The 183864-nt window shown below is 55.2% G+C and carries 143 protein-coding genes and 1 pseudogene; 61 read left to right on the forward strand and 83 right to left on the reverse strand.

Annotated features, from left to right (window positions below; translation table 11 throughout):
* Positions 1-57 precede the first annotated feature (57 nt).
* Together FKG94_RS07625 and FKG94_RS07630 are read right to left on the reverse strand one after the other, a co-directional pair.
* Positions 58-660, reverse strand: a complete 603-nt coding sequence (locus tag FKG94_RS07625; RefSeq protein ID WP_142903608.1) for a hypothetical protein — start codon at positions 658-660, stop codon at positions 58-60.
* A gap of 370 nt (positions 661-1030) precedes the next feature.
* Positions 1031-1447: an FHA domain-containing protein gene (locus FKG94_RS07630; RefSeq protein WP_142903609.1), complete on the reverse strand. Its 417-nt coding sequence runs from the start codon at positions 1445-1447 to the stop codon at positions 1031-1033.
* A gap of 217 nt (positions 1448-1664) precedes the next feature.
* Here FKG94_RS07630 and FKG94_RS07635 point away from each other — a divergent pair, with 217 nt between their 5' ends.
* The 5 genes from FKG94_RS07635 to FKG94_RS07655 all read left to right on the forward strand — a co-directional run bounded on the left by FKG94_RS07635 (position 1665) and on the right by FKG94_RS07655 (position 6817).
* Positions 1665-2861 carry an aminotransferase-like domain-containing protein gene (locus tag FKG94_RS07635; protein WP_142903610.1) on the forward strand — a complete coding sequence of 399 codons (1197 nt, stop codon included), beginning with the start codon at positions 1665-1667 and terminating at the stop codon, positions 2859-2861.
* 21 nt (positions 2862-2882) lie between these two features.
* Positions 2883-3248, forward strand: a complete 366-nt coding sequence (locus FKG94_RS07640; protein ID WP_142903611.1) for a cupin domain-containing protein — start codon at positions 2883-2885, stop codon at positions 3246-3248.
* Between the two features lie 79 nt (positions 3249-3327).
* Positions 3328-3666, forward strand: a complete 339-nt coding sequence (pth2, locus tag FKG94_RS07645; protein WP_218943469.1) for an aminoacyl-tRNA hydrolase — start codon at positions 3328-3330, stop codon at positions 3664-3666.
* Between the two features lie 464 nt (positions 3667-4130).
* Entirely contained in the window at positions 4131-5543 is a 1413-nt protein-coding gene (locus FKG94_RS07650) for an amidohydrolase (RefSeq protein WP_142903612.1), read from the forward strand.
* Entirely contained in the window at positions 5540-6817 is a 1278-nt protein-coding gene (locus tag FKG94_RS07655; protein WP_142903613.1) for an amidohydrolase family protein, read from the forward strand. Before FKG94_RS07650 ends, FKG94_RS07655 begins: the two co-directional genes overlap by 4 nt.
* 37 nt (positions 6818-6854) lie before the next feature.
* On the opposite strand, the gene FKG94_RS07660 is transcribed toward FKG94_RS07655, so the two are convergent.
* From FKG94_RS07660 to FKG94_RS07680, 5 genes are all read right to left on the reverse strand, one after another.
* Positions 6855-7442: a DUF938 domain-containing protein gene (locus tag FKG94_RS07660; protein ID WP_142903614.1), complete on the reverse strand. Its 588-nt coding sequence runs from the start codon at positions 7440-7442 to the stop codon at positions 6855-6857.
* A 20-nt stretch (positions 7443-7462) separates the two neighbouring features.
* Positions 7463-8404 carry a response regulator gene (locus FKG94_RS07665; RefSeq protein ID WP_142903615.1) on the reverse strand — a complete coding sequence of 314 codons (942 nt, stop codon included), beginning with the start codon at positions 8402-8404 and terminating at the stop codon, positions 7463-7465.
* 145 nt (positions 8405-8549) lie between these two features.
* Positions 8550-8900: a TfoX/Sxy family protein gene (locus FKG94_RS07670; RefSeq protein ID WP_142903616.1), complete on the reverse strand. Its 351-nt coding sequence runs from the start codon at positions 8898-8900 to the stop codon at positions 8550-8552.
* Positions 8901-9243: 343 nt separating this feature from the next.
* Entirely contained in the window at positions 9244-10020 is a 777-nt protein-coding gene (yaaA, locus tag FKG94_RS07675; RefSeq protein WP_142903617.1) for a peroxide stress protein YaaA, read from the reverse strand.
* Between the two features lie 103 nt (positions 10021-10123).
* Positions 10124-10603 carry a DUF4265 domain-containing protein gene (locus FKG94_RS07680; protein WP_142903618.1) on the reverse strand — a complete coding sequence of 160 codons (480 nt, stop codon included), beginning with the start codon at positions 10601-10603 and terminating at the stop codon, positions 10124-10126.
* Positions 10604-10773: 170 nt separating this feature from the next.
* Between FKG94_RS07680 and FKG94_RS07685 the strand changes: the two genes are divergently transcribed.
* Positions 10774-12069: a M48 family metalloprotease gene (locus FKG94_RS07685; RefSeq protein ID WP_246125007.1), complete on the forward strand. Its 1296-nt coding sequence runs from the start codon at positions 10774-10776 to the stop codon at positions 12067-12069.
* 249 nt (positions 12070-12318) lie between these two features.
* On the opposite strand, the gene FKG94_RS07690 is transcribed toward FKG94_RS07685, so the two are convergent.
* From FKG94_RS07690 to FKG94_RS07715, 6 genes are all read right to left on the reverse strand, one after another.
* Positions 12319-12537, reverse strand: coding sequence for a hypothetical protein (locus FKG94_RS07690; protein WP_142903620.1), 219 nt, complete (start codon positions 12535-12537; stop codon positions 12319-12321).
* Between the two features lie 206 nt (positions 12538-12743).
* On the reverse strand, positions 12744-13460 hold the full coding sequence (gene phoU / locus FKG94_RS07695; protein WP_142903621.1) for a phosphate signaling complex protein PhoU: 717 nt from the start codon (positions 13458-13460) through the stop codon (positions 12744-12746).
* A 15-nt stretch (positions 13461-13475) separates the two neighbouring features.
* Positions 13476-14222, reverse strand: coding sequence for a phosphate ABC transporter ATP-binding protein PstB (gene pstB / locus FKG94_RS07700; protein WP_246125029.1), 747 nt, complete (start codon positions 14220-14222; stop codon positions 13476-13478).
* A 263-nt stretch (positions 14223-14485) separates the two neighbouring features.
* Positions 14486-15775 (reverse strand): phosphate ABC transporter permease PstA, encoded by a 1290-nt coding sequence (gene pstA, locus FKG94_RS07705; protein ID WP_142903623.1) that lies wholly within the window; start codon positions 15773-15775, stop codon positions 14486-14488.
* Positions 15768-17156, reverse strand: coding sequence for a phosphate ABC transporter permease subunit PstC (pstC, locus tag FKG94_RS07710; RefSeq protein WP_142903624.1), 1389 nt, complete (start codon positions 17154-17156; stop codon positions 15768-15770). The genes pstA and pstC overlap by 8 nt, the downstream gene beginning before the upstream one ends.
* Positions 17157-17278: 122 nt before the next feature.
* Positions 17279-18322 carry a PstS family phosphate ABC transporter substrate-binding protein gene (locus FKG94_RS07715; protein WP_142903625.1) on the reverse strand — a complete coding sequence of 348 codons (1044 nt, stop codon included), beginning with the start codon at positions 18320-18322 and terminating at the stop codon, positions 17279-17281.
* 501 nt (positions 18323-18823) lie between these two features.
* Here FKG94_RS07715 and FKG94_RS07720 point away from each other — a divergent pair.
* The 3 genes from FKG94_RS07720 (at position 18824) to yciA (ending at position 21355) form a co-directional block, all read left to right on the forward strand.
* Positions 18824-19375, forward strand: a complete 552-nt coding sequence (locus tag FKG94_RS07720; RefSeq protein WP_246125008.1) for a TRAP transporter small permease subunit — start codon at positions 18824-18826, stop codon at positions 19373-19375.
* 108 nt (positions 19376-19483) lie between these two features.
* Positions 19484-20854, forward strand: coding sequence for a TRAP transporter large permease (locus FKG94_RS07725; protein WP_425460036.1), 1371 nt, complete (start codon positions 19484-19486; stop codon positions 20852-20854).
* A 105-nt stretch (positions 20855-20959) separates the two neighbouring features.
* On the forward strand, positions 20960-21355 hold the full coding sequence (gene yciA, locus FKG94_RS07730; RefSeq protein WP_142903760.1) for an acyl-CoA thioester hydrolase YciA: 396 nt from the start codon (positions 20960-20962) through the stop codon (positions 21353-21355).
* A 47-nt stretch (positions 21356-21402) separates the two neighbouring features.
* Here yciA and FKG94_RS07735 read toward each other — a convergent pair whose 3' ends face one another.
* The 6 genes from FKG94_RS07735 to uvrD form a co-directional block, all read right to left on the reverse strand.
* On the reverse strand, positions 21403-22686 hold the full coding sequence (locus tag FKG94_RS07735) for a TRAP transporter large permease (protein ID WP_142903626.1): 1284 nt from the start codon (positions 22684-22686) through the stop codon (positions 21403-21405).
* On the reverse strand, positions 22680-23189 hold the full coding sequence (locus FKG94_RS07740; RefSeq protein WP_142903627.1) for a TRAP transporter small permease: 510 nt from the start codon (positions 23187-23189) through the stop codon (positions 22680-22682). Before FKG94_RS07740 ends, FKG94_RS07735 begins: the two co-directional genes overlap by 7 nt.
* Positions 23186-24208 (reverse strand): TRAP transporter substrate-binding protein, encoded by a 1023-nt coding sequence (locus FKG94_RS07745; protein WP_142903628.1) that lies wholly within the window; start codon positions 24206-24208, stop codon positions 23186-23188. The genes FKG94_RS07740 and FKG94_RS07745 overlap by 4 nt, the downstream gene beginning before the upstream one ends.
* Positions 24209-24224: 16 nt before the next feature.
* Positions 24225-25199 carry a TRAP transporter TatT component family protein gene (locus FKG94_RS07750; RefSeq protein WP_218943478.1) on the reverse strand — a complete coding sequence of 325 codons (975 nt, stop codon included), beginning with the start codon at positions 25197-25199 and terminating at the stop codon, positions 24225-24227.
* Positions 25200-25525: 326 nt separating this feature from the next.
* Positions 25526-26707: a TRAP transporter substrate-binding protein gene (locus tag FKG94_RS07755; protein WP_142903630.1), complete on the reverse strand. Its 1182-nt coding sequence runs from the start codon at positions 26705-26707 to the stop codon at positions 25526-25528.
* A 26-nt stretch (positions 26708-26733) separates the two neighbouring features.
* A complete protein-coding gene (uvrD, locus tag FKG94_RS07760) occupies positions 26734-28908 on the reverse strand; it encodes a DNA helicase II (RefSeq protein ID WP_142903631.1) in 2175 nt (724 codons plus the stop codon).
* A gap of 106 nt (positions 28909-29014) precedes the next feature.
* Between uvrD and hexR the strand changes: the two genes are divergently transcribed.
* From hexR to FKG94_RS07790, 6 genes are all read left to right on the forward strand, one after another.
* A complete protein-coding gene (gene hexR, locus FKG94_RS07765) occupies positions 29015-29881 on the forward strand; it encodes a transcriptional regulator HexR (RefSeq protein WP_142903761.1) in 867 nt (288 codons plus the stop codon).
* A 24-nt stretch (positions 29882-29905) separates the two neighbouring features.
* Positions 29906-30250 (forward strand): YkvA family protein, encoded by a 345-nt coding sequence (locus tag FKG94_RS07770; RefSeq protein WP_142903632.1) that lies wholly within the window; start codon positions 29906-29908, stop codon positions 30248-30250.
* A 355-nt stretch (positions 30251-30605) separates the two neighbouring features.
* Positions 30606-31175, forward strand: coding sequence for an ECF-type sigma factor (locus FKG94_RS07775; RefSeq protein WP_179957537.1), 570 nt, complete (start codon positions 30606-30608; stop codon positions 31173-31175).
* A gap of 305 nt (positions 31176-31480) precedes the next feature.
* Positions 31481-34135, forward strand: coding sequence for a protein kinase domain-containing protein (locus FKG94_RS07780; RefSeq protein ID WP_246125031.1), 2655 nt, complete (start codon positions 31481-31483; stop codon positions 34133-34135).
* Between the two features lie 704 nt (positions 34136-34839).
* Positions 34840-40962, forward strand: coding sequence for a beta strand repeat-containing protein (locus FKG94_RS07785; RefSeq protein WP_142903635.1), 6123 nt, complete (start codon positions 34840-34842; stop codon positions 40960-40962).
* Between the two features lie 2 nt (positions 40963-40964).
* Complete coding sequence (locus FKG94_RS07790) at positions 40965-42761, forward strand: ShlB/FhaC/HecB family hemolysin secretion/activation protein (protein WP_142903636.1); 1797 nt, start codon at positions 40965-40967, stop codon at positions 42759-42761.
* Between the two features lie 293 nt (positions 42762-43054).
* On the opposite strand, the gene FKG94_RS07795 is transcribed toward FKG94_RS07790, so the two are convergent.
* From FKG94_RS07795 to FKG94_RS07810, 4 genes are read right to left on the reverse strand one after another with little or no spacing between them, the layout of a single operon-like run.
* The gene (locus FKG94_RS07795) at positions 43055-44536 is read right to left on the reverse strand and encodes an FAD-dependent oxidoreductase (RefSeq protein ID WP_179957538.1); all 1482 of its coding nucleotides are present in this window, start codon (positions 44534-44536) and stop codon (positions 43055-43057) included.
* Between the two features lie 5 nt (positions 44537-44541).
* The gene (locus tag FKG94_RS07800; RefSeq protein WP_179957539.1) at positions 44542-44832 is read right to left on the reverse strand and encodes a (2Fe-2S)-binding protein; all 291 of its coding nucleotides are present in this window, start codon (positions 44830-44832) and stop codon (positions 44542-44544) included.
* A gap of 15 nt (positions 44833-44847) precedes the next feature.
* Entirely contained in the window at positions 44848-46044 is a 1197-nt protein-coding gene (locus FKG94_RS07805; protein ID WP_142903639.1) for an NAD(P)/FAD-dependent oxidoreductase, read from the reverse strand.
* Between the two features lie 34 nt (positions 46045-46078).
* Positions 46079-46996, reverse strand: a complete 918-nt coding sequence (locus tag FKG94_RS07810; protein WP_142903640.1) for a dihydrodipicolinate synthase family protein — start codon at positions 46994-46996, stop codon at positions 46079-46081.
* A 535-nt stretch (positions 46997-47531) separates the two neighbouring features.
* Between FKG94_RS07810 and FKG94_RS07815 the strand changes: the two genes are divergently transcribed.
* The 5 genes from FKG94_RS07815 (at position 47532) to FKG94_RS07835 (ending at position 55037) form a co-directional block, all read left to right on the forward strand.
* The gene (locus FKG94_RS07815; protein ID WP_142903641.1) at positions 47532-48452 is read left to right on the forward strand and encodes a LysR family transcriptional regulator; all 921 of its coding nucleotides are present in this window, start codon (positions 47532-47534) and stop codon (positions 48450-48452) included.
* Positions 48453-48664: 212 nt separating this feature from the next.
* Positions 48665-49138, forward strand: a complete 474-nt coding sequence (locus FKG94_RS07820) for a hypothetical protein (RefSeq protein ID WP_142903642.1) — start codon at positions 48665-48667, stop codon at positions 49136-49138.
* Between the two features lie 129 nt (positions 49139-49267).
* Positions 49268-51565, forward strand: a complete 2298-nt coding sequence (locus tag FKG94_RS07825; protein ID WP_246125012.1) for a TonB-dependent receptor — start codon at positions 49268-49270, stop codon at positions 51563-51565.
* Positions 51566-51657: 92 nt separating this feature from the next.
* Positions 51658-53454, forward strand: coding sequence for a DUF885 domain-containing protein (locus FKG94_RS07830; protein WP_142903643.1), 1797 nt, complete (start codon positions 51658-51660; stop codon positions 53452-53454).
* Between the two features lie 296 nt (positions 53455-53750).
* A complete protein-coding gene (locus FKG94_RS07835; RefSeq protein ID WP_142903644.1) occupies positions 53751-55037 on the forward strand; it encodes an amidohydrolase family protein in 1287 nt (428 codons plus the stop codon).
* 258 nt (positions 55038-55295) lie between these two features.
* Here the strand turns inward: FKG94_RS07835 and FKG94_RS07840 are convergent, their stop codons facing one another.
* The 4 genes from FKG94_RS07840 to FKG94_RS07855 form a co-directional block, all read right to left on the reverse strand.
* The gene (locus FKG94_RS07840) at positions 55296-55700 is read right to left on the reverse strand and encodes a RidA family protein (RefSeq protein ID WP_142903645.1); all 405 of its coding nucleotides are present in this window, start codon (positions 55698-55700) and stop codon (positions 55296-55298) included.
* A 70-nt stretch (positions 55701-55770) separates the two neighbouring features.
* On the reverse strand, positions 55771-56262 hold the full coding sequence (locus FKG94_RS07845; protein WP_142903646.1) for a VOC family protein: 492 nt from the start codon (positions 56260-56262) through the stop codon (positions 55771-55773).
* 41 nt (positions 56263-56303) lie between these two features.
* A complete protein-coding gene (locus FKG94_RS07850; protein ID WP_142903647.1) occupies positions 56304-57626 on the reverse strand; it encodes an NRAMP family divalent metal transporter in 1323 nt (440 codons plus the stop codon).
* Positions 57627-57789: 163 nt separating this feature from the next.
* Positions 57790-59976 (reverse strand): TonB-dependent receptor, encoded by a 2187-nt coding sequence (locus tag FKG94_RS07855; protein ID WP_142903648.1) that lies wholly within the window; start codon positions 59974-59976, stop codon positions 57790-57792.
* 1213 nt (positions 59977-61189) lie between these two features.
* Between FKG94_RS07855 and FKG94_RS07865 the strand changes: the two genes are divergently transcribed.
* Entirely contained in the window at positions 61190-63337 is a 2148-nt protein-coding gene (locus FKG94_RS07865) for a sensor histidine kinase (protein WP_179957540.1), read from the forward strand.
* Complete coding sequence (locus tag FKG94_RS07870) at positions 63315-63971, forward strand: response regulator transcription factor (RefSeq protein ID WP_179957541.1); 657 nt, start codon at positions 63315-63317, stop codon at positions 63969-63971. The genes FKG94_RS07865 and FKG94_RS07870 overlap by 23 nt, the downstream gene beginning before the upstream one ends.
* 337 nt (positions 63972-64308) lie before the next feature.
* On the opposite strand, the gene FKG94_RS07875 is transcribed toward FKG94_RS07870, so the two are convergent.
* Positions 64309-68247: a fibronectin type III domain-containing protein gene (locus FKG94_RS07875; protein ID WP_142903652.1), complete on the reverse strand. Its 3939-nt coding sequence runs from the start codon at positions 68245-68247 to the stop codon at positions 64309-64311.
* A gap of 1129 nt (positions 68248-69376) precedes the next feature.
* Here FKG94_RS07875 and FKG94_RS07885 point away from each other — a divergent pair.
* The 3 genes from FKG94_RS07885 to FKG94_RS07895 all read left to right on the forward strand — a co-directional run bounded on the left by FKG94_RS07885 (position 69377) and on the right by FKG94_RS07895 (position 71895).
* A complete protein-coding gene (locus FKG94_RS07885; RefSeq protein ID WP_142903653.1) occupies positions 69377-69715 on the forward strand; it encodes a hypothetical protein in 339 nt (112 codons plus the stop codon).
* A 339-nt stretch (positions 69716-70054) separates the two neighbouring features.
* Positions 70055-70468 carry a hypothetical protein gene (locus FKG94_RS07890; protein ID WP_142903654.1) on the forward strand — a complete coding sequence of 138 codons (414 nt, stop codon included), beginning with the start codon at positions 70055-70057 and terminating at the stop codon, positions 70466-70468.
* A gap of 227 nt (positions 70469-70695) precedes the next feature.
* A complete protein-coding gene (locus FKG94_RS07895; protein WP_179957542.1) occupies positions 70696-71895 on the forward strand; it encodes an acyltransferase family protein in 1200 nt (399 codons plus the stop codon).
* 261 nt (positions 71896-72156) lie between these two features.
* Here the strand turns inward: FKG94_RS07895 and FKG94_RS07900 are convergent, their stop codons facing one another.
* From FKG94_RS07900 to FKG94_RS07910, 3 genes are all read right to left on the reverse strand, one after another.
* Positions 72157-72648, reverse strand: coding sequence for an outer membrane beta-barrel protein (locus tag FKG94_RS07900; RefSeq protein ID WP_142903656.1), 492 nt, complete (start codon positions 72646-72648; stop codon positions 72157-72159).
* A gap of 658 nt (positions 72649-73306) precedes the next feature.
* The gene (locus FKG94_RS07905) at positions 73307-73897 is read right to left on the reverse strand and encodes an MAPEG family protein (RefSeq protein ID WP_142903657.1); all 591 of its coding nucleotides are present in this window, start codon (positions 73895-73897) and stop codon (positions 73307-73309) included.
* Positions 73898-74012: 115 nt separating this feature from the next.
* Positions 74013-74408 carry a putative quinol monooxygenase gene (locus FKG94_RS07910; RefSeq protein ID WP_142903658.1) on the reverse strand — a complete coding sequence of 132 codons (396 nt, stop codon included), beginning with the start codon at positions 74406-74408 and terminating at the stop codon, positions 74013-74015.
* 732 nt (positions 74409-75140) lie between these two features.
* Here FKG94_RS07910 and FKG94_RS29495 point away from each other — a divergent pair.
* Positions 75141-75248, forward strand: a complete 108-nt coding sequence (locus FKG94_RS29495) for an MGH1-like glycoside hydrolase domain-containing protein (protein ID WP_425460037.1) — start codon at positions 75141-75143, stop codon at positions 75246-75248.
* A 52-nt stretch (positions 75249-75300) separates the two neighbouring features.
* Here the strand turns inward: FKG94_RS29495 and katG are convergent, their stop codons facing one another.
* Positions 75301-77565 (reverse strand): catalase/peroxidase HPI, encoded by a 2265-nt coding sequence (gene katG, locus FKG94_RS07915; RefSeq protein ID WP_142903659.1) that lies wholly within the window; start codon positions 77563-77565, stop codon positions 75301-75303.
* A 307-nt stretch (positions 77566-77872) separates the two neighbouring features.
* On the opposite strand from katG, the gene FKG94_RS07920 reads away from it, so the two are divergent.
* Positions 77873-78754 (forward strand): LysR substrate-binding domain-containing protein, encoded by an 882-nt coding sequence (locus FKG94_RS07920; protein ID WP_142903660.1) that lies wholly within the window; start codon positions 77873-77875, stop codon positions 78752-78754.
* Positions 78755-79306: 552 nt separating this feature from the next.
* On the opposite strand, the gene FKG94_RS07925 is transcribed toward FKG94_RS07920, so the two are convergent.
* The 3 genes and pseudogenes from FKG94_RS07925 to xerC all read right to left on the reverse strand — a co-directional run.
* Positions 79307-79597: a helix-turn-helix domain-containing protein gene (locus tag FKG94_RS07925; RefSeq protein WP_142903661.1), complete on the reverse strand. Its 291-nt coding sequence runs from the start codon at positions 79595-79597 to the stop codon at positions 79307-79309.
* Positions 79590-79910 (reverse strand): type II toxin-antitoxin system RelE/ParE family toxin, encoded by a 321-nt coding sequence (locus FKG94_RS07930; protein ID WP_142903662.1) that lies wholly within the window; start codon positions 79908-79910, stop codon positions 79590-79592. The genes FKG94_RS07925 and FKG94_RS07930 overlap by 8 nt, the downstream gene beginning before the upstream one ends.
* Positions 79911-79947: 37 nt before the next feature.
* Positions 79948-80838: pseudogene (xerC, locus tag FKG94_RS07935) on the reverse strand (site-specific tyrosine recombinase XerC); the annotation flags it as partial.
* Between the two features lie 25 nt (positions 80839-80863).
* Between xerC and FKG94_RS07940 the strand changes: the two are divergent.
* Both FKG94_RS07940 and FKG94_RS07945 read left to right on the forward strand, forming a co-directional pair.
* Positions 80864-81100 (forward strand): hypothetical protein, encoded by a 237-nt coding sequence (locus tag FKG94_RS07940; RefSeq protein WP_142903664.1) that lies wholly within the window; start codon positions 80864-80866, stop codon positions 81098-81100.
* Between the two features lie 354 nt (positions 81101-81454).
* Entirely contained in the window at positions 81455-81676 is a 222-nt protein-coding gene (locus FKG94_RS07945; RefSeq protein WP_142903665.1) for a SymE family type I addiction module toxin, read from the forward strand.
* A gap of 85 nt (positions 81677-81761) precedes the next feature.
* Here the strand turns inward: FKG94_RS07945 and FKG94_RS07950 are convergent, their stop codons facing one another.
* Positions 81762-81971 (reverse strand): hypothetical protein, encoded by a 210-nt coding sequence (locus FKG94_RS07950; RefSeq protein WP_142903666.1) that lies wholly within the window; start codon positions 81969-81971, stop codon positions 81762-81764.
* 10 nt (positions 81972-81981) lie between these two features.
* A complete protein-coding gene (locus FKG94_RS07955) occupies positions 81982-83640 on the reverse strand; it encodes an RHS repeat-associated core domain-containing protein (protein ID WP_142903667.1) in 1659 nt (552 codons plus the stop codon).
* A 635-nt stretch (positions 83641-84275) separates the two neighbouring features.
* On the opposite strand from FKG94_RS07955, the gene FKG94_RS07960 reads away from it, so the two are divergent.
* A complete protein-coding gene (locus tag FKG94_RS07960; protein WP_142903668.1) occupies positions 84276-84857 on the forward strand; it encodes a papain-like cysteine protease family protein in 582 nt (193 codons plus the stop codon).
* A 609-nt stretch (positions 84858-85466) separates the two neighbouring features.
* Here the strand turns inward: FKG94_RS07960 and FKG94_RS07965 are convergent.
* Positions 85467-88568, reverse strand: coding sequence for an efflux RND transporter permease subunit (locus FKG94_RS07965; protein ID WP_142903669.1), 3102 nt, complete (start codon positions 88566-88568; stop codon positions 85467-85469).
* Positions 88561-89721 carry an efflux RND transporter periplasmic adaptor subunit gene (locus tag FKG94_RS07970; RefSeq protein WP_142903670.1) on the reverse strand — a complete coding sequence of 387 codons (1161 nt, stop codon included), beginning with the start codon at positions 89719-89721 and terminating at the stop codon, positions 88561-88563. The genes FKG94_RS07965 and FKG94_RS07970 overlap by 8 nt, the downstream gene beginning before the upstream one ends.
* Before the next feature lie 442 nt (positions 89722-90163).
* On the opposite strand from FKG94_RS07970, the gene FKG94_RS07975 reads away from it, so the two are divergent.
* Entirely contained in the window at positions 90164-90847 is a 684-nt protein-coding gene (locus FKG94_RS07975; protein ID WP_142903671.1) for a DUF1287 domain-containing protein, read from the forward strand.
* Positions 90848-91185: 338 nt separating this feature from the next.
* Here FKG94_RS07975 and FKG94_RS07980 read toward each other — a convergent pair whose 3' ends face one another.
* Positions 91186-93549, reverse strand: a complete 2364-nt coding sequence (locus FKG94_RS07980; RefSeq protein ID WP_142903672.1) for a penicillin acylase family protein — start codon at positions 93547-93549, stop codon at positions 91186-91188.
* Positions 93550-94141: 592 nt separating this feature from the next.
* On the opposite strand from FKG94_RS07980, the gene FKG94_RS07985 reads away from it, so the two are divergent.
* Positions 94142-95083 (forward strand): hypothetical protein, encoded by a 942-nt coding sequence (locus FKG94_RS07985; protein WP_142903673.1) that lies wholly within the window; start codon positions 94142-94144, stop codon positions 95081-95083.
* Between the two features lie 119 nt (positions 95084-95202).
* On the opposite strand, the gene FKG94_RS07990 is transcribed toward FKG94_RS07985, so the two are convergent.
* Positions 95203-97974, reverse strand: coding sequence for a M16 family metallopeptidase (locus FKG94_RS07990; protein ID WP_218943470.1), 2772 nt, complete (start codon positions 97972-97974; stop codon positions 95203-95205).
* A 265-nt stretch (positions 97975-98239) separates the two neighbouring features.
* Here FKG94_RS07990 and FKG94_RS07995 point away from each other — a divergent pair, with 265 nt between their 5' ends.
* The 9 genes from FKG94_RS07995 (at position 98240) to FKG94_RS08025 (ending at position 109900) form a co-directional block, all read left to right on the forward strand.
* On the forward strand, positions 98240-100069 hold the full coding sequence (locus FKG94_RS07995) for an ABC transporter ATP-binding protein (protein WP_142903674.1): 1830 nt from the start codon (positions 98240-98242) through the stop codon (positions 100067-100069).
* A gap of 512 nt (positions 100070-100581) precedes the next feature.
* Positions 100582-101235, forward strand: coding sequence for an SH3 domain-containing protein (locus FKG94_RS08000; RefSeq protein WP_179957543.1), 654 nt, complete (start codon positions 100582-100584; stop codon positions 101233-101235).
* Positions 101236-101289: 54 nt separating this feature from the next.
* Positions 101290-102252 (forward strand): peptidoglycan recognition protein family protein, encoded by a 963-nt coding sequence (locus FKG94_RS08005; RefSeq protein ID WP_218943471.1) that lies wholly within the window; start codon positions 101290-101292, stop codon positions 102250-102252.
* Between the two features lie 608 nt (positions 102253-102860).
* Positions 102861-104108, forward strand: a complete 1248-nt coding sequence (locus FKG94_RS08010; RefSeq protein WP_142903676.1) for an energy transducer TonB — start codon at positions 102861-102863, stop codon at positions 104106-104108.
* Positions 104109-104218: 110 nt separating this feature from the next.
* Complete coding sequence (locus tag FKG94_RS08015) at positions 104219-105091, forward strand: DMT family transporter (protein WP_142903677.1); 873 nt, start codon at positions 104219-104221, stop codon at positions 105089-105091.
* Between the two features lie 304 nt (positions 105092-105395).
* Positions 105396-105530 carry a hypothetical protein gene (locus tag FKG94_RS29350; RefSeq protein ID WP_281284224.1) on the forward strand — a complete coding sequence of 45 codons (135 nt, stop codon included), beginning with the start codon at positions 105396-105398 and terminating at the stop codon, positions 105528-105530.
* A gap of 527 nt (positions 105531-106057) precedes the next feature.
* On the forward strand, positions 106058-106192 hold the full coding sequence (locus FKG94_RS29355; protein ID WP_281284225.1) for a hypothetical protein: 135 nt from the start codon (positions 106058-106060) through the stop codon (positions 106190-106192).
* Between the two features lie 194 nt (positions 106193-106386).
* The gene (locus FKG94_RS08020; protein WP_142903678.1) at positions 106387-108579 is read left to right on the forward strand and encodes a peptidase domain-containing ABC transporter; all 2193 of its coding nucleotides are present in this window, start codon (positions 106387-106389) and stop codon (positions 108577-108579) included.
* Between the two features lie 19 nt (positions 108580-108598).
* Positions 108599-109900, forward strand: coding sequence for an HlyD family secretion protein (locus FKG94_RS08025; protein WP_142903679.1), 1302 nt, complete (start codon positions 108599-108601; stop codon positions 109898-109900).
* Between the two features lie 29 nt (positions 109901-109929).
* On the opposite strand, the gene FKG94_RS28705 is transcribed toward FKG94_RS08025, so the two are convergent.
* Together FKG94_RS28705 and FKG94_RS08030 are read right to left on the reverse strand one after the other, a co-directional pair.
* Positions 109930-110166 carry a hypothetical protein gene (locus FKG94_RS28705; RefSeq protein ID WP_179957544.1) on the reverse strand — a complete coding sequence of 79 codons (237 nt, stop codon included), beginning with the start codon at positions 110164-110166 and terminating at the stop codon, positions 109930-109932.
* 67 nt (positions 110167-110233) lie between these two features.
* Entirely contained in the window at positions 110234-110947 is a 714-nt protein-coding gene (locus tag FKG94_RS08030) for a hypothetical protein (RefSeq protein WP_142903680.1), read from the reverse strand.
* Between the two features lie 373 nt (positions 110948-111320).
* Here FKG94_RS08030 and FKG94_RS08035 point away from each other — a divergent pair, with 373 nt between their 5' ends.
* Positions 111321-111965, forward strand: a complete 645-nt coding sequence (locus FKG94_RS08035) for a YopT-type cysteine protease domain-containing protein (RefSeq protein ID WP_142903681.1) — start codon at positions 111321-111323, stop codon at positions 111963-111965.
* Positions 111966-112105: 140 nt separating this feature from the next.
* Here FKG94_RS08035 and FKG94_RS08040 read toward each other — a convergent pair whose 3' ends face one another.
* Complete coding sequence (locus FKG94_RS08040; RefSeq protein WP_142903682.1) at positions 112106-113566, reverse strand: glycoside hydrolase family 183 protein; 1461 nt, start codon at positions 113564-113566, stop codon at positions 112106-112108.
* Positions 113567-114240: 674 nt separating this feature from the next.
* On the opposite strand from FKG94_RS08040, the gene FKG94_RS08045 reads away from it, so the two are divergent.
* A complete protein-coding gene (locus FKG94_RS08045; protein WP_179957545.1) occupies positions 114241-114882 on the forward strand; it encodes a tyrosine-type recombinase/integrase in 642 nt (213 codons plus the stop codon).
* 112 nt (positions 114883-114994) lie between these two features.
* Here the strand turns inward: FKG94_RS08045 and FKG94_RS08050 are convergent, their stop codons facing one another.
* From FKG94_RS08050 to FKG94_RS08085, 8 genes are all read right to left on the reverse strand, one after another.
* Positions 114995-117565, reverse strand: a complete 2571-nt coding sequence (locus tag FKG94_RS08050; protein ID WP_142903684.1) for a TonB-dependent receptor — start codon at positions 117563-117565, stop codon at positions 114995-114997.
* A 32-nt stretch (positions 117566-117597) separates the two neighbouring features.
* Entirely contained in the window at positions 117598-119478 is a 1881-nt protein-coding gene (locus tag FKG94_RS08055) for a sigma 54-interacting transcriptional regulator (protein WP_179957546.1), read from the reverse strand.
* Positions 119465-120070 carry an isochorismatase family protein gene (locus FKG94_RS08060; RefSeq protein WP_142903686.1) on the reverse strand — a complete coding sequence of 202 codons (606 nt, stop codon included), beginning with the start codon at positions 120068-120070 and terminating at the stop codon, positions 119465-119467. The genes FKG94_RS08055 and FKG94_RS08060 overlap by 14 nt, the downstream gene beginning before the upstream one ends.
* 335 nt (positions 120071-120405) lie before the next feature.
* Positions 120406-122256 (reverse strand): hydantoinase B/oxoprolinase family protein, encoded by a 1851-nt coding sequence (locus FKG94_RS08065; protein ID WP_142903687.1) that lies wholly within the window; start codon positions 122254-122256, stop codon positions 120406-120408.
* A gap of 16 nt (positions 122257-122272) precedes the next feature.
* The gene (locus FKG94_RS08070) at positions 122273-124333 is read right to left on the reverse strand and encodes a hydantoinase/oxoprolinase family protein (protein ID WP_142903688.1); all 2061 of its coding nucleotides are present in this window, start codon (positions 124331-124333) and stop codon (positions 122273-122275) included.
* A 95-nt stretch (positions 124334-124428) separates the two neighbouring features.
* Positions 124429-125412: a hydroxymethylglutaryl-CoA lyase gene (locus FKG94_RS08075; protein WP_142903689.1), complete on the reverse strand. Its 984-nt coding sequence runs from the start codon at positions 125410-125412 to the stop codon at positions 124429-124431.
* Positions 125409-126608 (reverse strand): CaiB/BaiF CoA transferase family protein, encoded by a 1200-nt coding sequence (locus tag FKG94_RS08080; RefSeq protein ID WP_142903690.1) that lies wholly within the window; start codon positions 126606-126608, stop codon positions 125409-125411. The genes FKG94_RS08075 and FKG94_RS08080 overlap by 4 nt, the downstream gene beginning before the upstream one ends.
* A gap of 250 nt (positions 126609-126858) precedes the next feature.
* Entirely contained in the window at positions 126859-127257 is a 399-nt protein-coding gene (locus FKG94_RS08085; protein ID WP_142903691.1) for a VOC family protein, read from the reverse strand.
* 543 nt (positions 127258-127800) lie between these two features.
* On the opposite strand from FKG94_RS08085, the gene FKG94_RS08090 reads away from it, so the two are divergent.
* Together FKG94_RS08090 and FKG94_RS08095 are read left to right on the forward strand one after the other, a co-directional pair.
* A complete protein-coding gene (locus FKG94_RS08090) occupies positions 127801-129666 on the forward strand; it encodes an extracellular catalytic domain type 1 short-chain-length polyhydroxyalkanoate depolymerase (protein ID WP_142903692.1) in 1866 nt (621 codons plus the stop codon).
* A gap of 525 nt (positions 129667-130191) precedes the next feature.
* On the forward strand, positions 130192-130596 hold the full coding sequence (locus tag FKG94_RS08095) for a GGDEF domain-containing protein (protein ID WP_142903693.1): 405 nt from the start codon (positions 130192-130194) through the stop codon (positions 130594-130596).
* 123 nt (positions 130597-130719) lie between these two features.
* Here FKG94_RS08095 and FKG94_RS08100 read toward each other — a convergent pair whose 3' ends face one another.
* Complete coding sequence (locus FKG94_RS08100; protein ID WP_142903694.1) at positions 130720-131094, reverse strand: hypothetical protein; 375 nt, start codon at positions 131092-131094, stop codon at positions 130720-130722.
* A 138-nt stretch (positions 131095-131232) separates the two neighbouring features.
* Positions 131233-132006 (reverse strand): TlyA family RNA methyltransferase, encoded by a 774-nt coding sequence (locus FKG94_RS08105; RefSeq protein WP_142903695.1) that lies wholly within the window; start codon positions 132004-132006, stop codon positions 131233-131235.
* 21 nt (positions 132007-132027) lie between these two features.
* On the opposite strand from FKG94_RS08105, the gene FKG94_RS08110 reads away from it, so the two are divergent.
* The 4 genes from FKG94_RS08110 to FKG94_RS08125 all read left to right on the forward strand — a co-directional run bounded on the left by FKG94_RS08110 (position 132028) and on the right by FKG94_RS08125 (position 135850).
* Positions 132028-133104, forward strand: a complete 1077-nt coding sequence (locus FKG94_RS08110) for an alpha/beta hydrolase (protein WP_142903696.1) — start codon at positions 132028-132030, stop codon at positions 133102-133104.
* Positions 133094-133474 (forward strand): GFA family protein, encoded by a 381-nt coding sequence (locus FKG94_RS08115; RefSeq protein ID WP_142903697.1) that lies wholly within the window; start codon positions 133094-133096, stop codon positions 133472-133474. Before FKG94_RS08110 ends, FKG94_RS08115 begins: the two co-directional genes overlap by 11 nt.
* A gap of 33 nt (positions 133475-133507) precedes the next feature.
* The gene (locus tag FKG94_RS08120) at positions 133508-134134 is read left to right on the forward strand and encodes a LysE family translocator (protein WP_142903698.1); all 627 of its coding nucleotides are present in this window, start codon (positions 133508-133510) and stop codon (positions 134132-134134) included.
* A gap of 588 nt (positions 134135-134722) precedes the next feature.
* Complete coding sequence (locus FKG94_RS08125; RefSeq protein WP_142903699.1) at positions 134723-135850, forward strand: M91 family zinc metallopeptidase; 1128 nt, start codon at positions 134723-134725, stop codon at positions 135848-135850.
* Between the two features lie 98 nt (positions 135851-135948).
* Here FKG94_RS08125 and FKG94_RS08130 read toward each other — a convergent pair whose 3' ends face one another.
* Positions 135949-137223, reverse strand: a complete 1275-nt coding sequence (locus tag FKG94_RS08130) for a reverse transcriptase family protein (protein ID WP_142903700.1) — start codon at positions 137221-137223, stop codon at positions 135949-135951.
* A 241-nt stretch (positions 137224-137464) separates the two neighbouring features.
* Positions 137465-138742, reverse strand: coding sequence for a hypothetical protein (locus FKG94_RS08135; RefSeq protein WP_142903701.1), 1278 nt, complete (start codon positions 138740-138742; stop codon positions 137465-137467).
* Positions 138743-139365: 623 nt separating this feature from the next.
* Here FKG94_RS08135 and FKG94_RS08140 point away from each other — a divergent pair.
* From FKG94_RS08140 to FKG94_RS08150, 3 genes are all read left to right on the forward strand, one after another.
* The gene (locus tag FKG94_RS08140; RefSeq protein ID WP_218943472.1) at positions 139366-140460 is read left to right on the forward strand and encodes an L-dopachrome tautomerase-related protein; all 1095 of its coding nucleotides are present in this window, start codon (positions 139366-139368) and stop codon (positions 140458-140460) included.
* Positions 140461-140800: 340 nt separating this feature from the next.
* Positions 140801-141793: an NADP-dependent oxidoreductase gene (locus FKG94_RS08145; protein ID WP_142903702.1), complete on the forward strand. Its 993-nt coding sequence runs from the start codon at positions 140801-140803 to the stop codon at positions 141791-141793.
* 72 nt (positions 141794-141865) lie between these two features.
* Positions 141866-142525 carry a DsbA family oxidoreductase gene (locus tag FKG94_RS08150; RefSeq protein WP_142903703.1) on the forward strand — a complete coding sequence of 220 codons (660 nt, stop codon included), beginning with the start codon at positions 141866-141868 and terminating at the stop codon, positions 142523-142525.
* A 10-nt stretch (positions 142526-142535) separates the two neighbouring features.
* On the opposite strand, the gene FKG94_RS08155 is transcribed toward FKG94_RS08150, so the two are convergent.
* Together FKG94_RS08155 and FKG94_RS08160 are read right to left on the reverse strand one after the other, a co-directional pair.
* On the reverse strand, positions 142536-144860 hold the full coding sequence (locus tag FKG94_RS08155; protein WP_179957547.1) for an alpha-galactosidase: 2325 nt from the start codon (positions 144858-144860) through the stop codon (positions 142536-142538).
* A 176-nt stretch (positions 144861-145036) separates the two neighbouring features.
* On the reverse strand, positions 145037-148045 hold the full coding sequence (locus tag FKG94_RS08160; RefSeq protein ID WP_142903705.1) for a TonB-dependent receptor: 3009 nt from the start codon (positions 148043-148045) through the stop codon (positions 145037-145039).
* Positions 148046-149203: 1158 nt separating this feature from the next.
* Between FKG94_RS08160 and FKG94_RS08165 the strand changes: the two genes are divergently transcribed.
* Complete coding sequence (locus tag FKG94_RS08165) at positions 149204-150064, forward strand: MBL fold metallo-hydrolase (RefSeq protein ID WP_179957548.1); 861 nt, start codon at positions 149204-149206, stop codon at positions 150062-150064.
* A 207-nt stretch (positions 150065-150271) separates the two neighbouring features.
* Here FKG94_RS08165 and FKG94_RS08170 read toward each other — a convergent pair whose 3' ends face one another.
* Positions 150272-151033, reverse strand: a complete 762-nt coding sequence (locus FKG94_RS08170) for a class II aldolase/adducin family protein (protein ID WP_142903767.1) — start codon at positions 151031-151033, stop codon at positions 150272-150274.
* Between the two features lie 167 nt (positions 151034-151200).
* Here FKG94_RS08170 and FKG94_RS08175 point away from each other — a divergent pair, with 167 nt between their 5' ends.
* Positions 151201-151785 carry a Crp/Fnr family transcriptional regulator gene (locus tag FKG94_RS08175; RefSeq protein ID WP_142903707.1) on the forward strand — a complete coding sequence of 195 codons (585 nt, stop codon included), beginning with the start codon at positions 151201-151203 and terminating at the stop codon, positions 151783-151785.
* Between the two features lie 119 nt (positions 151786-151904).
* Here the strand turns inward: FKG94_RS08175 and FKG94_RS08180 are convergent, their stop codons facing one another.
* Entirely contained in the window at positions 151905-152432 is a 528-nt protein-coding gene (locus tag FKG94_RS08180; RefSeq protein ID WP_142903708.1) for a winged helix-turn-helix transcriptional regulator, read from the reverse strand.
* Positions 152433-152654: 222 nt separating this feature from the next.
* Between FKG94_RS08180 and FKG94_RS08185 the strand changes: the two genes are divergently transcribed.
* Together FKG94_RS08185 and FKG94_RS08190 are read left to right on the forward strand one after the other, a co-directional pair.
* The gene (locus tag FKG94_RS08185) at positions 152655-153398 is read left to right on the forward strand and encodes an SDR family NAD(P)-dependent oxidoreductase (protein WP_142903709.1); all 744 of its coding nucleotides are present in this window, start codon (positions 152655-152657) and stop codon (positions 153396-153398) included.
* A gap of 20 nt (positions 153399-153418) precedes the next feature.
* Entirely contained in the window at positions 153419-154036 is a 618-nt protein-coding gene (locus tag FKG94_RS08190; RefSeq protein WP_142903710.1) for a 2-hydroxychromene-2-carboxylate isomerase, read from the forward strand.
* On the opposite strand, the gene FKG94_RS08195 is transcribed toward FKG94_RS08190, so the two are convergent.
* The 21 genes from FKG94_RS08195 to rpmH all read right to left on the reverse strand — a co-directional run bounded on the left by FKG94_RS08195 (position 154033) and on the right by rpmH (position 175766).
* Positions 154033-155370 (reverse strand): DUF418 domain-containing protein, encoded by a 1338-nt coding sequence (locus tag FKG94_RS08195; RefSeq protein ID WP_142903711.1) that lies wholly within the window; start codon positions 155368-155370, stop codon positions 154033-154035. The genes FKG94_RS08190 and FKG94_RS08195 overlap by 4 nt on opposite strands.
* A 523-nt stretch (positions 155371-155893) precedes the next feature.
* Entirely contained in the window at positions 155894-157723 is a 1830-nt protein-coding gene (glmS, locus tag FKG94_RS08200; protein ID WP_142903712.1) for a glutamine--fructose-6-phosphate transaminase (isomerizing), read from the reverse strand.
* Between the two features lie 13 nt (positions 157724-157736).
* Positions 157737-159098 (reverse strand): bifunctional UDP-N-acetylglucosamine diphosphorylase/glucosamine-1-phosphate N-acetyltransferase GlmU, encoded by a 1362-nt coding sequence (gene glmU / locus FKG94_RS08205; protein ID WP_142903713.1) that lies wholly within the window; start codon positions 159096-159098, stop codon positions 157737-157739.
* A gap of 93 nt (positions 159099-159191) precedes the next feature.
* Complete coding sequence (locus FKG94_RS08210; protein ID WP_142903714.1) at positions 159192-159617, reverse strand: F0F1 ATP synthase subunit epsilon; 426 nt, start codon at positions 159615-159617, stop codon at positions 159192-159194.
* A gap of 47 nt (positions 159618-159664) precedes the next feature.
* Positions 159665-161041, reverse strand: a complete 1377-nt coding sequence (atpD, locus tag FKG94_RS08215) for a F0F1 ATP synthase subunit beta (protein ID WP_142903715.1) — start codon at positions 161039-161041, stop codon at positions 159665-159667.
* 86 nt (positions 161042-161127) lie between these two features.
* Positions 161128-161988, reverse strand: coding sequence for a F0F1 ATP synthase subunit gamma (atpG, locus tag FKG94_RS08220; protein WP_142903716.1), 861 nt, complete (start codon positions 161986-161988; stop codon positions 161128-161130).
* Between the two features lie 12 nt (positions 161989-162000).
* A complete protein-coding gene (gene atpA, locus FKG94_RS08225) occupies positions 162001-163545 on the reverse strand; it encodes a F0F1 ATP synthase subunit alpha (protein ID WP_142903717.1) in 1545 nt (514 codons plus the stop codon).
* A gap of 64 nt (positions 163546-163609) precedes the next feature.
* On the reverse strand, positions 163610-164146 hold the full coding sequence (locus tag FKG94_RS08230) for a F0F1 ATP synthase subunit delta (RefSeq protein ID WP_142903718.1): 537 nt from the start codon (positions 164144-164146) through the stop codon (positions 163610-163612).
* 112 nt (positions 164147-164258) lie between these two features.
* Positions 164259-164729 carry a F0F1 ATP synthase subunit B gene (locus FKG94_RS08235; RefSeq protein ID WP_142903719.1) on the reverse strand — a complete coding sequence of 157 codons (471 nt, stop codon included), beginning with the start codon at positions 164727-164729 and terminating at the stop codon, positions 164259-164261.
* A gap of 42 nt (positions 164730-164771) precedes the next feature.
* A complete protein-coding gene (gene atpE / locus FKG94_RS08240; RefSeq protein ID WP_142903720.1) occupies positions 164772-165020 on the reverse strand; it encodes a F0F1 ATP synthase subunit C in 249 nt (82 codons plus the stop codon).
* Positions 165021-165083: 63 nt separating this feature from the next.
* A complete protein-coding gene (atpB, locus tag FKG94_RS08245) occupies positions 165084-165998 on the reverse strand; it encodes a F0F1 ATP synthase subunit A (protein WP_142903721.1) in 915 nt (304 codons plus the stop codon).
* A gap of 153 nt (positions 165999-166151) precedes the next feature.
* A complete protein-coding gene (locus FKG94_RS08250) occupies positions 166152-166523 on the reverse strand; it encodes an ATP synthase subunit I (RefSeq protein ID WP_142903722.1) in 372 nt (123 codons plus the stop codon).
* Positions 166524-166810: 287 nt separating this feature from the next.
* Positions 166811-167716, reverse strand: a complete 906-nt coding sequence (locus FKG94_RS08255; protein WP_142903723.1) for a ParB/RepB/Spo0J family partition protein — start codon at positions 167714-167716, stop codon at positions 166811-166813.
* Between the two features lie 42 nt (positions 167717-167758).
* Positions 167759-168550, reverse strand: a complete 792-nt coding sequence (locus FKG94_RS08260; RefSeq protein ID WP_142903724.1) for a ParA family protein — start codon at positions 168548-168550, stop codon at positions 167759-167761.
* Between the two features lie 63 nt (positions 168551-168613).
* Positions 168614-169222: a 16S rRNA (guanine(527)-N(7))-methyltransferase RsmG gene (gene rsmG, locus FKG94_RS08265; RefSeq protein ID WP_142903768.1), complete on the reverse strand. Its 609-nt coding sequence runs from the start codon at positions 169220-169222 to the stop codon at positions 168614-168616.
* Between the two features lie 62 nt (positions 169223-169284).
* Positions 169285-171192 carry a tRNA uridine-5-carboxymethylaminomethyl(34) synthesis enzyme MnmG gene (gene mnmG, locus FKG94_RS08270; protein ID WP_142903725.1) on the reverse strand — a complete coding sequence of 636 codons (1908 nt, stop codon included), beginning with the start codon at positions 171190-171192 and terminating at the stop codon, positions 169285-169287.
* A 632-nt stretch (positions 171193-171824) separates the two neighbouring features.
* The gene (gene mnmE, locus FKG94_RS08275) at positions 171825-173180 is read right to left on the reverse strand and encodes a tRNA uridine-5-carboxymethylaminomethyl(34) synthesis GTPase MnmE (protein WP_142903726.1); all 1356 of its coding nucleotides are present in this window, start codon (positions 173178-173180) and stop codon (positions 171825-171827) included.
* 33 nt (positions 173181-173213) lie between these two features.
* Positions 173214-174881: a membrane protein insertase YidC gene (gene yidC / locus FKG94_RS08280; RefSeq protein WP_142903727.1), complete on the reverse strand. Its 1668-nt coding sequence runs from the start codon at positions 174879-174881 to the stop codon at positions 173214-173216.
* Positions 174882-174885: 4 nt separating this feature from the next.
* Positions 174886-175170 carry a membrane protein insertion efficiency factor YidD gene (gene yidD, locus FKG94_RS08285; RefSeq protein ID WP_142903728.1) on the reverse strand — a complete coding sequence of 95 codons (285 nt, stop codon included), beginning with the start codon at positions 175168-175170 and terminating at the stop codon, positions 174886-174888.
* An 11-nt stretch (positions 175171-175181) separates the two neighbouring features.
* Positions 175182-175589 (reverse strand): ribonuclease P protein component, encoded by a 408-nt coding sequence (gene rnpA, locus FKG94_RS08290; protein WP_142903729.1) that lies wholly within the window; start codon positions 175587-175589, stop codon positions 175182-175184.
* Positions 175590-175631: 42 nt separating this feature from the next.
* Positions 175632-175766 carry a 50S ribosomal protein L34 gene (gene rpmH, locus FKG94_RS08295; protein ID WP_142903730.1) on the reverse strand — a complete coding sequence of 45 codons (135 nt, stop codon included), beginning with the start codon at positions 175764-175766 and terminating at the stop codon, positions 175632-175634.
* 147 nt (positions 175767-175913) lie between these two features.
* On the opposite strand from rpmH, the gene FKG94_RS08300 reads away from it, so the two are divergent.
* The 5 genes from FKG94_RS08300 (at position 175914) to gyrB (ending at position 182735) form a co-directional block, all read left to right on the forward strand.
* Positions 175914-176114: a hypothetical protein gene (locus FKG94_RS08300; RefSeq protein WP_142903731.1), complete on the forward strand. Its 201-nt coding sequence runs from the start codon at positions 175914-175916 to the stop codon at positions 176112-176114.
* A gap of 278 nt (positions 176115-176392) precedes the next feature.
* Positions 176393-177859, forward strand: coding sequence for a chromosomal replication initiator protein DnaA (gene dnaA, locus FKG94_RS08305; RefSeq protein WP_142903732.1), 1467 nt, complete (start codon positions 176393-176395; stop codon positions 177857-177859).
* Between the two features lie 69 nt (positions 177860-177928).
* Positions 177929-179032 (forward strand): DNA polymerase III subunit beta, encoded by a 1104-nt coding sequence (gene dnaN / locus FKG94_RS08310; RefSeq protein WP_142903733.1) that lies wholly within the window; start codon positions 177929-177931, stop codon positions 179030-179032.
* Between the two features lie 34 nt (positions 179033-179066).
* Positions 179067-180161, forward strand: coding sequence for a DNA replication/repair protein RecF (gene recF / locus FKG94_RS08315; protein WP_142903734.1), 1095 nt, complete (start codon positions 179067-179069; stop codon positions 180159-180161).
* 156 nt (positions 180162-180317) lie between these two features.
* Positions 180318-182735: a DNA topoisomerase (ATP-hydrolyzing) subunit B gene (gyrB, locus tag FKG94_RS08320; RefSeq protein WP_142903735.1), complete on the forward strand. Its 2418-nt coding sequence runs from the start codon at positions 180318-180320 to the stop codon at positions 182733-182735.
* 77 nt (positions 182736-182812) lie between these two features.
* On the opposite strand, the gene FKG94_RS08325 is transcribed toward gyrB, so the two are convergent.
* Entirely contained in the window at positions 182813-183511 is a 699-nt protein-coding gene (locus tag FKG94_RS08325) for an RES family NAD+ phosphorylase (RefSeq protein WP_142903736.1), read from the reverse strand.
* On the reverse strand, positions 183508-183690 hold the full coding sequence (locus FKG94_RS29500) for an antitoxin Xre/MbcA/ParS toxin-binding domain-containing protein (protein ID WP_425460040.1): 183 nt from the start codon (positions 183688-183690) through the stop codon (positions 183508-183510). The genes FKG94_RS08325 and FKG94_RS29500 overlap by 4 nt, the downstream gene beginning before the upstream one ends.
* Between the last annotated feature and the right edge of the window lie 174 nt (positions 183691-183864).

Genomic DNA, 183864 nt, shown 5'->3' on the forward strand with positions numbered 1-183864 from the left:
CATCGGCCGGTGTTGTTGTCGAGGTGAGAACTAACGACCGGCACAGCGGGAGCTTCACTACAACGGCCTTTTACCAACAATCACCTCACTATCGGTAACGTCGTAGTAAGGCATATACAAATCCGGTACAAACCGGCTTTGACTGCGGCCCAGCACATCAAACACCAACTTGTCTTCCCACCAGTCATCCAGACTGCCGTTGCACTTAAAACCGCCGGCGAGCTGCCTGCCGCCATAGTTAAACGATTCCGACACATAATTCAGTTTAAAGCAGGGTATCTGGCCGCTGTGCCAACGCTTCAAACCCAACATCAGATAGCCACGATTGCGTTCGAGTAAAAACACTTTATAAGCAAAACGATGGCGATCGGTGCGAACCGGCGGGTCCACCACGTCTTTGTTTTTATTAACACCTACCACCGACGCCTGTTCCAGGCGTGCGGCCGATGGTTTGACAATCAACAGCGTATCGCCGTTCCAGTCCGTGTAAAAGGGCTTGTCTTCGCCGATATCGGCAAAGGAGACAATCTTGTAGTAATCGTCCGGAGAGGGTGGCGACAAGCCGGTGATGACCAGATAGATCGCAACTACTGTAGCCACCAAGCCGATACAGCACAGTTTTATTCCGGACTTCGAGTACAGAAAAGTTAAAGCGGTCATGCCACAGCGGCTCACTATATTTACAAGACTCTATATTTACAACACTATATATTTGCAAGAAATACGAACCAGAACCTATCTTGTTACATTATCCTCGTTGTATCATTTTTGTTACACCGTCCTCGCTATACTGCCGCAGACCGGCTCTACCGGTTAACAACCGGTCGCAAAGACTACGCTGATAACACTGCCAGCAGCACAACGGACCCGTGCCAGGCAGCGGTTACCCGCCCGCGGTAAGCTTGCCTCGAACCGGCCCGGAGATGGTTTGGCGCAGAGGCTCCTGCCCGAAGGCTCTGATGCGCGAAGGCTCTGATAGATGTAACGCAGTGGAACGCAATTACCTCAATTAATTGCTGTCGATGGGTGTTCAGTCGTCGCCGGAACCGACAATCTTGAACAGGATCACATCAGGATCATCGAGCTTGACTTCCGCGCCCAGTTGGATGCTGCCTCTACCGGCCAGCGGGTAAAACTTGTCCTTGACTATCACGCTGCCGGCGCGTCCCGATCTTACTGACGTGCCGTTGGTACTCTGGTCGAGCAAACCGATCTGCCCATCCCGCAGTTCCAGCGCGCAGTGGACCCGCGATACCACACCGCTGTCTATCACCAGTTGACAGCTATGATCGCGCCCGATCGAAAAAGGCAGGGCCTCGGCGGCAATCTGGTACTTGTCTCCACGAAAAAAAAGCTCGATGCCCGCGGGCTCAGCCTGCGCCCCCCGTTTGAACTTGGTATTTATACGGGTGGTCGGGTTCTTATCTGGGGTCAGCTCTGAAGTCATGGAGTCGGTGTCTTCTCGATGCGGGTTGACAACATTATACCCAGGCTCCCGCGGGATTATAAGATGGCGACCGGTGACACTGAAACACCTGCCCGACCCTGTAGGCGAAAACCGGGAAAAGCCGTGACAGCGCCGGCGCTTTCATACTAGTATTTCCGGCTCGACAACTTGATTTCACAGGCGACCGGCCCGCGCCAAGACCGGCGGCGAACACCCCATGGACAGTATATTCTCAGACCGAATCACCGACGTCCCGCGCTCGTTTATCCGGGAGATACTCAAAGACGCGCTCGACCCCGGCGTCATCTCCTTCGCCGGCGGTCTGCCGAACAGGGATTTGTTTCCCGCCGACGCGCTTAAAGCGGCTGCCAACCGCGTATTCGATACCTACGGTCGCGATATCTTCCAGTACAGCAGCTCCGAGGGCTTTCTCGAGCTGCGCGGCCTGATCGCCGAACACTACCGGCGCCGGGGCCTGGCGGTGGCCGTGGAGAATATACTGATCACCAGCGGCTCCCAACAGGGACTGGACCTGCTGGGCAAAACCCTGCTCAACGACGGCGACGGATTGGTGATCGAGGAGCCAGGCTATCTGGGCGCCATTCAGGCGTTCTCCATCTACAAGGCCCGCTTTATACCGGTACCGGTGACGGAGCGGGGCATGGATACCGATCGACTGGGGTCGGTGCTGCGGGCGGACCGGCCCAAGCTGATGTACACCGTGCCCAACTTCCAAAACCCCTCCGGCATCACCTATCCGGACGCCAATCGCCGGGATATAGCCGACATATTGAACGGCACCGCGACACTGTTAATCGAGGACGACCCCTACGGCGACCTGCGGTTTTGCGGGCGGGCCTGCACCTCATTCAAAACACTGGCGCCTGATAACACTGTGCTGCTGGGGTCGTTTTCGAAGGTCGTAGTGCCGGGTTTCCGGCTCGGTTGGATAGTTGCCCCCGACCCGCTGATGCAAAAGCTGATTATCGCCAAGCAGGCATCCGATCTGCACACCAACCACTTCATTCAGTGCGTTATCTATCAGTACCTGCGGGACAACGATATCAACGCGCATATCAGCAGGATCGTGGACGCCTACGGCGGCCAGAAGCAGGCTATGATCACCGCCATCGAGCGGCACTTCCCGGCCGAGGTCACCTGCACCAACCCCGACGGCGGGATGTTTCTGTGGGCCAGCCTGCCGCCATCCGCATCGGCCCTCGATCTGTTTAAGCTGGCACTGGCGGATCAGGTGGTGTTTGTACCCGGCGACCCTTTCTATATCGACCGAACCGGCGTCAACACCCTGCGCCTGAATTACTCCTGTGTCGACCGGGACACAATCGCCGAAGGCATCAACCGCCTCGGCAGCGCCATCGGACGGCTGCTGCAAAACCATCCGGACTCGACCTAGCCCCTGCAGGCGGAGAAACCCATGCAGCATAAAGCGATCAACCTGAACGAAAAGTTTGCCCGTATCTCCGACCTCTGGTCCCCGCGGGTGGTGGCGGAGTTAAATGATTACCAGTTCAAGCTGGTGAAACTGCAGGGCGAATTTGTCTGGCACGAACACCCCGACACCGACGAAGTCTTTCTCGTGATCGAGGGCAGCATGGCTATCCGGTTGCCGGACGGCGAAGTGAGTCTGGCAGCGGGAGAAATGTTTGTGGTACCGAGGGGCGTGCGCCACCAGCCCTATGCGCAACAGGTTTGCCAGGTCATGCTGGTGGAGCCCCGCGGTGTGGTCAATACCGGTGACAGCGGCGGCGAGATGACAGCGCCGAACGATATCTGGATTTAACCGTGGCGCTGGTTTTAACCGCTATGCCGGATTGCACCGCAACTCGGGATTTAACCCCGACCAGGACAACGACGCTATCGTGAAGCAGGTCATTGTGGTAAACAACAGCCTAAAACTGCCTAAGGGCAAGCTGGCCGCACAGGTGGCACACGCTGCGGTAGCGAGCCTGCTGCGCACCGAGTCAGACCTGAGTAACCAGTGGCTGCGTGAGGGCATGCCGAAAGTGGTGCTCAAAGTCGACGACGAACAAGCACTGCTGGCCCTGCGGGAACGGGCCGCGGCCGCCGGCGTTAGCGCCGAGCTGATCAGGGACGCAGGCAGGACCGTGGTGGCAGCGGGCACCATTACCTGCCTCGGGCTCGGCCCGGCGGCAACCGAAACACTGACTGCACTGACGGCGGAGTACAAACTTCTCTAGCGTGAACAGCGCGCCGGCACGTTCCAACCTGACAAGTCGCGCCTGTAAATCCGCCTGTTTTCAATACCGGCGACAGGTAAAGATTGTGGCGCTGACCGCCTGCCTGATTGTCGCCGGGCCTCGACAGTGTCAGTCGGATTGGCGCGCAAAGGCCTTGCAGGTAACCGTTGGCCGCTGAGATTTTAAAGGATGTTGCCCGCTTAAACGTCTTAACATTAGACCTGAAACCGGGTCCTGACCTGCGGTCTCTAACCAGCGAGCTTTTAGCGGAGACCTTTGAGCAGAGACCTTTGAGCAGAGACCTTTGAGCAGAGACCTTTGAGCGGAGACCTTCGATTCAGCGCGGGTATCCATATGCTTGCGAAATCGGCTACAGCGACACAGAACCTGTAAACCGGCGGATTTCGGTTAACTGCTTTTCTAAGTACGTTTTTAATCTTCATTCACATGGCGGGATATAAAATATGCATAGACTCCTGAAACTGGGGTTGCTGTCGGCGCTGGCGGCACTGGCCGGCTGCGACAGCCCGGAGACCAAAAACGCCGGGATCGAGGCGCAGTTGCCCGACCTCGATCCCTTCCCCTCCACCTACCAGGCACCACCCAGCGAGCCCTTGCTGATCCGCAACGCCACGGTGCTGACCGGTGCCGGCGAGCAGCTCGATGGCACCGACGTGCTGACGGTCGACGGCAAGATTCAGCAGGTCGGCCAGAATCTGGCAGCGCCGGCAAACGGCCGCACCATCGATGCCAGCGGTAAATGGCTGACACCGGGACTGATCGACGTCCACTCCCATATGGGTGTCTACCCGGCCCCGGCCACTTCCAACCACGCCGACGGCAACGAGATGACCTCGCCGGTAACTGCCGATGTCTGGGCCGAGCACTCCATCTGGCCGCAGGACCCGCAGTTCGAAAAAGCGCTGGCCGGGGGTGTCACCACCGCACATATCCTGCCCGGCTCCGCCAACCTGATCGGCGGCCGCGGCGTGACCGTGAAGACGGTGCCTTCGGTAACGGTACAGGGCCTGAAATTCCCCGGCGCGCCCTACAGCCTGAAAATGGCCTGCGGTGAAAACCCGAAACGGGTTTACGGCGGCAAGGGCTCAGCGCCGTCCACCCGTATGGGCAATATGGCGGGTTACCGGTCCAGTTGGATTGACGCCGCCGCCTACAAGCGCGACTGGCAGGAGTACCTGGATAAAGTCGAGCAAAACGACCCGGAAGCCAAGGCCCCCAAACGCGACCTGAAACTGGAAACCCTGATGGGCGTGCTGGACGGGCAAATCCGCATCCACAACCACTGCTACCGCGCCGATGAGATGGCGCAGATGATCGATATGTCAAAGGAGTTCGGTTATACCATCGCCGCTTTCCATCACGCCGTCGAGGCTTACAAGGTGGCGCCGCTGCTGGCGCAACACGATATCTGCGCGGTGATGTGGGCGGACTGGTGGGGCTTTAAACAGGAGGCGTTCGATATGGTGCGGGAAAATATCGCGCTGGTGGATTTCGCCAACGCCTGCGCCATTCTCCATTCCGACGACGAAACCCAGATTCAACGGCTCAATCAGGAACTCGCCAAGGCGATGGCCGCCGGCAATGAAATGGGCCTGGCGATCAGTCGCGCCGAAGCCTTGCGCTGGATTACCCTCAACCCGGCTCGATCACTGGGCATCGACGCAGTTACCGGCTCCATTGCGGCGGGCAAAAACGCCGACTTGGTGCTGTGGAGCACCGACCCTTTCAGCGTCTATGCGAAAGCGGAAAAAGTCTGGATCGACGGCGCCCTGCGCTTCGACCGTTCGCAACCGCAACTGAACCCCACCAGCGACTTCAATTTAGGCATCTTAACACCGGCGGAGGACCGTCCATGAAATATGCGTTGCAGTTTTTATTGGCCCTGGTGTGCCTGGGTGTCAACGACAGCCTGGCCGAGAGCCTGCTGCTCAAGGGCGCCAAGGTTGTCACCGCCTCCGAGGCGGGCATTTACGAACAGGCGGACATACTGATAGAGGCAGGCCGGATCAGCGGTGTGGGACAGGCACTGACGCCGCCGACCGGCGCCCGGGTGATCGATGTCTCCGGCAAGGTAATAGCGCCGGGCTTTTTCAATGCCGACACGCAACTGGGGATCGCAGAGATAGGCGCGATTGAATCGACAGTCGACAGCACCACCGAAAACCCGCGTATTACCGCATCACTGCGGGTTGCCGATGCGATCAATACCAGCAGCACACTGATTCCCTACAACCGCATCCTGGGCCTGACCCACACACTGGTGCAGCCGGTCAGCGGCAAAGGCCTGTTCGCCGGCACCGCCGCGGTGATAAATCTCGGCCGCCAGGGGCAGATCATCGAAACGCAGGACGCCGCCATGGTGGCCTACCTTGGCGAAACGGGCCAGGCGCTGGCCGGCGGCTCCCGCGCCGCAGCAATGGCGCTGCTGCGCGAAGCCATCGAGGACACCCGGGATTACGCCAGCAATCGCGAGCAGTTCACCCGCGGCGAGCGGCGCCCCTACACGCTGTCACGCCACGACCTTGAAGCACTGGTGCCGGTGGTGGCGGGTGAGTTGCCACTGATCGTCCATGTGCACCGCGCCGCCGATATCACCCGCGTCTTACAGCTCGGCCGCGACTACCAGTTGCAGCTGATTCTGGCAGGCGTTGAGGAGGGCTGGCGAGTGGCCGACCAGATCGCTGCGCAACAGGTGCCGGTCATTATCGATCCGATCGTCAACCTGCCGCTGGCTTATGAAACCCTGGGCGCCCGTCTCGACAATGCCAAACTGCTGCACGCCGCCGGGGTGACCCTGTTGTTTACCGGCATGAGCTGGCAAAACACCCACAACGCATTCCTGGTGCGCCAGTCCGCCGGCAATGCGGTGGCCAACGGCCTGCCCTACGAGGCGGCCATTGCCGCCCTGTCCGCCAATCCCGCCAGGGTGTTCGGCATCGATGGCTACGGCGAGCTGAAAGCCGGGGCCAGGGCCACGCTGGTGGTCTGGTCGAGCGATCCGCTGGAGGTCACCAGTGTGGTGGAAAAGGTGTTGATCGACGGCGACGATATACCGCTGGTCAGTCGGGCCACCCGCCTGAGAGACCGCTACTACCGGCGCCTGCAGGCAATCCAGTCGAGCGGCAGCTAACCGGTCGGTTTAACCTCCCGGTTCTAACCCCTCGGTTTTAGCCCCTGCGCCAGACCAGCAGGCGGTTGTTGGCCGGCATGGGGTTATCCTCCACCAAAGTGAAGTCGACGCTGCGGGCCAGGGCGTCGACTTTTTCAAAGTCGCGAATAGCCTGGTGCTGGGCCTGGGCTTTGAGCCAGGTGTCAAAACGCGCATTGCTCTCGCTGGTGTAGTCACCCTCGTAGTTGAACGGCCCGTAGACAGCGAGCAAACCCGTCTCCAACACCCCGACCACACCGGTAAAAAAGGCGGTCACCGCCTCCCAGGGCATGATGTGAAAGGTGTTGGCGGTAAATACGGCATCCATACCGGACAGCGGCCAGTGCGGATCGAAGACATCCAGCAGCCGCGGGCGATGCAGATTCTCGCGGGGGTGTTCATCGATCCAGAGGTTGATGCCCGGGTGATTTGCGGGCAGGTCACTGGTATACCACTGCAGGTGCGGCAGATTATGGGCAAAGTACACCGCGTGCTGGCCGGTGCCGCTGCCCACCTCCAGCACGTTGCGGCGATCGGCAAAGACCCGCTGCAATACCTGCAGTATCGGGTCCTGGTTGTTGGCACAGGCCTGTGAGAAAGGTTTCATGGTGCGGCACCCCGGTAGTCTCAGGTGCGGGCAATAAACTGCGACAGCACCTCGAATTTGGCCGGGTCATTATCCACAAATCGGATCACAATTTTAACCACATTGCAGTCGACTCTGTTTTCACCCGCTTGCAGGCTGTGCACATAGCCGTTAACCCGGGCCACCTCGCCGGTATCCATTTGAATGTCGACGACCGCCTGATCGAACACGGTGGGTATCTCGTCGCTGCGCTGGATCAGGCCGCTCATGGCCTGCAGGGACAGATCCTTTACCACACAGGGCCTGGTGCCCTGGGGGAAACGCAGCTCGGCCTGGGTTTTGGCGCCGCCTTTGGCAGCCGGCGACGCCGCTTTGGCACCGGGCTTATTGCCGGTCAACAGGCCCGCCGAAGACCCGCCTGACGCTGCTGCAGCGGGCGCCGGCCGCCCGGCCGGCTTGCCGCCGGTCAAAAGATCTGCGGACGATACCGCTGCTGCCGCACCCCCCGATGCTTTGCGGGCGGCAGGCTTGGCACCGGTCAGGGCCTCTAACGAGCCGGGGGCAGAGCCCCCGCCAGCCGCGCCGGCCTTGCCGCCGGGCAGCTTGCCGATTTTTTTTAATTGTTTAAAAACTTTCTTGAGCAGTTCCTCGGGGGTGAACGGCTTGGATATAAAATCGGAAACACCGGCCTCGACCGCTTTCACCACATGATCGCGATCGCCACGGCTAGTGACCATCACAAACGGGGTTGTACTGTGTTTGTCACTGTCTCTGACCCAGCGCAGCAGTTCCTCACCACTCATGCCGGGCATCTCCCAATCCGATAAAATCAAGTCCACCGCCTGGGCCTTCAACAGGGCGACCGCGCGGTTGCCATCGATGGCATCGGCAACCTGCACGCCCGGTATGCGCGAACGCAGGTGCTTTTTGACCATATCGCGAATAAAGGTGGCATCATCTACAACTAAAATTTTCAAGGACATGTTACTTCCCGGCCTGTCTATATCGGCAGCACTCTACCTATAAGTATCCATGTAGGTGTCTCACCAAGTATAGGAAGGATATGTCCGCCCCTCCACGAAACCCGGGTGGCAGTTAGTGAACGAATCGTTATATGTGGAGAGAGGATTAGCCCGCCAAGCTGACCTTGACGTCGTCTTTGGGCAGGCCCGCAGCACAGGCGCGATCAATCCAGGCGGCCAGCAGCGGGCGGTCGCCGAGCACGGTATCCGGCAACCGGTAGTAGGCATAGGCGCGGGGATCGTCGCTGACGGGTTGGAAAGCCTCCATACCGAATGCCTTAAAATCTGCGCAGCTTTCGGTATCGGTTTTAAAGTACAGTGTATCGTTGGCGATGAGCGCGAATATGCGCGCGTCTCGATAGATACCCACACCGCTGAACATGCGGCGGGTTTTGATCGGGCTCACCGCTGTCAGCTTTTCCACTACATAGGCCATGTAGTTATGGGTAACGGCCATATTATTGTCCTTGGCTATAGTTATGATTTGTTATGGTTGCGACTATAGATATCTGTCTATAGCTATATAGCAATCTATATCTGTGTGTTGGTTTATATCTGATACCGGCTAACAACGGTGTAGTGGTCTACAGCCGCTATATACCTACGGCTGTCTATATGCAGATACAAGCTTCAGGTTGCAGATACAAGCTTCAGGCCGCTTGCTCATGACAGACGATTTACCGTCACAGCGTTCTGAGTAGGAGCCCCCAATGCCGATAAAATCTACGCTTCTCACCCAATATAGGCAAGTGCTTTCTAAAGAATTTGTGAATAGATAGGGACCCGCGGGTCATGTGCGTCTAATCACTGCTGTCGCGGGTAAACACCCACTGCGTTTTCGAGGACAGACCGGCATTGTAACGATAGCCACCTTGTTTGAATTTTTTTAGTTGCTTGGGGTCCGTAATTCGATTCTTGACGATGTAGGCGCTCATCATGCCGCGGGCTTTTTTTGCGAAAAAGCTGATCACTTTGTAAGTATCGCCTTTTTTGTCTTTGAAGACCGGCGCCACCACCTCGGCGTCGAGGTGTTGCGTGTTTACGGCTTTGAAATATTCGTTGGAAGCGAGATTGATCAGGGTGTTCCCCTTGACACTTTTCAATTGCCGGTTTAACGCGTCTGCAATGATGTCGCCCCAAAACGCGTACAAATTCCCGCCGCGGCTGTTGGCCAGTTGCGTGCCCATCTCCAGGCGGTAGGGCTGCATTAAATCCAGGGGGCGCAGCAGGCCGTAAAGGCCGGACAGAATGCGCAGGTGTTTTTGTGCAAACTTGAAGTCGTTGACCTTGAAGGTCTCAGCTTCCAGGCCGGCATACACATCGCCTTTAAACGCCAGCGCTGCCGGTTTGGCATTGGCCGGCGTGAAACGGGGTCGCCACGCCTGGTAGCGATCGTAATTCAACGCTCCCAGCTTATCGCTGATACCCATAAGCTCAGACAGGTCCTGGGGCGCCAGTTGCCTGAGCTCCTCGATCAGCAGGCCGGATTGATCGAGAAAATCGGGGATGGTGTGCAAATCGATTTTTGTAGGCGTTTCATAGTCCAGTGTCTTCGCCGGTGAAATCACAGTCAGCATAATGTCTCTCTCTGGTCATGTTAAATAAATCCGATCCCGGGCACCCGGCTTGGCACTGTTAATCGAGTAAAAGTCGGGCGCAGGTACAAAACCTGACCCAGGGCTACTGCGGCTTCAATATCTCCACCCACCAGTTCAAGGGGGTCTGTCCATCCGCCGGATCGTAGACATTGCCGTACAGCCAGACGCTATCGCTCGCCTTGCCGGTATATTGGTTGAGTACGGCCTCAATAGCGCTGAAGCCGCAACTCACATGAATGGAGTACACCAGCATGCGGTCGGTCTCTGTGTCCAACTCCGCGCCGAGCTTTTCCAGCGCCGGCGTCAGGTTGTCGGACAAGGCGCCGATATCGCCGCGGCAGTAAACGCGAATACAGAGATTACCGCTGTGTTTGACAATGTTAAACTGGTTGCCCGAAACAAGCTTGATGGTATCGCCACTGGCCAACCCTTTGACGAAGGCGGGCGATTTTACCAGCTGACAACTGTCGTCATCGTTGACTTTTACCTGCAGGCGCTCGACGACAGGCCGGCCGTCGGCGCCGGTGCCGGCGAATAGTTCGATAACCTGCAACGCTTGCATAAGCTGGGCCTTGAATACTTGACAGCCCGGTATTATACGCAAGTGCGGGGCAAGATAAGAAGTGCAGAGCAACAGCAAAAGTTCAGAGCAACAGCAAACATGCAGAGCAATAGCAAAAGAGCAAAGCAATGAGAATGCCAGATACAAAATGCAAAATCAGGAGCCGACTCGTGCGACTTACATTCTTAGCCAAAACCGCAGCCCTGGTCATATCCGCCCTGGCGGCCCTCAGCGGCTGTACTGTGAATCCGGTGACCGGGGAATCTCAATTCACGATTATGACGCCCGCCCAGGAAGTGGCGCTGGGGGAGAAGAACTACCAACCCTACCTGCAGTCCCAGGGGGGCGCCTATGTGGTCGATCCGGATTTGAGTGTCTATGTTAACCGCATCGGCCAAAAGCTGGTCAAAGTGAGCGACCGGCCGGGGCTGCCCTACGAATTTGTGGTACTCAACAACGATGTGCCCAACGCCTGGGCACTGCCAGGGGGCAAGATAGCGATCAACCGCGGCCTGTTGCTGCACCTGCAGGACGAATCGCAACTGGCGGCAGTACTGGGCCATGAAATCGTCCACGCCGCCGCCCGCCACGGCGCCAGCCAGGCGACCCGCAATGTGCTGCTGCAGGCCGGGGCGCAGGTTGTCGGCCTGGCCACCCGGGATACCGCCTACGGCGAGTACGCCGCCACCGGCGCCAGCCTGGGAGCCGCTGCCTGGCAGGCCCGCTACGGGCGCGACCAGGAATTGGAGGCCGATCGCTTCGGCATGGAATATATGGCGCGCGCCGGTTACGATCCCGCCGGCGCCACAGAGTTGCAGGAGACTTTCGTCAAGCTGGCCGAGGGCCGCCAGTCGGGCTGGCTGGAAGGCCTGTTCGCCAGTCACCCGCCGTCCCAGGCCCGGGTCGATGCCAACCGCGTACGGGCGGCAACACTGCCCGGGGACAAACGCAACCGCGCCGAGTTTCAGCGCGCCATCGCCCAGATCAAAAAAGATCAGCCCGCCTACGAGAAACATCAGGCGGCCTTTAAAGCGGCCAAAAACAAGGATTATCCGCAGGCCCTGACACTGACCGAACAGGCCATCAAGCTGCAACCCCGGGAAGCCCATTTTTGGGAGACCAAGGGTCACCTGCTGCGACTGCAGGGAAAAAAATCGGCCGCCGCCACCGCCTACGGCCGCGCCATCAGCCACAACCCCGAGTACTTCAGCCCCTATCTGGCACGGGGGCTGGTACAGAAATCACTGGGCAAATATGAAACCGCCGAACAGGACCTGGTGCGCAGCCAACAGTACCTCGGCACCCAGACCGCCAGTTACCACCTGGGCGAGCTGGCGCTGCGCAACAACCAGCGGGAGCGGGCAATCGAGTACTTCAGCGCCGCCGCCCAGGGCGGCGGCGAACTCGGGCAGGCGGCCCGCCAGCAGCTAAATACGCTGGGTATATCCCCGAGCAGTCCCGAGTAAACAGCGATGCCCTGCGCGGCGTCTGAGCGGCCGCCATCGCGGGCGCCGGGACAACCGGTCCGACAGCGACCACTACAGCCTCGGCAAGGCCAGTAGGCTTAGGCTTGGTAAGTCGGTCTGGAGCGCTAAATCCCGCGCAGTCACCGGGTTCGGCCGACTCATTGGGCCCGACAGGGCCAGTAGTTCGACCGAGTCACTGGGTTCGGCCGATTCATTAAATCCGATAGCACCGGTGGTGCGGCCGGGTCATCAGTAGGTCCGGCAGAGAAAGGAGCCCAGTTCCTCGCGGCGGCGCTCGCATTCGCGGCGCATATTCTCACAAGCAGTCGCCTTACCCGGCGCCGTGGGTCGATTGTCGAGGCAATCGGCATATTTGCCCGCCAGTTCATTGTCGGACATCTGGCGGAGTTCACTGTCGCTGCAACCGGTGACAGCCAGAGCAGCCAGCAAGGTTATCAGTGCACGCATCAGGCAAGTCGTCTCAGGTTCATCCGTTTAGCTACCGGAACCGCATCTGCGCAGCTCCCACTCCCAAACAGTATAGGCCAGCAGACTTACCTGCCAAATCGGATTTTAGTGTCTCGCCCCGTAGAGACCGGTTCACCGGCGAGCGGCGCCTTGCCGAAAACGAACTGGGGGGCTCCAATAAGGCGTTGTTTGCGGGACGGGACGCGCTAAGCGTCCTGGATCTGCCGTTCGATCTCCTTGACGGGGGTATGGCGCACGTCCAGCCCCTTCACCAGGTAGATGATATGTTCGGCGATATTGCGGGCGTGGTCCCCGATCCGCTCCAGTGAGCGCAGTGCCCACATAATATTCATCACTCGCGAGATCGAACGGGGGTCTTCCATCATATAGGTCACCAGTTCTCGCATGGCGGTCTTATATTCGCGGTCGACGTTGCGATCGTCGTGGGCCACCTGCACGGCGGTGTTGACATCGAAGCGGGCGAAGGCGTCGAGGGTCGCATTGACCATTTTCTGCACGCTGGTACCCAGGTGGCGCAGCTCCACATAACCGCGCGGCGCCTCGCCGTCCTCGTTGAGCGCGATGGCCATCTTGGCGATTTTTTGCGCCTCGTCGCCCATGCGCTCCAGGTCGCGGGTGACCTTGATCACCGCCATCACCATGCGCAGGTCGGAGGCCGCCGGCTGGCGCCGGGCGAGCACCATGGTGGCCTGTTCGTCGAGCTGCACCTCGCGTTTGTCGATTTCGTCTTCGGTGATCAGCACCTTTTCTGCCAGGGACCCGTCGGCGTTCTCGATCGCTTTGACGGCGTCGATAATCTGCTGCTCGACGACGCCGCCCATCTCCAGCAACTGGGTTTTAAGCTCTTCGAGATCGGTATTGAATTGCTGTGAGATATGTTGATCTAGATGCAGATTGTCCATGGTACTGTCTCCCGCTTAACCAAAACGCCCGGTGATATAGGCTTCCGTCAATTCGTGTTCCGGATTGGTGAACACTTTTTCAGTATCGTTTACTTCAATTAATTTGCCCAGGTGAAAATAGGCCGTGCGGCTCGACACCCGCGCCGCCTGCTGCATGGAGTGAGTGACAATGGCGATGGTAAAGTTCTCGCTCAGCTCGGCAATCAGCTCTTCGATCTTGGCGGTGGCGATGGGGTCCAGCGCCGAGCAGGGCTCATCCATCAGGATCACCTCGGGGCTGACGGCAATGGTACGGGCAATGCACAGGCGCTGCTGCTGGCCGCCGGACAGGCCGGTGCCGGGCTGCGCCAGGCGGTCTTTCACTTCATTCCAAAGGCCGGCGCGCTGCAGACTGGTCTCCACCACTTCGTCCAGGTCGGCGCGGCGATCCACCAGACCGTGAATGCGCGGGCCGTAGGCAACGTTATCGTAAATACTTTTCGGGAAGGGGTTGGGCTTTTGAAAGACCATACCTACACGGGCCCGCAGCGGCACTACATCCAGTTTCGGATCGTAGATGTCCTGGCCTTCCAACTGCAGGGAGCCTTCGATCCAGCAGCCCTCGATGGTGTCGTTCATGCGGTTCAGGGCGCGCAGGAAAGTGGACTTGCCGCAACCGGAGGGACCGATCATGGAGACCACTTCGTTGCTGCCGATATCCATGCTGACATCGAAGATGGCCTGTTTTTCACCGTAGAACACATTGACGTTGCGCATCGCCATCTTCGGCGCCTCCACAAACGGCTTGCCCACTGTGGCCGCCGCTGTCACCGCCTCCTGGTCATCTATCACCTGCCTGTCCAACAGCCTTTCGGGCTTCTGTTCAACCGTTTCGCGCACTGTGGCTTCCATCATGGGTTCCCCGCGTCTGTGTCGTCCAGCTATCTGTTCGACTGTCTAATTCGAGTGTTTATTCCGCTACTGGTTCAGCTATAGGCGCGGATGTCAGTTTATCCGTCTATTTATCCGCCTACCAGCTCATCCGCCTACCAGCGCCGCTCGAGGCGCTTGCGCAACCATACGGCCAGGGTGTTCATAACGATCAAGAATGCCAGGAGCACCATGATAGCAGCCGATGTGCGTTCTACGAATGCCCGCTCCGGGCTATCGGACCAAAGGAAAATCTGTACCGGCAACACCGTCGCCGGGTCGGTGGCACCACCGGGAATATCGACGATAAATGCCACCATGCCGATCATCAGCAGCGGTGCGGTCTCTCCGAGCGCCTGGGCCATCCCGATAATGGCGCCGGTCAACATCCCCGGCATAGCCAGCGGCAACACGTGGTGCAGGATCATCTGCATTTTCGAGGCGCCGATCCCCAATGCCGCCTCGCGGATCGAAGGCGGTACCGCTTTAATGGAAGCGCGGCTGGAAATAATAATGGTCGGCAGAGTCATCAGCGTCAGCACGATCCCGCCCACCAGTGGAATGGAGCGGGGCATTTCAAAGAAGTTGATAAAAATCGCCAACCCCAACAGGCCGAAAATAATCGAGGGCACCGCCGCCAGGTTGTTGATATTGACTTCTATCAAATCGGTCCACTTGTTCTTTGGTGCGTACTCTTCTAAATAAACAGCCGCCGCCACACCGATCGGAAACGACAACACCAGGGTTACCATCAGGGTAAACAGCGAGCCCATAATGGCGCCGCGGATGCCGGCCAGCTCCGGTTCGCGGGAGTCACCGCTGGTAAAGAAAATCGTGTTGAAACGCTTCTCGATGCGCTCGTCTGCAATCAGCGCCTCGACCCAGCGCTGCTGGTTTTCACTAAGCCTGCCGGTAAAGGCCTCGCCGGAAGCCGTACGGCTTTTCACATAAGTGTCCACGTCGTCGTCAGCCAGCAGCCACAGCGTCTCGGTTTTGCCGAGCCACTGCTCGGGCCGCTCTCTGAAGACATCCTGCAGATCAAAACCCGCTCCGTTGCTGACCAGCGCATAGAGCTGACGCTTGTCGCGACGGCTGCGCACATCGCTGAAACGCTCCAGCAGCGCCTTGCGAATCACGCCGTCGTAGTTGGCAACGGTAAGCTGGGTCTCGTCGTCGATATTGTCGATACCCAGCACATCGGCATCAAAGTGAACATCCAGGGCGACATAGGTCTGCAAAAACGCGGAGTGGCCCTTGCCGATAATATCCGTAAACAGCAACACCAGGCACAACAGGCCAAAGCTGATGGAGAGCAAACCGTAGAAGCGAAAGCGCTTTTCCGCCCGGTAGCGTTTGGCCAGGTTGCGGTTGACCAGGTCGATGGTTCTCTGGGTGTTCTTATTCATACTGCTCCCGGTACTTTCTGACCACGTGCAGGGCAATGTAGTTGAGCGTCAGGGTGACGACAAACAGCATCAGGCCCAGCGCAAAGGCCGACAGGGTTTTGGGACTGTCGAATTCCTGATCGCCCACCAGCAGGGTCACTATCTGCACGGTGACAGTGGTGACCGACTCCAGCGGATTGGCGGTGAGGTTGGCGGCGAGACCGGCGGCCATCACCACGATCATGGTTTCGCCGATCGCCCGGGACACCGCCAGCAGCACGCCGCCGACAATCCCGGGCAGGGCGGCGGGAATCACCACCTGGCGGATGGTTTCGGAGCGGGTGGCGCCGAGACCGAAGGAGCCGTCGCGCAGCGACTGGGGCACGGCGTTGATGACGTCGTCGGACAGTGAAGAGACAAACGGGATAATCATCACGCCCATCACCAGACCGGCGGCCAGGGCGCTCTCGGAGGAGACATCCAGCCCCAGCACGGCGCCGTTGTCGCGAATCATGGGCGCCACCGTCAGGGCGGCGAAGAAACCGTAGACCACCGTGGGAATACCGGCCAGCACCTCCAGCAACGGTTTGACCACGGCGCGCAGCCTGCGGCCGGCATACTCAGACAGGTAAATCGCCGCCATCAGCCCGGTGGGCACTGCCACCAGCATGGCGATGGCGGAGATCAGCAGCGTACCGACAAATAGCGGCACCGCACCGAAGGCCCCGGAGCTGCCCACCTGGTCGGCGCGGATCGCCATTTGCGGACTCCAGTCGAGGCCGAAAATAAAGTCGAAAAACGATACCGTCTGGAAAAAGCGCAACGACTCGAATAACACCGACAGCACAATACCGAGGGTGGTCACAATCGCGATGCAGGAGCACAACAGCAGCGCCAGCTTGAAGGTGGTCTCCACCTGCACCCGCGCCTTCAACTGCGGCCTGACCCGCGCCCAACCGAATATGCCGAACAACAAACCGCCGCACAGCACCACCACGACCAATGCCTGGCGACTGGCCTCGCGCAGGCTGATCAGCCGCTCACTGGCCGCCTGTAAGTGGGGATCGACGCCCATGGCAGCGCTATTACCAGCGGCAATATTTTCCACCGAATTGATCAGCAACCCCAACTCGGAGCCGCTGAGCTGGCGCATCTGCTCCGGCAGCGAATCGATCACCAGGGCGTGAATAATAGGCTCGTCGAATATCACCCAGAGAATCAGCAGTGCCAGCGCCGGCAGACCGCACCACAACGCCGTCAACATACCGTAGTAAAACGGCAGCGAATTGAGGTTGCGGATACCGCCGACATTGGCGGCCTGAGACAGGGAACGCCCGCGGCCGATCACATAGGCCAGGGCCGTAAGCGCCGCAGTGACAGCCAGCAGGGTGGAAGTGTCCATAAGCGAACGGGTCTCGAAAACGGTAATAAAAACAACAGGTTCAGAGAAAACAATAGCCCGGCAGCGACGCTGCCAGGCTATGAGTGCTACATATGCTCGATCAGGCGGCGGGCTATTGTCGCCTACATTGCCAAATTTTTCAGCATTTTAACATTGCCGCCCACCTTGGCGCGCTCCTGGTCCGGCAGTGGGATCATGCCTTTTTCCGTCAGGTAGCCTTCCTCGCCCCAGGCCCTTTCACTGGTGAACTCGGCCAGGTACTCCTTGATGCCCGGAATGACGCCGACATGGGCTTTTTTCACATAGAAGTAAAGCGGCCGCGATACCGGGTAGCTGCCGTCGGCGATGGACTCAAACGTCGGCTCGCGATTATCGATCAATGATCCCTGCACTTTATCGGAGTTCTGGTCCAGGAAGCTGAAACCGAATACGCCCAGGGCGTTGGGATTGGCGTTCAGCTTTTGAACGATCAGGTTGTCGTTCTCGCCGGCATCGATATAAGGGCCGTCCTCGCGCACCGTATGGCAGACAGACTTATATTTGTTTTTGTCTTTCTTTTTCAGGCCGGCGACCCAGTCAAACGCCTTACAGCCGCCTTCCAGTGCCAGTTCCGCAAAGGCGTCACGGGTGCCGGAGGTGGGGGGAGGGCCGAGGACTTCGATCCTGGTGCTCGGCAGCGCCGGGTTGACATCTTTCCAGGTCTTGTAAGGGTTGGCAACCAGGGTCTCGGTACCATCCGGGTTGGGTATTTCTTTGGCCAGAGCCAGGAAAATATCCTTGCGGGTGAGCTGCATCGGCCGGGACTTGACGGAATTGGCCAACACAATGCCATCGTAGCCGATCAGGACTTCGACAATGTGGGTGACGCCATTCTCGTGGCACATCTCCACCTCGGAGGCCTTGATACGGCGCGAGGAGTTGGTGATGTCCGGGTGCTGAACACCAACCCCGTTGCAGAACAACTTCAAACCGCCGCCGGAACCGGTGGATTCGACATTCGGGGTTTTAAAGGTGGTGCCCCTGCCAAAACGCTCGGCAACGACGGTGGCAAAGGGAAATACGGTGGAAGAACCTACTATAGTGATATAGTCCCGGGCCGCCGCGGCCAGTTGTGCTCCGGCCAGGGTGGTCGCGGCCAGCGTCGCTGTAATCAGCGTTTTTTTCACGGTAACCTCCAAAGGTATCGTGTAATCCAAAGATCAATATTCGGGGATACTAGGTTTAACGGGTGTCAATTCTATGAAGGTTATATGACAGTAATGTTACACTCCGGCGGCTGCCGCCGAGCGGTATTGGGCAGCCAATTTCGGGGTAAAGTCTATATTAGTGCTTTGACCAGAAAACATTTGCACCTCTATGGCACTGAGGTCTCGGTCAGGGGGGGCGCCTAGCCTAGAGCCCTTCAGGACCTTCGCCAGCAGGGATGCTGGCGTAGAGCCTACATGGACGTATTTACGGCGCGTCCTGAAGGGCTCTAGGCTAGGCGCCCCCCCTGACCGAGACCGGGTCAGCCAAGGACACCAAAACCTGCTTTGGGTGAAACTCTTTATTTGCCAAAGCATCGGGAGTATTGATAGGTGGAGAGTTTCGCCAGGTAGTCTCGGTAGGTAGTTCCGGTATAATGCCGCCCATCCAAATAATCAAATAACAGGGTTTGAGAAAGGGATTTGAGCACTCGCACGCCAGCCAGGCCAGACCAACCACGCTCGCGACTGGGGACCGTCGCCGACGCCATCGACCGGTTTTCCGAACTGACCGGCCAGGCCGTCGCCTGGCTCACCCTGGCGATGATGATCATCACCTGCATTGTGGTGACCATGCGCTACGGGTTCGGCCTCGGCTCCATTGCCCTGCAGGAGTCGGTCACCTACCTGCACGCCTGCGTATTCCTGCTGGGGGCGGCCTTTACCCTGAAACGCGACGGCCATGTGCGGGTGGATATCTTCTACCGGCGCTTCTCCGCCCGCGGCCGGGCCTGGGTCGACAGCCTCGGCACCCTGGTCTTTCTGCTGCCGGTATGCGGTTTTTTACTGGCCGCCAGTTGGGACTTCGTCGCCACTTCCTGGGCCATTCGCGAGGTATCCCCCGATCCGGGCGGCATCCCGGCCGTATTTGTGCTGAAGACGCTGCTGCCCCTGGCCGCCGTGACCCTGGCGTTGCAGGGGCTGGCGGAGATCGCCCGTAACCTGCTTCTATTAATGAAAGACCCACACCAATAATGGACGACCCAATCTATCGATGAGCAACCCAGTCTGTGTATGAATAACCCAAACTATCGATGAAAAGCCCAAACTGTCCATGAATAACCCAACCTAGGGCCTGTCACCATGCTGGCGGAACTCGCTCCACTGTTGATGTTTTTGACCGTCTGTGTCGCCCTGATGTCGGGCTACCCGGTGGCCTTCACCCTGGCGGGCACCGCCCTGCTGTATGCGGGGCTGGGCGTTGTCAGCGGGCATTTTGATCCGCAGTTGCTGCTGGCCCTGCCCGACCGGCTGTTCGGCACCATGACCAATACCACGCTGATTGCGGTGCCGCTGTTCGTGCTGATGGGCGTGATGCTGGAGAAGTCGCGCCTGGCCGAGGAGCTGCTCGGCAACCTCGCCAAAGCCTGCGGCACCATGCCCGGCGGACTGGGGATATCCGTGGTACTGGTGGGCATGCTGCTGGCCGCCAGTACCGGTATCGTCGGCGCCACCGTGGTCACCATGGGCCTGATGTCGTTGCCGACCATGCTCAAACGGGGCTACGACCCGTCCCTGGCCGCCGGTACCATCTGCGCCACCGGCACCCTGGGCCAGATTATCCCGCCATCCATCGCCCTGGTGTTGCTGGGCGACATCCTCTCCGGCGCCTACCAGCAGGCGCAGATCAATATGGGGGTGTTTAACCCGCAGCCGGTGTCGGTAGGGGACCTGTTCGTCGGCGCAGTCGTGCCGGGGCTGATTCTGGTGGTTATTTATATCGCCTATCTCATGCTTGCTGCCACCGTCAAACCCGCCTGCGCCCCGAAAATCAGCCGCAGCGAGACACTGAACCGGCGCCGGGTACTGTTGAGCCTGTTGCCGCCTATCGGGCTGATCGCCCTGGTGCTCGGCTCTATCATCTCCGGGGCGGCCACCCCCACGGAGGCCGCCGGGGTCGGCGCCCTGGGCGCCACCCTGCTGGCCCTGGGCAAGCGCCAACTCAACCGCCAGCGACTGCGCGAAGTCGTGCTGTCCACCACCAGTGTCACCGCCATGGTATTTACCATCCTGATCGGCGCGTCGCTGTTTTCCCTGGTGTTTCGCGGTTTCGGCGGGGAGGAACTGATCGAGCATTTCTTCTCCCAACTGCCCGGTGGCACTTTTACGGCGGTGCTGGTGGTGATGGTGGTGATCTTTCTGCTGGGCTTTATCCTCGACTTTATTGAAATAACCTTCGTCGTGGTACCCATTGTCGGACCGGTGCTGCTGGCGATGGGGGTGGACCCGGTGTGGCTGGGCATCATGATCGCCCTCAATCTGCAGACTTCGTTTCTGACGCCGCCGTTCGGTTTTGCCCTGTTTTATCTGCGCGGAGTGGCGCCGGACAGCCTCGCCACTGGCGCCATTTACCGTGGTGTCATTCCTTTTATTGTGCTCCAATTGCTGCTCCTTACAGCCCTGGCCATTTGGCCGGAACTGGTCACCTGGCTGCCGCGGCAACTACAGCAGTGACGCGGCGGGCACCGGCAGCAACCCTTGCATATCATCAATCACAAACGACAATATACCCACTCATAAAAAACTTCTGACGCTTGAGATACCTGAAAGACTATGACCTTGAACAGAATCGACGAAAACCCAAGCCCCAGCGGCACCCTGGCTCTGCAAACCCTGGCTATGCCCTCTGACACCAATCCCAACGGCGATATTTTCGGCGGCTGGATGATGTCGCAAATGGACCTGGCCGGCGCTATTCAGGCTCGCGAAATCGCCAAAGGCCGGGTTACCACAGTAGCGGTAGGGGGCATGACGTTTTTGTGCCCGGTGCCTGTCGGCGCCACTGTCAGTTGCTATTGCAACCTCCTGGAAATCGGCCGCTCATCGGTGCGCACCAATGTGGAAGTCTGGCTGAAAAAACTGGAGACCGGCGAGCAATCAAAGGTTACAGAGGGGGTTTTCGTTTATGTGGCGATTGACGATAAGGGTCACACCCGCGCCATCCCCAAAGACTAGGACGGCAGCCTTTCAGTTTGCGGGCAACCCCTTCGTTACCGCGTCAATCAGTGATCGATCAGCGCCAAACTCAGTGCCGGCACATAGGTAATGATGAGGACCGCCAGCAGCAGTACAAAAAAGAAAGGCAGGGTAGCGCTGTAGATTTCGGTGATCGGCCGCTTGAAGCGAGAACTGGCGATAAACAGATTCATACCTATCGGCGGGGTGAAATAACCGATCTGCATATTGGAGAGAAAAATTATCCCGAGGTGTATGGGGTGTATACCGTAAGACAGGGCAACCGGCAAAATCAGGGGCACCATCACCACAGTGGCGGAGAAAATATCCAGGATAGCCCCAAGGGCCAGCAGCAGGAGCGTGAGGAAAAATAAAAACACATACTTACTGGTGATCGTTTCGCGGATAGTTTCAAACACCAGCGCCGGCACTTCCGCGTCGATCAGGACATTGGTCAGCGCCAGGGAAACCGCGAGAATGACAATGATCTCACCGATAATCACACTGGCTTTGATCATGATAGCCGGCACCGACCGCAGCGCAATCTCCCGATAGAGAAACACCTGCACAATCAGCGTGTAGAGGGCGGCGATCGCCGCTACCTCGGAAATCGCAAACCAGCCACCGTAAATACCGCCGATAACGATAAGCGGCAGCGGCAGCTCCCACTTGGCCAGCCACAGCGCCCGCCGCGCCTCGGCCCAGCGAAACGGCTGGCGCTCGACCGGCTCCTTGCGGGTAGCCCACAGCACCCACAATGCCAACAACAGCACCATCAACAACAGCGGCAGCACGCCGGCGATAAACAGTTGCTTCAGCTCGAAGGCCGGGCCGATATTCATCTGCTGAACCAGAATACCGTAGAGAATCAGCGGCATCGAGGGCACCAGCAACAGGCCCAGGCTGCCGGAGGCAGTGACCATCCCCAGGCTGAAGCGACCCGGATAACCGGCCTTCTTCAGAGCCGGGTAGAGCAGCGCACCGATGGCGACAATGGTCACCCCCGAAGCGCCGGTGATGGCAGTAAAAAAAGTGCAGGTAATCAGCGCGATAATCGGCAGGCCCGCGGGCATCCACCCCAACAGCGCCCGCGTCAGCGCTACTAAACGATCCGGCGAGCGGCTCTCGGCAATCAGGTAACCGGCGAGGGTGAACAGCGGCAACGCCACCAGCATCGGCGTATCGGTGATGCGGTAAATCTCCACCGCCATCACCGACAGGTGAATCTCCTGCCACCAGAGCCCGAACAGGCTGGCAGCGGCGATAATGATAAACAGCGGCGTTCCGATTAACGCCAGCAGGATTAAGAAGATAATCGCCAGGGTCAGCATAAAGGCTGCACACCCTCCGGCAGCCAGGCACTCGGCACCAGCGCCTGAAACAGGAAACGACAGGCCATCACCAGAAAGGAAAACGGTATCACCACTTGGCACACCCACACCGGCAGCCAGCCGGCCACCACGGTGGCATCCTCGAACTCCAGTTGTATTAGGGTCAGGGAGAACCAGGCGATCACGACACAAACGGCCGCGGCAAATACATCGACGCCGCGCTCCAGATAACGACAGATATGACGCGGCACAGAGCGGCTGACCAGATCAATCAGTATATGTTCACGCCGCCGCGTGGCGACCATGGCACCGAACAGCGCCAGCCACAATACCAGGATGCGCATAATGTTATCGGCACCCATAATGCCGGTGCCGAAAAAATTGCGCAGCACAATCTGTCCGTTGGCCAATAACAGCAGCGCCGCCAGAATCATCACCAGCAGCGTGCTTTCCAGCGCTATAAAAGCGCGGTTCAGACCCGCCGTCAGGGTCTTTACAGTCATAGCTTGGCCTGGGCGCCGCGGTACTGCTCCAGATAGTCCATAAGCTGTTGGTAAAGCGGTTTTGATACGCCGCCGTTTTGCACGATATCATCGATGGCGCGCTCGGCGCTCTGATGCCAGATATCGGCCTGTTCCGAACTGGGGCGCGACAGGGTGATGCCCTGTTTCTGCATGGCGGCGAAAGCGTCCAGATTATCTTTACGATTCTGTTTATCGATATCCGCAAAAACCTTGCCCATGATGTCCCGCACGACAATCTGATCACCGGCTTCAAGCCGGTTAAATACTTTTTTGTCAATCGCCAGCACCGCGTAAAAGTACAACAGCGGGATATCGGTCATATGGGAGACCTGGGTGTGCCACTGCAACGCCAGCGCCGCTATCGGGGAGGTGGCCACAGTATCGATCATGCCGGTTTGCAAGCCCGGCAAGACATCGCCGATCGACAGGGGGATCGGGGATACACCAAAAGATTCCACAACGCCCACCGTCGTCGGGTCGTTGTCGGGCACCCACACTTTCTTCTTGCGCAGTTGCTCGACTTGCGTAACCTCGGCGTCTGTCATCAAGTAAGCCAGCCCGCCTTCGCCCAGGCCAAAGGTAACAAAACCACCGTCTTCAAGTTCCTCGACAATCAGCCGGTCCATGCGCTCGCGCACAAAGTCCACCTCGCGGAACGAGCGGAACAACAGAGGCAGATTGTACAACTGGCTGTTCGGTGCAAACTTCGCCAGACTGCCGCCGGGCACCGCGCCGCCCTGCAACTGGCCGAGGCGGATTTTGCGCAGCACGGCCCGGTCGTTGCCCATAACGCCACCGGGATAGAACTTAAACTTTACCCGACCCTCAGTGGCCTCGGTCACCGCCTTGGCCCCGGCGCGCATTTTTACCATCCAACTGGAACCATCCGGCGACACCGTGGCGATCTTCAGTACCACCGCCCCGGCGCCGCCGGCGGACAGCGACAGCGCCAGCAACAAAAGCCCGCGGACGAGGGTCGTGCGTTTCAACAACTTCATAAAAGGGGTTCTCCCGCTAAAAATAATCGTCCGCCGAGGCCAGCAATTGTTCTGCCTGAGCCTGCGCCAGCACGTTCATCAATGTATATCCCGGTACTTCCGGCGCCGTATCCATGACCTCTCGCAGCAGTTGGTCGTGCAGCTCGCGGTCAAATACCAGGCGCGCGTAGCGCTCGGCAAAGGTAACCTTGACCATCAGATTTTTGCCGCCCGAAAACGCGATGGCTTTTTCAAAGTGCTCGCGCCCGATAGCCGGTTTGCCGCCCAGGGCCGGCGGCAGCAGGGTTGCCAAACCGCCGAGGTAGAGATGCGCCATACCGTCGCGATAGGTGCCGTCGCGCGCCGCCACCGTCTCCAACAGCAGTTGGACCCTGGCCAGCTCCGCCACCGCATTCCAGTCCCCGTCGCGGGCCTGAATCCAGCCGGCCCAGGCCACTCCCAGGGTATACAGTTCGGGCAGCAGGCGCCGGTCGGTCTGTGCGAGTTCGCCCTGCAGCGCCGCAAACGGCATGTCGCGCACCTCGCAGAGTTGCCGCTCAGCCCCGCACAGCGCTGTCGTCGAATAGGTCAAGGCGGTTTCCGTCAGTCGCTGCCGGCGCGCCTCATCCTCGACAAACACCCCGGCGTAGGCACTGTAGAGATCGGCGCCGGCCAGCAGCAGCCCGGTATTGCCGGGATCACCGGCAATCAGGCCGTCGATCATCAGCAGGTAGGCGGGCGCGCCATCGCGTACGGTCGCGGGATCGTTACTATTGAGTACCGCCAGCGCCAGGTTGTCCGCCAGTTTCGCAGTCTGCGAACTGATCAGGGAGGCGCAGGCCGACAGCAGGCAGGATAACAGGATTAACAGTGGGCGGATAATGGAGCCTCCTATTTTTTCTAAGTCAATCGGGCTTAAACCGATCAGGTGTTGGTCATCGGCGCACCTGGACAGTTCGACGAAACAGTCCCTATCCCATCCAAATACACTGCCTTGGGCGAATTTACTCAGCTTATCATCCCCACGCTATCTCTATCGATCTCGATAAAAATATCGAGGGTAGGTTTGCCGTTGGGTGGGGCTTTCAGAAACTCTCGACAGCAGCGATGCTGTCGGGACCGAAAGTAGGCGCTCTAGGCGAGTCCCCAGGGGTGGAGCGGGAAACAGCGAAGCGCTGCTTCGCCCCGCGGAACGCCCAAAGCCTCTGGCTTTGGGCTGGGCCCGCTTGCGGGGGTTTACGACGTGTTTCTGAAAGCCCCACCCAACGGCAAACCGATCAATTGGCACACTTTTGCTTAAGGCAGCATCTCATCCCGCCCGGATTTAACGGCCCGGTGTCATTCCGACTTGCCGGCAGATACCGGCTGCGGACCTCGCGGCAGGTTGCGGATATCGTAATTGGCCTGCTCCGAAATCCGGTGGTAGGCCTGGGACTGCTCGGTAAACTCGCGGAAGGCATTGTACACCCGGGCAAACTCCGGGTCTCGTGCGGCGGTTTCGCGGTAAATGTCCTCGGCGATATCACGCAGGGTGATCAGCACATCGTTCGGCAGCGCTCGCACCTGCACCCCGTGTTTGTCCACCAGCTCCCGCAGCGCCGCATTGTTGCGCGCGGTGTATTCGTCGAGCATATCTTGATTGGCGGCACGGGCCGCCACTTCCACAATAGACTGCAGGTCCGGCGGCAGGGATTCAAACGCCGTTTTGTTGACAATCAGCTCCAGGGTGGGGCCCGGCTCGTGCCAACCGGGATAGTAGTAGTATTTCGCCACCTGGTGAAAGCCAAACGCCAGGTCGTTGTAGGGGCCGACCCATTCGGTGGCATCGATAACACCGGTCTGCAGCGCGGTATACAGCTCGCCGCCGGGAATATTCACTGCCGTGCCACCAGCCCGCGCCAGGACCTCGCCCCCATAACCGGGGATGCGCATCTTCAGGCCCTTGAGGTCGTCAACCGAGTTGATCTCCCGGTTAAACCAGCCCGCCATCTGCACGCCGGTGTTACCCGCCGCAAAAGGGATCAGGTTAAACGGCGCGTAAATCTCGCGCCACAATTCCAGGCCACCGCCATAATGCAGCCAGCCGTTCATCTCCTGGGCGTTGATGCCAAACGGCACCGCGGTAAACAGCGGTGCCGAGGAAATCTTGCCCTTCCAGTAATAGCCGGCACCGTGGCCCATCTCCACGCTGCCCGAGGACACCGCGTCAAACACTCCCAGCGCCGGCACCAGTTCGTTGGCACCGTAGACCCTGATCTGCAGGCGACCGTTGCTCATGGCGTCAACAAACCTGGCAAAGGTTTCCGGGGCGGTACCCAGGCCGGGGTAGTTTTTGGGCCAGGTCGTAACCATTTTCCAGCGATATTCGGCGGCGGCGGGATCGCCGGCGCCGGAGACTGCGGCGGCTTGCGCCGTAACGGCACCGGCCTTTTCCGTGACATAGAGCGCAAACACCGCTACCAGAGCCGCCACCAAACCCAGAATCACCGCGGGACAGTAATTGGTTTTTGCCTGACTCATGCCATCGCCTTTACGTTGCCGCCCACTCAAATGGCCTCCAATTTAGCATATTGCAGCACTAACCACTTACTGCCTTCGAGATCAAAGTTTACCTGTACCCGCGCGCCGCCACCCTGGCCTTCGAAATGCACTACCACCCCCTCGCCGAAAATCGGGTGCATAACCCGCTGCCCCAGGCCGAAGCCGGTGTCCACACCGGCATCGCTGAGGCGGCCCTGGCTCAGCCGCGTGCCGCCGTAGTTGACCGGGCGGCTGACCGAGGACTTCAGGCGCACTTCCTCGATCAGGTCGTCGGGAATCTCCCTGACAAAACGCGACACCGCATTGAAGGTTTCATTGCCGTGTATACGGCGGTTTTCCGCATAGGTGATATAGAGCTTTTCCATCGCCCGGGTGATGCCCACGTAGCACAACCGTCGCTCCTCCTCCAGGCGCCCGGACTCCTCCAGGGACATCTTGTGGGGAAACAGGTTTTCCTCCACCCCGGCCAGGAACACCAGGGGAAACTCCAACCCCTTGGCCGAATGCAGGGTCATCAGCTGCACGGCGTCCTCGTGATCGTCGGCCTGGGTGTCGCCGGCATCCAACGCGGCGGTGTCGAGAAACTGGGCCAGAGGCGCGGCCTCCGGTTCCGGGTCCGCCGCAAAAGCGCGGCAGGCGTTGACCAGTTCCTGCAGGTTTTCAATGCGCGCCTGACCTTTTTCCCCTTTCTCCTTCTGGTGGTATTCAAACAGGCCGCTGCCGTGCACCACATGCTCGGCCTGCTCCTCGAGATTCAGCGTTGACGTGTCGCTGTCGAGGGTTTCCACCAGTTCGATAAAACCGTTGACGGCGTTGGCGGCCCGCGCCGGCAGGCTCTTGTGAGCCACCAGTTGCACCGCCGCCTGCCACAGCGAACAGCCCTGCTCGCGGGCAAACAAACGCACGGCGTCAACGGTTTTGCCGCCGATGCCCCGGGTCGGCACGTTCACCACCCGCTCAAAGGCGGCGTCGTCAAACCGGTTGACGAGCAGGCGCAGATACGCCAGCGCGTTGCGGATTTCCATCCGCTCGTAAAAGCGCTGGCCGCCGTAGATACGGTAGGGCACCGCCTCGCGCAGCAAGGCCTCCTCCAGCACCCGCGACTGGGCATTGGAGCGATAGAGCAGTGCAATACTGTCGCGCCGGTTGCCCTGGCCGACCCAGTCGCCGATGCGCTCGACAATAAAACGGGCCTCGTCCTGCTCGTTAAAGGCGGCATAGAGGGAGATGGGTTCGCCGTCCTTGCCGTCGGTCCAGAGCTCCTTGCCGAGGCGACCAAAATTGTTGGCGATAACGGCGTTGGCGGCCCTTAAAATAGTGCCCGTGGAGCGGTAGTTCTGCTCCAGGCGAATGGTCTCTACGGCGGGAAAGTCGACGGCAAACTGCTGGATATTCTCGATCTTGGCGCCGCGCCAACCGTAGATCGACTGGTCGTCATCACCCACCGCGGAAACCCGGCAGCGCTCGCCCGCCAGTACCCGCAACCAGGCGTATTGAATGGTATTGGTATCCTGGAACTCGTCCACCAGGATAAACGGAAAGCGCTCCTGGTAATGCTGCAGCAGGCGCGGGTCGTTCAGCCACAATTCGTGGGCGCGCAACAACAGCTCGCCGAAGTCCACCAGCCCGCCGCGCTCGCAGGCCTCCTCATAGGCACGGTAGATGCGCGCCATGGTGGTGGTATAGGGATCGGCGCTCTCCTGTATATAGGCGGCGCGCAGGCCCTCGTCCTTCTGGGCGTTGATAAACCACTGCGCCTGCTTGGGCGGCCAGCGGGCCTCGTCGAGATCCAGGCTCTGGCACACCCGCTTGACCAGGCGCAACTGGTCGTCGCTGTCGAGAATCTGGAAATTCTGCGGCAGCTTTGCCTCCTGCCAATGCGCCTTCAGCAGGCGGTGGGCGAGACCGTGGAAAGTGCCCACCCACATACCGCGAGGGTTCACCGACAGCAGTTCCTCGATGCGGCCGCGCATCTCGCGGGCGGCTTTATTGGTAAAGGTGACCGCCAGTATGGAGTAGGGCGACACCTGGTGCACCTGAATCAACCAGGCGATGCGGTGCACCAGCACCCGGGTCTTGCCGCTGCCGGCGCCGGCGAGAATCAATTGGTTGCCCGGCTCGGCGGAGACCGCCTGGCGCTGGGCGTCGTTGAGTGCGTTGAGAATAGGGGATACGTCCATGGGCGGCATTGTAGCAAAATTACAAAAAGTAGGGGATTAGGCTATTTTTTTACTACATAATTTTTGTAGTATTAGTGTTTGAACAACAGGTGGGGTGAGTTTGACAGTGAAACCGGCCGAATTGACCCAGAAAATCAGCGCTGCGGTGGATGCCATGCGCAAGTCGGAGCGCAAGGTGGCGGAATATGTGCTGGCCAACCCGGCCGATATCATTCATATGCGCATCGTCGATCTGGCCACCCGTGCCGAGGTCAGCGAGCCCACAGTGGTGCGTTTCTGCCGCGCCATCGGCTGCGACGGTTTTCAGGACTTCAAGCTGAGCCTGGCGCAACAACTGGCCTCCAGCCCCAGTTTTGGCCAGATCGCCGTCACCGACAGCGACCCCATCAGCGACTTTACCTACAAAGTCTTCGATTCCACCATCGATACGCTGCTGCAGGTGCGCGACAAGCTCAATGTCGAGCACCTGGATCAGGCAGTCACCGCGCTGTGTAAGGCCAACCGGGTGGAATTCTACGGTTTCGGTGCCTCGGGCGCCGTAGCGGCGGATGCCCAGCACAAATTCTTCCGCCTGCAACTGGCCACCGCCGCCCACTCCGACCACCATATCCAGAATATGTCCGCCATGTCCATGCAGGCGGGCGATGTGGTGGTGGCCATCTCACAAAGCGGGCGCACCAAGGCGCTGCTGCACTCGATGGACATGGTCAAACAGGTGGGGGGCATAGTGATCGGTCTCGCACCGAGCCGCTCGCCGGTGATTAAAAATGCCACTATTCCTATTGAGGTGGATGTCGAGGAGGATATCGAGATCTATACGCCGCTGTCGTCGCGCATCGCGCACCTGGTAATTATCGATGTACTGGCCATAGGGGTGGCACAGCGCAAAGGGCCGGCGCTGCAGGATCACCTGTTCAAGTTGAAGCAGGGGCTGCGCTCGCTGCGCATCCAGCCGGAGGACCAGCGCCGGTAGGCGGCGGCAATACGTGAGGTAACCATGGACAACAGCGACTACACCGAAACCTCGTTCTGGGAGAAAGTCAAAACCTACGCCAAGGCCGCGGGCCGGGAAACTATCGAAACCGCGTTAAAGCTTTACTATACCCTGCAAGACAAAGAGACACCCGGCTGGGCCAAAACCACCATCATCGGCGCCCTGGTGTACTTTATCGCCCCCGTGGATACCGTGCCGGACCTGCTGCCCGGCGGTTATGTGGACGATCTTGGTGCACTGGCCGCGGCCGCCTGGACGGTGGCCTCGCATATCAAGGACGAGCACGTCGAAAAAGCGAAGCAGACACTCAGGCAGTGGTTTGATGAGGATGGGGAACCGGCTGAGTAACGACCCGGCCCACGGCGGGCGAGCCTGTGCCTGGCGTTGCTCGGCGGGGGATGAAAGGGCTATACTCTGGTCGTCAAAAGTGCTCAGCGTTTATTCAGCGAACAGGCGGCTAAGCAGACCGCTACTAGTGCTTCGACTAATAAAGGTTTTCACTCAAAAGAGGTTGTGGTGTCCTTAACTGACCCGGATCGAGACCTCAGTGCCATCGAAAGCGCCATCGAAGTGAAAGTATTTTCTGGTCAAAGCACCAGGACCTGTTTCCACAAATCGCCGAGCCTCCCAATTGATATAGCTTTTTGTAAAAAAATGGCGACAATAACAAACTTTTTATTTATAGCGGGAGCGGGTGCAGTTTTTGGGCGCTAAAGAACGTGCGGAAGAAAGCTGGATTGATGGCCTGCGCGCGGGAGAAAAGGAAGCCAGCGAATATGTATGGAAACAGTATTACCAGAAACTCCTCACCATCGCCGGTCAGCGTCTAACCAACTCCTCAAAGGTCATGTCCGATGAGGAGGACGTTGTCGTATCGGCGTTTAAAAGTTTTTTTCGCGCAGTGCACGAAAATCGTGCATCCGAGCTGAACAGTGAGGATGATATCTGGCGACTGCTGATTACATTAACGGCGCGCAAGGCGATTAAACAACTGCGCTATGAATCGCGGGCCAAGCGCGATAGCAAAAAACAACATAGTAACGACGCTGATATTATTGATAACCTGGTCTGCCCTGAACCTTCCGCAGAATTTCTGATGATGATGGCCGATGAATATCGGGAACTGAATGCGCGTTTGCTGGACGACGATATGCGCTTGATTGTTCTGCGCAAGCTGGAAGGTTACTCCAATACGGAAGTTGCCCAACTACTCAATATCAACCTGCGCACGGTACAACGACGCCTCATAGTTGTGCGCTCGTTAGTGCGTTGATCCCGTCAATGCGATCGCCCAAGCCACCGACAGCGCCGGACCTCGATATTTTAGAGACGCTCAACACGGACCAGCTCATCGCGGTTGATCAATGTTGTACGGCGTTTGAGCAGGCCCTGCGCAGCGCCCAACCGCTGGCCATTGAGACACTGCTTGAGCGCGTAGAGCCGGATATCAAAACCATCCTGTTTAATGAGCTGCTGTACCAGGAGTTGATCCACCGGCGCCAACACGGCGAACACATCGATCGCCAGTCCTATGAACGGCGCTTCCCGCACTTTATCCAACACATTGCCGAAGTGTGGATGACAGTCTACTGTGCGCAGGCGAGCACCGAGCTGCCTTTGTCGGCGCCGGCGGACGGACCGGACATTCCCGGCTATAGCATCGAAGAACGCCTCGGCCGCGGCGGTACGGCCGTCGTTTACCGCGCCAAGGACCTTCGACTCAATCGCACCGTAGCGATAAAAATGCTCAGCAGCGACCATATGAGCCACGAGCAGGTTAAGCGCCTGCAACTGGAGGCCAGAGCTGTTGGCGCTCTGCATCACCCCAATATTATCCAAATCTATTCGGTCGGTGAGCATCACGGCCAGCCTTACCTGGTGTTGGAATACGCCACCGGCGGCACCCTGCACGAGCGCTTGACAAACGATGGTTTTGAACCGCAGGTTGTGTTAGCTATGATGTTAACACTGGTCAATGCCATAGCATTTATCCATGCAAATGGCTTTTTACACCGGGACCTCAAACCTTCAAATATTTTGTTCGACCACAATGGCACGCTAAAAATCAGCGACTTCGGCCTGGCAAAAGACACCAGCGGCAATACCGAACTTACCCAGACGCAAAGCCAGCTCGGCACACCTGCCTATATGGCGCCGGAGCAGATCGACGCCCATTTTGGCAAAGTCGACCAGCGCAGCGATATTTACAGCCTGGGCGTGTTGATGCACGGTTTGTTAACCCATATCACCCCGTATCACGGCCTTAGCGCAACAGGGCTTATCAAAGAACTGATATCAAAAAAACCGGTACCATCATCCCGCCTCCTCGACAAGTGCGCCGATAAAGCACTTATCGCTGTTTGCCTGCGCTGTCTTGAAAAAAATCCCAAACACCGTTACTCGTCGGCATCGGCGCTGTATCAAGATTTACTGCGTGTGAAATCGGGAAAGGCTGTGAGCCGAAAACCCTGGTATCGACAGCTTGTTCGACGCTCTGTGGGTGTCGCAGCGTCGATGCTGGTTTTACTGACTATCAGCGTTGCTGCATGGCAGCAGAAAACGCCGGCTGTAACGCCGCCCGGCTTTTTATCCGGCAAAACTATCGCAACGCTGGACAGCTCTACCCTCACCGCCATCAACGTGCCGTTACAAGGAGAAAGTGACTACAAGTTGATACGTTTGTTACCTGAAGGTCTTGAGGGCACAAACCTCATACAACTGAATGCTGCGCAGGGTCTGGCGCTCTATCAAGGTCGTTACCTCGCTATTGCCGACACACTAAACCATCGCGTATTAACCATCGATCTGCAATCAGGCGATATCGCCCTGGTTGCCGGCAATGGAGAAGCCAGCTACAGCGGCGACAACGGACCCGCCATCAGCGCGACGCTCAATCAACCGGTGAAACTCGATTTCGATAGTCGGGGACGGCTCTATATCGCAGACCGGGCCAATCACGCCGTGCGCAGAATCGACAATGAAGGTACCATCACCACAGTTGCCGGCGGTATTGGCTGCAAGGAAAAGCAAACATTTTCCACCATACCGATGCTGTGTTACCCCGGCGATGTCAGTATTACACCGAACGCCGACATATATATTGCCGATACGTTCAATGAACGCATCAGGCTGGTGGAACCAGGGCTGGATCCGGCCACGGTATTCAGGCGGCAGCCTGCTGACACGCCGCCGGACTTTAATCCATTCCCACGCGCGATGGATTACCACAACAATACGCTGTATTTTATCGGTGGCGTCGGCGGTCAATTACACAGCATTAGCGAAACCGGCACCGCTAAAGCCGTTGCCGGCGGCTTTGTTGAACCAACAGATATCAGCGTCGATAAACAGGGCCGTGTCTATATCAGTGATGAAGCAGGTTTTCCGTTAACACGCTTCGACCCGGACACTGATCAGGTGCAGGTGATCGATCGGAGTCAACTGACTTATCGGAATAAACTGTCGCCACCGATAGATCAAATAAGCGCTCTAGTTGTCGGTGAAGATAATAAACTGTTTTTTTCAGACAGGGTAAACAACGCGATAAACGTCATTATTCCAAACAACAACAGATCACCGCTGCCAATGACGGCGAGACATACGACTAAAATTACGAGAGACTATCAACAATACCCACATCCGCAAATGGATACCAAAGGTCAATATAGCTTTGTCGATAGCGATGAGAAAACTTTTTTTTCAACCATTGCCTACCGACTGGGTTTGCAGCCTTACATGCATCAGTCCAGCCTGACACAACAGCGTGTTTTCTTTAGCGAAAATGATATCAGCGCACGGAATGCGCTGACACTCTACTGTTTTTATGTCGCCTACCACTGTGGCCTGCAAGGCAACACCCTGTTTATTGCCAGGCCCGCTGCATTTGCGCAATTAACCACCGCAAAACCGCTGACCATAGACGACCCGCTGTCTTTTATCGGCAACGCCGATGCAATGCCCGAATCCTGGAAGCGCGATGCTGAGCGCACTGTTTTTATTGCACCGGGCGCTAAACGTATTATCGAGGAATTTTTCCCGCTGCTGGAGTCTTCAAGCGTTTATCGGTACGAATTCGATGCCAGCATGCGTAAAATCATTGGCGATGCAAAATTTGCCATAACAGGTACCTACAATCTAGGTCAGCTTCATGCCGCTATTGTACTGCGGAGGAAAGCTCGTCTGGAATATAACGAGCAATCAGGCAAGCTGGTCGTGCGCGCTTTTGGGAATTGATCTTCTACCTTTTTGGCACTTGATCTTCTACCCTGCAGGTGGTTGACCCTCCATCGTGCCGGCACTTGGCCATTTCCCCGAATGTCAATTTTTTAAGCATAGTTACACCAGCTTATCGTTCCCAATCGAACCGACCTCGATTAACGTACCGAGGGAAGGCCTGGCTCTGGTGGGAGCCTTCGGAAACTCTCGACAGCAGGGATGCTGTCGGGAAGCCCCCAGGGACGGGTCTACGGCGTGTTTCCGAAGGCTCCCACCAGAGCCAGGCCGTTCAGTTGGCACATATCCGCTTAAGGAGGTGCCATTGGCCATCTGCCCTATTTATTACCTTTCCTCAACCCTTTATCACCAGCCCCTCATTGCCCGATGCCAGGCGTCAAACGCGTGAATCTGGAAGGCAAGCCATGCTCGCGCTCGCAGCCAAATAGCTTTTTAGACAAAAAGGCGACAGCGAAAAAGCACTTTTTCGGTAGCTCCAACTAATTTTGTCGTCATTTGTCGCTTTTTCAGTACGAAAGCTATTTTGATTGTGGACATCGATAAAAATCGGTTAAGGCAACGTATAAGCGCATAAAAACCAAAAGCTCATGAGCAATGCATCTATCACAAATAACAACTACCTGCTTTTTACAGTTGCGCGCCAGGTTTTGGTATCAGGTGCCTCTGGGTAACAACATCTATTTTTAACTACGGGAATATCTCTAATGGCAAATTCTGACGGTTGTGGCATAAGCCAGTCCCTATTTTCTGTGCTGGGTCGTTTTTCCCTGCCTGCTGCCTTGATCACGGCACCTTTTCCAGGCTATGCCCTGCCGGAGGAGGTAGTGGTCACTCACGGCAATTTGCAGTTTTCGCAAAACGGCCGGCAACTCGATATCAATCAAACCACTCAGCACGCGATAGCCAACTGGCAATCCTTTTCCATCGGTGCCAATGAAACCGTTAACATTCAACAGCTCAATGCCAGCGCTGCGCTGCTAAATCGGGTGACGGGGGCAGACCCGTCACAACTCTTGGGCCAGATGAACGCCAATGGCCGGGTCTTTCTCATTAACCCCAACGGGGTGGTGGTTGGAGAAAATGCCCATATTAATGCCGCGGAGTTTATCGCCTCGACACTGGATATTGCTGATGCGGACTTTCTCAACGGCGGCGACTCGCAGTTCTCCGGCGATTCAACAGCGGGGATTGTAAACCTCGGATCTATTACCAGCGCCGATGGCGATATCGTTCTGATCGCGTCAAAGATTTCCAATGAAGGCCTGTTGCAGGCGTCGCAGGGCGAGGTCGCGCTGGCGGCGGGAAACGAAGTCCTGCTGACCAGGCAAGACAATCAGCGATTGATTGTAAAAAGTGATTTATCCCAACAGTTAGACGGCACCGGCATCGATAATGCCGGTGTGATTGATGCGGCTGAAGCCGTACTGGTCGCCGCCGGTGGCGATATCTATGATCTGGCTATCAATCAGTCGGGCATTATCAAGGCGACCGGCGTCAATAACCGCCAGGGTCGTATTCTTCTCACCGCCGAGGGCGGCGATATCTTATTCTCCGGGCAGGCCAGCGCGAAAAATGCCGATGGCAGTGGCGGCGATGTTTATGTGGGTGGTGGATTCCGGGGCGAAGATGCCGGTATTGTTAATGCAGATCACACGCAGGTTACCCAGGCGGCGGTCATTGATGTCAGCAGCCAAACGGGTGACGCCGGAACAGCGGTTGTTTGGGCCGACCTAAGCACTGACTATGCGGGAACTATTGCCGCCGGATCGACGGCTGAGGACTCAGCAGGGGGTTTGGTGGAGGTGTCCGGTAAGCGCGAGCTAAGTTTCTCCGGCTTTGTCGACCTCAATTCTGAACGCGGCTTAAACGGCACATTGTTGTTAGACCCGGATTCACTGATCATTCAAGACACCAATCCTTTGGCTGAGCCAAACATTCTTCTGGTTTCTACACTGCAGACACAGCTCGAGTCCGGCAATGTCATTTTGGATGCGTCTGCAGTAGATGGTTTTGGCGGCGACCCCAATGGCACCATCACCGTCGGCAATGACGTGAGCTGGACCTCTGGCAACAGTTTGACGCTGAATGCCGGCAACAACATCAATATCAACGGCAGTCTTGCCGCAGGGTCCGGAGATATCACCCTTGGACTGGGTTTTGTAGAAAACAGTATTGCAGGACAAACCGCCAGTTTGGCCGTCGATTCAAGTGCAACCATTACCGCAAACAGGTTGACGATCAACAGAAATGCATCGGCAACAATTTCGGGTACAAATGCTTCTGGCGGCCCCATTGGCGCTGTTACTATCGACGGCGCATTGAATGTAGCCACGCTGGATTTACAACTTGCCGGTGTAAGCGATTTTATTGACTCTCCCGGTATTTCCGGCGATGTCAGTATTACCAATGCGGCAAACCGTATTGGCTCACTTACCAATACGGGAACCGGCAACGGAATTGAGGGATCACTGACAATCGTCGACAGTGCCGGGGGTCTGGATATCTCGGGCGACTATCTGGTTGGCCGCGACATCACCATCTCAACCGTGGGGGACTTAACCCTGAATGCCGGTGCAAACATTACCACCGCTTTTGGAGGCAGCAATATTTTCATTGCTGCACAAAATGGTTCCTTTATTAACAACGCCGGCGCAAGCGCATTGGCCACAGCAAACACTGGACGTTTTCTGGTTTACTCTGACAACCCCGATGACACCACGCTCGGCGGACTGGCAGCCGCTCCCGTTTACAACCGAACCTTCGCGGCCAATGCGCCCGCTACCATCACCCAAACGGGTAATCGGGTTTTATACAGCCTGGCACCGACACTGATACTGACTGCCAATAACAATGCCCGTGAACCGGGTGAAGCCAACCCCACGCTGACATTCAGTATTTCCGGTTTGGTCGGTGGCGATGTCGCCAGCGACGTCTTCTCCGGACTACCCGTACTTTCTACCACGGCCGATGCAGCGAGCCCCATCGGCGACTATGCCATTGATATTGCCAATGGAACTGTCGTTCTCTCTGACTACGGCTATCAGTTGTCTTTGGTGCCCGGCACCTTGAGCGTCGCGCTGGACCCCAGCCGGGTTCTTACCGTGACGGCCAATGACCTCATTCGCATCTACGGCGACCCCAATCCGGCCTTTACATCGACAATCACCGGCTTTCGAAGCGGCGACGATGCTTCAGTTGTCAGCGGTTTGCAGTTTATAACAACGGCAACACCACAATCACCGGTTGGCAACTACACCATCACGCCTTTTGGGGCAACCGCCGCCAACTACAGCTTAGCTTATGTTCCGGGCACCTTGACGGTTGATTTTCGCGATTTAACCATTACCGCAGACAGCATCGATAAGGTTTTCGGGCAAGAACTCACAACACCGGGTTTTAGCATTTCCGGCCTGGCGTCCTTTGATACAGAAGCCTCCCTCGGCAACCTCTCCGTCTCCTCGGCGGCAACGGCCAGATTGGCGAATGTGGGTAGCTATACGGCTGTTGCAAGTGGCGTGACGAATACAAACTACAACGTTACCTATGTCAATGGCACTATTAATGTCACGCCTGCCGCCCTGACCATTACGGCCAATAATGCAAGCCGCATCTTTGGTGCCGCCAATCCGGATTTTAGTATTTCGACAACCGGACTGGTCAGTGGCGATACGCTGAATACGGCGGGCCTGATTTTTACGACCGCGGCCGACATAAATAGCGATGTCGGAACCTACAACGTCACACCCGGCGGCATTACGGACGCTAACTACGACATTACCTACGCTGCCGGCGCACTGGATATCACCCCAGCGCTGCTGACCCTGACCGCAGATAACTTTTCAAGAGACTATGGTTCAGCAAACCCTGTATTCACCTTGACACCCGATGGTCTGGTAGCCGGAGACACACTGGCAGATGTGGTTACCGATATCACCCTGGACACCACCGCCACTCAGGATTCATCGGCAGGTCGTTATCGCATTAATCTGTCAGCCAATCAGATCAGCAATAACTACAATTTGGTGATTAACAACGGCACCCTGGATATCGACAAGGTGGACGTTGACCTGTTTCTTGCACTCGCTTCACGCTTATATGGCGATCCCAACCCGACACCAACCGTTATAGCCAACGGTTTGGTCAATGGCGATACAGCCTCCGTTTTTCGCAACGTCTTCGTCAATTACCTGGTCGCCCCGGCTTCCGGGGTGGGTTCCTATACCGTTCAATTTTTGGGGGCGGAGGCGACCAACTATCGAGTCAGGTCGTTAAACAACGGGGTTTTGAATGTATTGCCCAGGCCACTGACGATAACCGCCGACAGTTTTACCCGCGAGTACGGTGATGAAAACCCACAATTGACGGCTACCTTCGATGGCCTTGCCAGCTTTGACGACGCCTCTGATATCGATGGTTTAACGATCAACACGGTGGCAACGGCAGCCTCCGGCCCGCTCGACTATGGCATCAATCTCGCTGTGGGCAGCAATCCGAACTACACCATAAACCTCGTTTCGGGCTTGCTCACTGTAACACCGGCAGTCCTGGCCATTGAAATTGGGAATACAGAAACGATCTACGGCCGCGGTTTCACGCTCGATCCGACTGTCGATTTTCTTACCGGTCTCAAGCTGGACGATTTGCCAGGCGAGCTTGGATTTGAGTTTGTGACTGACGCCGCCATCGGCTCTGACGCCGGTGACTATGCCATTACGGCAACACTGGCCAACCCCAACTACGCGCTGGATATCAGGCAGTCGGGAACACTGTTTATTCGGCCCGCGCCTCTTACGATTGACACAACTAACTTTTCACGGACCTATGGCGAGGCTAACCCTGAGTTTACCTATACAGTAAACGGGCTGGCTTTGGGCGACAGCCCCGATGTGGTCAGTCTCTCAGCTCCGGAGCTGACCGCAGATGCGGGCACCTACAACCTGGACTTCACCCTGAGTACAGGCAATTACGAACTGGCGAACGTGACAGGCGGGCTGTTCACCATATTGCCGAGAAACATCGCCATTAAGCCGGAAAATATCATTCGCTTTTACGGTGACCCGGACCCGGCGTTTAACTATCTGATAGCGGCTGATGGACTGGCCAGTTTCGACACTATCGACGATATTATGTTTGCCGATAACCCATTGGTCACCGGCTCTTTCGGGCCGCGCGCGCCTGTAGGCGTCCGCACAATCCTTGCCCGGTTGAGAGAAAATCCCAATTACGCGATCTCGAACCAACAGGGCTATCATGCAATCTTGCCGCGTCCTATAGAAATCAAGGTCGACAATGCCACGGCTACAGGCAATTTTCCGCTACCGCGGTTTACTGCCACAGCAACCAATCTGGCCGAGTTCGATACCTTGGATTCCGCCATCCCCAATCTAAGCTTCCGGATTTTTCGGGACGATGAACTGGCGCCGGTGCAAGTCGTTCAGAACCTGGAAGATTTTGAAATACCTGCAGCATTTGACAACGATCAGTTTATTGCCAGATTTCCGAGCACAATTGGTACGCCTGATGTTGACTTTGAAGCAGACCCCGGTTCAGTCGGTGTTGATATTGTGCCTATCGATATCACAAATATCCCGGGCACGGATGTCACTCCCGTTATCACCATAGGCGGCGGCGAATTTATTATCGCCTCAAACCTGTTTTCATCCGCACAGCAGGAATCAGAAGAGCCTGTGGTGCAGTACATCCAGGCGATTGGCGGTAATCCCAACTATGTCATCGTCGCCAATACCAACGGCGCCCTGACCTGGGAACCCGATCCCAAAGTAGCGGAAATTCGCCGGGAAATAGAAGCGGAGCAAGCCATCTACAACGAGGCCTATGATGCATTCTTTAACGCAGATGAAGTTTACGGCAATAGAAGCGGCGGGTTGACCATTTCCTCATCGCCTCCCACCAACAATAATTTGCTTGGTCTACCCGATGCCGCTTTGGGGTCAGTGCTTGAAGCTGTCGGCTTGTCGATACTGGACGGCAATGAAGATCTGGCCAATATGGTTGCCGGGTATGGTGCATCTGCTCGAGGCTCAACAAGCTTCAAGCAACTTACAGGGGGCGCCTATAGCAACTTCGATACCCTGGCTTTTTTGCAGGCAGCGCGGACCGACCCCGTGGCAGCAGAAATGCTGGGGCTCGTGATGAGTGAATACGTTCTGGATCTGATTGAGGTAGACCCGACCAACTACAACGTCAGTCAGCAGGCCCTGGCTGATCATATGTCCTCTCATATTAATGCTGCACGGCAGGGAGTCGCCCAAAGAGCCGAGGCTCAATACAACGACTGGGTTGCACAGGAAGAAGCCATTCAGGGGGGTGGAATGGCGAGTTTGTTTGGCACCGATACCCCCTACGGGGACTTTATTGGTGTTGCCGCCGCTGATTACCTCGAAGAACACTTCGCCGGCCAGGCCTCAGTGGTTGGCGGAGGTGTCCTTGGCGGCACTGTAGTGGCAGCGACAACCGGCCTTGTAATGGCAAAGGCAACCAGTGTTATTTTACCTAATTCAGTCGGTGTAATCGCTGCAAAGGGTGCGATCATTAAGGCAGGCGGAACCGTAGGCGCAGTAACCGGTGTTGGTGTGGGAGCGGCCGTTGTCCCCGTAGCCATTATTGCCGGGACAGTAGCGGGTTCTATTGCCCGCGCTGTGCAGGTTGTGGAAGAGGATCAGCAACGTCAGGTCTATGAAATGCTTACCGATACGAGTTCTATGCAGCTTAGTGATCTGACCCAGACCGACGAAAAAGGCGATAACAACACCCTGAACCAGGTCATCCTGGCGACGGCCTTGTCTTCCATGTTTAGTGGTATTTAGTCATGATAAAAAATAAAAAAGATATACGCCTCGCGTATCTGTCTGGCTTTACAGCAGGTTTTATCTTTCTGCTTGCCAACTTCAGCCAATCGGCAAACGCACAAAACCTGGATAACCTGGTTCCGGAAAAAGTGCCCCAGATGGTCTCACCCCCTGTTGGCGATAGTCCTCAGTCACTAGAGCGCGTAGCGGATTTTGGGGCGGCAGAAGGTGAAACCGTCATTCTGGACAAGCTCGAAGGATTGATTTTTTTGGAGACGACAGAAGGATTGATTGCCAATCCCTCTGCCTATATGGGTGGCCGGCAACTAGACGTTTCAAAATTTCCACATCTTCAGGATGAGAGTTTTGAAATGATAGCCAACACCTTTTTAGGGCTTCCCATTTCCGCGGAGTCATTACGGCGGCTGCAACAGGTCACCCGCATTCATTTACGGCAATTGGGCCACTCCTTTACCCTGGTGTTTTTACCCGAACAGGACATAACCGATGGGTACATCCAGGTCGTGCTTATGGAATCTCGCTTTAGCGGCGAAATCGATGTCGAGGGGAATCGCTACTTTTCCGACGAGCAGTATCAAAAATGGATACGTCAGGCGGATGATGGTGCTATTGACGCTCAGGCCCTGGATAAGGACATTGCCTGGATAAACCGCAATCCCTTCCGGGCGGCCAGTGTTGTGGCAAGCCCGGGGAGCGAGCGGGGTACGACCAAACTGGTGATCCAGGCTCGTGAGATAGAACCGGTAAGGTTTTTTGTCGGTGCCAACAATACGGGTACCCAGTCTACCACCGAGGAGCGCGCTCTGGCCGGCTTTAACTGGGGGAATGCATTTGGTCTCGGCCATCAACTCACCATGCAGGTAACGACGGATCAAGGCTTCGAACATTCGAAGAGCCTGTCCGGGAGTTACACCATGGACCTTCCCTGGCGACACTCCCTAAATGTCAGTGCCGCTTACTCAGAAACTGATGGTATTGTTGCTGAGCCCTTTAACCTGGAAGGTAAGTCTTCGCAGTTGGCTCTGGGCTACACACTGCCCTTAACCCCGGCAATCAATGATCGGCTGACGCAGAATCTTACCTTTGGTTTTGATTTTAAAAGCAGCGATAACAACTTTGACTTTGCCGACATTCCAATTACCGACAATGTCACCGAGGTTGTTCAGTTAAAGGCGCAGTACTCCGGTGCTCTGAGCGATAAATATGGCAGCACTTCAGGCTCGCTGGCTATAACCGCTTCACCGGGTGGCGTAACCAGCCGCAACGAGGACGAGTTCTTTTCTCTAAGTCGTGCCAACGCCTCAGCGGACTATATCTACAGCACCCTGAATGTAAATCGGCGCACGCCACTGTCCGGCCCGATGGATGGCTGGACATGGACTGCTCGTATCAAAGCACAGCTTGCAAGTCATAACCTTATTGGCAGTGAGCAGTTCGGCGCCGGTGGCTCCGGCAGTGTTCGCGGCTATGAGGAAGGTGAGGTCTTTGGCGACGAGGGCTTTCTGTTCAGTCAGGAGCTGGTTGCGCCACCCCTTCAGTTGGCCGAGCGCTTGGGATTGACGATGAGGGATTCACTCAGCCTCTATGTCTTTCAGGACTACGCCCAGACGCGCAGTGTTGAGAAACTGCCCGGCGAAAAGAACTTCAAGCTGCACAGTCTTGGGCTGGGGTTTAGATACCAGTTATCACAATTACTGACTGCCCAGGCAGCATGGGGCTTTCAGTTGCGCGATAGCGGCAGCAGCAACACGGGGGACAATGACAATTTACATGTGTCCGTACAAGTCAGTTTTTAGCGGGCAACCTCAGAGATAGTACTTTTTGTGGAGCCCTCCAGCGCCGCCTCTGGCTTGCTGGAGGGTGTCACTTACTGGGTGGAGACCCTTATGAGCCTCCATATGCTTCGGCGCAGTCAAGACTGCCGGGGTTATCGGTTTACGGAGCAGGCCGTCAAACTGAAATTCCATCGCGTGCCAACAAGCCGGTCCGATTGCTACAGCCTCCGAGGATACTGCGGGTAACGTTTAAATGATAGTGATATAGGCAAATATCAGGGCTATATGGGAAACCCGTAAAGACAACGTAACGTCTAGTCGTCGCCGCGATTCAAGAGTGCCTTTATAGTCACCGGCTTGGCCGGAAAGCGGGCAGTGAAGGCCCTGACCTCCTGCTCATCCACGCCTGCTGCATCCGCGACTAGTCCGCATAAATGATAGTGGCAGTAGCGGCCCTGGCATAACCCCATACCGACGCGCGAGATCAGTTTCGCTCCATTGGCATCGTCGATAAACGGATGGCCGGTGAGACAATGCTTAAAGTCAGCCACTGAAACCTCTTCGCATTTGCACAGTAACGATGAGTCGGTCATCAACTGTCGCAGGAGACGCTTGCCCGGATAGGCAAGGCCTCTAAGCAACTCGGCGAACCGCAGCGCTCCGCTCAGTCGCGAACGTGTGGCACGGGCCAGGCGTTCTGCCCGTTGACCGTCGATACGGTTTAGTTCACGGGCAATGCCGAGACCCGCCAGGCGCCCCTCGAGCATAGACACATCGGCGCCCGCCACCCCGGTCAGTTCGCCGGCGACAAACAGTCCCGTAACACCCGTGCGCATCCAGTTGTCGTGGTCGACCAGCCAACCCCCGCCCGCCGCCGACCAGCGCGGGGTGGCCCCAGCCTGGCGAGCCAGCTCCGAAGCAGCGAGAAAGCCAAAGCAGATACCGAGGCGGTCGCAGTCGACAGACTCCACCGCCTCGGCCCGCACAGTTCCCGCCGCATCAACCGGCACCAGATCGACCCGCTGCAGCCGCTGATCGCCATGGGCCTCCTTGACCGTGCGGGAGAAACGGATCGGCACACCTTTAATCAGCAGCCGCACCAGGGCCGCGGTGAAATACGCAAGCTTGGCGCCGTGGCGGATAAGCAGCGGCGCCGATTTTAGCAGCAAAAACACGGTGCTGGCGGGTTGTGAAAATATCACACCCGCCACCTGGCCGCCGGCCCGGACAGTCTGATCGGCAACAATCAGTTGCAGCGGGTGCGAACCGGCAAACAGGAACCGCTCCCCCGGCACCAGTTGCTGGCTTTTGACAAACGCCTGGATACCGCCGGTCGCCATAACGCCGGGCAGATTGGCACCGGGAAATACCACCGGCATGTCATAGCAGCCCGAGGCGATCAATACACAGTCGGCATCGAGATGAAAACTGCCGTCCGCATCTTTGAGTATCAGTTTATGCCCCCGTGCAGCGGGCGTTGTTCGCGCCGGCAACACCGCCAGCACCGTGGTCTGCGACAACCAGCGGATTCGATTTGTCTCGGCCACTCTGGCCAATAATTGCCTGACGGTTTTATAGATACTGCTGGTCAACCAGTTTTTCACCTGAAAAGCCGGCGGCGGTTGTCTGTAGATTTGGCCACCCGGTCGCAACTGCTCGTCGACCACCACCACGTCGATACCCTGGGCCACCGCCACCTCCGCCGCCGCCAGACCGGCAGGGCCGGCGCCGACAATGGCCAGCTCGGCGGTGAGCGCGCGGGTGTCGTTGATCATGCTGTCGATTGGGTTGTCCACCGGGCTTAACCGTCCGCTTTCTGCGCGCCGGTCACAACGGACATGCCGTCCGCGGCCGGTGTCATACAGGCGCGACACCAGTCGCCGCCGGCGCTTGAGACAACACGCACCTGGCATTCAAAGCAGGCGCCCATATTGCAATAGGGACCGCGGGGTTTGCCGCTTTGGGTTCTGTAAAACACACTGACCCCATTGGCCAGGAGAACGGCAGCCAGGGTTTCGCCGGCGTAGGCAGTGACCGACTGACCATCGATGATCACGGTGATCTCTTCCCCTCTCTGAACATTGCGAGTCATCCGCTTTGCCATTGCTCAACCCATAAACATATTGATATGACCGAAGCGGTCGGGGGAATAGGGCGCGAGCGGAAACGACGTCTCGCCTTTCAGTATCAGTTCACTGATCAACTGCGCGTAACTGGGACCATAGGTAAATCCGGAACCGCCGGCGGCCACGTAAAAGCCGGGGGCGCGGGAAACTTCGCCGATAATCGGCAGCTGATCCGGCGTAATGCCGGTGGTGCCGGTCCAGGTGCGCACCAAATGCAGCGTCTCGACAGCCGGCACCACCTCGGCGGCCACAGCCAGATTGCCGTAGACCGAAGTCGGGTCAATCACCGGTGCCCGCTCGGCATGCCACTTGCCGTCGCGCTGCCACAGGTGAGCGGACCAGCCACCGCCGATCAGGATATTGCCGTCGCGCACCTGTTTCATGGACAGTTTGCGCCCCACATGCTGCACCAGGTGGGGAATCAGCGGTGCGGTTCGCTCCGTCACATTCATGGTCAGCCCCACTGGAAACAGCGGCAGATGTAAATTCGCCATGGCGGCAACAGCCGGCGACCAGGCACCCGCGGCGTTCAACACGGCAGCAGCGGCCAACCGCCGGGCAGCGGCGGTTTCGGTACCGGCACCGATCTCGATCTGCCAGTTGCCGGACTGGCGCCGGATGCCATTGACCGGGGATCGGGTAAAAATCTCAGCACCCCTGGCGGCCGCTTTTTGCGCGTAGGCGGGCGTAAGCAGGCGCGGATTGCAATGACCTTCGGCCGGGCAGAAGAGCGCGGCCAGAATCGTATCGCCGAGGTAGGGCGCCAGGCGCCGGACCCGGACACCGTCAAGCAGCTCAACCTGCAGGCCCTGGCCCGTCTCTATGTGCGCTTTCTGTTGCAGCAGTTCCACCTGGGCCGGCGTTTCCGCCACCATCAGGCCGCCGTGCATACCCAACTCCAGATCACAATCGAGTTCGGCTTCCAGGTCGCGCCACTGGGCGATGGCCATTTGCGTCAGCGCCACATAGTGTTCGAGTTCCGCCGCCAGGGTATTGCGGTGCTGGATCAGCCGGTGTTCGAGCTGGAAGTGCAGGGACCCGGCATTCTGGCCGGATGCCCCCTGGTTGATGCCGCCGCGCTCAATCAGCGCGACCCGGGCGCCGGCGCCGGCGAGGTAATAGGCCGCGGCACAACCCACCAGGCCGCCGCCGATAACTGCCACGTCGTATGTCTGCATCTTCGCCCCGGTGCTCCCGGCCCGCGCGGGAGCACTAAATTCTACCCAGTTTTTGCAGTGTCTTCCTGACTTCCAGCGCCCCTTTGTCATCCAGGGGCAGTATCGGGCGCCGGGGATAGCCGCCGGGCAGCCCCTGCTGGTTCAACGCCTCTTTAAAGGTCGCCTGGGCCGAGCCGAATCTGCCCGTGTAATTCGGTTTGAACCAGTCGCGCATAATAGTTTCATCGCGTTCGCCCAGGCGCCTGGCCCGCTCGATATCGCCGGCCCAAAGGGCATTGAAAAAATCCGGGTGATCTCTGCCCAACACCGCCCCCGCTCCCATGGTGCCATCGGCGCCGTGCTCCAGCACCAGTGAAATACCCTGTTCATTCATGGGAATACCAAAAATGCGCACCTGGTCTTTCAGGGCGAAGAACACCTCGAGAAACTGTTCCCGGTTTGGTGTGGAGTTCTTAATCGCCACGACTTTATCCAGTGTAGCGATTTGCGCCAGCAAGGACAGCGGCATATCCACATTGGTGCCCGGTGGCCAGTTGTAAACGCACACCGGCAACGCGGCGGCAGCGCTGATATCGCCATAAAAAGCCAGTATTTCCGCCTCGGTGGGCACTACGTAGGGTGGCGGCGTGATAAGTGCGCCGTCAAAACCGTATTCGGCGGCAACCGCAATATTTTCTACCGCCTCGGCAGCCGTAAAAGAGTGGCAACCCGCTATCAGTGTCAGCTTGCCGCCTAGCTGATCACCGGTGATCTGGAACAGTTTCCGCTTTTCTTCCCGACTGAGGCTGAACCACTCCCCCTGTGTGCCCAGCACTATCATGCCGTGCATGCCGTTATCGTACACCCAGCGGTGCAACTGCCGGGTCGCCTCCTCGTCAAAAGCACCGTCTTGGCTAAACGGCGTGGTAATGGCCGGGATATAACCTCGCCAGTCCACGGAGTGTCGATCCATACTTCTCTCCCATCCAATGTGATCTCTATAAGTCCTGACAGGTGGCTCTACAACGGGCGTGACGACCCGCGCGCAAGAGCCCGGGCACAGCAACTGGTTGCCATAGCCCGCTTAAAACAATCCGGGCAGGGCAGGCAGCCCCCCGGCAGGGGCTACAACTTAGAAGCATTTGAAGTCTGTTTCAATAACAATGTATTATGCTCTTTGTTGCGCTTAGAGCAATCTATTGGTCTGACCCCAATGGTGTCTACCTTAAGCGTGTTTGCATCGATTCATCGGTCATCACCGCAGTCACATCGGTCTCGATTAAGCATACTGAAGGTAGGTGTGGCCCTGGCGGAAGCCTTCAGAAACTCTCGACAGCAGGGATGCTGTCGAGAAGCTCCCACGGACGGGTCCACAGCGTGTTTCTGAAGGCTTCCGCCGGGGCCAGGCCGGTCAATTAGCACATACTTGTTTATAAGAAAGTCTGACCCATAACGCGAGAGCCGGAGCAGGTGCCAATAAAAAGCCACACACGGGATGAGGTTTAACAATGCCGAGCGATATCCGCCTGCGTTATCTCTATGAATCAGCCCGCCTCGGCACTATGCGGGCGGCGAGCGAAGAGCTGGACGTTGCCACTTCCTCGGTCAGCCGCCAGATTGCAGAGCTGGAAGCGGAACTGGGACTCGCCCTGATAGAACGGGGACGGCGCAAGATCAAACTGACCGAAGCCGGCGAGGCATCCTGCCAGTACTACCGCGAAAAACTGTCCCAGGAAGAAGCCTTTCTCTCCAAGATCAAAGAACTCAAAAGTATCCGCACCGGCAAGATAGTGCTGGCGGTGGGCGAAGCCTATGTAACCCAGCGCTTCAGCGATATGCTACAGGCGTTTATGCAAAACTATCCGGGTATGGAGGTACAGGTAGAGGTAGCCAATACCAGCGCGGTGGTGGACCTGGTGCGGGAAGACAACGCCCATATGGGTTTGATTTTCGATATACCGCGGGATCCCAAAATCCACGCCCGACTGGTCTTGCCGCAGCCGCTGATGGTCATCGTCAACGCCCGCCATGCGTTCAGTCAACAAACGTCCATCAATCTGGCCAGCCTGCAGGGCGAAAGCATCGGCCTGCCGGAGGAGAACTACCGTATTCGCCAGATCATCCATACCGCCGAACAGGAAGACGGCGTGTTTCTGGAGGCCTCGTTACTGACCAATTCCCTGACGTTGATCACCGATTTCGTCAAGTCCGGCAGGGGCATCGCCATCTTGCCGGAACTGGTGGTGCAGCAGGAACTGACCAGCGGCGACCTGATTGCCCTGCCTGTCAGCAACAGAATCCTGAACTCCACCAAAACCAGCTTGATCACCCGCGCCGGCAGGCAGTTGCCGGTGGGTGCCTATCGCCTGTTGTTGGGCATCGAAGCCCATCTGAAAAGCGAGGTGCGGCGCAACGCCGCCGGGTCCTGAACCCGCCTGAAACTTAACGCGACAGCGCCTTGAGGCGCCAATCCCAAGACCGGAGTTGCGCCTAAAGCAACAAAACGGCGCATTCACTGTTATTGAAACAATCGTATAAGTCTAGTCGAATAAGTCGGGTGCTATATGGGCCGCGGCCTTCCGACCGTTGGTAAACAGCCCTGGCGGATACGATTTCTACAGTGATGAAAGGGTAAGTGCTAATGAGAAATATACTAAGAGCCTTGGTCATTTTTTCAATCTGCCAGTTTGGCGCCACGGCCTTTGCCGCCGACGACCCTGACAATGCACTGGTGCGCATGTTCAGCTGGTGGAACGGGGCCATACAGGAACCGAACGGTTTCACTGAAGCCGCTTTTCGCCGTCATTTCACCGAGCAGGCGGCCATTATTATCAACGGCAAGGAGCGGGTGCGCGGTATCAAGCCGATGGTCGAGCACTTCAAACGCATCCAGGCCAGCGTCGAAGCCGTGAAAATTGTGCTGCCCTTCGAAGAGGGGTTTGCCAGCGGCAACCGCATTTTCACTTACCACTTGATTCGCTCGCGTAACAACGGCGTCAGTTCCGTTTCCCACGTTATGGGCTACGCTGTTGTCGAGCAGGGCAGGATTGCCCTGGTGGATTTTCTCAGCTACGACGAACCGGCGGCGGACAAGGCCGGCGAAACCAAGCGCTGAACACAGCCGCGAAGTTGTAGTTAAAAAAAGTTAAAACAAATAGTAAAAATAAAAAGCTAAAACAAAAAGTGACAACGACGATTTACAACAACTATGCGTTAACTATGCGTGAAAAAAGAGGGCGGAGACATGACCAGAAAACACCTTGCCGGCAGGCGCCCCGATTTATTTTTCGACACGGTTTCCGGTATTGCTGCCGGCACTATTTCCATTACTATGGCTAAAACGGCGCTCGCCGTCGCCCTGGTCGGGACCGCGGGTTTAGCGGCGGCGCAAACCGATGCGCGGATTGAGGAGATCGTGGTTACCGCCCAGCAACGGGAGCAGAATCTGCAGGACGTACCCATCAGTATTTCTGCCTTTACCAGTGAGGCGATCGAGAAGAATATGTTCTCCGATGTGGGCGACTATGTCACCCGCACCCCCAACGCCAGTTTCACGTCAAACGGCGCCCGCTCGCGGCGCAGTATCAGCATCCGCGGCGTCACCAACTTCCTGGTCAGCAGCAGCGCGCTGAGAACATCGACCTTCGGCTTTTATGTCGACGGCTTTAATGTCGCCGGCAGCAGCATCAACCCGCCCATTATGGATATCGAACGTATCGAAATACTGCGCGGTCCCCAGGCCACTTATTTTGGTCGCAATGCCCTCGGCGGCGGGATAAATATCACCTCCAAGAAACCGGAGAACGACTTTGGCGGCTCGGTGATCGTCGACTACTCGCGATTTAACACCCTGGATATCGAAGGTGTGCTGAACCTTCCGCTGGTGGAAGACGTGCTGGCGGCGCGCGTCAATGTCAAACGCTACAGCACCGATGGCTTTATTGAAAACATCAACCCCCTGGGAGGCGGTAACGACGCCACCTACGACTATGTCAAGCTATCGCTGCGCTACACGCCGACGGATAACCTGACCGTCGACCTCACCGGCAGCATCGCCAATGAAGAAGTGGGTATGCGTGAAGGTATTCCCTCCGGCGTATTCTCGACGTTTGCCGGCGACGTGCTCTATGCCGACTTCCCGGACCGGGACGGCGACGGCCTGCCGGACCCGGACCCGGACGGCGTGGGCTTTTATCCGAGCAACCGCACCAAGGTGAACTTTAATTCACCGCAGACGGTGGGCACGGACTTCAAATACCTCGTCAATCGTGTCGACTACGAGTTTGCCGATCTGTTGTTTACCAGCATTACCGGCTATATGGAATCGGATTTTTTCCTGCAGGGCGATATCGACGGCGGCAGCGGTGATTTCTTCAACGAAATTCGCACCATTCCCCGCGACAGTATCAGCCAGGAGTTCCGGCTGCAAAATACCGGCACCAGCAATTTTACCTGGAACCTGGGCCTGCTCTACGCCAGGGACCGGGGAGCGGTCGACAACCGCACCTTTGTCGGCGAGGCACAACCGTTCGATCTGCCTGTAGGTTTTCTTATCGACAGTGAGGATTCCAAAGAGGAGGCGGAAAACTGGGCTATCTTCGGCCAGGCCGACTACAAGCTGACCGACAGGTTGACAGTGTCGCTGGGCGGCCGCTATAGCGAAGAGACCAAAGAGGCGAATATCCGTGGCTTCTCCGGCACGCTAGAAACCGTTTTATCGGTAGAAGATACTTTTACAGACTTTTCCCCGCGTCTGGCACTCAATTATGAGCTGCGAGACAATGTTTCACTCTACGCAACGGCGTCAAAAGGTTTCAAATCGGGCGGTGTCCAGATCAGCCCCTTCCCCGGTGCCGAATCTTTCGAGCCGGAGACTTTGTGGAACTACGAGGTCGGCGCAAAGTCGGACCTGTTCGACAATCGCCTGCGTTTAAACCTGGCGCTTTTCTATATGGACTGGGAAGACCTGCAAACGGCGTTTCAACAGGCGGGACTGGATGAGAACGGCGATTTTATTCTCTTTGGCGGCATAGACAATGCCGAAAAGGCCACTTCCACCGGCGTGGAACTCACCGCCACCGCCTTGTTCAGCGACAATCTGGTCGTCAACTTTACCGCCGGTTACCTGGAGGCGGAGTACGACAAGTTTACCGCGTTTATCGATGGCGCCAACCGAGTGCTGGACGGTGAGACGATACCCAACTCACCAAAATGGACCTTCTCGGCCGACGCCGAGTACGGCTTTGACATCAACGCTGATCTCAGTGGTTATGTGCGGGCCGAATGGACCTACCGGGATGAGATTCAATCGTCCACCAGCGCCTTGATACAATCGGGTTTTCCCTGGCAGGTGCCGAGTTACGACTACGTCGATCTGCGCGCGGGTGTCGAACACGAACGCTTTTCGGTGGTAGCCTATGTGGACAACCTGTTCGACAGCAAATATTTTACCAATGCCTATCAAAAGGCGTTTACCGGCGGCCTGCACATCGAGCCGTCTTACCGAACCTTTGGTCTACGCTTGACCTATAATTTTGACTGACTGCTCCACTCCTCCAACCTCATGCCTCCCGGTTGCAGTACTGATCAGGGGTAACAGTACCGGGAGTATGAGGGCTTTTTGAGGACCGGCCAATGCTGCGCACCACAGCGAAAATTTTCTGCTTAATCTGTATAACCTGCCTGCCGAGCGGTTGTGCCGTGCGCGAAAGCGCGCCGGATGAATCCGAACGGCTTTCCCAATACCTGGAATCGGTCTACCAGCGACGTCTGGCGGCAGACCCCATGCTGGCGACCCGACTCGGCCTGAAGCAGGGCAACGACAAATGGAGCGATATCTCGATTCAACAAATGGATCGGGAGACGCGCCAAAACTGGCTGGACCTGCACCAGTTGCGCACCTCTTTCGATATCCGGCGTTTGGATCAGGCCGGCCGCTTCAACTATCGGGTGTTCGAGGCCGAGCTGAAACTGCGCATCGAACGGGCGAGCTGGCGTTATCACCTGACCCCGATCAACCAGATCGTGGGGCTGCACCTGGAAATCCCCGGACTGTTGACGAACCACCACCGTATTGACGACTCTGGCGATGCGCGTGCCTATATTAACCGCTTGCAAACGGTCGGGCGCCCCATTGACCAGTTTATCGAATTGTTCAAGACCCGTGAGCGCAAAGGCTTCTCGCTGAGTAAGAGTGTCTTGCCGCGCTTGATTCACGCCGCTGAAACGCTGGTGCAGGGCGATCCGCAAGACAGCATACTGCTGGCGGATTTTACACGCAAAGTTGAGAAACTGTCGCTCGGTGACGAGGATAAGAGAGCCCTGATCAATGCCGCGAGCCAGGCCATCGACCAGGACTTTATTCCTGCCTACCGCCGCCTGATCGATGCATTTGCAGCCCATACCCCGGTGGCAACCAGTGACGAGGGCGTCTGGCGACTGCCCGACGGCGAGCAGTTCTATCAGTTTCTGCTGCGCCAGTATACGACCACCGATATAACGGCGGACCAGGTTCATACGCTCGGACTCGAGGAAGTTGAGCGTATCCACCGGGAAATGGAGTCGATTAAAAACAGCGTCGGCTTCACCGGCACACTCAAGGAATTCTTTCAACACCTGAAAACCGCACCGGCGTTTTACTATCCCAACTCGGACCAGGGCCGTGCGGAGTATCTGCAACTGGCGCGCACCATTGTGGATAGGACCAAATCCCGCGTCACCGATATTTTGCCGCAGGCGCCGGCCGGCGACCTGGTGGTAAAAAGAATCGAAGCCTACCGGGAAAAGTCGGCGCCCATAGGATTTTATGGAGCTGGCAGCGCCGATGGTGAAGTGCCGGGAACCGTCTATTTGGGTATGTACGATATGGAGAGTCTCGGCAGTTTCGACTTACCCGCGCTGTTATTTCACGAGGGCATACCCGGTCATCACCTGCAGAGCGCGGTGATGCAGGCCCAGACGCATATTCCCAGCCTGCGCAAGTACTATGTGTGGTGGTCAAACACGGCCTTTACCGAGGGCTGGGCATTATACGGGGAGTACCTGGCCCGCGAATTAGGACTCTACGACACGCCCTACGCCGATTTTGGCAGGCTGGCCGGAGAGCTGTGGCGCGCCTGCCGCCTGGTGGTCGACAGCGGTATCCATGCCAAGCGCTGGTCGAGACAGCAGGCCGTTGCCTATCTCAATGAAAATACCGCCAGTTCACTGGAGAACAATGAACGGGCCGTGGATCGCTATCTGGCGGTGCCGGGCCAGGCGACCGCGTTTAAGATCGGTATGATGAAGATACTGGCGCTGCGCGAGCGCGCCCGCAGTCAACTGGGGGACCGATTTGATCTGCGTGAATTTCACGCTATTGTATTGAGAAACGGGCCGGTGCCGTTGGATCTGTTGGAGCAGGAGATAGCGGAGTGGATTGGTGATAATTAGGTCCGGGAATCTGTCAGCGCAGAGGCTCCAAGCTTGATGGCCCTGAACAGAGTAACCCGAAGTAACTATTCAGGCGTCTACTTTTGGCGGGGATACTTGAGAGGGCTTACCCCAACCTATCGACCCTCACTGTCGTCCTACCGATAATGATTAAGAATACCAGAGGCAGACCGATCAGTTAGCACTCCTTTGCTTAAGTATCACCACCAACAAAGGTAGCGCCCGAAGCAAATGCCATCAAACACAGCACTTAAAAATAAATAGCAACACAAACAGTAAACGAGATAGGGAACACCATGAATAAACTCTGGGCACATTTTATCGCCGGCTGCCTGGCCGCTGTCTCCACCTATGCCCCGGCCGTCGAGCCGCCCGGGGTCAGCGCCATCGTCGGCGCGACCCTGGTCGACCTGGAAGGTAAGGCGCCTATTGCCAATGCCGTGGTGTTGGTGGAAGGCGAGCGAATCAAGGCGGTGGGCGCCGCTGCCGATATCCGGGTGCCGGCCAATGCCGAAGTTATTGACGCCAGCGGCACCTGGTTGATTCCCGGCCTGATGAATATGCATGTGCACTACGGCCTGGTGCTGCCGGGAAAAATGGCAGCCGAACTGGCCAATGAAACCGAGGCGGAACTGGCCCTGCGCATGGCCGCCGCCGCCCGCGACAGCCTGCAGGCCGGCGTCACTACGATCCGCTCGCCGGGCGACCAGCGCCACGGTGATCTGGCATTAAAAAAGGCCATTGCCAAAGGGTACGCCGATGGACCACGTATCTTCAGCGCCGGCAAGGCACTGGCCATTACCGGCGGCCACGGCTCCGAGGCCGACACTACTTACTTCGACGGGCCCTATGAACTGATGAAAGCGGCGCGGCTGGAAATCAGCGCCGGCGCCAGCTGGGTCAAGATTCTGATCTCCGGCGGTATCGCCACCGACGGCGGTGGCATTGCCGAGGCACTGATGACGCCGGAGGAAATTAACGCGGTGGTCGATGCCGCGCATCGCTTTGGCGCCAAGGTAGCCGCTCACTCCGGTTCTCCGGCGGCGACCGATATTGCCGTGGATGCGGGTGTGGACAGTATCGAGCACGGCTATTTCCTGGATCGCAAAGTGTTGAGAAAAATGAAGAAACACGGCACCTGGCTGGTGCCCACGATTGTGGTAAGCCAGCCGGCGACGCAGCCGTTCTTTGAACGGATAGGTTCGCCGCAGTGGTATCTGCAACGCCGGGATTCGGTGGGTAAAGATCACTGGAAAGCGTTGCAGACGGCGATAAAAGAGGGAGTCAATATCGCCCTCGGCACCGACCAGTTGCCGTCGGAGCCGAACGACGGCACCACCGCCACCGCCCGCGAGGCGCAGTACTACGTCGAAGCCGGCATGACACCGCTACAGGCGTTGCGCTCGGCGACTATAGCCCCGGCCACAATGCTCGGGGCCGAAGATGAAATCGGCTCTTTGAGCGCCGGTAAATTTGCCGACATAGTGGCCGTGGATCGAGACCCGACTGAAGATATCAAAGCGCTGCGCAATATCCTGTTGGTGATGAAAGGGGGCAAGGTTTATCGCAACAGGCTGAAGTAACAAACTATTGGCTATTGAATCTTGAAACTTGAGGGACGCCTGCAACTTAGCAACTTAGCAACTTAGCAACTTAGCAACTTAGCAACTTAGCAACTTAAGTATGACCTTGAGGATCTTGAGGGATACCTGCAACCTAGTAACTGACTAAAGCGTGCTGCGTTGTGTAAGCTCGTTGTCACATACTTAAGTTGCTAAGTTGCAGGCGTCCCTCAAGATTCCTGGCAAAACACTAGACAACGACCCCAGGGACAGGCACTGTCAATCGATTTCCGCAGTCACCTCAATCTCAATCAAAAACTCCGGCAGCGCCAGGCTTTGCACACCGATCCAGGTATTGGCGGCGGGTGTGACAGCGCCGTAGAACTCGGCAATTGCCGCACCTACCGGCTCCAGGTACTCCGGTTTATGGTTGACGACGTAGGTGCGCATGCACACAACATCCGCAACACCGGCGCCGGCGGCGGCCAACACGGTCTTGAGATTGGCGAACGCCTGGCGCGCCTGGGCACCGATATCGCCGGCACCCACCACATTGTAATCTTTGTCCCAAGCCACCTGACCGGCGCAGTGAATCGTGGTCGTGCCCCGGCTTTTCACCGCGTGGGAAAAACCGTATTGCACACTGCCGTAAAGTGTATCGGGATTTATCGGTTCTCGCTTCATACCTGTTCCTCCAGTCTCAGTTTATCCAAACCCGGGCAATTCCCGTTGACGATGACGCGGCGCTTTGGTGCTAAATGTACTCGACCAATTCAAGCTGGTTGCCGAAAGGGTCCAGAATATACCAGGACTTGGAAGGCGCACAGGGCCCGTCTTCCATGGTGATGGGACCGGCCATGGCGCGGCAGCCGCGCTCCACCAGGTAATCGATGGCAAGGTCGATATGGTCGACCTCCAAACACAGGTGGCGGCTGCCGACATCGCAGTTTTTCGGCGGTACCTTGGCTGCAGTTTTCGGCAACTGGTATTGAAAAAGCTCCATATTCAGGTTGTCGGTCAAACGCAGCATGGCAATTTCAAGGCGCGCACCTTTGACGTTGACATGGGCATCGGTCCAGTCGCGACCATCCTCCAGCGGGGGAATTTCAGCGGCGTCGAACGGGCCCATGCGATAGTTTACCTCCGCGCCCATAACCTCCGTGTAAAACGCGATGGTAGCGTCGAGATCGGCAACGGTGAGTGAAACATGATCGGCCCGTTTGAAGACGGGTTTGTTGATTGTCATTGTGTCACCTCCTGCAAGTGGGCGTTAACTGAGAAAGACCGTTAACGCAAAAAGAAGTCAATGTAGTCCGGCAGCTTATCCGCGGCCAGTGCCAGCGACAGAATCAAACCCGCTGTCAAAACCAGGTTGCGCCACCATTCGGCGGTGTGTTGCCCCACAACTGACTTGCGGTTGACCAGGTAAATAACGATGGCGAAAACCAGCGGAATCACAATCACGTTAACGCCCATCAGCAATATGACTTTCAACAGCGCCGGCAGACTCCACAGCGGCGCCAGCAGAGCGGGAACGAGAATAAAGAAAACCAACAGGTAATGGTAAAGTCTATTGTCCGGGGTGAAGCGCCAGGTTTTATTGAAAACATCCAGGCAGAAATAGCTCGAGACCTGGGCGGCGACGATCATGGTCGTGATGGCCGCCATCAGCACCCCCAGGGTGAAGATAACCGGGCCGGCAAAGGCGATGCTGGCCGGCAGGGCATTGGTCAGCACTTTGCCGGCCTCCTGCACCGTGTCGATACGGGCGTGATGGTCCAGCGAAAACAGCGCGAAACCACCGGCGATAACAATAAAAATGGCGTAGGCACCAAAAATCAATCCAAGGTTCAACCAGGACTTCCTGAAATCCCGCTTTAATGTCGATGCATCGCTATTGGCGTCGCTGGCCAGGTAGGGCATTCCCAGAAGCGCCGCCGGCGCAATCGCACTGCCGACCATGGCGATCACTGAACTGCTGGACAGGCGCAGTCCATCACTGCCGGGAATCGGCAGGTCCGGCGGAAAACCGGGCACAAAACCGCGCAGGATAGCCGGCAGCTCGCTGAGTCCGCCAATCGCGACGATCAGGAAACAGACAAACATCAACACCATCAGCAAACTCATCGCCGTCTGCATACGCCCGTAGCCACGGGACAGGAACAGCCACAAAATAGCGACGCCACACAACAGGGACAGACCGAATTCCAGCATCGGGCCGGCGCTTGTGACACCGGCCCCGGATTCCGCCGCGCCACTAACACCGACCAGCGACAGCAGCGATGATGTGATTACCGATACCTGGCCCATGATAATCAGGATATGAACCGGAACCGTAAGAATCAGCAACAGCCAGGCGAGACCGGCGTGGGTGTTGTGCCTGATCAGGGAGAACATGCCCTGGCGGGGGTTGAGCGATCCGATCCGCGAGGCGCTGTCGACACCGATCACAAACACGGGCAGCATCAGCGGAATAACCCACAACAGCTCGTAACCGAACCAGGCCCCGGCGAGAATAAACGATGCCACCGCTCCGGCGCCCATGGTACCCGCGGCCATGACCGCTGTCGGTCCGACAATATTGCTGAACAGCCTGGCCAGCCAGCTCATGGTTTACTGCGATGTCTCATGGTGCAATTGCCCGTCGTTGCGGTTGATCACTCTGGTTGATGATGCCGACTATTCACCCCAATCGCCGCCTGGGTTGATAAACCCGTTTGATCGCACCCTGAATGCCCGGCTTCAAATGGATTCCGCCAACAAATACAGTTCCCTAAAAAAAGCGTTGCTGGAAACTCAAGGCAACAGTGCGCGGTCGCTGCGGAATAAACCCGTCGGGTGTCAATCCGGGTATGATTCTGAATACGTCGACAGCCGTATCATCGTCAAACGCATTGTGCACCGCCAGCACCGCCGACCAGGTGTCGGACTCGACACCTACCCGCAGGTTAACCAGGCTGTAGGAATCCAGCGTCACAAACAGCGGGCTGTTCGGGCGCAGCTCGGTATTGCGCTCGTCGACGTAGCTCAGGTCCGCGCCGACAAATCCGGTCAGGTCCCTGTAAGGCAAGGGCCTGGCGTACTGCCCGGTCAATGTCAGTGTAGTCTCCGGTATATAGGTAATGCCATCGCCTTTCAAGCCGCTTGTCGCCAGCGGGTTGTCTTCCGACAGTTCAGCGTCGGTATAACTGGCGACCAGACCCAGGTCCAGGCCGGGTATGGGACTGGCGGTTATATCGATCTCGATACCATAGATATCCGCCCCGCCGCCGTTGGCGCGAAAGGGAAAGAACACCGAGGGATTGTTCGGGTCCTGGGCCTGATCCTGAATCTGGATATCTGCCCAGTCTATGTAATAAAGGGAGGCGTTGGCGAGCAGCTTGCCCTCCATCCAGGTGCTTTTTACGCCGATTTCGTAGTTGTCCAAAGCGTCGGAGCCAAAGCCGGCGGGAATGGTGACCTGGGCAATTTCAGCGGCGGTCTGGTCGTTGGTGCCGCCGGCGCGGAAGCCTTGGGACCACTGTAGAAATGTCATTAAATCATTATTGACCTGGTAGGAGAGGTTGAGCTTGCCGATGGTGTCGTCCTCGCCGAACTTCAATCGCGGACCGCGCCCGGCGCCGGGCGCGCCGCTAAAGCCCTGTACCGCGGTGGCCACTTCGTCAACGTCGATATCGAACCAGCGGATACCACCGGTGAGGGTAAGCTCCTCGGTGACATCCACTGACAGCTCGGCAAACAAAGCCTGTTCACTGACAGAGGTATCGACGTTGCGATCCAGTGAGAAGCCGCTCACTTCGGAAAACTTACCGGTTACCGGATCGGATGGAAAAATCCGGCTTTGAAAAAAGCGCTCTTCATCCTGGGCAAAAAAGCCCGCCAGTGCCTGCACCGGTGAATCCCAGGCCGAGGTAAAACGGATTTCGTAACTCTCCACCTGCCGGTCTTTCGGCTGGGTAATCACCGAGGTGGGACCGACGGCGGCGGAGGCGTCGCGGTTAAACACCGTGTCGCGGTCGAGCTTGGAGACGGTGCCGGTGAAGGTGCCATAATCGCTGCCGTATTCGAGCGTCGCGTTGTAAATTCGAATCTCATCGTCGAAGGGGTTGGCGGAGAGGTCCGCCTGGGTTAAGTCGGCAAGGGCGGTGCCGGTGCCATCCACCCGGTTGAAGTAGGCTGGTCCATCGGTCTCCAGGTTTTGAAACATGGCCATCAGGCTCAGGGACAGGGCGTCATTGGGTGCGTACAACAGACTGGCACGCGCCGCGGTGGTGCTGTCGGAGTTAACGCCGTCGTCGAAGCGGCTGTCGATAAAGCCGTCCTCATCCAGGCGCAGTGCCGCCAGTCGCACGGCGAGCTTGTCCTCGATCACCGGCAGATTGACGGCCGCCTCCACCTGACCGCCGATATCCGCACCGCTGATATGGCGCAGGGTGGCTTGCAGGTTGAGTTCCGCTTCTGTCAGCTCGGGCTTGTTGGTGATATAGCGGATCGTTCCCGACAGTGAACTGGAACCGAAAGTCGTGCCCTGGGGACCTTTGAGCACCTCGACCCGGTCGATATCAAACAGCTTGATATCCGGCTGCCGGCCACCGCCGTCCTGGGCGTTCTCACCGGTGATAACCACCTCATCGAGATACAGCCCGACGGTGCCGGCGCCAGTGGCATTGACACCCCGGATAATATAGCGCTTGTCGCCGGGGCCCTGGTCAAACACTGACAGGCCCGGAATCAGGCGGAAGAAACCGTTGAAATCGCTGGCGCCCGCAGCCGCGAGCTGCTCGCCGGTCAGCGCCTGCACCGATAGAGGAATACTCTGCAGACTCTGCGGCCCCCGTTTGCTGGAGGTCACCATGATTTCTTCGATTTCCTCGGCATGGAGGTGGGGTGCGAGAGTGACTGCAAGTGCGAGACCGGGCAGGGCAAGGCGTTGCAGATTGAGGCCTGTGGATCGTTTCATGGCTGGGCGTCTCCCTGGTGGTCCGGGGTATCTGTGTTGTTGTTGGCACCGGAATTAGCGGTGTTCTTGGTATTCCCTTAGATTAACCCGCCATTAAATTGATTCAATAGCATCAAATAGGTTGTTTTGTTGTTTTATACGCAACAAAAAGAAGCGATAAATGAGTGGGGATACCGAGACAATAGGCCCGTTGGGCTGGCGTCGTTAGGCTGGGACAGACTCCCCCGGTATACCGGGACAGGCACTAATCGGTATACCGGGACAGGCACTAATGGCACTCACCTTAAGCGAAGGCGTGCCAGTTCACCGATCTGTCTCTGGAGGGGGCTTTCAGAAACACGTTGTGAACCCGTCCCTGGGAACTTCACGACAGCATCCCTGCTGTCGAGAGTTTCTGAAAGCCCCCTCCAGAGACAGATCTACCCACAGTGTTCTTAAACGAAAATACCGAGCAAATACCGAGGACAGGCACTGCAAGAAATACCGGGGGAATACCGGGGACAGGCACTAATGGCACTTGCACTAATGGTACTTACTCGAGAATACCGGGAGAATACCGGGGACAGGCACTGAACCCGCGGCACTAATGGCAGGGAAAGGCACAAATGGCACTTACTTAAGCAAAGGCGTGCCAATTGACCGGTCCGCCTACCTGACGTGTTGCCGCGTGGGTTTTATGGCTGAACCGCTGTGCTAAATTTGGGCTTTTATAGGACAAACCCGATGCCAAAAGCATCGGACAAACAGTAGCACTAAGCTCGGCCCTCAGGCCGCTCCCTCCACCTTGACAGGAAAACGAGCGAATTTGCCGGCGTGTATTCGCACGATGCGAATACGTGCGCCGCAATCGCCAACATCAGGAAATCGCCTCGATTTGCGCACGGGCGTACTGTGAATAGAGCACATTGAAAATATTCCACCTACCAATATAGTATGACCGGCGTTTGGCAAGTGCCGCACCTCTCGTTGTACTATATTGTTTTCCTTTATTGTTGTTTCCCTATATTGTTGTAACACGCGAGCGTTGAGCCAGCAGCCTGCGTCGTTTGGAAAGTTCGACGCTACTATAAGATTTTATCGAACTTGACCAAAACTCCAGTCAGTACTGAACAAGCGTAAACAAAATTTAGGACGTTACGTGATACGGCTCCCTCCCGTAAAGTTTATACTGCTCGTTGCACAACTCGGTATCGCCGGGATATTGGGCTGTGTTGTGTTAACGGTACAAACACCCTGGCTCGGGTTACAACTCGAACCGGTAACCGATCTGAGCGATGGCTCTCAACATTTTAGAATCGCAGGTGTTGCCGAGAATAGCCCGGCATGGAACCAACTACGGGAAGGCGATGTCGTGCTGCGCATTCTGGCAGGACGCTTTTCAACTGGGGCAGGTGTTGCAGCCACCGCTCCCCTGGCAGTAGAACTCGATCCGGTCCTAAATCCGAAAGAGCCCGACTCTCTGCCCACTTTCGAGCACTACAACGCTTTCTTTAACTACCAGGCACAACTGTCAAAAATTCTTCGCTACGACATCATTACCCTGGAGCTTGGCGGCAGGGTGGTCGAGATTAACCCTGCCGCCAGCCGTCCCTATCGGCAAATTCCCTGGTCGTTCTGGATGAGTGTGGGGATTGGGCTGTCAACCCTGGTCATCGGCTCGACGATCCTCGCCTGCAGGGAGGACTCTTTGCCCATCAGATTGGTATTCTGGGGCTGTGTAGGCTTCTACCTGACCTCCGTTACCCACGCCGTCTACCTTAATCGTGCACTTGCATTGCCGGAAGACATCTTCAGGACCTTGTGCTTTATCAACCATCTGGGTGCACGCATGTTCGCCTACACCACAGTGTTGATTACCCTGGTCTATCCATTCAAGCTCACCAGACTCCCTGTAGTAAAAATGGCAATGCTCTGGGTCAGCCTTATACTCATTAATGAATGGGTGCAACTGATTAACTGGCCGCTGCATAACTTCTACTTTAGTTCTATCGTCGCCCTCGCAATCGGCGTATCGGCCATGGTAGTGCAGTGGAAAAAGTCTCGCGGCCGCCCAGTGGAACGAGCAGCTATTTCATGGCTTTTTCTCTCCATTTTTTTTGCGACAGCGACCGTCGTACTATTGTATCTGGTGCCAACGATTGTTGAAGGGGAACAGGTAATCAACCTTTGGATGGCGCAAGTTGCCATTTTTATGATGTACGCCGGTATTATCCTGGGTGTCGTGAAATACCAACTCTTTAAGATTGAATACTGGTGGCGTATTGCCTGGCTTTGGCTGCTCGGTGGTATTACTGTCTTTATTTTGGATATTGTTATCCTGGCACTCCTGGACATCAGCACCACCGTGTCACTGACGATTTCCATCCTGATTGCAGGTTGGGTCTGGTTTCCAATCCGGCAATATCTTTTTTTTGATCGTCGCGATCAACCAGAGAATCACTCCTTTATGACTATTGTCGACTCCGCTTTTCGCTTTAGCGATTCAATCGACGATGCCTGGGAAAATACACTCAAAAGGATATTTACACCATTGAGCATCTCCGAGGTGCGAGACACTGACACAAAGACATGCCTGGTAGCGCACGGGCAGTTTCTAAAAGTGAAAAGCGGTTCGAACCAAAACACACTCCTCCTTCAGGGTAAAGCGTCCGGAAAGTCACTGTTCAATCAAAAAGATGTCAAAACCGTCAATTCACTCAGGGGGGTTTTTAATCATATATTCGAGTTAAAGAGCGCCGAGGAAGAAATATACTATCGCGAGCGACAGCGGATTATGCGAGACCTGCACGATGAGGTGTGCCCCAACCTATTGGATTTATCCAGAAAAACACAGGACTCGTCTCTAAAAGCCGTCGCGCTCGATACCTATGAACTGCTTCGGGACACCATATATATGATGGATGACCGGAAAAAATGGGAACTAGAGGATCTGGTGTTTCGTTGGAGCGCCAGGATTCAAAACAGACTAAAAGAATCAAAAATCTCTGCCGATATTAACAGACGTTTCGCATCGAATCCGGGGACAGTTAGCGCAAGTATCAAAGTCAATATAGAGCGCATATTAAATGAAATAACAACCAACATTATCAAACACAGCGGTGCGACCAGAGTATGGGTCAATTTTTTGTACGCCAACCAACACTTCACCATAGAGATCAGTGACGATGGCGGGTGCAGATCGCTCGAGGATATACGCCGGGGTAACGGCTTAAACAATATTTCCTGTAGACTGGCAGACCTGGGCAGTAAACTGGACATGAAAGTAACCCACCTCCCCGAGCTCAACCTGCACTCCGGCCTTTCCGTATCATTCACTGTCGATTTTGCGGATCATGCCAATGAAGAACATATTTCTGCTTGAGGACAACCAGAAGACACGAACCTGGGTGGCTTCGGTCTTAAAGAGACTGGATGCAAATGCCAGGATTCATATGGCTGAAAATATAGCTGATGCCAGAACGATTCTTAAACGGGTGGGTGGCGATATAGCAATCGCAATTATTGACATCAACTTACCCGACGGCAATGGTCTAAGCCTTATCAAGGACATCAAAAGCGAGAACCTGGGCACTCAGTGCGTTGTCTTTACTGTTGAGGAATGCATAGAGCGTATTTCCCAGGCATTTCTGCTTGGTGCCGATGGATTTTTGTTAAAGGATACGGAGGAGGATGTGATTGTGGAACGCCTTAGAGGTGTTGAAGTCGGCATCCCGGCCATTTCTCCCGCTGTTATCAGAAAACTAATAAAACTGGTGCGCAGCCAGATCGGCAGCCGTCACCCGGAACTCCTGGATTCGCTTACCGACAGAGAAAAAGAAATTTTGCTACTGGTATCAAAAGGCTATAACAAAAGGGAGATTGGACAGTTATTGAATATCAGTGAAAACACGATAAAGGATCATACCAAGCGATTATATACCAAGCTCGGAATCAACAACGTCGCCGAGGCGACGCTGGTGGCGATGAACGCCGGACTATTGCAATGTGATGCTTAGGCCGAAAGCTTGTCACTGAAGCTGAGCGAGTGATTTCAGTACAATTTCGAGTTGTGTTGAAAGATTCACCAAGCCCGGTAATATTGCCCGACCCCTGGAGCAAGGTAACCAAATGGGGGTTTAGCTGCAGTTGGTTTGCGTAGGCGGGGTCGATAATCAAGTAAGCCCAGGTCAGTATGCTTATCAACGGCAAGTGCCGCGTGACGGATACCGCGTTTTATTACACACCATCATAAAAATCTCGCTTATTGTCAGTTTATTGCCGTTGAAGATGCTGTTAGTCGAGAAGGGAAGACCCGGACACGCCTGTGCGTGCCCGGTCTGTTGCTCCGGAAAGTCAGTCGGTCGGAGGTGTCAACAACAGGGGTCCGCCGTCACAGGCTGGATCTTGCGACGGCTCGAAGCGGGATTGATAGCTGTGATCGAAATGAAGCTCGATATCCAACACATTACTGAGGTCAACAATCGGTGAGCCTGCAAAGCCCACCTTAATAGACAGGCGCCAGCGGGTAGCAGCGACACTGCGCTCTTTAAAGACAAAAATGGGTTTCAGGGCCTGGCTGGTGGGATTCTCAGGGTGGTGGTTAAAACTGGCGGCCATATCCTGGGAAAAAGAATCTTTGAACACCATGTCCTGCGCGCTATTGACAAAGAGATCGGCGCCGTTAACTAAAAACTTCGGAATCGTCGAGACAAATTCGTCTTCGATTCCAACCACATTGCCTTCTTCGTCTGTAGCAATCACCGTGCCGGGGGTGCTCGTACGCCTGATGCTACTACCGCCGTAGGTCAGCCTGACCGAGGGTGATGGAATGCCGTCGTCCTGGTGACTAGTGAGAAGATTTACCGCTACTGACCTGATTTTATTCCGATAGGTTCCCGCGGCTAAAACGCAGCTTGGATTGTTATCAGCCACAGTCGGCCCCTGAAAGAAAGTCGGTGGAATAGACTTGACGGTGCTGAATTCCAGCGTAATCCAGTCGAGCTTGTCGGGGTGACGATGGCTCTCCAACAAGTGACTGAAATCCGTGTTAGCGGCAGAGTCAGGTGCGATACCGAATACGTGATTTCTAATGGAAAACACATCGTGCGCCTGCTCAATACCGGGACCGAAACTTCCTCCGAGATTAAGCGCAATTAATTCAGTGCGAAAATTCCGAATATCCTCGGCCGTTCGCAGTTCGGCAATACTGGGAAGACTGGAAAACGTATCCTGCCATTTGTGCTCAAGCGCAGACTTAGCAATGGACAGCCAGCGTTTAGCCAGATCAACCCTTCTCTCGGCCTGCCGCATATCAGCGGTCAGGATGCGTCCATGGATGGGGTCGGCAAAATAGCGGGTAGCCAGCGAGGCATTGGTGATGAGTATCTGACTGATCAAACGCTGGGCCTGACTGAACATTTGATTCAGTCGATCCAGCTCTTGTCTGATTGCCAGTTGTGCCTGCACGATGGACAACTCGAGTACCGCAACCTCAAGCTGTAGGTTTTTGATAGTTTTAACAAAAGCGGCGTCATCCATCTGTGCGTTCAGCACATTTATTTCTGCTCTTTCCGCCAGTGCCAAACGTTGCCTCTCGGTCTCCAGGTCATCAATTTTCCTCTCTTTACCTATTCCTACAATACTTTTGACGACAGTGGAAAGGCCTTTGGCGACGCTCGAGACGTCTTTAATAAGTGTGAAAGGGTCCTTAAATCCCTTGAACCCCATAAATGTTAAAGCAATATCTCCCGCACCGGAGATCCCAGTAAGTACATCGTTAAAGTCATCTGCTTTTCTTTCGAGCTCCCTAATTTTGTCAGATAGTTTAATATCGTCTTCGCCGTATTTAATCTCCACCGCTGCAAGTGCGTCGTTAATACCTGCCACAGTGCCGCGATGCTCCACCTCGTTGCGAATTCGCTGGATATGGTTTTCGAGTTGTGTCTGCATATTCACCAGGTTGAGCCTGGCCAACTCGATATTTTGATGTTGCAAGCCAATTTGGCTGCCGGCAACAACTGTATCGTCAATGTCGACACAATCATTGCCCGGAGCGCATAGATCGCCGACCTCGACCCCGAGTAAACCGAACAGCGTATCGTTTAATTCGCGATTGCGGTCTGTATATTCCGTTGCCAAAAGATCCTGCTGAAAGCGGAAGTTATCATAACTGGCTTTGGCGGTCTCCATGGCCCCAATGGCAGTTTCGATGGGTCCGGCAGATGCCTCGAGAGTGGGTGCCAATAGGTCAAATGTATAATAGTCGGCAGTTCCACCGCCGCCAGGGCCTTGCATGATAAACGCTGCATCATTAGGCAGACCTAAGTAGTCTTTTTCACCCCTCATCCATGCCAACGTACTCTCTGTTTCCTGTACAGCTACTTCATAGAGCATTGTGGTTTGCGCCAGACCTGAGTTATCTCCGCTGCTGACAAAGAAGTTGCCCTCGCCGTCAAAGAGCTCTCGTTGAAAATTATTTTCGAGTATCGTCCGCAGCATCTGCTCTTTACTGCTGATGTCGTCGAGTACACTCTGATAGAACGACAGGGTTGCTTCATCCGCAACGCCCGATGGGGGCAGTGCCTGTAGTCTGGCGGAACGGTTTTGGCTTTCCAGTACGCGCGCCAGAAGCTCGTAGGCGAGAACGACATCCTTAAAACCGGCGAACAACTCAACTTCACTGGCAACGTCTTGCGCTACTGTTGAACCTTCCGGATAGTAACGGGGGCTGAGCTGGCGTCGACTCTCGGCGAAGGAGAGGAATATCTTCCAATGCGCGCGGAACAGCTCAAAGTATTTCTGCAGGGCTGCATCGGACGTGGTAAAGGCAGCCTCAAGCTCAGCCAGCTCGGCTGCCAGCGGTGTCCCGTCCAGACGAGCGATATTCGCACGATCAATAAATTCATTGTATAGAAGCATTTCCGCTACTGCGCGGTCGTGGTATATATCCAGCAGAAGCTTTTTCAAACCTTTGTGTTTCGGTTTTTTCGCAAGTGCCGCTATAACATCAACCTCGACATTAGCGGCTCGGGCCCTCTCTGCTGCGCCATAGAGCGTGTCGATACTTTGAGTGGCATCACCGCTGGCATAAGTGTTGACAACCACGCCGCTCTCAACCGTATACAGAAGGTCCAGGTAACGAAAAGCCGCTAAATCCCGCGCATACTGGTTCTGGTTGCCATCTTCTGAGGCATCAATGTCGTTTGCTTTATTGTAGTAGAGCTGGCGTCTCAGGTATTCCGTGGGATCTACTTGTGCAGTCATAAAGCCGCTGGTACGAAAGGGCGAACACGCAAAGCTGCTACAGGCGCGCACTCTATAACGGTACTGACTGTCATCGTTTAAGTTTTCGTGTAAAAATGTTCGAGCCGTACCGACGGTATATGGTTGGTACAGACAGTCGGTGGCACCAGGTTGACGTTCACAGAAAAAGAATTCATAACGATCCAGCTCACCACCGGTGCTCGCCGCCCATTCAATCTCAACGGCACTTCCCGGTGAGACATCGGGCACAGATATAGATGCAGGTTGATTCGGTGTGTGTATGACTTCCATTTCAATAACAGGGGAGTAACCGCTGCATTTGGTGTTTCTACAGGTTTTTACACGAAACTGATGGAACCCATCGGCGAGCTTGACGCCGGTCACGACATAGTTGTTGGTGGGACCGGTATACAGCTCGACCCAAGGATTCAGGCCCGCAGACCCGGAGGGACCGGATATCGTCCGGCGTTGCAGGCGGTACTCCGTGGCACCCGGGTAATCATCCCATAGCAGTACCGGAAAACCCTCGCTTATTTCCGGAGCGGTGATCTCCGGCAGCGGCACGAATGTCTGTTGAGACGTATTTAAAGGATCAGGAGGTTCATTGGCAGGGCACACTCCGCAAGGGTTCGTCTGTTGCAAATAAGTCACGACACCTTCGTATCGGTAGGTACCGGGTATCAACGAAAAACTCGTCGAGGTCGCATTACACGAGATATTTTTCTTATAGGTAGCATTGGTATTGATTTCCCTGGCCGTGATTTCACGGGATACACAGAAAGCTGATAGATTTGGCTGCGGCCCCCACCCGTTCCAGGAAACGGTAAAGTTGCCATTTTGATCATTGCCGGGCGCGGAGAAATTATCCCACGGGCCAGCTTGGGTTTCATTTGAATACACCAGTATAGCCAGTAGTGCAGTGCACATCTGACCGATTGGCTTACTACCGGTGAATACGGATAGTGGCCGAAAAATTCTGCTATTAACCCGCTGGCCCCAGCGACCAACTTGTTGAATAAATGAAAACATATCGAAAACTCCCCTAAGACTTTATATTCAGAGCCCAAACGCTTCAAAACTTTTAGACCCTGCCGGAAAAATGCTATTTTTGATTAATATTTCAATCTAAGAAATTTCTTCACTCTTCTTTGCATCAGCGAAGGCGTGATATTTTTATTTGTGACACTAACTACAGAAACACAGAGAACGATTTATCCTATCGGCGAGGGTAAATTTTGATAAATAACGAGATGAAATCAACTACCCGATCGGGTGGCTGTTTTAGAGGCCTCGGCACTGGTTCGCTGAAGGAACAATCTGTTAGGATTGATCGACACGATAATAGGGGAGGTGCCTCATCGGCTGTTTGTACTACGATGACAGTGTCGGTTAGTTTCCGCTCCAAGGCCGGCCGGGCAAGAACCTGTGCGATAACGGCAGCCGCTGCGGTAACAATGCTTTTCTCGGCGGCAAGCCTACCGACGCCTGCGCCTGGGGGGTTTGTGCCGACGCTGACGAGTGCAGGGGTCATTCGGACTGCACCAGTAACCAATACTGCGGTGATCCGATTACCGGCAAGCGAAAGTGCAAAAGCCTGCTGGCCAAGGGACAGGCCTGCACCAAGAGAAGTCAGTGCGCATCGGGTCGATGCCAGCTTTTTCGGTGCAAGTGACTCGAGTGATCGATTTGGGCAAGCGTTGCTAACAGCACCTCTTTGATCTGCCCCATACCTTCGTCAGGCCTATTAAGTCCCGCCTGATTTTGTGTTTCAACGATAAAAAAATGCTTCGCACCATCAATAACGAGGGAAGGCTGTCATAAGCTTAGCTTGTGCAAAGGTTTGTTTTATTTCACTAAAAGCTTGACCACAGGCAAAGGCGGGCAGCAAGGTAGCACCACAGTTTTGCTAGTCCTATCAGCAATGAACTTACAGTTTTAACAGAAGGGACCCTATATTCTATAAACCATAGAAAAAGCACTGGCAGTATGATATTCCTGGACCGGATATAGCGTAAGAATATACGAGTTCGGTTTCAGACCAACTCGGTATATCGGCGATACCCGAACTAACAGAGAGCCTATTGCAGTAAGCGGCAGTTCTGCTGGTTTGAGTCATCAACGTCGGCAGCGGGCCGATAACGTGAAAAAGGGATATCCAATGAAAACAGTTAAATCTTCCATAGCATCAATGGTAGGCATAGCATGCCTAATATCTGCTGAAGTTTATGCTCTCAAAGGAAAACTAAATCAAGTGTACAACTACTCTTACCTCAATGGCCTCCTGCTCAATTGGGATGCTGGCTACACTGATCCCACCAACTGTCCGAATCCCAATCGCATGACTGTGCGAGGCGATGATGTAAATGGACAAGCCATGATTGGCATGGTTTTTATCGCATTGACTACCGATTACACGCTGAACTGCGTTCCTAAACCAGACTGCAATGGCATAAACGGCACTGCCGAAGCAAACTACTGCATTATGTCTAAAGGCTGAGAGTCTTCTATGCCTATGCTGTGCTGACCCGGGCGCAGCCGGCGCCTGGTTCCAGGGTAAACACCAGCTTTCGTAAATGGCTTCAAAGTATGGAGCCAGAGTAAAATCTCTTGGGAATCTTACTCTGGCTCCATACTTATATAGCTCTTTTATAAAGTCGAAGAAATATCTGTATGATCAAGGTGGATGAAGGCGCCATCTATAGGGTTTCGTCCAAATATCCTCCGTATATGAGTAGATTGACTGCCCTGGTTTGACTACCATCGCTTGTCTATATAAAGAAGCTCGTAGCATTACACTCCAAATCGCGTTTAGTTTCTTACTCGCCGGGTATTTATCATGCTTAAAAGAATTTTTTATATTCCCTTTTTTGCTATTACTGCTCTGGCGGCAAATAGCGGAGAAGTCGGCACTGCCAGAATCGAAACTATTGGTGGTTCGGCGTCAAACCCAGTCTCGCACATCGCCAGGGTTAAGAATTCAAATCAAATCCAAATATACGTGATGACCACCAAAGGTAAAGTCGGTGAAATTTGTGCGGTCCATTGGGCTCATAGCAATGGAACTTCCGGTGTATACGCGTTGCCTGAAATGGACTTTCGACCCTTGCCTCAACAGGTCGAAATTGGCGTAACACTAGGCATTTATTCTAGCACTAAGGACTATCCGGCGCCTGGTGGGCCCGGTACTTTGACAACCTGGGTAGAATGCCCGATCAGTGGTGCTTCAAAACCCAAAAAAACACAGCTCTGACCAAATCGGTCGTCCATAAAAACGTTCCCAATAAGATGTCTATTGTCTTGCGAGACATCCTAGACACTAAAACCCGGGCGATCCGCCCTGGCTACTCGTTAAAGTATCCAAGTTTACAGTCCCCCGGTACAAACGACGAACTTAACTGACGAATTTCAAAAATCTGTAAGATTTGACGTTGAAGACGCTCTAGGCTCTGACCCGTAGCAGCACATCGGATGCCGGGAATGGGTACAAACAAAGACGCTTCTGGAAGTGATCATATCGGCCAGCGCTTACACGGGCTGGACTTTTTGCGTGCCGTGATGATGAGCCTGGGTGTGGTACTACATTCAGCACAACTCTATTTGACTATGGACATGGTCGACTATTATCGGGACCCCATGCGCTCGGTCAGCATGGACCTGACACTGATCTTTATCAACACTTTTCGCATGCCCACGTTTTACCTGCTATCGGGGTTCTTTACCGCACTGTTGCTGGCGCGGCGAGGTCCTGACAGAATGTTCCGAAATCGTTATCAACGGCTGGTTATTCCCTTTATCCTGTTTTTGCCGCCACTGGCTATCAGTATGACCTTGCTGCGTATTGTAGCTGCCAATGTAATGGCCACCGGTGACTTTGGTCTCGATATAAACCTGATCGATAGACCGCGAATCCTTTGGGACAATACGCACAACCTCTGGTTTCTCTATTATCTGATCATGTATGTAGTCAGCGTCTGGCTGGCACTGCAACTGTGCCGTTATCTACCTGATGATTTTTGTGCGCATATACGCCGATGGACGGCGCGAACACCGGCCTACTCAATCGTGGCGATATTCACCGTAAGTCTGTCTCTGGCCGCAATCGGCAGCTTCAGCGAGGCAGGGCGGATCACCGGAAAACTCAGCTTTATGCCATCAATCAGCGTATATCTTTACTTCGGCATATGCTTTTTGACCGGCTGGGTGCTGTTCCAACGCCGGGAAGACATTACCGTTTTGGCACGGCGAGGCTGGGGTTATATGACAGCAGCCTGCTTTTTTCTGGTGGTTGCTTTGGTTTGTTTTGAATTGCAAGGTAAGTCGGACGCTGCCGGCTATCAACTGTTTCACACCTTGTTATCAGTGAGCACAGGTTTATCCGTCTGTTTTTTTATGCTGGCTTTTGTGGGACTGTTTTGCCGTTACTTTCATCGTCACCAGCCCTGGATTCGCTACTTCTCAGACAGCGCCTACTGGGTTTTTATTTCACATTCCGTGCCTATGATTTTGCTTGCTTTGCCCATGCACAGTTGGGAGGTGGTCGCCGAAATCAAGTTCCTGCTGGTTTGTTCGGGCACCATGCTAGTTTGTATGCTCACTTATCACCGATGGGTCCGCAATACCCGTATCGGTGAAATACTGAATGGACGCCGCTATGGGACTTTGCCAAAGCCTCCTTAGGGCACTCCGTTGATGTCTTTGGTGGAGTAAAGGGGACCCCAAAGTGCTAACAACATCACGCCAGAGGTTACAAAAACGGGAATTTTAATTTTAAAAGTCTATTGATTGAAGCCAGAAGCGAGGCTCCAAAAGACAAAACATCCATAGTATTTGCAGAGTAGAGCAAATGGTTTCATAATTCATCTCTTTGAATAATTAACGCATCAAGAAGCGGAGGCCTTACACCTCCACTTCTGAACTTGTTATAGCTTTGGATACCAATTAAAAATAGATAGCGATTCCGACATTTACCGTTATCAGGTCGCCCGAATCATGGCTAACTAATTTAGTACGAATATCAAAATTCTCTCCTTGCATAAATGCCACCCCGATGCCAAAGAATGCTTCCGTACTTGATTCATCTATGTCTATCGTAAATGAACCAAGTGAAACTGTATCATCAGCTTCCAGGCGCTCCGCGCCCAGGACCGCAAATAGCCTCACATTCTCTGACAGATTTCCACCAAGGTTCACACCATATGAGAGTGAATCTATATCAATTTCAAAGGGGCCAATACCGCCGTAATCGTTATAGCCGACTTCGATTTCAATGTGTTCATTGAATTGAACACCTCCCCCAACATTGAAATACAGACCATTGTCAAAATCCGTATCACCAAAGCCAATACCGCCATTAATAAATGGGCGTATTTCCGCACTAACAAATGCACTTGTCAGTAATAAAGATATTGAAAGTATGATTCTATTTAGCATACAGCTTCCTTTAGTTGTTATCAGTTATGGAAATTTTGTTATCTTCTAAAGAGTCTCTCTATTTACCCTCCTTATAGTTTTTGGCACTGGGAATTGACGACGTTCCGATCGCTATAAGCGAAAACCCTGGCTGGAATGACTCATCACCTGAAAGGTCCTGTTTCATTTGATTTAGACTTTTTTATAAGACTCTACCGTAGTTGAATTTTTAGTGACTCCGTCTGTTCAGCTGGTTAACAAAATAGTCAATAGTATTATTAGTAAACGACTAATCATCTTTTTCTGCTAAAAAATACAACTCCATTAGCAAGGGACGAAAAACCAGAGCGAAGTGGCGGTTTTTTGGTCCCACTGGCTGGAATTGTCTACGCCCGGCATGGGCATTAACTAATGGGGTGAAAGTTTCCTGCAGGAAGATCACCGCCGGAAACCATGTCGTGATTAGACAATAACTGCTAGTGAATGGCAAGGACCAATCTGTGAGGAGAGGTTTGAGGGAAGCCGCTAACAAATCTGCGAGCTGATGAACAAGCAATAAAGTGATAGAGGGGACGGCGGGATTAAAAAACAATCAATGGTTTGCTGTATAAAAATCAGCCCCTCCGTCTCCTTTTGTCACTCAGTCCGCGCGCTTTGACTCATTATGTATCATTCCTAATTAACCACCACCTGACCAAACCAGGCTTAGAAAAATATAACTAGCTATCCCGTACATGGCCAAAAGTCCCAACGTCATGAAACCGCTTCGAAACTCATCTTTACCGTTAAGATAGCTGTATGTATAACCCACGCGAGCTAAAGAAAATAAAATCAACCAAGTGACGGCTGCCAAATTGGATGGCGAAGTAAATATGAAGGGTAATGCAAGCAACGAAAAATAGAGTGTATTTTCGCTGGTATTTCGATGTGCATTGTGAACTCGTTCCAGTTCATAACGGGCATGATCAGAGATATCTTCTCTATGCACTTCACTATTCTTCCATTCTTCCGGTGTGGTACGCATTTTGTAACGTACTCTCGTCAACTCGGTAGCCGTCATAAGCCACGTGTGATTTATACAGAATATTATTGCCGAGATAGACAGTGCCAGGAGGCAAAAGTAGTTAGGAAGACTTACTGTAAACGGTGACACCTCCAGGATTAAAAGGTTTAATAGTATAGAAACTGCTGCAACTCCCATTGGATAGGCAATTACTATTTTCATTGTCTTTTTTTGATGACTGTCTAAATTTTCCAAAGCTTTACCCATGTTTAGCTGCCAGCTACATAACGCAGACCGAACTTCCAGACAGAAGTGACGGCCGCTTTTTGGCCGACGTTTATGGCCGTCAAATTGCGCGATTTTTTAGGAAATTGGTGATGCATTATAAGCCGTGACCACCTAATAGTTTTCCTGTTTGGTGTGTCATGCCAGAAATTAATGGCCGGGCCGTAGATATGAGGCTTTGAATTCCCGGTACGGCCAAGGATGCTTGATGATCCTCTTTAGAGCCCCATATTTCGGTAATAAGTACGGAGTCTTTTTCGGACGTTGAAAGTTGGACAATGTAAAGTTTACACCCCTTCAATGAGGCCACCAATTCGGATGCCTTTAACATTATCTTTGCTAGCTCTTCACCATTTCCAGGAGTTGCTGTCATAACCACCTGCATGCCAAAATCCATATTCTCTCCAATTTTCGTTTTTTTCGACTCAGCATTCGAGGCCACCGAAAAAACAAATATTAATAAAGCTATAAATGTAAGTTGTAATTTGTTCATAAATTTTTCTAACGCCCAACGTAAAGGGCCGGAGCAAGCACCGCTTGCTTCGATCCAGCCCGAAGGGCACCTTTCATAAGTTTGTTATGTTAGTGGGTATATGCACCTGTAATTTTTGACACCCGCTTTGCTTATTGCGATATCGAATACCCGATCTAAGGACCTGATCGGCAGCGGATTTCCCGAAGCACTCTCATACTGTCCACTGCAAAGCGAGTTTCTCCGGTTATCCGAAATAATAGGACCCAACTATCCCCCTGCACAAAGTATCTAAGTCATTGATAATGCCACTTATTTTTCTGTTGCCTGGCAGAAAGCGAGCAACGATGTAGTATAAAGGGAGAAATCTATTTGACAACAACCAAGTAGACTGTATAAAAAAACAGTCTATTTGGCGCACACCAGGAAGGTGAACGCCGATGGCAAGCCCATTTATTGTGGAACACTCAATGGGCGCCGCTAGGGACTAGTCCCGAAGCACTAGCCGTAGCGGCCCCAGATCAGGCGATCATGGCCTTTGGGTAAAATGACTTTTAATCAAGACACTCATAGTAAACTGATAAATGCCTTTTCGAGCATTAGAGTTCAGTACTTTTTGAAAAGCGTGTATCAATATCATGAGTAAAATTGTGAAAAGGCTGTGTACTGCCCGCTACCGAGATATCGAAGTTGGGGTCAGCACCAATCTCTTCGAGGTACTTGCCCCTGTCCGAGTAGCTGATCCGCTACATCATGCCTTCTATCGCCCGTAACGACCCGTCCTTCAAAGATAACACCTACTGGCGAGGGCGAATCTGGGCGCCAATGAATTTTCTGGGCTCAGTGGGGTTGAAGCGGTAGACCGGGGGATCGCTCCCACCGGCCCGCGTCGATAAAACTCTAAAGGTTGGTACTAGAGATCAAAACGGTCCAATCGCATCACCTTGACCCAGGCGTCAACAAAGTCGCTGACAAATCGCTCTTTAGCATTGTCGAAGGCATAAGCTTCGGCAACAGCCCGCAGTTCAGAGTTCGAACCAAAGATAAGATCGACCGGGGTGGCAGTGTACTTGACCCGCCCTGTTTTACGATCAACACCTTCATACAAACCGTCTGTTTTCGTTTTCCGCCATTGCGTGGACATATCCAGTAGGTTGACGAAGAAGTCGTTGCTCAAGGTGCCCGGATTGCTGGTAAACACACCATGCTTGGCGCCACCGGTGTTTGCATCAAGCGCACGCATACCACCGACTAGAGCCGTCATTTCCGGAACGGTCAGATCAAGCTGATCGGCTTTGTCCACCAGCATCTCTGCAGGAGAACGGTAGCTTTCCGTCACGTTAAAATAGTTGCGGAACGCATCGGCTGACGGCTTCAGCAGGGTGAAAGACTCTATATCCGTCTGTGACTGGAGCGCGTCAGCACGCCCGGGTTTAAACGGTACATCAACCTCGACACCAGCATCCTCGGCCGCTTTTTCGATAGCAGCGGCGCCACCCAAAACAATCATGTCGGACAGCGAAATTTTGGCACCGGACCGATTGAAGTCTTTGCGTATTTTCTCCAATTCCCTCAGCACCTTAGCCAGTTCCTGCGGGTTATTGGCTTCCCAGTCTTTTTGCGGCGCAAGCGCGACCCGCGCACCGTTGGCACCCCCACGCATATCACCGGCACGGAAGCTTGACGCCGATGCCCATGCGGTACGGACCAACTCGGGAACGGTTAAACCTGATTCAAGAATATCTTTTTTCAGGTTTCTGATATTCCTGGCACTGGCAAGCTTATGATCGACTGCGGGGATCGGGTCTTGCCAAATCAGTACCTCGCTGGGCACCTCATCACCCAGGTAGCGTATGCGCGGGCCCATATCGCGGTGGGTCAACTTATACCAGGCCTTGGCAAAGGCGCGCTGGTATTCATCGGGATTAGCCAGAAAGCGTTCGGCGATCTTCTTATACGCCGGATCAAACTTAAGCGCCAAATCGGCCGTCGTCATAACCGGCGAATTGAATTTACCTTCGACATGCGCATCCGGCACCGACGTGTGCAGCGACTCATCTGTCGGAATCCACTGAATCGCACCGGCAGGGCTGCGAGTTTGCTTCCATTCGAAGTTCAGAAGGTTTTGAAGGTAGAGCGTGGTCCACTGGGTCGGCGCTTGCGTCCAGGCACCTTCAAGACCACTGGTGACGGTGTCCTCGGAATGGCCTTTGCCGCACTTGTTTTTCCAGCCTAACCCCTGCTCCTCAATCCCTGCCGCCCCAGGTTCTGCGCCTACACAATCACTCGGCTTGTGCGCGCCATGCATCTTGCCGAAGGTGTGGCCGCCGGCAATCAGTGCAACGGTTTCTTCGTCGTTCATGGCCATTCGACCAAAAGCAACGCGAATATTTTTCGCAGAGCCGACCGGGTCCGGCTTGCCTTTCGGACCTTCCGGATTCACATAGATCAAACCCATATGGGTGGCGCCCAGCGGGCGCTGCAGTTGACCGTCCCTGTTTTCACGATCGCTGGCGAGCATCTCTACTTCCGGGCCCCAATACACCAGATCCGGTTCCCAGTCGTCAGTGCGGCCACCGGCAAAGCCATAGGTTTCAAAACCCATATTCTCCAGGGCGACGTTACCCGCCAACACAATCAAGTCCGCCCACGAGAGGTTGTGGCCGTATTTTTGTTTCACCGGCCAGAGCAAGCGGCGCGCTTTGTCCAGGCTGGCGTTATCTGGCCAACTATTGAGGGGATCGAATCGCTGTTGTCCGCCATCGGCGCCGCCGCGCCCATCAAGCGTACGGTAAGTGCCGGCACTGTGCCATGTCATGCGAATAAAGAATGGACCATAGTTGCCGAAGTCAGCCGGCCACCAGTCCTGCGAGTCGGTCAGTAGCGTATCGATATCTTTTTTGACCGCGTTGAGGTCGAGCTGTTTAAACGCCTCGGCGTAGTTGAAATCCTCACCAAGCGGGTTTGAACGTCGATCGTGGTCTCGCAACGGCGAGAGGTCCAGCTGATCCGGCCACCAGAATTGATTACTCTTTGCCTGACCCATAGCCACATTGCCGGTGCCGACTGCGCCCTGGGGTTTACTCACAGTTGGCTTGCCAGTGGCTGTGTGTGGTGTCAGTGATATGGCCAAAATACCCGCCATTGTTGCTGTGGTTAGTAGCTTGCGTGTTTTCATGATGTGCTTCCTTTTATATATACCGTCATGCTGCGGCGGCAACCTGGGTTAAATGATTTACATGCATATCGCGGAAGTGTTTTTGTCGATAGTAATGGCGCCTAATTCCTTGCCACCTACCATCGAGAGGCTAAATGCCAGAGATGGGTCACCCTAAGCAACGACCATCATCGTCATTTCCTATTGAAATGAAGATAACAATAATCTATAAATAGCGAAAATCGTTTCTATCGATAGAAATGATAGGCAATACCTAACGATAGGTGTAAGCAGCCTGACCCCAGTCTGTAGAGTAGTAGAGACCGGTATGAATATTAGAGATTTGCGGTATTTTTTGGCCGTCGCTGAATTGGAGCACTTTGGCCAGGCCGCGGACCAGTGTTGCGTCAGCCAGCCAACGCTCAGTGGCCAGATCAAGAAACTGGAGGAACAACTGGGCGTGACGCTCTTTGAGCGCACCAACCGCCGTGTGATGCTGACGGAAGTCGGCGAGCATATCGCCCATTCGGCACGGCGTATCTTACGGGAGGTGGATACGGTTCATGATATCGCCAAAAGCAGCCATGACCCTTTAGCCGGCAAATTCCGTCTTGGTGCGTTTCCTACGCTTGCGACTTATATCTTTCCCAACCTGGTACCCAGGGCGAAGGCGGCGATGCCGAATATTCGCTTGATTCTGATTGAGGAAAAGACGGCAAATCTGATTGAGAAGTTGCGACATGGTGAAATCGACGCAGCGCTGCTTGCGCTGCCAGTGTACGACGACTTTCTCGTTAGTCACAAACTGTTTGACGATGAATTTTTACTGGCCGTGCCGCCCGATCATGAACTGACGAAACACCCGTCAATCGATCAGAAAACCCTTAAAAAGCAACGCCTGCTGCTGCTGGAGGAGGGCCACTGCCTGCGCGATCAAGCCTTGGATATCTGCCGCCCGCACGGTATTGCCGAAGAGCAGGATTTTAAAGCGACCGGTATGGAGACCCTGCGCCAAATGGTCAAAGCGGGCACCGGTATCACCTTTATGCCCAAGATTGCCATCCAGGAAAACGAGCCCGGTATCCACTATATCCCGTTTACCGCACCGGCCCCGATTCGCACTATCGGGTTGGTGTGGCGAAAAACCACCACCCGGCAGCCGGTGATGGATCGGTTGATTGAGTCTATTTCGAGTTTGGGGGAAGGGTGAAAATAGTCGACTCCACAGGGTCCAAAGGGGACGGAGGGATTATATTTTGATCAGCCAACCTCACTGCTCAGTTTTTAATCCCTCCGTCCCCTTAGCTCGTCCCCTTAGCTGCGAACTCGCCCGTTACGACCCCGAACGCCAAGGCGCCACTGGGGGCCGGCACCGGACGGCTTTTAGAACACAGTGGCTTTGGATACCACGGACACTTATACGAAGGGCAGGCGCCTTGGTGGGCGGGGGAGGAGCGGGAGAGGGGGAAGCTGCGCGCTTAGTAGAGGTGTTGGGGCTGGCGCAGGGGTTGCGCTTTTTGCAAGCCCTGTGACAGACCCAATGCCGAACGGGCCGCATCCTTATTGGCCTGTCTCTCCGGTGGCACAGGGTTTAGGAAGGACTCGATACCGGCAGCCGGAGACCACTGCCTTTTACGCGGCACCGATTGGACAACGGGGTGACTCACGTGGGGCGGCACTGCGACTGGCGCGGCGGTTGCGTTTGCAAGCGCCGTGACAGGCGCTTCAATGTCTCCGGCGGCACAAGGCTTTGGGGGCGGTATCAACCATGCAGTGCGCGTACCGCGTGCTCGGGATCGGCCTCAAGGATTCTTAATAGCGCTTTCGCCGGACCTGTCGGATGACGGCGCCCCTGTTCCCAGTTTTCCAGGGTGCGCTTGCTCACACCGATCAGTGTTGCAAAGCGGGTCTGGGACAAACCGGTCTTTTCACGGATATCTTTGACTTCTGGTTCCGGGAAGTGGTGCTCGCGTGATGGCTTGGCTTTGCCTTTCACAATGGCATCCATCTCTTCTACGCTAGCCAGTAATTCAGTGAACATGTCTCTATCCATCGGACCACCTCTCGACAATTTGCCGCAACGCTTTTAACTGCTCCTTCGTCAGATTCTCCTGTTTGCCTTTCGGATAGGTGTACAGCATGCGGATATGTGCATCATCCACCACCCAGTAATAGATCACACGAACACCACCGCTTTTTCCGATGCCTTCCAGGCTCCAACGTACTTTCCGTAAACCACCCGAGCCCTGGATAATTGCGCCCATATCGGGCCGTTGCACCAGTGCTTCCTGCAGGCTTCGGTAGTCGTCGTCACTCATCAATGCCTTGATCAGGCGGGTAAAGATCGGGGTTTCTATGATAACCATAATGGTTTCCGTATTATACGCCAATGGCGTATAGCGTCTACCTTTCTTTTTCGTCGTCTTCGAGCCCCAGGTCGACCCACAGTTGGGCCTCTGCGAGGTTATCGTCTGCCTCACCAGCCCCGTGGTCCCTGGGCACCAGCTTGGCCGGGTGAGCCAGATCATGTACCGCCTTCAGCCGCCGGATACTCACCTGGGTGTAAATCTGGGTGATATCGATCTTGGCGTGACCCAGCATTTCCTGGATGTAGCGGTTATCGGCCCCGTTCTCCAGCATCACCGTGGCCATGGTGTGTCGAAACAGGTGACACGAGCCGGTTTTGCCGATGTCGGCTTGCTGCACATACCGCCTCACCAACTGGGTGATCCGCTCCGGGGTGAACGCATCGCCCAGGTTGGTCAGGAAGAGGCTATCGGTATCCTGCCCTCCCATCAGTTGATAACGCTCCTCCCGCAGGTACTTCTCGCACCAGGCGATAGCTCTGTCACCAATCGGTACCATCCGGTCCTTCTTGCCCTTGCCCAGTCTCACCATTAGGGTGCCGCGCTCCGTGTCCAGGTCGGACAGCTTGAGGTTGATCAACTCCATTCGCCGGATGCCGGTCGAGTAGAACACTTCCAGGATATCCCGGTCTCGCAGGCCCAACGGGGCTTGTAAGTCTAGTTGTTGGAGCACGGTTTCCACTTCCTCAACGGTCAAGACATGTTTCGGTAAGCGCTTTTCCAGCTTCGGCAGATCGATATCGGCGGCGGGGTTATAGAGCAGGTAGTTTTGTTTACTCAACCACTTAAACCAGGCTCGCAGTGCCGTTAAGCGACTGTGCTGGCTACGGAACGACAGGGGTTCACCGTTGGCCTTGCGGTAGTAATACAGGGCGCGCTGGTAGCGCTCGATCACCTGCTTAGTGACGTCTCTCGGTTGGGCAAGTCCTCCTCCCTCACATCAGGCAATACTTTTGTATTTAGCCAAGTTATTAAGTTATCAGTGTCCCGGGTTTCCGTCCCTGGCAAAGGCACTCGCCACCCCTTTGGAAGAGTTGATTGGCGCGACAAGCACCGCCACTAAAAGTAAACGGGGGCCGACGTCAAAGCTACAGCGGCAAGTTGAGCAGATCGGGCTAATGCCGAGAAGTAAACAGAAGTTTATTACCGAGATGCTGGAGGCGATGATTAAACAACAGCAATCTGCATGATGTAAAAGGCGCTGGCCAAGGGTGCGCCAACACCCAGGGCCAGCTATCACAACAACCTGCATGAGAGGTTATTATGAGTACGCGTGATTCTACGCCAATTCGGCGTGCAGCAACATCCACCCGCAATCCGGCAACCGCCGGACCACAACCTAATGACGAAGCACCTTGGCAACAGCTGATGGTGTTGAACTATGTCCTGCATGAAGCCATCGATGCCTTGCAACAGGAGCGGGCCGCCGGTCGACACACCCCGCTGAACCAGAGCTGGCAGCAATTTATTCACCACCTCCGGCGGCAAAAGCCCACGCTTGGGCCTTGTCTGGATAGCTTGCTACAGCAAGCAGGGAGGCCTCTATGACAACGCCCACCCGCCAGCAGCGACATGTCAAGGTCCACCGGCTGCTCTACAGTCGCACCGTTAAAGATAAACACCACCGCCATTTTGATCAACGGGTGGACGAGCCGGTGCCGTGGATACGGTTGCAAGGCAAGTGGCTGGCAAAAGCCGGCTTTGCGATCGATACGCCGGTGACGGTCAAGGTCTCCGAGGGCTGTCTGATCTTAACCACCGAGTAGATAAAATAAAGCCCCTGGCAAGCTGACCTGACAGGGGCTTTTTTAACCGCTCAATTACCAAGCACTACTACTTTTCGTTTACTGTTTATTCGTTTTTTATAGATTCTTTCATGTCTTCAGGGAGCCAGTTCCAAATAACGTTGTAGTATATTTCGCTGATTTCTTTGTAGTTGTTTTCAGCAAACTCATCAACGTTGGGAAAATTCATAGGCTGATGGAAAAAGCTATGAACTCTCTCGATTAAATCATAAACCCTTTTAACTTCATCAACATCAACACTGACATTGCCATTCATTTTTAATAGCCTACCTTTTGAAAAAATTTGGATTTCTATCAGACAGATCTACATCGCCTCGAAAGATTATTTCGGTAGCACCTGTAAACCGATTGGTTTCTACTCTTACTTCACCAGGGCTTGCATCAAACTCAACAAAATTTCTTCCCCTGCCAGGTTTTATACCAAGCGCTTTTTCTACATCCGCTGGACTTCCAGGTCTACCTCTTGCTTTAACTGTGAAAACGCTATTTTGATCACTGGCTATGATTATATTGTCTTGCTTAATGCCATTCAGACCTTTGGTATTAGTAAAATGTCTAACCCTTATCTTCTTGATATTATCAGCGATATCTTTTGCATCAAGATCCCTAGCTGCGGCGGCGACACCAATCACCGCCATAACACTTCCTGCGTGATCAACAACGGTTTGTGCCGCCTGCGCCCCCGATAATTCGCTGGATGATATAGGAATTTGAATACTGGATTTTATTGTGTCTTCAGCATTTTGGATACCGATTCCGCCTGCTAAAGCTTGAGCTTGGCTGTCTAAAAATGATTGCCCTAACTGTTTGAAAAAACCGGATGCGCTAAAGCCATTCCCTCCATTGGTCCCCCCCTCACCCGCCTCACTCAGCTCAACGCCTTTATCCGCCTCCAACTCATCAGATTCTTCAGACCCTACATCATACTGGCTTGACGAGCTTTGCGACCCATTTTTCAGGATATAGGGCAGATTAACCGTTAAACCTCCCCACTTTTCAGCGCATGCGCTGCCCCAAATTATACATCTTCCTCCCCATCTATACGGCTCAATATCATAACCCGTCGGGTCCGTTCCCGATAGAGGGTTATTCATCACATAGGAATAAGGATTCAAGCTCTGGCTAAAATCAGGGCTGTTGATAATCGGATCAACACTGAGAAATCGACCTAACTTGTAGTCATAAGCCCGCCCATTCATATGAATGAGCTCAGCCTCATTCAGGTGCTCGTGGCCGGTAAACCCCCTGGGCGTCATCACACTGGTCAGGCTGTCCTGCTCCACCAACTGGCCATCTCGCGGCCTGCCAAAGGGATCATAGCTGTAAGTACCCGTCACCCGGCCCGCACTGTTGATCTCCGCAGTCATGCTGCCCAGATGGTCGCGGTGCAAGTAAGCAATCTCGAAGCGGCTGGCGTTACCTTCTTCGGTGCTTTTAAACACTGCAAAATCACCGAGATAGTGCTTGCTCTCCCGGCGATCGTCGGTGCTGACTTCTTCAAATACCTTATCGATATAAACTGTAGTGACAACGCTGCCACTGGCAGTTTTTACCTGCCTGTAGCGCATCTGGTCAGCACCGTAGTGAAACTGCAGGGCCGCATTGCTCGTTTGGATACTTATCGGTTTGTTGAAAGCATTGTAGGTCACCGTGCGGCCGTCGCCGCTGAGCATATTACCGTTGCTGTCGTAGCTGAAAGTTACCTGAGTGCCATCAAGTTTAGTAACCCGCTTAACCGCATTGGCGCCACCGCCACTTCCACCCGAGTAGATATACCCGCTGGCGTAGTCGCTTTTGGCGCGGATATTTCCTACAGCGTCATAATCATACGTAATCACGGGGTAGTCAAAGGCAATACTGCCATTGTCGGTATTGCGATCGCTGCGAACCAGGCGATGCAGTCGATCGTAGGTAAACGTTTCCAATCTTGAGGGACGCCTGCAACTTAGCAACCTAAGTATTTGACGACAAGCTTACACAACGCAGCAAATTTTTATCAGTTGCTAAGTTGCAGGCGTCCCTCAAAGTCTGCATATTTTCGCGACAATACAGCCGTGTTGAACGAAATGCAGCTCAATAGCAATTTCCCAGCTATTGAAACAGTTTTTTACCCAGCTTGATTTATCCCCGGTAGACTCAGAAGTTCTTGGTCATCGATTTTTTCTGCAGGAAACAATGATGTTAGGGGGATGGTACTGTTCAATCAATGAGGTTACCGCGGCACAGTTAAGCCATCGTCAGTTTGAATCAGGTCCTAGCACACTGCTCAGTCTTTAATCCCTCCGTCCCCTTAGCACGTTCCCTTAGCAGCCTTTCTTACACAATAAATATGATGTAAAAGCAGCTTAGTTGGGATGCGGGAAAATGGTGTGCGGTCATTTTTCAGTCGCTCACAAAATGGATGGCGCGCTATTATTTCCGGCAACCTGTAATGGCTATGTGCTGAATTCAACTCTATGCGTCTTTCTCAGAGTGATACCAGGCTGATAGCGACAACCTGTTGTGCAGAAAGCTCGCATACTTTAAACTAATTTTTCATCTATTATGATGGGTGTGTTCTATGGCTCTAGAAAAAGGGTATAACGTCCGTTATCGATGGCAGGGTATTAGCTTGCATTGCTGGCTTACCTCTCTAGAAATGTTAATGGACTGGCGGTACGGTAATATTTACGGGTATAAGCGCAAGCAGCATACTGAACAGGTTCTCCAAGCAAAAGCTAGAGTAGCACCAGATCAAGATCCGCATATTTTTGGTAAGTGGTTTAAAGCAGGTTATGGTCACGACTTGATCAACGACTATGGTTTGCGTCATCTCCCGGGTTACGGAGTGACTAATGATATTAAAACGTGGGAAGAGAATTTACATAACTACGGCCCTTTGTTAGCCAGTGGGAATTTTGGTCTAGGCCGGATTATTGGTGGACATTGTATTTTAGTTGTAGGCATTAGTCGTACAAACAAGCTCGTTTATCTGGATCCTTTTTGGATTGGAAAAAAAGCCATTAAAGGAAATCACTATTCTTACATGACTGCAGCCGAAGGCCTTGACAGGCTTTCAGAGCAATTCGGTGTTCAGGAGCTTTATGCTGCTGAGAGTGGGGCATCTGATTTGGGACTCAAACCGATAAGTTCGGCGTCCTGAAATACAAACGGATCTAACTCTACGGTCACAGGTTGCTGAGTTTCGCACTTTTGTGTCGATCTTAAGTGTTGTGATGGAAGGAAGGGGGGCCGTTAAAAAGTGTGCTTATCCTACAAGTACACACCGTGATCAGTTTTTTAAATTGGAACGAGTTAGTCCTCCTCGGCTATAGGCAATTATAGCAACTCAATAGTAAATTTATTTAGACCAATCTACGTCAAACGTAGTTTGGTCGTAAGCGGTCATTCGGTGACGTAATTCCGTACGCCGATCTCACGCAATACACTAGCCTTCAAATTCAGGGAGTTAATAGGTCGTTGCGAAGCAATGAGTATTGCAGTAGAGAATGCGAGAATTAAAAAGCACAATGCACAAGATTGGCGAAATCCACGCCAAGAAATCTACACAAAGGACGCCAAAGTTGCGCATATTATTCGTTTAACAATGCCCACTGTACAAAAATTGGTAGCAAACCCAGAAAACTTCAGCGTTTCTTCACTCTCGCAGTTTGTTGAAGCCCTAGGTAATATCCAAGACGCATGTCGTTCTGGCAAAACTGGGAAAGGGAGTAGCAGCAGTGTTACTCTGTTATCCGAGTCCCCCGATTGCTCATTGTGCCATAGCGGGCAGGCTGTCGCTGCCCTCCCGCACCCCCTCCGGTCCGTGATTCGAAGCCAAAACCAAATAGACACTCGGCAACACAAACAACGTAAACAGCGTACCCACCAACATCCCGGCCACCAGGATAATACCGATACTGTTGCGCGCCTCCGCACCGGCGCCCGACACTAACACCAGCGGAAAGTGGCCCAACACCGTGGCGCCGGTAGTCATCAATACCGGGCGCAGGCGGGTCTCCGCCGCCACCTTGATGGCCTGCAATTTCGCCATGCCCTCGGCCTGCATATGGTTGGCAAACTCCACGATCAGGATACCGTTTTTCGCAACCAACCCGACCAGGGTAATAAAACCCACCTGGGCGTAAATATTGATCGTGGTCCAGCCCAGAAACGCAAACAGGATTGCGCCCGACAAAGCCAGGGGCACCGAACCCAGCAGCACCACCAGCGGATCGCGAAAGCTGTTGAACTGCACTGTCAACACCAGGAAAACAAACACCAGCGCGATCATCAAGACGCCGACCAGCGTATTCCCCTCCTGGCGCAACTGACGCGACTCGCCGGCGTAGTCAACGGTATAGTGGGGCGGCAGAATTTCGGTCGCGGCTGCCTCCAGCGCCGCCAGACCCTGCTCCTTGGTGGTACCGGGCAACACGCCGCCAAACACCCGAAACGCATTTTTCTGCTGGAACTTGCCCAGTACCCGCGGCGCGGTCAACTGCTCCAGCGAGGCCACCGCCGAGACCGGCACCAGGTCGCCGGCAGGGGTGCGCAATTTTAAGTCCATCAGTGCCTGGGGATCGGGTCGTCCATGCTGTTCAATCATGGGAATAACCCGGTAAGCCCTGCCCTCGAGATTAAAGCGATTGACATAGTTGCCGGACAGCAGCACGCTCAACTGCCGACTGACCGCAGCCAGGTCCATCCCCAAGTCGGCGATGCGCTCGCGATCCAGGCGAAAGCGGGCCTGGGGCAGGTCCACTTTCAAATCGGTGTCGGCAAATAGAAACCGCCCACTGCGGTAGGCGGCACCCACCAGTTGATCCGCATACTGCTTCATGGCCACCGGCGCATCCGGTGACTGCACCACTAACTCGATATCAAAATTGCCGGCGGTGGGCAGGGCCGGGAATAAAATCGGCAGCGCTTTCAAACCCGGCACACCGGACAACTGGCCAAAAGCCCGCGGAAAAAGCTCGTGCACACTCTGGTCGCGCTGATCGAAATCCGTCAACTCCAGGCCGCCGAAACCACCGTCCGGTGTCACTATCTGCCACATAAATCTGGCACCCGGCAGGGACTTCATCACCCCGACCACATCGGCCATCTGCTCGGTGGTGTATTCCAGGGAAGCCTCCGGCGGCGCCTCGATAACCACATTGATACCGCTTTGATCCTCCGTCGGCGCCAACTCCTGTTGGGAAAAAAGGTAGAAAGGGCCTGCCAGGAGCGCAAAAAAACCGGCCATAAACAACACCTGCGGCCGGTAGTTGAGACTGCGCGCCAGCAGCTCGCCGTAGCGACGCTGCACACGGGCAAACCAATCGTTAACCCGGCGGGTGCCGGGGCTCTCCTTGCCACCCTCGGGACAGGCGTAAGCACTCATGATCGGCGACAGTGTCAGCGCCACCACCCCGGAAATAAGCACCGCAACCGCAAGGGTAAACGCAAACTCTTTAAACAACACACCGGTCAGACCCGACAGAAACCCAATCGGCGCATACACCGCCGCCAGGGTTACGGTCATACCGATAATGGGTGCCAACAACTGGCGCGAACTGGCCAGCGCCGCCGCCATTCGACTCCTGCCCTCGCGCATATGGCGGGCGACGTTTTCCACCACCACGATGGCATCGTCCACGACCAGCCCCACCGACAGCACAATGGCCAGTACTGTCAGCAGGTTTAGCGAAAAACCCATGGTGTACATGGCCGCCACCGCCCCCAGTATCGATATGGGAATCGTCACCAGGGGCACCAGGGCTGTGCGAATCGATCCCATCATCAACACCACCACCAATCCCACTAGGGCGACAGTTTCCGCCAGGGTGGTAAAAATCTCCCGCAGTGCGTCGCGCATATACAACGTGATATCGTAGCCGACACCGATAAAGAGACCTTCGGGCAGGGTCGGGTTGACCTGATCGAGCACCTGGTACAGCTCGTTGGCAATATCGATTTCATTGGCCCCGGGCAGCGGCCACACCGAGGTATACACCGCCGGCGCTGTGTCCAGCCGCGCGTTGACCTCGCCTTCTTCCTCGCCCAGCTCCACCCGCGCCACATCGCTGATGCGAATCTGTGAACCGTCCACTTCCCGAATCACCAGGCGCTCGAAATCGGCGATATCGCGCATGGAGGTGTCCGCCAGCAGATCGATACGCTGCTTGGCATTCTCGCTGCGACCGATGGTGGCAATGATATTGTTTGCCTCGAGCGCCGCCTCGATATCACCGGCGCTCACATTAAACGCCGCCATCCGCGCCGGGTTGAGCCAAATGCGCATGGCGGGCAGGCGACCGCCCTCGATGCCGATGCGCTGCACGCCGGCGATGGAGGCCAGGGTGGGGTTCACCCGCCGGGACAGGTAGTCGGTGATTTCCGCCCGCGTCATACCGTTGGCTTCGGTGTCGATCAACACATCCAGGTAAAAGCCGGCGTTGGGCCGGTCGGCGCGGTTGATACTTACCGCCGGGTCCTCGGCGCCGGCCGGCAACTCAAAGCGAATCTGGCTCAGCCGTGACGACAGTTCCGCCAGCGCCGTTGTGCTGTCTTCGTTGAGCTTGAGCCAGACGGTCACTGTGCTCAATCCGGCAACAGTGTTGGAGTCGATATAGTCGACACCGGGAATGGATGCCGCCACCCGCTCGATAGGATCGGTCACAAAACCCTGTACCACCTCGGCGGCAGCGCCCACATAAGGCGTGGTAATCACCAGCGAGGTGCTCTCGATTTGCGGAAACTGCATAACGGGCAGCCGGGTGGCGGCGTACAACCCCACCAGCATCAGCGCCATGGCAATAGCCACTGCCAATACCGGCCGGCGCACAAATACATCCATGACCGTTGGCCGACCATATTGCCTACTCATTGCCGGTTTCCTTGTTAGTATCGGCCATTCCATCGGTAATGATGCCTGTCCCGACAGTGGTGTCTGTCCCCTCGCTACCCTCGCCATGGACCGCCACCAATAAGCCCTCGCGCAGCTTGTAAGAGCCCTTGGCGGCTATCTGTTCACCGGCTTCGAGCGCACCGGTAACAATAACGTTCTGGGCCCGCTCCGGCCCCAGCGTCACCGCGCGTTTGCGGGCACGCAGCTGGCCCTGCTCATCGCGCACCAGTGCATACACATAGGCGCCGAAGCTATCCCGGCGGATGGCGGTGGCCGGCAGTACGCCGACTGCCTGCGGCGCCCCCACCGGTACGGATATATCGACTATGGCCCCGGGTTTTAGCACATCGGCTACACCGGGCAGGAGCGCCCGCATTCGCAGATTGCGGGAGTCGGCGGCGACGGCGGCATCCCTGGCAATAACCCGACCCCTGGCTTTGACCCCGGACCTGCCTGGCGCTGTGGCGGTAACTTCAGTGCCTACGGGCACCAGGGCCCGATCCTGGGGCAGGTTGAAATCGACCCACACATTCTCATCGATACCGACCAGCCGGGTAATCGACGTGTTGTCGGCCAGGAACTGGCCCGCCTCCAACTCGTGCAGACCGGCGTTGGCGTCGAAGGGTGCCCGCAGGGTCTTTTTGTCGATAGTCGCCTGCAGGGCCTGCCGGTTGGCCGAGGCCACTGCCATCTCCGCTTTGGCCCGGTCGTAGCGATCCTTGCTGGAGGCGTTTTGTCTGATCAGTTTGCGAAACCGCTCCAGTTCCAGCCGCGCCAGCTCCATCTCGGCCTCAGCCGCCTTGAGTTGCGCCGTCTCCTCGCTGATATCCAATTGCAGCAACAACTGGCCCCGGGTCACCCGGGCACCGGGGGCAAACCCCACCTCGACAATCTTGCCGGCCAGTTCATTGCGCAGCTCCACGGAACGCGGCGCCACCACCTCCCCCAGAACACTGACCTCGGGTATCCACTGGGTTTGTGCCACGGTGACGGTTTCCACCGTTTCCGACGGTTCCGGAAAGGACTCGGCAAAAGCAATGGCCGATTTGATCTGCAGGACTTTATAACCGGCCAGCGCCGCGGTGACCGCAACGCAAATAAGGACGGCAACCACCCAGGGGCGAAAGCGCATTCGGTGCTCCAATGTCAGTATCTCGAAGAGGAAAGTGAATAAGTATCGCCGCGACCGGGCGTGTTAATGCAGGCTGCCGGCAGGGACCCCTGCCAAACCGGGCCAGCAGTGAACGGGCGGGGCGGCTCCCAGCGGCGGTTCGTCATTACACCCTATCTTATAGCAATTTTTACGCGATGGGATAATAGCTCCCCTCTACTGACAAGCCTTGTCAGTAGGCTTATGACGGAGGCCTGCGCTGAGCTTGCCGACATCGCCAGGCCACCCCTGAACAAACAATACTAAACGCGCTCGCTACGGTTATCTTACGCGCCAGTTACAAGAGCAGATCTCCCGGCGACGAGAGCTGAGCCACCCTTTTTCACCATCGCTACGGGGCTTTATTACCAAGGGTTCTGCGGAGGAGCTTACAGGGATAGCGCCGGTCGCAGATGTAACCTTTATGCCCCGGAAGCTTTGCCACAGCGATGCATTTGGTGGTATTAATAGTGGTTGCTACCGATCTGATCGCTTGAGGGAGGTCACACTGAGAAACGTTTTATTCGCCTTGGTCCTGATTTCCCACGGTGCCTGGCCGGCGTCCTTCGCCAGGGACCTGGTCGCCGCCGCCCACGAACGGACCAAACACCGGGTTGAATACAACGGGGCTTACTTCGCGATCAGCTATCCCAACGGCGACGTGCCCCGGCATATCGGCGTCTGCACGGATGTCGTGATCCGCGCCTATCGCGCCCTGGGTACCGATCTGCAGCAACTGGTGCATGAAGATATCGCCGCAAACTTCGACAGCTACCCGTCCCGCAGAATATGGAACCTGGATAAACCGGACAAAAATATCGACCACCGCCGGGTACCCAATCTGCGCCGGTTTTTCAGCCGCCACGGCAGCGAGTTACCTGTCTCAGATAGAGGCGACGCTTATAAACCGGGCGACCTGGTCACCTGGATGCTGCCGGGAAATTTACCCCATATCGGTATAGTCACGGACGAGGTCGATCGGCACACAGGCACACCGTTGATTGTGCACAACATCGGCCGTGGCCCGCAGTTGGAGAATATGCTGTTTAAGTACAAAATAACCGGTCGTTATCGCTATGTGCCGGCAAACTACCGGGGCGGGCAGTAGCAAAACATTGAATGCATTTTTACTGCCGGCAACTGACGAAGCCGATGCTGCCAGGCAAGTCAGGAACACTGCCGGGGGCCACCACCAGAGGCAGGTGTCTTAAGCGAAAGCAGGCGCCTGGAGCGAGTACCGTCCGGGTTTGACCCGGACGGACATAGGAGTCCCCTCTGATATAGGCCAGTCGTACGACTGTTCATACACCTGGCGGATCACCATCATCGGTCTGGAGAATATGGCTTAGTTCAAACACAATACACATGCGATCTCAGACAACGGGAACATGTAAAAACACTGTATTGAAAACATCGTTCATTTAACCTTTATAATGCTTTAAGCCCTTATTCCCTGACACGCTTTTTCGAAATTGTCGCCGCCTCAATCGCCTCATCACAATACGGCATATCGATCCATCCGTTTTGCGAATAAAGGCGGGTGAGGTCGGCATAGTGTGGCGACGCCGGGTCCGTGGACTGGGAATAGGTCAAGTTCCCGTAGGCATCCGGGCAATGATCGTCCCAGCTAACGACCTGAATATAGCTGTTGCCGTCCTCAATACTGGTGTAACCCTCGCCGAGGATTAAATCGGATGAGGTAACGCTGAACATAAAGCTGCTTCGGCCACCCGCTATCGGAATGCGTTCGCCATTGCGATCGCTGTACTGAAGCTGGCCCCAGGGGCGATCCATGGGAATATCGGCGGCAACCAGTGCGTCGATACCGGCGGCCAGTGCCTGCACAATGGCAATGCCTGCGGTTCCTGTATTCAGGGTGTTGGGTGTTGTCAGTGGCGCCGCCGCATCAAAGGGTACCGCCCATAGGTCGGGCAGTTGTTCTGCCCTGAGCCAAAACTCAGTGAAGATATGTGGCCCAATGCTCTCCAGGTTAAAAAACCCGTCCCACTGCCCGAGCACGTCGCAGGCCTGTGCCGCCTGGGCTGTGTTTACCGTTAACAGGGACCAGTCGGTTACCGCTTTACAAACAGCGACCAGATCATCCAGCACCAGTTCGGCCGCCAGGTTGCGATTGTCGAACATAATGGTACGCATATTTCCAGTATTGAAACCCGCAGCACCCAAATCATCGGCGGCCGCTATGCGCTGTTGTGCCTGGATAAACGTCTGGCGTGTGCGCAGTGCCTGCGCTATCCGCTCCTCACCGATAAGCGGGGAGAATCCCTCCAACAGCTGCCCGGGGTTGCTGAGCCAGTAGCTGTCATTGGCATTGGCCACGTAGTCGCGAGTCGACAATTGCGGAAGACTCTCAAAACCAAACACTCCCCTGGGAGCCCCTTCATCGCTATCCCACTCACACTCGCTGTCCGAGCCATCCAGCGTCGGTGCGGCAGCCTCGGTTAGCAACATGGCCAGTTGACCCCTGACACAGCTGCCGAGTTTTTGTTGTGAAACATTGGGAATCACTGAGATATCGCCGTAAAAAGCATCGCCGCCACGGGACGCCGCGATGGTATTGACCCACGGCAGACCAAGCCGGGCAAGCGACTCTTTAAAGGCATCCATGCTGTTTGCCTGACCCATTTCGATCCACTGTGACAGAGTGCGAAAATTCATCATATTGGCGTCTTTCAGCACCACCAGCGTGCCAAACGGCGTGGGCCAGCCGCCTAAACTTTCATCGACACCGGCCAGATTGATCACCGGTCCAAAATGGGTGAGATACAAATCGTAAGGTCGGGTGACAACCCCGTCGCCAGCGCCGGGCATTTCGACGTTGACCGTGACTTTTTCGATATCGCGGTATTCATCATCATATAGATATTGAAAGGGGTTGTCGGGATTTAGCGTAAGCTCGTACAGCGTAAAGCGCGACCCGGTGGAGACTGTATGCGTCCAGGCAATATCGTTGTTGAAACCGACGTTGACAACCGGAAATCCGTGCAGGCCTGCACCCATCACATTGTATTTATCCCCCATATCGAGGTGAAACATATAAAACCGGTCTTCACCGGTCCAGGGGAAGTGCGGGTTTCCGAGCAGTAAGCCGCTGTTATTCTGCGATGCATTGGCACCGATAGCATAGGCGTTACTGCCGATTTGACTGTCTTTCGGCAAACCCATATTAGCGGCGATGTCCTGCGGAGAGATCGCTGACAGCGCCCGGACGGCATCTGGGTTTACACGCTGCGCTGACTGGCTGGAAGGCGGCTCAACCCCGGCGATCAGGGGCGTCAGCGACTGGGTGCTGGAACGCAGTGCTTTATTGTGTAGAACTTTGACGATATCCACTACGCGAAGCTCGCGTACCCATTCAGCGTCGCGACAGCCTTCCTCACCGCCGGCCAGGTTTTCGACACCTGTGTCTTTCAGGTAGCGATTTAACCCCGCTGTATAACCCCGCAGCAGCCGTCTGACATGTTTTGGTTGGGACTCAATGCCCTCGCGTTGCATGACGGCATCGGTGTTGTAATAAGTGAAAACAATGTCATCGGCCAGACTACCTTCTTCACCCAGAAAACGCACTGACTGGCCATTGGCCCGTACAACGGCCTTCATCAAGACACAGAAGTTATCTTCCGCATAGGCGTAGCCCAGGCCAAAACCGGCGTTTTTCCAGGAGTTGGCTTTGATATGGGGAATACCGTAGTCCGTGCGGACAATATCGGCATAATACTTATCACCATCCTTACACCCGGTAATCAATAATGACGATAATATGGAAATTAACAGAATATTAAAAACACGCATAAAAAGCTTTTACCTACAACCGTGAGAGATGTTGCGCAGTCTATAGCCACTCCATGTCTAATGCCGTCGGTATTTGTCATAACAGTGTCCGGGCTACGTAAACGTTTGTCATGACGATAGTCAATAGTGTAAATATCTGGCGAAAGTAAAGCGCTAACAGAGAATACCACTGCAATAAAACTGTCAATTTCTCGACTGTAAGACCGGATAGGGCAAGGCTGCAATCACTGTAGTGGCGGTGGCCGTCCTACAAGGTGCGATAGCGGATGGAACCGACCCATAGTGCTCAATCGAGGGTGGGTGCATGTACATTAAAAGTTGAAGCGACATTTGATGACAAAAAAATATATCCCTTTGACTCCTCTTGCCCGTTGTGGTGCTATGACGTCTTACCAAAGTTAGTCACTCAGCTACTCCTTTTTGTGCCCAGAAAAAGTGCAAGGCTCTATTAGAAAAATAATGTGCACTTTCGAAGTGATCAGCCACTTTTAGGCGCAAATACGATTATTCCGCAGAGAGAAACCCGGTTGGCGTTTGTTATTCACAGGCGCCTACATTATTGCGATGATCATACCTATTCAGGAGTATAAAAATGTTTAAAAGAAATTTTGCAAAGTCAGCAGGTTTTAAAAATACCAAGTTGGCGTTGGTAATAGCTGCATCACTTACCGTGCCCGGTATCGCCAACGCCGGCTGGTGTGATGACGCCACTGAAGGCGCTAGTAATTCAGGCGTGATAAAGGCGTTACTCAAATCAGGTTGTAAGGCCGGTATAAAGGGAGCAACCGGGCCTGTCGGAGACATTGCCAAAGGCCTGGTAAAGAGCTTTTTGGTTTCATTCGGGCTGGCAAAACCGGATCAACCCACATTCGTCGAGTTGTCAGAGCAGTCGCTGGCGAAGATAAGGGATATCGTCAACGAAGAGGTGACACTTATCCTGCAGAGCCAGGAATATGCAGAGATAAAGAGCATCGTAGAATCTCTAAGCAGAGAAGCGGAGTACTACGGCTACTTGTTGGACGAACAGAACCAGATAGATTATCTGGTAGAGGAACTGGTTCCGCGCGCACTTCAAGCCGCCGAGCATCGGACATTTCAACTCAACACGCCATGGGCGCAGGCAAATTATGCCTTGGCGGTAACTTATGCCATGATCATTAACACCATGGGGCAGCTAATAAACGAGGAAGTGGATAAGCAGCAGATTAGCCGGGAGGGTGCAAAGAATATTATCGATAACTACAATGGCAGACTGCACAGTATGGAGTCCACGATAAAGTGGGAGTACAAACAAAGATATCCCATACTTATGCACCCAAGCAATTGTGCTTACCGCTCTCCAATTCCCCCGGGCTGCTTTTTACAGATCAACCGCAGGGTATTCTATTTTAGAGATGGCAGCAACGCCATGATGGAAGCACTTACGTATCAACATGAGCTCATTAACGCCGACTGGGCGGAGTTTGATCCCGAGGACATGGTAAATATTACGCAGAGATTCTTGGGCGGCTTGAGAGCCAAGTTTTCCGAGTAGAGACATGAAGCTCGGGGAGAAACTCCGATTGATCAACCAGTTAGGTAACACCGGATGCAAACACACCGGTTGACGGTGTGTTTGCCAGGTCGCCTCAGGCACCGCAGAGTGGTTTAACGCTAGCTATTACCCGCAACGAAATCCCCCGCCTTGATAATCGTCATCGGCTCGGGCTCAAGGTACTCTTTCATCACACGGTTGACATCCTCTACCGTCAACGCCCGCACGGCATCGATAAACTCCCGTGCCGCATCGATTTCACGATCGTCTGTAAGATCGCTGCGCAAACGCGTGGCAAGGAGTTTATTGTTGCCGAAATTTAACTTCATGCGATCGAGAAATCCGTTCTTGGCCGCCTCCAATTCGTCGACCTCAAAGCCATCCTTGACTGCGCGCTGCATTTCCTCGGTAAAAGCACGATGCACTTTTTCCGTATTCTCCGGCGCGCTGATCGCATAGGCCATAAACATGCCATTGGTATCGATATTCCCCAATTGCAGGAACGATCCCACACCGTAGCTCAGACCATCCTGTTGTCTTATCCGCGATGCCAGCCTCGAGTTGATAAAGCCGCCGCCGAGCATATGGGATACCAGGTGCAACGCCGGGGCATCGTCATGGTCAGCGGTCATATCAAGGTTGGTGCTCGCAATAAACACGGCGTTTTTCTTGTCCGGCGTTTCTATCGTCTGTGCTACTTTCTCTACATCCTTATAGTTATTCAGCACTCGGCTGTACTGCGTTTTCGCCTCCCAGGGTGCAAAGCGTTTTACCATCAGGTCTTTTATCTCAGCTTCGTCAAAGTCACCCACTATGCTCAGTTGCAGATTGCCGGCACCATAATGCTTTTTATAAAAACGCTTGACGTCTTTTAGCGATACCTTTTTAACCGACTTGATTTCATCGTCAATGGACTTGGTGTAATACACATGGCCTTTGGGAAAACGGTTGAAGCTTCTGGCATTGGCCCGGAAAGCCAGCGCCTGAGGATCGGTTTTACTCGCCTCGAGACCGGCCAGCTTTTGCGTTTTCAATAGCTGAAATTCTTTTTCAGAAAACGCCGGCTCGGTATGCACTTCGTAAATGAGGTCGAGAACCTGGACCAGGTTTTCGCGGGTTGTTTCATAGCGGGAGGACAGTGACTGCCCTGCCCAGCCAATCCCGCCGCTGGCCTTGAGTCTGTCGAATTCATCCTGAATTTGCTCTTTGCTGAGTCTGCTGCTGCCACGCAACAGCATTGCCGCCGTCAGCTCCGCGACTTCGCGCTGGTGCTTCAGGGACTTTTCAGTGCCGAGTCCCAGGCGCAGCTCCAGGTTAACCGACTCGCCGCGGGTTTTTATCGGCAGGAAGGCCAGCTCCATATCGTCCAGTTCATGTTTTTTCAGCCGCGCCTTGATATTCTCCGGCGTGGGGTCAAACACCTCGCCCTGGGCGATCATCTCGCGCCCTTTGTAGTCGCGCAATAGGTCCGAAATATCGGCCGGTGCCGACACCACCGCACGCACCGGCTCGGCGGTTGGTAAAAATTTGCCCAGGGTCCTGTTTGACCTCAGCAGGTACTTGTCGGCCACCGCCTGTACGTTCTCCAAGGTGACATCTTCCAGTCTGTCGCGATTGATAAAGTACATGCGCCAGTCGCCGATACCGATCCACTCGCTCAATTCTATGGAAATGTCCTGCGATGAATTGAACCGCAGCTCCATCTCTTTGGCAATCTGTCGCTTGGCCCGCGCCACTTCCTCCGAGGTAATGGGCTGGGCTGCGATGTCCTCCACGGTTTTCAACAACACCGCCTCGGTTTTCTGCAGGTCGGTCTCGAGATCGGCGGCGGCATTGAAATACAGCAGGCCCGGGTCCTGCTGCTGGTTGGGCCAGGCCCAGACCTGGGTTGCCAGTTGCTGCTCCACCAGGTTCTTGTAGAGTCTGCCGGACGGGCTGTGGCCCAGCACCCGGGCCAGCACGCTGACAGCGGCGAAATCTTCATGCAGACCCGAGGGGATGCGGTAAGCCGCGGCAACTACCTGCTCGCTGCCCACCCGCCGCAGCGTAACGGTGCGTTCCCCGTCCTGGGTCGGGTCCAGGGTGTAGAATTCGGGCAGCTTACGCGCCGGCTTCGGTAGTGCACCGAAGTAACGGTCGACCAGCTCCAGCGTGCGCTCGATATCGATTTTACCGGCGACGATCAGGGTCGCATTGTCCGGTTGGTAATATTTCTCGTAAAAAGCCCGCAGGTTCTCGATTTTGACATTCTCGATATCCGACCGCGCCCCTATGGTTGAGTTGCCGTAGTTGTGCCAGTCGTAGGCGGTGGCATAGATGCGCTGCAGCAGGATATTGCCGGGGTTGTTTTCCCCCATCTCGAATTCGTTCCTGACCACGGTCATTTCGCTGTCGAGGTCCTTCTGGGCAACAAAGGAGTTGATCATGCGATCGGACTCCATGGATAGCGCCCATTCCAGATTCTCATCTGTCGCCTTGAACGTCTCAAAGTAGTTGGTGCGTTCGAGCCAGGTGGTGCCGTTGGCCTGGGCGCCGTGGTCGCTCAGCTCCTTGGTGATATTGGGGTGCTTGGGCGTGCCCTTGAACAACAGGTGCTCCAGCAGGTGTGCCATGCCGGTCTCGCCGTAGTTTTCGTGCTTTGAACCGACCCGGTAGGTGATATTGACGGTAATGCTGTCTTTGCTCTCATCGGGAAACAGCAACAGCTGCAGGCCGTTGTCGAAGGCATATTCGGTGATGCCCTCGATGCTGCGGACTTCCTTATAGTCGGCCAGGGCCATGGCCCCCGGCAGGCTCAGGAAAACGGCGATAAAAAGACAAATGCAACGGTTCAGGCGATTTGTCGGGGGCTGTGACAAGCGCCGGGTTCCATTGAAGTTTCCCATAATCATTCACTCTCCGGTAACTGCTGTAATGCGATTGTGTGTAGCTTTGGGCCGGTATTGCGCCGCTGGCTGGATGTCACTATACGACCGTCCGGCTTGCGCCAGGGTTCCCAACAGGGCCGGTTGAAAACAGACGCAGTCGATTGGCAAAAAGACACAGTCGTATGGTAAAGGGCGAGATCACATAGTAATGCACCAGCGCCGGCAGGCAAATAGCCACGCTTATCCCAACCCGATACAATCACCCTCCTGTCTCACCGGACCCGGTCTTATGTTTGGATTCTTTGAACGTCTGATAAACCCTTTCCCCCCACAGGCACCGACGCAACCGCCCGCCTCACTGTGGGCTTTCGTGCGCCACTACACCCGGGGAATCGAGCCTTACCTGCTGATTATGTCATTTTGCACCGCGCTGATTGCGGGGCTGGAGGTGGGCCTGTTCGCGCTCCTGGGTGAACTGGTGGATTGGCTGTCGGAGCAGGATCGGGAGACGTTTGTGCGCGAGGAGGGCACCCGGCTGCTGTGGCTGGGTCTGGGTATCATGGTAGTGATCCCCCTGGTGGTCACCGCCCAGGCGCTGGTGGTACACCAGGCCCTGCTCGGCAACTATCCGATGATCGTGCGCTGGAAAGCCCACCGTTACCTGCTCGGGCAGAGCCTGTCGTTTTACCAGAACGATTTTGCCGGTCGCATTGCCACCAAGGTGATGCAGACCGCGCTGTCGGTGCGGGAGTCGGTGATGCAGTTGCTGGAGGTGATGCTGTATGTGGCCGTTTACTTCGTCTCGATCGTAGTGGTGATCGCCAGCGCCGACCTGCGCCTGACGCCACCACTGGCGTTGTGGCTGGTGGGCTATATTGCGTTGCTGCGCTATTTTCTGCCGCGGTTGCAAAAGATATCAGAGCGGCAGGCCGACGCCCGCTCCCATATGACCGGGCGTATCGTCGACAGCTATACCAATATCGTCACCCTGAAACTGTTCTCTCACGCCGAGCGGGAATCCGGCTACGCCAAAGAGGGGATGCAAACGTTTCTCAATACCGTGCATCCGCAAATGCGCCTGGTTACCGGTTTTGAGGTCAGTGTGTGGTTACTCAATCTCACCCTGATCGTCTCGATAGTGGCTCTGTCGATCTACCTGTGGCTGGACGCCAGCATCACAACCGGCGCCATTGCGGTCTCCGTGGCACTGGCGTTGCGGTTAAACAGCATGTCGCACTGGATCATGTGGGAAATCAGCTCGCTGTTTGAAAATATCGGCACCACCCAGGACGGCATGGGCACGCTGGCAAAACCGCAGGAGGTGGTGGACGCCCCGGGCGCCAAACCGCTGCGGGTCGAGCAGGGCGAAATCGAGTTCAGGGATTTGTACTTCGACTACGACGGCGCCGGAACCGTATTCGAGGGGCTCGGTTTTACCATCCGCCCCGGTGAGAAAGTGGGGCTGGTGGGGCGCTCCGGCGCCGGCAAGTCGACGCTGGTCAACCTGTTGCTGCGTTTTTACGATCTCAATGCCGGACAAATATGTATCGACGGCCAGGATATTCAGCAGGTCACTCAGGATTCACTGCGTAAGTCTATCGGCATGGTGACCCAGGATACATCGCTGCTGCATCGCTCGGTGCGGGAAAATATTTTATTCGGCAAGCCCGATGCCACCGAGGCGCAAATGATCGAGGCGGCCGAGCTGGCCGAGGCGCACCGCTTTATCGAGACCCTGGCCGATGCCGACGGCCGCCGCGGCTATGACGCGCAGGTGGGAGAACGCGGGGTCAAGCTCTCCGGCGGCCAGCGCCAGCGCATCGCCATTGCCCGGGTGCTGTTGAAAGACGCGCCGGTACTGATCCTGGACGAGGCTACCTCGGCGCTGGATTCCGAAGTGGAGGCCAGTATCCAGCGCAGCCTGAACCGCCTGATGCAGGGCAAAACCGTGATTGCCATTGCGCACCGGCTGTCTACCATTGCCGCGCTGGATCGCTTGATCGTGTTGGAGCAGGGCCGCATCGTGGAGGAGGGGACTCACGAACAGTTGCTCAAGGCCGGCGGGCTTTACGCCCAGCTCTGGACCCACCAGTCAGGTGGCTTTTTGGGGCAGGAGTGATTGCCGGCGCACCTTGATGGGCAGAGCAGCAGTTAGTTACGGCAATAACTAGTTAGTACTCTGACCGGTAAATCTTTTCACTCAAAGCTGGTTTTGGTGCCCTTAACCAGCCCGGCCTCGACCCGGGCATAGCCCTTCGGGGCACGCCGTGCATACATCCCTGTAGGCTCTGCGCCAGCATCCATGCTGGCGAAGGCCCCAAAGGGCTATGCCCGGGTCGAGGCCTAAGTGCCACCGAAGCGAAAATATTTTGCTACGGCTGATGATTTTCGCGACGAATAGAGGCTCTGGCCGTCAGCAAAAGCCACCAAATCCATGACCATTTAGCATAATCCAGACAAAGCGGTAGACACGGGTTTTCGTGCCCACTATGCTTTTTTGCCGGTTATAACTAATCCCATGCTTGACCTTTTTATCGCACTGTCTTGGTTTTTGGACCGAGGTTTTTCGGGTCAATGTATTTTGAATCAGTGCTTTTTGAATCACACCGGCGCCTATCAAGGAATTTGTGCATGAGAAACCTCAACATCCTCATCCTTACACTCCTGTTTCCCATGGCGGTGTCCTGCAAAGAGGCCGGCAGCGCCGGCGCTTCCAGCGAGGCGGCGGCCTCTTCCTCGCGCCAATGGTTACAGGTTGCCAATGTGGCTGAAGACGACGCATTAAATCTGAGAGCGGCTGCCCGAGGCCAGGCGAATGTCGTCTATCGCATTCCCTACGATGGCGCCAACCTGCTGAAAATCACCGAACAAGGTGACTGGACCAAGGTGAGCTACCGCGGTATGCAGGGGTGGGTCTATTCAAAATATGTCCGGACCGCTCAGCATCAGGCACTCAGCAACAACTTCGGCGGCGAACTTTTCTGCCTGGGTACCGAACCGCATTGGAATCTGAAAACCCGCGCACACGTTGCAGAATTTAAGAAACTCAGTGATAAATCCGAGTGGGTGCTAAACGATATCATCCGCCGGGGTGTCAACCAAACCAATCTCTGGATGGGCAGCTTCACAGACACCGCCGGCGCGGCAACCGCGATCGCCGCGGTCTTTCACAGGACTGAAAACTGTAGTGACGGCATGTCCGACGAAAACTATCCCCTGTCCATTACCGTGATCGACCATCAAACACAACTATTGAGCGGTTGCTGCAGGGTCGTCAAAAAATAGCAAAGTCCGGCATTACACCACCGCTTCGAATTATCGGACAATAAGGAAATTGAAATGACAAAAACGACACCCAAGTGGGGATACAATGCAGCGATCAGCTTTAAGAAGATCAAGCGCGATGTTCATTCAATATTTTTACACTGCTCCGCCAGCGATCAATCGAGTCACGACGACATATCGATAATGAAAAAATGGCATGTCGAAGACAACGGTTGGTCAGATGTCGGCTATCATTTTTTCATCACCAAAAACGGCGATATTCAAGAGGGTCGCAATATTGAAAAGATACCCATCGCCCAGAAGGGACACAATACCGGCTCTATCGCCATTTGCTGCCACGGTTTGAAAAAAGACAAATTTACGCAAAAGCAAATGGATTCGGTAAAGGCGCTGTGCAAGGCGATTACCGATGCCTATACCAAAAAAATCCGCATTCGCGGGCACCGTGAAGTCAGCAGCAAGGAATGTCCGGTATACGATTATAAAAAGGTACTGGGGTTAGATGACAAAGGGTACTACTCGGAAAGTGAAGTACTGATCGGCCCGATGCCGGCGCCGAAAATTGAACCGCCACCGTTTGAATTCTGGAAGGCGCCGGTCAGGTCCGGGTCTAAAGCCAAAACCATCAAGTTGATGGATAAAAACGAGCTGGTGTTGCCACTGCAAAATATTCTCTGCGATCTGGACATTCAATGTTCAAAAGACGGGGTCTTCGGGCAACAGACCAAAACGGCAGTGCAAACTTTTCAAAAGCGCAGCGCGCTGAGTGCTGACGGTATAGTCGGCCCGGCGACAATCGACAGTATGTTCTCGTCGAGACGACTGGTGTTAAAACCCTCGCATAAAGGTACCGATGTCAAGGTCCTGCAACTGTTGTTGGCTATGCACGGGCGGCGCCTAATTCACGATGGGGTCTTCGGCCAGGCAACCCGACTGGCTTTACAGGCAGTACAACGCTCACTACAACTGGCTGCCGATGGTGTATTCGGACCCAAGTCACGGGCAGCCATGACCTGATTCGCCCGCCGCCGATTTTTCACCAGGCGCCGCTCGTTCCGGCGCCGGCTTTTCAAGAGGTTGAGCCGGGTCGCCGGACACTGTGTAGACACGCCACACCCCCGGTTAACCCCCAGATCGCAACACAGATGCACGACCCACTCCCGAGGGCACCTGGGGGCCGTGCGGGCGGAAACTTTTGCAAAAAAGCCCATTTATGGATCGGCACTAATTAGCCTTCGTTGTATTTAGCAACCAGAATCCTCCTTTGGTTTAGTGACATCAATGCCAATTGATAGTCACATAATTGAATATATTGATTTTCAGAAGATTAGAACTACGGGTATCTATTATTTTGTTATATATTTCGAGCGACGGGCTTGTCATTGCAGGGATATAACAGTTTACTGGCGCGGTATGGCCGATGAGATATTTCAGCAGTAGAATACGGTGCAATGCTATTAAACAAGACTAATACTAAGATAGCCATGTTAATCAACCCCTAACTGATATTGGCAGCAGCTGCTTATACCTTTCTCAAGGCTAAGGTCATGCTATAAGCGGCTTTTTCAGTAATGGACGTTATTTTGCTTTTTGCGGCAGTGATCGGAACTTAAGGATGGAGTGTTATGAAGTTAAAGCAACTGTATAAATTCCCTCGGGCCATGCTTGTCTTTTCCCTCTTATGCAGTCCAATAGCATTTGCCAGTTTTGAGAAAGCCATGGAACTCTATCAGGCACAGGACTTCGATAGAGCTTATCAGGCTTTCCACAGTATGGCCGAAATAGGGGACTTTAGCTCAATGTTTAACCTGGAGGTTATGCACTATCGTGGTGAATCTGTGCCGCGTGACCCGGTGCAGGCCTATGCCTGGTTTAGTAAAGCAGGGAGTTTGGCAAAACATCAAGACTATCTTGATACGGCAGAAAAGGTATTAAAAAAGCTGTCTGTAACAGATAAAGAAAAATCCCGATTACTTGCCGCTGAGTTTACAAAGGAATATAGCCGCGAAGCTATTAACCAGCGTATTTTTCCAAAGCCTTTAAGTGATGAAGATTGTGAACCCGATCCCGTTGCGATTAAACAGAAGCCTCCCAGATATCCCTGGGCTGCCCGTGACAAAGGGCGCATGGGCCGTGTAGTGTTAGAGTTTACCATATCTAAAGAGGGGTATGTGCGCGATCTAATGACCGTTTCCTACGATAAAATGTTCAAATCTGCCCCGGTAAACGGAGCGAAAAAATTTCTCTATGCACCCCCAACCAAGGACGGTAAACCTCATTATCATTATGGGCATAATACCGCTATTGTTTTTTTGATGGCTGGAAAAAAAGAAGTTGATTCAAAAAAACTGAAGTTCGAATTAGAGAAAGTGAAACGAAAGGCTGAAGAGGGTGATCCGGTCTCTCAATATGTTTATGCGACTCGTTTAAATGTCTTTAGATCGTTTAAAGACTATCTGAAAAAACTAGATCTACAGTATCAAGAGTCCAATAAGTGGTACTTAGCCTCGGCCCAGAACGGCCTGCCCCATGCTCAGTTTGCATTGGGCCGTAATATGATCAGGGGTCGTGGCTGTGAAGTCGATGAGCAGGGGGGGATGAAGTGGATTAATGCCGCCGCTGTGGGTGGCTACTCCCCCGCACAGCATTACCTGGTGCAAAATTTATTAATGGGCCGAGAAGAGGCGGTTAATCGATCGGCTATGGCCTGGCTCCAAAATGCCTCTATGTCGAATCACTATCCAGGGGGACAAAAGTCAGAGATGCTTCTCGATGTTTTCAAGACTTCTGTCTGCGGGCACAATGAAAACGCAACCAGTCGGTGCCTGGACGGGAATAACAGTAGTTTCCGGATTAGCGCTATCCAGAGGTAAAAATCAACATGGGGTACTATCTCGACGAAGAGTCGCGCTGCAGCCTATATTCCATAACAATGCTCTGTAACAGCCTTCTATAGAAACACTCGACAAAGAATAGCTACCCTATGAACAAGCTTAAAATCGTTCTTTGCACTACGCTTGCTCTGTTGGCGTTTGCCGGCAATTCGATCCTCTGCCGGTTGGCATTAGGCACTGGTACAATTGACGCCGCCAGCTTTACGACTATCCGTTTGTTATCCGGAATCGTGGTTTTAGCCGCGATATTGCAAATTACCAAAGCTGGCAATGAGCAGATATCAAAAGGAAGTTGGCGTGCATCCTTTATGTTATTTCTCTATGCGGCAACGTTTTCATTTGCCTATATTTCTTTAGATACCGGAACCGGAGCGTTGATTCTGTTTGGATCGGTCCAGATTACCATGATTCTCGCCAGCCTGATTTCAGGCAATAAGCTGCACTATTCTGAGTGGATCGGCATGTTAACGGCGTTCTGCGGGTTCGTATACCTGATTATGCCAGGTCTGGCCACGCCCTCACTCATGGGGTTTATACTTATGACGGTTGCCGGCATCGCCTGGGGCATTTATACACTGGCAGGCAGGGGGTCAAAAAATCCACTGAGCGACACAGCGCACAATTTTCTGCGCACCCTGCCATTCGTGGCCATTCTGGTAGCCGCTACCTTCCAATACGCTAATTTATCTCGGGAAGGCATCTTGTTGGCTGTCTTGTCCGGCGGCATAGCTTCGGGGCTTGGGTACGCTGTCTGGTATATTGCTCTGGGGGGGCTTTTAGTTACCCAGGCGGCGGTGGTTCAACTGATCGTGCCAGTGATCGCCGCCGTTGGTGGTGTACTGTTCGCAAATGAAGTTATTTCTCTACGCCTGTTGTTATCATCGATAATGATTCTCGGCGGTATACTAACAGTCATTTTGGGAAAGCATTATTTTTCGCAATGGACATTGAACAGAACCTGACAACAGGGCATTCCAGGTAATTCCTTTCCGGATTGGGGTTCCTGCGACATATCGACTAAATACTGTAAGGTGTAATCTGCCATCTAATTACACTTATTAGCAATTATACCATTGAGTAACTCTGTTACGTTATGATAAATGTTATCGCGCGCTCAGGTTAATTAGTGCTCCGCTTGGCAACAGGGGGCCCTGCATTAATATCGATCGCAATGTGCGACCAACTTCCTGATCTCATTACTCTCGATGATTTAATGGAGTTGTTTTGATACCCCTAAACTACCAACAACAGTAAGAGGTTTGAATCATGAAAAAAAAACAGCAGACTGTAAAAGCTGATTGTCAAAAAAAGGCTTCAGCCAAAAAATTATCGGCGAAGCAATTGCTTAGTATCAAAGGAGCCGAGCCACGTCCACCATCTCAGGTTATTGTGGAACGGTAAGCGAAAGGAGCATCGCTCCAATTAGCTGAACCGTGGCAGCGCCGCTTTATCACGATAACGGCGTCTGCTGCGTGTTTTGAGACAAAATGTTAACAAGACAACTTTTACCTGCTGCAAACTCTCTATGAAGCGCCAAACAGAACATCCAATAAAAATTCAATAATCAAAAAATATGTTTATTCGGTGTAATAGCAAAAACATCAATTATTGTAAGCGATTGATAAATCTTTCTAACAGCTTTTTCTTCCGGCTGATACGACCAAACACACTAATATCGACCAAATACTGTAAGGTGTAATTTGCCACCTAATTACACTTATTAGCAATTATACCATTGAGTAACTCTGTTACGTTATGATAAATATTATCGCGCGCTCAGGTTAATTAGTGCTCCGCTTGGCAACGGGGGGCCCTGCATTAATATCGATCGCAATGTGCGACCAACTTCTTGATCTCGTTATTCTCAATGACTCAGGGAAGTTGCTTTGACACCACTAAATCATCAACAACAGTAAGAGGTTTGAATCATGAAAAAACAACAGCAGACTGTAAAAGCTGATTGTCAAAAAAAGGCTTCAGCCAAAAAGTTATCGGCGAAGCAATTGCTTAGTATCAAAGGGGCAGAGCCACGCCCGCCAGCTGAAATTATCGTAGAACGCTAAGCGATAGCAGTATAGCTCCATTTAGCTCGACCGCAGCGGTGTCGTTTTTTTTGGCAGCGGCGCCTGCTGCGTGTTTTGAACAACTACTTCCACAAGAGACTTTTGCAACTTTTAACTCCTGTAGATTTTTGTGCAGAACGCCGAGCAAATTCAGAGGTACAGACTCAGCAGTCCACTATTGAGTAATCGCCACCTTGTTTAAAGATAAGATAAAAGGCTTTCCCTATATTCAGCAGCCCAGTGAAAATGAATGCGGTACTACTTGTCTGGCCATGATATTCAAATACTATGGCTACTATGACGTACGCACATTTTTGAGCCAAAAGGCGCAGGTCAATATAGAAGGAATCGATCTGTATACACTGAGTGAACTGGCCGAGGGATTCGGCTTCGAATCCGACGGTTATCAAATACATTACGATAACCTGCCGGATATCACATTGCCCTGTATTGCCCACTACCGGGGCAACCACTTTGTCGTCATTTATAAAGTCAGCAGTACCCAGGTCTGGATTGCGGACCCCGCCATTGGCAGATATACGGAGAGCAAAAAAGAATTTCAGTCACACTGGAACGGCATTATTCTGGCCCTGGAGCCAACAACGGAAATTTTCCAGCACAATGAATTGACAGAACTTGCCGATATAGTAAGAAAAAAGCGACAAGATATTATTTCGCGTTTCTATCTCTCCCACTTCCGCTCTGCAAAAAAATTACTGCTCCAGGTACTGGCGGCAACGCTGTTTTTGCAGTTGCTGGGCCTGGCGTTACCTTTTTTCACTCAAACTATTATCGACCAGGCTCTGGTCAACGACAACAAGAAGTTACTCTATGCAATTTTGGCCGGCATGGTAACGGTGTTTTTTAGTCAGGTGCTGATCACCTACGGCCGCAATATCCTAGTCATTCAGTTTGCAGTTACCTTCGAGCGCAATTTTTTCAGCCGCTTTTTCGATCATTTTATGCGTTTGAAACAGTCCTACTTTGATCGGCACAGGCGCGAAAGTTTCATCACATTATTTCAGGAAAACCTGAAGGTTAGGCAGGCACTAAATCCGACTATTCTTGAAGGTGTTATTGATTTCGCCTTCGTTGGCACCTACTTGGCGGCACTTTACTATTACAGTTTGACCATCGGACTTGTAGCTACCGCCTTTGCCGTCCTCTACCTTCTGCTTACGGTGATTTTCTTTCCTAAGTTGAGAGACCTGGAAAACCTGGTGTTCGCCGAAAATATCGAGACCATGGGTCAGTTTCTCGATACTTTACTCGGCATTCAGACAGTGAGGCTGCTGGGTATAGAAAAAATCAAGTTCTGGCGCTGGAAGAATAAGTACACGCGAGCTCTGAACAAAGTGCTGGAAACTGAAAAGCTCTATATCAATGTTTCTACATTGCTGGACGGTATTTACTATCTCAGCCAAGCCGCGATCTACTGGTTAGGCGCCTACCTGGCATTCTCCGGCACTATCACCATTGGCGCTTACATCGCCATAATTACCATTTACGTTATTGTCATTAATGCGTTGAAACGAGTAACCCAACTGGGCTTTATGTTTACCGACTTGAGTGTCTCTTTCGAGCGCCTCAACGATGTTTTGATCGAAGATGAGGTGGACAATTCACTGGAAAACAAAGTGATGCTCACCGAGCCGATTCATATGCGGCTCGAAAATGTCTACTTTAAATATCACCCGCAGCAAGAGCACTATGCACTCGATAATATCAATCTTGACATCCCTCCGGGTCAATTCGTTGGCGTGGTCGGTCGCAACGGCTCGGGAAAAACCACGCTGGTGCGCCTGCTGACCAAACTCTATGACGACTATGAGGGAAAAATCCTTTTCAACCAGTGTGAACTGCGCAATACGGTTTCCTCTCAAGTGCACAAAAAAGTAGCCATCATTCCCCAGGATATCTACCTGTTTGATGGCACACTGCGAGAAAATATTATCTACGGCAATATGGAGGCTACTGATGAGGAGGTGTTGGAAGCGGTAGCCTGGGCAGAACTGTTGGATTTCGTTGAGGATCAATATTTGCGTCTGAACGTTCGTATCGGCCAGGGTGGTATTGGTCTGTCCGGCGGTCAACGCCTCAAGGTGGCGTTTGCACGACTGTTTCTCAGCAACCCCGATGTGATCATTCTGGACGAAGCCAGCAGTGCTCTGGATATGGAAACAGAAAAAGTTATTATGTCGCGCCTCATGGAGAGATTCAAAGGTAAGACCATTCTCTCGATTGCCCACCGACTGCATACCTTAAAGACAGCAGATACCATACTGGTGATCGATAAAGGAGCGATAGTCGAGCAGGGCTCACACCAGCAACTGCTGGCGCGGCAGGGCCAATATCACAACCTGGTCAATACCTACATCAACTACTAGTGCAGGGCAGTAGTACCCAATGAGCAAACCACAAGACCAGCAGGGAGGTCACACAGAGCCAGGGGAAAACGAGCCGGAGCCCCGGTCACAGCAGAAGCTCAGTATTTACGACGAAGACGATGTGCCATTTCAGGATCTGAGCCAATCGACAGTTAAACGTTGCCTTTATCTGGGAATGGGGATTGTTGCCATAGTAATAACTTCCGCCTTTGTGATAACCGTACCACGAGAGATCCAGCTGCCATTCGAATACCGCGGCGGCCTGCGCGAGGTAATCTATCAATACCCGGAAAAGATTTATTTATTAAAGGCACACATTGATACCGGCGAGACCGTCTCCGTCGGTACTCCCCTTGCCACCATCACATCGGAAAAAATTGTACAACTGATTCAAACAATTGACGAAAGCCGCCGGGACCTGGAGCTGTATCAGACTTTTCAGCGACCGGTCAACGAAAAAGGGATTGAGCTGTTGCGAATAAAGAGAGCCGGCGTTGAAAATCGTCTGCAATTGGCGACGAAAGCAGCCCAACGGCATCAAAGTATTACCACAAAGGAACTGCAAAACTTACGTCAGCAAGCAGAAAGTCGGCGCAGGCAATATCAGCGTAATCAGTCGCTGCATACAAAATCGGCGCTTTCCGATCAGGCGCTTGAGCAATCACAAATCTCGCTATTGGAAGCGGAGCAGCTACATCTGCTAACTGACCGGGATCAGCACGAAGAAACTATGGCTAATGCAAAGCTGCAGGAATCGCTAAAAAATGAGTTGGCCCTTCTCGAAGCACAACTGCAAAACGCCATTATCGAAGACAAACTACAAGCTGCCCAGACACAGCAGCGCTACGATCTGGCTCGCCAGCGCCTGCAACGACATTACGGACCCAGTAAAATAGCCGCGAATTCGATTACGCTGAAGAGTTCAGTCGATGGCACGGTCTCTATGCGCATAGAGAACGAATCGGAGATAGCACCACAGGAGTATCTGCTGCGTTTGCAGGCCGGTGCCGGTAAACCCTATGCCTATGCCGAGTCTCCCTCTTCCGCCATCGGCTTGGTAAAAAAGGGCCATCGCGTAGTACTGAGGTATGATGCTTTTCCTCATTATTATTACGGCACCATGACCGCCGAAATAGATACGATCAGCAGCAGTCCATCAGCGCAGGGCCAATATCCTATTCGGCTGAGCATTCGCGAACTCAACCGCCTGGAAGGCAAAGTTATCAACGGTATGCGCGGTATGGCCTCTATCACGGTCGAGGAAAAGCCGATAATGGATTACCTACTACGCGCTTTTTTAAAACACACCAGTATGGACTGAAGGCCAAAGCGGTGCCGTGGGCGCATGCCTCAAATGGCGCTGTCGGCATCACTGGCGAGTTTGGTATTGCTTAACACTTCAGTTTTCCCTGGCACCCTTGTCAGCTGCGATAAGCCGCTGATGTTTTCCAGAGAGAAGTTGTCCCTAACCGATAGAAACCCACCAATAGTGGTGGGATTTTGCAGACTATTGAGATCTACAAGCGCGTGGTTGTTGCGGATGAGAGGAAGCCGCCATAACTTTAGACCATTGTCTGCGTTACTCACGCTCACTAAGCGTGTTAAAAAATAGAGGCGCAAGTAACGCAACCGACCTCTTATTGAACGTCATAAGTTAATCGACACCATCAGGCGCTGGAAGACCCTCAACTTCCCTTACCGCACCTGCGGAAAAGCTGCCTTCTGAGGTCCAGGGGCTAAAAAACAGGCCGCCGCCATCCAGGGGAATAAGTCTGTTCACCGGCTTGACACTGGTAAAGGTAAAGGCAAAATTCTCACCGAAGTTCAAGTCGTTCGCTTTAATGCTCAATGCCGGCGGCACATTTGGCAACTCCAACAAACCTTCATGTGGCGTAAAGACAAGATTGGCATCAACGCGATCAAAATCCTGTAAAGTCAAGGTTCGGCCGGCCGCAAACTGCGATGGCGAAATGCTCGTCAATACAGCTTTCTCAAACTTTACGGTAAGTAAGCGTTGACCGGCAAAGCCGGGCTGACGAAAGGTAAACCCCCCTTTCATCTTCCAGAAGTGCAACCAGTTGGCACCGCAGGGAACCACTCTGTGGTTGCTGATCCTTCCTTCAAAATTAAATCTCGCCGGAATGACCACCAGCCCTCCGGGAAAATCATGATTTAAATCGATAAGTAAATTAACACGGGGAACCGCAGCTTGTACCAAATCACCACCCGGGGACGTAAACGTCGGGCCGTTAGGGTAGCTGTCAGAGGCAAAACTAAAGGTAATAGGGTCATCCAGTTGAGCAAAAGCACTGAAAGAAAAAAGCAGCAAGGCCAGTTTAATCAGCACCAGCGGTGTAGTCTTTGTCATAATATTTCCCTCATGATTAGTAAAATAGCAAGGTATAAAAGCAGGCAAACACGCGGTGTGTAATACATGCGATTGCTTCTTTCACTTTGAAAACACTAGCAGGCTTTCGGCTGTATTCGTACTACCTGAACGGGTGGTTTGGCAGATCAAAACACTATATCCAGTGCAACTTTTCTTGTACCACAGGCGTAAATACGCCTGGAGCCGAGCGTATGAGGTTCGATCGGCTCCAGGAAATAGCAAGAAAATAGGGGCAGGTCAAAGCATCATGTCCAGTGCAACCTTTCTCGCGCTACAGGCGTAGGTATACCCAGAGTCAAACGATGAAATTTGATCGGCTTTAACTGCCGCTTCTTAGCCAGGAGACCTGCTAATGCCTAACCGGGCTTTCCCATTAGACAATTTTGGACAATTGCTTCGCGCCCACAATGGCGTGAGAACCTTTGATTTTAACCAGACTATCGCCACACGCCAGGCCGGTGCGGTCCCAAGTGGCGGTATTTGTCTATCATTATCGTGCCACTGGATAAAATACCACGCATTTGATGACTCTCTGGTTAATCATATCGGTGGTGTCAGGGACAATAACGGCCGTACACTTCTCGCGTTTAATCAGCAGGAGTATCGACGCGTGATTCGATGGCAACAGAGCATTAGGTTGTTTCCCGACTGGGAGATGGCTTATCGAGCCTGGGTCAGAAACAATCGCCTCCATATCCGCTCCGACCGGAAAACTGATATGGGCTTAGCGGCGGTACGCAATGAACTTAGCCGGATCCGTGACGGATATGCTCTGATTATTATAGAAAGCCAAAATGTCTCATATTCCCATGCGGTAGCAGCATACATTGGTACACAGGATGCCTGTTTTTTTGAGCCAAATTATGGTGAATACTGGTTTAGTCACCGAAGTGATTTTTTTGACTTCTTTCACTTTTTCTCAAACTTTTTTTATCGAAGAAGTCATCGGCAAAACCTAGGACTGGATAGCTACAATGTTGCCGGTATTTATCGGTAACCATATTAATGGTATGTGAAATAAGCTAAAAGGGGTGAGAGCGTAATGCTCAAGTACCAAGCACTACGACCCCTTTTTATACTGCCTATCGACTATCTGTCTCCTGCAACCTAATGGCCCCCATTCCCTACCATCACATCTCAATTAGACGTTTGATCACGAAGCCCTTTCAGCGATTCAGTATCCGCAGGTGTCAACAGCCGTATTTCATGTAAGCTCAGCCCATACCTGCCTCCCGGTGGATTCAAGCCCAGTTTGATATCACCCCATCTTTGACTGAAATTTGCAGAGTACGCGAGCCACAAACTCCTGCCGTCAGCACTGATAAACTTTGACGGGAAGTTTAGGAAATAAGCTTGCTCGCCGAAGTCTTCCATGTAGGCAACCATTTTCCAGGGTCCAGTGAGTTGATCAGCCTCCAGAATATAGGAATCCATTTTGGCAACAGTAGGCCAGCCGTCGGTGACCGCCATCAAGTACTTTTTTAACGGAGGCACGTAAGTGACGGTAACGCAGCCCATATTGTTGTTCCATTCAAGCAGGGGTTTTATATCATTGAAATCATCGCTCCACTTGGGTGCTCCATCCTCATCGTGACCGGCAAAATACTCGTAGGCATCTTCGTCATTGATCGTTTCCGGACTTGGTGTAACCCTGGAAAGATAAACCTGGTCTGCTGTGATCCAACTCAGGTTAGCGTTTGCGAAGGGGACACCTTCTACTAACTCCGGTTCACAAGGTTCTACGATTTCATAAGGCTTTCCATTTTTCCCTTTTCTTATACAAGGACGAGGCAGCGGATCATTTTCTTCCGCGCCCATACCCACCAGATAGGCTTTACCGTCGGGAGAGTGCTCCATGTTCTTGCCGAAGTCGACGAAGTGCGGCGCGCCCATCTTTACCGGTGCGAGCATCTTTGACGGCTCAGGAAACAGTGGTTCTTTAGGAGAGAGTGGCGAGTCTATCCAGGTCTTGCCGTAATCATGCGAGATTCTAAATCCCGGTACCGGCCCGAGATGCGGCCAATTCCATTTAAAGCCCTCACGACTGGTGAACCCGCCGCTTGGGCCCAGTGTATAGGTACCGTAATACCAAATACCATCGTGTACCAGTGAGCCTGCAGGATACCTGCCAGCATAAGGTAAAGCATGGGCAATTTGAGGTTTGGAGGTATTGGTGATTTTCAGGTCTAGCGGATCATCCCCCACCATGACTGCGTTTCCGGTTTTAGCGCGCCATCCAAACCAGCCACCCGAACGGCTTTTTACGCCATCCGTTACCCCATCGGTCCAGGGGCTATACAAGTTGCCATCCGAAGCCCAGGATGGATAGAACGTATCCCCGACATGATAGTCACTATGTTCGCCGGTAAAATAGATTCCAGAAAATGCCTTTGACTGTTCAAAGGGAGAGTCTTTTGGGGTGGGTGATTTCCAGATAAACCCTTTCTCCGAAAAGTTGAAATCAGCCACTGGATTCTCAATGTCATTTGATGTTTCCTCCGCTGCAGCATTTATTTGGCTGACGTGGGTTAACATCGAAGCAAGAAGAGTCAACTTCAATAGGCTCGTGGCAGAACTAATCTCCTGTTTTTTGGTCATTAAATGGCCTCACTCATTATATGTTTCTCACCATATTAGTTATGTTGATGGTGACTTCTTATGAATTTTAAAAATTCGTCAGTGTTTTTCGTGGTTTAGGTGTTTCAGTAGGTAGAAAGAATAAGAAGTCAATTGCGCCGGTTATCCTGACGCGACGGCCCTTTCCCCATTTTGGGTGATCCCCCAAAAAGGCGTTGCCCTAATATCAGGTGAGCCCTCCATCCATGTTAATACCAAAGCGGTAATACCAAAGCCACCCATAAACAGCAGTAGAACCGGTTTGCCAGCTACTTTAAAGACCCAGGTATTAACGATACGCAAAAAAAAAACAACCGTACTGGTACTTATCCTGGAACGTCGGTAAACAATGGTGGGGTCCATCCCAGCGAGCTATAAATGAAACCTTCGACAAACGCCCCAACAACACCAATGTTGCCTATGCGGCTAAAGTGAGGCAGAAACGCCTCGACGATTTACGGCTAGGCACTCGGAAGAAGAGTGAGAAAGTCCGTGTTTTGGTGTATTGGCACAACAGTATTTGGACACGCCCAAAGTGACGCGCTCAACCCGGGACTGCTACCACCACGCGCTGAATAAATACTGGATGCCCAAAACTGGCTAAGTTGCCGATACGTTCGATCACCTACAAAGACTTATTGCGGCTGGATAGCCGTTTGAAATGGCCCAGCGCTAAAACTCGCAATAATATCATTGTGCCATTAAGACAAGTCTTCCGGCCGGCAAAGAAAAATGTTTATGCCGCAAGCAATCCGGCGAAAGAACTGGAGCAGGAAAAACATCAGGAACCGGCCTTTGAAACCGGAGCGCGCACTAGCAAATTACTTGCGTTAACGTGGGACGACTACGACGGCAAGCGATTGGCGATCAATAGATCAATGGTGCGCCGCGAAGTCAAACTCAGCACTAAAACCAATATGGCGAGAGAAGTGCTATTGACACAGCGCGCAAAAAACCTACTCAGAGAATGCCCAACCCGTTTTAAAGGCGGTCCGATCTTTGTCCAATCTCCCGGTGGTCCCTGTCTCGATGCTGACGGCTCTAACCGAAGCTGGCGGCAAGCGTTAAGTGATGCGGGCATCCGCTATCGTCGCGATTACAACTGCCGCCATACCTACGCCAGTTTGGGTTTAACCGCCGGGGCAAAACCGGGTTTTCTCCGCCGACAATTGGGCCACACACTGGAAATATTTTTCAGCACCTACGCCAAATACATCAAGTCCGAAGACGACGATTTGGAACTCGCCAAAATAGACGCTTACAAAAAAACTGCAAAGGAATTAGCTAAAGACAGGTAAGTTATTGGTAATAAAGGAATTAAATGACGGGCCGGACGGGACTCGAGCCGACAAAAATACCGCAGGTAGCGCCGGCAACTGATACAGCCAGAGCCGGCGCTACAATCGACAACTAAAAACGATAGCTGAAGTCAATCCCATAAGCGTCGCGAGCAGAGGGGTGAATAAAAGAGCCCCCAAACTCCGGCGCCGGAATCACCTCCTCCAGATACTCCTCATCAGTGATATTGCGGCCCCACACACTCAGTGTCCAGGCCTCCCCCTCAAGTCCGAAACGGGCATTCACAGTTTGATAGGCATCGCGCTTGGCGCGGCTGAAATCCTGCGAGTGAGGACCGGGGGGGACACCGCCGCCCAGGGTCCCGAAGAAATCCCAAATAGTCGGCGTCGCCTCGCCCTGCAGGGTGTGGAACCACATATCCCCCACGTGCTGCCAGTCCACCCGGGCGACAAAGTCGATGCCGTCGCTGACGGGTATCTCCACCACGGCACCCAGGTTATAGGTTTCCTTCGGTGCCTGGGGCGCATTATTGCCTTCGGAGGCGGGCCGGTTGCGGTTTTCAACAATTTCACTGTCCAGGATACCGAAACCGCCAAACAGACTCAGATACTCGGTGGCGACAATATTAAAGTCCATTTCAAAACCGCGGATCTCCAATTCGTCAATGGTGGTCACGGCGCGCAACAGGCCGAAAGGACCGGCAAAGAATTCGAAAAACTGATTGTCTTCAACCTCGGTCTGGAACACCGCGGCGTTGATCCGCAGGCGCTGGTCCATAAACTGCCCTTTGGCGCCCAGCTCAAAGCTGGTGGTCACTTCCTTATCGTATTCATCAGTCACCCGCAGTTGCGCGTCCACCGCATCGCCGGGGTTGCCGTCGCCCGAGGCGTTGAACCAGAAGTCCAGGGTCGCCTGGGTGCCGATGGAGTTAAAACCGCCGCTGCGGAAACCGACGCCGTAGCTGCCGTAGATATTGACATTATCAGTGGCCGACCAGGCCAGACTTATCTTGGGCTGCAATTGGGTAAAGGTATCGCTGCGATCGGGAATACCGTCCGGATTGAGGCTGAACGCGGGATTGATCGGACCGACCTCGCCTTCCACAATAGTGTTGACGTTCAACCCCGAAGCCCTGACATTGGGCACGTTGTTGGACACGTCCCGCTCCTCCCGGTCGTAGCGCAGCGCCAGCGCCAGCTCCACCGTGTCGGACAGGTCAAATTCGAGCTGGCCGAAACCCGCAATCACCGAGGTTTCAAAGGTATCGTCGAACAACAGGTCAGTGGGATTGGGCCCGGTGGGATCGACATAGGGCTGGCGTAAAAACCCCCGGCCGGTATCGGCGCCGTAAGCAACCACCACATCGCGCTCGATTTCCGCGAAGTACAGGCCGGCGATCCAACGCAGTGATGCGGTCTGGTCGGAGGTAAAACGCAGTTCGCCGCTGAAGTCCTCCTGGTTGCGCTCCTGATATTGATAACCGTCACAGGCGGTGGGTGTGTAGGGGCCGTACACCCCGACGAAATTGGTATCCGGCGACGGCGGCAAAACACCGAAGGGCGCAAAGAAATCACCGAACAAATCGGTGCGATCACTGCCGCCAAGGGCGGCGGGGGCGTTGTTCAACGTGGTCCGGTCTGCCAGACACTGGTCGGTAACCTCATAACCGTAAAAGGACGCGCTGGTGCCGTCGGATAGCAGAAATTCCTCGAGGTTGTTATAGGCGAGCACGGCGGTAACATCTATGTCGCCCAACGTCCAATCGGCTTTCAACGACAGTTCGGTCGTTTCCTGCTCGTTGCCGCCGGGTACGTTGAAGGCAAACGTAAAATCGTGATCGTTGACATCGGCAAAATAAGCGGGCTGGTCAAACGCGGCAACAAAAGAGGGCAGGCCAAACACGGCGTTAAAATTAATCGCCCCGCCTTCCACCTCGCTATAGCCGGCACGCAGGTCCAGCGTCAAATCGTCGTTGACATCCCACAGCAACCGGCCGCGAAACGTATTGTCCTCCAGAAAGTCCACTTCATCGTCGGCGCCGGTAAACACATTTGTGTAGTGGCCGTCGGTGCTGCGATGGCTAAAGCTCAGGCGCCCCTTGAGCGCATCGGTCAGGGGACCGCTGATCACGCCGGTCGCCGTCTGGGTATTGTTGTTACCGAAGCCGACTTTCACCTTGCCCTCGAACTCGTCGGCGGGCGCCTTGGTGGTCACCAGGATGGCCCCCGACACCGCATTGCGACCGTACAATGCACCCTGGGGGCCCTTCAGCACTTCGATTTGGGCGACGTCCAGCAGCTCTTCGTTAAACCCGTTGGGATTGGTAATCAGCACCCCGTCAACCACATAGGCGAAGGTGGATTCCGCATCACGGGTGGACACGATACCGCGAATACTGACCTGGGTATCGCCCACATTGGCCGAATCGACGATGGTCACATTGGGCATGGTGCCGATAAAATCCGCCGGCCTCTCCATCCCGGCCCGCTCGATCTGGCGTTCGGTAATGGCGGTCACCGCGATCGGCACTTCCTGCAGGCTCTCCGGCCGCTTGCGGGCGGTTACCACTATCTCCTCAATCTCAATGGCATAACTCGGCGTGACGGCGGTCAGTGCGGCAACCAGGCCCAGGTTGGCGCAGGCGACGCCTTTTGCAAGTCGCTTCAGGTCAATGGTTCTCATGGCTCTTTTCTCCCGACTACTTTTTCATTATGTTAGTTTTTGCTGAGTTGTTTCAGGCGGCGCCAGAGCGTGGTCTGGCTGATACCCAGGTACTCCGCCACTTTTTGTTTATCGTTATGAAATTCGTCCATCGCCTGCGCCACCAGTTGCAGCTCCCGCTGTCGCGGGTTGGCAGCCAGGGGCTCGTGCACGGCATCGCTAAACAGTTCCGGGGCGATACTGGGCAGCGCCCCGGCCAGGTTGCTGTAGTCGGGGTGGATCGTTAAATGGGCCACCATCCGCTCGATCACATTTTCCAGCTCTCGCACGTTACCGGGCCAGGCGTATTCCGCCAGCGCCGGGCCGACGGCGTCGATAAGCGCCTGCGCCGGCACCCGCAGTGCATAGAGATCGAGAAAGTATTCGAGCTTGAATAACGCAATACACTCGATGTCTTCCCGGCGCCGTCGCAGCGGCGGCAATTCGATATTGAAGACATTGAGTCGGTAAAACAGGTCCTCCCGAAAGTCCCCGGCGCCGACCATTTGCCGCAGCGGTTTATTGCTGGCGGCGACAATTTTCAGATTTATCTGGGTTTCCTTATTGCTGCCCAGACGCCGCACGGTGCGCTCCTGCAGGAAACGCAGCAGCTTGGTCTGCTGATCCAGGGTGAGTTCGCCGATTTCGTCGAGAAACAGCACGCCGCCGGCGGCCGCCTCGATCAGCCCCTTGCGGCCGCCGCGACGCGAGCCGGTAAAGGCGCCGTCGCGGTGACCAAACAGCTCGCCCTCAAACAACTCGGTGGGGATGGCGCCGCAATTAATGCCGATAAACTGGCCGCCGGCAAAGGGACCGTCGCGATGAATGGCGCGCGCCACCAGTTCCTTCCCGGTGCCGGACTCGCCGGTAATCAGCACGTTACTGGGCGAGCGGGAGAAGCCCGCCACCGTTTCCATCACCCGCGCCATGGCGGCGGAGCGGTAGCGCAGTTCACTGTCGGTTTCGACCGCGGGGCTGTAACTATCTGGGCTATGGCTATCGCCGAACTGGAGCTTGTGACGGTAGAGCTGGTAAATATCGACAGGTTCACCGAAACCGTCGTCGACCCGATCGCGGTGAAACCACCAGTCCTGACCGTTGATGCGGCACTCACCGTCCTGCGGCTGCGGTTCGGCTTGCGGCTTGATCAGATCGGCCAGCTCCAGCGACAGATCGGCACCGAGATGCAAGTCGGTTTTTGCCGCGGCATTGACCTGGTGCAGCCGGCCTTTGTGCCCCACCACCAGGGTCGGCGTCGGCGATCGCTCGATAATCCAGTTGCTCAGCGCGCGACTGTTCTTGGTATCGCGATGGTGAATACCTGTATCGATCGCCCGCAGCAGCATACGACGACAGGATTCGCGGGAGTAGAACAGAAATGACTTGAAACCTTCCTGCGTGGCAAGGCCGCAGATAAAGCTGGCGCCGAGCACCGCACCCCAGGGTTGTTTGCTGAGCACATAGAAGGTTTCCCGCGCTTCCTCCGGTGTGCGGTAGCGCTTGTAGGTGATCTTGACCCCCAGGCTGCTTTCCAGATGCGGCAAAATGCGCGGCTCGGCGTTGAAACTGATCATTAAAATCGTATCGGTGACCGCCGCCGCTTTGGTAACCGCCTCGACGATATCGCTCTCTGTCACTTCCAGCGACACCACCGGCAGGTCCAGCGCAGACTTCAGGTAAGCCGCATTGGAGCCGGCGCTGACCACCACATCGGGGCTGAAATCGGCGATATGGGTGCTCAGGTCGGCAAAGCTGTCGACGATGGAGTCGACAATTCTAAACTCCGCCCGGGTCTGGAACTCCGCCAGCAAGCTGCTGACCAGGTGACTGAATTCCCGATAGCCGAATATCAGCACCCGCGGCAATTGCAGATTCGCCCCATTACCCGAGACCATGTTTACCTTCCAATGCGCCCAAGAGTTCGGTGAGGTCGACCACATCCACATACTTGGCATTGAGGTCGTAGAGGTTGGCCCGATGCACGGCTTCGGTGCGATCGCCGACCGCCTCGCGGGGAATAAAAACCGGGTAATCGTGCTGCAGCCCGTCGACGGCCGTGGCGCGGACACAGCCGCTGGTGGTGAGCCCGGTAACCACCAGCGAGTCCGCAGTCTGAGCCCGCAGCCGATCAATAAGATCGGTGCCGAAAAACGCACTGGCCCAATGCTTTTCAATCAACTGCCAGGGTTCCGGCTGACCCAGCCGGCTGTCCACTTCGACCCAGTGCGAACCCCGCTGCAGGATATTCAACGCCGGCAGCCGGGCGCGAAATACCCGCGCCTGGCTTTCGGTGTCGTAAACCACGGTGCTGAAAAATACCGGCCAACCGGCGGCGGCGAAGTAGCGCAACAGCGTCTGGTTGGCTTCAATAACACTGCCGCACTCGGTGCCGAGCGGCGAGTTCGGATCGGTAAACCCGTGACTCAGATCCACCAGTAACAGCGCCGGGCGACGGCCCGGGCGCTGGCTCTTGCGTTCAAGTGCCATTGTCAACGTTCCGGACCGGGTACGCGCCCGGATACTGTTTCAACAAGATACTCTCCCGATTAGCTCTCTTAACAGGACACTCACTCAAACCAGTGCTCTCCTAAACTCTAACTCTTAACAGGACACCCACTTCAAGCTCTTAACAGTCTTAACAGGACACCCACTTCAAGAAACCGACAAGCTCTTAACAGGAAGCTCTTAACAGGACACCCACTTCAAGAAACCGACAGTAAGACGCCCATTCAAATCGGCGGCTCTTAACAAGACACCCACCAAAATGGTGCCTTTGCAACAACCACAACCTTGATATCGCACCCTGCCAAAGCGACCTGCCCTCAAAATGTAGGCGCCAGCGGCGGCGGCAGATGCGTTTCAGCCTCACAGCGCGCTTTGATTTCTTCGATGGTGCCGCCGAAATTAAACAGGCCGCCATCGGTGCGCGCCGCCGCCATTTTCTCGCGCAGCGCCGCCGTCGCCCCGGCATCGACACCGGCGGCGCCAATCACTACCCCGTAGCGCCGGGCACCGGCGACACTGACCAGGCCGCGCTCGACATCGGCGTGCACCAGTTCGGCGTCGCGCTCCAGGGGGTCGCCCCAGCCACCGCCGCCCCAGGTGTTGAAGTAGAGCAGATCGCCGGCCTTGACCTCGATATCCTCGCATTTGGCCGGCAGCCACTGTTCGCTGCCGTCGCCGCGCACCAGTCTCTTGGTGGAACGCATGCCGGGCTCACCGCCCTTGACACCCCAGGGATAGGTCAACCAGCGCTCGTCGTGAATGGCGATACGCCCGTCCACCAGGAAGCGGTAGGCCACCGACAGGCCGTTGCCGCCGCGGTGCAGACCAGCACCGCCGGAGTCGGGAATGGTGGCGTAGGTTTCAATACGCAGCGGAAAGTAGGCTTCGATAAACTCATTCGGCACGTTGGTAAAACCCGGCCACAGCGAGTGGCCGTCGGGCCCGTCGCCAACCGGCCGGCCGGGGATGCCGCCAAAACCGATCTGGAACAGTTGAAACCATTCACCTTTGCGATCGTAGCCAGAGTAAAACAAGTGCGGCGAATCGGAGAAGCCGGCGGCATTGATAGCGTCGGGCGCTGACTGGCCCAGCAGGCCGCCCATCACATCGAAGATACGCCCGAGCGCGTGGGTGCGGCCCGACAAGGGTGCCGGGAATTTGGGTTTCAACAGCGTACCTTCCGGAATACGCACATCCACCAGATCGTAAAAACCGTCATTGAAAAGAATCTGGGGATCGAACAAATTAATAGTGAAAGAGCCGAAAAACATTTTGAACATCTCTTCATTGAGATAAAAGTTAATCGAACTCTGGGCCTGGGGATCGGTGCCGTCGAAATCGAAAATCGCTTTCGAACCCTCGCGCCACATTTTGCAGCGAATTTTGTAGGGCCCGCAACCGACGCCGTCGTCGCAGACGTAATCCTCGAACACCCGCGGCTCTTGCGGCACTATGGTTTCAATAATCACCTTCATGGCCTGGTAGTTGCGCTCGAGCATAATGTTCATGGTGGTGTGAAACACATCGTCGCCGAAACGCTCGGCAATTTCCACGCAGCGTTTGGCCGCCGTGCGACAAGCCGCCACCAGGGCATTCAGGTCAAAGCGGTTCCATTGCGGCGTGCGCACATTGTGCAAAATCAACTCCAGTACATCACTTTGCAACTCGCCTTTTTTATACAACTTGGTCGGTGGAATGCGGATACCTTCCTGGTAAATGCTGTTGGCGCGGATCGGAATCGACCCCGGCACCATGCCGCCGTTGTCGGACATATGACCGAACATGGCCGACCAGGCGATATGCCGGCCGTCTTTGAAGATCGGCACCAGCACGATCCAGTCGGGCAGGTGAGACACGGCTGCGTTACACATATAGGGATCGTTGGTGAGGATAATATCGCCTTCCTCAATCTGCTCGTTGTAGGCTTCGGTAAAACCGTAGATAAACGAGCCGAACTGTCCCACCACCATTTTGCCGTCGCGGTTGGCGATCATCGGAAAACAATCGCCCTGTTCGCGAATGCCCGGACTCATAGCGGTGCGAAACAAGACCGCGTCCATCTCCTCGCGCGCATTGCGCAAGGCGTTTTCAATAATATCCACCGTCACGGTGTCAACGTCGACCTGGTTGAACGGCCGGGTGTTGGTTTCGATAATGGTTGCACTCATTGGACTCCCTCCCGGACTAGTCTGCTGGATTGATCAGTAAGTTGCCGATGGCATCCACCCGCGCCGTATGGCCGGGCAGGATAACGGTGGTGGAGTCCATTTCGTTGACAATGGCGGGACCCGTCACCAGCCAGCCTTCGCGCAGCAGACCGCGGTCGTAGATGGTGGCATCGTGATATTCCCCGCCGTAGTAATAACGGCTTTGGTGAATAACCGCATCGTCCAGCGTGGCCGCGGTGCTGCCGGGGGCACTGGTGTCGATCTGCTTGGCGTGCACCTGGGCGATGGCCCGCAGCATCACGATTTCATGACCCTCTTCGAGCGCAAAGGTAAAGAGTTGCTCGTGTTCTTTGTCGAACGCTTCGGTCAACAGGGCGATGCCTTGTTGTTGCAGTTCCGTGTCGGTGAAGTCCACCGTAATCTGGAATGCCTGGCCGGCGTAACGCAGGTCCGCCTGGTACAAAACGTCTAGCTCGCTCTCGGCGATACCGTCGGCAATCAACGCTGCGGCGGCCCGGTCTTTCAGTTCCGCCAGGGCGGCGGACAATTGCTCGGCGCTCAACGCCGCGGTCATTTTCACAAACGTCTGGGAGGCTTCATCCTGCACCCGGGTATTGGCGTCGCCGTAGGCGCAAAGCACGCCCGGCCCCGGCGGGATAATCACCGGCCAGGCCCCGCTCAACAGGCCCAGCGCATTGGCGTGCAGAGGACCGGCGCCGCCAAAGCCCACCAGGGCGAAGTCCCGCGGGTCGAAACCCTGTTCCACCGACACCAGTCGCAGTGCGCCGAACATGGATTCGTTGACAATTTTGATAATGCCCTCGGCGGCGGCCATCAGATCGATATCCATGGCGTCGGCGACGGTTTGCACCGCCGCCGTCGCCGCTTCGCGACTGATCGCCATTTTGCCGCCGAGCTGCACATCGGCGGGCAGGTAACCGAGGACCACATTGGCATCGCACACTGTCGGCAGCTTGCCGCCTTTCATATAGGCCGCCGGACCGGGCTCCGCGCCCGCCGATTCCGGTCCCACCCGCAGTGCCCGGGTCAGTTCCGGCACAAAGGCGATGGAGCCACCGCCGGCGCCGACCGTGCGCACATCCACCGAGGGCGCCCGCACCGTCACGTCGCCGACACGGGTTTCGCGCCGGGTTCTGGCGCGGGCGTTTTGTATCAGTGCGACATCGGTGGAGGTACCACCCATATCAAACGTCAGAATATTGCGAAAACCGGCGCGCTGGCAAAAGTAGATGGCCCCGGCCACACCGCCGGCGGGCCCGGACAGCAGCATATTGACCGGACTTTCGGCGGCGGCGCGCGCCGAGGCCAGACCGCCGTCGGAGCGCAGGATGGAAAGTTGCACGTCATCACCGAGCTGCTGCTCCAGCGCCTGTTGCAGATGGGTGACGTACTTGGCCACTTCCGGGCGCACATAGGAGTTCACCACGGTGGTCTCGGTACGCTCGTACTCCTGCATCTCCGGCACTACCGCCGAGGAGATGGAAATGGGAATATCGGTAAACACCTGTTCCGCCACTGCCTGGGCGCGCCGCTCGTGCTCGCCGTTGAGATAGGCATTTACAAAACTGATGGTCAGCGCTTCGATACCGCCTTTGGCCCGCAGCGCCGCCAGGCTCTCTTTCAGCGCCGCCTCATCCAGTTCGGTGACCACCGCACCTTCGGCATCGATGCGCTCGTCAGCTTCGATCGTCAGTTCCAGCGGCGCCAGCAGCGGCGCTTTCACATAACTGACCCAGCCGCCGAGCCCGCCCGGACAAAAGGAACGCGCCACCTGCAACACCTGGCGATAGCCTTTGGTGGTCACCAGGGCGACCTTGGCACCCTTGCCGGTCAACACCGCGTTGGTCGCCACGGTGGTACCGTGCATGACCCGCTGGATGGTTTGCGGGGCGACACCGGACTCCGCACAGATGGCCGCCACCCCGTTCAGGACACCCACCGACGCATCGCTCGGCGTCGAGGGCACCTTGGCGGTGAAGGTTGCGCCGGTGTCCTCGTTCATCAATAGCAGGTCGGTAAAGGTACCCCCCACATCGACACCCAATCGATAACTCATAAATCGCTCCCGGTTGCGTAAACGTTAATTTTTATTACCGTCGTTTTCACGTGCCTCTTTCACAGACTCAAGTGCAAAGGCTCAGGTCTACAGGTTCAGGCCGGCATACGATCGCCGGCGTCTTTTTGTAATGGTTGTTGTGATTGCCGTTGCGAGGCGGTTTGCGCGGTTTTGTCTACCGATTTTTGCAACCAGGCGCTGGCACGGCCGCCGGGCGCGGCGCCCGTCAAGGTATTGGCAAGCTGCGCCGCCTGCAGCAGACCGGCCATATCGATACCCGTGTCGAAACCCAACTGCTCCAGTAGCATCACCACGTCCTCGGTGGCCACATTGCCCGCCGCACCGGGTGCAAACGGGCAACCGCCGAGGCGGCCGATAGCGGCGTCAAAACGGCGAACACCCGCCTCGACGGCGGCATAGACATTAGCCAACCCCAGCGCCCGGGTGTCGTGGAAGTGACAGCCCAGTTGCGCCGCACCCTGGGCGCTTACCAGCGCCCGGGCCAGGGTGTTTACCTGGGCCGGATTAGCCGCGCCTATGGTATCGGCCAGCACCAACTGCGCCGCGCCGCGGGCCAGGAATTTTTCGACAATGCGCTCCACTACCGCCGGTTCCGTGTTCCCGGCGAAAGGACAGCCAAAAGCCACCGCTACGGTAACGATCACTTCGATGCCGTCACCGGCCGCCTGCTGCAACATCTCCTCGGTGACGGCCTCGATGGTCAGCCAGTCTTTGCCGACATTGACCTGGCTCATGGCATCGCTGGCGTAGACCACCATGGTGACACTGCGCAGGCCCGCCGCCCGCGCCAGCTCATAACCCTTGAAGTTGGGCACCAGGGCGGTGTAGTGGGCGGCCTGCGGCGGCAACCCCGCCACCACCGCGTCGGTATTGGCCATGGCGGGCACGGCTTTCGGCGATACGAAACTGCCGACTTCCAGGTGCCGTACCCCGGCCAGCAACAGTGCGTCGATCAGCGCCAGGCGTTGCTCGGGCGTCAGAATTTTTTCCTGGCTCTGCAGCCCGTCGCGGGGCCCCACGTCGGTAACGACTATCTGTTCGCGTTTGGCGGCATTCATTTTATGACTCCCGCTGCTTTCAGTTGCGTGACGGTTTGCGGTTCGTAATCGAGATACTGCGTCAACACTTCATCAGTGTGCTGTCCCAGCGTCGGTGCGGCGGAAAAGCTTTCCTCACTGCTGCGCGATAATTTGATGGGATTGCCCGGACCCCGGGTGGTGGCGCCGTCGGGGTGTTTTAAATCGACGACCATATTGCGATAGCGCACCTGTTCGTCGGACAATGCCTGCTCAAAATTATTGACCGGTGCGCAGGGAATACGCATGGCCTCCAACTGCTCGAGCCAGTAGGCGCTGGTGTTGCCGCTCAATATTTCATTCAGGGTGGCGTTGATAAAATCACGGTCCTCCCAGCGCCCCGGCTGGGTGTCGTATTTGGCATCGTCGAAAGCCGCGCAATCCACCACCTGTTTCAGGTTCTGCCAGAAGTTGTCGGTGATCACGGCAATCACGATAAAACCGTCGGCGGTGGTAAAGGTGTTGTAGGGTACGTGCACGAAGTGGGAATTGCCGATCGGGTAGGGGTTTTCACCGGAGAGGAAGTACATGGTCGCCATATAATTCAACAGCGATATCTGGCAGTCGAGCATGGAGATATCCACGTGCTGGCCGCAGCCGCTGCGCTCCCGCTCCCACAGCGCCGCCAGCACCCCCATCACACCGAACATACCGCCGCCGAGATCGCCGATGGGAATGCCGGCCCGCACCGGGTGTTGGGGATCGGCCCCGGTGATGGACATGCCGCCGCCGGTAGCCTGGGCCACCTGGTCGAAGGCCGGGCGTTTGTGCTTCGGACCCGAGGAGCCGAAGCCGGAAATGGCGCAGGTGATGATGCGGGGATTGACTGTTTGCAAGTGATCGAAATCGATCTTCAGCCTTTCGGCGACACCCGGGCCGAAGTTGCTGATCACGATATCGGCGGTTTTTACCAGGTCGTAAAACACCGCCAGTCCCTTGTCGCTCTTCAAGTCAATGGCCACGCTTTTTTTGTTGCGGTTGAGGGTCAGGTAATAGGCGCCCATGCCGTCGAGGGAGTTCTTTGGGTCCCTGGCGAGCAGCTTGCGGGTTCCCTCACCCTGCAGCGGCTCGACCTTGATGGTTTCGGCACCCAGATCGGCCAGGATCATGGCGCCGTAGGGGCCTGACAACATATGTGTTAAATCCAGCACCCGGACTCCTGTCAACGGTTTATTCATCAGCTTCCCCACACCGCCCTGCGGCACTATTGATTGATTCTGTGTGACTTATCCGTGATCGCCCGGCGTTCACGCTTGTTCCTGACAGAAAGGCAAAGCACGTGCCAGCGCCGGGGGCGGCGCGTGAATCCCCATAAAATCGTTAAAAAACAAGACGCTATGGATTTCAGCTCAACGGAGAACAGGCTCGCCTTCAGTTTCAGTCTGAAAAAAATTATTTCAAATTGAAATTTACATTTGAAATTAGAGATCAAGTCTGGCAAAGCTGCAAGACCGGACCGAGACCGCTTCCCACCGCCAGGTCACAGACCCGCCAGTTATCCAGGCCTTGGCGGGGCTCGCCATCGGCCTGCAGGCCCCGTTGTTGGAGGTTGGCGAGACTGGCTTCCAGGGAGTCGACGCCAAAGGAAAGCAGAAACAAGCCCTCGCCCCGGTCGGCGAGAATGCGGCCTACGGCAGAGTCCGCCGTCAGCGGCTGCACCAGCACCAGCCAGGTGCCGTTGAGGTCGAAGCGCGCTGTTTTTACCTGGCGCTGGGGCAGGGATTCGAGCACCGGTTCGCGGTTTAGTACAGCCTGCATCTGCCCCATGGATTGGTTCAGGTCACGCACCAGGAAGTTGAGGTGGTGAATGGCGTTGACTTCACTCATGACGGCGACTCCGGTGCTGTTGACGGGAAATCCCCATGGTAACCAAAGCGACAGGGGCGGTGCTATTGGCGAGGTGCGGGGACGTAACTTTAGTTGCGTCCCCCTCGAAGGGATCCACGCCAACGCCAACTGGCGCCGCTTCCGGCGGCACGACCCCTTCGAGGGGAACCACGCCACCCCAAAAACAGCACCTCACCCGGCGGCACAATACAGCAAAGGACATCATCACCCACTCAAAAACCCGCTGAACAGACAATAGAGAAACCGCAGTAAAACGAACTGGTGCCTTAAGAAAGGGGAGTGGCACCATGCTAAGGGGACGCAACTAAAGTTACGTCCCCTTAGCATGGTGCCGCCGCGAGTAGTCCTACCATAAGTGGTGCCAGATGCCATCAAAGGCAATTCCCGCGATACGACCTTCGTCGGCCATGCTACCTTAGTCGTAAACGCGACTAAGGTAGCAGTCTGCGGTCACGCGACAACTCTCCATCTGTATTACGCTTGCCGGCAACTCCGACAACAAAAACTGAGAGAGCCCAGGCCATGAATTTACGCCAAATCATCCTGACTATTACCGCGATATTTTCGTCGTTCACCCAGGCCGGCAACTGGACCCAGGAGTCCATCGCCGGTATGAGCGTAAACCTCTATACCCCCACCACGGCACCGGCACTCAACGACCGGCGGGCCCTGATGATCAATCTGCATGGCTGCGCCCAGTCCGCCGCCGATCTTAAATCCGGCGCCAACTGGCAGGCCAGCGCCGATCAGTACGGCATGGTGGTGGCCATCCCCGACGCCCCCGGCGGCGGCGTTATCGCCGGCTGCTGGGACTATTACGGCAACCAGCAAAGCCGCAACAATAAATACAACGACAACCTGATTCAACTGGCCCTGACACTGGCAGCGCGGCCGGCACTGAATATCGACGCCGACCAGGTCTATCTCAGCGGCCTCTCCTCCGGCGCCACCCAGACGGCGGTGCTGGCCTGCCTGGCGGCGGATGTATTTGCCGGAGTGGGCATCAACGCCGGCCCGGCCATCGGCACCAGCGCGTTTCAGATCGGCAGTGTCGCGACCACCGCCGGCGCCGCTGAAAACCTCTGCCTGAATTTCGCCGGCACGGTGCAGACAGAATTGGCGACCCAGGTGGCCTCGGTTATCTACGGCACGGCCGACACACTGGTGGCCACCGGTTACAACGATCTCAACGCCTCTATTTTCGCCTCCCTGTACGGCGCCGGCGCCGATGCCGGCAGCGACGCCATCCCCGGCGGCGGAACAGAAACCACCTGGAGCGACGGCAGCGGCACCCGGGTGTCCCTGATTGCGGTGGCAGGCATGGGCCACGCCTGGCCCGCGGGCCAGGGTTCCGCCGGCAGCAGCAACTATATCGACCACGCCAGCGTCAACTATCCGCAGGTGTTGACCGGGTTTTTGTTCGCCAACAACCGGCGCGCGCAGACCAATCTCCCACCCGCGCTCAGCAGTCTGCAACTACAGGAAGACAGCGGCACCATACTGGTAACCGGCCTCGCTACAGACGCCGACGGCACCGTGGTGAATATCTATATATCCATCGAGTCCACAGCGCTTGGAACCGAGGTCGACAGCTTCGACCTGGCGGTAGACGGCGCCGGCTTTTTCAGCGGTAACAGCCAGGCGCTGGCCGACGGTAACTACAGCGTCACCGTTGTGGTCGAAGACGATCAGGGGGCGACAGCCAGTCAGACAGCGACTGTCCGATTGGGTCCGGCGCCACCCGACAGCGCGCCGGTGCTGAGCGAGTTGGCCGCACTCACCGAGGGTGCCTGCGTCACCGTCAGCGGCAAGGCAATCGACCCCGATGACAACCTGGACAGTATCAGCGCCAGCTTCGACGGCGGCGCCGGCATTGCCGTCACGACAACGGCCGACGGCAGCTTTACGCTGGCTAACTGCGAACTCGGCGCCGGCACCCACAGCGTCACGATCACGGCAATCGATAGCGGCGGCAACTCGACCACCTCCGCGCCCATACCTTTCACGCTGGCGGACGCGGGCATCAGCGCCACCCTGACAGCGCATATCGATGCCGGTCGCCTGGACTTCACCGCTTATGCCACCTGCTACCTCACTTACGGCAGCGAACCCTTTACCTTGTTTTTAGGTACGGATAATCGCTGGAGCGACAACGCCGGCTGTATTGGCCCGGTCCAGGATAACGGCGGGGGCGGGGACCCGGGCAACTGCACCGAATATACCGCCAGCACCGCAGGCCACGTGTTGGCAGGCCGCGCGCAGTTATGCGCACTGGTGAGCTATTGTGCCAAGGGCTCCGGCGACTACCTGGGTCTGTACAGCTTTTTCGACAGCAAGACGTTGGCGGAGGCGCCGGCGGGGTACTTTACTCTGGGCAGCTGTCCCTAGCGCCCGCAGTGGTCATGGCACCGGTAGGTGATGGTTACCGGCGCCATGACCACTACAACAGACATTCAAACAACTTTATTCAGCAGAGAATATTCAGACGAGATCGTTGCGGCAAAGCTGTCTAAAAAACGCTAAAGGAAAATACATTGGCTAAAAAATTACGGACGAGAGAATAACAATCACAGCTTGTTTGAAATAACAAAAACTTACAGGTTGTACCTGGACTACAGAAGCACGCTTGAGTAAGCCGGAAGACGCCGGTATCAAACAGTCGACAAGTTTTTGACACCACAATGCAACGGCTGCGTTATACAAAACAACGTCAATAAGGCGCCGATTTTTTTTACACCTCTTAAGTGATAAAAAACACTAACCCGGATTCTTGTGCCTCCATCCATTCTAAAACCGGTTCGGTTACCGGAGCACGCACATAACAAAAAATACTGGGCCTGGCTAACCGGGCAGGGTTTCCGATAGAATAACGAACGGCCCGCTTTGTTGAACCAGGAATCCATCGCCAACACCATGAAAACTCCCAGCGCAAGCGCCGCACTGTCCAACCGCCGCGGTTTTATACTGTTGTCACAGCACGCGTTCGGCCTTTGTAAGCGGCATAAAGACCAGGCATCGATGATTTACCTGAATTTGGAGGATCGCAAAACCGCGGCGGCTTTTGCGCAGCTTCTGGGCGGCAACTTTCGCGCTTCCGATGTGGTCGGCCAACTGGCGGAGAACGAATTTGCAGTGTTCCTGAGCCATGCCGATCAGGTCAGCGCCGATATATCACTGCGGCGTTTCGCCAACCTGGTCGCCGATTACAATGAGTCGTCCGGCGGACAATCGCCGCTTACCTACAGAGCCGATATCGAACGGGTCGATTTCAATCACCATCAAAGTATTGACGACCTGCTGCGGCGCCCGGCGCTCTAGGCACAATTTTTCACTCGCCCCAGTACGTGCGGCAGCCATAAACAGTTGCCGGGCGGGTTTCAAAAGCGTTGTTGTTGGCAGCTATACCGGCAGCACCAGTCGGAAGTCGGTCTCCGACTGTTCTCAAATGCTGCCGTCACGAAAAGACAGAGACCCGAGCGGAGCAATCGCATCACAGTAAAACAACGGCCGATTCTCACCGCTGTGATAGCGATAAGTTCGCTCTCCCGCCTTCAGGGTAATGCGCGCGCCTTTGCTCGGCACCTTCATATACTGGGCGTTAGGCTTGGGGCAACCCAGACTCGAATCGCGCCAGGTGATATGGCGGGCCTCCACTAACTCAATCGCCGCCGCATCCATTTTCAGGCGGTGGGCCAGGTCTTGCTTGGCCAGCAGCACCAGTCTGCGCAGGGCGGCATCCATGGCTGTCTCACTCTCAATAGCATCCGGCAATAATTTGATGTTATCGGCAGCTTCCGGATTCGGCGTCGGAGGCATTACTGCAAAACAAACAGTCACCGGTATACAGGACACAACTATCACCAACAGTTTGTACATGGGCACCTCGGTTAAACAGCGGAAACAATCGACTTTGGCTATTGAGCAGCACTTCGATTCTATAGTAAGTCGATACCATCAACGTCCCGGCTTACGCGCCACCAGTAAAAACTCGCGGTTGCCGTCACCCCCTGTGATGGGACTGTCAAAATAATCCGCTATCACAAGTCCGCAGGCCTCGACACTGCGTCGGATTTTCGCTTCCACCTGCTTGTAAAGCGCAGGATCACGCACCAAACCACCTTTGCCGACACCGGCCCGGCCCACTTCGAACTGCGGTTTTACCAGACTGACAAAGTGGCCACCGGCCCCGATCAGCGGCGCCAGCCCCGTCAGTACCAGGGTCTGAGAGATAAACGCTATATCCATCACGGCGATATCAAAACCCCCACCGCCGGTATAACCCAACAATTGCGCCGCGGGCAGTTGGCGGGCATTGACACCCTCCAAGCACACCACCTGCGGGTGGTCACGCAGGGCCGGCGCCAATTGCCCGCGCCCGACATCCACTCCCACCACCCGCGCGGCGCCCGCCTGCAACAGGCAGTCGGTAAAACCGCCGGTGGACTGGCCCACATCCAGCGCCACAGCATCTGTTACCGCCAAATCCATCCTCTGCAGCGCAGCAGCCAGTTTCAGGCCACCACGCGACACATAGCGTTCAGCCGCATCCGCCGCTACGGTGAACTGGGTGTCAGCCGCCAGCTTGAGGCTGGGTTTGGCCAGCGACTGCCAGCGCCCGCCGGCCAGGAACTGTACCCGCTGGCGGCCAATCAAACGCTGGGCCTGGGTGCGAGAGGCCGCCAGGCCCCGGGTCACCAGTAACACATCGGCGCGTATTTCTGTCGTCATTGGTAGCTACGATTTGCAAAGATGACCTATTATAACGGCTTTGCCGGTGCCGCCGGTTGGCAAAGACTGTTACGAATTATGCATATGCGCCACACTCCACGTTTCCAGCCACTGCATTCGAAATCTCTGGGCCCGAAACGCCTGTTTTTGGGTTCCCCGTTTTTAAGACTGGGCCGATATATCCGCGCCGCGCTGCTGGGATCCTGTCTGCTGGCGCTCGGGGGCTGCACCCAAATAAGCCTGGCCGTAGTGAACACCCTGGCGTGGTTTGGCAACTACACCCGGGTCACCGATATTGCCTACGGCCCGGACCCGCTCAATCGCCTCGATATCTACACCCCCGAGGCAGCTTCCGCACCGCGTCCGACAGTAGTGTTTTTTTACGGTGGTTGTTGGGGCGGCTGTGATACGGTCACCAAGGGATACTACCGCTTTGTCGGCGAGGCACTGACCGCCAGCGGCTTTACGGCCGTACTGGCCGACTACCGCCGTCACCCTCAGGTGAAGTTTCGCCAAATTATGGATGATGCTGCTGCCGCAACAGCCTGGGTCGCGGCGAATGTCGACGACTATGGCGGCGACCCGGACCGCATTTATCTGATGGGGCACTCCGCCGGCGCTCATCTGGCGGCGATGCTGGCGCTCGATGAAAACTACCTGGCTCCGGCGGTGCGCAAGCAGGTGCGCGGAGCTATCGGCCTGGCGGGGCCCTATGACTTTTTGCCGCTCAACGAAGCTTATCAGCAGACGTTGTTTGGTCCGCCGGCAAACTACCCGGCGTCACAACCGATCAATTTTGTCGACGGCGGCGAGCCGCCCATGCTGTTACTGCACGGTCTCGACGATACGATGGTCAAGCAAAAAAATCTCGTCAATCTCGCCGCCAAGATAAACCGCCTGCACGGCAGCGTCGAAACCCGGCTGTATCCCGATATCGATCACGCCGGTATTCTGGCGGCGCTATCGAAACCGCTGCGAGACAGTCACCCGGTGTTGAACGATATTGCGAATTTTATCCGGTCGAGCGGGGCAGCCAACGACCAGCACTCTGCGGGTGCGGGTGCACTAACTCAAAGCGAGTTCGGCGATGATCTATAAAGGCGCATGTCACTGCGGAGCGGTGACTTTCGAGGTTGAAGCCCCCGATCAGATCGATGTACAGGACTGCAATTGTTCGATCTGCAAGAAAACCGGGTTCGTGCATCTAATCTTACCCAAATCCAAATTCACTTTGCTGAGCGGAGCCGAGGCGCTGACGACTTATACGTTCAACACCGGAGTGGCGAAACACACATTCTGTAAAGTTTGCGGTGTCAAACCGTTTTATACACCGCGCTCCAACCCCGACGGTATCGATGTCAACCTGCGCTGCCTGGACAGTGTGCCATCGTCGATTGCGAGAACTCAGTTCGACGGCGCCAACTGGGAGCAACATGCCCATACGCTGGCGCACCTGAGCAAGGAGTGAAAACCGTAGTCCGGACAACCGATACACACAGCTATGATTGACCCGAACACTGCGTTTATTTTTATCACCGCATCGGTCCTGCTGGCGCTCGCCCCGGGGCCGGATAATATATTTGTCCTCACCCAGTCGATGCTGCAGGGCGCCGCCGCCGGCCTGCTGGTTACCCTGGGTCTGTGCACCGGCCTGTTGGTCCATACCACGGCAGTGGCCTTTGGGGTGGCGGTGATCTTTCAGACCTCGGCGTTTGCTTTTACGCTGCTGAAACTGATGGGCGCTGCCTATTTGCTGTATTTGTCGTGGCAGGCTTTTCGAGCTGGAAAAAACGCCGGCGGCAACGGCGATAAGCCGCACCTGACAGGCCGAAGTCTCTACCGGCGCGGTATCATTATGAATATCACCAACCCCAAGGTCTCGATATTTTTTCTGGCCTTCCTGCCGCAGTTTGCCGATCCCGGTGCCGGCTCCCTGAGCGGGCAATTGATCGTCCTGGGTCTCTTATTCATCGCATCGGCACTGCTGGTATTCGGCTGTATCAGCCTGCTGGCGGGCAGGCTCGGCCGTTGGTTCAAACAATCGGAACACGCTGAAAAAGTATTGAATCGCATCGCCGGCACCGTGTTTGCGGGACTGGCCCTGAAGCTGGCTTTGACGGAGCGTTGATCACTAAAGAATTGGTAAACCACTAGCGTGGCTTTCCTCACTTAATTTGTAAGTTTCGGTCAGACCCACATCTTCGACATCCAAGCCGTTTTCTTACAAAGCGGTCATGTATTTTTCCGGTCCGGCGGGTCAACCGAGGCGTTTTTCCACTCATATTGAATAAGGTTTGCAAATGCTCTTGGCCTGGGAGCACGCGACCTTCGTTTTTTCACCATAGATTGTCCGTTAGGGGCCCTGGGGGTTTGCTGCGTAAACAGGCAAAAGTCTCTGTATTCCCGCGCTTCTGTCCTCTCCGGGGTAGAGTTACCTGTAAATCAACTGCAACCTTTTTTATATCGATTCGGTATTACTTCAAAGTACTGTGGCTAAAGCGCATTCCCGCGAAGGCGGGAATGAAGGTTTAGAGGAATTATGCAGTTTCCGGATGGGAACCAGTCAGTAAGGAGATAAACCAATGAGCAGTAACAAGGAAAACGATGCGTCAAAGTACGACGGTAATCAAGTAACCACACTGAGTCCAGTTGCTTCACCACTCGACCCTAAGGCCGATGCAGAGAATGTTAGACCAAAGCCCAAAAGGAGCTCACAATGCTAACTCGTCAGCAGTTCGTCACTCACCTGACAGCCGCCAACCGCCGGATTTACCTCCGCGGACCATCGTGTTTCCACACACAGAGTTCAATGCTTCCGGTGGTGAATGCTGTCGATGCATACGGCGCGCTGGCCAACGGGGCCAACTTGCTCGCACTGATCCGGGCGATCGGCAATGTTCCTGCGGCCAAAAAGATCAAATACGACGGCCCACTCCGGGCGTTATACAATAGCTTCCCAAATTTTATCTACGTGTCGGTCAATCCTGCCTTTGCTCTAAGTACGGCACAGACGCCAGGCATCAATGTGTGTAAGCAGCCGAACGTGCCGTCGCATCAGGTCGATGCCGTGCTGGCCCTAAGTCAGTTGGATGCTCTGCCGTCGGGGCACGCTCTATTGGCGGCTCTGCAGGCGCAGGCGGCGGCACGTCCGGCACGCTGGACCGAGGTTAAATGTGCAGCCGCGACGGTCAGCGGAGGCAACGAGTGTGCGATCTTTGGGGGGAGGCCGGACAATTACCAGACCACGCTGGCTGCCGCATTGATCGGCAATCCCAACAACGTGGGTGCTCTTATCGGGCCGGCGCTGACGGCCCTCGGTCATCCACCAGCAGCTGGGAACCCTGCACCATTCACTTGGCTGCAAGGACAGATAGACAACTCACCCGTGTATAAGCTGGTGGGGCCGCCGAGTGCCACTCCCTCGTCGGCCGTACACGGTGTGGGATGGATCTCGGCCGCGACCCTACAGAACTGGGCTAATGGCACCACGGTGTTTCCAGCCGGGGTGGCGGCGGGTGCCGTGGATGACGCCAAGGTCGTGCTCGGAACGGTACTGCGCGACGGTGCCGTCGCGGGTCCAGGTGGCCATGCGAGGGTGAAATGGAACGCCTCCAATCTGACGGCCGGCGGCGTCGCCCGCCCGCCGTACATCGGTCTTGGCCATGAACTGGTGCACGCTCTTCACAATACACGCGGTGAGCAGCCAGGTTCGGAAAACGGCCATACGACTACGGCACTCTACGAATACCTGTGCGTCGGTCTCGGTGTCTTTGCGACGGCACCAATCACGGAAAACACACTCCGTGGGGATGCGGGGCTGGCGCTGCGAACCCGATACGCGTAACACCATTCGGGTCAGAGTAACGTTTTTAGTTGTGAAGCTTTGTCCTGGATTTTTACGCACATCGGCATCTCTTAAACTATGATGTTTGCAAAAAGTAGTCAAAACGCTATGCGGTCAAAAAGCTGTAAAAGCTTTTGACCTTTGCTGGTATTGACGGAGGCGACGTAGTGTATTTTCCCCAGTAAATGCGCGCAAAAGTCCTTGTGTTGACCTCTGTTTTGGCTGTCGGGACCAAAACGCACACAGTTGAACAGGGTCGCCTTCAGGTCGTCATAGTAGCGCCTGTCTATATTGATTTTCTCATTGACGACCACACCCACCACTTTTTGTGACTGGCTCCGGGTCAGCCGGCGGGTTTTGCGATGATTGAGTGAAAAACCCTCGTCCAGGCAAATGCTGCCTACCAATGGTGCAAGGAAGTCCCAATTGCGTTTGCCGTTTCCCGACAACACCAGGTCATCGGCATAGCGGGAGTAATCCAGCTCAAGCCGCCTGGCCAAACCGGATAAGCGCCGATCGAGACCCAGCATTATCGCATTGGACAGTGCCGGCGAGGTGGGGGCTCCCTGGGGTAGATGCCGTTCTCTCAGCAGGCGGTTGTAGTGGTCGCCGAGGCCGAACCGGGCCAGAGCGCCCGGGGGACAGGCGTGGGTGCAGAGCGCGCTCAAATAGTTAGCCGTCTTCTTGGGGTATCCCAGAGTGCGAAACACCCGCCAGACGGGCAGCCATTGTATGGATTGAAAATAATTTTCCAGATCAAAACAGAAGACATAGCGCTTGCGGCAATGAAGCCGGGCGTGGTCTAGACTGCTGCAGCCTTTGCGAAAGCCCATGGCTGCCCGGTGCACCGGCGCATGGCACAGGATACGGTTGAGGATCCGGCGCTGTACTGCCTTGAGTATCGTCTTGGGGGATTCGATCAGGCGGCTGCCGGTATGCCGCTTTCGCAGGAGCGAGTAATGGTAGTTGTCCAGCCGCCGGGGCCGGCTGGCATCGACCCTTTTCAAACCGGCGATCCAATCCAGGTGCCCGGGTGACAGACCCAACCATAACGACAACCCGGCGGGGCTGTCGAGTGGCGGCAACTCGGCCCGGGTGGTGCCGCTGACAGGCTCGAGGTTATATATTCTAAAACGGGGGGCCCGCGCCGGCACGACAAACCATGAACGCACCCACCGGCTCTGCTCGAGGAAGCCGGCCAGCAGCTCCAATGCCGGTTTCTCGTTGTAAACGTTCAGTAGCTGGCTGATAAACCCGTCGATATCATCCGGCAGATTGTCAATCCGCTGGATACAGGCCGCCAGCAAGGTGGTGAAATGCCATTCACTGTGGTACAGGCACTGAGCCAGCTCTCGGGTAAAGGTTTGTATCATGGAGTCGCCCGGGATAATCAGTGCGGCGGAGAATGGCACTCAACCCTGCCCCACGCAAGTATAGCTTTGCACTGAAGGTGCAATACCATACTTGCAACGTTAAGCCGACAAACCACCGCCTTGGGGTTACCCCAAAGCCCTGAAGGACAAGCCACCAGGTAATGCTTGAGTGCCGGTCGTACTGTAGTATTTTTCGATACCCGGGTCAACGGACGTGCCATTGAGTGGCATCACCCGGAATCTACACAGGAATACCGGCGCGTTTTTGTTTCAGATAGAATGACAGCTTATCCGCTTTTGACACCTTGATACCGCGTTGCTTCAGCATATCCGAAGACATTTTAAGCATAGGCATATTGTCAAAATAGTAGCGGTGTCTATCGATCAAGTGGCGGGCCGCCTTGTCAACGATATGCATTCTTTTTGCCAGTAGTTCAACGTCATCCATCCACGCGGCCGCGCCGATATCGTCGATAATGTAGTCGATCACATCCGATGTATTCGAACAGACAATGTAATAGCAACCCAGAATAGGACAGACATCAAACACCCTGTAATCCAGAGCGACGCCACTGGCAAGTACCTGGTTAATTTCTTTCTTTTCCTCGTAATCACGTCCAATCAGATAAATGAGATGAACCAGATTGGCCATAGCCGATACACCACCGATAATAGGATCACCCAGGCCGCCGGCACCGGTAGCGTGTACAGCGACTTTCGCTGTAAACGTGACCGTGGAGCGCGATGCCTTGATCAGGTATTCATTCTTCTCTCGCTCGAGTACGCGGATGATCGCATCCACCGCCCGCCGCGGGTCGCCCGCCGCGGCCACATCCTTCACCTTGTTGACGCGGTGCTTGGCGTAGGCGCTTTTTGCCGTTTTTTTCCAATTGTCAAATACATTGTATCCGGATCTCATCACGCCCGCGTAGGGGACCATCTCCGCGATCATATCTGCTAAAAAACCCTGTCCCAACTCTGCCGCGATCTCCTGTTGAAGCTCACCGATCGGTCCTGCATTGTTGAACAGTTCAGACACCAGGCTCATCACATTGTCGCGGGTACTGCCGGCATCAGACGGCGAGCCCTTCACCGCCTGCTGCGCTGCGCCAGCCCCGTCTTTAATCTTTTTTAGCGTAAAGGCTACCTCTGCCTTCTTCTTTTTTCCCATCCCCCCCAGCCCACGGCTTTTGAGCTGTTTCTGGCGAAACATGTTTTGCAGCAATTGTTGTTGTTCCTTGCGAATGATGTCTATGGGCGCCAGTTGCGCATCACTCATATTCAACATCTTCTCCAGGTCGGAAACCAGGTTCTTACCGTTGCGCGCACTCTGCTCCCAGTCCACTCCCTTGGAGAGCTTCCAGGTATTGAAACAAGTCCGCAGGTATCTCACCTGTTTTTGGCTGCGCAGCAAATCGTATTGCTGCAGCGCGTTGTCAACGGCTTTCAATTTGGCACTGCGGGGTTTGGTCAAACCAAGTTTGGTACCTTTCATCCACTGGTCATGAGAAATATACATTGAGGGCTTCCACGCTGGGTCATATCGTTTATTATTACAGTCTTAAATCTGGTATCCCGCCAATAAAAGTGCGGAAAAGCCTTCGCTCTGCAAGATTTACACCAAATAAAATTTCTTTTTTAAACAACAGGTTAGAATTAAAGAGTAGATATTGTGTAAATATCTACGACACTCTTGCGGCTTTCCAGCACCGTTGTTCGGACCAGGGATCGTCAGCCCGGAATAAACCTGAGAGCGCCGATAGCGCAATCGTGCCGTCTGATACGATAATCTGGAAAAGACGGGAACGAAAAGAGGGTCAGGTCTTTAATTGAGAGTTTGCGAAAAGATAAGCGATCGGGTTTGAACCAGAACGTGATGTGTGCGCAGATAACAAAGAGGTTATCAATAACAGTTGCCAAGACGACAGAAAAGGACTTGTTACGCTTTCCCTAATACTACCCTACCAGGTGCTCAGTTCTGGGGGCAGTGTCCCGTTATTACGCTTACAAACTCTCAATTAAAGACCTGACACTCACCGGCTATTAAAGCGCGTGGTAATCCTTGCCTCCTGGTCACTCAGGACGATTTTTTTTAGTTTTTCTTGGCAAAAAGCCTAATGGTTGAAACAGAAGGAGTAGGAAATGAAACAGCCTAGTGTCTTTTTATGCATGCTCGCAGTCATGATGGTATGTGCTTGTAGTCACACATACACTCAGTGGGAATCCGGTAAGGATGTCGCAACCACACTCGAAGTTGTTGCCCAACTAGACAAGGGTCCAGGCAACATCACGGTAACGCCGGCCGGGAAAATCGTCGTCAGCCTGCATCAATTCTACGGCCATGACCTGCGGATCGCCAGTATCGATGACAACGGCCAGCTTATACCATTCGCCACTGCCGCAAACGTCAACTCAGTGCTCGGACTACAGGCGGATGCTGAGGGCGTAGTCTGGTTGCTAGATAATGCGATGCGCGGTGGCACTACCCGCCGTTTAGTGGGCTGGGATGCTTCGGAGGAACGTCTGGTTGTCGATATTGACTTAACCGAAGTCACGACCGACCAATCATTCCTTAACGACCTGGCTGTCGACCCCGTACGCAATACCGTCTATATCGCCGATCCGGCCAGTGGGGCGGATGCGGCAATAATCGTGGTCGATACAGTCCGAAGTGTTGCTCGCCGGGTACTACAAGGCCACAAAAGCGTAATTCCCGAAGATATCGAGCTGGTCATTGACGGTAGTCCGGTGCGAATCCTCGCGGACGATGGCTCTGAAATTCGCCCTCGAACCGGCATCAATCCCATCGCGATAGATAAGGGCGGTGAATGGTTGTATTACGGGCCTATGCACGGACGCAGTATGTATCGGATTCGTACGGCTGGCCTGCGCAATGCCGAGCTTGCCCATGATGATCTGGCAGTCAAGGCCGAACGGTGGTCGGACAAGCCGATCTGCGATGGCATTTCCATCGACAACGCTGGCAATGTGTATCTCGGTGATCTTGCAAACAATGCAATCGGCGTCATCGGCTCCGACCGTAAATACAGAGTGCTGATCTCAGACCCCCGGCTGTCTTGGGTTGATGCGTTCAGCTTCGGTGATAGTGGTTTTCTCTACGCCGTGGTCAACCAACTACACCGCAGCGCAGTTCTCAATGGCGGTGAATCGGCCACCAAACCACCCTACCTGATTGTGAAGTTCAGGCCGCAATCCGGAGGCGCGATCGGGCGATGACCTCCTGTGTCAGGATACCTGTCGCCTCATCACAAATAGGGATAAGGACCGTCTGCCGCTCGAGGTCCGGGTTCTTAGCTGTTCTCACTTCGGATAGAAAGTGCCTATCCGGATCACAACTCATAATGTACTTTTTATATAAAAACCAATCAATCAACAGCTGGCGTGCTACTGACACTCACCCTGTAACCAACGCTGGTATTTTCCGCCGCGACGTTTCATCATGCTATCGAACGGGGGACGACTAAGGCATGGCAGCCCGCTCAACCCCGCGGTCCGGCCGCAGGCGCCTGTTCCCCTGACACACCCCTGAGTCAATATTCGCAACCGGAGCTGCTCTATGACTTACAAAGCCATCAAACTGATAAAGCGACCCCAGACCACCATTACCCCGGACGTATTCGAGGTCATGGAAATGGAGACCCCGACCCTGGGCGAAGGCCAGATCCTGGTCCGGCAAACCCATATGTCGTTGGACCCGGCTATGCGGGGATGGATGAACGAGGATCGCAACAGCTATATACCGCCGGTTGAACTGGGCGATGTTATGCGTTCCAACGGCGTCGGCGAAGTGGTGGAGTCGCAAAACGAAAAGTTTCCCGTGGGCACCCGGGTGGCCGGTCTGATCGGCTGGACTGAGTATCTGGCCACCAGCGGCGCCGGTCTCAACCCGGTGCCGCCGGAAATAGATCCGGAAGCCATTCTGGCAGTGCTCTCACTGCCGGGTATCACGGCGTATCACGGCTTGATGGAAGTGGCACGGCCAAAAGCCGGTGAAACGGTCCTGGTTACCGGTGCCGCCGGTTCAGTGGGGTCCATTGTCGGCCAGATCGCCAAAGCCGAGGGTTTGCGGGTAATCGGCGTGGCCGGCAGCGACGAAAAGTGCAAGTGGCTGACAGATGAGTTGGGCTTCGATGCGGTTATCAACTACAAAACCGCCGACCTGGACACGGCCCTGACCCAGGCGGCTCCCGACGGCATCGATGTGTTTTTTGAAAACACCGGCGGCCCGATCCAGCACGTCGCCATCAACCATATGAACCCCCACGGCCGGGTCGCCATCTGCGGTATGATCGCCGACTACAACCGCACCACCGCGATGCCGGGCCCCAGTTGGATCTTACTGCTGAAAAGACGTTTGCGTGTGGAGGGCTTTACCATGCCCGACGAGCGCCACCGCTGGGGCGAGCTGTCACAGAAGGTCGGCGCCTACCTGATGGCCGGGCAGATCAAGTATCGCACTCATGTGCTGGAGGGCCTGGAAAGCGCCATTGATGGGATCAACCTGCTGTTTAGCGGTGAAAACCGCGGCAAGCTGATGGTGAAACTTTAACTGACCCCGGCCGCAGAACTCTCATCCAAACGACCGGGTAGTGCGTAGTAAGTCTTTGTAAGGAGCTTCGCCATGTCCCCGACCACAAAGCCGTTAAAAATCGATCTGGTATCCGATATTGTCTGTCCCTGGTGCATTATCGGTTATCTCAGACTTCAGCAGGCCCAGCGCCAGCTTCTCGATGAGCTGCAGTTCGAGGTGACCTGGCGCCCATTCGAACTGAACCCGCAGATGCCGCCCGCCGGTGAAAATGTCACCGAGCACCTGAGTCGCAAATATGGCCGGCCACCGGAGATGATGCTGGAAGCACGCCGCCATATTGTCCAGCTCGGCCACGCAGTGGGTTTTCAGTTCACCCTCAACGACGAACGTCGCATTTACAACACCTTCGACGCCCACCGGGTTTTACACTGGGCCCGGGAGATGGGCCGGCAGACAGAATTCGAGCTGGCGCTGTTTCGGGAATACTTCAGCGCCGGCCACAACCCGTCGGCGGCGAGTGTGCTGCAACGGGTAGCCGGCGGGTTGGGTCTCGACACCGACCGCGTGGACGCCATTCTCAGCACCGATGCCTACGCCGCTGAAGTGCGCCGCGAACAGCGGCGTTATCAGGACCTTGGCATCCACTCGGTGCCTGCCTTTATCGTCAACGGTAGCACCATGATTACCGGCGCTCAGGAGACGGAGCAACTGGTCAACACCTTTCGCCAGATTGCCAGACAAGCCGCTTAGAACCGGCAGCCTAACCGGAATCGGGATTCAGCACCTGCGCCAGCCGGTAGCGGTAGAGCACGTAGCTGTGCTTATCGGGTAACTGAAAATTGACCCGTCCTTCAGCATCGACACGCCCCTCGAAAGACATGCCGCGACCCAGCAGGCGTTCAAACCGCACCTGCGCACCGGGTGGCAGCCAGGTGACCAACGGCTGTTGGGAACGGCGGTGGCGCTCCCGCAAAACCAACAGGTAGCCGCTGCGGTCATCAACAATAGATTGAAAGCCGGTCCACTGGCGGCCATTGGGTTCGCGACCCAGCGGGAAAATCTGGCCGCTGTGAATACCGGCCTGCAGCTGGCGATAGCGCTTGATGGTGGTGCCGTAGCGGCGGGCCACCGGCGGCAACCCGGTGGCTTCGAAAAACGCCAGCGGTTGCGCCATCATGGTGACTGCAAAGGCGTATTCAAAGCCGACCCGGGCCGGTGCAAACGGGTCTTCCTCGCCATATTTGTCGGCATTGCGGTAGATATTGAGAAACTCGATTTGCAGTTGTTGCGGCGGCACATAGCGGGCCAGTTGCCAGAGGTTGCGCAGGGTGCGGTAGGGGTAGTAGTTGGCCCAGTCGGTGTAGCGGTTTTGCAAAAACAAATTGCCGTAGCGGGTGAGGTAATGATAACCGGGCCGGCGCCCGGCAGTCACATCCAGGTTGACCACAATATCGCCCCCACTCGCCTCACTGACCCGCTGCAGCAAATGCCTTAGGTTGGTGTCGGCGGTTTTATCGGGCACTTCGATACCGTCGATCTTGAACACCCGAATGCCGTGCTCGCGGTAGAGACCGAGCAGGATATCGGCGTCGCGGCGCCATTTGGCGAAGCTGTTGGCAGCGCTCGGATTAAACCACAGGCCGAGTTCCATATTGTGTGCCCGGGCCGCGCTCACAACCGGGCCCAGGCCGCGGGGAAAGCGCTGCGGGTGCGGTCGCCAGCTCTCGGTGCGCCAGTCCTCCCACAGGCTGCCGCTGCGATCGGCGGAGTTTTTCGATAACCCCGCCTGCCAGCCGTCGTCCAGCTGCAATACCGAGACGCCAAGCGCCGCACCCGCCTCCAGTTCCGCCAGGGCAAAAGCCTCGCCCAGGCGCGCATCGCGATTGCGGTCGCCCCAGGTATTCATAACGACCATGCTATCGCGTTGCGCCCGGTAGCGGCGCCGCCGGTCCTGGTAGGTGCGCAATGCCTGCAACAGCGACAGCTCATCGTCATCGGCCACCCCCACCACCGCGCCGTAAGTCGGCAGCCACGCCGACGGCGTCAACAGCGCCGGGTCGAGACCGGTGCCGGCCACGCGGATATCACCGGCCTGCAACGCAAAATCGTAACCTGGATAGGCGAGCTGATCGGCGCCGGCAGGGGATTGTTTCAGCACCCAAACCTGGCCTGCACCGCTCAGATCGCGCAGTGCCAGCAGGTTGCCGCCGGTTTGTTGCGGTTGCCGGTAAGGGAGCAGGTGCCGGTGTTGAACCAGGTTATCGTTGTGATCCGTGGCCGCGGTAAAGCTGACGATCCGGGCCTGCCAGTGCGGTCCCTGTAGTTGTAGACGCTCCAGCACCGGCTCGACGGCGGCGACTGCTGTTATGGGTGTCTTGATTGCTGTCTTGATAGCTGCAGTGGGTGTCTCGATAGCTGTTATGGGTGTCTTGATAGCTGCGATGGGTGTCTCGATAGCAGTGATGGATGTCTTGTTAGCTGCGATGGGTGTCTCGATAGCAGCGGTGGTGGGTGTCTCGATAGCAGCGATGGGTGTCTCGATAGCAGTGGTGGGTGTCTCGATAGCAGTGGTGGTGGGTGTCTCGATAGGAGCCATCTCGATAGGAGCCCGCGGCGGCGCGGCGGCGGCTGGTGCCGCCCACTGATCGGCCGCCCCGCGCAGTTCCAGATGGCAACCGATGGCCGGGGTGTCGGGAAACACCTGGCAGACCCGCCGCACCTGCAGGCCCGTCGCCACACTCGTGACCACCACGCGCAGATGCGCCGGTTGCAGCGATGAGGCCGCTACCTGTTCGACCTCAAGCCGGCTGCGCCAGTCCAGCGCCGGCAGGCCCGGATCAAAGTCCGGTGCAGTGCCCGCCAGCGGCCAACTGCGCCGGCGCTGGCGGTCGCGCAAAAGAATCGACACCAGATGACCGTCATTCCAGCGAAAATGTCGCTCGAGGCGACTGTTCCGCAATATCAGGGTGTCGTCTTTGAGGCTGACAAGGCAATCCCGGAAGCGTTCGTCGACAGCGGCCGGCGGCACCGCCAAGACTGTTGCCGATACCAACAACAAAGCGCAGAGCAGGAGGGAGTGCAACACTATTAAAGGCCTCAATGTCATGGTCCTGACGGACCCGCTAGTAAGAGTCAACAAGTGAAGTGCAGAGTCGCTGTCCAATAGGCTCGAACAGCAGAGTCTGCGTCAACACGATTATTCGCGCTCCGATCGCACTGACAAGTGCTCGGCCAACAATTGCGCTCCGGGCCACGGCAATGTCACCACCGCACTGTCACACCAAGTTGGTAGGTGCGTCCGTAGTCCTCGATGCGCTCGAAATATCGCCTGCTGCCGTCGCCGCGAAATACCTGCTGGTCTCTTTCCTCGGTCAGGTTGATCAGATCGATGTAGAAGCCGTAGTTGTCATTGAGGCGGTATTTGATCCCAATATCCCAGGACAAGTGTTCAGCACGGATAACGTCCTCCTCAGGATCGCTGGCAATATCGGTGAGCTGTTCGTCGCGATAGGTCCAGGACGAGCGGACGGTCCAGGCCTCGTTCTCCCAACCGAGCGCCAGGTTACCCACTAAATCGGCCTGGTCGGGCAGGGGCAGGTCGCCGCTGCCGCCGCGCGCATCGCGTAACAATTGGCCGGGATCGGCCTCGCTGTCACTCCAGGTGGCATTGCTCTCGATAAAGAAACCGGAAGCCAGCGCGTGGGCATAGGTCAATTCGATGCCGTAAACCTCGGCGGTGCCGCCGTTCAGGGTTATATTGACTTCGTCAAAACCGCCGTCGGCGCCGATCCTGCCGGTGCCCACCGGTAAGCCCAACACGGTAACATCCTCGCCATCAAAGCGTGCATCGATAAAGAAGTTATCCAGCTCTTTGTAGAAAAAACCGGCCGAGAGCAACGTCTGCGGGGTAGGGTACCAGGCCACTGACGCGTCGAACTGGAGCGCCTCCAAAGGATCGAGATCGGGGTTGCCAACTTCTACCTCCCGCTCAAATGAGTTCTCATCATCGACTTCCTGCTGGTCGCTCAATATATCGCGCAAGGGCACCGTATCATTGAAGGCCGGGCGTTGGATTGCCGTGGTCAAGGCGGTACGCACGACGACGTCTTCTCGCGGTTCATAACGCAGGTGCACACCGGGCAACACATTGGTGTAATCACGTTTAGCCTGCCTGGCGATCGGGTCGCGGGTTTCGTCTTCGAGCTCGGAATCATCGTCGCGCTCAACACGCTCAACCTCAAACGCATCGCCCTGCCAATCGGTCTGCTCGACGCGCACACCGGCGGTGAGGCGCCATTTTTCGGTGAGATCGACTTTAGTCATAACATAGGCCGCCAATACGTCCTCTTCAGCCACATAGTCGCGGCGCGTCAGGTTGGCGATGGTCGTAATCGGGTTGGCGGAGGCTTCGGTGGCCGGAATCAGCGAGCGAAACAACGATTCAGCGGCGCCCAGGGTCGGGAAAAATTCAAAGCCGGCGCGGCTCCGATTGGGAGAAAAAGTGGAGATATCCGCCAAGGTGAAAAACTCGTCCGCATCCGGGTCGAGACCGAGCGCCTCGGCAACATCGTCGTCGCCGTTCAACTCCGCGGCGCGGGTGCGGTCGACGTCTTTTTCGCGCGTTTTATATTTCATGCCGAATTTGATAGTGCCGGAGGTCGCGCCAAAATTCACGGCACGGGTGAAATCCAGATTGTAGGCTGTGATCTCATCGCTGCGCTCATCGCCGATCACCAGGATTTGATCGAGCCGGAAGGCGTCCGGTCGCAACGGGTCCCTGTCGCCATTGCCTTCGCCTTGCACAAAGCTGATATCGTAATCCCTCTCCCCAATTGCGAAGGTGGTGATGGTGTCGCGGACTCTGAACTGGCCGCGGATGCCATCGGGCAGCTCATACTCGTTTTTTGAATGACTGGCACCATACTCGACAGTCCAGCGATCAAATGTATTCTTACCACCGAGGGCAAAGGTGGTAACTTCGTTTTCTTTATCCTGGAAAAAGATTCGCTTTTCTATATCAACATCGGCAAAGGTACCGGTGCCGGCACCAACCTCCAGCAATTCATCATCGTCTCTGGCATCGTCCAGGTCCCAATTTTGCTGAATACGGATGTCGTTGTCCTGCAGGTTGGTGTTGGTAAAGTGCAGATGATATTCGCTGGTGTCGTTGGGACGGTAATCGAAATTTAAAGTAAAGCCACGCCGCTCGCGAGTGCCCACCTCAACTCTGGGGTCGAGTTCGCCGGGTACGAGAAAGGCAGGATTTTCGTCACTGTCGGCAGTGGATACGCTGCGCAGCTCGTTGTCGGTGCGCAGGTCATCGAGCTGTATATCCCGGTCGAACCAGTTGGCGGCCAGCGCTACACCCAACTCCCCGCCGTTTTCACCGAGTTGGAATATATTGGTGAAACGGCCCGATACTTTCGGGCTGGTTTCGCCGGCGATATCATTGTGGCTGCCTTCGAGGCGCAGGTCGGCAAAAAAACCGCCGCGATCGAAGGCCGAGAGGCTCTTTAACTCGATCGCACCGCCGATAATATCACCGTCCATATCGGCGGTGCGTGATTTGCTGACCTCGATAGATTCCAGTAGGTCGGACGGAACCACGTCCAGTGATACCGAGCGCGAACCACCTTGGTCACTAAAACCAAAACCGTCTCCGCCGCCACCTACCTGCACACCATTGATGGTGACGTTGTTGAAATCGGGCGACAGACCTCGCACGCTGACAAAGCGCCCCTCACCCTCATTGCGCTGCACCGTCAGCCCCGGCAGTCGTTGCAGCGACTCGGCGATATTCTGGTCGGCCAACTGGCCCAGCGCATCGGCGCTGACCACTGTTTTGAAGTTGTCGGCGGCGCGCTCCTTATTGCGGGCTATCCGCGATCCCGCCAGGGTGCCAACCACCATCACCTCTTCGATGTCACGGTTGCTTCCATCACCCGCTCCACCGAAGCGGATGATGGCCTGTGCAGTTTGGCCGCCGCTGACCACTACAGTGTGGCTTTCACTGCCGACCCCCAGGTAATCCACGATCAGAGTGTAGTTGCCGTCCGGCACCACAGGCATTCTAAAACGCCCGTCACTGCCGGTGGTGGTCTCCAGCGAGAGCTCCCGCAATTTAACGACAGCGCCTTTAAGTGGGTACTCACTACCTTCATAAACCACCTGCCCGGCGATACCGCCGTCCTGGGCTTGTATCGGATTCGATAGCAGCAGCGTTGTGGTTATAGCGGAAGCGAGGACAGACGGAGTGGTGAGCTTCTTCATGATATTCCCCCCGAGATCGACAATGATCTCTGATCATCATGCCGAACGAAACGGCGTCTTAAATAATAAGGTTCTTTTTATGCCACTACAGATCGAAAGCAGCCCGACCAGACAGTGTGGTTATCTGACCAACCTTACCACTACCAATATCGGTCTTACCAGTATTTTTCATATTTATCATATTAAAAGTACCTTATATCCGCTTTTTTGAAGACTTTGGAATCCAGATGGGGTGAAACAATAGAAATAGCGGGATGATGCTACTGATATCAGGCGGAAATCGACCTTACCGATTCCATATAGCCAGCTTACCGGTTTATGACTACTGATTTGTGACAGTCGATGTTTCTCTGATCCGTTAGTGCCAGAGCATGGGCGAAGTAGTCTAGCTGTGGGTGTCTGGATAATTCTGTGTCTGGATAATTCTGGGTGTTTGGATAATTCTGTAACTTGGGTGTCTACATAACGGTGGGTGTCTCGATAACGTCTGATAACGTCGTCTCGATAACGTCTGGATAACGCCGTAACTTGGGTGTCTAGATAACGTCCAGATAACGGTGCTACTAACATTGGTGTCCAGATAGTCCTCGATAGTGGACCGCTAACATGGGTGTCCAGATAGTGCTGGGTGTCTGGATAATTCTGTAACTTGGGTGTCTACATAACGGTGTACATAACGGTGGGTGTCTCGATAACGTCTGATAACGTCGTCTCGATAACGTCTGGATAACGCCGTAACTTGGGTGTCTAGATAACGTCCAGATAACGGTGCTACTAACATTGGTGTCCAGATAGTCCGATAGTGGACCGCTAACATGGGTGTCCAGATAGTGGTGACATGGGTGTCCAAGATGGGTGTCCAGATAGTGGTCCTAACATGGGTGTCCAGATAGTGCAGTCCAGATAGTGCAGATAGTGGTGACATGGGTGTCTAGATAGTGGACCTTGATTAAAAAGGTCCGCCTCTGACCAGGGCTTTCAGAAACTTTCAACAGCAGGGACGCTTTCTAGACCATCAAAAGTAGGCGCTCCAAGCGAAACCAGACGCCGGAAGCAAGTGCCAATATGTACCGGTAGTGCAATATAGGTCTCCAGCTGAGATAGCTGCGCAGACAGCATGCTATGCTGGCGACTCACAGGCTGGGGCGGCAGAGGCTTATGGACATATGGCAGGTTGGTGAGGTCAAGATTACCCGCGTAGTGGAACAGGTCGAAATCACCGACGGTCGCTTTGTTATTCAGCAGGCAGCACCGGAAAACGTTAAACCCCACACCTGGCTGCAACCCCATTACGCCGATGACCAGGGCCGGCTGGTGTTTTCCATCCACGCATTCGTGGTGGAATCGGAAGACTGCCTGATCGTCGTCGATACCTGTGTCGGCAACTTCAAAAATCGAGACATTCCCAACTGGCACCAGCTGCAAACCACCTTTATGGAAGATTTCATCGCCGCCGGTTTTGATCCGCTGGCAGTGGATAAGGTGTTGTGCACCCACCTGCACGACGACCACGTAGGCTGGAATACGCAACTTGTCGACGGCCGCTGGGTACCGACCTTTGCCAACGCCAAATACCTACTGGCCCAACAGGAATGGCAGGCCTGGCACCGGCGCGACGGGTTCGAGGAAATACTGTCGGACTCTGTCCGCCCAATAATCGACGCCGGTCTGATGGAGTTTATCGAGCCGCCCCATGCCGTAACCGGCGAGGTAAAACTGGTGCCAACTCCCGGCCACACACCCGGCCATGTCAGCGTGGAGATAGCGTCCGGCAACGCTCGCGCCGTGATCACCGGCGATATCATGCACAACCCGGTACAGTGCGCGGAACCCGATTGGCAGGGCAGCGCTGACCGCGACCCCGACCGGGCCCGCAGCACCCGCCACCAGTTACTGGAACAATGGTGCAACGCCGGGGTATTGGTGCTGGGCACTCACTTTCCCACTCCCACCGGCGGCCGGGTGATCCGCGCCGCAGAGCACTGGCGCTTTGACCCCGCCAACCCGGATCGGCCCTGACAGCTCACCATGAAAGTCACTAACCTGCTGCTGCGCGGCGCCAGCCTCGGTCTGATGTTTGTACTTCACCTGGTGGGACCGCTGGATGGGTACTGAGCACAAAGACTACAAGTTGAAATTCAGATTGGCGGCGGTGCCGGCCCTTTCGCTGGAGCCGGCACGGCAGGCAGGCGGGTGACGGTGCCACCCGCAAGGTCGATGCGATATTCAGTCAAACAAGTCCGGCTGCTCGGCGGTGATAACGTTGTAAAGCGGCTGGAAACTAAACCAGCCGGCTAAATGACTGCCGACGGTTTCATAGGTCTTCGCCGCATGATCCGGATCGATCAGCTTCGGCGTACCGGCGGCCTCCGCCAGCAGTTGCGCCTGGCAACTGCGCTCCATGGTGATATACCACCAGGCCGCCGCATCGACGGTTTCAGCCACGGTCAACAGGCCGTGATTGCGCAAAATGGCGGCCTTGGCATTGCCCAGGGCGTTGACGATGCGCTCACCCTCGGACTCGTCCAGCACTACGCCGGTATAGTCGTCAAACAGGCCGTGATCCTGGTAAAACGCGCAGGCATCCTGGGTAATCGGATCCAGTAGTCGCCCCAGCGCCGACCAGGCCTTGCCGTAGACCGAATGGCTGTGAGCGGCGGCCACAACGTCGGGGCGGGCTTTGTGAATATGGCCGTGGATGGTGAAAGCGGCGCCGTTGAGCAGGCCGTTACCCTCCACCACCTCACCCTTGTGGCTGACCAGCAGCAGGTCCGAGACCTTTATCTGCTTGAAGGATACACCCATCGGGTTGACCCAGAAGTGATCGGTATGCTCCGGATCACGAACGGTAATATGCCCGGCGACCCCCTCGTCAAAGCCGAATTTACCAAACAGCCGGTAGGCTGCCGCCAAGCGCTGTTTGCGCTCCAGGCGCTCTTCCTCGTGGGTCTTGACGGGGGCCGTCATGCTGTCGATATCATGGTTCATCACAATTGCATTGTCAGTATCTGCCACGGTAGTCTCCTCGATCTGTCGCTGCTGTTACTCGTTTTATTTCGCCCCCACCGGTCAGTTGCCACTCGATCGCGGCAACCTTACTATGGGGTTATCTCTGACCCGAACTGCCAGGCCTCATCTTCATCTCAGGATTGCCTATGACTCCTGCCGGCACCGCCATCCACCAGTTTCTGGCCCGCTGGGACATCCATAACCCAGCCCTGGTCGAGGCACTGGTTGATTGCGCAAAACCGGCCAGTTACGAGAAAGCCTCGGTTATCCTGCGCGCCGGCGACCCCGCCACCCATGTGGGCATCATCCGGCGGGGCCTGGTCCGCTATTACTATAGTAGCGCCGACGGCAAATTCTGGAACAAGGCCTTTTACACCGAGGGCGACCTCATAACAGCCGCCAGCGCCGGCCTGACCAACAGCCCTTCACCATTCACCATCGAGGCCCTCGAGCCCACCGATATCGTCTTAATGCCCTATGACAGGCTGGCTGAACTGCAACAGTCGTTTGCGGAACTCGGCGAGCTGGTTGCCAGAATGATCACTCACGCTTTTATCCGCAACGAGCGGCGCGAGGCCATGCTGTTGACCAAGAACGCCGAACAGCGTTTTCAGCGGCTGCTCACCGAGGAGGCGCATCTTTTCAGACGGGTACCCCAGTTCCACCTGGCGTCCTATATCGGTATTGACGCGGTATCGCTGTCACGCATCAAACGGAAGCTGGAGAACTGATCCCAGAGCTATGGTCACCTGTGAGGGGAGGGAGGTGCATTAACAAATGTTAATGCTCGCCCCTGACGGGGGAAAAGGTCAAAACAATATCCGTCGTTGTAGCAATCGTGTATCCACGCTTATTTTGCACCCGCTTTCGGCACCTGCGGTGCACCTGTTGCAGCGCCGGGATTCAGGTCCCCCCGCGCCAGTTTGCGGGCGATGCCGGGGCCGATCACCGCCGTCACCGCGCGCGGGTCGAGAGGCTCCCCGCACTCGGAACAGCCCATCACGCTGTGCATGATCTGTCCGCAATTCTTGTGGATATGCTGTATCGGCGCGCCGTCACCGTCGTCAAGCCAGCGGTCGCCCCAGTGTGCCAGGCCGAGGATAACCGGGTAGAGCGCTCTACCCATTTCACTCAAGCGGTATTCGTGACGCTGCGGTTTTTCCTGGTAGGGCACCCTGTCCAGAATGCCCTGATCCACCAGCCGGCGCAGGCGGTCTGACAAACGGTGGCGGGTGATACCCAGACTTTTCTGAAATCCGTCAAACCGGCGCACTCCCACAAAGCAATCCCTGATAATCAGGAGTGTCCAGCGATCGCCGACCACCGCCAGGGCACGGGCCACTGAACACACCTGGCTGTCAATTTCACTCCAGCGCATAGCTTTCTCGCATTCTGTATTTCGGCAACCTCATTTCAAAACCCTCATTTCGGCAACTCCAGCGAAGGCCGGCCGAGTTCTTGTCCCAGGCTGAAATCCGCCCACGCAGGCGAGTATAGCTTTACAAGTTCCAATTTGACACTTATAGTAAGTTCCAAATTGGCACTCATAAAAGGCCCGCCCCATTAGCAGGGCCTCATAAATCTCAAAGTGGACACAGTTATGTCCGGTCAACCTGAAAACCCCTCGCCGGTAGCCCTGGTAATGGGTACCGGAGATGCTATCGGCGCAGCCATCGCCCGCCGCTTCGCTGGCGCCGGCTACATTGTGTGTATGGCACGCCGCAACGGCGACAAGCTCAGCCCCCTGGTAGCGCAAATGAGAGAGCAAGGCTGGCTGGCTCATATCTTTAGTTGCGACGCCCGCAAAGAGGAGCAGGTGCAAAGCCTGTTTGCCACCATCGAGGAAACACTGGGTGCCCTGGAGGTGGTGGTGTTTAATATCGGCGCCAATGTGCCCATGGGTATTTTGGAAACCTCGAGCCGCAAGTTTTTCAAGATCTGGGAAATGGCCTGCTTCGCTGGTTTTCTCACCGGGCGGGAGGCAAGCCGTTATATGGCCCGGCGGGGCAGGGGCACCATCATCTTCACCGGTGCTACTGCCAGCGTCAAAGGCTCCGCCGGTTTCGCCGCCTTTGCCAGCGCTAAGCACGGCCTGCGCGCCCTGGCCCAGAGCATGGCCCGGGAGTTGGGTCCGCGCAACATACACGTCGCCCACGTAGTGATAGACGCGGCGGTGGAAACCGATTGGATACGGCAGAACCACCCGGACTATGAGAAGCTGGCGGCCAGAGACGGTATTGTGCAGCCCGACGATCTGGCGGAAAACTATCTGATGTTACATCGACAACCCCGCAACGCCTGGACTTTCGAACTCGACTGCCGGCCCTGGGTGGAAAAGTGGTAACCCCTATTTGAGGAATTGTTATGTCTGTTAACCTGGATTTCTACTTTGACTTCGCCAGTCCCAATGCTTACTTCGCCTATATGGCGGCGTCGCAGATAGAAGCACGCACGGGTGTGCCCTTCAATTATATCCCCGTGCTGCTCGGCGGCATCTTCAAGGCCACCAACAACCAGCCGCCGATGATGGCGTTTGCCGATGTCAAAAACAAGCTGGACTACGAGCGCATTGAAATAGAGCGTTTTATCACTCGGTACAAGCTCACTGCGTTTACCTTCAATAGCCACTTTCCGGTTAACACCTTGCAAGTTATGCGCGGCGCTACTGCAGCCCTGATCGACGGAATTCTGCCCGCTTATATGGAAGCGGTGTTTCGGCATATGTGGGAGGAATCCCGGAAGATGGATGACCCGGAGACGATCCTCACGGCATTGAATGAGGCGGGTCTGGACGGTGAGCAGTTGGTGCAGCGTATGCAGGACGCAGAGGTAAAGCAGGCGCTGAAGGACAACACCGCCGCCGCGGTGGAGCGGGGAGCGTTTGGTATTCCGACGTTTTTCGTCAACGACGAGATATATTTTGGCAAGGACCGACTGCGGGATGTGGAAGAAAGGGTTTTGTCGTTGCAGGCAGCATCCTAAACAGGCGGTGTAATGGATCTATCCAACCGCATAGGTTGTGCCTGCCAGTCAGTCAACGAGCGCCACACCCATTCCAAGGGTCCATAGCGGTACCGGCGTAGCCACCAATGACTAAAGGCCACCTGGGCTGAAAATAAAACAATGATAAAACCAAGCTGCGAAATAACAGTAACATCAACCATCAGACCCAGGCCATGGCCGTAGAATACCCAGGTGCCAATAAGCGATTGCAACAAGTAATGGGTCAGTGCCATCCGCCCTACAGGCGCCAGCCAACGCAACAAGCATTTGCCACTACCAAGCATCGCCAGGCTGATGATAGCGATATACATCAGGGCAAAGCATAGCCCCGCTCCAGACTTTCCAAGGTTTATAGCGAAACTCCAAAACGTGCCCACCTGGGGTGGCATATTGATCATGGCCCAGACAAATAAACAGTTAAACATCATTCCTGTAATGAACCCTGCTATCGCTATTTTCTTAAACAGCCCCCGGTTTTTATCCGCCACGCTTATCAGGCGTTGTCTGCCAAAGTAGGCACCAAACAGAAATAAACCTAATACGAACATGTTGAAGGATGGTTGCCACAGCTTTTCGGGCAGTAAGTCGATACGATAGGCCAGTGCTTCAGAGTAGCTTTGTGTGGCGAACATATTGTGTTGGCTGGCTTTTTTCGCCGCCTTTTCTTTTATGGTTTCCGGCAGTTTTGCCTTTTCCCAAGCGTCGATAAATTGCTGCTCGTCTTCAGTTAAGGTATGGCCAGCCTCGTACTTCGTAATTGTCTGCGCCTCTAGATAGGCTTTGCCACCTTTAACGGCATGGGGTCCAAAAAGAATTAAGCAAGCGGCCACAATAATCGACCATCTCGGCACTTTGTTTTTGCCGGTAAAGCGTTTGTAGACGTTATCTAAAGGTTGCTTCAACAGATACAGTACCAGTAGAACCAGTCCTGCCAGTGCATAGTTTTTAAGAATATCTCCGTTCCAAATCAAGGCGAAGTGTATAAGTGCGATAAGAAACAGGACAATCATTCGCTTTGTAGATCTCAACACAAAGCTCTCGCCACGTTGCTCCGCCGAGGCCAGTTGCATGGCAAATCCCAAACCAAACAGAAAGGCAAATAAAGAGTAAAATTTACCCTGTACAAAAATTAGTTTGAGCAGCTCAAAGCCGTACTCGAAGGGTCCGATTTCCTGCCAGGATACGTCAAACCAATTAACAGGGTGCGCGAAGACAAAAACATTAACAGACATAATGCCGAACAGAGCAAATCCCCGTAGTACATCCAACGTTTCTAACCGCTCGGGGACGGTAGGTGTAATGGCTTGCGACATTAGGATAGGCACATGAGAGATAAACCATGATGTTATAACATAACAAAATACCTCTCAACACCGGCGGGTACAGCGTTACCTACAATTCATGCCCGCAGGTCAGAAGTCATGACAAGTCCTCTTGTCGCCATTTATTCCTCGGCTTATTACGCCAGCCTGGAACAACAACCCCAGAGCCAAAAAATACCGGCAATACTCGGGGTTAATATGCCCGGCCCTTCGAAGTGAAAATCATGAATATCATCGTATGCACTAAATTCCTTCAGATATGTCTCGATCTTCCAGTATCCACCAGGCAACACCTGCAGGAGCCGGTTGGTTCATGCCTTTGGCATGAATACTCAACACTTTTCGCGTAGCTTTAAGATATGAAAACGCTTTTGGAAACGAAAGCCCCATGGTTGGATCGGGAATAACCCACTCTAATGCTGTCCATGTCTCAAACTTATAATCACAAACTCTTACCCCTCAACTAATTTATAGAGGGTCCTGAAATCCTTCTTTATAGGCATCGCAACAGCGCCTACTCCACCGTCACTGACTTCGCCAGATTTCGCGGTTGATCGACATCGGTACCTTTTAAAATAGCGACGTGATAGGACAGTAACTGTAGCGGTAAGGTATAAATCAGCGGCGCCAGGCTGTCGGGTACGTGGGGGATGTTGATAACGGTGGTGTTGTCGTCGCTGCTGAATCCCGCATCTTTATCGGCAAACACAAACAGTTCACCACCGCGTGCCTGCACCTCCTCCAGATTGGACTTCAGCTTCTCCAGCAACTGGTTGCTCGGCGCCACTACCACGACCGGCATATCGCTGTCCACCAGCGCCAGGGGGCCGTGCTTGAGTTCGCCGGCGGGGTAGGATTCGGCGTGAATATAGGAAATCTCCTTGAGTTTAAGTGCGCCTTCCATAGCTACAGGGTATTGAACGCCGCGCCCCAGGAACAGGGCGTGATGTTTGTCGGCAAAAGCTTCGCTGACTTTCTCGATAGTTTTATCCAACTCCAATACCATTTCACACAGCTTCGGCATCTGGTGCAGCGCTTCGATCAATTCCTGTTCCCTGTCCGCAGTCAGGTCATGACGCCGACCCAGTACGATGGTCAGCAACTGCAGGGCGGTCAACTGCGTGGTGAACGCCTTGGTGGAGGCCACACCGATTTCCGGCCCGGCATTGGTCATCAAAGCCAGGTCGGATTCCCTGACCAGGGAGCTGTTGGGAACGTTGCAAATGGTCAGGCCGGCGATATACCCGGATTCCTTCGCCAGGCGCAACGCCGCCAGGGTATCGGCGGTCTCGCCCGATTGGGAAATGGTGACGAACAGGGTATCGGGGGACACGACAAATCGACGATAGCGATACTCGCTGGCCACTTCGATACTACAGGCAATGCCGGCCCATTCCTCCAGCCAGTATTTGGCCACCAGGCCGGCGTGGTAACTGGTACCGCAGGCGACAATCTGCACTGCCCGGGTGCGGTCGAAAATCGCCTTGGCCTCGGTGCCGAACGCTTCCTCCAGCACGGCGGTTTTACCGATGCGACCCTGCAGAGTGTTGCCAATCACTTTCGGCTGCTCGAAGATTTCCTTCTGCATATAATGGCGGTATTCACCTTTATCCGCAGCTTCATCGGCATCGGTAATACGGGAAATTTTTCTGACGACTCTGTTTTTATCTTTATCCAGAATCGTTACACCATTGGTGGTTACCTCGACCAGATCGCCTTCTTCCAGGAAGATAAAGCGGTCGGTTACCTGCCGCAAAGCCATCTGGTCCGAGGCGATAAAGTTTTCTTCGATACCCACACCCACCACCAGTGGGCTGCCGCTGCGGGCGCCGATCAGGCGGTCGGGATCATCGGCGCTGATAACCCCCAGCGCATAGGCACCTTCAAACTGTTCCGTAGCAGCCACTACCGCATCAAACAGATCTTTACCGCCTGACACCAAATCGTTAATCAGGTGCACTATGACTTCGGTATCGGTTTCGGAAACGAAGGTTGCGCCCTTGGCGATCAACTGTTCGCGAATTTCCTGATAGTTTTCGATAATGCCGTTGTGAACCACGGCGATATTGGCAGACGTATGCGGGTGGGCGTTGGCCTGGGTGGGTTTGCCGTGGGTGGCCCAGCGGGTGTGGGCAATACCGATCTGACCGGTCGCCGGCTCAGCGGCAATTGCCTCTTCGAGTCCGGCCACCTTACCGACGGTTTTGCGCAATTGCAGTTGTTGATCACTGTCGAGCAGCGCAACACCGGCGGAATCGTAACCGCGATATTCCAAACGCTTGAGACCTTCAACCAATATTCCCAGCACATTGCGTTGTGCTGCTGCGCCAACGATACCACACATAAAAAAATTCCTGCTATTTGTTTTTGGTAGGGCGTTGCCACCCTTCAATATTCCGTTGTTTACCACGGGCAATCGTCAGTTGATCATCTGCCACTGCCTTGGTTACCGTGGAGCCCGCACCCACGGTCGCGCCTTTACCCACTTTTACAGGCGCGACCAGTGCGGTATTGGAACCGATAAAGGCATCATCGCCAATTTCTGTTTTGAATTTATTCACCCCGTCGTAGTTGCAGGTGATGGTGCCGGCACCGATATTCACACCGCTGCCGACTTGCGCGTCACCTACATAACTCAAGTGATTGACTTTGCTGCCGGGGCCGATCAGGGCTTTTTTGATTTCAACAAAGTTTCCAACCTTGGCGCCGTCGCTGAGTTCAGTGCCGGGACGCACCCGGGCAAAGGGGCCGATTTCGCAATTGTCTGCTACCCGCGCCTCCTCCAGCAGGGAGTTGGGTTTGATCACCACGTTATCGCCGATCACCACATTTTTCAGGCAACAGTTGGGACCTATGCTGACGTTGTTGCCAAGCGTAACCCGGCCCTCGAACACGCAATTAATATCAATAGTGACATCTTCACCGACGCTGAGACTCCCGCGACAGTCGAAGCGGTCAGGGTCGAGCAGGGTGAGCCCTTCGGCCATCAGGGTGGCCGCCAGGTCGCGCTGGTAAAAGCGCTCCAGTTGCGCCTGTTGTTGGTGATTATTGACGCCTAAAACTTCCAGCTCGTCGGCGGGCTGTTCGGTGTTGACCACCTTGCCCTCACCCTGGGCCAGGGCAATGACGTCGGTGAGGTAATATTCGCGTTGGGCATTTTCACTCGACAGTTGTGGTAACCAGCGCTTGAGATCAACACCGCGCATGGCCATCACACCGGTATTGATCTCACTAATAGACAACTGTTCCGGGGTGGCCTCCTTTTGCTCGACAATGGCGGTGACTGCACCGTTGCTATCGCGGACAATACGGCCGTAACCGCTTGGGTCATCCAGTTCCACCGTCAATAGCGCCATGGCATCGGCACCTACCTTGGCAATCAGGGAGCGCAGAGTCTCTTCCCGAATCAGGGGCACATCGCCGTAGAGTACCAGCACCACTGCGTTGTCCCGCAGATGCCCGACCGCCTGTTGTACGGCGTGGCCGGTACCCAATTGCTCGGCCTGCAGCACGAAATGTACATCGGGCGCAGCGCAGTGCGCCTCCACCCGATCAGCACCGTGGCCGATAACCACGTTAATGGCATCGCTGTCGAGACGGCGGGCGGTATCGATCACGTGCTGCAGCAGCGGCCGGCCGGCGACCGGGTGCAGCACTTTCGGCAGGCCGGATTTCATGCGCGTGCCTTTTCCGGCAGCAAGGATGACGATATCGAGCATTTTTTCAGTTCTACAAATTAAAAAGGGTAGCCAATGCTACCCTTTTTTCCATTACATTTCCGCCATTGCACCGATATCCGGCGACAGCGACGGTTATTTACCCATCTTTTTACGGATCGCCTGGATGGTGCGCAGTTGCGCCGCCGCTTCGGCCAACTGGGTCGCCGCGCGGGAGTAATCGAAATCGCCGGATTGATTGTTCAACTCCTGCTCCGCCTCTTTCTTGGCTTCCAGGGCCGCCGCCTCATCCATATCGTCGGCGCGCAGGGCGGCGTCGGCCAATACGGTAACGGTGGAAGGCTGGACCTCAAGGTAACCTCCGGAGACGTAGTAAACCTCTTCATCACCACCCTGGCGAATGACCCGCACCGGGCCCGGTTGCAGGCCGGTCAGCAGCGGAGCATGACCGTAGACGATACCCACATCGCCCTCGGTGCCGGCGGCCACCACCATTTCCACCAGGCCGGAAAAGATCTCTTCTTCTGCGCTTACGATGTCACAATGAACCGTCATAGCCATATATTTCGCCTCTTATACCGGCGGGTAGCAAGCCCCGCCAGGCTGACTTACAGGTTTTTGGCCTTTTCTACGGCTTCTTCGATCGGACCTACCATATAGAAGGCCTGCTCCGGCAAGTCGTCGTAATCGCCCGCCAGAATTCCCTTGAAGCTGGAAATGGTGTCTTTCAAGGGCACGTATTTGCCCGGCGAACCGGTAAAGACTTCGGCGACGTGGAAGGGCTGGGACAGGAAGCGTTCGATCTTACGGGCGCGGGCCACTGTCAGCTTATCTTCCTCGGACAGTTCGTCCATACCGAGGATGGCAATGATGTCCTTCAGCTCTTTATAGCGCTGCAGTACCGACTGGACGCCGCGGGCGGTGTCGTAGTGCTCCTGGCCGATTACCAGCGGGTCCAACTGGCGCGAGGTGCTGTCCAGGGGATCGATCGCCGGGTAAATACCCTTGGCGGCAATATCCCGGCTCAGTACCACGGTGGAATCCAGGTGCGCAAAGGTGGTGGCGGGGGAGGGGTCGGTCAAGTCGTCCGCCGGTACGTATACCGCCTGTACCGAGGTAATGGAACCCTGCTTGGTAGAGGTGATGCGCTCCTGCAGGCGTCCCATCTCTTCGGCCAGCGTGGGCTGGTAACCTACCGCCGAAGGCATGCGGCCGAGCAGGGCAGACACTTCGGTACCCGCCAGGGTGTAGCGGTAAATGTTGTCGACAAACAGCAGTACGTCCCGGCCCTCATCGCGGAATTTTTCCGCCATGGTCAGCCCCGTCAGGGCCACACGCAAACGGTTGCCGGGCGGCTCGTTCATCTGACCGTACACCATCGCCACTTTGTCCAGTACGTTGGAGTCGTTCATTTCATGATAGAAGTCGTTACCTTCCCGGGTGCGCTCACCGACGCCGGCAAACACCGACAGGCCGGAGTGCTCCTTGGCGATATTGTTGATCAATTCCATCATGTTGACGGTCTTGCCCACGCCGGCGCCGCCGAACAGGCCAACCTTGCCGCCCTTGGCAAACGGGCATACCAGATCGATCACCTTGATGCCGGTCTCCAGCAGCTCTTCGGAGGCCGCCAGTTCGTCGTAGGCCGGTGCCTGGCGGTGAATGGGCATGCGCTCCTCTTCACCGATAGCACCCGCTTCATCAATAGGGTTGCCCAGCACATCCATGATCCGACCCAGGGTTTTGGTACCCACGGGCACGGCGATGGGGGCCTTGGTGTTCTCCACGGCCAGACCGCGGCTGACCCCTTCGGATGAACCCATGGCAATGGCCCGCACAACACCATCACCCAGTTGCTGCTGTACCTCCAGGGTGAGATCTTTGTCTGCCACTTTCAAGGCGTCGTATACCTTGGGCACGGCATCGCGGGGAAACTCCACGTCGATAACGGCACCGATAATTTGTACGATACGTCCGCTACTCATGTCCGGTTCCTCTTAAACCAAATTTTAAAATTATAAAAAATCGTTGCCGTCACCGCCGCACCCGGGCAGCGACCTGAATCTGTACCCTATACCGCTGCCGCACCGCTGACGATTTCCGACAGCTCCTGGGTAATCGCCGCCTGGCGCGCCTTGTTGTAGGCGAGCTGCAGATCGTCGATCAGGTCACCGGCATTGTCGGTGGCGCTCTTCATGGCGATCATACGCGCGGCCTGCTCACAGGCACCGTTTTCCACCACGGCCTGGTAAACTTGGGATTCGATGTAGCGGATCAACAGCCCGTCCAGCAATGCCTGGGCCTCGGGCTCATAGAGATAGTCCCAGTGGTGCTTCATTTCTTTATTGTCCTCCGGTAACAGAGGCAATAATTGCTGCACATAGGGCGTCTGGGTCATAGTGTTGATAAACTCATTGCCCACCAGGAACAATTTGTCGATGCGGCCCTCGCCAAAGGCGTCGAGCACAACCTTGACACTGCCAATCAGATCGGAAACGCTGGGCTGTTCACCCAGGTCGCGCACCGCCGCTACCACATTGCCACCGTAGCTGTTAAAGAACGCCGCGGCTTTGGCGCCGACCAGGCACAAGTCAATTTCCACCCCCTGATCGTTCCACTCTTTCATAGCGGTGATAGCGGCTTTAAACATATTGATGTTGAGCCCGCCGCACAAACCACGATCAGTAGAAACCAGTACAAAACCCACGCGCTTGACATCCCGCTCCTGCATATACAAATGCGTGTATTCGGCATTGGAGTTGGCAATATGACCCACTACAGCGCGAATGCGCTGGGCGTAGGGCTTGCCCACCCGCATGCGGTCCTGGGCTTTACGCATTTTGCTCGCTGCCACCATTTCCATGGCGCTGGTAATCTTTTGCGTATTTTTGATACTCGATATCTGAGTACGTATCTCTTTTCCGCCAGCCATTCGGGAGCCTCTTTACCAGGTTTGGGTGGCCTTGAATTTTTCCAAAGCAGCTTTGAAACCATTGGCAATTTCATCGTTGTAATCGCCGGTTTCGTTGACCTTTTTCATCAGGTCGGCATGCTCACTGTGCATGTAGGACAGCAGCGCCGCTTCAAAATCACCGATCTTGGCAACTTCCACATCTTTCAGCAGGCCCTCGTTGGCGGCGTAAACCACCAGTCCCATCTCGGCGATGCTTTGAGGCGAGTACTGCTTCTGTTTCATCAGTTCGGTGACCCGCTCACCGTGGTCCAACTGGGCCTTGGTGGCGTCGTCGAGATCGGAGGCAAACTGCGAGAAAGCGGCCAGTTCCCGGTATTGGGCCAGGGCGGTACGGATACCACCAGAAAGTTTTTTGATAACTTTGGTCTGGGCGGCACCACCGACACGGGATACGGAAATACCGGCGTTCATGGCGGGTCGAATACCGGCGTTGAACAAGTCGGTTTCCAGGAAGATCTGCCCATCGGTAATGGAAATCACGTTGGTGGGTACGAACGCCGACACGTCGCCGGCCTGGGTCTCAATGACCGGCAGGGCTGTCAAGGAACCGGTCTGGCCCTTGACCTTGCCGTCGGTGAATTTCTCGACGTATTCGGCGTTGACCCGCGAGGCGCGCTCGAGCAGGCGTGAGTGCAGGTAAAAAACGTCACCGGGGTAGGCTTCGCGACCCGGCGGGCGGCGCAGCAACAGCGATATCTGGCGATAGGCCCAGGCCTGCTTGGTAAGATCGTCGTAGATGATCAGCGCATCCTCACCGCGATCGCGATAGTATTCGCCCATGGTGCAGCCGGCAAAAGGCGCCAGGAACTGCATCGCGGCGGGATCGGAAGCGGTGGCGGCAATAACGATGGTGTGCTCCATCGCATCGTGTTCCTCGAGCTTGCGCACCACGCTGGCGACGGAGGAGGCCTTCTGGCCTACAGCCACGTAGATACACTTAATGCCGGTGCCTTTCTGATTGATAATGGCATCCACTGCGATGGCCGTCTTACCGGTCTGGCGGTCACCGATAATCAGCTCGCGCTGACCGCGGCCGATGGGCACCATGGAGTCGATGGCTTTGAGGCCGATCTGTACCGGCTGATCTACACTCTGGCGGGCGATTACCCCGGGCGCGATCTTCTCCAAAGCGTCGGTCATCTTCGCCTCGACCGGACCCTTGCCGTCGATGGGGTTGCCCAGGGCATCCAGCACGCGGCCCTGCAATTCGGGACCCACCGGCACTTCGAGAATGCGGCCGGTGCATTTACAGGTCTGGCCTTCGGCCACACCTTCGTATTCACCCAATACCACGGCGCCCACGGAATCGCGCTCCAGGTTCAGGGCCATGCCGTAGATGCCGCCTTCGAACTCGATCATCTCCCCGTACATGACATCGGCGAGGCCGTGGATACGAATAATACCGTCGGTTACCGATACCACTGTGCCCTCGTTCTGGGCTTCGGTGGCAACGTCCAGCGTGTCGATACGCTGCTTGATAATTTCACTGATTTCTGAAGGATTCAGTTGCTGCATGCTCTGTTCCTCAACTCTTGCCTCTTGGCCGGGGTCGGACTGCCCGCTCCGCGCACCATAGATGTTAAGCGTTCATTGCCTCGGCGAGTTTAGCCAAGCGACCACGTACCGAACCGTCGATCACCGTGTCGCCGGCGCGGACAATGGCGCCGCCCAACAAGCTCTTGTCGATAGAGCTATGCACGTTAACTTCGCGATCCAGCTTGGCACTGAGTGCTTTCGCCAGTTTGTCTTGTATGTCACCGGCCAGCTCAAACGCTGTGCTGACTTCGACATCGATGGATTTTTCCTGCTGTGATTTCAGCGCCTCGAACAATTGCCGAATTTCAGGCAGCAAAGGCAAGCGATTATTTTCAGCCAGGTACTTAATAAAGTTTTGCCCCTTGGCATCGAGCTGCTCACCGCACACACTGATAAAAGCAGCCGCTTTCTGCGCCGCAGTGTACCTGGGCGAGGCCAGCACTTGCTGCATGCGATCGGACTGCGACACCGCGGCGGCCAGGCCCAGCATATCGGACCAGGTCTGCAGGTCTTTGGCGCCCAGGGCAAACTCAAATGCTGCCTTTGCATAGGGTCGGGCCAGTGTTCTTAGTTCTGCCATGGTTTGCTTTACTCGACTGTTTAGCTTGCCTGTTTTGCTCGATTGTTTCGCTAACCTGTTTCACTTGACGGCCGCTTTGCTGCCGCCCTGTTCAACGCCTTGACCAGGGTGGTCAGAGGTCGGCCGCCAACTTGTCGAGCAGTTCGTTGTGCGCCTTTTTATCGATGGATGCCTGCAGGACTTTTTCCGCCCCCACCAGCGCCAGCGCCGCCACTTTTCCGCGCAGCTCTTCTTTGGCCCGGTTGGCATTCTGCTCGATTTCGGCCTGGGCGGCGGCTTTCAGGCGCTCGCCTTCGGCACGGGCCTGGTCCTTGGCTTCATCGATAATCTGGCCGGCACGCTTGTTGGCCTGTTCGATCAGAGCGGCCGCCTGCTCTTTGGCTTCGCGCAGTTGTTGGGTGGCTTTTTGCTTGGCCAGCTCCAAGTCCTTGTCGGCCATTTCAGCAGCGTCCAAACCATCGGCAATTTTCTTCTCACGTTCCTGCATCACATTGAGAAGCATTGGCCAGACATACTTCATGCAAAACAGGATAAAGATGATGAAGGTGATCGATTGGCCGATCAGAGTCAGGTTAATATTCACGCCGACACCTCGTGGTCTGTCGTAGTAAGGATAAGGGTGAAATTAACCGGTCAGACCTGGGGCCACCACAAAGATCAGGTACATGCCGATACCGACACCGATCATCGGTACGGCGTCCAACAGACCCGCCATCAGGAACATCTTACCTTGCAGAGCCGGGCCTTGTTCCGGTTGACGTGCAGACCCCTCCAGCAGCTTGCCGCCGAGTGAACCGAAACCGATAGCGGTTCCCAGGGCGCCGAGGCCAATCAGCAAAGCAGATGCAACATAAACCAAACCCAGTGCTTCCATTGTGTCTCTCCTATCGAGAAAGTAAGTAAAGTGAAAGTTATAAAACGTTTAAAAATTCAGACGTTAGTGTTCTTCTTCTATGTCGTAGGCCATCGCCATGTAGACGGTGGTCAACACCATAAATACAAAAGCCTGCAGGGTGATGACCAGAACATGGAACACCGCCCAGGCCCACTGCAGCACACCGCCGAACAAACCCAGCACCAGACCGGCACTGAACATCAGCGCTATCAGAATAAAGATCATTTCGCCGGCGTAGAGGTTGCCGAACAGCCGCAGCCCGAGCGAGATGGGTTTGGCGATCAGGGACACGGTTTCGAGAATCAGGTTGATCGGTATCAGGATGATATCGATGTACCACTTGCCGGCGTGGAAGGGGTGTAGCGTCAACTCTTTCACAAAACCCAGCAGACCTTTCTGCTGGATACTGAAAAAGATCATAAAGGCAAATACGGTGAACGCCATACCCAGGGTGGCGTTGGGGTCGGTGGTGGGCACGACCTTAAAGAAAAAATGCGGGTCACCGGCAATGGTGGCCGCCGTCAGCGGCAGCCAGTCCACCGGCACCAGGTCCATCAGGTTCATCAGAAAGACCCAGACAAAAATGGTCAGCGCCATCGGAGCGATCATGGCATTTTTGTGATGGAAGATATCTTTGACGGTATTGTTGACGAAGTCCACCAGTAGTTCCACGAAACTCTGGAAGCCCCTGGGCACACCCACAGTGGCCTTCTTGGCGGCCCGGGAAAACAGGAAGCAGAAGATTAACCCCAGGCCGATGGACCAGCCCAGCGTATCCAGGTGTACGGCCATAAAGCCCATATCTGTGGCTTCCTGCGAGGAGTGGGCCATGGTCCAGGTGGACTGTTCCAGTACGGTGCCGTCGTAGCGGGTGTACCCGGCGGGCAGCTTGCCGTAGGTCAGGTTCTGGAGGTGGTGTTGGATATACTCAGTGGAGGTCTGCCCTTCGCTTGCCATATCGCTTTTCTAGCACCTGTTTAAGTATGAAGTCGCTAAGTAATCTTTAAAGTAAGCCAGACTTAAAGTAAGTCAGGGGTCACTGTTCAGTCCTGCCCTCAGCACCGCCGTACTCTGGGGCCTTGCTGGCGCTGTTTTCCTGCCGCTGCCTTTCTATCGCTTCACAAGGCGCGCCGTCACTATCCACTGCACCGGGACCATCACGCCGTAAGCTGAAAACAGGGCTAACACATCGAGAGGTTTTACTAGCAGGAATACCGCCCCAAAACCGACAATCGTCAACAGGAATTTACCTGTCTCTCCCCAAAAGAAGGCTCGGGCGATCAGCGGTGCCGCGCGGGCACCGGTATAACGAAAGGCGTAACTGGCAAAATAAGCATTGGGGATCACGCAAATCAGACCCCCGAGTAACAGGGAGTACGCCGTGGTTTGATCAAACAACCACGCCACCAGGCAAAGGGGCAACAGTACCGCAAGCTGCACCAGGGGAACGCGAAAAACCGGTGGTTTGTGAATGCTAGCCATGGCCACTTCTTCGGTTATGCTCGGCGGCTAACACTCGTCTCTGTCTTCTCTACACCAAATCCACACTCAATCCTGCACCAGATACGCCCACCGTCGACACCGCGCTGCCGGAAACCGGTAAAAGCCTTGAAACTACCGGAATACCTGTTGCCAGGCGCCTGCCAGCCGGGTCGAACCGTCGATTGGGCGACGCGCATTATAGGGTCTATATGGCCAGGGTTCAACCAGCGCGCACGGGGCCCGGCACCGCGGCTACCGGCAGGTCAGACGTCGACTCTGGCGTCGGGTCAGGTGTTGTAACGCAGATGCTGAAGAATGCCGTCGAGCTCGTCTAAATTATTGTATTTCAGCACCAGCCTGCCCTTGCCCTTGGCCGAGTGCTGCACCGCGACCGGTACACCGATATGCTCGGCCAGCCCCTCCTCCAGTTTTTTGATATCGGGGTCGACACCGGCGGCCGGTTTTACCTCGGTCTGTTGTTGTAATTGTTGTTGCAGGCGCCGCACCAGGGCCTCGGTCTGGCGCACAGACAAACCTTTGGCCGTTACCTGGCGGGCGACATCTTTCTGCCCGGCGCCGTCGAGCGTCAGCAGGGCACGGGCGTGTCCCATTTCCAGATCGCCGTGCTCGAGCAGTTTTTTCACTTCATCGGACAGGGAAATCAGCCGCAGCAGATTCGTTACCGTGGTGCGCGACTTGCCCACCGCCGCCGCCACCTCCTGGTGCGTGAGTTCGAATTCGTCCTGCAACCGCTTCAGAGCCACCGCTTCCTCGATGGGGTTGAGGTCTTCGCGCTGGATGTTTTCGATCAGGGCCATGGCGATGGCGGCCTCATCGGTCACATCCCGGATAACGGCCGGTATCTTGTCGAGACCGGCCAGCTGGGTGGCGCGCCAGCGGCGCTCGCCGGCGATAATCTCATACTTCTGTCCGGCGCTGCCCGCCAGGGGGCGCACCACGATCGGTTGCATCACACCCTGCGCCTTGATGGACTCGGCCAACTCCTCCAGCGCCTCTGGGTGCATATCGCGCCGGGGCTGGTATTTGCCGCGCTGGATGAACTCCACCGGCAGCTCCGCCAGCTTGCCGTCTTCGCCGGGATCGGGGGAGGTCGCCGCCGCTATCGCATCGCTGCCGCCGGCGCCGCCGAGCAGTGCGTCCAGACCCCGTCCCAACCCCTTGCGTTTGCTCACCACTGTTTGTTCACCCTTAGTTTGCCCGCCATCGTCTGCCCGCTACGCCTCTTCTACCTGTTTGGCCGCCGCCTCGTTGCGGCGAATGATTTCACCCGCCAGCGCCAGGTAGGCAATGGCCCCCTTGGACTGGCGGTCGTAAGCCAGCGCCGGCTGGCCAAAACTGGGGGCCTCGGCCAAGCGCACATTGCGGGGTACACAGGTGCGGTAAAGGCGGTCGCCGAAGTAGTCGGTCAACTGGGTCGACACATCATTGGTAAGGCTGTTGCGCGGATCGTACATGGTGCGCAGTATGCCCTCGATCTGCAACGCCGGATTCAACACCTGTTTGATCTGGTTGATGGTGTTTACCAGAGCAGACAGCCCCTCGAGCGCATAGTATTCGCACTGCATGGGAATGATAACGCCGTCGCAGGCGGCCAGGGCGTTAACCGTCAGCATATTCAACGATGGCGGGCAGTCGATCAGGATATAGTCGAAGTCGTCGCGCGCCGGCGCCAGCACTTCACGCAGGCGTCGCTCTTTGTTGGCGGCCGACAGCATTTCCACTTCCGCCGCGGTCAGGTCGCCGTTGGCGGGCACCACCCAATAGCCGCCGGACTCTGAACGCACCAGCGCATCGCGGATGACCAGCGCACCGGTCATCAGATCGTAGACGGAAAGCTCCAGATCGTTTTTATCGATACCGCTGCCCATGGTGGCATTGCCCTGGGGGTCCAGGTCGACCAGCAGCACCCGCTTTTTGGTGGCCACCAGGGAAGCGGCCAGATTCACGCAGGTTGTGGTCTTACCCACACCGCCTTTCTGGTTGGCTACCGCGTAAATCTTGCTCAAATCTCGTACCTTGAAAAAGCTGATGGTTTACAGCTCACAGCTGCCTTTACGAATAAACCGCCGCTATGAAAAACGGGATATCGGCGCCAATATCAGCAAATGGCGCTCTCCCTCATTGCCCGGCACCTGCAGCCGGTGGCATGCCTCGACCTTATAGTGTTTTGCCAGCACACTCAACTCATCCGTGGGGTAAAGGCCTTTCATGGCCCAAAAGCGGCCGTTCGGTGCCAGCAGGTGTTCGCAGCCGCCAGTCATATCGGCAAGGCTGGCAAAGGCGCGGCTGACTACACAATCGAATCCCGGTGACGGCTGCAGATCCTCGACCCGGCAGTGTTCGACGCCGACGTTATCGAGCCCTAACGCCAGTTTGACCTGAAACAGGAAGCGGGTTTTTTTGCCGTTGCTGTCAACCAGTGTAATGTGTTTGCGCGGAAACGCTATCGCCAGGGGAATCCCCGGCAGGCCGCCGCCGCTACCGACATCGACGATGCGCTCGAGCCCAGCGGCATCGCGCAGCAACGGCGCCACACTCAGGCTGTCGAGCAGATGCCGCGCCAGCATATCGTCGACATCCCTGACGGCGGAAAGATTGTAGGTGCGATTCCACTTGCCAAGCAGCGCCAGGTAAGCCAGCAGTTGTTGCACTTGCACCTGTTCGAGATCAAACCCCATCGCGGTGGCGCCCTGTTGCAGTTTCAGCGCCTGGGCCGCGGCGCCTGCGGCCGCCGGCCGGGTCAAGAGGCCGACGCTGCCGCCCGTCGCAACAGGCCGTTTTTCTTCAGGTAAATCAGCAACAGTGAAATCGCTGCCGGCGTAACTCCCGGCAACCGCGCGGCGCGGGCCAGCGTGTCGGGGCGGGCTTCGGTCAATTTTTGCCTGACTTCATTGGACAGGCCCTCTACCGCGGCAAAGTCAAACGCCGGCGGGATGGCGGTGTTTTCATGCTCCCGCATACGGGAAATCTCCGCCTCCTGCCGCTCGATATAGCCGGCATACTTGGCTTCGATTTCCAGTTGCTCCACGACTTGTTTCGTTACCAGCGGATGTTGCTGCGCCTCGCCTTTCAGACCGGCGACATCGGCATAACCCAGTTCCGGGCGCTTCAAAAGATCGTGCAAGCTGTACTCGCGCGCCAGCGGCGCGGGTATTCTTTTATCCAGTGTCTGCGCCGCCGCACTGTTCGGCTGAATCCAGGTATCCTGCAGGCGCTGGCGCTCCCGTGTCAGTGCTTCGCGCTTTTCACAAAACGCGCGCCAGCGGTGATCATCCACCAGACCCAGTTGGCGGCCCTGTTCGGTAAGGCGCAAATCGGCATTGTCCTCGCGCAGCAGCAGGCGGTATTCGGCGCGGCTGGTAAACATGCGGTAGGGCTCCTGGGTGCCCATAGTAATCAGGTCATCGGCCAGCACACCGATATAAGCCTGGTCGCGGCGAGGGCACCAGGGTTTATCACCGCGCACCCGCAAGGCCGCATTGCAGCCGGCCAACAAGCCCTGGGCAGCGGCCTCTTCGTAACCCGTGGTGCCGTTGATCTGGCCGGCGAAAAACAGCCCGTGCAGATGTTTGGTTTCGAAACTGTATTTTAAATCCTGCGGGTTAAAAAAATCGTACTCGATGGCATAGCCCGGTCGGGTGATATGGGCGTTGGCAAAACCTTTGATCGACCTCACCAGGTTTATCTGCACATCGAAGGGCAGGCTGGTGGAAATACCGTTGGGATAAAGCTCGTGGGTTTGCAGGCCTTCAGGCTCGATAAAAATCTGGTGAGAATCCCGATCGGCAAACCGGTGTACCTTGTCTTCGATGGAGGGACAATAGCGAGGTCCGACACCTTCGATAACACCGGTATACATGGGCGAGCGATCCAGGCCGGCACGAATAATCCCGTGGGTGTCGGCATTGGTGTAGGTAATCCAGCAACAGGTCTGCTCCGGGTGTTGCGCTGCGCTGCCGAGATAGGACATGACCGGCACCGGCGTATCGCCCCACTGATTTTCCAGCGCCGAAAAATCCACACTGCGGGCGTCGACCCGCGGCGGTGTGCCGGTTTTTAAACGGTCCACTCGCAGTGGCAACTCACGCAGTCGCGCCGCCAGCGCCAGCGACGGCGGGTCCCCGGCGCGCCCGCCGGCATGGTTTTCCAAACCGATATGAATGCGCCCACCCAAAAAAGTGCCCGCCGTCAGCACCACGGCCGGCGCGTAAAACCGCAGCCCCATCTGGGTAACCACCCCTTCTACCGTGTCGCCACGGACGATCAGATCGTCAACAGCCTGTTGGAAAATGCTCAGGTTGGGCTGGTTTTCGAGGGCGCTGCGAATCGCCGCTTTGTAGAGCACCCGATCGGCCTGCGCGCGGGTGGCCCGCACCGCCGGTCCCTTGCGCACATTGAGTACTCGAAATTGAATGCCGCCGAGGTCGGTTGCCTGCGCCATGGCGCCGCCGAGGGCATCGATCTCTTTCACCAGGTGGCTTTTGCCGATACCGCCGATAGCCGGGTTGCAAGACATCTGCCCAAGTGTCTCCACATTGTGGGTCAACAACAGTGTCCGGCAGCCCATACGGGCTGCTGCCAGGCAGGCTTCAGTGCCGGCGTGACCGCCACCGATGACGATAACGTCGAAGCGTTCCGGGTAGTCCATAGATATGCCAGGGCCTTAAGTTTCTGCAATAAACAGATTTCGACAATAGGTTTTGACAAAGGGCGAGTATTATAGGGATTTCAATCGGGTTGTTCAAAAAGTAAACGTGGCTTTTTATATCGTTTTTGCTTCCGGGTTGTGGTTTCGGCCGAGGCATCCGATGCAGAGATTCAGAAGAGAAGTTTGCAAAACAACGTTGAGAAAAACCAAAGCATGAAATTAAACTATTAAATATGTATATATATAGTGTTATTTAGTATTGATAGTTATTAATAGTGCGGTCCTTATCTGGGGATAACTGCTTTAAAGCTAAATTTTTCAATGACTTAGCGCTTCAACAACTCATGTGTTTTACCGGTAAAAGCTGCTCATAATCTGGCTGTTTCCTGGTGTTGAATTGTGGACGGTTTGGATCAATCGGCGTTACGGGCACTTATTCACAATTCCACCCAGGCATTGTTCAGGTACCTTGCGTCGACTTATTCACAAAACTACTGCCGGTGTAGCAAAGAGGTGGCTAAAGCCTGCGGGGAGCCGTAAATCCGGGGATAAAGCTGTGAGTTATTGTGGATAACCTCTGTAAGCGCTGGGGGTTATAAGATTATATTACTTATTCCCTCTCGTTTACGCTTCTATTTGCCGATGCAAAAGCTCGAGAAGATGCGGCCCAGCAGATCGTCCGGCGTGAAGGCGCCGGTGATTTCGCCGAGCGCATTCTGGGCCTGGCGCAGGTCTTCAGCCAGCAGTTCTCCCGCGGCCAGACTTTGAAGTTGAGCGCGACCGGTGATCAGGAGACCCTGCGCCCGCTCCAGGGCGTCCAGGTGGCGGCGCCGGGCGGTAAAGCCGCTCTCGCCGGCGCCGGTGTAGCCCATACAGTCTTTCAGGTGTTGTTTCAGTGTCGCCAGGCCGGCACCGGTTTTGGCAGAGATACCGATCCGTGTTGGCGGCCCGCTATGCAATAGACCGGTTGCGGTATTCGACAGGTCGGCTTTGTTGAGCACGCGCGTGAGCCGTTCGGGGGGTACAGGTACCGGCAGCACGGTTTCGGGGTCGGTGTCTTCAATACTGCTGTCCAGCAGCAGCAATACGCGATCGGCGGCGGCGATCTCCTGACCGGCCCGCTCGATACCGATGCGCTCAACTTCATCTGTGGCCTCACGCAGACCGGCGGTATCGATGATATGCAGGGGCATGCCGTCGATATGGATATGTTCGCGCAGTATGTCCCGGGTGGTGCCGGCGATATCGGTGACAATGGCGCTGTCGCGGCCCGACAGGGCATTGAGCAGGCTGGACTTGCCGGCGTTGGGGCGCCCGGCGATCACCACTTTCATGCCGTCGCGCACCAGGGCTCCCTGATGAGCCTGTTGCAGCAGCGACTGTAAATCCTGAATGATCTGTTCCAGGTCTGCCGCCACCTTGCCATCGCTAAGAAAATCGATTTCCTCTTCCGGAAAGTCGATGGCAGCCTCCACATAGATACGCAGCGCAATCAGCGCTTCCACCAGGTTCCCAATCCGGCGGGAAAAAGCGCCTTGCAACGAGTGCATGGCATTGCGGGCCGCCTGCGCCGAGCTGGCGTCGATCAGATCGGCAATGGCTTCCGCCTGTGCCAGGTCCAGCTTATCGTTGAGGAAGGCCCGTTCTGAAAACTCCCCGGGGCGTGCCAGGCGCGCGCCCAGTTGGGTGATCCGGCGCAGCAATAGATCGAGCACCACAGGTCCGCCGTGTCCCTGCAGTTCCAACACATCTTCGCCGGTGAACGAGTGAGGAGCGGGAAAGTAGAGGGCGATACCCTGGTCGATCGGTTCAGCCCCGGCGTCGAGAAACGGGCTGTAGTGGGCTTGCCTGGGATTGGGCTCGAACCCCAGCACCCGGCGGGCGATAGCGGGACAAAGCGGACCGGATACTCTGACGATGCCGACGCCGCCGCGACCCGCGGCGGTGGCGAGTGCGGCAATGGTTTCGCTGGCATCCTGTAGGGACATGATGTCTGGCCGCGGGTTTGCAGTGTCGGCGGGTCAGGTACCGCCGGCTTCAATCTGTTTGGTGATCACATATTGCTGGGCGATGGACAGGGTGTTGTTGACCACCCAGTACAGTACCAGCCCTGCCGGAAACCACATAAACATCAACGTGAACACAAACGGCATCATCTGCATGATTTTAGCTTGCATGGGGTCCGGTGGTGCGGGGTTCAATTTTTGTTGAATCCACATGGTGAGACCCATTATCAGGGGCAGTATAAAGAAAGGGTCTTTTACCGAGAGATCGTCGATCCAGCCAAGGAAGGGGGTATGGCGCAGCTCGACACTTTCCAACAACACCCAGTAGAGGGCGATAAACACCGGCATTTGGATCAAGATGGGCAGGCAGCCGCTGAGCGGGTTGGCCCCCTCCTTTTTATAGAGCTTCATGACCTCTTCGGACATCTTCTGGCGGTTATCGCCGTAGCGCTCTTTCAGGTCCATCATTTGCGGTTGCAGCTTGCGCATTTTAGCCATGGATTTGTAGCTGGTGGCCGACAGCGGAAAGAATATTGCTTTGACAATTATTGTCAGGATAATAATGGACCACCCCCAACTGCTGACAAAGCCGTAAATCCAGTTGAGCACCCAAAACAGGGGTTTGGCAATCCACCAAAGCCAACCGTAGTCAACGGTCAGGTCGAGGTAGGGGGAAATCTCTTCGAGTCGATAAACGTCCTTGGGGCCGGCGTATAAGCTGGCCGCAAGTGTGCCTTGAGTGGCCGGCGGGACTTCTACCTGAGGACTGGTAAAGCTCATCAGGTAGAGGTCGCGGCCGGCGGACTTGCGCAGGCTGAAGCTGTTCTGTGCATCGGGGTTCGGGATCCAGGCGCTGAGGAAATAATGCTGTATCATCGCCACCCAGCCGCCGGTATTGCTCGCTTTAACCGACTCGTCTTGAATATCGTCGAAGCTGTATTTGATGTAGTTTTCTTCGTTGGTGTGCAGGGCTGCGCCGAGAAACGGTTGCACGCCGAAACCGGCGCTGACCGGGGGCTGCATGCTGTCGCGTTTGATCTGGCCGAATAGGTTGGCTCGCCAGGGTTGATCGCCGCGGTTGTCGACCAGGTACTCCAGGCCCACCAGGTAGTCACCGCGGCGGAAGGTGAAGCGTTTGACGATGTCGGCCTGCTCGTGCCGCAGGGTCAGGTCGACCACCAGTTCGTCTTCGCCGTCACCTAATTGATAGTTGGTTTGAGCCGCGTTAAATACCGGTCGGCCTGCCGTGGTATCGGTGCCGTTTGGGCCCAGCAGGCCACTTTCGGCTACATAGATATGGGATTGGGTGCGATTGAGCAGCTCGAACGGGATATCCGGTGTGTCGAGACTGGCCATATGTCTGGGCAGCGCCACTTTGACGATGTCGCCGCCGTGGGTGTCAATCAGCACGTCCAGACTGTCGGTTTTCACGGATATCAGCGGGGCTCCGGTGGCGGCGGGGCGGCGCTCGATTGAGGTATCGTCGGCACTGGGGAGATCGCTGGCCGCCGCCGCCGGCGTATCGACAGCCGGGGTCGGCAGCGCGGTGGGTGCGGAGGAGAGGGTGGTGGTCTCCGCCACCGGTACCGGTTGGCGGCGCTGTTGAAATTTGTCCCATTCCAAAAACAGCATAAAAGTAACGGCTGCCATGGCTAACAATAAGAGGTTGCGTTGCCAATCCATCTTCTTACTTCTTTATCGGTGAATGAGTGAGGTGATGATTGTCCGCGATGCCCGACCCGGAATCCGCACTGCAATGGGGGTCCGGCACCGGATCGATGCCGCCCGGGTGCCAAGGATGACATTTGCTCAGACGGCGCAGTGTCAGCAACCCGCCGCGGATCAAGCCGTGGCTGACAATGGCTTGTTCGGCATAGTGGGAGCAGCTTGGATAGAAGCGACACTGATTGCCCAGCCAGGGGCTGGCCAGGTACTGGTAGAGCCGAATAAGGGCGACGGCGAGCTTTATCACTGTGTCTGTTCCTATTTCTTGTCCTGGTTTTTGTCTTGATCTTGGAGCCGGGTTGGGTGATGCTTTTGCGCTTTCTGGCAGATGCGCTGCCACTGCTGCTGGAACAAGCGGTGAAGCTGGCGGTTGTCGAAAACATCCAGTTCGCGGCGCGCCAGCACTATAGCATCTATGCCGGCCAGTTTGTGCTGTTGCAGGCGAAATGATTCCCGCGCAATGCGTTTGATACGGTTGCGTTGCACGGCCAGGCGGATGTTCTTCTTGGCGATAACCAATCCCAGTCGTGGATAGTCAAGGCCGCTGGGTCGGGCCAGAACCAGGAGGTGTTTGTGGGAAGCTCGAAACGGGGCGTCGTCGAAGACGGCTTGAAAGTCGCTGGAGCGGAGCAGTCGTAGAGACTTGCCAAATGCTGAGCCGGTCACTCCAGCAACCAATCAAACATAGCGCGCTAGCCGGGGCCGGGGTTAGGCGGCTAACTGCTTGCGTCCCTTGGCGCGGCGGCGGGCCAGGACTTTGCGACCGTTCTTTGTGGCCATGCGTGAGCGAAAGCCGTGGTTGCGTTTGCGCTTCAGAACGCTGGGCTGAAATGTTCTTTTCATGAAACCTACCTGCCGTAAATACCTGCCGTAAAATGAATTTCTGCCTCGGCACCTGCTTTACCAGATGGACTCCATCAATATAGGGAGGGCGACCTTAAACCTGATAAGGCCCTTCTTCCTTCTTATATATGGAGCAACAGCCTTTATATGAAGCAACAGCCTTGGAGGCGAAAACCGCGCGATTTTATAGAAATGTGGCCGGTAAATCAATGGCTGGCGATAAACAACACCCGCTCCCCGTTACCGCTGGAGATGATTTTCATGCCCGCCAATCCATACCGTTTTACAACCAGTTTTTACCTGTTTTATCCAGAAGGTTATCCACAGATGTTGGGGCTAACTGGTTGAATTTTGAGCTTCAGGCTATATCTTTATCGACTTCCCTTGTAGACGCTAACTTGTTGATAAGCAAGTATTATTTGCTTAAATATAAATAGGCTTTTTTTGCTTTTAGGTGTGGATAAGTAGGCCGGGTTGGGGGTAAACTAGTGGCCCTTTTCAGCCAGTTTATTGTTTTTTGAATTGCCTTGGAAAACTTCATAATAACCAGGGCAAGGGGCGTTCTGTTGTTCGAAAAAAATCCGGCTCAAAGCCGTTTGCTTAATCGTGTATTTGGGGAGTTGATCTTGCCAGAGGCAATCTGGAAAAAGTGTGTAGATAATCTGCAAAGTGAATTGCCCTCCCAGCAGTTCAATACCTGGATACGTCCGCTGAAAGTCGATAGCGACAGCGATGAGTTGTTGCGGCTGCTGGCGCCCAATCGGTTTATTCTCGACTGGGTGTCGGATAAATTTCTGATGCGTATCTGTGAACTGGTGAATGAATACTGTGAGGGTCGCCCGCCGCTGCAGGTGGAACTGGGTATGGCGGCGCGGCAGCCGGCGGTATTTAAGCGCCGGCCATTGGGAGACGATGCCCGGGAGGAAAATGGCGGGAATGGTGCGCCTGTTCAGAAGCCATCAACACCGGCGCCGGGGTATGGTGCGATCAAGGCGCCTCTGGCCAAACCGACCACCAACCTGGTAAAGAACCAGCGCGATAACCTGGCCGATGTGGAAGGCGGCCTCAAGCACCGCAGCTACCTGAACACGTCTTTTAATTTCAGGAGTTTTGTAGAGGGCAAGTCAAATCAATTGGGGTTGGCGGCGGCTCAGCAGGTGGCGGAAAACCCCGGCGGCTCCTATAACCCGCTGTTTATTTACGGTGGGGTAGGTCTGGGGAAAACGCATCTAATGCATGCAGTGGGTCATGCTCTGGTGGAGGAGGACCCCAGTGCCAAGATCGTCTATCTGCACTCTGAGAGATTCGTTGCCGATATGGTCAAGGCATTGCAGCTCAATGCCATCAACGATTTTAAGCGGTATTATCGCTCCGTCGATGCGCTGCTGATCGACGACATCCAGTTTTTCGCTGGCAAGGAACGATCTCAAGAAGAGTTTTTCCATACCTTCAATGCGCTCCTGGAAGGGGGCCAGCAGATCATTTTGACCTGTGACCGCTACCCGAAGGAAATCAGTGGACTTGAAGAAAGGCTGAAATCCCGATTTGGCTGGGGATTGACGGTGGCGATTGAACCGCCGGAGTTGGAAACCCGTGTAGCTATCTTGAAGAAAAAAGCGGAACAGGCGAATATGCTGCTGCCGAATGATGCCGCGTTCTTTATTGCCCAGCGAATTCGCTCGAATGTGCGGGAATTGGAAGGCGCCCTGAAGCGCGTAATTGCCAACGCCCATTTCACCGGGCGCAGCATCGATGTGGAACTGGTGCGAGAGGCCTTGAAGGATTTGCTGGCGTTGCAGGATAAGCAGGTCAGCATTGATAATATACAGCGGGTCGTGGCGGAGTATTACAAAGTCAAAGTCAGCGATCTGCTGTCAAAGCGTCGCAGTCGTTCCGTAGCGCGACCGCGACAAGTCGCCATGTCGCTGGCCAAGGAGCTGACCAGTCACAGTTTGCCGGAGATTGGCGATGCGTTTGGCGGCCGCGACCATACCACTGTTTTACATGCCTGCCGAAAAATCAATGAGCTGCGGCAGGAGAGCTCTGATATTCGGGAAGATGTAAAAAACCTGATGCGGTCGTTGACAACCTGATAACGACCCTGACAGAAAGTTTTGAGACCTGTTGACCTATAAGCGCATTAATTCACAAGAGAAATAAAGATGAAGTTCACCGTAACTCGCGAAGCCTTACTGAAGCCCCTGCAGCTTGTTGCCGGCGTGGTGGAGCGGCGCCAGACGCTGCCGGTCCTCGCTAATGTATTGGTAGTGTTAGAGGGCGATCAGCTCTCTTTGACCGGTACCGATTTGGAAGTCGAAATTGTCGGGCGGATACAGTTGGACCAGGCGGGGGAAAGCGGGGAAATCACCGTGCCGGCGCGTAAGCTGGTGGATATTTGTCGGTCCCTTCCGGATTCCTCCAAACTAGATATTTCTGAAGAAAATCAAAGAGTTATTGTTAAAAGCGGACGCAGTCGCTTTACCCTGTCGACACTCCCGGCCAACGATTTTCCCAATGTGGAGGACAGTGCCGGCGATCTGAAATTCACCTGTGAGCAAAGGGTGATAAAACGGCTTATCGATCGCACCGGCTTTGCCATGGCCCACCAGGATGTTCGCTACTATCTGAATGGTATGTTGTGGGAGGTGCAGACCGGGCAACTGCGGGTAGTGGCGACTGACGGGCACCGGTTGGCTATGTGTACCCGAGAGGTGGATGTTACAGCCGATGAGGTAGTACAGGCTATCCTGCCCCGCAAAGGCGTCATTGAACTGTCCCGCCTGCTTAACGATGGCGATGAGACCATCGACGTCTGGCTTGGCAGCAACCATATTCGGGCTAACACTGAGGATTTTACATTTACGTCAAAGCTGGTTGACGGCAAATTTCCGGACTATGAGCGGGTATTGCCAAAGGGTGGCACCAAGGTTGTATTCGGATCCCGCAGTGAGCTGGGGCAGGCGTTTGGCCGCACCGCCATCCTATCGAACGAGAAATATCGGGGTGTTCGATTGTTATTGGACGATGGTCTGTTGACCATTGTTGCCAATAACCCCGAGCAGGAAGAGGCAGAGGAGCAGGTGGTGGTGGACTACACCGGCGAAAAGCTGGAGATAGGGTTTAATGTTAGCTACCTGCAGGATGTCGCCAATGTATTGAGTAGCGACAATATTAAAATGATCCTGTCGGATGCCAACAGCAGCGCGTTGGTGGAAGAACCGGAAGGTGGTGATTCCACCTATGTTGTGATGCCGATGCGGCTTTAGTAGAGGCTTCATTGCCCGGCAGATACAGGTCTTCATGACCCTTAAACGCCTTTCTGTGACCAATCTCAGAAATCTGAGTGCGGTGGAGATACAACCCGGCCATCGCGTTAACTTTATCTATGGTGCCAATGGTAGCGGTAAGACCAGCCTGTTGGAGGCTATCAGCATATTGGGAATGGGCCGGTCTTTTCGCAGTCACAAGCTCAGGCCGGTGATAAGACGTGGCGCTGACATCATGACAGTGTTTGGCAAGCTGGGAGAAGGACAGCAGGATATACCGGTTGGTGTGCAGAGGGCCATCAGCGGACAAGCGACAATTAAGGTCGATGGTGTTCAGGTAAATTCTGCCGCTAAATTAGCCGAGAACCTTCCCCTTCAGCTGATAGATTCCCAGTCCTTTTTGTTGTTGGAAGGTGCTCCTAAGGTAAGGCGGCAGTTTCTCGACTGGTTGGTGTTTCACGTGAAACCTAACTTCCTGCTTGCTTGGAAGGGGGCTCAGCAATGTATTAAACACCGCAATAGCTTGCTCCGCCGTGATAGAATAGACCCTTTGTTGCTAGCGCCCTGGGACAAAGAGCTGGCCGGTTATAGCCAAACTGTAGACAGCTTGCGGCGCGAATGTTTCGACAGTCTATTGGAAACCTTTGATCATCTTATCAGTGAATTCGTGCCGGTAGATGGGCTCAAGCTCAGTTACTACCGGGGGTGGGAACACGCAACCGATTATCTTGAATACTTATCTCATCATCGGGAGAAGGATCGTTTATTAGGGTACACCGGAAGTGGTCCTCATCGAGCGGATATCAAGATTCGGATAGGGCAAGATAATGCAGCCCAGGTGCTATCGCGGGGACAGCAGAAACTCCTGGTTTGTGCATTGAGAATTGCCCAGGGGTTAGTCTTCTCGAAGCTGAGTCAGCGCCAGTGTGTATTTCTCATTGATGATCTACCCGCTGAACTCGATAGCACGCATCGAACCCTGCTGGCGAAGTGGTTGGATCAGATAGGTTGCCAGGTGTTTGTCACCGGCGTAGAGAAAGAGGTGTTATTGGAATCCTGGCCACAAACACTGACAGAAGATGAGAGAACAGTGTTTCACGTGGAACAGGGGCAGGTTTCCCTTGGTTAAACTAGGGGCAGTGGGTTCAAAGGGCTCAGAAGACAAGATTAAAAGAAAAAGCCGTGGGTGCATAAATCAGTAAAATCGAAGTGAAAATACTGTCTGCAAGCTAAGCCTCAAACAGAGTAGCCATGCAGATTGATAGACTATTGTGGAGTGATATCTATGTCAGATGACAATTCTTACGACTCGTCCAGTATCAAGGTGTTGAAAGGCCTGGATGCGGTACGTAAGCGGCCGGGGATGTACATTGGTGATACCGATGACGGTACCGGCCTCCACCATATGGTATTTGAGTTGGTGGACAACTCTATTGACGAGGCTCTGGCTGGATTTTGCTCAGAAATACGCGTGGTAATTCATCCCGATGAGTCGGTATCGGTCTCCGACAATGGTCGTGGGATACCCACGGAAATCCATGATGAGGGCGTCTCAGCTGCCGAAGTGATTATGACGGTGCTGCATGCCGGTGGTAAATTTGACGATAATACCTACAAAGTATCCGGCGGGTTACACGGTGTTGGGGTTTCAGTGGTCAACGCGCTTTCGTCGGAACTAAAGCTTATCATTCGTCGTGAAGGAAAAGTCTACGAGCAGATATACAAACATGGTGTGCCCCAGGCTCCCCTCACTGTGGTGGGAGAGACGGAAATAACCGGCACCGAGGTGCACTTTCACCCCTCCACGGAAACCTTCACCAATATAGAGTTTCATTTTGATCAACTGGCCAAGCGGCTCAGAGAGCTGTCCTTCCTGAACTCTGGTGTGCGCATCGTCTTAAAAGACGAGCGCAGCGGCAAAGAGGAGATTTACGAGTATGAAGGTGGCCTGAGAGCGTTTGTGGAATACCTGAATCAGAATAAAAACGCTATCAATAAGGTTATGCACTTTAATATCCAGCGGGATGATGGCATAGGTGTGGAAGTCGCCTTGCAGTGGAACGATTCTTTTCAGGAAAATATTTTCTGCTATACCAACAATATTCCGCAAAGGGATGGCGGTACCCATTTGGCAGGTTTTAGAGCCAGCCTGACCCGCAGTCTCAATACCTATATCGAGCGTGAAGGTATCGGCAAAAAAGATAAGGTCAATACTACCGGCGACGACGCCCGCGAAGGTTTGACGGCGATTATCTCGGTAAAGGTGCCAGACCCGAAGTTCTCGTCCCAGACCAAAGACAAACTGGTTTCATCGGAAGTAAAGCCGGCGGTCGAGCAGGAAATGGGTAGTGCGTTTAACGACTATCTGCTTGAGAACCCCCAGGAAGCCAAGTCAGTGGTCAGTAAAATGATCGAGGCTGCCAAGGCTCGGGAAGCGGCCCGCAAGGCCCGCGAAATGACTCGTCGGAAAGGTGCCCTGGATATTGCAGGGCTACCTGGGAAACTGGCGGATTGCCAGGAAAAGGACCCGGCACTTTCAGAGGTATACCTGGTGGAGGGTGACTCCGCCGGCGGCTCTGCGAAGCAGGGCAGGGACAGGCGCACCCAGGCAATTCTGCCTTTGAGAGGAAAGATCCTGAATGTGGAAAAGGCCCGTTTCGATAAAATGTTATCCAGTGCGGAAGTGGGCACCCTCATTACAGCCCTGGGTTGCGGTATAGGCTCCGAGGAGTTTGACCCCAATAAGCTGCGTTACCACAGTATTATTATTATGACCGATGCGGATGTAGACGGTTCTCACATCCGTACTCTGTTACTGACGTTCTTCTTCCGCCAAACCCGCGAACTGATCGAGCGGGGTCATGTTTATATTGCTCAGCCACCCTTGTATAAAGTCAGCAAAGGTAAGCAGGAACAATACCTCAAGGATGAAGATGCCCTGACGGCTTACCTCACCCAGGCGGCCCTGGAGAATGCTCGGCTTTTCGTCAATCCCGACGCCCCAGGCATCGGTGGCGAGGCGTTACAGAGCCTGGTTCAGGAATACCGCAGCGTAATGGCGACGATTGACCGGCTCTCTCAACTCTACCCGTCAACGGTGCTGGAGCAGATGGTCTATTTGCCCGCGGTGAAGCCCGATCACCTCGGCGATCAGGGTTATATGGAGCAATGGTGCGACCAGCTTTTGGCCCGCCTTACGCTTAACAATGGTGCCGGCAGCCACAGGTATCGACTGTCGGTAAAAGAGGATCAGGAACGGCATTTGTTCTTACCCCAGGTGGAAATCACTGCTCACGGTGTACCGACCAACTACCACTTTGCCCATGACTTCTTCCAGTCCGGCGAATACCGGGCCATCGTCGGGCTCGGCAACCAGTTAGAGAACCTGATTGAAGAGGGTGCCTATGTTATGCGTGGCGAGCGCCGCCATGAGGTGTCCAACTTCAAGGAGGCGCTCGACTGGCTGATGCACGAATCCCGCCGCGGCCACAATATCCAGCGTTATAAGGGCTTGGGCGAAATGAACCCGGAACAGCTCTGGGAAACCACCATGGACCCCGAAACCCGGCGTATGTTGAAAGTCACTGTGGAAGATGCCATTGCCGCGGACCAGATATTTACCACCCTGATGGGGGATCAGGTCGAGCCGAGGCGTGACTTTATTGAGACCAATGCGTTGGCGGTGGCGAATTTGGATATATAAGGTATAAGGCTTTGTCGAATCTCAAATTCGATGACATTAAGTCTTAAATCCTTAATAAGTGAGATAGCGGGATCCGGCTAAAACAGTCCTTTGCCAAGCGGTACAACAGCGCGTATTGAACTTTCACCCCAGATCATTTCGTAATGCGCGCTCTGTATCATCGACTGTACAGGTCGTGGGGTGAAAAGCGCGTAACATGCAGCACCCGGATTTCGTACGGAATTGTACCTCAGCGCATCGAGATTTCCATTGGATTTTATTTCTATGCCCAGGGGCCTCGATGCTGCGTAGCCATTTGGGTTGTATATTGGGTCATTATTTGGGAGATGACTCGCGTCTAGCCCGTTTTCTATACCGAATGTAGTTTCCAAGCATTTAAAAACCATTCGATCGAAATTAAGGTCAGGAACATTACTCCAAAGCAAATGCTGGTGGTACTTAACTTCTTTAACTGCCGTATCTACGCATGATCCCGCATAGAGCAAGCCAAAGCTCCCGTCACTAAAACGACTTCCGTCTGGGTTAATGTGAGTAAAAGGAGCCGTTGAGTATCCGCAGCCGACAATTCCGAAAGGGATTTCTTCCTTTGGCAAAAACGAAAGATCGCCGACCTCTGCCTTTAACCTCGGGTTTGTTAGCGCTTGGATTTCATAAAGGGCTTCGTATTCTTCCGGACCTGCTACGTCCTCAAAGATGGCAATCGGAGGAAATTTAGCATTAATCAGGCGGTAGCCAACGATTGAATTCTCTGAAAACGGCGTAAGGTCGTTTATCAAAACCCACTTCCTCGAAGTGCATCAACACGCTTGTACACTTCATATAGCGAAGCAAAGTCCCCGCGCGCGATAATGTCCAGTGGCCTGCGCCCCTTGAAATAAGGGTTGTGGTTTTCCATTGCCATAAAACCCGATACATTTTTAGGGTTATCAAAAATCACCCTGAGCGACTGATGCATATTCAAAATGTAGCTAATGCGCTCTATCTGGTCTGCGGACAGCCTTGTGCGTATTCCGGCGAAGATGAACACCTATTCCGGGCGAACGTGAACACCTAATGTCCTAACGCATCACCCGTCCGGATTTTTAACCCAGGTGTTCATCTTGGGTCAACTGCCCGAGGATTTTTCTCA

The organism is Exilibacterium tricleocarpae, assembly GCF_007004655.1.
Lineage (GTDB): Bacteria > Pseudomonadota > Gammaproteobacteria > Pseudomonadales > Cellvibrionaceae > Exilibacterium > Exilibacterium tricleocarpae.

Bases quoted from the DNA above. Each gene is read 5' to 3' on its own strand.
- FKG94_RS07625 (WP_142903608.1), bottom strand. From the start codon at position 660: ATGACCGCTTTAACTTTTCTGTACTCGAAGTCCGGAATAAAACTGTGC.
- FKG94_RS07630 (WP_142903609.1), bottom strand. From the start codon at position 1,447: ATGACTTCAGAGCTGACCCCAGATAAGAACCCGACCACCCGTATAAAT.
- FKG94_RS07635 (WP_142903610.1), top strand. From the start codon at position 1,665: ATGGACAGTATATTCTCAGACCGAATCACCGACGTCCCGCGCTCGTTT.
- FKG94_RS07640 (WP_142903611.1), top strand. From the start codon at position 2,883: ATGCAGCATAAAGCGATCAACCTGAACGAAAAGTTTGCCCGTATCTCC.
- FKG94_RS07650 (WP_142903612.1), top strand. From the start codon at position 4,131: ATGCATAGACTCCTGAAACTGGGGTTGCTGTCGGCGCTGGCGGCACTG.
- FKG94_RS07655 (WP_142903613.1), top strand. From the start codon at position 5,540: ATGAAATATGCGTTGCAGTTTTTATTGGCCCTGGTGTGCCTGGGTGTC.
- FKG94_RS07660 (WP_142903614.1), bottom strand. From the start codon at position 7,442: ATGAAACCTTTCTCACAGGCCTGTGCCAACAACCAGGACCCGATACTG.
- FKG94_RS07665 (WP_142903615.1), bottom strand. From the start codon at position 8,404: ATGTCCTTGAAAATTTTAGTTGTAGATGATGCCACCTTTATTCGCGAT.
- FKG94_RS07670 (WP_142903616.1), bottom strand. From the start codon at position 8,900: ATGGCCGTTACCCATAACTACATGGCCTATGTAGTGGAAAAGCTGACA.
- yaaA (WP_142903617.1), bottom strand. From the start codon at position 10,020: ATGCTGACTGTGATTTCACCGGCGAAGACACTGGACTATGAAACGCCT.
- FKG94_RS07680 (WP_142903618.1), bottom strand. From the start codon at position 10,603: ATGCAAGCGTTGCAGGTTATCGAACTATTCGCCGGCACCGGCGCCGAC.
- FKG94_RS07690 (WP_142903620.1), bottom strand. From the start codon at position 12,537: ATGCGTGCACTGATAACCTTGCTGGCTGCTCTGGCTGTCACCGGTTGC.
- phoU (WP_142903621.1), bottom strand. From the start codon at position 13,460: ATGGACAATCTGCATCTAGATCAACATATCTCACAGCAATTCAATACC.
- pstB (WP_246125029.1), bottom strand. From the start codon at position 14,222: ATGGCGATGCGCAACGTCAATGTGTTCTACGGTGAAAAACAGGCCATC.
- pstA (WP_142903623.1), bottom strand. From the start codon at position 15,775: ATGAATAAGAACACCCAGAGAACCATCGACCTGGTCAACCGCAACCTG.
- pstC (WP_142903624.1), bottom strand. From the start codon at position 17,156: ATGGACACTTCCACCCTGCTGGCTGTCACTGCGGCGCTTACGGCCCTG.
- FKG94_RS07725 (WP_425460036.1), top strand. From the start codon at position 19,484: ATGCTGGCGGAACTCGCTCCACTGTTGATGTTTTTGACCGTCTGTGTC.
- FKG94_RS07735 (WP_142903626.1), bottom strand. From the start codon at position 22,686: ATGCTGACCCTGGCGATTATCTTCTTAATCCTGCTGGCGTTAATCGGA.
- FKG94_RS07740 (WP_142903627.1), bottom strand. From the start codon at position 23,189: ATGACTGTAAAGACCCTGACGGCGGGTCTGAACCGCGCTTTTATAGCG.
- FKG94_RS07745 (WP_142903628.1), bottom strand. From the start codon at position 24,208: ATGAAGTTGTTGAAACGCACGACCCTCGTCCGCGGGCTTTTGTTGCTG.
- FKG94_RS07755 (WP_142903630.1), bottom strand. From the start codon at position 26,707: ATGAGTCAGGCAAAAACCAATTACTGTCCCGCGGTGATTCTGGGTTTG.
- uvrD (WP_142903631.1), bottom strand. From the start codon at position 28,908: ATGGACGTATCCCCTATTCTCAACGCACTCAACGACGCCCAGCGCCAG.
- FKG94_RS07770 (WP_142903632.1), top strand. From the start codon at position 29,906: ATGGACAACAGCGACTACACCGAAACCTCGTTCTGGGAGAAAGTCAAA.
- FKG94_RS07780 (WP_246125031.1), top strand. From the start codon at position 31,481: ATGACAGTCTACTGTGCGCAGGCGAGCACCGAGCTGCCTTTGTCGGCG.
- FKG94_RS07785 (WP_142903635.1), top strand. From the start codon at position 34,840: ATGGCAAATTCTGACGGTTGTGGCATAAGCCAGTCCCTATTTTCTGTG.
- FKG94_RS07790 (WP_142903636.1), top strand. From the start codon at position 40,965: ATGATAAAAAATAAAAAAGATATACGCCTCGCGTATCTGTCTGGCTTT.
- FKG94_RS07800 (WP_179957539.1), bottom strand. From the start codon at position 44,832: ATGACTCGCAATGTTCAGAGAGGGGAAGAGATCACCGTGATCATCGAT.
- FKG94_RS07805 (WP_142903639.1), bottom strand. From the start codon at position 46,044: ATGCAGACATACGACGTGGCAGTTATCGGCGGCGGCCTGGTGGGTTGT.
- FKG94_RS07810 (WP_142903640.1), bottom strand. From the start codon at position 46,996: ATGGATCGACACTCCGTGGACTGGCGAGGTTATATCCCGGCCATTACC.
- FKG94_RS07815 (WP_142903641.1), top strand. From the start codon at position 47,532: ATGCCGAGCGATATCCGCCTGCGTTATCTCTATGAATCAGCCCGCCTC.
- FKG94_RS07820 (WP_142903642.1), top strand. From the start codon at position 48,665: ATGAGAAATATACTAAGAGCCTTGGTCATTTTTTCAATCTGCCAGTTT.
- FKG94_RS07825 (WP_246125012.1), top strand. From the start codon at position 49,268: ATGACCAGAAAACACCTTGCCGGCAGGCGCCCCGATTTATTTTTCGAC.
- FKG94_RS07830 (WP_142903643.1), top strand. From the start codon at position 51,658: ATGCTGCGCACCACAGCGAAAATTTTCTGCTTAATCTGTATAACCTGC.
- FKG94_RS07835 (WP_142903644.1), top strand. From the start codon at position 53,751: ATGAATAAACTCTGGGCACATTTTATCGCCGGCTGCCTGGCCGCTGTC.
- FKG94_RS07840 (WP_142903645.1), bottom strand. From the start codon at position 55,700: ATGAAGCGAGAACCGATAAATCCCGATACACTTTACGGCAGTGTGCAA.
- FKG94_RS07845 (WP_142903646.1), bottom strand. From the start codon at position 56,262: ATGACAATCAACAAACCCGTCTTCAAACGGGCCGATCATGTTTCACTC.
- FKG94_RS07850 (WP_142903647.1), bottom strand. From the start codon at position 57,626: ATGAGCTGGCTGGCCAGGCTGTTCAGCAATATTGTCGGACCGACAGCG.
- FKG94_RS07855 (WP_142903648.1), bottom strand. From the start codon at position 59,976: ATGAAACGATCCACAGGCCTCAATCTGCAACGCCTTGCCCTGCCCGGT.
- FKG94_RS07870 (WP_179957541.1), top strand. From the start codon at position 63,315: ATGAAGAACATATTTCTGCTTGAGGACAACCAGAAGACACGAACCTGG.
- FKG94_RS07875 (WP_142903652.1), bottom strand. From the start codon at position 68,247: ATGTTTTCATTTATTCAACAAGTTGGTCGCTGGGGCCAGCGGGTTAAT.
- FKG94_RS07885 (WP_142903653.1), top strand. From the start codon at position 69,377: ATGAAAACAGTTAAATCTTCCATAGCATCAATGGTAGGCATAGCATGC.
- FKG94_RS07890 (WP_142903654.1), top strand. From the start codon at position 70,055: ATGCTTAAAAGAATTTTTTATATTCCCTTTTTTGCTATTACTGCTCTG.
- FKG94_RS07895 (WP_179957542.1), top strand. From the start codon at position 70,696: ATGGGTACAAACAAAGACGCTTCTGGAAGTGATCATATCGGCCAGCGC.
- FKG94_RS07900 (WP_142903656.1), bottom strand. From the start codon at position 72,648: ATGCTAAATAGAATCATACTTTCAATATCTTTATTACTGACAAGTGCA.
- FKG94_RS07905 (WP_142903657.1), bottom strand. From the start codon at position 73,897: ATGGGTAAAGCTTTGGAAAATTTAGACAGTCATCAAAAAAAGACAATG.
- FKG94_RS07910 (WP_142903658.1), bottom strand. From the start codon at position 74,408: ATGAACAAATTACAACTTACATTTATAGCTTTATTAATATTTGTTTTT.
- FKG94_RS29495 (WP_425460037.1), top strand. From the start codon at position 75,141: ATGCCTTCTATCGCCCGTAACGACCCGTCCTTCAAAGATAACACCTAC.
- katG (WP_142903659.1), bottom strand. From the start codon at position 77,565: ATGAAAACACGCAAGCTACTAACCACAGCAACAATGGCGGGTATTTTG.
- FKG94_RS07920 (WP_142903660.1), top strand. From the start codon at position 77,873: ATGAATATTAGAGATTTGCGGTATTTTTTGGCCGTCGCTGAATTGGAG.
- FKG94_RS07925 (WP_142903661.1), bottom strand. From the start codon at position 79,597: ATGGATAGAGACATGTTCACTGAATTACTGGCTAGCGTAGAAGAGATG.
- FKG94_RS07930 (WP_142903662.1), bottom strand. From the start codon at position 79,910: ATGGTTATCATAGAAACCCCGATCTTTACCCGCCTGATCAAGGCATTG.
- FKG94_RS07945 (WP_142903665.1), top strand. From the start codon at position 81,455: ATGACAACGCCCACCCGCCAGCAGCGACATGTCAAGGTCCACCGGCTG.
- FKG94_RS07950 (WP_142903666.1), bottom strand. From the start codon at position 81,971: ATGAATGGCAATGTCAGTGTTGATGTTGATGAAGTTAAAAGGGTTTAT.
- FKG94_RS07960 (WP_142903668.1), top strand. From the start codon at position 84,276: ATGGCTCTAGAAAAAGGGTATAACGTCCGTTATCGATGGCAGGGTATT.
- FKG94_RS07965 (WP_142903669.1), bottom strand. From the start codon at position 88,568: ATGAGTAGGCAATATGGTCGGCCAACGGTCATGGATGTATTTGTGCGC.
- FKG94_RS07970 (WP_142903670.1), bottom strand. From the start codon at position 89,721: ATGCGCTTTCGCCCCTGGGTGGTTGCCGTCCTTATTTGCGTTGCGGTC.
- FKG94_RS07975 (WP_142903671.1), top strand. From the start codon at position 90,164: ATGCCCCGGAAGCTTTGCCACAGCGATGCATTTGGTGGTATTAATAGT.
- FKG94_RS07980 (WP_142903672.1), bottom strand. From the start codon at position 93,549: ATGCGTGTTTTTAATATTCTGTTAATTTCCATATTATCGTCATTATTG.
- FKG94_RS07985 (WP_142903673.1), top strand. From the start codon at position 94,142: ATGTTTAAAAGAAATTTTGCAAAGTCAGCAGGTTTTAAAAATACCAAG.
- FKG94_RS07990 (WP_218943470.1), bottom strand. From the start codon at position 97,974: ATGATTATGGGAAACTTCAATGGAACCCGGCGCTTGTCACAGCCCCCG.
- FKG94_RS07995 (WP_142903674.1), top strand. From the start codon at position 98,240: ATGTTTGGATTCTTTGAACGTCTGATAAACCCTTTCCCCCCACAGGCA.
- FKG94_RS08000 (WP_179957543.1), top strand. From the start codon at position 100,582: ATGAGAAACCTCAACATCCTCATCCTTACACTCCTGTTTCCCATGGCG.
- FKG94_RS08005 (WP_218943471.1), top strand. From the start codon at position 101,290: ATGACAAAAACGACACCCAAGTGGGGATACAATGCAGCGATCAGCTTT.
- FKG94_RS08010 (WP_142903676.1), top strand. From the start codon at position 102,861: ATGAAGTTAAAGCAACTGTATAAATTCCCTCGGGCCATGCTTGTCTTT.
- FKG94_RS08015 (WP_142903677.1), top strand. From the start codon at position 104,219: ATGAACAAGCTTAAAATCGTTCTTTGCACTACGCTTGCTCTGTTGGCG.
- FKG94_RS29350 (WP_281284224.1), top strand. From the start codon at position 105,396: ATGAAAAAAAAACAGCAGACTGTAAAAGCTGATTGTCAAAAAAAGGCT.
- FKG94_RS29355 (WP_281284225.1), top strand. From the start codon at position 106,058: ATGAAAAAACAACAGCAGACTGTAAAAGCTGATTGTCAAAAAAAGGCT.
- FKG94_RS08025 (WP_142903679.1), top strand. From the start codon at position 108,599: ATGAGCAAACCACAAGACCAGCAGGGAGGTCACACAGAGCCAGGGGAA.
- FKG94_RS08030 (WP_142903680.1), bottom strand. From the start codon at position 110,947: ATGACAAAGACTACACCGCTGGTGCTGATTAAACTGGCCTTGCTGCTT.
- FKG94_RS08035 (WP_142903681.1), top strand. From the start codon at position 111,321: ATGCCTAACCGGGCTTTCCCATTAGACAATTTTGGACAATTGCTTCGC.
- FKG94_RS08040 (WP_142903682.1), bottom strand. From the start codon at position 113,566: ATGACCAAAAAACAGGAGATTAGTTCTGCCACGAGCCTATTGAAGTTG.
- FKG94_RS08050 (WP_142903684.1), bottom strand. From the start codon at position 117,565: ATGAGAACCATTGACCTGAAGCGACTTGCAAAAGGCGTCGCCTGCGCC.
- FKG94_RS08055 (WP_179957546.1), bottom strand. From the start codon at position 119,478: ATGGTCTCGGGTAATGGGGCGAATCTGCAATTGCCGCGGGTGCTGATA.
- FKG94_RS08060 (WP_142903686.1), bottom strand. From the start codon at position 120,070: ATGGCACTTGAACGCAAGAGCCAGCGCCCGGGCCGTCGCCCGGCGCTG.
- FKG94_RS08065 (WP_142903687.1), bottom strand. From the start codon at position 122,256: ATGAGTGCAACCATTATCGAAACCAACACCCGGCCGTTCAACCAGGTC.
- FKG94_RS08070 (WP_142903688.1), bottom strand. From the start codon at position 124,333: ATGAGTTATCGATTGGGTGTCGATGTGGGGGGTACCTTTACCGACCTG.
- FKG94_RS08075 (WP_142903689.1), bottom strand. From the start codon at position 125,412: ATGAATGCCGCCAAACGCGAACAGATAGTCGTTACCGACGTGGGGCCC.
- FKG94_RS08080 (WP_142903690.1), bottom strand. From the start codon at position 126,608: ATGAATAAACCGTTGACAGGAGTCCGGGTGCTGGATTTAACACATATG.
- FKG94_RS08085 (WP_142903691.1), bottom strand. From the start codon at position 127,257: ATGAGTGAAGTCAACGCCATTCACCACCTCAACTTCCTGGTGCGTGAC.
- FKG94_RS08090 (WP_142903692.1), top strand. From the start codon at position 127,801: ATGAATTTACGCCAAATCATCCTGACTATTACCGCGATATTTTCGTCG.
- FKG94_RS08095 (WP_142903693.1), top strand. From the start codon at position 130,192: ATGAAAACTCCCAGCGCAAGCGCCGCACTGTCCAACCGCCGCGGTTTT.
- FKG94_RS08100 (WP_142903694.1), bottom strand. From the start codon at position 131,094: ATGCCTCCGACGCCGAATCCGGAAGCTGCCGATAACATCAAATTATTG.
- FKG94_RS08105 (WP_142903695.1), bottom strand. From the start codon at position 132,006: ATGACGACAGAAATACGCGCCGATGTGTTACTGGTGACCCGGGGCCTG.
- FKG94_RS08110 (WP_142903696.1), top strand. From the start codon at position 132,028: ATGACCTATTATAACGGCTTTGCCGGTGCCGCCGGTTGGCAAAGACTG.
- FKG94_RS08115 (WP_142903697.1), top strand. From the start codon at position 133,094: ATGATCTATAAAGGCGCATGTCACTGCGGAGCGGTGACTTTCGAGGTT.
- FKG94_RS08120 (WP_142903698.1), top strand. From the start codon at position 133,508: ATGATTGACCCGAACACTGCGTTTATTTTTATCACCGCATCGGTCCTG.
- FKG94_RS08125 (WP_142903699.1), top strand. From the start codon at position 134,723: ATGCTAACTCGTCAGCAGTTCGTCACTCACCTGACAGCCGCCAACCGC.
- FKG94_RS08130 (WP_142903700.1), bottom strand. From the start codon at position 137,223: ATGATACAAACCTTTACCCGAGAGCTGGCTCAGTGCCTGTACCACAGT.
- FKG94_RS08135 (WP_142903701.1), bottom strand. From the start codon at position 138,742: ATGTATATTTCTCATGACCAGTGGATGAAAGGTACCAAACTTGGTTTG.
- FKG94_RS08140 (WP_218943472.1), top strand. From the start codon at position 139,366: ATGAAACAGCCTAGTGTCTTTTTATGCATGCTCGCAGTCATGATGGTA.
- FKG94_RS08145 (WP_142903702.1), top strand. From the start codon at position 140,801: ATGACTTACAAAGCCATCAAACTGATAAAGCGACCCCAGACCACCATT.
- FKG94_RS08150 (WP_142903703.1), top strand. From the start codon at position 141,866: ATGTCCCCGACCACAAAGCCGTTAAAAATCGATCTGGTATCCGATATT.
- FKG94_RS08160 (WP_142903705.1), bottom strand. From the start codon at position 148,045: ATGAAGAAGCTCACCACTCCGTCTGTCCTCGCTTCCGCTATAACCACA.
- FKG94_RS08165 (WP_179957548.1), top strand. From the start codon at position 149,204: ATGGACATATGGCAGGTTGGTGAGGTCAAGATTACCCGCGTAGTGGAA.
- FKG94_RS08170 (WP_142903767.1), bottom strand. From the start codon at position 151,033: ATGAACCATGATATCGACAGCATGACGGCCCCCGTCAAGACCCACGAG.
- FKG94_RS08175 (WP_142903707.1), top strand. From the start codon at position 151,201: ATGACTCCTGCCGGCACCGCCATCCACCAGTTTCTGGCCCGCTGGGAC.
- FKG94_RS08180 (WP_142903708.1), bottom strand. From the start codon at position 152,432: ATGCGCTGGAGTGAAATTGACAGCCAGGTGTGTTCAGTGGCCCGTGCC.
- FKG94_RS08185 (WP_142903709.1), top strand. From the start codon at position 152,655: ATGTCCGGTCAACCTGAAAACCCCTCGCCGGTAGCCCTGGTAATGGGT.
- FKG94_RS08190 (WP_142903710.1), top strand. From the start codon at position 153,419: ATGTCTGTTAACCTGGATTTCTACTTTGACTTCGCCAGTCCCAATGCT.
- FKG94_RS08195 (WP_142903711.1), bottom strand. From the start codon at position 155,370: ATGTCGCAAGCCATTACACCTACCGTCCCCGAGCGGTTAGAAACGTTG.
- glmS (WP_142903712.1), bottom strand. From the start codon at position 157,723: ATGTGTGGTATCGTTGGCGCAGCAGCACAACGCAATGTGCTGGGAATA.
- glmU (WP_142903713.1), bottom strand. From the start codon at position 159,098: ATGCTCGATATCGTCATCCTTGCTGCCGGAAAAGGCACGCGCATGAAA.
- FKG94_RS08210 (WP_142903714.1), bottom strand. From the start codon at position 159,617: ATGGCTATGACGGTTCATTGTGACATCGTAAGCGCAGAAGAAGAGATC.
- atpD (WP_142903715.1), bottom strand. From the start codon at position 161,041: ATGAGTAGCGGACGTATCGTACAAATTATCGGTGCCGTTATCGACGTG.
- atpG (WP_142903716.1), bottom strand. From the start codon at position 161,988: ATGGCTGGCGGAAAAGAGATACGTACTCAGATATCGAGTATCAAAAAT.
- atpA (WP_142903717.1), bottom strand. From the start codon at position 163,545: ATGCAGCAACTGAATCCTTCAGAAATCAGTGAAATTATCAAGCAGCGT.
- FKG94_RS08230 (WP_142903718.1), bottom strand. From the start codon at position 164,146: ATGGCAGAACTAAGAACACTGGCCCGACCCTATGCAAAGGCAGCATTT.
- atpE (WP_142903720.1), bottom strand. From the start codon at position 165,020: ATGGAAGCACTGGGTTTGGTTTATGTTGCATCTGCTTTGCTGATTGGC.
- atpB (WP_142903721.1), bottom strand. From the start codon at position 165,998: ATGGCAAGCGAAGGGCAGACCTCCACTGAGTATATCCAACACCACCTC.
- FKG94_RS08250 (WP_142903722.1), bottom strand. From the start codon at position 166,523: ATGGCTAGCATTCACAAACCACCGGTTTTTCGCGTTCCCCTGGTGCAG.
- rsmG (WP_142903768.1), bottom strand. From the start codon at position 169,222: ATGGGGTTTGATCTCGAACAGGTGCAAGTGCAACAACTGCTGGCTTAC.
- mnmG (WP_142903725.1), bottom strand. From the start codon at position 171,192: ATGGACTACCCGGAACGCTTCGACGTTATCGTCATCGGTGGCGGTCAC.
- mnmE (WP_142903726.1), bottom strand. From the start codon at position 173,180: ATGTCCCTACAGGATGCCAGCGAAACCATTGCCGCACTCGCCACCGCC.
- yidC (WP_142903727.1), bottom strand. From the start codon at position 174,881: ATGGATTGGCAACGCAACCTCTTATTGTTAGCCATGGCAGCCGTTACT.
- rpmH (WP_142903730.1), bottom strand. From the start codon at position 175,766: ATGAAAAGAACATTTCAGCCCAGCGTTCTGAAGCGCAAACGCAACCAC.
- FKG94_RS08300 (WP_142903731.1), top strand. From the start codon at position 175,914: ATGAAGCAACAGCCTTGGAGGCGAAAACCGCGCGATTTTATAGAAATG.
- dnaN (WP_142903733.1), top strand. From the start codon at position 177,929: ATGAAGTTCACCGTAACTCGCGAAGCCTTACTGAAGCCCCTGCAGCTT.
- recF (WP_142903734.1), top strand. From the start codon at position 179,067: ATGACCCTTAAACGCCTTTCTGTGACCAATCTCAGAAATCTGAGTGCG.
- gyrB (WP_142903735.1), top strand. From the start codon at position 180,318: ATGTCAGATGACAATTCTTACGACTCGTCCAGTATCAAGGTGTTGAAA.
- FKG94_RS29500 (WP_425460040.1), bottom strand. From the start codon at position 183,690: ATGCATCAGTCGCTCAGGGTGATTTTTGATAACCCTAAAAATGTATCG.